The 229,225-nt window shown below is 70.5% G+C and carries 205 protein-coding genes, 2 tRNA genes, 4 pseudogenes and 1 riboswitch (1 of these 212 cut by a window edge); of the genes and pseudogenes, 125 read left to right on the top strand and 86 right to left on the bottom strand.

The window, feature by feature from the left end:
- Both xseA and IF11_RS0119765 read right to left on the bottom strand, forming a co-directional pair.
- Positions 1-674 carry the 5' portion of an exodeoxyribonuclease VII large subunit gene (gene xseA / locus IF11_RS0119770; RefSeq protein WP_030352976.1) on the bottom strand. It extends 535 nt beyond the left edge of the window, so 674 of the gene's 1,209 nt are visible here — the first part of the coding sequence; its start codon is at positions 672-674; its stop codon lies beyond the left edge, outside the window.
- 87 nt (positions 675-761) lie between these two features.
- Positions 762-2,222 carry an APC family permease gene (locus tag IF11_RS0119765; RefSeq protein ID WP_078490787.1) on the bottom strand — a complete coding sequence of 487 codons (1,461 nt, stop codon included), beginning with the start codon at positions 2,220-2,222 and terminating at the stop codon, positions 762-764.
- Positions 2,223-2,307: 85 nt separating this feature from the next.
- Here IF11_RS0119765 and IF11_RS0119760 point away from each other — a divergent pair, with 85 nt between their 5' ends.
- Together IF11_RS0119760 and ppgK are read left to right on the top strand one after the other, a co-directional pair.
- Positions 2,308-3,336 (top strand): 4-hydroxy-3-methylbut-2-enyl diphosphate reductase, encoded by a 1,029-nt coding sequence (locus tag IF11_RS0119760; protein ID WP_030352974.1) that lies wholly within the window; start codon positions 2,308-2,310, stop codon positions 3,334-3,336.
- 84 nt (positions 3,337-3,420) lie between these two features.
- Entirely contained in the window at positions 3,421-4,158 is a 738-nt protein-coding gene (gene ppgK / locus IF11_RS0119755) for a polyphosphate--glucose phosphotransferase (protein ID WP_030352973.1), read from the top strand.
- A gap of 66 nt (positions 4,159-4,224) precedes the next feature.
- Here ppgK and IF11_RS0119750 read toward each other — a convergent pair whose 3' ends face one another.
- Positions 4,225-4,872, bottom strand: coding sequence for a DUF6542 domain-containing protein (locus IF11_RS0119750; protein WP_078490786.1), 648 nt, complete (start codon positions 4,870-4,872; stop codon positions 4,225-4,227).
- A gap of 206 nt (positions 4,873-5,078) precedes the next feature.
- On the opposite strand from IF11_RS0119750, the gene ychF reads away from it, so the two are divergent.
- Positions 5,079-6,167, top strand: coding sequence for a redox-regulated ATPase YchF (gene ychF / locus IF11_RS0119745; protein WP_030352971.1), 1,089 nt, complete (start codon positions 5,079-5,081; stop codon positions 6,165-6,167).
- A gap of 273 nt (positions 6,168-6,440) precedes the next feature.
- Here ychF and IF11_RS0119740 read toward each other — a convergent pair whose 3' ends face one another.
- The 4 genes from IF11_RS0119740 to IF11_RS0119725 form a co-directional block, all read right to left on the bottom strand.
- Positions 6,441-7,775, bottom strand: a complete 1,335-nt coding sequence (locus IF11_RS0119740) for a hypothetical protein (protein WP_030352970.1) — start codon at positions 7,773-7,775, stop codon at positions 6,441-6,443.
- Positions 7,772-9,760, bottom strand: coding sequence for a hypothetical protein (locus IF11_RS0119735; RefSeq protein ID WP_030352969.1), 1,989 nt, complete (start codon positions 9,758-9,760; stop codon positions 7,772-7,774). Before IF11_RS0119735 ends, IF11_RS0119740 begins: the two co-directional genes overlap by 4 nt.
- Positions 9,757-10,548 carry a toll/interleukin-1 receptor domain-containing protein gene (locus tag IF11_RS0119730; RefSeq protein ID WP_030352968.1) on the bottom strand — a complete coding sequence of 264 codons (792 nt, stop codon included), beginning with the start codon at positions 10,546-10,548 and terminating at the stop codon, positions 9,757-9,759. Before IF11_RS0119730 ends, IF11_RS0119735 begins: the two co-directional genes overlap by 4 nt.
- A 311-nt stretch (positions 10,549-10,859) precedes the next feature.
- Entirely contained in the window at positions 10,860-12,104 is a 1,245-nt protein-coding gene (locus tag IF11_RS0119725; protein WP_030352967.1) for a helix-turn-helix domain-containing protein, read from the bottom strand.
- 527 nt (positions 12,105-12,631) lie between these two features.
- On the opposite strand from IF11_RS0119725, the gene IF11_RS0119720 reads away from it, so the two are divergent.
- On the top strand, positions 12,632-14,050 hold the full coding sequence (locus IF11_RS0119720) for an ATP-binding protein (RefSeq protein WP_030352966.1): 1,419 nt from the start codon (positions 12,632-12,634) through the stop codon (positions 14,048-14,050).
- A 331-nt stretch (positions 14,051-14,381) separates the two neighbouring features.
- On the opposite strand, the gene IF11_RS0119710 is transcribed toward IF11_RS0119720, so the two are convergent.
- The 3 genes from IF11_RS0119710 to IF11_RS0119700 are packed head-to-tail and all read right to left on the bottom strand — an operon-like array spanning position 14,382 to position 17,752.
- Positions 14,382-14,768: a PIN domain-containing protein gene (locus tag IF11_RS0119710; RefSeq protein WP_030352964.1), complete on the bottom strand. Its 387-nt coding sequence runs from the start codon at positions 14,766-14,768 to the stop codon at positions 14,382-14,384.
- A complete protein-coding gene (locus IF11_RS36780) occupies positions 14,765-15,049 on the bottom strand; it encodes a hypothetical protein (RefSeq protein ID WP_037728081.1) in 285 nt (94 codons plus the stop codon). Before IF11_RS36780 ends, IF11_RS0119710 begins: the two co-directional genes overlap by 4 nt.
- A gap of 57 nt (positions 15,050-15,106) precedes the next feature.
- Positions 15,107-17,752 (bottom strand): discoidin domain-containing protein, encoded by a 2,646-nt coding sequence (locus tag IF11_RS0119700; RefSeq protein WP_030352962.1) that lies wholly within the window; start codon positions 17,750-17,752, stop codon positions 15,107-15,109.
- A 93-nt stretch (positions 17,753-17,845) separates the two neighbouring features.
- Here IF11_RS0119700 and IF11_RS0119695 point away from each other — a divergent pair, with 93 nt between their 5' ends.
- Positions 17,846-18,328 (top strand): cupin domain-containing protein, encoded by a 483-nt coding sequence (locus IF11_RS0119695; RefSeq protein WP_030352961.1) that lies wholly within the window; start codon positions 17,846-17,848, stop codon positions 18,326-18,328.
- Between the two features lie 2 nt (positions 18,329-18,330).
- On the opposite strand, the gene IF11_RS0119690 is transcribed toward IF11_RS0119695, so the two are convergent.
- A complete protein-coding gene (locus tag IF11_RS0119690; RefSeq protein WP_037728078.1) occupies positions 18,331-19,488 on the bottom strand; it encodes a threonine synthase in 1,158 nt (385 codons plus the stop codon).
- A 226-nt stretch (positions 19,489-19,714) separates the two neighbouring features.
- On the opposite strand from IF11_RS0119690, the gene IF11_RS0119685 reads away from it, so the two are divergent.
- The 5 genes from IF11_RS0119685 (at position 19,715) to IF11_RS0119665 (ending at position 24,859) form a co-directional block, all read left to right on the top strand.
- Complete coding sequence (locus IF11_RS0119685; protein ID WP_030352959.1) at positions 19,715-20,467, top strand: GntR family transcriptional regulator; 753 nt, start codon at positions 19,715-19,717, stop codon at positions 20,465-20,467.
- Positions 20,468-20,800: 333 nt separating this feature from the next.
- Complete coding sequence (locus IF11_RS0119680) at positions 20,801-20,980, top strand: hypothetical protein (protein ID WP_030352958.1); 180 nt, start codon at positions 20,801-20,803, stop codon at positions 20,978-20,980.
- Between the two features lie 58 nt (positions 20,981-21,038).
- Entirely contained in the window at positions 21,039-21,458 is a 420-nt protein-coding gene (locus IF11_RS0119675; RefSeq protein WP_030352957.1) for a (deoxy)nucleoside triphosphate pyrophosphohydrolase, read from the top strand.
- Positions 21,459-21,685: 227 nt separating this feature from the next.
- Positions 21,686-22,156, top strand: a complete 471-nt coding sequence (locus IF11_RS0119670) for an ATP-binding protein (RefSeq protein WP_030352956.1) — start codon at positions 21,686-21,688, stop codon at positions 22,154-22,156.
- 147 nt (positions 22,157-22,303) lie between these two features.
- On the top strand, positions 22,304-24,859 hold the full coding sequence (locus tag IF11_RS0119665) for a SpoIIE family protein phosphatase (RefSeq protein ID WP_030352955.1): 2,556 nt from the start codon (positions 22,304-22,306) through the stop codon (positions 24,857-24,859).
- Positions 24,860-24,950: 91 nt separating this feature from the next.
- Here the strand turns inward: IF11_RS0119665 and IF11_RS0119660 are convergent, their stop codons facing one another.
- Positions 24,951-25,661 carry a PspA/IM30 family protein gene (locus IF11_RS0119660; protein WP_030352954.1) on the bottom strand — a complete coding sequence of 237 codons (711 nt, stop codon included), beginning with the start codon at positions 25,659-25,661 and terminating at the stop codon, positions 24,951-24,953.
- 84 nt (positions 25,662-25,745) lie between these two features.
- A complete protein-coding gene (locus IF11_RS0119655) occupies positions 25,746-27,893 on the bottom strand; it encodes a TPM domain-containing protein (protein ID WP_051746060.1) in 2,148 nt (715 codons plus the stop codon).
- A gap of 112 nt (positions 27,894-28,005) precedes the next feature.
- Between IF11_RS0119655 and IF11_RS0119650 the strand changes: the two genes are divergently transcribed.
- A complete protein-coding gene (locus tag IF11_RS0119650; RefSeq protein WP_106979207.1) occupies positions 28,006-29,115 on the top strand; it encodes a glycoside hydrolase family 18 protein in 1,110 nt (369 codons plus the stop codon).
- 13 nt (positions 29,116-29,128) lie between these two features.
- Here IF11_RS0119650 and IF11_RS0119645 read toward each other — a convergent pair whose 3' ends face one another.
- The 5 genes from IF11_RS0119645 to IF11_RS0119625 form a co-directional block, all read right to left on the bottom strand.
- On the bottom strand, positions 29,129-30,607 hold the full coding sequence (locus tag IF11_RS0119645; protein WP_030352951.1) for a glucoamylase family protein: 1,479 nt from the start codon (positions 30,605-30,607) through the stop codon (positions 29,129-29,131).
- Positions 30,608-30,753: 146 nt separating this feature from the next.
- Positions 30,754-32,601, bottom strand: coding sequence for a GH39 family glycosyl hydrolase (locus tag IF11_RS0119640; RefSeq protein WP_030352950.1), 1,848 nt, complete (start codon positions 32,599-32,601; stop codon positions 30,754-30,756).
- Between the two features lie 90 nt (positions 32,602-32,691).
- Positions 32,692-33,570, bottom strand: coding sequence for a carbohydrate ABC transporter permease (locus IF11_RS0119635; RefSeq protein ID WP_030352949.1), 879 nt, complete (start codon positions 33,568-33,570; stop codon positions 32,692-32,694).
- Positions 33,567-34,541 (bottom strand): carbohydrate ABC transporter permease, encoded by a 975-nt coding sequence (locus IF11_RS0119630; protein WP_030352948.1) that lies wholly within the window; start codon positions 34,539-34,541, stop codon positions 33,567-33,569. Before IF11_RS0119630 ends, IF11_RS0119635 begins: the two co-directional genes overlap by 4 nt.
- 5 nt (positions 34,542-34,546) lie before the next feature.
- Complete coding sequence (locus IF11_RS0119625; protein WP_030352947.1) at positions 34,547-35,791, bottom strand: sugar ABC transporter substrate-binding protein; 1,245 nt, start codon at positions 35,789-35,791, stop codon at positions 34,547-34,549.
- 249 nt (positions 35,792-36,040) lie between these two features.
- On the opposite strand from IF11_RS0119625, the gene IF11_RS0119620 reads away from it, so the two are divergent.
- On the top strand, positions 36,041-37,024 hold the full coding sequence (locus tag IF11_RS0119620) for an acetylxylan esterase (protein ID WP_030352946.1): 984 nt from the start codon (positions 36,041-36,043) through the stop codon (positions 37,022-37,024).
- A gap of 817 nt (positions 37,025-37,841) precedes the next feature.
- Here the strand turns inward: IF11_RS0119620 and IF11_RS0119615 are convergent.
- A complete protein-coding gene (locus IF11_RS0119615; protein WP_030352945.1) occupies positions 37,842-38,909 on the bottom strand; it encodes a LacI family DNA-binding transcriptional regulator in 1,068 nt (355 codons plus the stop codon).
- A gap of 174 nt (positions 38,910-39,083) precedes the next feature.
- Here IF11_RS0119615 and IF11_RS0119610 point away from each other — a divergent pair, with 174 nt between their 5' ends.
- The 3 genes from IF11_RS0119610 to IF11_RS0119600 all read left to right on the top strand — a co-directional run bounded on the left by IF11_RS0119610 (position 39,084) and on the right by IF11_RS0119600 (position 41,694).
- Positions 39,084-39,542, top strand: coding sequence for a MarR family winged helix-turn-helix transcriptional regulator (locus IF11_RS0119610; protein ID WP_030352944.1), 459 nt, complete (start codon positions 39,084-39,086; stop codon positions 39,540-39,542).
- Positions 39,543-39,795: 253 nt separating this feature from the next.
- Complete coding sequence (locus IF11_RS0119605; protein ID WP_240627612.1) at positions 39,796-41,088, top strand: MFS transporter; 1,293 nt, start codon at positions 39,796-39,798, stop codon at positions 41,086-41,088.
- A gap of 51 nt (positions 41,089-41,139) precedes the next feature.
- Positions 41,140-41,694: an isochorismatase family protein gene (locus IF11_RS0119600; RefSeq protein ID WP_030352942.1), complete on the top strand. Its 555-nt coding sequence runs from the start codon at positions 41,140-41,142 to the stop codon at positions 41,692-41,694.
- Positions 41,695-41,781: 87 nt separating this feature from the next.
- Here the strand turns inward: IF11_RS0119600 and IF11_RS0119595 are convergent, their stop codons facing one another.
- The 4 genes from IF11_RS0119595 to IF11_RS0119580 are packed head-to-tail and all read right to left on the bottom strand — an operon-like array spanning position 41,782 to position 45,679.
- Positions 41,782-42,585, bottom strand: a complete 804-nt coding sequence (locus IF11_RS0119595) for a succinate dehydrogenase/fumarate reductase iron-sulfur subunit (protein WP_030352941.1) — start codon at positions 42,583-42,585, stop codon at positions 41,782-41,784.
- Positions 42,582-44,567 (bottom strand): fumarate reductase/succinate dehydrogenase flavoprotein subunit, encoded by a 1,986-nt coding sequence (locus IF11_RS0119590; protein ID WP_030352940.1) that lies wholly within the window; start codon positions 44,565-44,567, stop codon positions 42,582-42,584. The genes IF11_RS0119595 and IF11_RS0119590 overlap by 4 nt, the downstream gene beginning before the upstream one ends.
- Before the next feature lie 15 nt (positions 44,568-44,582).
- Positions 44,583-45,422: a hypothetical protein gene (locus tag IF11_RS0119585; RefSeq protein ID WP_030352939.1), complete on the bottom strand. Its 840-nt coding sequence runs from the start codon at positions 45,420-45,422 to the stop codon at positions 44,583-44,585.
- Positions 45,423-45,448: 26 nt separating this feature from the next.
- Entirely contained in the window at positions 45,449-45,679 is a 231-nt protein-coding gene (locus IF11_RS0119580; RefSeq protein ID WP_030352938.1) for a hypothetical protein, read from the bottom strand.
- Positions 45,680-46,040: 361 nt separating this feature from the next.
- On the opposite strand from IF11_RS0119580, the gene IF11_RS0119575 reads away from it, so the two are divergent.
- The 12 genes from IF11_RS0119575 to IF11_RS0119520 all read left to right on the top strand — a co-directional run bounded on the left by IF11_RS0119575 (position 46,041) and on the right by IF11_RS0119520 (position 62,923).
- A complete protein-coding gene (locus IF11_RS0119575; RefSeq protein WP_030352937.1) occupies positions 46,041-48,509 on the top strand; it encodes an ABC transporter family substrate-binding protein in 2,469 nt (822 codons plus the stop codon).
- A gap of 399 nt (positions 48,510-48,908) precedes the next feature.
- Positions 48,909-50,783, top strand: a complete 1,875-nt coding sequence (gene typA / locus IF11_RS0119570) for a translational GTPase TypA (protein ID WP_030352936.1) — start codon at positions 48,909-48,911, stop codon at positions 50,781-50,783.
- A 425-nt stretch (positions 50,784-51,208) separates the two neighbouring features.
- A complete protein-coding gene (locus IF11_RS0119565) occupies positions 51,209-52,831 on the top strand; it encodes a peptide ABC transporter substrate-binding protein (RefSeq protein ID WP_030352935.1) in 1,623 nt (540 codons plus the stop codon).
- A gap of 126 nt (positions 52,832-52,957) precedes the next feature.
- A complete protein-coding gene (locus IF11_RS0119560; RefSeq protein ID WP_030352934.1) occupies positions 52,958-53,887 on the top strand; it encodes an ABC transporter permease in 930 nt (309 codons plus the stop codon).
- Positions 53,880-54,824, top strand: a complete 945-nt coding sequence (locus IF11_RS0119555) for an ABC transporter permease (RefSeq protein ID WP_030352933.1) — start codon at positions 53,880-53,882, stop codon at positions 54,822-54,824. The genes IF11_RS0119560 and IF11_RS0119555 overlap by 8 nt, the downstream gene beginning before the upstream one ends.
- 11 nt (positions 54,825-54,835) lie before the next feature.
- Positions 54,836-55,897: an ABC transporter ATP-binding protein gene (locus tag IF11_RS0119550; RefSeq protein ID WP_030352932.1), complete on the top strand. Its 1,062-nt coding sequence runs from the start codon at positions 54,836-54,838 to the stop codon at positions 55,895-55,897.
- Positions 55,890-57,038 (top strand): ABC transporter ATP-binding protein, encoded by a 1,149-nt coding sequence (locus IF11_RS0119545; RefSeq protein ID WP_030352931.1) that lies wholly within the window; start codon positions 55,890-55,892, stop codon positions 57,036-57,038. The genes IF11_RS0119550 and IF11_RS0119545 overlap by 8 nt, the downstream gene beginning before the upstream one ends.
- A gap of 212 nt (positions 57,039-57,250) precedes the next feature.
- Complete coding sequence (locus IF11_RS0119540; RefSeq protein ID WP_030352930.1) at positions 57,251-58,876, top strand: peptide ABC transporter substrate-binding protein; 1,626 nt, start codon at positions 57,251-57,253, stop codon at positions 58,874-58,876.
- A gap of 46 nt (positions 58,877-58,922) precedes the next feature.
- On the top strand, positions 58,923-59,846 hold the full coding sequence (locus IF11_RS0119535; RefSeq protein ID WP_030352929.1) for an ABC transporter permease: 924 nt from the start codon (positions 58,923-58,925) through the stop codon (positions 59,844-59,846).
- A complete protein-coding gene (locus tag IF11_RS0119530) occupies positions 59,839-60,852 on the top strand; it encodes an ABC transporter permease (protein ID WP_030352928.1) in 1,014 nt (337 codons plus the stop codon). The genes IF11_RS0119535 and IF11_RS0119530 overlap by 8 nt, the downstream gene beginning before the upstream one ends.
- Positions 60,853-60,864: 12 nt before the next feature.
- Positions 60,865-61,857, top strand: coding sequence for an ABC transporter ATP-binding protein (locus IF11_RS0119525; protein ID WP_030352927.1), 993 nt, complete (start codon positions 60,865-60,867; stop codon positions 61,855-61,857).
- Positions 61,850-62,923: an ABC transporter ATP-binding protein gene (locus IF11_RS0119520; protein WP_030352926.1), complete on the top strand. Its 1,074-nt coding sequence runs from the start codon at positions 61,850-61,852 to the stop codon at positions 62,921-62,923. Before IF11_RS0119525 ends, IF11_RS0119520 begins: the two co-directional genes overlap by 8 nt.
- Before the next feature lie 139 nt (positions 62,924-63,062).
- On the opposite strand, the gene IF11_RS0119515 is transcribed toward IF11_RS0119520, so the two are convergent.
- The gene (locus tag IF11_RS0119515) at positions 63,063-65,294 is read right to left on the bottom strand and encodes a prolyl oligopeptidase family serine peptidase (RefSeq protein ID WP_030352925.1); all 2,232 of its coding nucleotides are present in this window, start codon (positions 65,292-65,294) and stop codon (positions 63,063-63,065) included.
- Between the two features lie 165 nt (positions 65,295-65,459).
- On the opposite strand from IF11_RS0119515, the gene IF11_RS0119510 reads away from it, so the two are divergent.
- From IF11_RS0119510 to IF11_RS0119495, 4 genes are all read left to right on the top strand, one after another.
- The gene (locus IF11_RS0119510) at positions 65,460-65,654 is read left to right on the top strand and encodes a hypothetical protein (RefSeq protein WP_030352924.1); all 195 of its coding nucleotides are present in this window, start codon (positions 65,460-65,462) and stop codon (positions 65,652-65,654) included.
- Between the two features lie 142 nt (positions 65,655-65,796).
- The gene (gene mshB / locus IF11_RS0119505; protein WP_051746059.1) at positions 65,797-66,738 is read left to right on the top strand and encodes an N-acetyl-1-D-myo-inositol-2-amino-2-deoxy-alpha-D-glucopyranoside deacetylase; all 942 of its coding nucleotides are present in this window, start codon (positions 65,797-65,799) and stop codon (positions 66,736-66,738) included.
- Positions 66,735-67,145 carry a DUF6113 family protein gene (locus IF11_RS0119500; protein WP_030352922.1) on the top strand — a complete coding sequence of 137 codons (411 nt, stop codon included), beginning with the start codon at positions 66,735-66,737 and terminating at the stop codon, positions 67,143-67,145. The genes mshB and IF11_RS0119500 overlap by 4 nt, the downstream gene beginning before the upstream one ends.
- Positions 67,146-67,340: 195 nt before the next feature.
- Positions 67,341-69,404 (top strand): hypothetical protein, encoded by a 2,064-nt coding sequence (locus IF11_RS0119495; RefSeq protein ID WP_051746058.1) that lies wholly within the window; start codon positions 67,341-67,343, stop codon positions 69,402-69,404.
- 140 nt (positions 69,405-69,544) lie between these two features.
- On the opposite strand, the gene IF11_RS0119490 is transcribed toward IF11_RS0119495, so the two are convergent.
- The gene (locus tag IF11_RS0119490) at positions 69,545-70,375 is read right to left on the bottom strand and encodes a transglutaminase family protein (protein WP_030352920.1); all 831 of its coding nucleotides are present in this window, start codon (positions 70,373-70,375) and stop codon (positions 69,545-69,547) included.
- 17 nt (positions 70,376-70,392) lie between these two features.
- A complete protein-coding gene (locus tag IF11_RS0119485; RefSeq protein ID WP_030352919.1) occupies positions 70,393-71,406 on the bottom strand; it encodes a GNAT family N-acetyltransferase in 1,014 nt (337 codons plus the stop codon).
- A 140-nt stretch (positions 71,407-71,546) separates the two neighbouring features.
- Here IF11_RS0119485 and fdxA point away from each other — a divergent pair, with 140 nt between their 5' ends.
- Positions 71,547-71,867, top strand: coding sequence for a ferredoxin (gene fdxA / locus IF11_RS0119480; RefSeq protein WP_003985062.1), 321 nt, complete (start codon positions 71,547-71,549; stop codon positions 71,865-71,867).
- A gap of 75 nt (positions 71,868-71,942) precedes the next feature.
- Positions 71,943-73,037 (top strand): bifunctional succinyldiaminopimelate transaminase/glutamate-prephenate aminotransferase, encoded by a 1,095-nt coding sequence (locus IF11_RS0119475; protein ID WP_030352918.1) that lies wholly within the window; start codon positions 71,943-71,945, stop codon positions 73,035-73,037.
- A 102-nt stretch (positions 73,038-73,139) separates the two neighbouring features.
- Here IF11_RS0119475 and IF11_RS0119470 read toward each other — a convergent pair whose 3' ends face one another.
- Positions 73,140-73,586 carry a hypothetical protein gene (locus tag IF11_RS0119470; protein ID WP_030352917.1) on the bottom strand — a complete coding sequence of 149 codons (447 nt, stop codon included), beginning with the start codon at positions 73,584-73,586 and terminating at the stop codon, positions 73,140-73,142.
- A gap of 288 nt (positions 73,587-73,874) precedes the next feature.
- Positions 73,875-74,858, bottom strand: coding sequence for a hypothetical protein (locus IF11_RS0119465; protein WP_037728073.1), 984 nt, complete (start codon positions 74,856-74,858; stop codon positions 73,875-73,877).
- An 81-nt stretch (positions 74,859-74,939) separates the two neighbouring features.
- Between IF11_RS0119465 and dapE the strand changes: the two genes are divergently transcribed.
- Positions 74,940-76,019 carry a succinyl-diaminopimelate desuccinylase gene (dapE, locus tag IF11_RS0119460; RefSeq protein ID WP_030352916.1) on the top strand — a complete coding sequence of 360 codons (1,080 nt, stop codon included), beginning with the start codon at positions 74,940-74,942 and terminating at the stop codon, positions 76,017-76,019.
- A gap of 128 nt (positions 76,020-76,147) precedes the next feature.
- Positions 76,148-76,897 (top strand): LOG family protein, encoded by a 750-nt coding sequence (locus tag IF11_RS0119455; protein ID WP_030352915.1) that lies wholly within the window; start codon positions 76,148-76,150, stop codon positions 76,895-76,897.
- Here IF11_RS0119455 and IF11_RS0119450 read toward each other — a convergent pair.
- Both IF11_RS0119450 and folP read right to left on the bottom strand, forming a co-directional pair.
- Positions 76,875-77,918, bottom strand: a complete 1,044-nt coding sequence (locus IF11_RS0119450; protein ID WP_030352914.1) for a tetratricopeptide repeat protein — start codon at positions 77,916-77,918, stop codon at positions 76,875-76,877. The genes IF11_RS0119455 and IF11_RS0119450 overlap by 23 nt on opposite strands.
- Before the next feature lie 143 nt (positions 77,919-78,061).
- On the bottom strand, positions 78,062-78,934 hold the full coding sequence (gene folP, locus IF11_RS0119445) for a dihydropteroate synthase (RefSeq protein ID WP_030352913.1): 873 nt from the start codon (positions 78,932-78,934) through the stop codon (positions 78,062-78,064).
- Positions 78,935-79,011: 77 nt separating this feature from the next.
- Here folP and IF11_RS0119440 point away from each other — a divergent pair, with 77 nt between their 5' ends.
- Positions 79,012-79,452, top strand: coding sequence for a DivIVA domain-containing protein (locus IF11_RS0119440; RefSeq protein ID WP_051746057.1), 441 nt, complete (start codon positions 79,012-79,014; stop codon positions 79,450-79,452).
- Positions 79,449-80,060 carry a DNA-3-methyladenine glycosylase I gene (locus IF11_RS0119435; protein ID WP_030352911.1) on the top strand — a complete coding sequence of 204 codons (612 nt, stop codon included), beginning with the start codon at positions 79,449-79,451 and terminating at the stop codon, positions 80,058-80,060. Before IF11_RS0119440 ends, IF11_RS0119435 begins: the two co-directional genes overlap by 4 nt.
- A gap of 19 nt (positions 80,061-80,079) precedes the next feature.
- Here the strand turns inward: IF11_RS0119435 and chcB are convergent, their stop codons facing one another.
- The gene (chcB, locus tag IF11_RS0119430) at positions 80,080-80,883 is read right to left on the bottom strand and encodes a 2-cyclohexenylcarbonyl CoA isomerase (protein WP_030352910.1); all 804 of its coding nucleotides are present in this window, start codon (positions 80,881-80,883) and stop codon (positions 80,080-80,082) included.
- Positions 80,884-81,195: 312 nt separating this feature from the next.
- Between chcB and IF11_RS39025 the strand changes: the two genes are divergently transcribed.
- On the top strand, positions 81,196-81,363 hold the full coding sequence (locus IF11_RS39025) for a DUF3117 domain-containing protein (protein ID WP_003966491.1): 168 nt from the start codon (positions 81,196-81,198) through the stop codon (positions 81,361-81,363).
- Positions 81,364-81,483: 120 nt separating this feature from the next.
- Here the strand turns inward: IF11_RS39025 and IF11_RS0119420 are convergent.
- A pseudogene (locus IF11_RS0119420) lies at positions 81,484-82,150 on the bottom strand (O-methyltransferase).
- Positions 82,151-82,291: 141 nt separating this feature from the next.
- Here IF11_RS0119420 and sigE point away from each other — a divergent pair.
- The 5 genes from sigE to IF11_RS0119395 all read left to right on the top strand — a co-directional run bounded on the left by sigE (position 82,292) and on the right by IF11_RS0119395 (position 87,173).
- A complete protein-coding gene (gene sigE / locus IF11_RS0119415; protein ID WP_193564040.1) occupies positions 82,292-83,050 on the top strand; it encodes an RNA polymerase sigma factor SigE in 759 nt (252 codons plus the stop codon).
- On the top strand, positions 83,047-83,934 hold the full coding sequence (locus IF11_RS0119410; RefSeq protein ID WP_030352907.1) for an anti-sigma factor family protein: 888 nt from the start codon (positions 83,047-83,049) through the stop codon (positions 83,932-83,934). The genes sigE and IF11_RS0119410 overlap by 4 nt, the downstream gene beginning before the upstream one ends.
- 88 nt (positions 83,935-84,022) lie before the next feature.
- Positions 84,023-85,810 (top strand): S1C family serine protease, encoded by a 1,788-nt coding sequence (locus IF11_RS0119405; RefSeq protein ID WP_030352906.1) that lies wholly within the window; start codon positions 84,023-84,025, stop codon positions 85,808-85,810.
- 93 nt (positions 85,811-85,903) lie between these two features.
- Positions 85,904-86,392 carry a sec-independent translocase gene (locus IF11_RS0119400; protein WP_030352905.1) on the top strand — a complete coding sequence of 163 codons (489 nt, stop codon included), beginning with the start codon at positions 85,904-85,906 and terminating at the stop codon, positions 86,390-86,392.
- A 115-nt stretch (positions 86,393-86,507) separates the two neighbouring features.
- Positions 86,508-87,173 carry a hypothetical protein gene (locus IF11_RS0119395; RefSeq protein ID WP_030352904.1) on the top strand — a complete coding sequence of 222 codons (666 nt, stop codon included), beginning with the start codon at positions 86,508-86,510 and terminating at the stop codon, positions 87,171-87,173.
- Positions 87,174-87,444: 271 nt separating this feature from the next.
- On the opposite strand, the gene IF11_RS0119390 is transcribed toward IF11_RS0119395, so the two are convergent.
- The 3 genes from IF11_RS0119390 to IF11_RS0119380 all read right to left on the bottom strand — a co-directional run bounded on the left by IF11_RS0119390 (position 87,445) and on the right by IF11_RS0119380 (position 90,508).
- Positions 87,445-88,605 (bottom strand): Mrp/NBP35 family ATP-binding protein, encoded by a 1,161-nt coding sequence (locus IF11_RS0119390; RefSeq protein ID WP_051746056.1) that lies wholly within the window; start codon positions 88,603-88,605, stop codon positions 87,445-87,447.
- Positions 88,606-88,647: 42 nt separating this feature from the next.
- Positions 88,648-89,163: a DUF1003 domain-containing protein gene (locus IF11_RS0119385; protein WP_051746072.1), complete on the bottom strand. Its 516-nt coding sequence runs from the start codon at positions 89,161-89,163 to the stop codon at positions 88,648-88,650.
- Positions 89,164-89,230: 67 nt separating this feature from the next.
- Positions 89,231-90,508, bottom strand: a complete 1,278-nt coding sequence (locus IF11_RS0119380; protein ID WP_030352901.1) for a magnesium transporter MgtE N-terminal domain-containing protein — start codon at positions 90,506-90,508, stop codon at positions 89,231-89,233.
- A gap of 205 nt (positions 90,509-90,713) precedes the next feature.
- Here IF11_RS0119380 and IF11_RS0119375 point away from each other — a divergent pair, with 205 nt between their 5' ends.
- The gene (locus IF11_RS0119375; protein ID WP_030352900.1) at positions 90,714-91,478 is read left to right on the top strand and encodes a hypothetical protein; all 765 of its coding nucleotides are present in this window, start codon (positions 90,714-90,716) and stop codon (positions 91,476-91,478) included.
- A 17-nt stretch (positions 91,479-91,495) separates the two neighbouring features.
- On the opposite strand, the gene IF11_RS0119370 is transcribed toward IF11_RS0119375, so the two are convergent.
- Positions 91,496-92,020 (bottom strand): hypothetical protein, encoded by a 525-nt coding sequence (locus tag IF11_RS0119370; protein WP_030352899.1) that lies wholly within the window; start codon positions 92,018-92,020, stop codon positions 91,496-91,498.
- A 32-nt stretch (positions 92,021-92,052) separates the two neighbouring features.
- The gene (locus tag IF11_RS0119365) at positions 92,053-93,177 is read right to left on the bottom strand and encodes a magnesium and cobalt transport protein CorA (RefSeq protein ID WP_030352898.1); all 1,125 of its coding nucleotides are present in this window, start codon (positions 93,175-93,177) and stop codon (positions 92,053-92,055) included.
- A gap of 446 nt (positions 93,178-93,623) precedes the next feature.
- Here IF11_RS0119365 and IF11_RS0119360 point away from each other — a divergent pair, with 446 nt between their 5' ends.
- Positions 93,624-94,220, top strand: a complete 597-nt coding sequence (locus IF11_RS0119360; protein WP_030352897.1) for a suppressor of fused domain protein — start codon at positions 93,624-93,626, stop codon at positions 94,218-94,220.
- Positions 94,221-94,268: 48 nt separating this feature from the next.
- Here IF11_RS0119360 and IF11_RS0119355 read toward each other — a convergent pair whose 3' ends face one another.
- Positions 94,269-95,501 carry an MFS transporter gene (locus IF11_RS0119355; RefSeq protein ID WP_030352896.1) on the bottom strand — a complete coding sequence of 411 codons (1,233 nt, stop codon included), beginning with the start codon at positions 95,499-95,501 and terminating at the stop codon, positions 94,269-94,271.
- Positions 95,502-95,661: 160 nt separating this feature from the next.
- Here IF11_RS0119355 and IF11_RS0119350 point away from each other — a divergent pair, with 160 nt between their 5' ends.
- The 3 genes from IF11_RS0119350 (at position 95,662) to IF11_RS0119340 (ending at position 98,080) form a co-directional block, all read left to right on the top strand.
- The gene (locus IF11_RS0119350) at positions 95,662-96,300 is read left to right on the top strand and encodes a DUF6758 family protein (RefSeq protein WP_078490781.1); all 639 of its coding nucleotides are present in this window, start codon (positions 95,662-95,664) and stop codon (positions 96,298-96,300) included.
- A gap of 159 nt (positions 96,301-96,459) precedes the next feature.
- Complete coding sequence (locus IF11_RS0119345) at positions 96,460-97,329, top strand: PHP domain-containing protein (RefSeq protein WP_030352894.1); 870 nt, start codon at positions 96,460-96,462, stop codon at positions 97,327-97,329.
- Between the two features lie 145 nt (positions 97,330-97,474).
- Positions 97,475-98,080: a MarC family protein gene (locus IF11_RS0119340; RefSeq protein ID WP_030352893.1), complete on the top strand. Its 606-nt coding sequence runs from the start codon at positions 97,475-97,477 to the stop codon at positions 98,078-98,080.
- A 93-nt stretch (positions 98,081-98,173) separates the two neighbouring features.
- Here IF11_RS0119340 and IF11_RS41360 read toward each other — a convergent pair whose 3' ends face one another.
- Complete coding sequence (locus IF11_RS41360; protein WP_165840668.1) at positions 98,174-98,326, bottom strand: hypothetical protein; 153 nt, start codon at positions 98,324-98,326, stop codon at positions 98,174-98,176.
- 176 nt (positions 98,327-98,502) lie between these two features.
- Here IF11_RS41360 and IF11_RS0119330 point away from each other — a divergent pair, with 176 nt between their 5' ends.
- Positions 98,503-99,414 (top strand): NYN domain-containing protein, encoded by a 912-nt coding sequence (locus IF11_RS0119330; protein WP_030352892.1) that lies wholly within the window; start codon positions 98,503-98,505, stop codon positions 99,412-99,414.
- 31 nt (positions 99,415-99,445) lie between these two features.
- Here the strand turns inward: IF11_RS0119330 and IF11_RS0119325 are convergent, their stop codons facing one another.
- On the bottom strand, positions 99,446-100,288 hold the full coding sequence (locus tag IF11_RS0119325) for an alpha/beta fold hydrolase (RefSeq protein ID WP_030352891.1): 843 nt from the start codon (positions 100,286-100,288) through the stop codon (positions 99,446-99,448).
- A gap of 90 nt (positions 100,289-100,378) precedes the next feature.
- Positions 100,379-102,328: a DEAD/DEAH box helicase gene (locus tag IF11_RS0119320; protein WP_240627767.1), complete on the bottom strand. Its 1,950-nt coding sequence runs from the start codon at positions 102,326-102,328 to the stop codon at positions 100,379-100,381.
- A gap of 515 nt (positions 102,329-102,843) precedes the next feature.
- Between IF11_RS0119320 and IF11_RS0119315 the strand changes: the two genes are divergently transcribed.
- Complete coding sequence (locus tag IF11_RS0119315; RefSeq protein WP_030352889.1) at positions 102,844-103,590, top strand: ferritin-like fold-containing protein; 747 nt, start codon at positions 102,844-102,846, stop codon at positions 103,588-103,590.
- Between the two features lie 28 nt (positions 103,591-103,618).
- Here the strand turns inward: IF11_RS0119315 and IF11_RS0119310 are convergent, their stop codons facing one another.
- The 4 genes from IF11_RS0119310 to IF11_RS0119295 form a co-directional block, all read right to left on the bottom strand.
- The gene (locus tag IF11_RS0119310) at positions 103,619-103,894 is read right to left on the bottom strand and encodes a hypothetical protein (protein WP_030352888.1); all 276 of its coding nucleotides are present in this window, start codon (positions 103,892-103,894) and stop codon (positions 103,619-103,621) included.
- A 228-nt stretch (positions 103,895-104,122) separates the two neighbouring features.
- Complete coding sequence (locus IF11_RS0119305; protein ID WP_030352887.1) at positions 104,123-104,350, bottom strand: DUF3107 domain-containing protein; 228 nt, start codon at positions 104,348-104,350, stop codon at positions 104,123-104,125.
- A gap of 120 nt (positions 104,351-104,470) precedes the next feature.
- Positions 104,471-105,112, bottom strand: a complete 642-nt coding sequence (locus IF11_RS0119300; protein WP_030352886.1) for a TetR/AcrR family transcriptional regulator — start codon at positions 105,110-105,112, stop codon at positions 104,471-104,473.
- 155 nt (positions 105,113-105,267) lie between these two features.
- The gene (locus tag IF11_RS0119295) at positions 105,268-105,498 is read right to left on the bottom strand and encodes a hypothetical protein (protein ID WP_030352885.1); all 231 of its coding nucleotides are present in this window, start codon (positions 105,496-105,498) and stop codon (positions 105,268-105,270) included.
- A gap of 123 nt (positions 105,499-105,621) precedes the next feature.
- Here IF11_RS0119295 and IF11_RS0119290 point away from each other — a divergent pair, with 123 nt between their 5' ends.
- The 12 genes and pseudogenes from IF11_RS0119290 (at position 105,622) to moeZ (ending at position 119,329) form a co-directional block, all read left to right on the top strand.
- Positions 105,622-106,581 (top strand): alpha/beta fold hydrolase, encoded by a 960-nt coding sequence (locus tag IF11_RS0119290; protein WP_030352884.1) that lies wholly within the window; start codon positions 105,622-105,624, stop codon positions 106,579-106,581.
- Positions 106,582-106,589: 8 nt separating this feature from the next.
- Complete coding sequence (locus IF11_RS0119285; RefSeq protein WP_030352883.1) at positions 106,590-107,957, top strand: DUF3152 domain-containing protein; 1,368 nt, start codon at positions 106,590-106,592, stop codon at positions 107,955-107,957.
- A 67-nt stretch (positions 107,958-108,024) separates the two neighbouring features.
- Positions 108,025-108,123, top strand: a complete 99-nt coding sequence (locus IF11_RS42955) for an Ms4533A family Cys-rich leader peptide (protein WP_326610489.1) — start codon at positions 108,025-108,027, stop codon at positions 108,121-108,123.
- A 203-nt stretch (positions 108,124-108,326) separates the two neighbouring features.
- Positions 108,327-110,051 carry an ABC transporter substrate-binding protein gene (locus tag IF11_RS0119275; RefSeq protein ID WP_030352882.1) on the top strand — a complete coding sequence of 575 codons (1,725 nt, stop codon included), beginning with the start codon at positions 108,327-108,329 and terminating at the stop codon, positions 110,049-110,051.
- Positions 110,048-111,046, top strand: a complete 999-nt coding sequence (locus IF11_RS0119270; protein WP_240627766.1) for an ABC transporter permease — start codon at positions 110,048-110,050, stop codon at positions 111,044-111,046. Before IF11_RS0119275 ends, IF11_RS0119270 begins: the two co-directional genes overlap by 4 nt.
- Positions 111,043-112,032 carry an ABC transporter permease gene (locus IF11_RS0119265; RefSeq protein ID WP_030352880.1) on the top strand — a complete coding sequence of 330 codons (990 nt, stop codon included), beginning with the start codon at positions 111,043-111,045 and terminating at the stop codon, positions 112,030-112,032. Before IF11_RS0119270 ends, IF11_RS0119265 begins: the two co-directional genes overlap by 4 nt.
- Complete coding sequence (locus IF11_RS0119260) at positions 112,029-113,741, top strand: dipeptide ABC transporter ATP-binding protein (protein WP_420894610.1); 1,713 nt, start codon at positions 112,029-112,031, stop codon at positions 113,739-113,741. The genes IF11_RS0119265 and IF11_RS0119260 overlap by 4 nt, the downstream gene beginning before the upstream one ends.
- Positions 113,742-113,931: 190 nt before the next feature.
- Positions 113,932-114,810 (top strand): annotated as a pseudogene (locus IF11_RS0119255) (DUF3492 domain-containing protein); the annotation flags it as partial.
- A gap of 133 nt (positions 114,811-114,943) precedes the next feature.
- Positions 114,944-116,227, top strand: coding sequence for a hypothetical protein (locus tag IF11_RS0119250; protein WP_030352877.1), 1,284 nt, complete (start codon positions 114,944-114,946; stop codon positions 116,225-116,227).
- Between the two features lie 109 nt (positions 116,228-116,336).
- Complete coding sequence (locus tag IF11_RS0119245) at positions 116,337-117,311, top strand: NAD-dependent epimerase/dehydratase family protein (RefSeq protein ID WP_030352876.1); 975 nt, start codon at positions 116,337-116,339, stop codon at positions 117,309-117,311.
- Complete coding sequence (locus IF11_RS0119240; protein WP_030352875.1) at positions 117,299-118,078, top strand: spherulation-specific family 4 protein; 780 nt, start codon at positions 117,299-117,301, stop codon at positions 118,076-118,078. The genes IF11_RS0119245 and IF11_RS0119240 overlap by 13 nt, the downstream gene beginning before the upstream one ends.
- A gap of 72 nt (positions 118,079-118,150) precedes the next feature.
- Positions 118,151-119,329 (top strand): adenylyltransferase/sulfurtransferase MoeZ, encoded by a 1,179-nt coding sequence (moeZ, locus tag IF11_RS0119235; RefSeq protein WP_030352874.1) that lies wholly within the window; start codon positions 118,151-118,153, stop codon positions 119,327-119,329.
- Positions 119,330-119,417: 88 nt separating this feature from the next.
- On the opposite strand, the gene IF11_RS0119230 is transcribed toward moeZ, so the two are convergent.
- The 3 genes from IF11_RS0119230 to IF11_RS0119220 all read right to left on the bottom strand — a co-directional run bounded on the left by IF11_RS0119230 (position 119,418) and on the right by IF11_RS0119220 (position 125,569).
- Positions 119,418-121,016 (bottom strand): alpha/beta hydrolase, encoded by a 1,599-nt coding sequence (locus IF11_RS0119230; RefSeq protein ID WP_030352873.1) that lies wholly within the window; start codon positions 121,014-121,016, stop codon positions 119,418-119,420.
- A gap of 139 nt (positions 121,017-121,155) precedes the next feature.
- On the bottom strand, positions 121,156-122,775 hold the full coding sequence (locus IF11_RS0119225) for an alpha/beta hydrolase (protein ID WP_078490779.1): 1,620 nt from the start codon (positions 122,773-122,775) through the stop codon (positions 121,156-121,158).
- A 91-nt stretch (positions 122,776-122,866) separates the two neighbouring features.
- Entirely contained in the window at positions 122,867-125,569 is a 2,703-nt protein-coding gene (locus tag IF11_RS0119220; protein ID WP_030352871.1) for a lysylphosphatidylglycerol synthase domain-containing protein, read from the bottom strand.
- 248 nt (positions 125,570-125,817) lie between these two features.
- Between IF11_RS0119220 and IF11_RS0119215 the strand changes: the two genes are divergently transcribed.
- From IF11_RS0119215 to nudC, 7 genes are all read left to right on the top strand, one after another.
- Positions 125,818-126,255, top strand: a complete 438-nt coding sequence (locus IF11_RS0119215) for an MGMT family protein (RefSeq protein ID WP_078490778.1) — start codon at positions 125,818-125,820, stop codon at positions 126,253-126,255.
- 284 nt (positions 126,256-126,539) lie between these two features.
- On the top strand, positions 126,540-130,010 hold the full coding sequence (locus IF11_RS0119210) for an ATP-dependent helicase (protein WP_030352869.1): 3,471 nt from the start codon (positions 126,540-126,542) through the stop codon (positions 130,008-130,010).
- Between the two features lie 93 nt (positions 130,011-130,103).
- The gene (locus IF11_RS0119205) at positions 130,104-130,379 is read left to right on the top strand and encodes a type II toxin-antitoxin system prevent-host-death family antitoxin (RefSeq protein WP_030352868.1); all 276 of its coding nucleotides are present in this window, start codon (positions 130,104-130,106) and stop codon (positions 130,377-130,379) included.
- Complete coding sequence (locus IF11_RS0119200; protein ID WP_030352867.1) at positions 130,376-130,627, top strand: type II toxin-antitoxin system RelE family toxin; 252 nt, start codon at positions 130,376-130,378, stop codon at positions 130,625-130,627. The genes IF11_RS0119205 and IF11_RS0119200 overlap by 4 nt, the downstream gene beginning before the upstream one ends.
- Positions 130,628-130,686: 59 nt before the next feature.
- The gene (locus IF11_RS0119195) at positions 130,687-134,406 is read left to right on the top strand and encodes an ATP-dependent helicase (RefSeq protein WP_078490777.1); all 3,720 of its coding nucleotides are present in this window, start codon (positions 130,687-130,689) and stop codon (positions 134,404-134,406) included.
- 19 nt (positions 134,407-134,425) lie between these two features.
- Positions 134,426-135,841 carry a dipeptidase gene (locus IF11_RS0119190; RefSeq protein WP_030352865.1) on the top strand — a complete coding sequence of 472 codons (1,416 nt, stop codon included), beginning with the start codon at positions 134,426-134,428 and terminating at the stop codon, positions 135,839-135,841.
- A 72-nt stretch (positions 135,842-135,913) separates the two neighbouring features.
- Positions 135,914-136,864: an NAD(+) diphosphatase gene (gene nudC, locus IF11_RS0119185; protein ID WP_030352864.1), complete on the top strand. Its 951-nt coding sequence runs from the start codon at positions 135,914-135,916 to the stop codon at positions 136,862-136,864.
- A 154-nt stretch (positions 136,865-137,018) separates the two neighbouring features.
- Here the strand turns inward: nudC and IF11_RS0119180 are convergent, their stop codons facing one another.
- Entirely contained in the window at positions 137,019-137,261 is a 243-nt protein-coding gene (locus IF11_RS0119180) for a mycoredoxin (RefSeq protein WP_030352863.1), read from the bottom strand.
- 166 nt (positions 137,262-137,427) lie between these two features.
- Between IF11_RS0119180 and IF11_RS0119175 the strand changes: the two genes are divergently transcribed.
- From IF11_RS0119175 to IF11_RS0119160, 4 genes are all read left to right on the top strand, one after another.
- Positions 137,428-139,695, top strand: a complete 2,268-nt coding sequence (locus IF11_RS0119175; RefSeq protein WP_051746053.1) for an ATP-dependent DNA helicase UvrD2 — start codon at positions 137,428-137,430, stop codon at positions 139,693-139,695.
- A 167-nt stretch (positions 139,696-139,862) separates the two neighbouring features.
- A complete protein-coding gene (locus IF11_RS0119170) occupies positions 139,863-140,207 on the top strand; it encodes a hypothetical protein (protein WP_030352861.1) in 345 nt (114 codons plus the stop codon).
- Between the two features lie 172 nt (positions 140,208-140,379).
- A complete protein-coding gene (locus IF11_RS0119165; RefSeq protein ID WP_030352860.1) occupies positions 140,380-140,748 on the top strand; it encodes a WhiB family transcriptional regulator in 369 nt (122 codons plus the stop codon).
- On the top strand, positions 140,745-141,068 hold the full coding sequence (locus tag IF11_RS0119160) for a hypothetical protein (protein ID WP_030352859.1): 324 nt from the start codon (positions 140,745-140,747) through the stop codon (positions 141,066-141,068). The genes IF11_RS0119165 and IF11_RS0119160 overlap by 4 nt, the downstream gene beginning before the upstream one ends.
- A 131-nt stretch (positions 141,069-141,199) precedes the next feature.
- Here the strand turns inward: IF11_RS0119160 and IF11_RS0119155 are convergent, their stop codons facing one another.
- Both IF11_RS0119155 and IF11_RS0119150 read right to left on the bottom strand, forming a co-directional pair.
- Positions 141,200-142,621 (bottom strand): ABC1 kinase family protein, encoded by a 1,422-nt coding sequence (locus tag IF11_RS0119155; protein ID WP_030352858.1) that lies wholly within the window; start codon positions 142,619-142,621, stop codon positions 141,200-141,202.
- A gap of 42 nt (positions 142,622-142,663) precedes the next feature.
- Positions 142,664-143,812 carry a TOMM precursor leader peptide-binding protein gene (locus IF11_RS0119150; RefSeq protein WP_030352857.1) on the bottom strand — a complete coding sequence of 383 codons (1,149 nt, stop codon included), beginning with the start codon at positions 143,810-143,812 and terminating at the stop codon, positions 142,664-142,666.
- A gap of 261 nt (positions 143,813-144,073) precedes the next feature.
- Between IF11_RS0119150 and IF11_RS0119145 the strand changes: the two genes are divergently transcribed.
- The 4 genes from IF11_RS0119145 to IF11_RS0119130 all read left to right on the top strand — a co-directional run bounded on the left by IF11_RS0119145 (position 144,074) and on the right by IF11_RS0119130 (position 147,821).
- Entirely contained in the window at positions 144,074-144,628 is a 555-nt protein-coding gene (locus IF11_RS0119145) for a M48 metallopeptidase family protein (RefSeq protein ID WP_030352856.1), read from the top strand.
- Positions 144,629-144,762: 134 nt separating this feature from the next.
- Positions 144,763-146,352 (top strand): TerD family protein, encoded by a 1,590-nt coding sequence (locus IF11_RS0119140; RefSeq protein ID WP_030352855.1) that lies wholly within the window; start codon positions 144,763-144,765, stop codon positions 146,350-146,352.
- A gap of 13 nt (positions 146,353-146,365) precedes the next feature.
- Complete coding sequence (locus IF11_RS0119135; RefSeq protein ID WP_030352854.1) at positions 146,366-147,046, top strand: AIM24 family protein; 681 nt, start codon at positions 146,366-146,368, stop codon at positions 147,044-147,046.
- 16 nt (positions 147,047-147,062) lie between these two features.
- Positions 147,063-147,821, top strand: a complete 759-nt coding sequence (locus IF11_RS0119130; RefSeq protein WP_030352853.1) for an AIM24 family protein — start codon at positions 147,063-147,065, stop codon at positions 147,819-147,821.
- Between the two features lie 74 nt (positions 147,822-147,895).
- On the opposite strand, the gene IF11_RS0119125 is transcribed toward IF11_RS0119130, so the two are convergent.
- Together IF11_RS0119125 and IF11_RS0119120 are read right to left on the bottom strand one after the other, a co-directional pair.
- Positions 147,896-148,423 (bottom strand): NUDIX hydrolase, encoded by a 528-nt coding sequence (locus tag IF11_RS0119125; RefSeq protein ID WP_030352852.1) that lies wholly within the window; start codon positions 148,421-148,423, stop codon positions 147,896-147,898.
- A complete protein-coding gene (locus tag IF11_RS0119120; RefSeq protein ID WP_037728071.1) occupies positions 148,420-149,841 on the bottom strand; it encodes a zinc-dependent metalloprotease in 1,422 nt (473 codons plus the stop codon). The genes IF11_RS0119125 and IF11_RS0119120 overlap by 4 nt, the downstream gene beginning before the upstream one ends.
- Positions 149,842-150,150: 309 nt before the next feature.
- On the opposite strand from IF11_RS0119120, the gene IF11_RS0119115 reads away from it, so the two are divergent.
- The 4 genes from IF11_RS0119115 to IF11_RS0119100 all read left to right on the top strand — a co-directional run bounded on the left by IF11_RS0119115 (position 150,151) and on the right by IF11_RS0119100 (position 153,422).
- Positions 150,151-151,263 carry an SDR family oxidoreductase gene (locus tag IF11_RS0119115; protein ID WP_030352850.1) on the top strand — a complete coding sequence of 371 codons (1,113 nt, stop codon included), beginning with the start codon at positions 150,151-150,153 and terminating at the stop codon, positions 151,261-151,263.
- Between the two features lie 153 nt (positions 151,264-151,416).
- On the top strand, positions 151,417-151,875 hold the full coding sequence (locus IF11_RS0119110) for a molybdenum cofactor biosynthesis protein MoaE (RefSeq protein WP_030352849.1): 459 nt from the start codon (positions 151,417-151,419) through the stop codon (positions 151,873-151,875).
- 167 nt (positions 151,876-152,042) lie between these two features.
- On the top strand, positions 152,043-152,228 hold the full coding sequence (locus IF11_RS0119105) for a hypothetical protein (protein ID WP_030352848.1): 186 nt from the start codon (positions 152,043-152,045) through the stop codon (positions 152,226-152,228).
- Positions 152,229-152,333: 105 nt separating this feature from the next.
- Positions 152,334-153,422 carry a YlbL family protein gene (locus IF11_RS0119100; RefSeq protein WP_030352847.1) on the top strand — a complete coding sequence of 363 codons (1,089 nt, stop codon included), beginning with the start codon at positions 152,334-152,336 and terminating at the stop codon, positions 153,420-153,422.
- Between the two features lie 40 nt (positions 153,423-153,462).
- Here the strand turns inward: IF11_RS0119100 and IF11_RS0119095 are convergent, their stop codons facing one another.
- Positions 153,463-154,020, bottom strand: coding sequence for a PPA1309 family protein (locus IF11_RS0119095; RefSeq protein WP_078490776.1), 558 nt, complete (start codon positions 154,018-154,020; stop codon positions 153,463-153,465).
- Between the two features lie 150 nt (positions 154,021-154,170).
- On the opposite strand from IF11_RS0119095, the gene IF11_RS0119090 reads away from it, so the two are divergent.
- The 4 genes from IF11_RS0119090 to IF11_RS0119075 all read left to right on the top strand — a co-directional run bounded on the left by IF11_RS0119090 (position 154,171) and on the right by IF11_RS0119075 (position 159,496).
- Positions 154,171-157,101, top strand: coding sequence for a UPF0182 family membrane protein (locus IF11_RS0119090; protein WP_030352845.1), 2,931 nt, complete (start codon positions 154,171-154,173; stop codon positions 157,099-157,101).
- A 42-nt stretch (positions 157,102-157,143) separates the two neighbouring features.
- Positions 157,144-157,217 (top strand) — tRNA-Met (locus IF11_RS0119085).
- A 201-nt stretch (positions 157,218-157,418) separates the two neighbouring features.
- Positions 157,419-159,356, top strand: coding sequence for a tetratricopeptide repeat protein (locus IF11_RS0119080; RefSeq protein WP_030352844.1), 1,938 nt, complete (start codon positions 157,419-157,421; stop codon positions 159,354-159,356).
- Between the two features lie 66 nt (positions 159,357-159,422).
- Positions 159,423-159,496: transfer RNA gene (locus IF11_RS0119075), tRNA-Met, on the top strand.
- A gap of 126 nt (positions 159,497-159,622) precedes the next feature.
- Here IF11_RS0119075 and IF11_RS0119070 read toward each other — a convergent pair.
- Positions 159,623-160,039, bottom strand: coding sequence for a Fur family transcriptional regulator (locus tag IF11_RS0119070; RefSeq protein WP_030352843.1), 417 nt, complete (start codon positions 160,037-160,039; stop codon positions 159,623-159,625).
- Between the two features lie 144 nt (positions 160,040-160,183).
- Between IF11_RS0119070 and IF11_RS0119065 the strand changes: the two genes are divergently transcribed.
- Positions 160,184-161,635, top strand: a complete 1,452-nt coding sequence (locus IF11_RS0119065; RefSeq protein ID WP_030352842.1) for a catalase — start codon at positions 160,184-160,186, stop codon at positions 161,633-161,635.
- 85 nt (positions 161,636-161,720) lie between these two features.
- Here IF11_RS0119065 and IF11_RS0119060 read toward each other — a convergent pair whose 3' ends face one another.
- Together IF11_RS0119060 and hisN are read right to left on the bottom strand one after the other, a co-directional pair.
- Complete coding sequence (locus IF11_RS0119060; protein WP_030352841.1) at positions 161,721-162,125, bottom strand: CBS domain-containing protein; 405 nt, start codon at positions 162,123-162,125, stop codon at positions 161,721-161,723.
- A gap of 176 nt (positions 162,126-162,301) precedes the next feature.
- Positions 162,302-163,102, bottom strand: a complete 801-nt coding sequence (gene hisN / locus IF11_RS0119055) for a histidinol-phosphatase (protein WP_030352840.1) — start codon at positions 163,100-163,102, stop codon at positions 162,302-162,304.
- A 132-nt stretch (positions 163,103-163,234) separates the two neighbouring features.
- Here hisN and IF11_RS43220 point away from each other — a divergent pair, with 132 nt between their 5' ends.
- Positions 163,235-164,026 (top strand): TetR/AcrR family transcriptional regulator, encoded by a 792-nt coding sequence (locus IF11_RS43220; RefSeq protein ID WP_051746051.1) that lies wholly within the window; start codon positions 163,235-163,237, stop codon positions 164,024-164,026.
- On the opposite strand, the gene IF11_RS0119045 is transcribed toward IF11_RS43220, so the two are convergent.
- From IF11_RS0119045 to IF11_RS0119030, 4 genes are all read right to left on the bottom strand, one after another.
- Complete coding sequence (locus IF11_RS0119045; protein WP_030352838.1) at positions 163,992-164,315, bottom strand: DMT family transporter; 324 nt, start codon at positions 164,313-164,315, stop codon at positions 163,992-163,994. The genes IF11_RS43220 and IF11_RS0119045 overlap by 35 nt on opposite strands.
- Positions 164,316-164,414: 99 nt before the next feature.
- Positions 164,415-165,425, bottom strand: coding sequence for a ribosome small subunit-dependent GTPase A (rsgA, locus tag IF11_RS0119040; RefSeq protein WP_030352837.1), 1,011 nt, complete (start codon positions 165,423-165,425; stop codon positions 164,415-164,417).
- Positions 165,426-165,429: 4 nt separating this feature from the next.
- Complete coding sequence (aroA, locus tag IF11_RS0119035) at positions 165,430-166,794, bottom strand: 3-phosphoshikimate 1-carboxyvinyltransferase (RefSeq protein WP_030352836.1); 1,365 nt, start codon at positions 166,792-166,794, stop codon at positions 165,430-165,432.
- Between the two features lie 114 nt (positions 166,795-166,908).
- Positions 166,909-167,631 (bottom strand): M50 family metallopeptidase, encoded by a 723-nt coding sequence (locus IF11_RS0119030; RefSeq protein ID WP_420894560.1) that lies wholly within the window; start codon positions 167,629-167,631, stop codon positions 166,909-166,911.
- Positions 167,632-167,842: 211 nt separating this feature from the next.
- Here IF11_RS0119030 and IF11_RS0119025 point away from each other — a divergent pair, with 211 nt between their 5' ends.
- From IF11_RS0119025 to def, 8 genes are all read left to right on the top strand, one after another.
- Positions 167,843-168,658, top strand: coding sequence for an SOS response-associated peptidase (locus IF11_RS0119025; RefSeq protein ID WP_030352834.1), 816 nt, complete (start codon positions 167,843-167,845; stop codon positions 168,656-168,658).
- Between the two features lie 58 nt (positions 168,659-168,716).
- Positions 168,717-169,421 carry an alpha/beta hydrolase family protein gene (locus IF11_RS0119020; RefSeq protein WP_030352833.1) on the top strand — a complete coding sequence of 235 codons (705 nt, stop codon included), beginning with the start codon at positions 168,717-168,719 and terminating at the stop codon, positions 169,419-169,421.
- Between the two features lie 264 nt (positions 169,422-169,685).
- Positions 169,686-170,345 (top strand): sigma-70 family RNA polymerase sigma factor, encoded by a 660-nt coding sequence (locus IF11_RS0119015; RefSeq protein ID WP_030352832.1) that lies wholly within the window; start codon positions 169,686-169,688, stop codon positions 170,343-170,345.
- A complete protein-coding gene (rsrA, locus tag IF11_RS0119010; RefSeq protein WP_030352831.1) occupies positions 170,342-170,662 on the top strand; it encodes a mycothiol system anti-sigma-R factor in 321 nt (106 codons plus the stop codon). Before IF11_RS0119015 ends, rsrA begins: the two co-directional genes overlap by 4 nt.
- A gap of 276 nt (positions 170,663-170,938) precedes the next feature.
- A complete protein-coding gene (locus IF11_RS0119005; protein WP_078490774.1) occupies positions 170,939-172,504 on the top strand; it encodes an HD-GYP domain-containing protein in 1,566 nt (521 codons plus the stop codon).
- Positions 172,501-173,802 carry an HD-GYP domain-containing protein gene (locus tag IF11_RS0119000; RefSeq protein ID WP_051746050.1) on the top strand — a complete coding sequence of 434 codons (1,302 nt, stop codon included), beginning with the start codon at positions 172,501-172,503 and terminating at the stop codon, positions 173,800-173,802. Before IF11_RS0119005 ends, IF11_RS0119000 begins: the two co-directional genes overlap by 4 nt.
- A gap of 93 nt (positions 173,803-173,895) precedes the next feature.
- Positions 173,896-174,900, top strand: a complete 1,005-nt coding sequence (locus IF11_RS0118995) for a tetratricopeptide repeat protein (protein WP_030352828.1) — start codon at positions 173,896-173,898, stop codon at positions 174,898-174,900.
- A 178-nt stretch (positions 174,901-175,078) separates the two neighbouring features.
- Positions 175,079-175,735 (top strand): peptide deformylase, encoded by a 657-nt coding sequence (def, locus tag IF11_RS0118990; RefSeq protein WP_030352827.1) that lies wholly within the window; start codon positions 175,079-175,081, stop codon positions 175,733-175,735.
- Here def and IF11_RS0118985 read toward each other — a convergent pair.
- Positions 175,711-177,756 carry a transglycosylase domain-containing protein gene (locus tag IF11_RS0118985; RefSeq protein WP_078490773.1) on the bottom strand — a complete coding sequence of 682 codons (2,046 nt, stop codon included), beginning with the start codon at positions 177,754-177,756 and terminating at the stop codon, positions 175,711-175,713. The genes def and IF11_RS0118985 overlap by 25 nt on opposite strands.
- Before the next feature lie 232 nt (positions 177,757-177,988).
- On the opposite strand from IF11_RS0118985, the gene IF11_RS0118975 reads away from it, so the two are divergent.
- A complete protein-coding gene (locus tag IF11_RS0118975) occupies positions 177,989-178,726 on the top strand; it encodes a D-Ala-D-Ala carboxypeptidase family metallohydrolase (RefSeq protein WP_030352825.1) in 738 nt (245 codons plus the stop codon).
- A gap of 32 nt (positions 178,727-178,758) precedes the next feature.
- Here IF11_RS0118975 and IF11_RS0118970 read toward each other — a convergent pair.
- Positions 178,759-179,028: pseudogene (locus tag IF11_RS0118970) on the bottom strand (helix-turn-helix domain-containing protein); the annotation flags it as partial.
- A 102-nt stretch (positions 179,029-179,130) separates the two neighbouring features.
- Between IF11_RS0118970 and IF11_RS36775 the strand changes: the two are divergent.
- From IF11_RS36775 to IF11_RS0118955, 3 genes and pseudogenes are all read left to right on the top strand, one after another.
- A pseudogene (locus IF11_RS36775) lies at positions 179,131-179,756 on the top strand (sigma factor).
- A 236-nt stretch (positions 179,757-179,992) separates the two neighbouring features.
- On the top strand, positions 179,993-180,844 hold the full coding sequence (locus IF11_RS0118960) for a phosphotransferase enzyme family protein (RefSeq protein WP_030352823.1): 852 nt from the start codon (positions 179,993-179,995) through the stop codon (positions 180,842-180,844).
- A gap of 96 nt (positions 180,845-180,940) precedes the next feature.
- The gene (locus IF11_RS0118955) at positions 180,941-181,549 is read left to right on the top strand and encodes a TetR/AcrR family transcriptional regulator (RefSeq protein ID WP_030352822.1); all 609 of its coding nucleotides are present in this window, start codon (positions 180,941-180,943) and stop codon (positions 181,547-181,549) included.
- A gap of 174 nt (positions 181,550-181,723) precedes the next feature.
- Here IF11_RS0118955 and IF11_RS0118950 read toward each other — a convergent pair whose 3' ends face one another.
- Positions 181,724-182,488 carry an SDR family NAD(P)-dependent oxidoreductase gene (locus IF11_RS0118950; protein ID WP_030352821.1) on the bottom strand — a complete coding sequence of 255 codons (765 nt, stop codon included), beginning with the start codon at positions 182,486-182,488 and terminating at the stop codon, positions 181,724-181,726.
- A gap of 276 nt (positions 182,489-182,764) precedes the next feature.
- Between IF11_RS0118950 and IF11_RS0118945 the strand changes: the two genes are divergently transcribed.
- The 3 genes from IF11_RS0118945 to IF11_RS0118935 all read left to right on the top strand — a co-directional run bounded on the left by IF11_RS0118945 (position 182,765) and on the right by IF11_RS0118935 (position 185,484).
- On the top strand, positions 182,765-183,784 hold the full coding sequence (locus tag IF11_RS0118945; RefSeq protein ID WP_051746049.1) for an alpha/beta hydrolase: 1,020 nt from the start codon (positions 182,765-182,767) through the stop codon (positions 183,782-183,784).
- Between the two features lie 136 nt (positions 183,785-183,920).
- Positions 183,921-184,334, top strand: a complete 414-nt coding sequence (locus tag IF11_RS0118940; protein ID WP_030352819.1) for a YciI family protein — start codon at positions 183,921-183,923, stop codon at positions 184,332-184,334.
- 1 nt (position 184,335) lies between these two features.
- Positions 184,336-185,484: an RNA polymerase sigma factor gene (locus tag IF11_RS0118935; RefSeq protein ID WP_030352818.1), complete on the top strand. Its 1,149-nt coding sequence runs from the start codon at positions 184,336-184,338 to the stop codon at positions 185,482-185,484.
- Here the strand turns inward: IF11_RS0118935 and IF11_RS0118930 are convergent.
- A complete protein-coding gene (locus IF11_RS0118930) occupies positions 185,459-185,698 on the bottom strand; it encodes a DUF397 domain-containing protein (RefSeq protein ID WP_030352817.1) in 240 nt (79 codons plus the stop codon). The two genes, IF11_RS0118935 and IF11_RS0118930, sit on opposite strands and share 26 nt — an antisense overlap.
- Positions 185,695-186,534 (bottom strand): helix-turn-helix domain-containing protein, encoded by an 840-nt coding sequence (locus IF11_RS0118925; protein ID WP_030352816.1) that lies wholly within the window; start codon positions 186,532-186,534, stop codon positions 185,695-185,697. The genes IF11_RS0118930 and IF11_RS0118925 overlap by 4 nt, the downstream gene beginning before the upstream one ends.
- Positions 186,535-186,704: 170 nt before the next feature.
- On the opposite strand from IF11_RS0118925, the gene IF11_RS0118920 reads away from it, so the two are divergent.
- Positions 186,705-187,208 carry an ATP-binding protein gene (locus IF11_RS0118920; protein ID WP_051746048.1) on the top strand — a complete coding sequence of 168 codons (504 nt, stop codon included), beginning with the start codon at positions 186,705-186,707 and terminating at the stop codon, positions 187,206-187,208.
- A gap of 21 nt (positions 187,209-187,229) precedes the next feature.
- Here the strand turns inward: IF11_RS0118920 and IF11_RS0118915 are convergent, their stop codons facing one another.
- From IF11_RS0118915 to IF11_RS0118895, 5 genes are all read right to left on the bottom strand, one after another.
- A complete protein-coding gene (locus tag IF11_RS0118915; protein ID WP_030352814.1) occupies positions 187,230-188,243 on the bottom strand; it encodes a ribonucleotide-diphosphate reductase subunit beta in 1,014 nt (337 codons plus the stop codon).
- Entirely contained in the window at positions 188,243-190,615 is a 2,373-nt protein-coding gene (locus IF11_RS0118910; protein ID WP_030352813.1) for a ribonucleoside-diphosphate reductase subunit alpha, read from the bottom strand. Before IF11_RS0118910 ends, IF11_RS0118915 begins: the two co-directional genes overlap by 1 nt.
- Positions 190,616-190,768: 153 nt before the next feature.
- Positions 190,769-190,939, bottom strand: a riboswitch (cobalamin riboswitch).
- Positions 190,940-191,036: 97 nt separating this feature from the next.
- A complete protein-coding gene (gene mctP, locus IF11_RS0118905) occupies positions 191,037-192,671 on the bottom strand; it encodes a monocarboxylate uptake permease MctP (RefSeq protein WP_030352812.1) in 1,635 nt (544 codons plus the stop codon).
- Positions 192,668-192,925, bottom strand: a complete 258-nt coding sequence (locus IF11_RS0118900) for a DUF3311 domain-containing protein (protein ID WP_078490771.1) — start codon at positions 192,923-192,925, stop codon at positions 192,668-192,670. The genes mctP and IF11_RS0118900 overlap by 4 nt, the downstream gene beginning before the upstream one ends.
- 143 nt (positions 192,926-193,068) lie before the next feature.
- Positions 193,069-193,833, bottom strand: a complete 765-nt coding sequence (locus tag IF11_RS0118895) for a GntR family transcriptional regulator (RefSeq protein ID WP_030352810.1) — start codon at positions 193,831-193,833, stop codon at positions 193,069-193,071.
- 289 nt (positions 193,834-194,122) lie between these two features.
- Here IF11_RS0118895 and IF11_RS0118890 point away from each other — a divergent pair, with 289 nt between their 5' ends.
- The 4 genes from IF11_RS0118890 (at position 194,123) to IF11_RS0118875 (ending at position 199,002) form a co-directional block, all read left to right on the top strand.
- Positions 194,123-195,421: a sugar ABC transporter substrate-binding protein gene (locus IF11_RS0118890; protein WP_030352809.1), complete on the top strand. Its 1,299-nt coding sequence runs from the start codon at positions 194,123-194,125 to the stop codon at positions 195,419-195,421.
- Positions 195,422-195,543: 122 nt separating this feature from the next.
- Positions 195,544-196,539: a carbohydrate ABC transporter permease gene (locus tag IF11_RS0118885; protein WP_030352808.1), complete on the top strand. Its 996-nt coding sequence runs from the start codon at positions 195,544-195,546 to the stop codon at positions 196,537-196,539.
- The gene (locus IF11_RS0118880) at positions 196,536-197,441 is read left to right on the top strand and encodes a carbohydrate ABC transporter permease (protein ID WP_030352807.1); all 906 of its coding nucleotides are present in this window, start codon (positions 196,536-196,538) and stop codon (positions 197,439-197,441) included. Before IF11_RS0118885 ends, IF11_RS0118880 begins: the two co-directional genes overlap by 4 nt.
- 4 nt (positions 197,442-197,445) lie before the next feature.
- Entirely contained in the window at positions 197,446-199,002 is a 1,557-nt protein-coding gene (locus IF11_RS0118875) for a glycoside hydrolase family 3 protein (protein WP_030352806.1), read from the top strand.
- An 89-nt stretch (positions 199,003-199,091) separates the two neighbouring features.
- Here the strand turns inward: IF11_RS0118875 and nagB are convergent, their stop codons facing one another.
- Complete coding sequence (nagB, locus tag IF11_RS0118870) at positions 199,092-199,874, bottom strand: glucosamine-6-phosphate deaminase (RefSeq protein WP_030352805.1); 783 nt, start codon at positions 199,872-199,874, stop codon at positions 199,092-199,094.
- Positions 199,875-200,029: 155 nt separating this feature from the next.
- Here nagB and IF11_RS0118865 point away from each other — a divergent pair, with 155 nt between their 5' ends.
- From IF11_RS0118865 to IF11_RS0118855, 3 genes are all read left to right on the top strand, one after another.
- A complete protein-coding gene (locus IF11_RS0118865) occupies positions 200,030-201,256 on the top strand; it encodes a PP2C family protein-serine/threonine phosphatase (protein ID WP_030352804.1) in 1,227 nt (408 codons plus the stop codon).
- Between the two features lie 138 nt (positions 201,257-201,394).
- Positions 201,395-202,465 (top strand): SIS domain-containing protein, encoded by a 1,071-nt coding sequence (locus IF11_RS0118860; RefSeq protein ID WP_030352803.1) that lies wholly within the window; start codon positions 201,395-201,397, stop codon positions 202,463-202,465.
- 355 nt (positions 202,466-202,820) lie between these two features.
- Positions 202,821-204,317, top strand: coding sequence for a sensor histidine kinase (locus IF11_RS0118855; RefSeq protein ID WP_030352802.1), 1,497 nt, complete (start codon positions 202,821-202,823; stop codon positions 204,315-204,317).
- A 249-nt stretch (positions 204,318-204,566) separates the two neighbouring features.
- Here IF11_RS0118855 and IF11_RS0118850 read toward each other — a convergent pair whose 3' ends face one another.
- Together IF11_RS0118850 and IF11_RS0118845 are read right to left on the bottom strand one after the other, a co-directional pair.
- Positions 204,567-204,824, bottom strand: coding sequence for a WhiB family transcriptional regulator (locus tag IF11_RS0118850; protein ID WP_004937597.1), 258 nt, complete (start codon positions 204,822-204,824; stop codon positions 204,567-204,569).
- 317 nt (positions 204,825-205,141) lie between these two features.
- A complete protein-coding gene (locus IF11_RS0118845; protein ID WP_030352801.1) occupies positions 205,142-206,110 on the bottom strand; it encodes a diacylglycerol/lipid kinase family protein in 969 nt (322 codons plus the stop codon).
- Positions 206,111-206,236: 126 nt separating this feature from the next.
- On the opposite strand from IF11_RS0118845, the gene IF11_RS0118840 reads away from it, so the two are divergent.
- Positions 206,237-206,677 (top strand): hypothetical protein, encoded by a 441-nt coding sequence (locus IF11_RS0118840; RefSeq protein WP_030352800.1) that lies wholly within the window; start codon positions 206,237-206,239, stop codon positions 206,675-206,677.
- A 90-nt stretch (positions 206,678-206,767) separates the two neighbouring features.
- Here IF11_RS0118840 and IF11_RS0118835 read toward each other — a convergent pair whose 3' ends face one another.
- The 3 genes from IF11_RS0118835 to IF11_RS0118825 all read right to left on the bottom strand — a co-directional run bounded on the left by IF11_RS0118835 (position 206,768) and on the right by IF11_RS0118825 (position 208,677).
- Positions 206,768-207,751, bottom strand: a complete 984-nt coding sequence (locus IF11_RS0118835) for an RNA polymerase sigma factor SigF (RefSeq protein WP_030352799.1) — start codon at positions 207,749-207,751, stop codon at positions 206,768-206,770.
- Entirely contained in the window at positions 207,748-208,161 is a 414-nt protein-coding gene (locus IF11_RS0118830; RefSeq protein WP_030352798.1) for an ATP-binding protein, read from the bottom strand. Before IF11_RS0118830 ends, IF11_RS0118835 begins: the two co-directional genes overlap by 4 nt.
- A gap of 255 nt (positions 208,162-208,416) precedes the next feature.
- Entirely contained in the window at positions 208,417-208,677 is a 261-nt protein-coding gene (locus IF11_RS0118825) for a UBP-type zinc finger domain-containing protein (protein WP_030352797.1), read from the bottom strand.
- Between the two features lie 35 nt (positions 208,678-208,712).
- Between IF11_RS0118825 and IF11_RS0118820 the strand changes: the two genes are divergently transcribed.
- Positions 208,713-210,308 carry a Na+/H+ antiporter gene (locus IF11_RS0118820; RefSeq protein ID WP_030352796.1) on the top strand — a complete coding sequence of 532 codons (1,596 nt, stop codon included), beginning with the start codon at positions 208,713-208,715 and terminating at the stop codon, positions 210,306-210,308.
- On the opposite strand, the gene IF11_RS0118815 is transcribed toward IF11_RS0118820, so the two are convergent.
- Positions 210,290-211,351: a 1-aminocyclopropane-1-carboxylate deaminase/D-cysteine desulfhydrase gene (locus IF11_RS0118815; protein WP_078490770.1), complete on the bottom strand. Its 1,062-nt coding sequence runs from the start codon at positions 211,349-211,351 to the stop codon at positions 210,290-210,292. The genes IF11_RS0118820 and IF11_RS0118815 overlap by 19 nt on opposite strands.
- Before the next feature lie 73 nt (positions 211,352-211,424).
- The gene (locus IF11_RS0118810; RefSeq protein ID WP_030352794.1) at positions 211,425-212,015 is read right to left on the bottom strand and encodes an N-acetylmuramoyl-L-alanine amidase; all 591 of its coding nucleotides are present in this window, start codon (positions 212,013-212,015) and stop codon (positions 211,425-211,427) included.
- Positions 212,016-212,204: 189 nt separating this feature from the next.
- Here IF11_RS0118810 and IF11_RS0118805 point away from each other — a divergent pair, with 189 nt between their 5' ends.
- The 5 genes from IF11_RS0118805 to IF11_RS0118785 all read left to right on the top strand — a co-directional run bounded on the left by IF11_RS0118805 (position 212,205) and on the right by IF11_RS0118785 (position 216,735).
- Positions 212,205-213,611 carry a family 2B encapsulin nanocompartment shell protein gene (locus IF11_RS0118805; RefSeq protein ID WP_030352793.1) on the top strand — a complete coding sequence of 469 codons (1,407 nt, stop codon included), beginning with the start codon at positions 212,205-212,207 and terminating at the stop codon, positions 213,609-213,611.
- Positions 213,612-213,741: 130 nt separating this feature from the next.
- Positions 213,742-214,815, top strand: a complete 1,074-nt coding sequence (locus IF11_RS0118800) for a family 2 encapsulin nanocompartment cargo protein polyprenyl transferase (protein ID WP_206300584.1) — start codon at positions 213,742-213,744, stop codon at positions 214,813-214,815.
- Positions 214,816-214,921: 106 nt separating this feature from the next.
- Entirely contained in the window at positions 214,922-215,533 is a 612-nt protein-coding gene (locus tag IF11_RS0118795) for a GNAT family N-acetyltransferase (protein ID WP_030352791.1), read from the top strand.
- 130 nt (positions 215,534-215,663) lie between these two features.
- On the top strand, positions 215,664-216,248 hold the full coding sequence (locus IF11_RS0118790; protein ID WP_030352790.1) for a dihydrofolate reductase family protein: 585 nt from the start codon (positions 215,664-215,666) through the stop codon (positions 216,246-216,248).
- A 43-nt stretch (positions 216,249-216,291) separates the two neighbouring features.
- Positions 216,292-216,735, top strand: a complete 444-nt coding sequence (locus IF11_RS0118785) for a DUF6304 family protein (protein WP_030352789.1) — start codon at positions 216,292-216,294, stop codon at positions 216,733-216,735.
- Between the two features lie 227 nt (positions 216,736-216,962).
- Here IF11_RS0118785 and IF11_RS0118780 read toward each other — a convergent pair whose 3' ends face one another.
- A complete protein-coding gene (locus IF11_RS0118780; RefSeq protein WP_106979204.1) occupies positions 216,963-217,631 on the bottom strand; it encodes a hypothetical protein in 669 nt (222 codons plus the stop codon).
- 105 nt (positions 217,632-217,736) lie between these two features.
- Positions 217,737-218,393 (bottom strand): snapalysin, encoded by a 657-nt coding sequence (snpA, locus tag IF11_RS0118775; protein WP_030352787.1) that lies wholly within the window; start codon positions 218,391-218,393, stop codon positions 217,737-217,739.
- A gap of 191 nt (positions 218,394-218,584) precedes the next feature.
- Here snpA and IF11_RS0118770 point away from each other — a divergent pair, with 191 nt between their 5' ends.
- From IF11_RS0118770 to IF11_RS0118750, 5 genes are all read left to right on the top strand, one after another.
- Positions 218,585-219,550: a LysR family transcriptional regulator gene (locus IF11_RS0118770; RefSeq protein ID WP_078490769.1), complete on the top strand. Its 966-nt coding sequence runs from the start codon at positions 218,585-218,587 to the stop codon at positions 219,548-219,550.
- 115 nt (positions 219,551-219,665) lie between these two features.
- Entirely contained in the window at positions 219,666-220,082 is a 417-nt protein-coding gene (locus IF11_RS0118765; RefSeq protein ID WP_030352785.1) for a RidA family protein, read from the top strand.
- Between the two features lie 108 nt (positions 220,083-220,190).
- Positions 220,191-220,523 (top strand): hypothetical protein, encoded by a 333-nt coding sequence (locus IF11_RS0118760; protein ID WP_030352784.1) that lies wholly within the window; start codon positions 220,191-220,193, stop codon positions 220,521-220,523.
- Between the two features lie 54 nt (positions 220,524-220,577).
- Positions 220,578-220,757, top strand: coding sequence for a hypothetical protein (locus IF11_RS42140; protein ID WP_240627539.1), 180 nt, complete (start codon positions 220,578-220,580; stop codon positions 220,755-220,757).
- A 109-nt stretch (positions 220,758-220,866) separates the two neighbouring features.
- Positions 220,867-221,685 (top strand): class I SAM-dependent methyltransferase, encoded by an 819-nt coding sequence (locus tag IF11_RS0118750; RefSeq protein ID WP_030352783.1) that lies wholly within the window; start codon positions 220,867-220,869, stop codon positions 221,683-221,685.
- Between the two features lie 128 nt (positions 221,686-221,813).
- On the opposite strand, the gene sodN is transcribed toward IF11_RS0118750, so the two are convergent.
- Positions 221,814-222,209 carry a superoxide dismutase, Ni gene (gene sodN, locus IF11_RS0118745; protein WP_030352782.1) on the bottom strand — a complete coding sequence of 132 codons (396 nt, stop codon included), beginning with the start codon at positions 222,207-222,209 and terminating at the stop codon, positions 221,814-221,816.
- Between the two features lie 150 nt (positions 222,210-222,359).
- On the opposite strand from sodN, the gene sodX reads away from it, so the two are divergent.
- Positions 222,360-222,776, top strand: a complete 417-nt coding sequence (sodX, locus tag IF11_RS39010) for a nickel-type superoxide dismutase maturation protease (protein WP_078490768.1) — start codon at positions 222,360-222,362, stop codon at positions 222,774-222,776.
- Here the strand turns inward: sodX and IF11_RS0118740 are convergent.
- Positions 222,680-223,309: a CGNR zinc finger domain-containing protein gene (locus tag IF11_RS0118740; RefSeq protein WP_030352781.1), complete on the bottom strand. Its 630-nt coding sequence runs from the start codon at positions 223,307-223,309 to the stop codon at positions 222,680-222,682. The genes sodX and IF11_RS0118740 overlap by 97 nt on opposite strands.
- A 90-nt stretch (positions 223,310-223,399) precedes the next feature.
- On the opposite strand from IF11_RS0118740, the gene IF11_RS0118735 reads away from it, so the two are divergent.
- A complete protein-coding gene (locus IF11_RS0118735; protein ID WP_030352780.1) occupies positions 223,400-224,221 on the top strand; it encodes a class I SAM-dependent methyltransferase in 822 nt (273 codons plus the stop codon).
- A gap of 81 nt (positions 224,222-224,302) precedes the next feature.
- Here the strand turns inward: IF11_RS0118735 and IF11_RS0118730 are convergent, their stop codons facing one another.
- From IF11_RS0118730 to IF11_RS0118720, 3 genes are read right to left on the bottom strand one after another with little or no spacing between them, the layout of a single operon-like run.
- Positions 224,303-225,055, bottom strand: a complete 753-nt coding sequence (locus IF11_RS0118730) for an amino acid ABC transporter ATP-binding protein (RefSeq protein ID WP_106979208.1) — start codon at positions 225,053-225,055, stop codon at positions 224,303-224,305.
- A gap of 5 nt (positions 225,056-225,060) precedes the next feature.
- Complete coding sequence (locus IF11_RS0118725; RefSeq protein WP_030352778.1) at positions 225,061-226,011, bottom strand: amino acid ABC transporter permease; 951 nt, start codon at positions 226,009-226,011, stop codon at positions 225,061-225,063.
- A gap of 44 nt (positions 226,012-226,055) precedes the next feature.
- The gene (locus IF11_RS0118720; RefSeq protein WP_030352777.1) at positions 226,056-227,009 is read right to left on the bottom strand and encodes an ABC transporter substrate-binding protein; all 954 of its coding nucleotides are present in this window, start codon (positions 227,007-227,009) and stop codon (positions 226,056-226,058) included.
- A 522-nt stretch (positions 227,010-227,531) separates the two neighbouring features.
- On the opposite strand from IF11_RS0118720, the gene IF11_RS0118715 reads away from it, so the two are divergent.
- Positions 227,532-228,761 (top strand): NAD(P)-dependent malic enzyme, encoded by a 1,230-nt coding sequence (locus tag IF11_RS0118715; RefSeq protein ID WP_030352776.1) that lies wholly within the window; start codon positions 227,532-227,534, stop codon positions 228,759-228,761.
- The last annotated feature ends 464 nt before the right edge of the window (positions 228,762-229,225 follow it).

The following is a 229,225-nucleotide window of genomic DNA, read 5'->3' as shown; positions in this document are numbered from 1 at the left end:
ACCAGCTGCTCGTCCGAGAACGGCAGCAGATCCTCCACGCTGCCGCCGCCGCGCGCCACGACGATCACATCCACCTCCGGCAGCGCGTCCAGCTCCTTGACCGCCTGGACGACCTGCGCCACCGCGTTGACCCCCTGCACCGCGGTGTTACGGACCTCGAACCGCACCGCGGGCCATCGCCGCCGCGCGTTCTCCAGCACATCACGCTCGGCCGCCGAGGCCCGCCCGCACACCAGCCCGATCAGCTGCGGCAGAAAGGGCAGCGGCTTCTTGCGGTCGGCGGCGAACAGCCCCTCGGCGCCCAGGGACTTCTTCAACCGCTCCAGCCGCACGAGCAGTTCACCGATCCCGACGGGCCGTATCTCCGTGGCCCGCAGCGACAGCTGCCCGCGCGGCGCGTACCACTCGGGCTTGGCCTGCACCACGACCCGCGCACCCTCCGAGACCACATCCGCGATCGCGTCGAAGACCTGCCGGTAGCAGGTCACGCTCACCGAGATGTCGTACGACGGATCGCGCAGCGTCAGAAAGACGACGCCCGCCCCCGGCCTGCGCGAGAGCTGGGTGATCTGTCCCTCGACCCAGACGGCACCGAGCCGGTCGATCCACCCGCCGATGAGCCGCGACACCTCGCCGACGGGCAGCGGAGCGTCCGCGGATGTATTGAGAGCCATATACGGGAGCGTATCGGCCGCCTCTGACATCGTTCCGGAATCGGCTTCACGGGCACGGATCCGCCGTCACGGTCTTCCGGGACCCGGCTACGGCGTGTCGGAGAGCCGGGCCGGCCGGCCGCGTCCCCGCTGCACCAGCAGCACCACCAGACCCACCGCCAGCCAGATCGCGCCCGCCAGCCGCGCCGAGCCCGCCGCCTCCACGATCACCGCGATCAGGATCCCCGCGCCGGTCACCGGCAGCACCACATGGGTGAACCAGCGCACCGGCCCCTCCCGGCGCCGCACCGCGAACCACCCCACCACCGACGCGTGCAGCAGCACGAACGCCGTCAGCGCCCCGATGTCCACCACCGAGACCAGCCGGTCGAGACCGTCGGCGCGCCGGGCCGCCCACACGGCCGCCAGCAGCGTCACCACCGCGGCCAGCAGCAGCGCCACCCGGGGCACGCCCGAGTCCGTACGCGCGAGCGCACGCGGCAGCCGGCGCTCGCGGCCCATGGCGAAGAGCAGCCGCCCGGCCGCCGCCTGCGCGGCCAGCGCCGCGAACGCCGCGCCGAGCGCCTTGCTGACCGCCACCAGATCGTGCAGCCAGGTGCCGACCGAGGTGTCCACCGCGTCATAGAACGCGGAGCCCTGCGCGGCCGGATCCGCGGCCAGCTCCGCCGAGGACATCGGCTCAAGCAGCGCCACCAGATAGGTCTGCGCGATGAACAGCGCGCCCGCCAGCACCAGACAGAACAGCACGGCGCGCGCCACCTGCCGCGATCCGCCCGTCACCTCTTCCGCGAACGACGCGATCGCGTCGAAGCCCAGATAGGACAGCACGGCCACCGACACCCCGCTGAGCACGGCGGCCGGGGAGAAGCCCGCATCGCTCGTGAACGGCGTGGACCAGCCGCGCGTCCCGCCGTCCTGCACGAGCACCGCGACGGCCGACACCACGAACACCAGCAGGACGACGATCTCCAGGGCGAGCACCGCCATCCCCACCCGGGCCGCCGCCCGTACCCCCCAGAGGTTGAGGAGCGTGGTGATCACGACCGCGATCGCGGTCCATACCCAGCGGTCCACGGACGGAACCAGCGCCTCCATCGCGATCCCGGCGAAGAGATAGGCGACCGCCGGGATCAGCAGATAGTCGAGCATCGCCATCCAGCCGGCGATGAATCCGGCCCCTTCGCCGAGCCCTTTGCGCGCGTACGCGAAGACGGAGCCGGCCTGCGGGGCGACCCGCACCATCTGCGCGTAACTGAAGGCGGTGAACGCCATCGCGACGGTCGCCACGACGTAGACCAGGGCCACCGCGCCATGGGACTTGGCGTCGAGCGTGCCGAAGACGCCGACGGGCGCCATGGGGGCGATGAAGAGGAGCCCGTAGACGACGAGGTCGCGGAAGCCCAGCGTCCGCCGCAGTTCGCCGCCCTCGGGCCCATGGGCCGCTGCCCCCGGCCGGGCTGCCCGCGGCCGGGCGTCCGGCGGCTCCTCTGGCGGCCCGTCGGACGGCCTCTCTGACGGCCCGTCCGTACCGGTGCCGGGATCGGCCATCGCGTCCCTCCGTCGATCGCGTAGGCCCAGTCTCGGGCCGCCGCCCGCCGTCCCGCCTCTTCTGGACGGCCTTACGATGGGACGCATGACTGCCACGTCCCGCCCGTCGCCCGCCGCCACCCCCAGTGGAGACGCCGCGCGCCGCGCCGGCAAACGCGTCCTGCTCGCCGCTCCCCGCGGTTACTGCGCCGGTGTCGACCGCGCCGTGATCGCCGTGGAGAAAGCCCTGGAGCAGTACGGGGCGCCGATCTACGTCCGTCACGAGATCGTCCACAACAAGTACGTCGTCAGGACCCTGGAGAAGAAGGGCGCGATCTTCGTCGAGGAGACGGCGGAGGTCCCCGAGGGCTCGATCGTCATGTTCTCTGCCCACGGCGTCGCGCCCGTCGTCCACCAGGAGGCGGCCGACCGCAGGCTCGCCACCATCGACGCGACCTGCCCGCTGGTCACCAAGGTGCACAAGGAAGCCGTCCGGTTCGCGGAGGAGGATTACGACATCCTGCTCATCGGCCACGACGGCCACGAAGAGGTCATCGGCACCTCGGGCGAGGCCCCGGACCACATCACGCTGGTCGACGGCCCGGACGATGTCGCCCATGTCGAGGTGCGCGACGAGTCGAAGGTCGTCTGGCTCTCCCAGACCACCCTGTCGGTCGACGAGACGATGGAGACGGTCGGGGCGCTCAAGGAGAAGTTCCCGCAGCTGATCTCGCCGCCGAGCGACGACATCTGCTACGCCACGCAGAACCGTCAGATCGCGGTCAAGCAGATGGGCGCCGACGCCGATCTCGTGATCGTCGTCGGCTCCAAGAACTCCTCCAACTCGGTCCGGCTGGTCGAGGTCGCCCTCGGCGCCGGCGCGGGCGCCTCCCATCTGGTGGACGGCGCCGACGAGATCGACGAGGCATGGCTCGACGGCGTCTCCACGGTCGGAGTCACCTCGGGCGCGTCCGTCCCGGAGATCCTGGTCGAAGGCGTGCTGGAGTGGCTCTCGCAGCGCGGCTTCGAGGATGTCGAGATCGTCAAGGCGGCCGAGGAGTCGATCACGTTCTCGCTGCCGAAGGAGCTGCGCCGCGACCTGCGCGCCGAGGCGGCGGCCCTCTCGGAGAAGTAGGGCCGGACAGTACTCGGCACATAGGCGGGACCAAAGAGGCCGTCCGGGAAGTCGCTGTCAGCATCTGCCCGTAACGTTGTGTCCATGAACGTCTTCGGAGTGGACATCGGTGGCTCGGGCATCAAGGGTGCGCCCGTGGACCTGGAACGCGGCGATCTGGTCGAACCGCGGCACAAGGTGCTGACCCCGCACCCGGCGACGCCCGAGAGCGTCGCCGACGGTGTGGTGGAGGTCGTGCGGCACTTCGGCTGGTCGGGCCCGGTCGGCATCACCTTCCCGGGGGTGGTCACGGGCTCGGTGATCCGTACGGCCGCCAATGTCGACAAGGCCTGGATCGATACGGACGCGGGGCAGGTGCTCGGCGAGCGGCTGGGCCTGCGGACGACCGTCCTCAACGACGCCGACGCGGCGGGGGTGGCCGAGATGGCCTTCGGCGCGGGCAGAGGCCGTAAGGGCACGGTATTCCTGCTGACCTTCGGTACGGGTATCGGCAGTGCGCTCTTCATGGACGGCAAGCTGGTGCCCAACACCGAGCTGGGCCATCTGGAGCTGGACGGCCACGAGGCGGAGAAGCGCGCCTCGACGAAGGTCAAGGAAGACGCGGACATGAGCTGGCACCACTGGGCGCACCGCGTCCAGAAGTATCTGGCCCATCTGGAGATGCTGTTCTCGCCCGAGCTGTTCATCATCGGCGGCGGGGTGAGCCGCAAGGCCGACAAGTTCATCCCCCTCATCGAGGGGATCAGGGCGGAGATCATCCCGGCGGAGCTCCAGAACAACGCGGGGATCGTGGGCGCGGCGATGTCGGCGGCGGGCAGGTGAGGCAGCCGGTGCGGCCCTGGATCAGGATTTAGTGCCGCGACCTGGCAAACATTGCCGGGAGGGGCACTAGCCGCGCCGTACGGCCCTGGGGACGGTGGGTCTGGGCGCCCTGGTCCCGGGGCGCGGACCGGCCGCTCGGTAGGCCGTGGCCCCGGCCCGGGTCGCGGCTGCCCTGGCCGCCGCGTCCCGGGCGGTCTGGCGCCGGCCCATCTGCCGTACCTTCCGTACGGACGCGATGAGCCCGGCGATGAGCGTGCCGCCGTACAGCCAGCCCGCGTGCACGGCGAGGGTGGTGACGAGCGCCATCGTCTGCCCGCCGAAGCCGCCGGTGCCGCCGGCGATCGGATACGCGCCGGCCGCGAAGGCGATCGGCACGGAGATCGGTGCCGTGACCAGGTCTGCGGTACGTACCCAGAGCGCGGTCACCGCGCTGACCAGCAGGAACAGCACCCCGTAGACGAGGGGCGCGCCGTCGAGGAGCAGCCGGTCCAGAAACGCGATGGCCAGCATCGTCGCGGCGGCGAACAGGCCCGCGCCGAGCCCGGTGAACCGCGGATTGGGCAGTCTGCGCAACCGCTGCGCCAACGGCGACACCCGCGGCCGGGGCGTTACCGGGACCCGGTATACACCGGTGGCCCCGGTACCGGTCGCGGTACGGGGGCCCGGGGGGCGCTGTCGACGCTGCTGGGGCTGACGTGTCCTGTGCTGCTCCACCGGACCAACGTAGGTGGCCCGGGGCGACGAAGCAGGCGTTGGACACGCCCTTTGGGCGAGCTTGGCGTTGAGTTCGACGTTCGGGGGAGCGCCCGGGGCGCCGGTCGCCTGTCCGTGGCGGCTTCGGCCCGCCCGTAAACTGGGAGATCGGCCCGCCCAGGGTCACCCAGGCCATCAGCCAGTCCTCACTTCAGGAAGTCGCCAACGTGTCGCTCACGATCGGAATCGTCGGCCTGCCGAATGTCGGCAAGTCGACCCTGTTCAACGCCCTGACCAAGAACGACGTGCTGGCGGCCAACTACCCGTTCGCCACCATCGAGCCCAACGTCGGCGTGGTCGGCGTGCCGGACCCGCGGCTGGACAAGCTCGCGGAGATCTTCGGCTCGCAGAAGATCCTTCCGGCCACGGTCGACTTCGTCGACATCGCCGGCATCGTGCGCGGCGCCTCCGAGGGTGAGGGCCTGGGCAACAAGTTCCTGGCGAACATCCGTGAATCGGACGCGATCTGCCAGGTCATCCGGGCCTTCAAGGACGAGAACGTCGTCCATGTCGACGGCAAGGTCTCGCCCAAGAACGACATCGAAACGATCAACACCGAGCTGATCCTCGCCGACCTCCAGACGATCGAGAAGGTCCTCCCGCGCCTCCAGCGCGAGTCGCGCATCAAGAAGGAGGTCGTGGGCCAGGTCAAGGCGATCGAGGAGGCCCAGGCCATCCTGGAGACCGGCGAGACCCTCTTCTCGGCCGGCATCGTCCAGGGCACTGAGAAGGCCGAGCCGCTGCGCGAGCTGCACCTGCTCACCACGAAGCCCTTCCTCTACGTCTTCAACGTCGACGAGGAGGAGCTGACGGACGACATCTTCAAGGACGAACAGCGCGCCCTGGTCGCCCCCGCCGAGGCGATCTTCCTCAACGCCAAGCTGGAGTCCGACCTCGCCGAACTGGACGACGACGAGGCCCTCGAACTCCTCCAGTCGGTGGGCCAGGAAGAGCCGGGCCTCGCCACCCTCGCCCACGTCGGCTTCCGCACCCTGGGGCTGCAGACCTACCTCACGGCAGGCCCCAAGGAATCCCGCGCCTGGACGATCAAGAAGGGCGCGACGGCCCCCGAGGCGGCCGGCGTGATCCACACCGACTTCCAGAAGGGCTTCATCAAGGCCGAGGTCATCTCCTTCGCCGACCTGGTTGAAACGGGCTCGGTGGCGGATGCCCGCGCGGCGGGCAAGGCGCGTATGGAAGGCAAGGAGTACGTGATGCAGGATGGCGACGTAGTCGAATTCCGCTTCAATGTGTAGCGGCTGACAGATCACCACGTCGCCGATCTGGCAAACATGCAGGTCAGAAGGGGTCCAACCTTTCGAGGTCGGGCCCCTGGTTATTTCCCGTGCTGGGATGGTGCTGGGAAACCTGACCCCCCGTCACACACTTCTTCACGGCTCCGCCGGGCCCCTGTGGAAACAAATCCGCATGAACGCGACGAATAGCGGCGTGACCGAGGTCACGCCGCGTCTTGTTGAGGTCGAGGCAGATGCGCAGGGGGAGCCTCGGAGAGCCGACCGCCTACCGGATCAGCTCCCGTCCTCGTCGTCCTCGTCCCGTGCACGAGGTGCGGCGGGTTGGTGCGGGCTTTGCGAGGTGTCCCAGACGTACGGAGGTGTCATGTCGTCCTCGCTCGTCTCGTACCAGCCTTGGTTCCGTTCGCCCGCGCCGCTCTCCGCCGCCCCCGGCGTGAACGTGCCCGCGCCCGTGTCGGTGAACGGTGAGCCCTCAGGGGCTGGGGAGCGCGGCGGCCAGGGCCCCGTGGTGTCCCCCTCGTCCGAAGGCCCACCCTCCGGCCCCTCGCGCCCGCCCTCGTCGGGTGCCGGGAGAAGGGTCCGCCTGATCTCCTCGGCGGCCTCGTCCAGCCCGGCCGCTTCCAGACTCCGCACCACACGGTGCACGAACACCGTGTACTCGTCCATGTCCGGCTTCAGGCCCACCGCCGCCAGCAACAGGAGCAGCCGGTCCGAAACCCCTACTTCCTCCTCGCGGTCGAACGTCCCTCCTCCCTGGCCGTGTCCGTCCCACAGCGGGCCCCCGACGGTCGCTTCGCTCCGCGCGCCTACGGGCGGGACGAGCAGGTGGCGGAAGAGCTCGGGCACCTCCTCGTCGTTGGCCGCCGCCGCGATCTGGGCGAGTGGGCCGATCATGTCGACCGCCTTCTCGATTTCGTTCTCGTGACGGGCCAGCCACCACACCACCGCGCTGCCCGCGCTCTTGAGCACGTCGTCACCGAGGTAGCGCCGCTTGTTGCGCTCGTGCTGACGCTCGTACTCCCAGATCTCCTCGTCCTTGCGAAGGTCGTTCAACTTCCGCAGGCGCTCGCGGTCGGCGGGGGCGAGGGTCAGCGTCACATCGGCCGCCAGAGCCTTCACCCGTCCGCTCCGGTCCGGGAGCGGGGCGCCCAGCTCCCCTTCCAGGAGATACCGTGCGAAGCTCGCCCGGCCGGGCTCCTCGTGGCGGACGACCTGCAGGGCCCGGCTGACGACCGAGGAAACGGCGAGGGCTGGGGAGGTGCCGTCGGACCAGTCGGCGTGGTCGGGGACCGGCCTCCACCACACGGTGGCGGAGAAGAGGAAGTCGTAGCCGTCCGTTGCGCTCGGCAGCGCCGCGTCGACCACCCGAGTCTCCTGGTACGGCTGCTCCGTCGGCGCCGCGGGCGGCTCAGCTTCCTCGGGCTCGTACGGATCGGCCGACGCGCGGCCACCGCTGAGGACCGTCATCACGAGCAGCAGGGAGCCCGAGGACGTGACCATGGACATGAAGCCCCACAGCCACGCCGACCAGTGCAGGAGGTTTCCGAGCACAGCCGGTGCGAGGCCGCAGAGAGCGACGAACAGCAGGCTGGGAAAGCGGTGTTTCATCGTGCCTCTTCCGTGGTCCGTGGTCCGGCGCCCGCACGCTTCGTACTCTCCGTGCGGACGTACTGCGCGTTGTCGATGTGCTGCCAGAAGAGGGCGGCGACGGCTGCCCGGGATGGGTGGTGCCTGGGCCCCGCCCAGTCGCAGGCGATGGCGTAGAGGCGGTGCAGAGCGGCCGTGCGGCCGTGTGTCGCCCCGACCATCACGCCCAGCGCCATCTCCCGCGTACTGTCGCCCGCCGCGGCGTTCAGCCAACTGCTCACCAGCGGGTTCCAGAGCTCCGTCGGCGGATGGGAGAAAACCGTCTCCCAGCCCAGGAACAGGTCCGGCCACGGCGGCGGCTCCGGTGCCCGGTCGCTCCTCAACAGTGCACCGAGCAGCTGGAGATGGAGCTCTGCCCCGCGCGGCTCCCGACGCGTCCGGTCCCGCAGGCGGTCGATCAGTAGCCGGTAGGGCCGACGGTCGCGGCCGGCGAGGTCGAGAAGTACTTCCCGGGCCCCGCGTGCCGCCTCCCCCTTCCGTACGGCGAGGTAATGGAGCCGCACCATCGCCTGATCCGGGTGCGTCGCGCCGAGGCTCTGGAGGCAGGCAGCGGTCAGGACGCGAACGAGACCGTCCGACAAGGGGCCGGACCTCGCGCACTCGTACATCCGTCTGCGGAACCATCCCCCGAACCTCTCGTGGCTGAGACCGAGTTCGAGGGCCGCCACGGCTCGTGGGTCGCAGGACGCCCCGGTCGCGTGGTCCGCCCAGCGGACCACAAGGTCGAAGAGGTGGTCGGGCCGCCCGACGGCCAGGGACCGCTCGCCGAAGCGGACGACGACGTTCACCCGGTCGTCGGTGGTCAGACCGCGGAGCCCGGCGGCATGGCCGATCCAATTCCTGAGGTCGTCGCGCGTCCCGGGGAAGTTCGCCCAGAAGTACGTCCGTACCGCGTCGGCGTAGGCCAGCCGCCCGAAGTGGAGCCGCCCTTCCAGGTCCCGCTCGATCCCGAGCGTCGCCAATCGCTCCCCGAAATCCGTCCGTGCGAGCTCGGTTGTCGTCTCTTCCTCGTGCCTCACCGTCCTCATCAAGCCGTGCCACGCCTCGTAGACGGTGTCGGCGCGGGCCTCCTCGAACACTGCCGCCGCAAGCAGCAGGGCCCGCTCGGGCGCGGTGCGGACCGTGGCCACCTGCCGGCCCACCTCACCGGCACGGTCGGTCACCGCGTGCATCGCCTGGTCGAGCCATCCCGCGAAGTCGACGCCGAACCGGCCGCTGTCGCGAGCAGACCTCACCAGCCCCGCGAGCCGCGCCAGTTCCCGCATGGGGGAGCGTTCGCACAGGCGCTGGAGGTCGTAGCTCCCCAGGTCCGTGGAGTGGAAGGCCATCCGGTCCATACGGAGGTACCGGGTGACGACGGCGATCCCCCGAGGGCGCCCCAGCGCCACCGTGTGCGGTTCGAGCTCCGGCGCGTGGGCGTGCTCCATGCCCGACGGCAGGACGACCACCATGTGGGCCCCCGCCTCCTGGACCTGTGACCGGCGCACGACCAGGAGGCGCTGGGCCTTGGCATACGCCTCCTCGTCGGCGATCCCGGAGAGGTCGAGGAGGAAGCGGTCCCCCTCGCCGGGGGCGAGAGTGGCCTCGTCCTTGTCCGTGGCGGGAAGCTCCTCGAACCGGTCCTCCTCCTGCTCCTCCTCAGCGCCTGCGTCCTCACCGAGCTCGTGCAGCAGCATGATCGCTGCGGCGCGCCGGCCGCTGCCGGGCGCAGCCTCCAGCAGCACCACCGATCCGGGCTTCTCCAGGCAGTCGGCGGCGATGCGATAGCTCACCGGCCGAACGAACCGGTCGGCCAGGCGCACCCGGTCCTCTCGGACGATCCGGAGGGACTCGACCCCTTTGCGGATCATCCAATCCGCGCCGCCGTAGAAGACGTACTGGGGCCCTACGCCATTGTTCACCGGGCCACGCGGATCGTTGACGGTGACGCGGTCCTGTTCGGTCATCGTCCGTCGTCCGAGCGCCGACGCTCGCGCTCGAAGCGTTGGTGGACCGTACCGCTGTTGTCGCCCGCGGTGAACTGGACCCCGGTGTTGTCGCCCTCGAAGTGGGGAGCGTTGTACTGGTGCCCCCCACCGGTGTTCACGGGCCCCTGCGGTTCGTTGACGAAGGTGCCGGAGAGATCTCCGTTGAGGTTTCCGATGCCGCGCACGCGCTGTTCGACGTCGCGCGTCCGCATCCTGGTGTGCCTGGCATCCTTGGCCGACTTCTTGCGGGACTTCGCCTCCGCCCGCTCCCGCGCCGCACGGGCGTCGCGGTCCACCGCACCCAGCTCGGGCAGGAGCCGGGCGAGGGTGTCGCCGAGCGCCGTCAGGTCCGATTCGGCGTTGCGGTGGTCGAACCGCCTGTACTGGCAGTCCGCCAGCTCCAGCAGATCGTCCGGAAGGACGGAGCGGTCGATCCTCGTGGCCTTTCCGACGAGCACGGGGATCACCAGGACCCCGCGGTCGAGCGCGGTCTGGATCTCGCGACGGGTCCAGTCCTGCTCGGCTTCGAGGGCGGGGCGGCCGTCGGCCCCCCGCACCTCCGCCCAGCGCGGGCCGATCACGGCGAGGAGAGCCTCGCACTCCTCCACCGCCCTGACCAGTTCCGCTGGGAAACGGCGTCCGGGCTGGATCGAGTTGCTGGCGAAGAAGATCCGCTCGTCGCCGAACCGACGGGCGAGTTCCCGAGCGATCATGGTCGCTGCGGACTCCTCGTCGCCTGTGCGGTAGTTGACGAAGACGTCGGACATGAAGGTTCCCTTCGTGAAAGGAAGACGAGGTGAACGGGCACGGGGCTGTGGACCGGGGCTCCGGTCCGCCCGGGCCATGAGGTCCCGACTGTGTGGACGGCATGGCGCATCCACGGGAGGGCGTGCGGATGGAGGGGCGCCGCCTGGTGCGTCACTGGTCGCGGGCAGCCCGAAGAAGCCGGGGGCGCGATGCGACGCGTCGAGCGGTGATCAGAGGGTTCCGCCCGGGATCGTGGGATCCGGAGGGCCGGAGGGACCGGGTAGTCCGGCGAGCCGGGCGGCTCGAGTCCGTGTCGGTCGTGAAGGGGCTGTCAGTCGTGCGCGGGGGCGAGCACGCGTGCCAGCGCGGGCTGCAGATCACGTACGGCGCGGCTGCTCCGGAACCGGGAGAGTTCCCGTGCGAGACGCCGGACGTCGCTGTTCACCGTCGCCGAGGGCACGGCCGGCATCACTTCCAGGAGATCCCCGGCGATCGCGCACGCGTGCTCGACCTCCCCCGAGGCGGCATGGGCCAAGGACCGGCGGAAGCCGTACCGGGCGCGGGTACGCAGCGCGTGCGGCGGGAGGCGGCGGTACTCCCGGTCGAGTACCTCGGCGGCGGCCTTGGGACGGCCGAGGTCGTGCAGGCACCAGCCGGTCGACATCGCCGCCGGATCGCTCACGTGGGTGGTGCCGATCATGGGCTCGGCGCCGCTGCGGGCGTCGTCGCTGTCGAGCAGCTCCCGCGCCCTGTCGAGGCTGCGGAGGCAGTTGCGTTCGTCGCCGACGAGCGCGTGTCCCTGCGCCTCCCGCTGGGCTGCGAGTCCCCGGATGCGCGGCGGGAGTTCGTCGCTCTGGGCCCGGCGGGCCAGGGCGACGGTGCCCGCGGCGTCCCCGCCGTAGAGCGTGACCAGGGCGCGTCGCACGAGCGCGTAGGAACCGAGGTACGGATCGCCCCCGGCGCGCGCCAGTTCGGCGGCCTCACCGGTCCAGCCGAGCGCCGCGCCGCTGTCCCCGGCCTCCTGGGCCATCCAGCCGGTGAACTCCGCGAACCGCGACGCGAGCAGGAGCGCGGGGGCCCGAGTGGCGGCCGGGGTGTCGGCGGCCAGCCCGGCGACCGTGCGCGTCTGCGTCTCCAGCAGGGGAAGCAGGACCTTCGGCGCGGTGGACTGGCCGAGCTTTCGTAGCTGGTCGAACTGCGCGCGGAAGGAGGGAAGGAGGGGGTCGGCGGCAGAGGACGTCTGACCGCCGAGTTTCAGGCCGAGGTCGATCAGCGACCCCGTACCCGCCGCGAGGACCGCCCGGCGCCCGACGAGCCAGAGGCTCGGGGTGGCGGGGGTTTCGGTGGTGTCCGAGTCGGTCTCGGGGCGTACGACGAGGCGCTGCAGCTCGCCGTTCGCGCCGAGGAAGGCGTCGCACCGCCGGGCCAGTTCGGGGGACGCGGAACGCTCCCCGCGCTCGACCTTGCTGAGGTGCCCCTTGTCGTAGTTGAGCGCCACGGAAAACTCGGTCAGAGTAAGCCCCGCTTCCTGTCGTAAACGGCGAAGTTCCGGGCCAAAACGTAAAGTTGTACTCATCATTACCCTCCCCCTTGAACAGCGACCGTGAGAGCCGTGCGCCCTCACGGGGAACTTTCGTTCGACGTTCACTGGCCGACACGAAGACCGACGGTGAACACCCGTCGTGACGGAGCCGTTTCGCTTCGCATCCGAGAGTGAGTTTGGCACGAGGTACGCCTCAGGAATCAGGGTTCGGCGGGGTTGCCCGTTGCCTCTTCTGTTCCCCGCTGTTCTCCGTCTGTTCCTTGCCGTGACCGGAGTCGACCGCGATCGGGACAAAGTAATCGAGAATGACAGGGGATGAGGCTGTGTCGATCGCGCCGCAGAGGGGACTGTAAATCGTTCGGTGTAATTCCTGATCAAGGAAGATGCGTCGGTCCGGTCGGGTAGCCGTGCCCCGCGACGGTAAGGGCTCGTTCGAGCCGAAGATCGCCCGCAAGCGGCAGGAGCTACTCGTGACCGTGAGCGACAATCGGCGAAAATGCTCTGCTAACGTCTATGTTACTAACATTATCGTTAGTGCCGTGAGTGGAGGTCGACCGGTCGTGGTGGATTTCGTAGGCCGTCGGCAGGAGCTGGCGACGTTGGAGCGAGAGCTGCAGAAGGTGGCGGCAGGGGTTGGCGGGGAGCGGCCCGGTCGGTGCGTGATGTTGCGTGGGCGGCGCCGGGTGGGCAAGTCGCGACTGGTCGAGCGGTTTGCGGAGCGCTCCGGAGCTCCGTTCTTGTTCTACGCGGCGATCGGTGCGTCCCCCAGGGATGATCTGGCACGGCTGGCCCGGGACGCCCGAGCGTCGACGCTGCCGTTGGCGGGGCTGGTGGCCGCCGCACGGCCGGAGAGCTGGGACGCCGCGTTCGATGTGCTGGCTGCGGCGCTGCCCGCCGATCGGGCGAGCGTGCTGGTCATCGACGAGGTGCCGTACCTGATGGACGCCGATGGCGCCTTTGAGGGGATGCTGCAACGGGCCTGGGACCGGGTGTTGGAGACCAAGCCGGTGCTGCTGGTCCTCATCGGCTCCGATCTGTCGATGATGGAGGCTCTGAACAGCTATGGACGCCCCTTCCATCAGCGCGGCCGGGAGATGGTGCTAGGGCCGCTGAACCCCGCCGAGGTGGGGAGGATGCTCGGGCTGGAACCGGCGGAAGCCTTCGACGCCGTGCTGGTCACCGGCGGGCTGCCGCTGATCTGCGCGGAGTGGCCGAGAGGGGAGGGGCTGTGGGACTTCCTCGGCGAGGCGCTGAGTGATCCGGTCTCTGCCCTCCTGGTGTCGGCCGAGCGCTCGCTGGCTGCCGAATTCCCCCCGCAGGCCCAGGCGCGTACGGTGCTGGCGGCCATTGGAAGTGGCGAGCGGACCTTCACCAACATTGCCCGTGCGGCCGGCGGGATCGGGGCCACGCCGCTGCAGCGAGCGCTGGAACTGCTGACGGACAAGCGCATCGTCGCTGCGGAGCTGCCCGTATCGCTGCGTCCGTCGAAGGATCGCCGCTACCGGGTGGCAGATCCCTACCTGCGGTTTTGGCTGCACTTGCTCGGCCCATCCATGGAGGAGATCGAGCGAGGGCGGGGCGATCTGACCTTGGCGCGGATCCGGGAGAGCTGGACCAGCTGGCGCGGCCGGGCGGTCGAGCCGCTCATCCGAGAGGCGCTCGCCCGGATACTGCCCGACGACCGACTCCCCGCAGCGCCCGCAGTCGGCGGCTACTGGACCCGCACCAACAACGTGGAGATCGACATCGTCGGGGCGGACCGCGCCCCCATTGCCAAGGAGCTGCTCTTCGTCGGCTCCATCAAGTGGCTGGAGCAGTCGCCCTTCGACCGGCATGACCTGGCCGCTCTCCATCGACACCGGGCCGCCCTTACCGACGAACCTGTTCCAGTCGTGGCGGTCTCGCGCAGTGGAGTCGACTGTCCGGGGCTCGACGCTGCCTACGGCCCCGGCGATTTGCTGGCCGCTTGGCCACTGTGAGTGACGGATGGCAGGCGAGGCAAGGGAGCTGGTGAGTACGATCAGGTTGCAGACGTTGCGGAGAAGTCCCACAGACCTCGGCTCCTTGCCGTCTCTGTTGCGTAGCGTTGGCGACCCTGAGTCCTTCTCGTGCTTCGTCGTGGATCCCGTGCTGGGATGGTGCTGGGATGACTTCGCATTTCCGCAGGTCACAGGAGATGTGGTGGAGTTCCGCTTCAACGTTTAGCGCTCGCCCTGGCATCGATGTGACGTCCTGGCGAACACGTAGGTCTACCGGGCCGGCCCCATCCTGGGTCGGCCTCGTTGCGGGGCGCTCGGAGCCGGGTGCGCATCAGCGGTTGAGGTCCATCACGGGGACACCGAGTCCCTCGTACGCGTCTGCGGTGACCGTGGCGACGAGCGCGCCCTCAGGGCGGTTGATCGTGGGGCGTGCGGCGTGGACGGCCGCCGCCACCCCGATCGGGATGCTCTGGCTGTGGAGTTCCGCGATCGCGTGCGCTGCCTCGTAGTCGGTGTCGAGGGTATGGAGAGTGTCCAGGATGCCGATGTAGTCGATGATGCCCGCACGGTGCCGTTCGGCTTCCAGGGCGCTTGTGATGGGGACCCACAGGCGTACGAACGCGTCTTCGCTCGCGATGTGGATCAGGCCGGACACCTGCTTGTTGCCGCCGAGGGCAAGGAGGGTGTCGGTGTCGAGAATGTAGTGATCGAGGTTCACGCCGCCTCGTCGACACCGGCATTGCGCAGGGCGCTGCGGTGTGCTGCGTGGGCCTCGCGCATCCGGGCGCGTAGAGCCGCGGTTTCCTCCTCGCCGAGACGGTGCCCGAATTCGGTATCCAGGAACGCGCGGGTGCGTTCGGCGCGTTCCTGGAGCTGGCGGGGGGTAAGGGCGGAGGCGGCGAACCCCTCGATGAGTGCGCGCATCGTGGTTCCGCGGGCCTGGGCGAGCGCCGCGAGCTGGTCGCGCGCCTTCGAGTCGATCTTGATGGTGGTATCCACAAGAAGAGTATACTGTCAAGAATACTTCTCGGCTTCGATAAGCTCGGCCCTGCTGGCTCACCGCCCCCCGTCACCCGTACTCACCGTCAGCTCGCTGATCCCCGACCGTCGTTCGCCCCCCGGCGCGTGCACCGTCACCCGGATGTGCCGCGCCGGCGTCCCCGGTCGCAGTGGCTGCCAGTTCGCTCCGTCCGCCGAGGTGTCCACCTCGTACGACGCCGGGCGCGGGTCCGTCCAGCGCGGGGTGACCGACGCGACCGTGACCGTACGGCCCAGATCCACCGAGAGCGCGGCCGTGGCGTCCGAGGGCACCCAAGAGGTGGCCGGGCTGCCGTCGATGGCGGCCGCCGCGTACAGGCCGGGCTCCTCCGAGGTGGCGGTCGCCGGGCGGCAGCGGGCCGCGTTCGGCGTCGGGGAGAGGTCCGGGCGGCGGGTGGGCAGCGTGAGGACCGAGCTCAGCCGCCGGTCGCCGGCCGGGGTGTGCACGGTGAACGGGGCGCCGGACGTCAGCCGGACCGTCGTCTCGCGGGCGCCGATGGTCAGGTCGTACGTACGCCCCTGCCAGCGCAGCCCGCGCAGGCGCACGCCGTTCGCCAGTTGCGGCGGCAGCGTGGGGTCCAGCCGTACGCCGTCGGCGCGCAGCCGCAGCCCCGTCAGCCCGTGCGTGAAGACCTGGAGGAAACCACCCTTTCCGGTGAGGAAGTCCTGCGCGGGCGAGCCGGAGTGCGGATCGTCCGCCCCCGCCTTGTCGCCGCGCGCCTCCGAGAAGAGCGCGAACGGCCCCCGGACGAACGGCCGGACCGCTCGCTGGAGGTACGTGTACGCCGCGCACCCCGGCTCCCCGATGGCGGCGGCGTCGATCGCGTGGACCGAGTCCGTCATCGCGGGCCCGTCCGGGTCCGTGCGCTCGGCGTAGTAGTCGAGGGTGGCCGCGGCGGCCCCGGCGGGCATCGGCCACTCCAGCGGATAGGTCAGCAGGACCGTGTCCGCCTGTTTGATCCGCGAGCCGTCGTACCCCGCGTACTGGAGATAGATGCCGCGCCGCGCGTCGTACGGGATGCGGATCCGGTCGGCGATGTCCGTCCACCGCGCGGGGGCCCGTTCCCCGACGAGCGCGGCCGTACGGGTGGCGTCGCGCAGTACGGTGGCGGCGCCCGCGTTCGTGAAGACCCCGTCGGTGACGCCGTTGCTGTACTCGTCGGGGCCCGCCACCTCCTTGACCGAGTAACTGCCGTCGTCGTTGGCCGTGACCCGGGAGGCCCAGAACTCCGCGATCCCCTTCAGCAGCGGCCAGCCGCGCTCCCGCAGCCAGGCCCGGTCGCCGGTCGCCTCGTAGTACTGCCGGACGGCGAGCGCGATATCGCTCTGGAGGTGGTTCTGCGTGACGCAGTGCGGCGGGTTCCAGCTCTGGCACTCCTGCCAGATCTTGCCCGGGCCCCCGCTGGTCCATGGGTAGAACAGCCCCTTGAAGCCGAGCTTCCCGGCGTTCTCGGCCGCCGCGGCGCGGGTGCGGTAGCGGTACTCGACGACGATGCGGGCCAGTTCGGGGCGGGTGACCAGCAGGCCCGGGAACATCCACGTCTCGGCGTCCCAGAAGACCAGGCCCGCGTAGTTGTCGCTGCTCAGCCCGGTCGGCGCGAGGCTGTCGGCGGATCCCTCGCGGGCGCCGGCCAGCAGCCCGTACTGGGCCGCGCGCAGCCACGCCTGGAGCTCCGGCTGCCCCGGTACGTCGACATCGGCCGCCCACAGGGGCGCCCAGGCGGCCTCGTTGGCGGCGAACAGCGCGGGCCAGCCGCGCCCGGCCGCCCGCCGGGACGCGTCCACGGCGGCGGCGCGCGGGTCGCGCGAGGTGAGGGCCGTATCGACGCCGACGTACTTCACGAAGTCGTACGTACGGTCCGCCCGGACCGTGACCGGCCCCCGGACGTCGGGCCGCAGGGCCGTGGCGACGGCGCCCGCCGTCCCCGTACCGTTCGCCCGGAAGGTGTCGACGCTCCCGCCCCGCCTGTCCCGCGATCCGTCCCGGGAACGGGACCCGTCCTCCGGCCCGGTGCGGGTGACGCGCCGCGCGCCGCGCCAGTCGAGACCTCCGTCGAGGTCCACCGCCCCGGTCCAGCGCGGGGTCAGGCGCAGCCGTACGGCGCCGGTGTGCGGGTCGGAGCGGTCGGTGAGGATCTCGTACGTCAGGTCGGTGGCGCGGCCGTCGGCCGTCGTCCAGCGCAGGCTGGTGCGGACCACTCCGCAGCGCAGCAGGACGCTCTGGCGGTAGCGCGAGATCCGGCTGTCCGCCCCGAACGTCTCGCCGCCCACCCGTACGTTCAGGGTCGTCCAGGCGGGAAGCGCGGCGATGACCTGGCGGTCGGCGGTGACGGACGGTTCATGGGCGTACAGCCCGGCCGCGAAGGCGCCGTCGTAGCGCGGGGTGTAGAGCGGCCAGCCGGTCGTGGTGCCGGTCTCGGCGTAACCGGCGCCCGTGGGCGGAACGCGCGTCCCGAGATAGCCGTTTCCGGTGTACGCGTGGTAGCTGTCGGCGGGGTCGATCCGGGTGGCGGTGGGCGACCAGCCGGGGTCGGCCTCCTCCCCGCAGCGCGGGGCGCCGGTCCCGCCGTCGGCGTACGAGACCGGGGGGACGGCGATCACGAGCGCGCCCGCGAGAAGGGGCGTGAGGAGGCGTGCGAGGACGTGTGCGGGCGAGAAACTCACGGAACGACCGTAGGAACGCCGGTACGGTGCGGGTGCGCACGGCGCGCGTGGTGAACGGCTGAACGGCCTGACAGGCTGATGGGAGCAGAGGACATGTCGTATCCGGAGCCCCGCTACACCGGCGACCAGGGCGAGATCAATATGATCCACCGGCCCGCCGACACCCCCGCCGACGTGCGGTCACCGTCCGGCGGCCGGACCCATTTCGTGGCGTCCTCGGGCTCCACCGGGGGCGAGTTCGGGCTGTACCGGATGGACATGGTGCCGCACGGCGGCGGGCCGGGACCGCACTTCCACAAGACGATCTCGGAGTCCTTCTACGTACTCGACGGGACCGTACGGCTCTATACCGGGGAGGGCTGGATCGACGCGGAGAAGGGCGACTTCCTGTACGTGCCGCCGGGCGGGCTGCACGGATTCCGCAACGACGCGGACGAACCGGCGTCGATCCTGATCCTGTTCGCGCCGGGGGCGCCGCGCGAGGAGTACTTCGAAAAGGTCTCCACGGTCGGCCGGATGACGGAGGAGGAACGGTCCGCCTTCTACATCAGGCACGACACCTACTGGGCGGACTGAACCTACTGGGCGGACTGACCGCCCGCCCCGGCCGCCGGCGCGAGGCCGGTCTTCGCGCCGGCGCCGCACAGCGGTACGACGACGGAGAGGCCGGCCCGGTCGGTCTCATCGGCCCCGCTGGTCCCGTCGCCCTCGTCGCGTACCGCCGCCCAGCAGGCCACGGCCGTGGACTCCACGAAGAGCCCCCGCGAGGCCAGATCGAGCTGCGCGGCGCGCAGTTGATCCTCGGTCACGGTACGGAAGGTGCCGCCGGAGGCGCGTACGGCCCGCAGGATCTGCCGGGCGCGCGGCGGGTTGGGGATGGCGATGCCCTCGGCCAGGGTGGGGGCGCTCTCGGCGGGCGCCCGCAGCTCCTCGGCGCCCGCCCGGAAGGCGGTCGCCAGCGGTGAGACCGCTTCGGCCTGGACGGCGATCAGCGCGGGGCGTCCGTCGATGAGTCCGTGCGCGGACAGTTCGGCGATGGCGAGCGCCGCGCCCAGGAGCAGCGTGCCATTGCCGACGGGTACGACGATCGTCTCAGGGAGGCGTCCGCCGAGGTCCTCCCACAGCTCGTAGACATAGGTCTTGGTGCCGTGCAGGAAGTACGGGTTGTGGACATGGCTCGCGTAGAACGTGCCCGGCTCACCGGCGGCGGCGCGGGCGGCCCTTGCGGTGGCCTCACGGTCACCCGGCACGCGTTCGAGGCGCGCGCCGTGGGCCCGGATCTGCTCGGTCTTCTTGGGCGAGGCGGACTCGGGCACGTACACCGTGCAGGGCAGCCCGGCCCGTGCGCAGTACGCCGCGATCGCCGTGCCCGCGTTGCCGCTGCTGTCGGCGATCACCCGCTCCGGGCCGAGCCGCCGGGCCAGTTCGGCGAGCATCACCGCGCCTCGGTCCTTGAAGGAGAGCGTCGGCATCAGGAAGTCGAGCTTGGCGGAGACGGACGAGGTCAGCGGTACGAGCGGGGTACGGCCCTCGCCGAGCGTCGTGACCGGCGCGGAGAGCGGCAGCGCCTCCTCGTACCGCCAGAGCGAATTGACCCGGGAGGAAAGGGACTTCAGAGGTACGGGCGACGCCTCGAAGTCCAGGTCCCAGGGGCCCCGGCAGACGGGGCAGCACCAGGCGAGCGACTCGACGGGTGCGCGGGTCCCGTCGGCCGGGCAGACGTACATCGTGGTCATGACCGCAGCATCGCAGTTTCACGGTGCGCACGGCGCGCGCGGCGCAGTCGAGCGGTGGTGCGCGGTGGTGCGCCCGGTGCGGCAGCGGGGCGCGACGGGGCGTACCTGCGGTAAGTGCCTGCTTAAACGCAAGTCATCACTTCGGGTGAAACTCTGGCCCATGCTTGCGGTGATCAACCGACGGTTGCCACGCTGTTGCTGTCTGTCAACCTGATGGGAGTGGCCCGTGGCCTTCGGTGAGCAGCCCGCCTATCTCCGCGTTGCGAGCGATCTACGCGAGAAGATCGCCAATGGCGCCCTGCCGCCGCATACCCGGCTGCCCTCGCAGGCCCGTATCCGCGAGGAGTACGGCGTCTCCGACACGGTCGCGCTGGAGGCGCGCAAGGTGCTGATGGCCGAGGGGCTGGTCGAGGGCCGCTCCGGATCAGGTACGTACGTGCGCGAGCGCCCGGTCCCCCGCCGGATCGCCCGGTCCGGGTACCGGCCGCCGTCCGGCTCCAGCCCGTTCCGCCAGGAGCAGGCGGCGACGGGCGCGCGGGGCACCTGGGAGTCCCGCAGCGAGCAGGACCAGGCCGGGCCGGAGATCGCCGCCCGGCTGGGGATCGAGCCGGGCGACCGCGTGATGCGTACGCGCTACGTCTTCCGGGAGGCGGGCGAGCCGATGATGCTCTCCACCTCCTGGGAGCCCCTCGCGGTCACGGGGCGTACGCCGGTGATGCTGCCCGAGGAGGGGCCGCTCGGCGGCTGCGGGGTGGTCGAGCGGATGGCGGCCATCGACATCGTCGTGGACAACGTGCTGGAGGAGGTCGGCGCGCGCCCCGGGCTGGCGGAGGAGCTCATGGCGCTCGGCGGGGTGCCCGGCCATGTCGTGATGGTCCTGGAGCGGACGTACTACGCGTCGGGGCGGGCCGTGGAGACCGCGGAGGTCGTCGTCCCCGCGGACCGGTACCGCATCGCGTACCACCTCTCCGTGAAGTGACGGACGGTCCGGCCGTCTGGCCGACGGCCCGGCGCCCGCGGGGAGTTGACGGCGCGTACGGCCCGGAGCGTACGGGCCGAACGGGCATGCCCGCGTCCGGCCGTACGGGCCGATCGGGCGCGCCCTCGGGGCCCGATCGGGCGCGCGGGACGGCCGGGGGGCGCGCAGAGCCCCGTGCCGCCCCCGGTTTTCGGCGTTTTCTTGGCCGGATGTGTATCTCTTTGTACAAACGCGTATCCGCTCTGTGAAGGTCAGGCGTAGGCTCCGGCATATGCGGATTGCGGTTTCCTGGAGATCTTCGGAGAGATGCAGGTCGGCGGCGGGAGGAGCGCGATGAACGACGGCGGAGCCATGCTCCCGTGGCTCGTCATACGGGAGGACGACAACGGCAACCGCTATCGCGTCGGCCGATATGCCACCCAGGACGAGGCGCAGAAGATAGTCGAGAGCCTCGACGGCCGCGGACAGCAGCGGATCTACTGGGTGGAGCGCGTCAGCCAGACCACCGGCTAGGGCCTGTCGGGGAGTGGTACGTCACGCCCCTGGTCGAGGCCGCGTTACGCTCCGGCGCATGAGTGAACGTGTGGTGGTGGCGGGCGCCGTGTACGACCGGGGGCGGCTGCTGGCCGCCCGGCGCAGCGCGCCCCCCGAAGTGGCCGGCCGCTGGGAGCTGCCCGGCGGCAAGCTGGAACCGGGGGAGACGCCCGAACAGGCGCTGGTGCGTGAGCTGCGGGAAGAACTCGGCGTGGAGACAGAGCCGGTGGAGCGGATTCCCGGTGAGTGGCCGCTCAAGCCCGGTTATGTACTCCAGGTCTGGACGGCCCGGCTGCTCTCCGGCGAGCCCCGGCCGCTGGAGGACCACGACGAACTCCGCTGGCTGGGACCGGACGAGATCCATACGGTGGACTGGCTCGACCAGGACCGGCCGGCCGTGGCCGAGGCGGCCCGCCGACTGCGCGCCGCGTCCGCGCCGACCCGCCGGATCCCCTGAACTGGACGCCGGCCGAGGCGCGGAGAGCGCGTGAGAAGCGCGCGGCGAGTGCGCGAGGCATGCGCGGCGGTGTGACCAGCGGTACGTCATATGCGCCGGGGGCGTAGTCCGTTTGTCCCGGTGGACATCCCCTGTGACGACGGCTGCGACGGTAGCCGTGATGGATATCGGGTATGTGCTGATTAACCCCCCTAAAAGGGACGCGGGTCTGCCGTCGGTCTGGGGATGTGATCGGCTTGATCGACACAGAGGGTGGCGCATGCGCCGAATGGACCTTCCCTGCCGAACTCGATGCCGTACGCTCCGCCCGCCATGCAGTCCGTGACACCCTCCACGCCTGGCGTCTGCCGCCGTCGGTCGGCGATATGGCGGTCCTGCTGGTGAGCGAGCTGGTGACCAATTCCCTGCGCTACACCTCGGGGCCGATCGGGGTCCGGCTCGCCATCCGCCCCGCAGAGCCGGGACCGGGCGACCCGGGTGGTCCCGACGGCGCCGAGGGCTCCGCCGTCACGGAGCGTGCCGCGCTGCTGGTGGAAGTCTCCGATCCGCTGCCCGATCCCCCCACCGAACGTCCCGCCGGTCCCGACGACGAAGGAGGCCGGGGACTCCAGCTTCTGGCGGTTTCCGCCCGGCGTTGGGGCACGCGCCGCGGGAAGACTGGTAAGACCGTGTGGTTCGAGCTGCCCCTCCCTGGTTAGAAGTCTGGAAGGGAGAACGATCACAGCGGACTCGGCTCAAAAAGAACGAGACCGTGCTGTGATCGTGAACGCCGTGTCGGCTGGGGCCGTAGTGCTGAATACTGCGGGCATGGCCGGTCCGGTGCGTGAGCTGGAGGGGACGGTCGCGTGAGCGAGATATCTGGGGCGGCGGGCGACGTCGTATGGCAGAGCAGTCCGCCCGGCTCGATCTATGACTACATCAAGGTGGCTTCGTTCTCGATCGGCCCCGACGGGCTGGTCGACCAGTGGAGCGAGCGGGCCGCCGAGCTGTTCGGGGTGGGTGCCGACGAGGTCAGGGGCCGGGACCCGGTCGAGGTGTTCATGCCCGCCGACCAGCGTTCGCGCGGCCATCGCAAGGTCAAGGAGATCCTCGACGGCAAGGAGTGGACCGGCCTGGTTCCGTTCCGTACGAACGGCGCCGGCGGGCAGCACGGGCTCGCCGAGGTCTATGTGATGCCGAGCGAGACGGAGCGTGGTGAACGCGCCGCGCTCTGTATCGTCGTCGACGTCAGAGCCCTGCGCCGGATCGAAACCGACCTCGCCGCCTCGCAGGCCATTTTCGGCCAATCTCCCTTTGGCTTCCTGCTGTTCGACACCCGCCTCAAGGTGCAGCGCGCCAACCAGCGCTTCGCCACCGTCTTCGGCGGCAGGGCCGACGACCACCAGGGCCGTACGGTCCACGACTACCTCTCCCGCCCCGAGGCCGAGCGGATGACCGCCGCCCTGGAACGCGTCCTGAAGACCGGGGAGTCCGTCACCGACCTCCAGATCGTGGGCACCCGGCCGGGCGACGCGGAGCGCCGGCACTGGTCGGTCAACCTCTATCGCGTGCACAGCGGCTCCGGCCGCTCCATCGGGGTCGCCGGGGTCGGCACCGATGTCACACGCCGTCATATAGCCGCCAGGGAGGCCGCGAGCGCCCGCCGCAACCTCGCCCTCCTCAACGAGGCCAGCGCCCGCATCGGCAACTCCCTGGATCTGGAGACCACCGCGCGCGAGCTGCTCGGCGTGGCCGTCCCCGGCTTCTGCGACCTCGCCTCCGTCGACCTCTACCAGAGCCTGCTCACCGGCGAGGAGGCGCCGCCCGGACGCTGGGGCTCCTCGGAGGCCGATTCCGGCGGCGGGAGTGCCCGGCTGCGCCGGGTCGCCTTCGCCAGCGCCGTCTCCGACGTACCGCTGACCGGGCCGGGCGGCGAGGGCGACGGATATGTCCCGCCGGAGGTCGGCGCCGTCCACCGGTTCCCGTTCAGCTCGCTCAGCGCGAGCGCGCTGCGCACCGGCCGGGTGCAGACCATCCCCGGCGCGGCCGGCAGCCTCGTACAGTCCACGTTCGCCGTACCGATGGTCGCTCACGACAGCGTCATCGGGCTCGTCCAGTTCTCCCGTACGAAGGGCAGCGAGCCGTTCGGCGAGCGCGACCGGGCGCTCGCCGTGGAACTCGCCGCGCGCGCGGCGGTCTGTATCGACAACGCCCGCCTCTACCGGCGCGAGCACGAACGCGCCCTGATCCTGCAACGGAGCCTGCTCCCGCCCGGTGACCCCGAGGCGGCCGGGCTCGACATCGCCTGCCGCTATCTGCCCGGCAACACGGCCACGGAAGTGGGCGGCGACTGGTTCGACGTCATCGAACTGCCCGGCCACCGCACCGCGCTGGTCGTCGGCGACGTCATGGGGCGCGGTCTGCGGGCCGCCGTCGCCATGGGCGAGCTGCGCACGGCCGTACGTACGCTCGCGCTGCTCGATCTGGAGCCCGCGGAAGTGCTCTCCGCGCTGGACGAGATCGCCCGCGGACTGGGCTCGCCCAGCGGCGCCCAGCAGGCCTCGCGCGTCGCCCACAAGTCACGCGACGCGGACCTCGCGGAGGTCTATCTCGCCACCTGCGTGTACGCCGTCTACGACCCGGTCACCCGGCGCTGCACGTTCGCCAACGCCGGTCATCTGCCGCCCGTCCTCGTCGAACCGGGCGAGGAGGCGCTGATGCTCGACGTGCCGCCCGGGATGCCCCTCGGTGTGGGCGGTGAGCCGTTCGAGCAGGTCGAGGTCGACGTGACGGAGGGCGCGCTGCTCGCGCTCTATACCGACGGGCTGGTCGAGTCCAGGGACCAGCCGCTGGACGAGGGCCTGGACGCCTTCCGCGCGGCTCTCGCCCATCCGTCCCGTCCGCTGGAGGACGTCTGCGACCACGTACTGAACACGCTCGACACCCGGCACGGCGAGGACGACATCGCCCTCCTGATGGCCCGTATCCAGGGGCTGCCGGCCGAGGCGGTCGGGGACTGGCGGCTGCCCCGCGAGCCGCGCTCGGTGGGCCGGGCCAGGGAGCTCGCCCGTACGCAGCTGCTCGCCTGGGATCTCGAACCGCTGGTGGACACCGTGGAGCTGCTCGTCAGCGAGCTGGTCACCAACGCCATGCGCTATGGCGAGGGCGAGATCCGGCTGCGGCTGCTGCTCGACCGTACCCTCGTCTGCGAGGTGTGGGACGCGGGACTCGTGCAGCCGAGGCGGCGACGGGCCCGCGACACCGACGAGGGCGGCCGGGGCCTCCAGCTGGTCGGGCTGCTGAGCGCGGCGTGGGGTTCGCGCCGGACGCCGCGTGGCAAGACGGTCTGGTTCGAACTGGCCCTGCCCGACGGTGACTCGTCGGCCGAGCCGACCGTCGAGCAGCTGCTGAGCATGTTCTGACGCCGGGCCCGGGACGGTCGTCGGCCCCCGGCCTGAGGCGGCCGCCCGTCCCGGGACCCGCCGGGGTCGGCTCCGTCCCGGGCCCGTGCCGTCAGCCGCTCTTCAGCGCCGCCAGCCGCGCTTCGACCTCCGCGCTGTCGCCGAGACTGTCCAAGTGCTCGAACTGGGCGTCCAGCGACGAGGCCGCCAGCTCCTGCTTGCCCATCGCCCTCGCCTCCTCGCGCCGCACCTTGTCCTCGAACCGGCCGAGGTCGCTGGTCGGGTCCAGGACGTTGATGTTCTTGACCGCGTCCATCATCCGGTTCTGCGCGGCGGCCGACTTGGACCGCGCCACCAGCTCGTCGCGCTTCGCCTTCAGCTCGTTCAGCTTCACCTTCATCCGCTCCAGACCGGTCTTGAGCTTGTCCACGACCTCCGTCTGGGAGGCGATCGTGGGCTCCGCGGTCTTCGCCTCCTTCTCGGACTGGAGCTGGCGCTCCAGCGCGACCTTGGCGAGGTTGTCGAACGTGTCCGCCTCCTCGGTCCGTCCGGCCACGCGCAGTTCGTCCGCCTTCTTGCTGGCCGCGAGCGCCTTCGCGCCCCACTCACGGCCCGCGGCCACATCCTCCGTGTGGTCCTGCTCCAGCAGGCGCAGATTGCCGATGGTGCCGGCCACGGCCTCCTCCGCCTCGGCGATGTTGTTGGTGTAGTCGCGGATCAGCTGGTCCAGCAGCTTCTGCGGATCCTCCGCCTGGTCCAGCAGGGCGTTGATATTGGCCTTCGCCAGCTGGCTGACCCGGCCGAGGATGGTCTGCTTCGTCATGGCTCTTCTCCTTGTGGGGAAAGTCCTTGTGGGGAAAGGTGATTCCGTCCGGGAAACGTGATTCCGTCAGGGACAGGTGATGCGTCAGAACCGGCCGCCGCCGCCCATCCGGCCGCGCGTACCCCCGCCGCCGAAGCTGCCGGGGCCGCCGCCGCGATAGCCGCCGCCCCGGTAACCCCCGCCGAACCCCCCGCCGCCGAGGCCGCCCCTGCCGCCCAACAGGCCGCCGAGGAGGATCCCGCCGAGCACGGCGCCGCCGAGTCCGGCTCCCGCTCCCTGGACACCGCTGCCGCCGTACCGGCTCCCGAACGACCGCACGTCCTGTTCGGCGAGGTCCTGCGCCGTCCGGGCCAGCGCGTCCGCCCGCTGCGCCTCGGCCAGCGCCCCCTGCGCGTCGCCCGACACCGATGTGGCGTGCGCCAGCTCCAGCCGCCGCTGAGCCTCGATCAGGCGGGTACGGGCCTGACTGCCGACCGCCCCGCGATGCGTGCCGATGTAGTCGGCGGCGGCGCCGATCGCCGAGCGCGCGGTGAGCATCGCCTGATCGAGGAGCGTGCCGGCCCGGCGGCTGCCCTGCTCGCGCTCCCGCGCCCCGGTCAGCGCCTCGTCGAGGACCGCGTCCGCCTCCTCGACCCGGCGCAGCGCGTCGATCGGGTCGTACCGTCCGGAGTCCAGCTCGCGCCGTACGCCCGAGACCACCGCCTCGGCGCGGCCGATCCGGCCCTGGAGGTCGGCCGTGGACATCCCCTGCGTCGTGCCCCTCAGCAGCCCGCGCGCGTCGGCGAGATCCGTCTCGGTCTCGGTCAGCGCGCCGGGAAGCTTTCCGGCCGCCTCGGCCAGCTCCTGCGCGCGCCGTTCGACCGTCTCGACGAGCGTGGCCGTCTGCCCGACGGCCGCCTCCGCCGCCCGGACATGCACGGCCGCCCGGCCGTTGTCGCCCGTGTCGGTGAAGCCGCGGGCCTCGTCGAGAGCGGTGGACGCGAAGACGAGCCGGTCCTCCGCCTGCGAGACGCTGTCCGCGACGGGCGCGGAGGCCGAGTCGGCGTACCGCTCGCGCATCGCGGCGAGCGTGTCCCGCGCCGACGCGACCCGCCCGTTCAGCTCGCGGAAGGTGGCCCCGACGCTCTCGACGGCCTGCGGTGCGTTCCGTTCCAGCGACCGGAGCCGGTCGAAGCCCTCCGACTCGGCGTCCAGCCGGCTGTTGGCCTCCGCGCAGCGGGCGATGATCTCGTCCAGCATCCGGCGACGGGTCGGGTCGTCCTCCGGGAAGGCGTCGTCCAGTTGCTGGCGCAGCCGGAAGGCGAGCGTCAGCTGACCCTTCGCGAAGGCCACGGCGTCGGTGAACGGCGCCGCCGCCTCCTCGCCGAACTGCGCGGTGGCGAAGCCCAGTTCCTCCTGACTGGTGCGCAGCGCGTCGTCCGTCTCGACGAGGACCTGCTTCGCCCGGCTGTCGAGCTCGGGCAGCGGAGTGGGCGCGGGCCGCTCCGTACCGCCGGGGGAGCCCCAGCCCTGCCGCCGCCCGCCCTGCGGTGTCGTACGGGCCGCCATCCGCCGCTTGCGTTTGGTGAAGGTGTACGCCCCGATGGCCGCCGCCCCGATCACCACGATGACGGGCAGCACCAGATTGGTCGCCGCGCCTCCGTCGGCCGCCGGACCGCCCGGGTCCGCCACGCCGGGTGTGATGGCGGGCGTGGGCACCGGCCGGCCCGCGAGCACCGCGCCGAATCCGTCGGCGGCGCCGATCGCCGCGGCCGACCAGTCGTTCTGCCGCAGGGCGGGTTCGACGGCGGTGCGGGCGACCGTGGCGAGCTGGTCGGCGGTGAGGGGCGAGGCGGTGTCCACGGAGTAGGCGTATTGCCGGTCATGGGTCGCGACCGCCAGCAGGAGGTCGTCACGGCCGAGGCCGTTGCGGGTGGCCGTGGTGTCGGCCCAGCTCCGCGGCGAGTGTCCGGAGAAGTCGCGTACGTACACGACGAAGAGCTGCACACGCCGGTCGTTGTAGAGCCGGTCGAGCGCCCGGCTCACGGCAGGCCGCTGGGCGCCGAGCGCCCCCACCTTGTCGGTGATCTGCCCCTGCCGGTCGAGCGGGATCGGCTGCTCGGCGGCGGCCCGCTGAGCCGTGGGTACGACGAGCCACCACGCCATGACCAGCGCGGCCAGCAGGGTCCGGGCGGCTATACCGGTCCTAAGGGTCCTGGGGCGACAGGACCGAGGGCGGCTTACGAGTGGCATCACATTTGGGAGGTTATGTCCCGTAAAGGGTGGGCGCGACCGGACATAGCGCCTCCTGGAACGGGTGCCGTGCCGTCATCGGGCAGCGCCCGCGCATAGCCTGAGCGTCTCCATGACCGGCCGGTCATGGGCACACGGGGGAGGGCCAGCCTTGCGGGCACAACTGCGCGGATTCGGACGGACACTGATACGGGTCTGGCGCGCTCCCCGCGCGCGGTGGCCCAAGCGGGTCGCGCTGGCGCTCGCCGTCCTGCTCGCCGTACCGGCCATCACTGGCGCGGTCGCCCTGCGCCTCACCTACGCGGGCGACCTCCAGGACGGCACCCGTACCCGCGGCAAGGACGCCATCTGGCTGGGCCACGCCTGGGTGGACGGCCGGAAGAAGGACGCGGATCTCGACGCCTTCGCGCAGCGGATACGCGGGACCGGGATACGCGACCTGTACGTCCACGCCGGCCCGCTGGAGCATGACGGCACCCTCCCCACGGCCCGTTACCCCCGGGCACAGTGGCTGATCGACGCCGTCCACCGCGAGATCCCCGGCGTACGCGTACACGCCTGGCTGGGCGACAAGCTCGCGACCGAGACCCCCGACGGACTGCGGCTGGAGCGGGCCGCGTCCCGCGCCGCCGTGGTGGGCTCCGCCCGACAGATCCTGGACGCGGGTTTCGACGGCGTCCACTTCGATCTGGAGCCGCTGCACTCCGGCGACCGCGACTATCTCTCGCTCCTGGACGATCTGCGCGCCCTCACCCGGGCCCGGGAGGTGCCGCTCTCCGTCGCCGCCCACCAGATCGATCCGCTGCCCGCGCTGCACTCCGTCGCCGACGCGCTCACCGGCCACCCCAAGTGGTGGTCGCAGGCGTTCTTCGCGCAGGTCGCCCGGCGGGTCGACCAGATCGCCGTCATGTCGTACGACACGGCGATGCCGCTGGAGAGCCTGTACGGCGGCTATGTCGCGCAGCAGACGACGCTCGCCCTCGAAGTCACGCCGGAGGGCACCGACCTGCTGATGGGGCTGCCCTTCTATTACGAGGACGACCTGAGCCACCACGGCCACGCGGAGACCGTCGCGGCCGCGGTCCGCGGCGTCAGGCTGGGCCTGGGGCGCACGGACCGCGACCGGGACCGCTTCGGGGTCGCGATCTATGTCGACTTCGCGGCGACCGAGCAGGACTGGACGTCCTACCGGGACGGCTGGGGCCGTCTGGACGAGGCTTAGGGCTGCTGCCGCCCTAGATGCTGAACCGCTCCTTCGCCAGCAGCGGCCGTACCCGCGAGGTGAATCCGCCCGTACGGAACGGCCGCTGGAGCAGCCCGGGACGCAGCTCCTGGGCGAGCGCGGCGGCGATCATGCCCTGGTCGAGCGCGAGGACGAAGTCGCTGACCCGGCCGGTCCCCACATTGACGGAGTCACGGAAGCCGTAGCGGTCGTCGTACGCGCCGAAGTCGGCCGCGATCGCCTTCAGATTGGCGATGGCCTCCCCGCGCGCCTGCGGCAGCGCGAGGAAAGACGCGTGCGGGGTGACGACCCCGTTGGTGTACGCGGACGCCGGCGGCAGCGGCTCGCCGTGGGTGACGAAGGTGCGGTCGGTGTTGGAGGCGTACCCGTCGATCTGCATGCCAATCGCGTCGACGCCGTACTCCTGATAACCGCCCTCGGGCACATTGGAGGGGGAGAAGCCCCAGTACCCGTACCCGGCCTCCTCCAGACCGTGTTCGATCTGGGAGCGCACATAGCGGTGGTGCGTGGTGCCCCAGGAGCGCGGCGACCACTCGGTCTCGGGCACGAAGAGCGGCACCATCAGCGCTTCGAACATCGAACCGCCCCAGGTGGGGACGAGCTTGCGGCCCCGGTAGGTGTAGTGGCCCTGCCAGAGGCGGACACCGTCGATGGTCTCGTACGCGCCGCCCGGCGGCTGCTCCTGGCCGTGCTCGGGGATCATCGTGCGCAGCATGTGCCAGTAGTGCTCGCCGGGGAGCGAGCCGTCGGCGATGCCCAGATAACTGGCCATGCGGGGCTCGGTGTTGAGGGCGCCGTAGTGGTGCCCGGTGGGTTCACCGGTGTCGGTCCAGAAGCCGCCGCGGAGCTGGCCGGGGTACTTCACCGGGTCGGCCGGGTCGTACGGCGTGTAGTAGTACGACCAGTCCGCGGTCGCGAGGATCGCGGCGACCCGGCCGCGCAGCCGAGGCTCCGCGTCGGCGGCGATCCGCAGACCGGTGACGAGCCAGGCGTTGTCGACGGAGGAGAGGAAGGGGCGGACCGGATCGCCGGTCTCGGGCCAGCTCGTGAGGACGGAACCGTCGTACGCGTCGTACCAGTTGAGCCAGAAGCCGTGGTGGCGTTCGAGCCGCTCGATCGCCGAGACGGTGTGCGCCAGCCTGCGGTACATGGTGTCCCGGCCGATGACACCGAGGCCCGCGGCGGCGACGGTGGACCACAGGCCGCAGCCGATATTGGTGGGTGAGGTGTTCCGCGAGGGGACGGGCGTACCGGGCCCGGAGATGTCGATCTTGTCGGCGGTGAGACCGAAGTCGGTCGTCATCGCCTCGATCGAGCGGTACGTGTCCTGGAACCAGCGGCGCAGCAGGGGTAGGTCGGAGGAGAGCGGTGTGGCGGCGGCGGGTGCGGCGAGGGCGGGCGTGGATACGGCTCCGAGGGACAGAGCGGCGGCCCCGGTTCCCGCTGCGGCGAGAAACGTGCGACGGTCCATGAGAGTCCAGCTCCTGTTGGCGGGTGTGGAGTTGTGGTGGGTGGTACGTACGGGGGCCGACGACGGTCAGGTGCCGTCGGCCCCCGTGTCTGGGGTGGCGGGGTGGATCAGCAGGGTGGCTCAGCCGCGGGGTTCAGCCCGGTGGCTCAGCCGTGGGCGAGGCGCAGGAAGCGGATGCCCGGGTTGGGCAGCTCGACGGTCAGCTCGGCGGTGCCTTCGGCGTCCGCGGTGACGGGGGCGAGGGGCTCGGCGGGCAGCTCGTCGGCGGCGCGCAGCTTCTGCCACTGCTGGTCGTCGGGCCAGTCACCGCCGTCGAGGCCCTTCCAGACGGCCTGGATATTGGCGTGGTGCTCATCGACCCTGCGCGACTCGACGGTGTAGCCGGCGCCCGGTACGAGCCCGGTGACGCGGACGGTCGCGGCGCGGTCGAGCACGGCCGCGCCGTCGATCTTGGACTGGTCGAGGGTGCCGTTCCAGAGCAGGACGTCCACGGTGGAACCGTCCTCGGCGCGGGTGGCGAGGGACTCGACGAGCGCGCCCGCTCCGTCGCCGCTGACGGCTGCGGGGATCCGGCCGCCGGCGAGCTGGGAGAGGAGATACAGCGCCCAGAAGCGCGGCTTGCGCAGATTGCCCACCGTCAGCAGCCCGAAACCGCCGTGGAAGAGCCGGGGCGGCCAGCCCAGTTCCTCGAACTGGTCGGAGGCCACCCAGTAGGAGAGGCAGTCGGTGGACGACAGCGCGCTCTTCATCCCGCGCAGCACGAACGGCGCGGCGAAGACGGAGTCGCTGACGCGGTGGAAGTGCGTGGGCGTGACGCCCCACTCCGTCCACAGGATCTCCGGCTCGGGCCTGCCGGTCGCCTCGGCGAAGGCGCGGGTCATCGGACGGAAGTCCAGCGGGGCGTTGCCGTAGGTGTGGGTGGAGACGAAGTCGACGGGGACGTCGTGCTCCTGGCAGTACTCCAGCAGCGCGCCGACCCAGCCGGCCGCGGCGGAGGAGGGCCCGCCGACCTTGATCCGGTCGTCCACGCCCTTCACGGCGCGTACGGCGACCTCGTAGAGCCGGTGGTAGTCGTCCTGGGTGCCGTTCCAGAACACCTCCAGGTTGGCCTCGTTCCAGACCTCGAACTCCCAGCCGGCGACGGTGTCGCGGCCGTACCGCTCCTGGAGGTGGACCGTCAGCTCGCGGCAGAGATCGCCCCAGCGCTCCCACTGGGCGGGGGTGGAGACCAGGGCCTTGTAGTCGAAGACCGTGTAGTGCGGGTCGGAGGCGAGTTCCTTCGGCATGAAGGAGAGCTCGACGACGGGCTTGAGGCCGGTGGCCAGGAAGCGGTCGTAGACGGTGTCGAGGCCGGTGAAGTCGAACGAGCCGTCGGCGCGTACGGTCACGGTCTCGGGCAGGAAGGTGCCGTGCGCGCGGACGGAGCGTACGCCGATCTCGTCGCGGACGATGGCCAGCGCCTCGCCGTACTCCTTCGCGACATCGGAGCCGCCCGCGCCCGGCTTGTCCCAGGCGAGCAGCGAGAAGTGCTCGGCGCCGATCATCCGGTTCCAGACGCCGGGGAGTTCGGTGGCCGGGGCCCCCGCGTCCACGGCCACGGTGACCTCGGCGGGGCGCGATCCCGCGGCCCTCGCGGAGCCGGGCACGGCCTCGGACAGTGCGCCGGCGCCGGTGTCCGACCAGGTGGCGACCTTGTAGAAGTAGCCGCGGCCGGGCTGGGCCAGCGTGTCCGCGTACGGCGGGTGCGGTACGGCGAGCACATCGCCGCCGAGGTGGTCGAGCGGCTCGAAGGGGCCCTCGGCGGAGTCGGCGCGGTGCACGAGATAGCCGAGCGCGCCCGGCACCGGCCGCCAGGTCAGCAGCACATGGCCGGTGCCGTCCTCGGCGGACAGACCGGCGGGAGCGGGAAGCTCACCGATGCCGGTGAGTCGCCCGTCACTGGGCTTCCCGATGCGCGACTCCCAGTCGGCGCGAGCGGCGGACTTTTCGGTCATGGGGGTACAAACCTTTTCTTGGAGGGGGGTGCGGAGCTACGGAAGCGCGGACGTGCGGAAGCGCGCGGAGATACGTGATCGGGCCGGCCGCTATTTGATGCCGGCCGTGGCGATGCCCTGGGTGAAGTACCGCTGCAGCACGATGAAGATGAGCAGCACCGGCAGCACGACCAGCAAGGAGCCGGCCATCAGCATTCCGTTGGAGCCCTCCGACTGATTGGGGTCGGTGGCAAAGGTCGCCAGCGCCACCGGAAGGGTGTATTTGCCCGGGTCGTTGGTGGCGATCAGCGGCCAGACGAAGTTGTTCCAGGAGCCCAGGAAAGTGAGGATCGCGAGCGTCGCCAGGGCGGGTTTGACCAGCGGCATCACGATCCGCCAGAAGATGTACCACTCGCCGGCGCCGTCCATCCGGGCCGCTTCCAGCAGCTCGTCGGGGATCGACTGCATGAACTGCCGCATCAGGAAGACCCCGAGGGCCCCCGCCGCGAACGGCAGCACCAGTCCGGCGTACGAATCGATCAGCCGCAACTTGCTCATCAGGACGAACAGGGGCAGCAGCATCAGATTGCCCGGCACCATGAGCGCGCCGAGCACCAGCGCGAACAGCTTGTTCCGGCCGGCGAACCGCAGCTTGGCCAGGGCGTATCCCAGCATCGAGCAGAACACCAGATTGGAGACCGTCACCAGCACGGCGACGATCACGGAGTTGAAGAAGTAGAGCGGAAGGTCGAGCCGGTCGAGCAGGCGCGAGAAGTGCGCCAGGGTCCACTCGGTGGGGATCCACACCGGTGGGCTGGCCGCCAGTTCGCGGTCGGTCTTGAAGGCGGACAGCGCCATCCAGAGGAACGGCGCCGACATGACCAGCACGCCGAGCGACAGCAGGACGTACACGCCGGTTTTCCCGCGCCGGCCGGTGCGCCCGTTCTCACGCGGTGCGGCCTGCTGGGTCGGAGTCTCTGCGGCGCTCATTTCGTGTTGTCCTTCAGCAGACGGAGCTGGAGCACGGTGATGCCCATGATCACGAGGAAGAGCACATACGCCATGGCGCTCGCGTAGCCCATGTGGAAGAAGTTGAAGCCTTCGCGGTACATGTTCAGCGAGACGGTGAGTGTGCTGTTCGAGGGGCCGCCCTCGGTCATCACGAACGGCTCCTCGAAGACGTTGAGATAGCCGATCGTGGTGATGACCGTGGCGTACAGCATCGTGGGCCGCACCAGCGGCACGGTGATCCGGCGGAACTCCTGCCAGGCACTGGCGCCGTCCAGCCGCGCCGCTTCCCGTACATCGGTGGGAATGGCCTGGAGGCCCGCGATGAACAGCACCATGACCGTGCCGAGATTGCGCCAGACCGCCATCAGGATCAGCGACGGCATGGCCAGCGCCTCGGAGCCGAGGAAGTCGGGGGTGGTGAGGCCGACTTCGGAGGCCAGACCCGCGATCAGCCCTTCGGACGGATCGAGGACGAAGGTCCAGACGACGGCGACCGCGACGATGCTGGTCACCACCGGGGCGTAGAAGCCGACCCGGAAGAAGGTCCGCGCCCGGTCGATCCCGCTGTTCAGCAGGACGGCGGCCGCGAGCCCCGCGCCGATGGTGAGCGGTACGCCGATGACCACGAAGTACGCCGTGTTGAACAGGGCCTTGAGGAACTTCTCGTCACCGAAGAGCTTGGTGTAGTTCTCGAAACCGATGAACTCCGCCGAGAGCGGGTCGGTGACATTGCGCAGCCCGAAGTCGGTGAAGCTCATGGCGAGCGTGGCGACGATCGGGAAGGCCATGAAGACGGTGAACAGCACCAGGAAGGGCGTGGAGAACAGCCACCCGGCCAGATTCTGCACGCCCAGGGAACGCGGCGTACGGCCGTTCGCGCTGTTGGTCGGCGGCGCGGCCCCTGCTTTCACCGGGGCCGCGTCCGCGGCGGGTTCGGTCGTGGTGCTCACGGCGGCTACTCCACGAGCCCTTCGATTTCGGACTGCGCCTTGTCGGCGGCGTCCTTGGCCGAGGACTTGTTCTGGGTCACCGCGCCGAGGGCCTCGTCGACCTTCGAGGTGATCTCGCTCCACTTGGCCAGGACCGGCGTGCCCTTGGCGGACTCCATCTGCTGACGGAAGATCTGGAGCCCCGGGTCGTCGGAGAGCGTGCCGGAGTCCCAGGCGCTGGTGTTGGCGGGCAGATCGCTGGTGCGGGTGAACCAGTCCTTCTGGCCCTCGGTGCCGGTGAGGTACTTGATGAAGTCCGTGGCCGCGGCCTTGTGCTTGCTGTCCTTGGAGACGACCAGGCTGGAGCCGCCCGCCATGGAGACGGACGCCTTGTCACCGGGGACCTTCGCGACGGCCCACTTGCCCTTGAGGTCGGGGTAGTCGTCATTGATCAGGGTCATGATCCAGGGGCCGGAGAAGAACATCGGCACATCACCGGAGTTGAAGTCCTTCAGCACCTCGTAGCCGGGCGGGGTGCTCTTCTTGGTGAGCCCCTTGTCGAAGTACGAGGCGTACTCCGTCATGGCCCTGATGGATTCGGGGCTGTTGAAGGCCGCCTTGCCGTCCTCGGACACGATCTCGCCGCCGGCCGAGTACAGGAAGGGGTACCAGCTCTGTACGGTGTCCAGACCGCTGGGCTGGAGGTAGAGGCCCCACTTCGTACCGGCCTTGTCCTGGTACGCGGTGGCGAGCTGCTTCAACTCCGGCCAGTCGGCCGGTGCCTTGTCGATGCCGGTCTTCTTCGCGAGGTCGGTGCGGTAGTAGAGGACGCGCGTGTCGACGTACCAGGGGACGCCGTACACCTCGCCCTTCACCTCTCCCTGCTTCCAGGCGGCGGGGAAGAAGTCGTCCTTCTTGAATGCCTCCGTGTCGACCGGCTCCAGAACGCCCAGCTCGGAGAACTCGCCCATGTATGTGCCGCCCATCTGCGTCACATCGGGCAGGGTGCCGGCGGCGGCTGCGGAGACGAGCTTCTGGTGTGCGACCTCCCAGCTGATGGGGGTGACCTTGACGGTGATGTGCGGGTTGGCCTTCTCGTACACCTTGGCGACATCCGCGAGCTTCTCGCCCTCCGCGCCCATGGCCCAGACGGTGAGGGTCTGCTTCTTGTCGGCGGCGACTCCCTCACCCCCCGAGCTTCCGCACGCGGTGAGTCCGAATGCCACCGCGAGCGCGGTGGCGGCAGAGGCGGTTCTGGCGGTGCGATGCATGGACGGCTCCTCCTTGAGCTCCCCGATGTATGCGCTGCCTGTAAGCGCATACATCACTCTGCCGCCGCGCTTCGGAAATCCGCAAGGGGTGCCTTGGTCACACTCGTGCAACATGTGCGACATCTGTGCGTGGGCCATGTGTGCATGGGGCTTCCGTAAGCTAAGCCGGGCTGATGGTGCTTCGGAAGCACATGTGATGGATTCCGCTCATGTCCGGCGGGTCGAGGCGGGTGGGCTACTGTCGCGATCATGCCCGCGTTCGTACACGGCTTTCCCTTCGATCCGGCCTATGGCCGGACCCTCGATGAGCTGCTCACCATCGCCGCGCCTGCCCCGCCGGACGGATTCGACACATTCTGGCGGGACCGTTACGAGGCGGCGCTACGGGTGGGGACGGCGCCGGCGGTGGGCCCCCAGGAGGACGAGCGCGACGGATTCCGGATCTTCGGGGTGTCCTTCACCTCGGTCGGCGGGCTGCGCCTCGGCGGCTGGCTCGTACTGCCGGTGGAAGGGCCGGTGCGGCACGGCTTCGTCATCGGCCACGGGTACGGCGGACGCCAGGAGACGGGGCGGGACGTGCCGCTTCCGCTGCCGGGCGGCGCGGCGATCCTGCCGTGCGTACGGGGGATGGGTTCCCGCAGCCGCAGACCGGGCATCCCGGGCGACGCCGACCGTCATGTCCTGCACGGCATCGAGTCCCGTGACACGTATGTCATCGGCGACTGCGTGGCCGACCTGTGGTGCGCGGCGTCCGCGCTGCTCGATCTCGTACCGGAACTGGCGACGCCGGGCGGCGCCCGGCTCGGCTACGCGGGCGAGAGCTTCGGCGGCGGCCTCGGCGCGCTGGCCCTGCCCTGGGACGACCGCTTCGCCCGCGGCCGGCTGACGGTAGCGACCTTCGGCCACCATCCACTGCGGCTGACGCTGCCCTGCGCCGGGAGCGGCGAGGCGGTACGCACCCACTACCGCGATCACCCGGGGATCATGGACGTACTCCCGTACTTCGACGCGGCCACGGCCGCGAGCCGTATCCGCATCCCGATGCTGATCGCACCGGCCCTCTTCGACCCCTCGGTCCCACCCCCGGGCCAGTTCGCCGTCTACAACGCACTCGCGGGCCCCCGCGAACTGCACGTCCTGACGGCGGGCCACTTCGAGCACGAGGGGAGTGAGCGGGAGGACGGGGAGTTGCGGGCGGCGGACCGACGCTTCTTCGGGGAGGGGCTGGGGTGAGGGGGCGGCTGCGGGCGGTCTGCGCGGTGGCGGAACGGGGCGGCCCGGCTCCGGCTCAGCGGGCAGGTGGGGGTGGGTAGTTGGGATTCAGGCCCCGCTGGTGGCGGTTCGTTGTCGGGTGCGGGTGCGGGTGAGCAACCGAGGGGTATTCGGGGTGGGCCGGAATCCGTCATGGCGGGTGGGGGCCGCCCCTCAGGTTTGAGTTTCGCGGTTGCGGGTCGGGTGTCAAGGGCGCTTCTTCGTCGCGTCGGCTGCGCCGATTGCGCTTCGCTTCACCCTTGACTCCCGTCCCTCCACCGCAAGTGCGGCTTTGAGGGAGGGGCGGCCCGGGGGGAGGGGGCCCCGGGGAAGCTCCCTTGTTCCTGGGGTCCGTTCCCGGCCTCCTGGCCGGTGGGTGGTCTGCGCGGCAGTGGAATGGGGCGGCCCGGCACCGGCTCAGCGGGCCGATGTGAGTGGGTAGTTGGGCTGCATGCCCCGCTGGTGACGGTCCGTTGCCGGGTGCTCCTGTCCAAGGCGGACGGAGCCCTCAACGTGCCCCGTATGTCCCAGTTTGGTGAGGTGTTCTGGGGGTCCTCCGGGCGGTGATGCGTCCTGCGGCCAGGTAACCGGGCAGTGGGGCACATCACGGCCTCTCAGCGGCCCACTTGCCGCCCCATGAGTCACACCCATTTCACCACCCCCACACCCCCACCAGCGGGGCATGAATCCCAGCCGACCACGGTGGTCAGTCGCTTAGCAGGGGCCGGGCCGCCCCATTCCACGGGTGCGCCCCCACCCGCATGGGCCCGAACCGCTAAGACGGCCCCTGGTCCTCCGGCTACCCGCAGCCGCAGCTCGCCCTGCGGGTCACCGAGACCGGGAGCATCAGGGAGACCGGTTCGCGGGTGGGTTCCGCGAGTCGTTGTACGAGCAGTTCCACCGCTTCCTCGCCGAGGCGGCGGATCGGCTGGCGTACGGTCGTCAGCGCCGGTCGCACCATCCGGCTCAGCGGGATCCCGTCGAAGCCCGCGACCGCGATGTCCTCGGGCACCCGCACCCCGCGCCGCTCCAGTGCGTGGAGCGCGCCGATCGCCATCTGGTCGTTGGCGAAGAGCATCGCCTGTGGGCGGCCGCCGTCCTGGTCGGCGCGGTCGAGCAGTGCTTCGGCGGCCCGTTCTCCCTCGGCCTGGGTCATCATCACGGCGCGCAGGTCGGGTTCGTCCGGGACCGGCAGTCCGGCCTCGGCGCAGGCGTCCCTGAAGCCCCGGAACCGCGCCTCCGCGTCCGGTGAGTCCTTCTCGCCCCCGACGAAGACCAGGCCGCGCAGGCCGTGGTCGCGGATCAGATGGCGGGTCAGTTCCCGTTCGCCGTCGGAGTTGGCCACTTCGATGTGGTCGAGATGGTCGATCTCGCGCGGCCCGGCCAGCATCACCACCGGCAGTCGGCGCGAAATCACCTCAAGGTCCTCGGTGGGGACGGTCCGCGCCAGTACGGCGAAACCGTCGACCCGTCCCGCGACCTTCGCCACCAGCGACTCCGGACCGCCCTTCAGGGACGCCGCGATCAGCAGCGCGTAGCCGTGCCGCCGCGCGGCCCGCTCCATGCCCCGGATGATCTGGTCCGAGTAGAGCATCACCGCGGAGTCGTCGTACGTATCGTCCGCCTCGGCCTCGGTCTCGGCGTCCGGATCGGAGTAGTCGGGGAAGCAGAGCCCGAGCACGCCGGTGGTCCTGCTGGCCAGACCGCGCGCGTTTCCGCTGGGTACGTAACCGAGCGCGCGCGCCGCTTCCAGTACCCGGTCGCGGGTCTGGGCGCGTACGGAATCGGGGTTCCGGTAGACCCGCGAGACCGTCGCAATGGAGACGCCCGACCGCTCGGCGACGTCGTACACCGTGGGGGCACTCACCCGACCGACCCGTCCCCTTCTTCGCTGTTAAACGCGTGTGTCATGAAAGCGCATTCACCCTAGGCGCCGCGTCGGCCGGGGAGCAAGGCGGCCCCCTCCGGGCCAGGGTCGGGATCCGGCCAAGAATGACAGGCAGACTTGCAAGGTTACCTGTCTATCTCCTACGGTGGACGTATGCACGAGAAGTCCGAGCGGTCCGGAGATCCGACCGCGGAGCAGGTCGCCGTCGATCTCACCGCCGTGGTCCGCAAGCTGGTGCGACGGCTGCGCACGACCACGCCGGACAGCCGGCTCACGCCCTCCCAGCGCTCGGTCCTGGCACGGCTGGACGGCGAAGGGCCGTCGACCACGGCCGCGCTGGCCCGCGCGGAGTACGTACGTCCGCAGTCCATGCGGCTGACTCTCGGCGCCCTGGAGGAACAGGGCATGGTCGAGCGGACGCCCGATCCCGACGACGGGCGGCAGTCCGTCGTCTCGGTCACGGACACCGGCCGCAGCACGCTCGCCGCGGTCCGCGCGGCCAAGCAGGGCTGGCTCTCCGAAGCGATCGCGGGCGAACTGGACGGCGCGGAGCGCCGCGCGCTGGCCGAGGCCGCGGTCCTGCTGGACCGGCTGGTGGAGAGGGGTGAGTGACACGGAGGCGCGCGGGACGGAAGAGGGGCTCGGGACGGAAGAGGGGCTCGGGACGGAAGAAGGGCCCGGGACGAAAGAAGGGCCCGGGACGAAAGAAGCGCTCGGGGCGGGAGAAGGCGCACGCGACGTACGTGGCGTACGCGCCGCAGAGACGGACCTGACGGCGCCCAGCGACCCGGAAACCCCCGGTTTCAGCGGCCGTCTCACCGCCCCACTGCTCCTGGGCTCGCTGCTCAACCCGCTCAACACCACCATGATCTCCACCGCGCTGGTGGCGATCGGACACAGCTTCGGGATCGGCGCCGCCGACACCGCCTGGCTGATCTCCGTCCTCTATCTCGCCAGCGCCGTCGCGCAGCCCGTCCTCGGCAAGCTCGCCGACGCGCTCGGACCGCGCCGGATCTTCCTCGCGGGCCTGGTCGTCGTCTTCGCCTCCGGCCTGGTCGGCGCGGTCGCACCGTCCTTCGGCTGGCTCATCGTCTCCCGGCTGCTGCTCGGGATCGGTACCTCCGCCGCGTACCCGGCGGCCATGTCCGTTCTACGTGACGAGGGCCGGCGGGTCGGCCGTCCCGCCCCGCGTACCGTGCTGGCCCGGCTCTCCTTCGCCTCGCTCGGCAGCGCGGCCGTCGGCCCCACCCTCGGCGGACTGCTCGTCGCCGTGGTCGGCTGGCGCGGCATCTTCGCCGTCAATCTGCCCATCGCGCTGATCGCCCTCGCCGCCGGACTCATCTGGATCCCCGCCGACCCGCCCCGCGAGCCCACCACCACCGCAAACGACACCGCCACCCCACGTCTCACGCTCGACCCGCTCGGCATAGGGCTGTTCGCCACGGCCCTGACCCTCCTCGTCTTCTTCCTGCTCGATCTCGCCCATCCGATGTGGTGGCTGCTCGCGCCCTTCGCCGTACTGTCGGCCCTCCTCGTGTGGTGGCAGCTGCGCAGGCCGCGGCCGTTCATCGATCTGCGGATGATCGTGCGCAATGGCCCGCTCGCCCGCACCTATCTGCGGCACGGCGTCAGCTACCTGCTCATCTACTGCGTCATGTACGGCTTCACGCAGTGGCTGGAGGAGGGCCGTGGCCTCTCCTCCGGCGAGACCGGACTGCTGATGCTCCCGATGTCGGTGACCGCGCTGGTCTGCTCACTGCTCGGCGCCCGTACGAAAGGCATCCGTGGCCCGCTGACCCTCGGCTGTCTGCTGCTCACCGGCGGCGCGGGCCTGCTGCTCTTCGTCGACGGCAGCACCCCGATCGCCGTACTGCTGCTCGCGGGAGCGTGCTTCGGGGTCCCGCAGGGGCTGATCGGTACGAGCAACCAGGCCGCGGTCCAGGCGCACGCCCCGCCCGAGAGCATCGGGTCCGCGGCCGGGCTCCAGCGCACCGCGCAGTACATCGGCGCCATAGCGGCCTCCAGCCTGATCGCCCTCGCCTATGGCCAGGCGGCGAGCGACAACGGGCTGCATCTGATGGCAGGCGCCTCCGCCGTCCTCAGCGTGCTGCTGATCGTCCTGACCGTCACCGACCGGGCGCTGCGCGCCCACCGATAACCGCCCCACCCCGCACCAACCGCCCCACCCCGTACCGCGAGGAGCACCATCATGAGCGTCACCACCCTCGACCCCAAGACCGCCCTGGTCGTCGTCGATCTCCAGCAGGGCATCGTCTCCCGGCCCACCGTCCCCCACCCGGCCGCCGAGGTCGTGGCGCGCTCCGCCGAGCTCGCCGCCGCCTTCCGCGCCAAGGGGCTGCCCGTCGTCTTCGTCCGTGTCACCGGCGGCGCGCCCGGCCGTACCGAGGCTCCGGCGCGCGGTGGGCGGCCGGCCGCCGACTGGGCCGACCTCGTGCCCGAACTGGGCGTCCAGGACAGCGACATCGTGGTCACCAAGCAGCAGTGGGGCGCCTTCTACGGCACCGATCTCGACCTCCAGCTGCGCCGCCGGGGCGTCACCCAGGTCGTGGTGACGGGTGTCGCCACCAGCATCGGCGTCGAGTCCACCGCCCGCGCCGCGCACGAGCACGGCTATCACGTCACCGTCGCCGTCGACGCGGTCGCCGACCTGGACGAGGGCACGCACCGGAACAGCGTCGAGAAGATCTTTCCGCGGCTCGGCGAGACCGGGACCACCGGGGAGATCGTGAAGCTCCTCGGCTGACGCACCACAGAGGGGAACAGAGGGGAACAGACGGGGATACGGGAGGGGCCCGGCATCATGGGCCCCTCCCGTATCCATAGAGCTACGTCACTCGCCGCGCCGCCGGATCTTATTGCCCAGCCACACCAGCGGGTCGTACTTCCGGTCCACGGCCCGTTCCTTGAGCGGGATCAGCGCGTTGTCGGTGATCTTGATGTGCTCCGGGCACACTTCCGTACAGCATTTGGTGATGTTGCAGTAGCCGAGGCCGTGCTCGTCCTGGGCGGTCTTCTTCCGGTCGAGCCCCGATTCCCCGGCCGCGTCCAGCGGATGCATATCCAGCTCGGCCACCCGCATCAGGAAGCGCGGCCCGGCGAACGCGGTCTTGTTCTCCTCGTGGTCGCGCACCACATGGCAGGTGTCCTGGCACAGGAAGCACTCGATGCACTTACGGAACTCCTGCGAGCGGTCCACATCCACCTGCTGCATCCGGTACTCCCCGGCGGCCACCCCCGGCGGCGGTACGAACGACGGCACCTCCCGCGCCTTCGCGTAGTTGAAGGAGACGTCCGTCACCAGATCGCGGATCACCGGGAAGGCGCGCAGCGGGGTGACCGTGATCGTCTCCTCGCGCGAGAAGACCGACATCCGGGTCATGCACATCAGCCGCGGCCGGCCGTTGATCTCCGCGCTGCACGAACCGCACTTGCCCGCCTTGCAGTTCCAGCGCACCGCCAGATCCGCCGCCTGCGTCGCCTGGAGCCGGTGGATGATGTCGAGGACCACCTCCCCGTCGTTCACCTCGACGGCGAAGTCCTTCAGCTCACCGCCCTCCGCGTCGCCCCGCCAGACCCGGAACTTCGCGTCGTATGCCGTCGACGCGCTCGCGCTCGTACCCGTACTCGCACTCACTCGTGAAGCTCCTCTTCGGCGAGGTACTTGACCAGCTCTTCCTTGTCGAACAGGGCGAGCAGATCGGGACGTATGGGCTCGGTCGTCCGGCGCGTGAGCGCGATCCGGCCGGCCGCGGGATCGGTGGCCGCGCCTTCTTCCGTACCGGCGAGCCGGCAGTACAGATTGACCCGGCGCCAGTCGGAATCCATGCCGGGCCAGTCCTCCCGGGTGTGGCCGCCGCGGCTCTCGGTACGTTCCAGCGCCGCCCGCGCGACGCACTCGCTGACCAGCAGCATGTTGCGCAGATCGAGCGCGAGGTGCCAGCCGGGGTTGAACTGGCGGTGGCCCTCGACCCCGGCCCGGCCCGCCCGTACGCGCAGCTCGGCCAGCTTCTCCAGCGCCTGCTCCATCTCCTGCTCCCGCCGGATGATGCCGACCAGGTCGTTCATCGTCTGCTGGAGCTCCTGATGGAGGGTGTACGGATTCTCCGCGGGCCGGTCGCCCGGACCGTCAGGGCCGACCGCGTCACCCCGCGACGCCTCGCCCGCGCCGAACGGGCGCAGCGCCTCGGCCGCCGCCGCGTCGATCTGCCCCTCGTCCGGGGCCGGGCGTACGTCGAGCCCGGCGGCGTACGCGGCGGCGTGCAGCCCCGCCCGCCTGCCGAAGACCAGCAGATCGGAGAGGGAGTTCCCGCCGAGCCGGTTGGAGCCGTGCATTCCGCCCGCGACCTCGCCCGCCGCGTACAGCCCGGCGACCCCGGGCGCGGCGGCGGTCTCCGAGTCGACGGCGATCCCGCCCATCACGTAGTGGCAGGTGGGGCCGACCTCCATCGCCTCCGCCGTGATGTCGACATCCGCCAGCTCCTTGAACTGGTGGTACATCGACGGCAGCCGGCGCCGGACCACCTCGGCGGGCATCCGTGTCGAGACATCGAGGAAGACACCGCCGTGCGGAGAGCCGCGGCCCGCCTTGACCTCGGAGTTGATGGCGCGGGCCACTTCGTCGCGGGGGAGCAGTTCGGGGGGACGCCGGTTGTGGTCCGGGTCCTCGTACCAGCGGTCGCCCTCGTCCTCCGACTCCGCGTACTTCTCCTTGAAGACATCCGGGATGTAGTCGAACATGAACCGCTTGCCCTCGGAATTGCGCAGCACCCCGCCGTCGCCGCGCACCGATTCGGTGACCAGGATGCCCTTGACCGAGGGCGGCCAGACCATGCCGGTCGGGTGGAACTGCACGAACTCCATATTGAGCAGGGGAGCGCCCGCGAGCAGCGCCAGCGCGTGGCCGTCGCCGGTGTACTCCCAGGAGTTCGAGGTCACCTTGAAGGACTTGCCGATGCCGCCCGTGGCGAGCACGACGGACGGGGCCTCCAGCACGAAGAAGCGGCCGGACTCCCGCTCGTAACAGAAGGCCCCCGCGACCCGCCCGCCGTCCTCCGAGTCGCCCCCCTCCGCGCCGTCCTCCTTCAGGATCCGCGTGACCGTGCACTCCTGATAGACCTTGAGCCGCGCCTCGTAGTCCCCGTACTCGCGGAAGTCCTCCTGCTGAAGCGCGACGATCTTCTGCTGGAGCGTGCGGATGAGCTCCAGCCCCGTACGGTCGCCGACATGGGCGAGCCGCGGGTACTCGTGCCCGCCGAAGTTGCGCTGGGAGATCTTTCCGTCGGGCGTACGGTCGAACAGCGCGCCCCAGGTCTCCAGCTCCCAGACGCGGTCCGGCGCCTCCTGGGCGTGCAGCTCCGCCATCCGCCACTGGTTGAGGAACTTCCCGCCGCGCAGGGTGTCGCGGAAGTGGACCCGCCAGTTGTCACCGGAGTTCACATTGCCCATGGAAGCGGCGATCCCGCCCTCGGCCATCACCGTATGGGCCTTGCCGAAGAGGGACTTGCAGATGACGGCGGTACGAGCGCCCCGCTCGCGCGCCTCGATGGCGGCGCGCAGGCCCGCTCCTCCCGCACCCACCACCACGACGTCCCACTGCCGGCGTTCGAGTTGCGTCATATCGGAAGGCTCTCCCTAAAAGAGGCGCGGGTCGGCGAAGGCTCCGGTGGCGAGCAGGTACACGTAGAAGTCGCAGAGGGCGACGCTGATCAACGAGGCCCACGCGAGCTGCATATGGCGGTTGTTGAGCTTCCCGGCCCAGCCCCACAGCCGGTAGCGCACCGGATGCTTCGAGAAGTGCCGCAGCCGGCCGCCGATGATGTGCCGGCAGGAGTGGCAGGAGAGCGTGTACGCCCAGATCAGCACGATATTGACGAGGAAGATCAGCGAGCCGAGCCCCATATGGCCCCAGGCGTACTCCTCGTCCCGGAAGGTCAGCACGGTGTCGTACGTGAGGATGCCGGCGACCGGCACGGCCGCGTAGAAGAAGTACCGGTGGATGTTCTGCAGGATCAGCGGGAAGCGGGTCTCACCGGTGTACTTCGCGTGGGGCTCGGCGACGGCGCAGGCGGGCGGCGAGGCCCAGAAGCCGCGGTAATACGCCTTGCGGTAGTAGTAGCAGGTCAGCCGGAAGCCCAGCGGGAAGATCAGGATCAGCAGCGCGGGGGACAGGCCCCACCAGCTGCCGAAGATCTCCCAGTTGGGGCCGTTCCGCATCGGCGCGCAGCTCTCCGCCAGACAGGGCGAGTAGAACGGCGAGACATACGGCGCCGCGTAGTAGTCGCTGTTCGCGAACGCCCGCCAGGTCGAGTACACGATGAAGGCGAACAGCCCGGCGGCGGTCAGGGCGGGCGCCAGCCACCAGCGGTCCGTCCGCAGATGGCGGGGCGCGATGGCGGCGCGCGAGGCGCCGTGCACGCCCGTACCGCCGGATACGCCCGTACTGACGGCTGGGGGTTCGGTACCGGTGGCCAACGGGGACTCCTGACGGGGGAGGGGTACTAGGGAGCTCGCCGGTCGCGTACGCCCAGGCCCTCGTCGTCCGAGTCCGTCCACAGCGCGCTGTTGTACGGGGTGTCGGGGATGGTCACCAGGTCTTCGACGCGGCCGGCCGGCTGGGGCCGGGACTCGTTCTCACGCAGGAGCGCGAGATTCTGCTCCAGCCGTCCGACCGTGCGGACCAGGTCGTCCAGGCATCGCTTGACCGCTGTCACATCGTCCTGCAGGGACATGAGTTGCCCTCACTTCCACGGTCGCGGGTGGCATGCGGGGATCCGCGAGGGTCCCCCTCAGACGGCTCTCTCTCGGCTCTCTCGGCTCTCTGTGTGCGCCTGAGAGTGTTCCGCGTCACATCCCCTGTTGTGAAGCCGTAAGTCACTAGTTTTCTGCGGGCCGGTCCGTCCCGGGAGCGCTTTGAGCCACGCCCCGGGGCCCGGGCACGGGCCGCGCGGGTGCGCGTTGGGCCGCTCGGGTGGGCTTGGTCGCACGTCACGCCGTGTCTGCGCCACCGCTGACTCGCGGTCCCCTTCAGTGAGTGGGCAAATAGGTGTGATCATCTCTAAATTCCACAAACAGGACGAAGAGGTACAAGCCATGTCCCACGTCGGCGCCCCACGCGGGAGGACATGCTCCCGAACGCTCCGCTCCCGAACGCTCCGCTCCGTCGCGCTTCTCACCACCGGTGTGCTCGCCCTGCCCGCCCTGTCCGCGTGCACCTCGGAGGAGGACGGAAGCGAGCCCTCGGCCGCCGCCGCCCCGGACATCTCGGCCGTGAAGCGTGACGGGGTCGCCCAGGGCGGCACCATGCACTGGGCGGTCGACACCATGCCCGCGACGCTCAACACCTACCAGGCCGACGCGGACGCGGCCACGAGCCGGATCGCCGGTGCCGTACTGCCCGCCCTTTTCACGCTCGACAAGAGCGGCCGGCCCCAGCGGAACCCCGACTATCTGGAATCCGCCAAGATCGTCGAGCGCGAGCCCAAGCAGGTCGTGCTCTACAAGCTCAACCAGCAGGCGGTGTGGAGCAACGGCCGGGAGATCGGGGCACCGGACTTCGTGGCGCAGTGGCGTGCGCTGCGCGGCAAGGACTCCGCGTACTGGACGGCACGCAACGTCGGGTACGAGCGGATCGAGAAGATCGAGCGCGGTGCCAACAACCTTGAGGTCAGGGTCACCTTCAACAAGCCGTACGCCGACTGGGAGTCGCTGTTCAGCCCGCTCTACCCCAAGGACGTGACGGGGACGCCCAACGCGTTCAACGACGGTGCCAGGAAGAACCTGAAGGTGACGGCCGGTCCCTTCACCGTCAAGAAGGTGGACAGCAAGGCCAAGGAGACCACGCTCGCCCGTAACCCCCACTGGTGGGGAGAGCCCGCCAAACTCGACCAGCTGATCATGCGCACGGTCCCCAGGGGCGAGAGCGCGGCGGCGCTCGCGGCCCGCAAGGTCGACATCGTCGAGATCGACAGCAGCGTGGTCAAGCGCATGGCCCTGGCGGAGAAGGACGCGGAGTCCGGCGGCGGACAGCCGCTCACCCACGGTCCCGGCACCACCATCACTCCGGGCTCCGCGCTCCGGTCCTGGGCGCTGGCCAACGGCTCCGACGAGGAGAAGGCCGAAGAGGCACTGGAGGCGCGCAAGCGGACCGTCGAGTCCATCGCGCGGTACGCGCGGGAGCAGAAGGGACTGCGCGGGTACGACGTCCGCAAGTCGCTGGAGCCCGCGTTCACACAGCTCGCGCTGAACGGCGAGTCCGGGCCGCTCGCGGATGAGCGGGTACGGCGGGCGGTGGCCCGCGCCATCAACCGCCAGGAGCTGGCCGACACGGTGCTCAAGCCGCTCGGGCTGCCCGCGAAGCCGCCCGGCAGCCATCTGGCGCTGATGGGGCAGGAGGCGTACGCGGACAGCAGCGAGGCGCTCGGCAAGCAGGACACCGTGGAGGCGCAGGCCCTGCTGGCCGACGCCGGCTGGACGCCGGAGGGCGTCAAGAAGAAGGAGAGCGGCGCCAAGGCCGGCAGCAAGGCCCAGAAGAAGCGGACCCAGGAGGGCGAGGAGGGCGACGAGGAGCTGAGCGAGGAAGAGTCCGAGGCGGCGGCCCAGGCCAAGCGGCCCGACGCCAAGACGGAAGAGGCCGAGAAGAAGAAGGCCGAGGAGCAGAAGCGGAAGTACGAGGAGAAGGCCGCGGCCGAGGAGAAGAAGAAGGGCGACAAGGGCGACGACAAGGACGCGGGCGGCGACGTCCCCTCCGACGAGGGCCTGTACATCGTCGGCGACGACAAGCCCGGCCAGACGGCCCCCCGCCCCGAGTCCGCCACGCATGTCCTCGCCCCCGCGTCCGCCGCCCGTCTCCAGGGCGCCGCGCTGCTCCGGCAGGCCGCGGCCGTGGACGACTCCGACAAGAAGCCGGGCGGTGTGGCGGGCGCCTACGCCCCGCGCGGCACGGCCGCTCCCGCCTCCCCCACCCCCTCCGCCTCGACCGTCCCGAGCGGTCCGCGCGGCAAGGACGGAAAGCCGCTCAGCCTGCGCTTCGTCCTGCCCGCCGGTGCGGGCGCCGAGTCGCTGCGCGCGGTCGGCGAGCGGATCTCGCGGATGCTCGACCGCATCGGTGTCGGTACGGAGATCAGCAAGGTCTCGGACGACGAGTACTTCAAGGACCACATCGCCTCGGGCCAGTACGACCTGGCCCTCTACTCCTGGCCCGCCAGCGCCTTCCCGGCGACCGACGGCCGGCCGATCTACGCCAAGCCCGTGCCCGCCAGCGACGGTTCGCTGCTGGTGGAGCAGAACTACACCCGCGTCGGTACGGACCACATCGACCAGCTCTTCGCCAGCGCGGCCGCCGAGCTGAACGAGGGCAAGTCCCGCGATCTGGTCAGGCAGGCCGACGCCCGTATCTGGGCCGCGGCCGGATCCATCCCCCTCTACCAGCGTCCGCAGCTGGTCGCGGTGAAGCCGACGGTCGTGAACGCGGGAGCCTTCGGCTTCCAGACCCCTCGCTACCAGGACATCGGATTCAGGGAGGGCGGGGCCGCCGGTCCGGACTCGAAGAAGAAGAAGTAGCGAAGAACCGGCGACAGAACCGGCGGCGGAAGCGTACGTTCGGCGAAGATCGAGAGAAGAAATAACCGGACCGCTTTTCAAAACCGCAGGTCACAGCATTTTCGCAACCTCAGAACCCCATCAATTCGCTTGCCCGCCGGCCTCCCCGGCGGGCAAGCTCGTTGTTGTCCCTGACCCGGGCAGCTCCACACCCTCCCGCGCCACCCCCGGCGCAGCCTCCCGCGCATCCCCAGGCGCCCCCGCACAGCCCCCGCACCGTGATTTCGGCCTCTCCGATCGGGCTGGGAAGCCCGCGACGCCTCGGCCCCGTACCATGGGACTAGCCGTGGCGTGTCCGCCCGGCGGGCGTACGAGGAAAAACAACGCCGCATCCCACGATCGAGAGAAGCGCCAGCCAGCATGCCCACGCGCCACGACATCCGTAACGTCGCCATCGTCGCCCACGTCGACCATGGCAAGACCACTCTGGTCGACGCCATGCTGAAGCAGGCCGGCGCCTTCGCCGCGCACGCCGCCGAGCACCTCGACGACCGGATGATGGACTCGAACGACCTGGAGCGTGAGAAGGGCATCACGATCCTGGCCAAGAACACGGCCGTGAAGTACCACCCGAAGACGGGTGGCGACCCCATCACGATCAACATCATCGACACCCCCGGCCACGCCGACTTCGGCGGCGAGGTCGAGCGCGGTCTGTCGATGGTGGACGCCGTCGTGCTTCTCGTCGACGCCTCGGAGGGCCCGCTTCCGCAGACCCGCTTCGTGCTCCGCAAGGCGCTCGCGGCGAAGATGCCGGTCATCCTCTGTATCAACAAGACGGACCGCCCCGACTCCCGGATCGCCGAGGTCGTCGACGAGACGTACGACCTCTTCCTGGACCTGGACGCGACCGAGGAGCAGATCGAGTTCCCGATCGTCTACGCGTGCGCGCGGGACGGCGTCGCGTCGCTGACCAAGCCGGAGGACGGTACGGTCCCGGCCGACAGCGACAGCCTGGAGCCGTTCTTCAACACGATCCTGGCGCATGTCCCGGCGCCCGAGTTCGACGAGTCCGCTCCGCTCCAGGCCCATGTCACCAACCTGGACGCCGACAACTTCCTCGGCCGTATCGCGCTGTGCCGCGTCGAGCAGGGCGAGTTGAAGAAGGGCCAGACCGTCACCTGGATCAAGCGTGACGGCACGATGTCCAACGTCCGCATCACCGAGCTGCTGATGACCGAGGCGCTCACCCGCAAGCCGGCCGAGAAGGCGGGCCCCGGCGACATCTGCGCCATCGCCGGTATCCCGGACATCATGATCGGCGAGACCCTGGCCGACCCCGAGAACCCGATCGCGCTGCCGCTGATCACGGTCGACGAGCCCGCGATCTCGATGACCATCGGTACGAACACCTCGCCGCTGGTCGGCAAGGGCGGCAAGGGCCACAAGGTCACCGCCCGCCAGGTCAAGGACCGGCTCGACCGCGAGCTGATCGGTAACGTCTCGCTGCGCGTCCTGGACACCGAGCGCCCCGACGCCTGGGAGGTGCAGGGCCGCGGTGAGCTGGCGCTGGCCATCCTCGTCGAGACCATGCGCCGGGAGGGCTTCGAACTGACCGTCGGCAAGCCCGAGGTGGTCACCAAGCAGGTCGACGGCAAGACGTACGAGCCGATCGAGCGCATGACGATCGACTCCCCCGAGGAGCACCTCGGCGCCATCACGCAGCTGATGGCGACCCGCAAGGGCCGTATGGAGACGATGACCAACCACGGTTCGGGCTGGATCCGCATGGAGTGGATCGTTCCGTCACGCGGTCTCATCGGCTTCCGTACGGAGTTCCTGACCCAGACGCGCGGCACGGGCATCGCCCACTCGATCTTCGAGGGCCACGAGCCGTGGTTCGGCGATCTGCGCACCCGTAACAACGGCTCGCTCGTCGCGGACCGTTCGGGTTCGGTGACCCCCTTCGCGATGATCAACCTCCAGGAGCGCGGTGTCATCTTCACCGAGCCGGGCACCGAGGTCTACGAGGGCATGATCATCGGTGAGAACTCGCGCGCCGACGACATGGACGTGAACATCACCAAGGAGAAGAAGCTCACCAACATGCGGGCCGCCTCCGCGGACACCACCGAGAATGTGGTCCCGCCGCGGAAGCTCTCGCTGGAGCAGTCCCTGGAGTTCTGCCGCGACGACGAGTGCATCGAGGTCACCCCGGAGACGGTCCGGATCCGCAAGGTCGTCCTCGACCAGAAGCAGCGCGGCCGTACCGCCTCGCGCGCCAAGCACGCCTGATCCGACCGGCGGGCGTACAGCGCCCGCCGCCCGGACGGTACGACGGCCCGGCCACCGCGAACGCGCGGTGGCCGGGCCGTTCGTCAACCGGCTTTCCTCGGCCACCTGTCCGGATTACGAACATCGCTCTCCGGAACATGTGTTAACAGTCCGTTTCGCGTGTGTCTGTCTGCGCTAATTTTGTCCGGATTTCGGGCCTGCAGGGTACTTCGATGTTGTCAAAACGAGACCCTTTAAGTGTGGTTTACAGCCCTGCCGTACTCAATAGTTGCTTCCATTGAGCTCGGGTCAATGGGTCATGCGCCATGGGGGGCGCCGACTCACGAGCACACTCAGGGCATTTGATGAGCCCGCTGTCAGGGGTGTCAGCGCGCGTAGATAATGCTCTTCTCGTCTGTGACTAGTGGACTCATGAGGAGGAACCCATGCGTGGTGCCAAGAGCGCCAAGTGGGTAGTCGGCGCGATAGTCGTGGCCCTGGCGGCAACGGCCTGTGGCGGCGGTAACGACAGTGGCGAATCGGCTTCCAAGGAGAAGGGAAAGCCCGCGGGCTACGTCTCCGTCGACGTCGGTGAGCCGCAGAAGCCGCTGATCCCGGCCGACACGAACGAGACGCTCGGCAGCTACGTGATCCAGTCGCTGTTCACTCAGCTGCTGGACTTCGACTCCCAGGGCAAGATCGTTTACACGAACGCCGAGTCGGTGAAGACGACCGACAACAAGACCTGGACGGTCAAGCTCAAGCCCGGCTGGAAGTTCCACGACGGCACCCCCGTCACGGCCGAGTCGTACGTCAAGGCGTGGAACTGGTACGCCAACATCAAGAACAACCAGCAGAACTCCTTCTGGTTCGAGGACATCGCCGGCTACGCCGACGTCCACCCGGACAAGGGTGACCCGAAGGCCGACGCCATGTCCGGTCTGAAGGTCGTCGACGACACCACCTTCACCATCGGACTCTCCGCGCCGGTGCCGTACTACGAGTACAAGCTCGGCTACGCGACCTTCGCGCCGCTGCCGGAGGTCTTCTACAAGGACACCAAGGCGTTCGGCCAGGCCCCGGTCGGCAACGGTCCCTACATCTTCGAGAAGTGGGACCACAAGAAGCTCATCCAGGTCAAGGCCAACCCTGACTACCTGGGCCCGAACAAGGCCAAGAACAAGGGTGTCCTCTTCAAGAACTACGCGACCGTCGAGGCCGCGTACCAGGACCTCCTCTCCGGCAACCTGGACATGATCCGCCAGGTCGGCCCGAAGGACCTGCCGAAGTACAAGCAGGACCTCGGCGACCGCGCGATCGACCAGCCGTACGCGGCCATCCAGAGCATCGTGCCGGCGTTCTACTCGAAGACCTTCAAGGGCATCGACCCCAAGGTCATCCAGGGCCTGTCGATGGCGATCGACCGCGACACGATCACCAAGACGGTCCTCAACGGCACCCGCAAGCCGGCCACCAGCTTCACCCCGCCGGGTGTCGCCGGTAACCAGGACCTGGGCACCGACGTCTTCAAGTTCAACCCCGCGGAGGCCAAGAAGCTGGTCACCGAGGGCGGCGGCGTTCCGGACAACAAGATGTGGATCCAGTACAACGCCGACGGTGGCCACAAGGAGTGGGTGACCGCGGTCTGCGAGTCGATCCGTAACTCCACCGGTGTGGAGTGCATCCCGGACGCCAAGCCGGACTTCCAGACCGACCTGGAGGCCCGTGACAACGACCAGGTCAAGGCCGCCTACCGCGGTGGCTGGGTCGCCGACTACCCGCTGAACGTCAACTTCATGCGGGAGCTGTACGGCACCACCGCCGAGGCGAACAACGGCCGGTTCTCCGACAAGGAGGTCGACGCGGCCTTCAAGAAGGGCGACAACGCCAAGTCCCTGGACGAGTCGATCAAGGCTTACCAGGAAGCCGAGAAGCTGGTTCTCACCAAGATGCCGGCGATCCCGCTGTGGGAGTACAAGACCAACGGCGGCTACTCCAAGGCTGTGGACAACGTGACGGTCGACTTCCACGGTGACTACAACATCACCGAAGTCACGGTCGCCAAGTAACCAGCCCGAGGGTCATCCCCCCACTCGGCCATCAGCCGTCGACGTAACGGCGGTAGGCCCCCGGGGCCGCTCCCCATATCAACGGGAGCGGCCCCCCGGGCTGCAGTTATCCATTCGGAGGCAAACATGGGGCGTTATGTCGCGCGGCGACTGCTCCAGATGATCCCGGTCTTCATCGGGTCAACCTTGCTGGTCTTCTCCATGATGTACGCCCTGCCCGGTGACCCCGTGCGCGCGCTCGCCGGAGAGCAGACCGTCGATCCGGCGCAGATCGCGGCGATGAAGAAGGACCTCGGTCTCGATCTTCCGCTCTGGCACCAGTACTGGAACTATATGGTCGGCCTGTTCCAGGGCGACTTCGGCACGCAGATCGCCAGCGGGCGACCTGTCGCCGACATCATCTCGGAGGCATTCCCGATCACGGTCAGGCTGACCCTGTTCGCCTTCACCTTCACCGTGCTGGTCGGCATCTCCATCGGCGTCTTCGCCGGGATGAAGGCCGACACGCTCCGCGACCGCGGCCTGCTGATCCTGACGCTTCTGCTGATCTCCGTTCCCTCGTTCGTGCTCGGCTTCCTCGGCCAGTACTTCTTCGCCTTCCAGCTCGGCTGGGTGAACCCGAACGTGAGCGGGGAGGCTAACTGGAACGAGCTGTTCCTACCGGCCGTGGTACTCGGCTCCCTCTCACTGGCGTACGTGGCACGTCTGACGCGTACCTCCATCGCCGAGAACCTGCGCTCCGACTACATGCGCACCGCCGTGGCCAAGGGACTGCCGCGCCGGCGCATCATCGGCGTACACCTGATGCGCAACTCCATGATTCCGGTGGTGACCTTCCTCGGTACCGACCTCGGCGCCCTGATGGGCGGCGCGGTCGTCACGGAAGGCATCTTCAACGTCAAGGGTGTCGGCTACAACATCTTCGACGCGCTCAGGCACCGCGAGGGAGCCACGGTCGTGGGCATCGTGACCCTGATCGTCGTCGTGTATCTCGTCAGCAGCCTGCTCGTCGACCTGCTCTACGCGGTCCTGGACCCGAGGATCCGTTATGCCTGAGGCACTCAAGGACACCGTCAAGGACCAGCCGGCCGAGGCTCCGGTCGCCCCGCGGACCGACGGCAAGGTGGGCAAGCCCCGCAGCCTCTGGTCGGACGCCTGGCACGATCTGCGGCGCAACCCGCTGTTCGTCGTCTCCGCCGTCCTGATCCTGTTCCTGGTGACGATGGCGGCCTTCCCGCAGCTGTTCACCAGCGCCGATCCGCGCTACGCGGACCTGGCCAAGCACTATCTGCAGAAGCCCAACTGGGGCCACTTCTTCTCCGAGGACTGGTTCGGGTACGACATCCAGGGCCGGTCGATCTACGCCCGCGTCGTCTACGGCGCACGGGCCTCGATCCTGGTCGCCATCGTCGTCACCGGACTCGTCACCGTCCTCGGCACCCTGGTCGGCATGCTCGCCGGCTACTTCGGCGGCTGGATCGACACCATCCTGTCGCGGGTCACCGACATCTTCTTCGCCGTGCCCTTCATGCTCGGCGCGATGGTGGTGCTGACCTCCTTCACCGAGCGTTCGATCTGGGTCGTGATCCTGTCCCTCGCCTTCCTGGGCTGGACACAGATCGCCCGTGTCGCGCGCGGCTCGGTCCTCACCATCAAGCAGGCGGACTATGTGATGGCGGCCAAGGCGCTCGGCGCCTCGACCAGCCGTATCCTGCTCCGGCACATCATGCCCAACGCGATCGCCCCGGTGATCGTGGTCGCGACCATCGCGCTCGGCGGCTATATCTCGGCCGAAGCCACGCTGTCGTTCCTGGGCATCGGTCTCGCCGAGCCGGCCGTCTCCTGGGGTGTCGACATCTCGTCGGGCCAGGAGCAGCTGCGTAACGCCGCGTTCGTCCTGATCATCCCGTCGGTCATGGTGTCGATCACTGTTCTGGCCTTCATCATGCTCGGCGATGCGGTACGCAACGCCCTCGACCCCAAGCTGCGCTGAGGGAGGCGTACATGACCATCATCGATCACACGACGGCGGACGTTCCTTCTCCGCACGGCTCGCCGGAAGACAGCGGCCCGTTGCTCGAAGTCCGTGACCTGCACGTGGAGTTCCACACCCGCGACGGTGTGGCCAGGGCGGTCAACGGAGTCAACTACAGCGTCAGCTCGGGCGAGACGCTCGCGGTGCTGGGCGAGTCCGGTTCCGGCAAGTCCGTGACCGCGCAGGCGATCATGGGCATCCTCGACATGCCCCCGGGGCGTATTCCGCAGGGAGAGATCCTCTACCGCGGCCGGGACATGCTCACGATGAGCAACGAGGAGCGGCGGCTGATCCGCGGCCAGAAGATCGCGATGATCTTCCAGGACGCGCTGTCCTCGCTCAACCCCGTGCTCTCCGTGGGCTATCAGCTCGGCGAGATGTTCCGCGTCCATCAGGGCCTCTCCAAGAAGGAGGCCAAGGCCAAAGCCATCGAGCTGATGGACCGCGTACGTATCCCCGCGGCCAAGGACCGGGTCAACGACTACCCGCACCAGTTCTCCGGCGGTATGCGCCAGCGCATCATGATCGCCATGGCGCTGGCGCTGGAGCCCGACCTGATCATCGCGGACGAGCCGACCACCGCGCTGGACGTGACCGTCCAGGCCCAGGTCATGGACCTGCTGGCGGAGTTGCAGCGCGAGTACAACATGGGTCTGATCCTGATCACCCACGACCTCGGCGTCGTCGCCGATGTCGCGGACAAGATCGCGGTCATGTACGCGGGCCGGATCGTGGAGACCGCCCCCGTGCACGAGCTCTACAAGCGCCCCGCGCACCCGTACACCCGGGGCCTGCTCGACTCGATTCCGCGCCTGGACCAGAAGGGCCAGGAGCTGTACGCGATCAAGGGGCTGCCGCCCAACCTCACGCGGATTCCGGCCGGCTGCGCCTTCAACCCGCGCTGCCCCTCGGCGCAGGACATCTGCCGTACGGACATCCCGGCCCTGCTGTCCGTCACCGAGCGGGACGGCACGGAACTGCCGGGCCGCGGCAGCGCGTGCCACTTCTGGAAGGAGACGATCCATGGCTGAGCCGAAGAGGAATGACGACTCCATGGACGCGACCCCGAACGTCACCGAGGTCGAGACGGCCGACGCCGCCACGGTCGCGGAGTCCGTCGCCGCCATCGAGGCGCCGGCGCAGCGGGGCGAGCCGATCCTTCAGGTGCGCAACCTGGTCAAGCACTTCCCGCTGACCCAGGGCATCCTGTTCAAGAAGCAGGTCGGGGCCGTCAAGGCCGTGGACGGCGTCTCGTTCGACCTGTACCAGGGCGAGACGCTGGGCATCGTCGGGGAATCCGGCTGTGGCAAGTCGACCGTGGCCAAGCTGCTGATGACGCTGGAGCAGGCGACCGCCGGCGAGGTCTTCTTCAAGGGCCAGGACATCACGCGGCTGTCCGGGCGCGCGCTGAAGGCCGTCCGCAGGAACATCCAGATGGTGTTCCAGGACCCGTACACCTCGCTGAACCCCCGGATGACCGTCGGTGACATCATCGGCGAGCCCTTCGACATTCATCCGGAGGTGGCTCCGAAGGGCGACCGGCGCCGCAAGGTCCAGGAGCTGCTGGATGTCGTGGGTCTCAACCCGGAGTACATCAACCGCTATCCGCACCAGTTCTCCGGCGGCCAGCGCCAGCGCATCGGCATCGCCCGCGGTCTCGCGCTCAACCCTGAGATCATCATCTGCGACGAGCCGGTCTCGGCCCTGGACGTCTCGGTCCAGGCGCAGGTCATCAACCTGATGGAGAAGCTGCAGGACGAGTTCAACCTCTCCTACATCTTCATCGCGCACGACCTGTCGATCGTCCGGCACATCTCCGACCGCGTCGGCGTGATGTACCTCGGCAAGATCGCCGAGATCGGTACGGACACCCAGATCTACGACCACCCGACGCACCCCTACACCCAGGCGCTGCTGTCGGCGGTCCCGGTGCCCGACCCGGACGCCCGTGAGGGCCGTGACCGGATCATCCTCAGCGGTGACGTCCCGTCACCGGCGAACCCGCCCTCGGGCTGCCGCTTCCGGACCCGCTGCTGGAAGGCGCAGGACAAGTGCGCCACGGAGGTCCCGCTGCTGGCCATTCCCGAGCGCTTCAAGGGTACGGACGGGCACACCGCCCACGAGTCGGCGTGCCACTTCGCGGAGGAGAGGGACGTCGTCCACGCGGCGTGATCCATAGCCGTACGGGAACGTACGCGGACGAGCACGAGAGCGGCGCCCGGAACCGAAAGGTTCCGGGCGCCGCTCTCGTGGTGGCGGCCCCTCACTGAGGCTGGTGATTTTTCCGTTCTCCTTCGCCCATATGGGTGGGCCGGGTGTGCGGACCGTCCCTGATGGTCCGATCTTGGTCTGAGCGATGCCACACACCCCGAGGAGGCGCATCCATGCGAGGAGCCGCACACGCGGGACGGGTCGCCTGCGCGGTGGCTGTCGTCCTCGCCGCGTCGGGCTGTGGCGGGGCGTCCGATGTCATCGGTGGACCCAACGGCGTGGTGCGTTCCTCCTGGGGTGATCCGCAGAATCCGCTGGAGCCCGCCAACACGAACGAGGTCCAGGGCGGCAAGGTCCTCGACATGGTCTTCCGGGGGCTCAAGCGGTACAACCCGAAGACCGGCAAGGCCGAGAACGCTCTCGCCGAGAAGATCGACACGGCGGACTCGACCCACTTCACCGTCACCGTCAAGGACGGCTGGACCTTCAGCGACGGCGAGAAGGTGACCGCGAAGTCCTTCGTGGACGCCTGGAACTACGGGGCGAACGTCGACAACAACCAGAAGAACGCCTACTTCTTCCAGTACATCGACGGATACGACAAGGTCCACCCGGAGTCGGGACAGCCCACCGCGCGGGCGCTGTCGGGGCTGAAGGTCACCGGGCCCCGGACGTTCACGGTCACGCTGTCGCAGCGCTTCTCCACCTGGCCGGACACCCTCGGGTACGCGGCGTTCGCCCCGCTGCCCAGGGCGTTCTACGACCACCACGCCGACTGGCTCGCCAAACCCGTCGGCAACGGCCCGTACACGGTGGAGAACTACACCAAGGGCTCCCAGATGTCCCTGCGCACCTGGAAGGGGTACCCGGGCGCCGACAGGCCGCGCAACGGCGGTGTGGATCTCGTGGTCTACACCGACAACAACACCGCCTACACCGATCTGGTCGCGGGAAACCTCGATCTGGTCGACGACGTCCCCGCCTCACAGCTCAAGAACGTGCGGTCCGACCTCAGCGGCCGCTACATCAACAGCCCGGCCGGCATCATCCAGACCCTCGCCTTCCCGTACTACGACAAGGAGTGGAACACCCCGGATGCCGCCAAGGTACGCACCGGGCTCTCCATGGCGATCAACCGCAAGCAGATCACCGACACGATCTTCCGCAAGACCCGCACCCCGGCGACCGACTGGACCTCCCCGGTCCTCGGCGCGGACGGCGGCTATCTGGCGGGGCTCTGCGGCAGGGCCTGCGACTACGACGCCGCCGCGGCGAAACAGCTGATCCAGCGGGGCGGCGGCATCCCGCACGGCCGGCTGACGATCACGTACAACGCCGACACCGGCTCCCACAAGGAGTGGGTCGACGCGGTCTGCAACAGCATCAACAACGCGCTGGGCAACGACAAGGCGTGCGTCGGCGGTCCCGTCGGCACCTTCGCGGACTTCCGCAACCGGATCGGTCAGCGGAAGCTGACGGGGCCGTTCCGGGCGGGCTGGCAGATGGACTACCCGCTGATCCAGAACTTCCTCCAGCCGCTCTACTACACCAACGCCTCGTCCAACGACGGCAAATGGAGCGACCCCCGGTTCGACCGGCTCATCAACGAGGCCAACGCCGACCCGGACACGAAGTCCGCGATCCGTACGTTCCAGCGGGCGGAGGGCGTCGTACGGGACCGGATGGCGGCCATCCCGCTCTGGTACCAGAACGGCAGCGCCGGCTACTCGGACCGGGTCTCCCATGTCGCACTGAACCCCTTCAGCGTCCCGGTCTACAACGAGATCAGGGTCAGCTGACGCCCGGGGCCGCCCCACGCCCCTCCCACGAACCCCGGAGCCCTCCATGGGACGTTATGTGATCCGGCGTCTGCTGCAGATGATCCCCGTCTTCATCGGCGCCACCCTGCTGATCTTCCTGATGGTCAATGTGATGGGCGACCCCATCGCGGGCCTCTGCGGGGAGCGGCAGTGCGATCCGGCCACCGAGGCCCGGCTGCGCCAGGAGTTCGGCCTCGATCAGCCGGTGTGGCAGCAGTACCTCACCTATATGGGACATGTCTTCTCCGGCGACTTCGGCACCGCCTTCAACGGCCAGAAGGTCATCGACCTGATGGCCTCGGCGTTCCCGGTCACCATCCGGCTGACGATCGTGGCCATCGTCTTCGAGATCATCATCGGGATCATCTTCGGCGTGATCACCGGGCTGCGCCGGGGCCGCCCGGTCGACACCTCCGTACTGCTGCTGACGCTGGTGGTCATCGCCGTACCGACCTTCGTCACCGGGCTGCTGGCGCAGCTGGTGTTCGGCGTGAACTGGCAACTCATCCGGCCGTCGGTCTCCCCGGCGGCCCCGTTCGACGAGCTGATCCTGCCGGGGCTCGTGCTCGCGTCCGTCTCCCTGGCCTACGTCACCCGGCTGACCCGGACCTCGATCGCCGAGAACGCCCGCTCCGACTATGTCCGTACCGCCGTCGCCAAGGGCCTGCCCAGACACCGGGTGATCACCCGGCATCTGCTGCGCAACTCACTGATCCCCGTGGTCACGTTCATCGGTACGGACATCGGCGCGCTGATGGGCGGCGCGATCGTCACCGAGCGGATCTTCAATATCCATGGCGTCGGATTCCAGCTCTACCAGGGCATCCTGCGCCAGAACACCCAGACCGTCGTCGGCTTTGTGACCGTGCTGGTCATCGTCTTCCTGGTGGCGAATCTGCTGGTCGACCTCTTGTACGCCGTTCTCGACCCGAGGATCCGCTATGCCTGAGCCGCAGTCCCGACGCCCCGACGACAACGGCGGAGCCATCGCGGCGACCGGGGCCGGCGGTGGGATGGACCTCGCCACCAGCGAGGGAGGCACCCTGGAGCAGCGCCCGGGAGAACCCGGCGGCGGCACCGGCGGCGGCGCCGGCGGCGAGGCCACGGGCCGGCCGCGCAGCCTCTGGTCGGACGCCTGGCGCGATCTGCGCCGTAACCCCGTCTTCGTCCTCTCGGGGCTCGTCATCGTCTTTCTGGTGATCATCTCGATCTGGCCCTCGCTGATCACCAGCGGCAACCCGCTCTCCTGCGATCTGGCCAGGGCCCAGGACGGCTCCCGGCCCGGCCACCCCTTCGGCTTCAACGGGCAGGGCTGCGACGTCTACACCCGTACCGTCTACGGCGCCAGGACGTCGGTGGTCGTCGGCGTCCTCGCCAGCCTCGGCGTCGCGGTCGTCGGCTCGGTCCTCGGCGGGCTGGCCGGCTTCTTCGGCGGATTCTGGGACGCGATCCTCTCCCGGATCACCGATATCTTCTTCGGCATCCCGGTGGTCCTCGGCGGTCTGGTGCTGCTGTCCGTGGTGACCAGCTCCACCGTCTGGCCCGTGATCGGCTTCATGGTGCTGCTCGGCTGGCCGCAGATCTCCCGGATCGCGCGCGGCTCCGTCATCACCGTCAAACAGAACGACTTCGTGCAGGCGGCGCGGGCGCTCGGCGCCTCCAACCCCCGCATGATGCTGCGGCACATCCTGCCCAACGCTGTCGCGCCGGTGATCGTCGTGGCGACCATCGCGCTCGGTACGTTCATCGCGCTGGAGGCGACCCTCTCGTATCTCGGCGTGGGCCTCAAACCGCCGACCGTCTCGTGGGGGATCGACATCTCCGACGCCTCGCCGTACATCCGCAACTCCCCGCACATGCTGCTCTGGCCGGCCGGCGCGCTGGCGATCACCGTGCTCGCGTTCATCATGCTCGGCGACGCGGTACGCGACGCCCTCGACCCCAAGCTGCGCTGAGGAGCCCGCCCCATGTTGCTCGAAGTGCGCGATCTACAGGTGGAGTTCCACACCCGGGACGGGGTGGCCAGGGCCGTCAACGGCGTCAGCTACGCGGTCGACGCCGGCGAGACCCTGGCGGTACTGGGCGAGTCGGGCTCCGGAAAGTCCGTCACCGCGCAGGCGGTCATGGGGATCCTCGATATGCCGCCCGGCCGGATCACCGGCGGTCAAGTGCTGTTCCAGGGGCGGGATCTGCTCAGGCTCAAGGAGGAGCAGCGGCGCAGGATCCGGGGCGCGGAGATGGCGATGATCTTCCAGGACGCGCTGTCCTCGCTCAACCCCGTGCTCACCGTCGGCGCCCAGCTCGGCGAGATGTTCATCGTGCACCGGGGGATGTCCCGCAAACAGGCGCGGGCGAAGGCCGTCGAGCTGATGGACCGGGTCAGGATCCCGGCGGCGAGGGAACGGGTCGACGACTATCCGCACCAGTTCTCCGGCGGGATGCGCCAGCGCATCATGATCGCGATGGCGCTCGCGCTGGAGCCCTCGCTGATCATCGCCGACGAGCCGACCACCGCGCTGGATGTGACCGTCCAGGCCCAGGTGATGGATCTCCTCGCCGAGCTGCGGCGCGAGCTGAACATGGGGCTGATCCTGATCACCCATGACCTCGGGGTGGTCGCCGATGTCGCCGACCGGATCGCGGTGATGTACGCGGGCCGGATCGTGGAGACCGCCCCGGTGTACGAGATCTACCGGGCGCCCGCCCACCCGTACACCCGCGGTCTGCTCCGGTCGATCCCGCGGCTGGACCAGAAGGGCCGGGAGCTGTACGCGATCAAGGGCCTGCCGCCGAATCTGCTGCGCATCCCGCCCGGCTGCGCCTTCAACCCCCGCTGTCCGATGGCCCAGGACGTGTGCCGTACGGAGGTGCCGCCGCTCTTCGAGGTCGCGGAAGCGCCGGGTGCGGCCGAGGGGCGTCGAAGCGCCTGCTACTTCTGGGAGGAGACGCTCCATGGCTGAACCCATTCTGGAGGTCCGGGACCTGGTCAAGCACTACCCGCTGACCCGCGGCATCCTGTTCAAGAAGCAGATCGGGGCGGTACGGGCGGTCGACGGGGTCTCCTTCGCGCTGGACCCCGGCGAGACCCTCGGCATCGTGGGGGAGTCGGGCTGCGGCAAGTCGACCGTCGCGAAGCTGGTGGTGAACCTGGAGCGGCCGACGTCCGGCGTGATCCGGTACAAGGGCGAGGACATCACCCGGCTGTCGGGCCGCGCGCTGAAAGCGGTGCGCCGCAACATCCAGATGGTGTTCCAGGATCCGTACACCTCGCTCAACCCCCGGATGACCGTGGGCGACATCATCGGGGAGCCGTACGAGATCCACCCCGAGGTGGCGCCGAAGGGCGACCGGCGGCGCAGGGTCCGGGAGCTGCTGGATGTGGTCGGCCTCAACCCGGAGTACATCAACCGCTATCCGCACCAGTTCTCCGGCGGCCAGCGCCAGCGCATCGGCATCGCCCGGGGGCTGGCGCTCCGGCCCGAGATCATCGTCGCCGACGAGCCGGTCTCGGCCCTCGATGTCTCCGTACAGGCGCAGGTCATCAATCTGATGGAGCGGCTCCAGGACGAGTTCGGCCTCTCGTACATCTTCATCGCCCACGATCTGTCGATCGTCCGGCACATCTCCGACCGGGTCGGCGTGATGTATCTGGGGCGGCTGGCCGAGATCGGCTCGGACGCGGAGATCTACGAGCACCCCACGCATCCGTACACCCAGGCGCTGCTGTCGGCCGTGCCGCTGCCCGACCCCACGGCGCGCGAGCACCGCGACCGGATCATCCTGACCGGCGATGTGCCGTCCCCGGCGAACCCGCCGTCCGGCTGCCGGTTCCGTACGCGCTGCTGGAAGGCGCGGGAGCGGTGCGAGGTGGAAGTACCCGAGCTGGCGGTCCCGGAGGCCTTCCGGGGGCTGCGGGGGCCCGCCGCGCACCCTTCCGCCTGCCACTTCGCGGAGGAGCGGCAGATCGTGCCGGCCGGCGGGGGAGGTAACGGGGAGGGTCGGGATTCGAGGCGCGAAACGCAATAAAGCACATCAATTTCGTTAACACGCAGGCAACTTGGCGGACCCGTCACCGATATACGAACGCGTCAGGCTGAACAGCGTACGGCCGTGCGGGTGCCGTAGACCGGCCGGGACTCCCAGGGTCCCGGCCGGTCGCCCGTGCTCAGCCCATGCCTAGCGACCTCTTGAGGAAGTCGACCTGGAGCAGCAGCAGATTCTCGGCCACTTCTTCTTGCGGTGTCATATGGGTCACGCCTGTGAGCGGCAGTACTTCATGGGGCCGCCCCGCCGCGAGCAGGGCCGCGGAGAGCCTGAGAGTGTGTGCCACGACCACATTGTCGTCCGCCAGCCCATGGATGATCATCAGGGGGCGTGCTGGACTCTCCGGCGCCGAGAGCCCGTCGTCCGTGACCAGCGAGTGCCTGGCGTAGACCTCGGGCACCTCCTGCGGGCCACCGCCGAAGTACCGCTCCTGGTAGTGGGTGTCGTAGAGCCGCAGATCGGTGACCGGAGCGCCGGAGACCGCCGCGTGGAAGACATCCGGGCGGCGCAGGACCGCGAGCCCGGCGAGATAGCCGCCGAAGGACCAGCCACGCATCGCCACCCGCCCCAGATCGAGCGGGAACCGCTCGGCGAGGGCGTGCAGCGCCTCGATCTGGTCGTCCAGGCTGAGCAGCAGATTCTGCTTGACCGCCTTCTCCCAGGCCGGCGAACGGCCCGGCGTGCCGCGGCCGTCGGCGACGATCACCGCGAACCCCTGGTCGGCGAACCACTGCGAGGTGAGATACGCGTTCTGCGCGGCCACCACGCGCTGCCCGTGCGGGCCCCCGTACGGGTCCAGCAGAACCGGAAGCGGGCCGTCGGACTCCTGGTAACCGGTCGGGAGCAGCACGGCGCACGGAATCCGGTGCGTGCCCGCCTCGGTGAGCTCCGGCCGCGCGGTGAGCACCGGCTGCTCGGCGTACGACGCGACCGCGGCGAGCCGCTTGCCGTCCCTGAGCACCTGCGCGGACGCTCCGGAGGTGTCGGGCCGGGCCGAGACCAGTACGGTCACGTCGCCGGTACGTACGGCGGAGTGCACCCCCGCGCCCTCCGAGAGCCGCTCGACGCCCAGTTCGTTGACCCGGTACACATGGATCTCGCCGGTCTCGGGACCGGCCGCCTCCTCGCCGGCCGACGCCGAGACGAGGACATCGTGCTCGCCGATGTCCAGCACGGCCCGGACATGCAACTGCGGCCCGGTCAGCGGCCGGTCGCCGACCATCAGGACCCGCGCGCCGCCCTCGTCGGCGATCCGTACCAGCCGTCCGTCCGGCGCCCAGGCGGGCAGCTCGGCGAAGAGCTCCAGCCAGGCGGGATCCTCGTCGCGGTGCACGGTCCTGGTCGCGCCGGTCGCCGTGTCCACCGCCAGATACAGCTGGCCGCGCTGGTCACGGCTCTGGACGAGCAGCAGGGGCGCGCCCGCGGCCGACCAGTGCACCCGGGCCAGATACGGGTAGCGTGCCCGGTCCCAGACGACCTCTGTACGCGCCTTGCCGGGCCCCTCCGCCGCGTCCGCGCCCTCGGCGCCGCCCGGCCCCTCCAGGTCGACGAGAAACAGCCGTACGTCCGCGTTGGGGGTGCCGGCCGCCGGATAGGCGACCTTCACGGGCTCCCGCTCCGGGTGCGCCGGGTCGGAGATCCACCAGCGCCGCACCCGCGCCGTATCGACGCGCGCGACGAGCAGCCGGTCGGACTCGGGGGACCACCAGTAGCCGCGGGTGCGGCTCATCTCCTCGGCGGCGATGAACTCCGCCAGGCCGTAGCTGATGTCCTCGCCCTCGTCCGCCGAGCACCCCGCCAGCTCGCGGTCGCGCTCCCCGTCCGCGCCGATCACGCGGAGGGCGCCGTCGGCCACATACGCGACATGGCGCCCGTCCGGCGAGGGCCGCGGGTCGATCACCGGTCCCCGTACGGGCAGTTCGCGGGTCGTCCCGGCGAGCAGCTCGGCCGCGAACAGCCGTCCGGAGAGTGCGAACGCGGCCAACTGCCCCGCGCCGTCCACCGCGTAGCCGACGATGCCGCCCGAGCCCTCACGGCTCCGCTCGCGCCGGGCCCGCTCCTCGGGGGAGAGCCGCTCGGCGGCGCCGCCCAGGAGTACGGCGGGATCCGCTGCGATCCGCTCGCGCCCCTCACCGGATCCGGCGCCGGAACCGGCACCGGCAACGGAGCCAGTGGCGGAGTCCTCAAGATCCAGTACCCAGAGGCTGTTCACCCGGTCCGTGCCCGAGGCGGACCGCAGGAAGGTCACCCGCGCGCCGTCGGGAGACACCGTGAACGCGCGTGGGGCGCCGAGGGTGAAGCGCTGAGTCCTGGCGTGCTGGCGCGGGAACGAGAGCTGTTGCCTCAAGGTCATGGAACGAACCTACTGGGCGAGGGCCGTGCGCCCCCAGTGTGCTGCCGTGCACCGATCAATGCGTCCGCACGGATAGTTATGATCCGTAGCGTTAGGTGGGTATGAATCCGCCGGGCACATGCATGCTGCGATTTTCCGACTGAATATTTATGGAGGTGAACCGCCGTGGCACTCTCGATTTCGGCGGTGGTGCTGCTGGCGATCGTCGTCTTCCTGCTGGTCCGGAAATCCGGACTGAAGGCCGGACACGCGGTGGTCTGCATGTTGCTCGGGTTCTACATCGCCAGTTCATCCATCGCTCCCACCATCAGCGAACTGACCACAAACGTGGCAGGGATGATCGGCGGGATCAAGTTCTAGCCATCTTCCGCTCTCTTCCGGCCAACTTCACCATGCCCTGAAGTCCGGCCATATCCGGCACCGCCCCCTGCCCACCGCCCCTCGGCCGTCGCCGTCGCCCACTGGCCGAGGGGTTCCGGGTGCCGGCTCGTAGGCTGTCCCCATGACCGATCTACCCGCCCGCCGTCTGCTGCTGGTGCACGCGCACCCGGACGACGAGTCGATCAACAACGGCGCCACCATGGCCAAGTACGCGGCCGAGGGCGCCCTGGTCACGCTGGTGACCTGCACCCTCGGTGAGGAGGGAGAGGTCATCCCGCCCGAACTCGCCCATCTCGCGGCCGACCGCGAGGACCGTCTCGGCGCCCATCGCATCGGTGAACTCGCCGCGGCGATGAGCGAGCTGGGCGTCACCGACCACCGCTTTCTCGGCGGCCCCGGCAGATTCCGGGACTCCGGGATGATGGGCCTGGAGCAGAACGACCGCGAGGGCGCCTTCTGGCACACGCCCGTCGACGACGCCGCCGCGTACCTCGTCGAGGTGATCCGGGAGGTGCGTCCGCAGGTGCTGGTCACGTACGACCCGTACGGCGGTTACGGCCACCCCGACCACATCCAGGCCCACCGCGTCGCCATGCGCGGCGCCGCGCTGGCCGCCGAGCCCGCCTTCCGGCCCGGCCTCGGCGCCCCGCACACCATCGGCAAGATCTACTGGAACCGCGTACCGCGCTCGGTCGCCGAAGAGGGTTTCGCCCGGCTGCGGGCGGCCGGGGCCGACTTCCCCGGTGTCGCCGCGATCGAGGACATTCCGGGCGTGATCGACGACGCGGAGATCAGCGCCGCGATCGACGGCGCCCCGTACAGGGAGCGCAAGGCGGCGGCGATGCGCGCCCACGCCACCCAAATCGCCGTGGACGGGCCCTTCTTCGCGCTCTCCAACGATCTGGGGCAGCCGATCTTCGCCGCCGAGTACTACCAGTTGGTGCACGGCACGTCCGGGGCGCCCGCCGGTGAACGTGAGAACGATCTCTTCGCGGGAGTCGCGGGAGCTGTCCAGGGTGACGGTGTGAACGGCGCGAACAGTGTGAACGGGGCGAACGGATGAGCGGGCAGGGGCAGTCCGGCGGGATGTTCGCGAGTCGCCCCAGACCGGGGCGTATCGCCACGTATCTCGCACTGTTCGTTCTCGGTGTGCTCGTCGGTACGGCGGGCTCGCTCGTCCAGGGCGGCTGGGTTCCCGGCGGGCTGCTGCTCGCCCTGCTCGCCACGGCCGGGCTCTTCTTCGGCGGGCTGTATCTCACCGGCACCCAGCTGGGCGTGGGGGCGCCCGCGGCCGGCTGGCTGCTCGCGGCCATCTTCCTCAGCCTGGGCCGCCCCGAGGGTGACGCGGTCTTCGCCGCGGGCATCGGACCGCTCGTCTATCTGCTGGGCGGCATGTTGGTGGCTGTGATGTGTGCCACGATGTCGCGGTTGCCGCAACCGGGCCCGAAGTCCGGCCGACTTGAGAAGTGACGCGCCCGGCTGCTGCTGAATTGACCATGTCCGTACGGTCGGCGGAGCATCGCTTCGTACGGCCGTCGGGTGTCTGTCGGCCGAGGCCAGTATGGTGGTGCGCGCTCCGGGCCTTCCCCCCGCCTCCGGCATGGGGAACCTGAACAGTTTCGTACCAGTAAGAACGGGCGGCGGAGCCAACCGGGAGAACCTGCTTTGAGTCGTGAAACTGACAGTTCGTCCTCCGGGCCCCAGGGGCGCGGCGGAGCCGCGTACCCCTCGGGGACACCGCCGTACGGATCCCGCCAGTATCCGTCGCTGCACCCCCAGCAGGACGCTCCGGAGGAGACGGAAACCGCGCCCGCTCCGCAGCCGGACGAGCCCAGAACCGAGACCACGCTGACCACGCGTATCCGGATCAACATCCCGGGCTCGCGGCCGATCCCGCCCGTCGTGATGCGCACACCCATGGGTGACGCCGACAGCACCGACGGCCGGGGTGTCCCGGTCGCCGAGCGCACGGGCGGCATCCCCGGGCCCGACGCGTCCCAGGACACCGCCGACGCCGGAGAGGCCGAGGCGGCGGAGGAGCCGCAGGCCGAGGACAGATCCACGAGCGACTGGTTCGCGCCACGCAGGTCGGCGACATCGGGCACCGGTACGGCCGCGGGGATGAGCGCGGGTCTCGGCGCGGGCGCCGCCGCCGTCGCGGGCACCACCGCTCCGCGGCCGGCCGACCACGGCTCCTCGGAGTCGCCGTACTACCCGGGCGGCGGGCAGTCGCAGAACGGCGGCGCTCCGCGCAGCGCGCTCAGCGATCTCGCGTCCGGCGCCGGGTCCCAGAGCTCCGGTCCTCAGGGCTCCGGTCCTCAGGGCCCGGGCTCCAACGGCTTCGCGCCCGGCGGTTCCGGTACGGACTTCACGTCGGGCGGTCCCACCACGCCGGCGCTCGGTATCCGGCCTCCCGGAGGCGGGCCCAGCGGTCCGACCAGCGGTCCGGTCACCGGCGGCGCGTCGCTCGGCACCCCGCCGTCGTCCCTGAGCACCCCGCCGGGCGCGGGCCAGGTCGGTCCGCCGCGGATGTCCGACGACACGGCCGTACTGACACCGCAGCAGCCCGCCGCCGAGCCCGGACCCGGCGGTCATGTCTCCGGGGACACGCTCACCAGCGGAATCCCCGTGGTGCCGGCGGAGCACCGCTCGCCGTTCCCCGGCTCGGGTCCGCAGGGCGGTCCGCACTCCGGCCCCGGCCCCAGGCCCGACGGCCCCGGCCCTGGTGCGCCCGGTCCTGGTGCACACGGCCCCGGCGCGCTCGGTCAGGACCACGATTTCTCGGTGCCGGACTTCCCCGGCCCGGTCGGCTCGTCTCAGGGTGCCCCGCCGTCGGGCACGGCCCCGGCCCCGGCGCGTACCGCCACCCCGGCGGCCCCGGCCGCCAAGAAGAAGGGCCGCTCCAAGCTCACGCTCCTGGGTGTCCTGGTCGTCGTGGCCGCGGGCGGCGTCTACGGCGCCGGCCTGCTGATGAACCACTCCGATGTGCCCAAGGGCACCACGGTCCTCGGCGTCGACATCGGCGGCGGCACCCGCGACGAGGCGGTCAACAAGCTCGACACCGCCCTCGGCGAGCGGGCCGCCGCGCCGCTGCGGCTCAGCATCGGCGGCAAGACGGAGGAGCTCGCCCCGGACAAGGCGGGACTCAGCCTCGACAGCCAGGCCACCGTCCGCGCCGCGGCAGGCAGCGACTACAACCCGGTGTCGGTGATCGGCTCGCTCTTCGGCGGCGCCAGGGTCGCCCAGCCGGTGATCCCCGTCGACGATGAGAAGCTGACCGCCGCGCTCACCGATCTGGCGGGCGTCTCGGGTTCGGCGAGCGAGGGAACGATCAAGTTCGAGCCGGGCAAGGCCGTCGCCGTACCGGGCAAGGCCGGCAAGGCGCTGGACGTCAACCACTCGATCATCTCGACCCGGGACGCCTACCGCGCCCAGGTCCAGACGGGCAAGATCAACAACGTGGAACTGCCCGTTGTCACCCGCGAGCCGACGGTCGGTCAGGCCGAGCTGGACCGGGCGATGAACGAGTTCGCCAAGCCCGCGATGTCCGACCTGATCACCATCAAGGCGGGCGGCAAGCAGATCCAGTTCGGTCCCGCGAAGTCGCTGCCCAAGATCCTCTCCATGAAGGCCGTCGACGGAAAGCTCGTCGAGGTCTACAACAGCAAGCTTTGCCCCGTCGCGTCGCCCATCACGCACGCTCGCGGCGTTGGCCAAAAGCCCTGGTAGCTCCGCTACAAGGGCTCCCGGCCGCCTTGCGATCGTACGCACTGGACGACGCTCCTTCGGGGCAAACATTGCCGGTCACGGCACTAGAAATCCGTCAGGCGGGTCCCGGGGATGACGCCCGTCATCCCCGGAGACGCCCGTCAGTTCAGCATCGCCCGCGCCGCCCGCGCCTTGCGCCGGATCGCCTCCGCCGTCGACGGCTCCACCGCGTCCACCACCCGCGCGTACTCGTCCATCTCCGCCGCCCCCCGGCGGAACTCCCCGCGCTGTACGAGCAGTTGAGCGTGGTCGTAGCGCAGTCTGGCCGGATGTGAGGGCAGCAGCAGGGACAGCTCGACCGCCCACAGCGACACATCGGTGCGCTCCGGGCGGGGCGCGGCCCAGGCGCGGATGTTGTTCAGGACGCGCAGGACGATGTCGAGCGGGTCGGCGGGGGCAAGCATGGCCGGTACGAGCGCCTCGCCCGTCGTACCGGTCACCAGCAGCTCCGCGTCCGTGCCCGTCAGCAGCCGGCCACCGCCGAAGGGATCGGCGAGGACGCGCTCCCCGGGATCGCCGAAGCCGACCACGAAATGGCCGGGCAGGGCCACCCCGTACACCGGCGCGCCCGCCCGGCGCGCGACCTCGATCCACACCACGGAGAGCAGGATGGGCAGCCCGCGCCTGCGCCGCAGCACCACGGGCAGCAGCGAGGAGTCCAGCCGCTGGTACTCCGTCGGAGAGCCCTCGAAACCGCACCGCTCGCCCAGCAGCTCCGCCAGCGCGACCGCCCAGGCGCGCGCGCCGAGGACCCCGAAGGGCAGCAGCCCGGCCAGCCGGTCCAGCTCGGTCTGGGCCGCGTCGATACCGGCCTCGCCCAGGGCGGGATCGGCCTCCGCTCCCACCAGCAGACAGAGCGTGGCCAGATCGGGACGGTCGGCGCGGGCCTCCTCGGCGAACCTACGGCGCACGTCCTCGGATTCGGGTCGCATATCGGCCTCGTACCCGCTCAGGGCGATCGGAAGTGGTGGTAGCGGTGGTGAAGGGCGAAGCCCATGGCGTCGTACAGCGCCCGCGCGCCCTCGTTGTCCGACTCGACCTGGAGCCAGGCGGCGGACGCGCCCTCCTCCAGGGCGCGCCGGGCGAGCGCGGTCATGACGGCGGTGGCCAGCCCTTGGCGTCGGCAGGCGGGGTCGACCTCCACCGCCATGAACCCCGCCCAGCGTCCGTCCACCACACACCGGCCGATCGCCGCCGGTACGCCCGGCTCCCCATCCTCGCCGGGCTCCCCGGGCACGGTGGCGAACCACACCGAAGGACCGCTGTTCAGTACGTGGAGCACATGGGGCCCCGGCACACCGGACCGCTGGTAACGCCGGAGCCAGGTCTCGTCGACGCCCCGGCCGAGCGCGACCCGGGAGACATCGGCGTCACGGTCCCCGAGCGGCGCGAGCGCGGCGATCCGTACCTCGGCCGTCACCTCCGGCCGCCAGCCGCGCCGCTCCAGCTCCGCACACAGCCGCTCCTGCGTACCCTCCGCGCCGGTCGCGGCCTGTACGTACGGGGGCAGCCCCCGTTCCTCGTACCACCGCCGTACGCGCGTCAGCGCCTCGTCCAGTTCCATCCCGGGATCGCCCAGGGGCAGCACGGAATTGGCCCGGCGGGTGAAGCCCGAGGCCGCCCTGAGCCGCCATTCGCCCAGCGGCTCGCTCTCCACCGGCTGCCAGGACCGGGCGCAGACCCCGGCCAGCTCCTCGAAGGACGCCGAGGGCCCCCGGCGCCTGGCCGGAGCCGCCGGCACCACCTTGCCCGCGACCAGGGCCGCCTCGGGGACGCGGACGCTTTCGCCGGTGCGCCGTGTGATCAGCAGCACACCTCCGTCCCAGGATGTGAGAACGCCCACCGTGTCGGTGAACTTCTCACCACCCGCCCCGCTGCCGGTCAACTGTCTGACTGATACACGTTTGCCCACGTCAGCCCGTGTCAGACGGACCTCGAACCGTCCGCCCGCAGTGAATTCCACAGCTCTGTACGCCCCTCCTGTTCGGATCGCGCCCAAGAACGGAGATACTAGATGCGGGCATCGACGACGCCGCGCTCCCGCGCGCCCGTGGACGGAGCCGCAGATCGGCCCGCCGCGCCCTATCGAGGAGGAACGACAGCGTGACCTACGTCATCGCGCAGCCTTGTGTCGACGTCAAGGACAAGGCGTGCATCGAGGAGTGCCCGGTCGACTGCATCTACGAGGGCTCACGGTCCTTGTACATCCACCCGGACGAATGCGTCGACTGTGGAGCCTGTGAGCCGGTCTGCCCGGTCGAGGCCATCTTCTACGAGGACGACACCCCGGAGGAGTGGAAGGACTACTACAAGGCGAACGTCGAGTTCTTCGACGAGCTCGGTTCGCCCGGTGGCGCTTCCAAGCTCGGTCTGATCGAGCGGGACCATCCCTTCATCGCCGCGCTGCCGCCCCAGAACGGCTGACAGCGCGCCCCCGGTCCCGTACGGCTCCTCGCCGTACGGGACCGCGGTGTTTGGCACACGAGAAAGAGTGAGCACGTGTCCGCAGTCTCTTCGCGTCTTCCCGTCTTTCCCTGGGACAAGCTGGAGCCCTACAAGGCCACGGCGGCGGCCCATCCGGACGGGATCGTGGACCTGTCCGTCGGGACCCCCGTCGACCCCGTCCCGGCACTGATCCAGCGGGCCCTGGTCGAGGCCGCAGACTCACCCGGGTATCCGACGGTGTGGGGGACGCCCGCGCTGCGGGACGCGCTGACCGGATGGGTGGAGCGGCGGCTCGGCGCGCGCGGCGTGACGCACGCGAACGTGCTGCCGGTGGTCGGCTCCAAGGAACTGGTGGCCTGGCTGCCGACGCAGCTCGGCCTCGGCGCGGGCGACCGCGTCGCCTTCCCGCGGCTCGCGTACCCGACGTACGAGGTGGGCGCGCGGCTCTGCGGCGCCGAGCCCGTCCCGTACGACGACCCTACGCAGCTCGACCCCGCCGGGCTGAAGCTCCTCTGGCTCAACTCGCCGTCGAACCCGACCGGAGCCGTCCTGGCGCCGGAGGAGCTGACCCGGATCGTCGCCTGGGCGCGCGAGCACGGCGTGCTGCTGTTCAGCGACGAGTGCTACCTGGAGCTGGGCTGGGAGGCCGAGCCGGTATCGGTACTGCACCCGGACGTCTGCGGCGGCTCGTACGACGGGATCGTCGCCGTCCACTCGCTCTCCAAGCGCTCCAACCTCGCCGGCTACCGCGCGGCCTTCCTGGCGGGCGACCAGGCCGTCCTGGGCGAGCTGCTGAAGATCCGTAAGCACGGCGGGATGATGACCCCGGCGCCGGTGCAGGCGGCGACGGTCGCGGCGCTCGGCGACGACACGCACGTACGGGAACAGCGGGAGCGGTACGCGGCCCGCCGTAGCGCGCTGCGTGCCGCGCTGGAGGCGCACGGCTTCCGTATCGACCACAGCGAGGCGAGCCTCTACCTGTGGTCGACGCGCGACGAGCCGTGCTGGGACACCGTGGCGCACCTCGCGGAGCTGGGCATCCTGGTCGCGCCCGGCGACTTCTACGGGCCCGCGGGGGAGCGGCATGTACGGGTGGCGCTCACGGCCACCGATGAGCGCGTCGAGGCGGCGGTCAAGCGGCTGGGCTGAGCCGCCCGTACCGCACAGGACACGCGAGGGGGCCCGGGAAGCGACTGCTTCCCGGGCCCCTCGTCCGCTGTCGCGACGCGCGTGCGTGCGCGTGCGCGCGTGTCAGCCGAGCGGCAGCGACACCGGCAGCTTGCCGGTGGGCAGGCCGCCACCGAGCCCGCCGGCCGGCGCGGCGCCCTCCGTGGCGGAGGTGGCGGAGGCGGCGGTGTCGCCCAGGAGCTGACCGGCGCTGCCCGCGGTGTCACCGGCCGCCTTCTGCACGGCGGGCGTCGCCGTCTTGCCGACCTTGCCGACGGTCTTGCCCGCGGCCGGGACGCCCTTCTGGACGGCCTTGCTGCCGGCGTCGCCCACCACACCGGTCGCCTTCTGGGCACCGCCGTCGACGGTGTCGCCCACGGCGGCGCCGTCCAGCGCGCTCACCGCACCCAGGTCGGTGGCCTGCGGGAGCGCCGCCGCGTTCGCCGCGCCGGCCGCACCGATCACCGGGGCCGCGCCCGCGGCGACGAGCAGGGCGGCACGGGCGATCCGACGGGTCAGAGGGAGGGACATGATGCTCCTTTGAAGGGAGAGAAACAGTGCTTGTCCGTCGATCGGACGTAGTGACAACCCCTCAAAGGGCGGCGGAGGTTGCGGCGGGCAAGGGTAAAGAGTTGGTAATGCGTCGCATTATCGGCTACGGATAAAAACGGGCAAACGATCCCGTGGCGGCGGCCCTGCCGAACCGTTACTCCCCTGTGTTCCCAAGGGAAACGCCGGATCAGGGGCGCGCGGCACAATCATCGGAAGAAATGCGGTGCGGAGCGGTGCGGACTCGCCCGTTCGGGTGACGCCGCCGTACTACTGCGCAGTGCGAATTCGAACTTCCGCCAGTCCTGAATCCGCGCCCGATCCGGCGCCCGATCCCGCGCTCTGTTCCGAGGCGCGGGTCCGCTGCCAGCCCTTGTTCGCCGAGCGCGTGTTCTTCGCGCTCCACACCCGGCCCGCGTAGCTGACCTCGTCGATACGCAGGGCGGTGGACTGCGCCACGGCCCAGTGCGCCAGCTCCCAGCCGCGCAGCGACGAGGAGCCGCCGCTCTCCGAACCGCCGGTCGTGGCGGGTACGGGCACGGACACCTCGGCGGCCGTGCCCGAGGCCCCCGCCCGGCCCGCGGCGTCGGTGCCGGGCAGCACCTCGGCCCCGAAGTCCCGTACCAGCGCGGCCCGTACCTTCGCCGGGTCCCCGGGCTCGGCGCCGCTCGGCGCCGTACAGGTCAGCGTGGCGGCGGACCGGCCGGTGAGGGCCGCGGCCAGCAGCGCGGCGTCCGGCTCGTGCTTCGCGTACGCCTGCGGGAAGCCGCTGCGCTGGACGCGCTGGGCCGCCTCGGTCAGCGGCAGCCGCGAGTAGCCGGGCACCTTGACGAGATGGTCGTAGAACTGGCCCGCCGAGTAGACCGGGTCCTGGATCTGCGTCTCGGTGCCCCACCCCGTCGAGGGGCGCTGCTGGAACAGGCCGAGCGAGTCGCGGTCGCCATGGTCCAGATTGCGCAGCGCGGACTCCTGGAGGGCGGTGGCCAGCGCGATCGTGACCGCCCGCTCGGGCAGCCCGCGGGTGCTGCCCACCGCCGCGATCGTCGCGGCGTTCTCGGCCTGCTCCGGGGTCATCTCGTACGTGGGGCTGTCGCCGCCCGCCGCGTCCGCGGCGCGCACGAGACAGCGCGGGGGGCCGCCGCCACCGCTCACGTACTGGACCACCACATACGCGGCCAGGGCCAGCAGCACGACGAGGGCGGCCGCGATACGCAGGAGGCGGCCGCGACGGAAGGGGGAGGCGGTCTCGGACACGAGGCCACCGTACTGGAGGCGGTGACGGCGGACGGCGCCGACGCCCGGCTCCTCGCCGGGAGGGGCGTTAGGGTCACCACCATGTCTGAGAACGTGCTCGACCTCACTCTTGACGCCCCGGCGCTCACCGCCCGCCTGGTCGACTTTCCGTCGGTCAGCGGCGAGGAGAAGCCCCTCGCCGACGCGATCGAGGAGGCGCTGCGGGCGCTGCCGCATCTCACCGTCGACCGTTACGGCAACAACGTGGTGGCCAGGACCCGGCTGGGGCGTGGCGAGCGGATCATCCTCGCCGGACATATCGACACCGTCCCGATCGCCGGCAACGTGCCCTCCCGGCTGGACGACGACGGGGTGCTGTGGGGATGCGGTACGAGCGACATGAAGTCGGGCGTCGCCGTACAGCTGCGGATCGCGGCGACCGTCCCCGAGCCCAACCGCGACCTCACCTTCGTCTTCTACGACAACGAAGAGGTCGCCGCACATCTCAACGGTCTCGGACATATGGCAGAGGCCCATCCCGACTGGCTGGAGGGCGACTTCGCGGTCCTGCTGGAGCCCTCCGACGGCGAGGTCGAGGGCGGCTGTCAGGGCACGCTCCGGGTCTTCCTCCATACGACAGGTGAGCGGGCACACTCCGCGCGCAGCTGGATGGGGTCCAACGCCATTCACGCCGCCGCGCCGATCCTGGCCCGGCTCGCCGCGTACGAGCCGCGCCGGCCGGTGATCGACGGCCTGGAGTACCGCGAGGGCCTCAACGCCGTACGGATCGAGGCGGGTGTCGCCAACAACGTCATCCCGGACGCGTGCACGGTCGTCGTGAACTACCGCTACGCACCCGACCGCGGCGAGGAGGAGGCCCTCGCCCACGTCCACGAGGTCTTCGCGGACTGCGGGGTGACGGAGTTCACAGTGGACGACCACTCCGGGGCGGCCCTGCCGGGTCTCTCGCACCCCGCCGCGGCCGCCTTCATGGCCGCCGTCGGCGGCACGGCACAGCCCAAGTTCGGCTGGACCGATGTGTCGCGCTTCGGCGCGCTCGGGGTGCCCGCGGTCAATTACGGCCCCGGGGACGCGCTGCTCGCCCACAAGCGCGACGAACATGTGGCGGTCGAGCGGATCACCCACTGCGAGAACCGTCTGCGCGACTGGCTCACCGGCTGACGGACACCCTGGCCGGGCGGAGCGCTCACTGAGTGAGGGTCTGATCGACTGCCGGAATTTCGTCGTTTGTCACGTGCGTGGACCTACCCTTGCCCAGAACAAACGCACAGCAGCGGAGGGAGCAGCTCATGGGCATGCCTGACGGAGAGCGGAAGCCGGAGGAGCAGCGGCTCGGACCGGTGATCCGCCGCCGGGGACAGGTGCAGGCGGGCACGACCGATCAGCGGCTGCTGGACACCGAGGGCGACTCGGAGTGGGTGCACACCGATCCCTGGCGGGTGATGCGTATCCAGTCGGAGTTCGTGGAGGGCTTCGGCGCCCTCGCCGAACTGCCCAGCGCCATCAGCGTCTTCGGCTCCGCCCGCACCCCGGCGGGCTCCGCCGAGTACGAGGCGGGCATCCGGATCGGCGGCGCGCTGGTCGACGCCGGATTCGCGGTGATCACCGGCGGCGGGCCCGGCGCCATGGAGGCGGCGAACCGAGGGGCGCGCGAGGCGCAGGGCGTCTCCGTCGGACTCGGCATCGAGCTGCCCTTCGAGCAGGGGCTCAACCCCCATGTCGACATCGGCGTGAACTTCCGCTACTTCTTCGTCCGCAAGACGATGTTCGTCAAGTACGCGCAGGGCTTCGTGGTCCTGCCGGGCGGCCTCGGCACGCTGGACGAGCTGTTCGAGGCGCTCACGCTGGTCCAGACGCGCAAGGTGACCCGCTTCCCGATCGTCCTGTTCGGTACGGCGTACTGGGGCGGCCTCGTCGACTGGCTGCGGGACACCGTCGTGGGCCAGGGCAAGGCGTCCGAGAAGGATCTGCTGCTCTTCCATGTCACGGACGACGTGGACGAGGCGGTCGCGCTCGTCACGAAGGAGACGCGCAACTGACCTGGGGGGCCATCGACAGCTGCGACCGGAAAGCACTGACCATCTTTCCGGCGTGCAGCAGCCCGATCCGCGCCACCTCGCGCTCCAGACCTTCGAGATCACGCAGCGTCAGCGCCCGCGGCCGGTCCAGGAAGTGCCGGGACTTGACCAGGCCCAGCCGGGACAGCACGGCGCCCCGCCGTTCGTCGATCGCCCGGAACTCTGCCAGCGCCCGCGCGTACATCCGTCGCGCGCTCGCGTACCGGGCCGCCCGGTAGAGGACATTGCCGCGCATCTTGTGGTTGTAGGCCAGAGCGCTCGCCAGATCCATCCGGCGGCAGATCGCCTCCGCCTCGGACAGCAAAGTCAGGGCCCGCTCGGGGTGGCCCTGGGCGGAGAGGATGTCCGCGACCCCGCGCAGGGACCAGGCACGGCCCCGGGCGTCGTCCGCGTCGGCGGCTATCCGTACCGACTCCTCGAACATCTCCAGCGCCGTGTCCAGCTCGCCGGTGTTGCGGTGCATCTGCGCGATGCCCGACAGCGCCCAGACGATGTGCCGGGCCTCGCCGTGGGCCCTGGCCTCCGCGAGTAACTCCTCGTGCAGACCGGCCACGGCCTCGTAGTCGCCCTGGATACGGCCGGTCTCGGCGAGGCCCGCCAGACAGTAGCCGCGCGCGATCCGGTCGCCGCTGCCCGCCGCGAGATCCGACGCGTGCGTCAGCAGCCGGCGCGCCAGCGGGAGCGTGCCGCACTGCCTGGCCAGGGTGCCGCCGCTCCACAGGGCCCACGCCATGGCGCCCGGCTCACCGGCCCGCCGGGCGCTGCGGTAGCTCGCCCGCCAGGCCCCGCCCGCCTCCGCCACCCTGCCGAGCCGCCGGCTGGCCTCGGCCACGGCGAGCGAGGCGCGCGCCTCCTCCAGCGGGGTGGCGGCCGTACGCCGCAGCGCGCCCGCCGTGGCCAGCACCTCCTCGTACGAGGAATTCACCCCCAGCGCCGACTTCAACTCGCCCTGGTATTCGGGTGCGAACGCCTTGCCGTACATGTTTCCGCGGCCTCCTGATCATCTGCTGCCTTGACCACGAAGCTACGGCGGGGGGAGAGGGCGGCGAATCCAACGGCGTATGGGTTCCGGTGTCCGTCCGAAGGGCTACGCGGGAACCTCCGGTCATCACCTGGAGGGACGGGTCAGGTCAGACCACGGCGGGCCACCGCCGGGGGACGATGGCCCGCGATGGCCGCCACCATGTCCAGGACCTGCTTCGTCTCCGCGACCTCATGGACGCGGTAGACCCGGGCCCCGAGCCATGCCGATACGGCGGTCGTCGCGAGGGTGCCGGTCAGCCGCTCCTTGACCGGCTTGTCGAGCGTCTCGCCGACGAAGTCCTTGTTGGAGAGCGAGACCAGCACCGGCCAGCCCGTCTCCGTCATCTCGCCCAGCCTGCGGGTCGCTTCGAGGGAGTGCCGGGTGTTCTTGCCGAAGTCATGGCCGGGGTCGATCATGATCCGGTCCCGGCGGACGCCCAGCTCCAGGGCGCGCTCGGCGAGCCCGAGGGTGACCCGCAGGATGTCCGCCATCACATCGTCGTACGCGATCCGGTGCGGCCGGGTCCTGGGCTCCGCCCCTCCGGCGTGCGTGCAGACCAGCCCCACGTCGTACCGCGCCGCGACCTCGGCCAGCCGCGGGTCCACCCCGCCCCACGCGTCATTGAGCAGATCCGCGCCCGCCTCGCAGACCGCCTCACCGACGTCGTGCCGCCAGGTGTCGACGCTGATCACCACATCGGGATGTCGGCGGCGCACCTCGGCGACGAAGCCGACCGTACGGCGGGCCTCCTCCTCGGCCGTGACCTCCTCGCCGGGCCCCGCCTTCACCCCGCCGATGTCGATGATGGCGGCCCCCTCGGACACCGCACGCTCCACCCGGTCGAGGGCGGGCTGATCGCGGAAGGTCGCGCCCCGGTCGTAGAACGAGTCCGGGGTCCGGTTGACGATCGCCATGATCACCGGCTCACGCGCGTCGAATTCCCGACGTCCCAGCCGCAGAGTCCCGCTGCGCATCCCCTGATTCCTCCTCGTGTCCGTCCGCCTGCGACCTTAGTCGTCCCGGAGCGGACGGCCCCGGCTGTCAGTGGGGCATGGCACGATCGGCACCGGACGTTTTCCTGCCCGGGGAGAAGCTCGTGTTCTTGTTCTTGCTCATCGCGATGGTCGTGGTCGTCGCCGCGGTCACGCTCGCGGTCGTCGGCGGCGGCGATCGCGCGCTCCTGCCGGAGGCCGCTCCGGAACGGCTGGTGGATCCCCTGCCGCTGACCCGCCCCGTCGGCCGCGCCGATGTCGAGGCGCTGCGGCTGCCGGTCGGGGTGCGTGGGTACCGGATGGCGGAGGTGGACGAGGTGCTCGGCCGGCTCGGCGCGGAGCTGGCGGAGCGGGACGCGCGGATCGCGGAGCTGGAGTCGGCGCTCGCCGGGGTCCAGGCCACCGCGGTCTCCTCGCCCGACCTCTTCAAGAAGCCCGGAGACCTCCTCGACAAGCCGGGGGACCTCTTCGACAAGCCCGGAGAGGAGACCGGCCGGTGAGCGAGGGCGCTGTGGTGACGGGGCCGGACGGGAAGCCGCGCTGCCCGTGGGGTCTGTCGGCCGAGGACTACGTCGCGTACCACGACTCCGAGTGGGGCCGCCCGGTTCATGGCGATGACGCCCTGTTCGAGCGGCTGTGTCTGGAGGCGTTCCAGTCCGGGCTGTCCTGGATCACGATCCTGCGCCGGCGCGAGAGCTTCCGCAGTGCCTTCGACTCGTTCAAGATCGCGTCGGTGGCGGAGTTCACCGACGCGGACAGGGAGCGGCTGCTCGCCGACCCGGGCATCATCCGCAACCGCGCCAAGGTCGACGCCACGCTGGCCAACGCGCGCGTCCTGGCGGAGTGGCCGGCGGGCGAGCTGGACACGCTGATCTGGTCGTACGCACCGGACGCGGCGAAGCGCCCGGCCCCCCGTACGGCCGCCGACGTACCGCCGGTCACCGACGAGTCCACGGCGCTCTCCAAGGCCCTCAAGAAGGCCGGAATCCGCTTTGTCGGCCCCACGACCGCCTATGCCCTGATGCAGGCGTGCGGTCTGGTGAACGATCATCTGGCGGACTGCTTCGTGCGGGACAGCGTCGCGAGCGCGGGTACGGCGCGGGGCTGAGGGGGGCCGGGACCCGGCGTTAACGGCCGACGTACTGCGGCTTCTCCTTCGCCAGGAACGCGCGCACGGCGATGGTGTGGTCCTCCGACGCGCCCGCCCGCGACTGGAGTTCGTCCTCCCTTTCCAGGGTCTCGGCCAGTGAGTGCCCCGCTCCGTACGCCAGGGACTCCTTGATCGCCGCGTAGGCGAGCGTCGGGCCCGAGGCCAGGGCGCGGGCCACGGCGGCGGACTCGGCCGCCAGGTCGGCGGCCGGCACCAGCCGGTTCACCAGACCCCATTCGTGCGCCTCACGGGCCGGTACCGACCGCGGGAAGAGCAGCAGATCCGTTGCCCGGCTCCGGCCCACCAGCCGCGGCAGCGTCCACGAGACCCCGGAGTCCGCGGTCAGCGCGACCCCCGCGAAGGACGTATTGAACGCTGCCGTGTCCGCGACGACCCGGTAGTCCGCCGCGAGGACGAACCCGAGGCCCGCGCCCGCCGCGACCCCGTTGACACCGGCCACCACCGGCTTGGGCATTTCGGTGATCGCCCGCAGGATCGGGTTGTAGTGCTCACGCACGGTACTCATCGTGTCGCCGCCGCCCGCCGCCCGGTCCGCTTCGAGCAGCGCGGTGTGCTCCTTGAGGTCCTGTCCGACACAGAACGCCCGGTCGCCCGCGGCGGTCAGCAGCACACCCCGTACGGCCGGATCGGCGGCGGACGCCAGCAGCGCGTCCCGGAGCGCGACCTTGGCGGCGACGTTCATTGCGTTCATGGCCTCGGGCCGGTTGATCGTGATCGTTGCGAGTCCGTCAGCCACCTCGTACAGCACGGTGTCGGCCATGATCGGTCCCCTTCGCGGCTCGGGCAGTCCTGTCCGGCCCCAGCATGGCGGAGATCGCCGACGCCGGGCATGTGACCTGCGTCTAAGAAAGTCGGGCCCCGGTGGAGCGTACGGCGGCGAAGTATCGCAGGCGGATCGCCGAATTGAGGGGTTTTGCGAGAGCGCGTTGCGCAAGCGATGCCGTCCGATGTTGGTCATCGGGTCCCGCCATGCGGGATAATGGGCTGGAAGCAATGTGTTCGATGCCGGTGACACAGCGCCTGTCATGGGGCCGCCGGCTGCGATGAGCTGGTTTCAGGAAGGGGAACGAGCATGGCGGCCATGAAGCCGCGAACGGGCGACGGCCCGCTCGAGGTGACCAAGGAGGGGCGGGGCATCGTCATGCGCGTTCCGCTCGAAGGCGGCGGTCGGCTTGTCGTCGAGCTGACTCCGGACGAGGCGGATGCGCTCGGCGACGCTCTGAAGAAGGTCGTCGGCTGAGCGGAGCGCTCACAGTCTCCGGGGTGTTCGGTCACCTCTGGACAGACAGAACTCTGCCCCGGTACGGATACGTCCGTGCCGGGGCAGAGCTCTGTTTCCGGGACGCCGGCTTCCGGGACGTCAGCCGCGTCGCATCGCGCAGAGCAGGCCGTCGCCCACCGGCAGCAGCGTCGACTGGAGCTCCTGGCTCTCCCGTACGGTCCGCAGCAGCTCCCGCAGCCTCAGCACCTCCGCGGGCTGGGCCGCCGAGTCCACCGTCCGGCCGCCCGCGAAGACGCCCTCGAAACAGACCAGGCCACCGGGGCGCAGCAGCCGCAACGATTCAGCGAGATAGTCGAGGCACTCCAGCCGGTCGCCGTCGCAGAAGACGAGGTCGTAACCGCCGTCCGCGAGCCGGGGCAGTACGTCCAGGGCGCCGCCGGGGATGAACCGCGCGCGGTTCCCCGCGAAGCCCGCGGCCCGGAATGCCTGCCGGGCGAACTGCTGGCGCTCGGGCTCGGTGTCGACCGTGGTCAGGACGCCGTCCGGCCGCATGCCCTGGAGCAGATACGTACCCGAGACGCCGGTGCCGGTGCCGATCTCGGCGACCGCCTTCGCGTCCAGGGTGGCAGCGAGCAGACGCAGCGCGGCGCCGGTGCCTGGTGACACCGAGCGGAGCCCTGTCTCCCGGGCCCGGTCCCGGGCCCAGAGCAGTGCTTCGTCCTCGGCGACAAAGGCGTCGGCGAACGCCCAGCTCGTCTGCCGGTTGGCGGTAATGACCCTCTCCTTGTCCCCGTTGGCGGCGCAACGGTGACTGTATCCGCTGCGCCCGGGAACCCGCAGATGGGACCGCGCGTTAAGAAGAAGCGGGGAACACCTGGATCAAGACCTGCGAGCGGGCCTAAATTCACGTAAAGATTCTTATCCGGAGCTAACGGGCGGAGTGGCTATGGTAGGGGCTCCACTGGACACCACCAGAGCCGATAGGGGAGGTGCGGCTGAGCCTGTGGATCGGGGAGGAGTGCTGACGCGCTTTCTCAGGTCGGCCGGCAAGCCGAAATCCGTGACCAACACCGCTGACCGTTCTCGCTCCACCGACTCCGCAGTTACCGCGACCTTCGCATCGGATGCGGAATCGCAGGCGTGGACGCCTCCCAGCTGGGAGGAGATCGTCAGCACGCACAGCGGACGCGTCTACCGCCTCGCCTACCGCCTCACGGGCAACCAGCACGACGCCGAGGACCTGACCCAGGAAGTCTTCGTCCGGGTCTTCCGCTCGCTGTCGACCTACACCCCTGGCACCTTCGAGGGCTGGTTGCACCGCATCACCACCAACCTCTTCCTCGACATGGTCCGGCGCAAGCAGCGGATCCGGTTCGACGCGCTCGGTGACGACGCGGCGGAGCGGCTGCCCAGCCGTGAGCCGTCGCCGCAGCAGGTCTTCCACGACACGCACTTCGACGCGGACGTCCAGCAGGCGCTGGACACCCTCGCGCCCGAATTCCGCGCCGCCGTGGTGCTCTGTGACATCGAGGGGCTCTCGTACGAGGAGATCGCGGCCACGCTCGGTGTGAAGCTCGGCACCGTACGCAGCCGGATCCACCGCGGTCGTTCGCATCTGCGCAAGGCTCTCCAGCACCGTTCCCCCGAGGCCAGGGCCGAGCAGCGCGCCTTCGTGAGCGTGGCCGGGGAGGGCGGAGCGGCGTGAGTGGCACAAGCCCCACCCCCGCCGAGCAGCACTTGGGGGACAGACTCGCCGCCTTGGTGGACGGGGAACTGGACCATGACGCGCGCGAGCGCGTGCTGGCCCATCTCGCCACCTGCGCCAAGTGCAAGGCGGAGGCCGACGCTCAGCGCCGGCTGAAGAGTGTGTTCGCCCAGTCCGCTCCGCCGCCGCCCTCCGCCGGGCTGCTCGCCAGACTTCAGGGGCTGCCGGGCGGCCTTCCCGGATCCGGGGGAGGTGACGACGACAACGGAAAAGGGCTCTTCGACGGGGGGCGCTTCGGTGAGGGCGTTTTCGGCGTCCGCACCGACGGCTTCGGTTATGTCCCGGCGGGCGCCCATGCCGCCGTACTGCCCAGCGGCTCCGGCTTCCGGATCCATGAGGTCGGACGCCAGGAGGCCGAGCGGTCGCCGTGGCGCGGCAAGCGGTTCGCCTTCGCCGCCGCCAGCGCGGTGTCGTTCGCCGCGATGGCCCTCGGCGGGACGATGCCGCTCGGTACGGCCGCCGATGCCCTGCCGCGGGGCGCGGGCAACAATGTGACCCCCATGCGGGCCCCCGGTACCGCGGGCCCGGCCGCCGTCGGCGGTGAGTCCTCCCGTCGTCAGGGCGGCGGCAGCGGAGCGCTGTCTCGGTCCGCCGACCGTCCGGCCCCCGGGGCCCCTCGCGGCGTGTTCGAGACACAGACGCTCGCCGAGCGCTCCTTCTCGCCGGGCGTCCTGGTCGGTCCGTCCCCGGCGCTGCTGATCCAGCCCACGGGCTCGGCCCTCCAGATCGACGAGGCGTCCGGGATCAGCCCCACGGCCACCCCCAACCCCACCCAGCTGGCCGCCCCGACGCTGCCCGGCGCGCCCCTTTCCGCCAGGCGCTGAGCGGCCCCCTGCGCGGACATCCGTAAACCTGGTTGAATCTTTGGCAGGGGTGCCCGTCAGGGCGCGGAACGGCAGTTGCGGGGAGAGCATGGACGACGGGAAGCCGACCGGACCCAAGGCGAAGTGGTGGAGCCGTCCCTCGGCGGAGGGCGCGCTACCGCAGGGGTCCGGGGTGCCTCCGGCCCGGAGCGACGAGGTGACGGCGCAGCCGCCCCCCGTCGCTGACGAGCCGTCAGCGGTGGTCGGCCCGGCTCCCGTGCCCGTCGGCCCGGCTCCTGTGCTCGGCGACCCGGCTCCCGTGCCCGTCGGCCCGGCTCACGCGCTCGGCGATGCGGCTCCGGCGCCCGCCGGCCCGGCTCCCGTACCCACTGACCCGGCTCCGGCGGCCGCCGACGCGGTCCCGACGCCTCATCAGGGGCGTCCGCAGCCGCTGCACGAGCCCGACGCCTACAGCACACCGCCCTACGGCGGACCCGGCCCGTGGGCGCTCGCTCCGCCGGTACAGCGCCCCACGCCCGCGCACGGCACGCCGATGCCGCCGCCCGCGCACCAGGCGCCGCCGCAGGTCCAGATCCCGCAGCAGCCGCACACCCAGCCTCATCAGTCGCACCACCAGCCCCTGCCGCTGCCCGTGCCCCCGCCGCAGTCCCAGGGCCACGCCCAGGCTCAGACGCCCGGCGGGCCCGAGTCCTCGCAGTGGCTCCGGTACGACCCCTGGAACGCGCCGGGGCAGCAGCCCCTGACCCAGTACGGCGAGCCGCGCAAGCGGCGCGGCCGGCGGGCCGGGCTCGTCGCCGCCGGGGCGCTGGCCCTCGCCGCCTGTGTCCTCGGCGGGGCGGTCGGCGCGTACATCGAACGCAACGGCGGCTTCACCAGCGTCGAACTCCCGCAGGCCGACGCGGAAGCCGGCGGGCGCGCGCCCGACAGCGTCGCGGGCATCGCCGCCAGCGCGCTGCCCAGCGTCGTCACCCTGCATGTCAGCGGCAGCGGCGAGCAGGGCACCGGCACGGGCTTCGTCCTCGACCGGCAGGGCCACATCCTGACGAACAACCATGTCGTCCAGCCGGCCTCCTCCTCCGGCGAGATATCGGTCACGTTCAGCGGCGGCCAGACCGCCAGGGCCAAGCTCGTCGGCAAGGACAGCGGCTACGACCTCGCCGTCGTCAAGGTCACCGGCGTCTCCGGGCTCAAGCCGCTCCCGCTGGGCAACTCCGACAGCGTCCAGGTCGGCGATCCCGTCGTGGCCATCGGCGCCCCCTTCGATCTGTCCAACACGGTGACCTCCGGGATCATCAGCGCCAAGCAGCGCCCCATCACCGCGGGCGGTGAGAAGGGCGACGGCAGCGACATCAGCTACGTGGACGCGCTCCAGACGGACGCCCCGATCAACCCCGGCAACTCCGGCGGCCCGCTGGTGGACACCCGGGCCCGGGTCATCGGCATCAACAGCGCGATCCGCGCCGCGGACAGCGGCACCGGCCTCAGCGGCGGCCAGTCGGGCTCCATCGGCCTCGGCTTCGCGATACCGATCAACCAGGGCAAGCGCGTCGCCGAGGAGCTGATCAACACCGGGAAGGCCACCCACCCCGTGATCGGCGTCAGCCTCGACATGGAGTACGCGGGCGACGGCGCCCGGGTCGGTGACAAGGCCGCCGACGGCGGTCCCGCCGTGACCGCGGGCGGCCCCGGCGCCAAGGCCGGCATCAAGCCAGGGGACGTCATCACGGAAGTGAACGGCCAGCGCGTGCACAGCGGTGAGGAGCTGATCGTCAAGATCCGCGCCCACCGCCCCGGCGACCGGCTGGAGCTGACCCTGGGCCGCGGAGGTAAAGAGCGGACCATGAAGTTGACTCTCGGCTCCGCGGACGGCACCTGACGGCCACCCGAAGGTACCGCCCGGACAGTTCCGGCAGGTACCGTGGAGCGGCCCGGACCTCGCCCTACCTTCGATCCACCCGAGGAGCAGCACGTGTTCAATGACATTGGCGCCCTTGAGGTGATCGCGATCGCGGTCCTCGCCGTGATCGTCTTCGGTCCCGAGAAGCTGCCCAAGGTCATCCAGGATGTCTCCGGCTTCATAAGGAAGGTCCGCGCGTTCTCCGAGAGCGCCAAGGAGGACATCCGCTCCGAGCTGGGTCCCGAGTTCAAGGACTTCGAGTTCGAGGACCTCAACCCCAAGACGTTCGTCCGCAAGCAGCTGATGGACAACGACGATCTGGGGCTGAAGGAGATCCGCAGCAGCTTCGACCTCCGCAAGGAGATGAACGAGGTCGCGGACGCGGTGAACGGCACGGAGAGCACATCCGACGCGGACGTTCCCGCGACGCCGGTGTCCACGAATGGCTCCGCTGCGATCGGGTCGTCCGCGAACGGCTCCTCCACCATCCCCGACCTGGTCAAGAAGCGCGAAAAGCCCACTCAGCCCGAACGTCCGCCCTTCGACGCAGACGCCACCTGAGTACGACCAATCCCTCCGAGTCGGGACGTGGTGGCTATCCTCCAACTGTCCGGCAGTGAGGCGCCCGTCGGGGGCGCGCCGCTCCGGACGCTCACGATCGAGGAGGCGCCGGCAGATGGAGACGACGAGTCGGGCAGGCACGCGGGACGCGGCCGGCTCAGCCAAGGCCGGAGGAGGGGCGGCCGCCCTGCGTACGGTCGAAGGCTATCTGCGGGCGCCGTTTCCCTGGTACGGACTGGACGGCGCCTTCACCGGGCCGCGCTGGCTCATGCAGGTCGGTGCGACGGCCGACGGAACGGTGCGGCACGGCGCCACGGGCCACGGTGAAGAGCCGTCGATAAGACCCGAGGCTCCGGCCGCCGACAGAGAACGCTTCGTAGTGGTCGTGACGGTGGCCACGAGCCCCGAACGGCGCACCGGTGACGGTACCGGTCACCTGGACGCCACCACGGCCTCCTCCGCGGCCTGGCTGGCCGGTTCGGGGCTGCTGGCCTTCACCTGGCCCCCGCAGCTGGACCACGCGCTGCGCGACAACTGGCTGGACCAGCAGACGGAGGCCGCGTTCGAGCTGGCCGACGATCTGGACGGGCCCGAGTGGACGACGCTCTCGCTGCCGGTCGACGCGGAGCCGACGCCGTTCCACTACCGCGAGTCCGAGTTCGGCTGGGTGCTGGCCGGCTCGGCGCGCCGCGGGGTGCACCTCGGGGCGTACGGGCGCGGGATGAGCGCCTATGGCCTCGGCTTCTCGGTGATCGAGGACATCAGGACGTACGCACCCTAGGGCCTGTCTTCAAAGTCCCGCCTGCCCGGCGACGCCCGGTACGCACGCTCGCGGCGTTGTCGGGATCACCCCAGTACGTCCAGTACTGGGGCGACCCTCCGCCTTGCGATCGCACGCACCGGACGCCGCCGGGCCCGCCCTCCGGGCGGACGGCGCTACTTTGAAGACAGGCCCTAGAACCACGCTTGCGAGAACAACGGGTAAGGGGCGGCCGCCCATTGCGGCCGCCCCTTACCTGTTGAGCAGTCCGGTTGAGCAGTCCGGGCCCGGCTCAGAACTTGTTGCGCGGGGTGATCCCCAGCGACATGCCCGCCAGACCGCGCTGCCGGCCGCCCAGCTTGCCCGCGATCCCGCGCAGCGCGGTGGAGGCCGGCGAGTCGGGGTCGGAGAGCACGATGGGCTTGCCCTCGTCGCCGCCCTCCCGCAGCCGTACGTCGATCGGGATCGCGCCGAGCACGGGCACCTCGGCGCCGGTCGTCCTCGTCAGCCCCTCGGCGACCAGCTTGCCGCCGCCGGTGCCGAAGACATCGATCATCTCGTCGCAGTGCGGGCACGGCAGGCCCGACATGTTCTCGACCACACCGACGATCTTCTGATGGGTCTGTACGGCGATGGAGCCGGCCCGCTCGGCGACCTCGGCAGCGGCCTGCTGCGGGGTGGTGACCACCAGGATCTCGGCGTTCGGCACGAGCTGCGCCACGGAGATCGCGATATCGCCGGTGCCCGGCGGCAGGTCGAGCAGCAGTACGTCCAGATCGCCCCAGTAGACGTCCGCGAGGAACTGCTGGAGCGCGCGGTGCAGCATGGGACCGCGCCAGACGACCGGCGCGTTGCCCGGGGTGAACATCCCGATGGAGATCACCTTCACGCCGTTCGCCGACGGCGGCATGATCATGTTCTCGACCTGGGTGGGCCTGCCGTCCGCGCCGAGCATCCGGGGCACGCTGTGCCCGTAGATGTCCGCGTCGACCACACCGACCTTCAGCCCGTCGGCCGCCATCGCGGCGGCCAGGTTGACCGTCACCGACGACTTGCCGACACCGCCTTTGCCCGACGCCACCGCGTACACCCGGGTCAGGGAGCCCGGCTGGGCGAACGGCACCTCGCGCTCGGCGGTGCCGCCGCGCAGCGAGGCCGCCAGCGCGCGCCGCTGCTCGTCGCCCATCACGTCCAGCGTGACGTCCACCCGCGTGACACCCGCGACCCGGGCGACCGCGTCGGTCACGCTCCGCGTGATCGTGTCGCGCATCGGGCAGCCGGAAACCGTCAGATAGACCGTGACGGCCACCGCACCGTCCGCACCGATATCCACCGATTTGACCATGCCGAGGTCGGTGATCGGCCGGTGGATCTCGGGGTCGTTCACCGTCGCCAGCGCTTCGCGCACCGCTTCTTCCGCGGGGACGGCGGTTCCGTACGTGTCGGTAGCCATACCGAGATGGTACGGCGATCCGTACCGGCTCGGGAAAGCCCGTCAGCGGTCGGGTTCCTCACGCCCGGGTTCCGCCCGGGGCAGCGCGCGCTCCTCCGCCAGGTCCCGCACCAGATTCTGGAGCTCCGACCGGATCCAGTCGCGGGTGGTGACCTCGCCCAGGCCGATCCGCAGCGCCGCGATCTCGCGCGTCAGATATTCGGTGTCGGCGATGGAGCGCTCGTTCTGCTTGCGCTCCTGCTCCTGCGTGACCCGGTCCCGGTCGCCCTGGCGGTTCTGCGCCAGCAGGATCAGCGGCGCGGCGTACGACGCCTGGAGGGAGAGCATCAGCGTCAGAAAGATGAACGGGTAAGGGTCGAAGCGCAGTTCGCGCGGGGCGGTCACGTTCCAGACGAGCCAGACGATGATGATCAGCGTCATCCAGACGATGAAGCGGCCCGTCCCCAGGAAGCGGGCGATACGCTCCGAAAGCACGCCGAAAGCTTCGGGGTCGTACTCGGGCACCAGCCTGCGCCGCGGCGGGGCCGGCTGGTCGAGCCTGACCCGGCCACCCCGCATCAGCGCGGTCGACCCGGCCCCGGAGCCGGTCCTCGCGCGCTCCCGGCCGGCCTCCCTGTCGGGGCGCTCATTGACCACGGGCCGCCTCTTCCATGCCGTGGTAGCCGGTCTCCCGCCAGTCGTCGGGCAGCAGGTGGTCGAGTACGTCATCGACGGTCACGGCGCCGAGCAGCGATCCGCCCTCGTCCACCACCGGCGCCGCGACCATGTTGTACGCGGCGAGATGGCTGGTGATCGCGGGCAGCGGGGTGTCGGGCGCGAGCGGCGGCAGATCGCTGTCGACGATCGAGCTGACCAGCGTGTACGGCGGATCCCGCAGCAGCCGCTGGAAGTGCACCGTGCCCAGATACTTGCCCGTCGGCGTCTCGTCCGGCGGCCGGCAGACATAGATCTGCGCCGCGAGCGCGGGGGAGAGGTCCGGGAGCCGTACCCGGGCCAGCGCCTCCGCCACCGTCGCGTCGGGGCGCAGCACGATCGGGTCGGTCGTCATCAGACCGCCCGCCGTGCGCTCCTCGTACGACATCAGCCGCCGCACATCGGCGGCGTCGTCCGGCCGCATCAGCGTGAGCAGCCGCTCCTTGTCGCTCTCGGGCAGCTCGGAGAGGAGGTCGGCCGCGTCGTCCGGGTCCATCGCCTCCAGGACATCGGCCGCGCGCTCCTCCTTGAGTTTGCCGAGGATCTCCACCTGGTCGTCCTCGGGCAGCTCCTCCATGACATCCGCGAGCCGGTCGTCATCGAGGGCGACGGCCACCTCGCCCCGCCGCTTCGGCGTCAGATGGTGCAGCACATTGGCGAGATCGACCGGGCGCAGGCTCTCGAAGGTGGCGACAAGGCTCTCCGCGCCCTGCCCCTCCTCCTCCAGCGAGAAGCCGGTGACCGCGGACCAGTCGACGGTCAGGGTCTCCCCACGCCGCCGCAGGGCCCCGCCCTTTCTGCCCCGCCGTACGAAGACCTTGTCGATCTCCCATTCACGGCGGGCCGGCAGCTGACGGATGGCGACATCGAGGACCGTCACCTCCTCGCCGTTCTCCACGAGCCGCACCCGCCGGTCGAGCAGCTCGCCGAGCACGAGGCGCTCGGTGGGCCGCTGCTCGAAGCGGCGTACGTTGAGCACGCCCGTGGTGATCACCTGGCCGGACTCGACACCGGTCACCCGGGTCATGGGCAGGAAGATCCGGCGCCGGCTGAGCACCTCGACGACCAGCCCGAGCAGCCGCGGCGGACGGCCGCCGACCCGCAGCATCGCCACGAGATCGCGGACCCGGCCCACCTGGTCACCGGTGGGATCGAAGACGGCCACACCGGCGAGATGCGAGACAAAGATCCGGGGGGCGCCTGCCACCATTTCCCAGCGCCTCCTTCGTCCGCGGTTGTCCTTCTATCCGGCGGGATAACGGGTTCAGGCTAGCCCGTACCGCTGCGGTATGCCCTGACGGATCCGTCCGTACGGCCTTCCCGCGACGTCTGTGCGGCTCTCTGTCGAGACGTGCCTCCGGCCCAGGTACGCTGCGGTCTGCCACCCCCAGCTGCGTTTGAGAGGCAGTGCGTCTGTGACCGTTTTCCTGTCGTCCGGCCGTGCCCGCAGGGTCGCCCTCCCCGTCGCGTTCTGCGTGGGGCTGGCCGCGGTTCTCACGGCATGCGGTGAGGATCCGGACGAGGGTACGAACGGGGTCGGCAAGCTCTCCGCCACGGAGATCGAGAGAAAGGCGCAGACGGCGGCGAACGCCGCGGGCGCGGTCAGGCTCTCCGGCACGCTGGTCACGCAGGGGGAGACCTACAAGCTCAATATGCGGCTCAAGACGAACGGCGGGACCGGCACCGTCACTTCGAAGAACAGCACCTTCCAGCTGCTGCGCATCGAGGACACGCTTTTCCTGAAGGCAGACGCCGGTTTCTGGAGCCACGCGGACGGCAAGGAGACCGCCAAGCCCAGCAGTTCGGACACCGAGGCCGCGGACAAGCTCCAGGACAAGTATGTGAAGGTCCCGGAGGAGGACCCCTCGTACAAGCAGCTGAGCGGCTTCACGGACATGAAGGTGCTGCTCGCCGGGATACTGACGCTGCACGGCAAGCTGAACAAGGGCGCCCGCGACCGGATCGGCGGCGTGAAGACCATCAAGATCAACGGCAGTGAGGGCGACGGCGGGACGCTGGACGTCTCGCTGGAGGGCACTCCGTACCCGCTGCAACTGGTGCGCGCGGGCGGCGCGGGGACGCTCTCGCTCGCCGACTGGGGCCGTGACTTCGAACTGGCGGCGCCGGCCAAGGGCGAGACCGTCGACTACGGCAGCCGGCTCCCGGCCACCAGCGACTGACTCTGCTTGCTCTTGCCCTAGTTGGCCTTGCTCTTGCGCTTGAGCAGGAGCCGTCCGAGCGAGGCCGGCAGGGGCTGACGGGTCGTCGCCGAGGTCGGCAGCGGGGCCGCCGCCAGCGAGGAGTCGGGCAGGTCGGTGATCGTGTCCCGGGGCGTCAGCCGCAGCACCCGGCACTCACGCGCCCAGCGCTCCGTCATCACCTCGGCGTCGGGCGCGTTCAGCCGCTTGCCCTTGAGCTCGGCGACGGCCGTCTCCCAGCCCTCCGAGTGCGGCGCCAGCTCCGCGACGGCCGCCGTCCAGGCGACGAGCCGGCCGCCCTTGTCCTTGCTGCGTACGGTCACCTCGGCGACCGCGCCGTCCGCGAGCCCCGGCAGCGGCTGCTCCCCGGGGCCGTCCCCGACCAGCAGCGCCGCGCCCTCGTGCCATACGTGCCACAGCGCGCGGTCGGGGCCCGAGCCCCGCACCCAGATGAGGCTCGACTTCTTGGTGGCCTCTTCGACGAGCACCCGGCCGAGGTCAGGCCCGAGGTCTGGTTCTGTCATGCCCGCAGCCTATCCAGCCGGCCGGACAGGGCCTAGAGCCAGCCGTTCCGCTTGAGGGTGCGGTGGATCGTCAGACAGATGGTGCCGATCGCGACGAGCACCATGGGATAGCCGTACTTCCACTCCAGCTCGGGCATGTGGTCGAAGTTCATGCCGTAGATCCCGCAGACGGCGGTCGGTACGGCGATGATCGCCGCCCAGGACGTGATCTTGCGCATGTCCTCGTTCTGCGCGACCGTCGCCTGCGCCAGATTCGCCTGGAGGATCGAGTTCAGCAGCTCGTCGAAGCCGATGACCTGCTCGTGCACCCGGGCCAGATGGTCGGCGACATCACGGAAGTACTTCTGGATGTCCGGGTCGATCAGCCGCATCGGCCGCTCGCTCAGCAGCTGCATCGGCCGCAGCAGCGGGGAGACGGCCCGCTTGAACTCCAGCACCTCGCGCTTGAGCTGGTAGATCCGCCCGGCGTCCGAGCCGCGCGGGCTGCCCTTCGCCGGCGCCGAGAACACATCGATCTCGACCTCGTCGATGTCGTCCTGCACGGCCGCCGCCACCGCGACGTACCCGTCGACGACATGGTCCGCGATGGAGTGCAGCACGGCCGAGGGCCCTTTGGTGAGCAGCTCGGCGTCGCTCTCCAGGCGGTGGCGCAGCGCGCGCAGCGAGCCCTTGCCGCCGTGCCGGACGGTGATCACGAAGTCCCGGCCGGTGAAGCACATGACCTCGCCGGTGTCGACGACCTCGCTGGTCGCGGTCAGCCGGGTGTGCTCGACGTAGTGGATGGTCTTGAAGACGGTGAACAGGGTGTCGTCGTACCGCTCCAGCTTGGGCCGCTGGTGCGCGTGCACCGCGTCCTCCACCGCCAGCGGGTGCAGCCCGAACTCGGCCGCGATACCGGCGAATTCCTCCTCGGTCGGCTCGTGCAGGCCGATCCAGGCGAAGCCGCCGCCCTCGCGTACCCGCAGCATCGCCTCGTGCGGGGTGACACAGGGGTTCTCGGTGACCCGCCGGCCGTCGCGGTAGACCGCGCAGTCGACGACCGCGCTCGACGCGGAGGGGTCACGGGTGGCGTCATACGTGTCGTACTTGCTGTACGCGGGCTTGGCCTTGCGCAGGGCCGGACGGACCGCTGCGCGCAGGTCACGGATCATCGACATGGCGGGCTCCTTCACGGAGAGGCCGTCGGCGAGGGCGTGGCACAGCCCGGAATGGGGACGTGATGCGTACGTCCGCAAAGCGGGCGGCACCGCGGGATCGCGGTGACGGCGTTCGCTACAGACAGGCAGAGATTCAGGTACTGCTCAGGTACTTCTCAGGTACTGAGAGACGTGCTCTTCCGTCGTGCGAAATGCCGTGGGCCCGGGGGACGGGGCGTCAGTGCACCGGACGAGAGGTCCGTACGGAAGAGCGGCTGGTACTGGCCGGGTGACTTCGATCCACCGCAGCCCCACCTCCTCCGGCCGGTCCCCCGTAGGGGATGACGTGTCGTCGGGACAAGAGAGCAACGCTTCTGCGTGCTGTCCCGACCAGCGGCCAAGACTATCAGCAGACTGCGGGCCAACTCCGTCCCTTGCCCAATCCTTACGCGATCTATGCTCACCGGATGGGAGAAATTCTTGATCTGGTCGAGGCCCGGCTCCGTACGGCGCTGGGCGAGCCGGACGCGCGCGCCGCGGTGACGTTCCTCGGGACGGACCGCTTCGAGGTGCTGCGTTTCCTGGACTCCCAGGGCGGTTCCGGTGTCGTGCGGTACGCCACGCTCGGGATGTCGGCGCAGCCGATGACGGACCCGTCGGCGCTGCTCGCCGACCCGCTGAAGGGGCCGCGGGCCGAGCTCGTCCTGTCGATGCGCGCCGGGCTCGCCGACACCGATCAGGTGCTCCGTCCGATGGCCGTACTGGCCGCGTCTCCGCAGGTCGAGGGCGTGGTCGTGGCGCCGGGCAGCTCGCTGGACCTCGGTGAGCCGCTGTGGCCGGGGGCGCCCTTCAGCTCCGTACTGGTCGGTGAGCCGGGCGGGCTGGTGGCGGATCTGGAGCTGGACGCGCCGCTGGAGCCGGTGCGGTTTCTGCCGCTGCTGCCGATGACGCCCAATGAGGCGGCGTGGAAGCGGGTCAGGGGCGCGCGGGAGCTTGAGGAGCGCTGGCTCGCGCGGGGCACGGATCTGCGCGACCCGCTGCGCGCCTCCGTGCCCCTGGACTGAGAGCGGACTCACACCGGGAGCGGACTCGCACCGGCCCCCGCCGCCGCGTCAGTCGGCGAAGACCGCGACGCTGTCCTCCGTGGCGTGCGCGGGCCGCAGCTCCTCGGCCTCATGGCGCAGCGCGCCGCGCCGTACGCCGACGATGACCGCTCCCACGATCGCCGCGGCCGCGGCGATCACGAACGGGACATGGACATTGCTCCACTCCTCGATCTTCGGCGCGAGGAAGGGCGCGGCCGCCGCCGCGAACCAGCGGACGAAGTTGTAGCCCGCGCTCGCCACCGGCCGGGGCGCGTCGGAGACACCCAGCGCCAGTTCGGTGAAGACGGTGTTGTTCAGGCCGATGAAGGCACCGGAGACGACCGTGCCGACGACGGCCGCGGTGTGGTTGCCGTACCCGAGCACCAGCAGATCGACGGCGAGCAGGACGAGCGAGCCGCCCAGCACCTTGAGCGAGCCGAGGCGCCGTTGCAGCCGGGGTGCCACGAGCACCGAGAAGACCGCTAGCAGCAGCCCCCAGGCGAAGAAGACCGCCCCCGACTTGTAGGGGGTCATGTTCAGCACGAACGGCGTGAAGGCCAGAACCGTGAAAAACGCGTAGTTGTAGAAGAACGCCGAGGCCGCCGCGGACGCGAGCCCGCCGTGACCCAGGGCCCTGACCGGATCGAGCAGCGACGTCTTGCGCGCGGGCCTGGGCTGCTCCTTGAGGAACGCCGTGATGCAGACGAATCCGATGGCCATCAGGGCCGCGGTGCCGAAGAACGGATAGCGCCAGCTGGCATCGCCGAGCAGCGCGCCGAGCAGCGGTCCGCAGGCCATGCCGAGGCCGAGCGCCGACTCGTACAGCAGGATCGCCGCCGCGCTGCCCCCGGCCGCCGCGCCGACGATCACCGCGAGCGCGGTCGAGACGAAGAGCGCGTTGCCGAGCCCCCAGCCGGCCCGGAAGCCGACCAGCTCGCCCACCGACGACGACGTACCCGACAGGGCCGCGAAGACCACGACGAGCGCCAGACCGACGAGCAGGGTCTTCCGGCCGCCGATCCGGCTGGAGACCCAGCCGGTGAGGAGCATGGCGACCGCGGTGATCAGGAAGTACGAGGTGAAGAGCAGCGAGACCTGGCTCGGGGTGGCCGCCAGGCCCTGGGCGATGGACGGCAGGATCGGGTCCACCAGACCGATCCCCATGAACGCCACGACGGACGCGCCCGCCGTGGCCCAGACGGCCTTCGGCTGACGCAGCAGACTGCCTGCTCCTTCGTCGAACGGATCCTCTCCGCGCATGAGGCGTGTCCTCACTCTCCGACTAGATCGATGCAATATGCATTCAATAAGTTAGACAAGCTAATGAATGCAAGTTACATCTATCTCTGGATGCCCGGACTCTGACCGGACGGGTGATCGTCCTTGACGCGGCGTCGGCCGGGGAGGACCGTGGGGCGCTATGAGGGGCGAACCCAGTTGCCCGAAGTGCGGTGGCCGAGTCAGGGCGCCCGGCCTCTTCGCCGACTCCTGGCAGTGCGATGTACATGGCGCCGTGCACCCACTGCAACCCGTGATACCGCCCAGCGTCGAGGCCCTCAGCGTGGTGGTGCACCGCGCCCGGGTGCCGGTGTGGATGCCCTGGCCGCTGCCCGTCGGCTGGCTCTTCACCGGCGTGGCGTACGCGGGCGACGACCGCAGCGGCGGACGTGCCACCGCCGTCGCGTGCTCGGGACCGGGGCCGCTCGGCGGCATGGGGGAGCTGCTGCTCGTCGCGGAGGAACTGGGCGTGGGGCTCGGCGCGCGCTACGCGGGGATCGACGGCCCGGACCCGGGCCCCGCCATCTGCGTCGACAAGTCACCGCAGACCAAGCTGCTCGCGGCCGGCCGGCCCACCCCGCTCTGGCATGTCGCCGACGCCCCGGAGGACCGCGCGGTCTTCGCGGGCGAGGCGCTCGGGCTGTGGCTGTGGGCGATCGTCTGGCCCGAACAGTCGGGGCTGCTGCTCTACGACGAGGTGGTGCTGACCGATCTGCGGGACGTGGGCGCGGAGATGGAGCTGCTGCCCTGCGGGGCCCTGTCGCCCCGGCTGCTCTCCTGACGGACTCGGTCTCCTGACGGACCCGGTCTCCTGAACGCCGCTCCACTGACGGCCTGTCCGCCCGGCCGGCGGGCGGAGGCGGCCCGTCCTGGGCCCTCCCGGTGTGCCGTTATCCTTGAGCGTCCCCCTGTCCGCCCCGAACCTCCGGAGTGACGCGTCGTGCGCATCGATCTGCACACCCACTCCACGGCCTCGGACGGTACGGACACCCCGGCCGAGCTGGTGCGCAACGCCGCCGCCGCCGGGCTCGACGTCATCGCGCTGACCGACCACGACACCACCCGCGGCCACGCCGAGGCGATCGCCGCGCTCCAGGACCTCGACCGGGACCTCACCCTCGTCACCGGCGCGGAGCTCTCCTGCCGGCTCGACGGCATCAGCCTGCACCTGCTGGCGTATCTCTTCGACCCGGACGAGCCGGAGCTGCTGCACGAGCGTGAGCTGGTACGGGACGACCGCGTCCCGCGCGCGCGGACGATGGTCCGCAAGCTCCAGGAGCTGGGCGTCCCGATCACCTGGGAGCAGGTGACGCGCATCGCGGGCGACGCCTCGCTGGGCCGCCCGCACGTCGCCACCGCCCTCGTCGAACTCGGCGTCGTCGAGACCGTCTCCGACGCCTTCACCCCGGAGTGGCTCGCGGACGGCGGGCGCGCGTACGCCGAGAAGCACGAACTCGACCCCTTCGAGGCGATCCGCCTGGTCAAGGCCGCCGGCGGGGTCAGCGTGTTCGCGCATCCGCAGGCCGTCAAGCGGGGCCGGGTCGTGCCCGAGTCCGCCATCGCCCGGCTCTCCGCCGCCGGTCTCGACGGCATCGAGGTCGACCACCTGGACCACGACGCGCCGACCCGCGCCCGGCTGCGCGGACTGGCCGCCGAACTGGGCCTGCTGCCCACCGGATCCAGCGACTACCACGGCAGCCGCAAGTCCGTGGAACTCGGCGCCTGTACCACCGACCCGGAGATCTACGGCGAGATCACCCGGCGGGCCTCCGGCGCCTTCCCGGTGCCGGGCGCGGGCGGACGCGGGTAAGTCCAGCCGTACCGCCGCCGTAGCCCTACCGCCGCCGTACCCGAACCGCTTCTTCATGGCGCCGTCGCGCCCTCACCTCGTCGCGCCTGCGCGCGCGTGCGTTCCCGTCTCTCCGTCAGCTCTACGTAACCGCAAGGCCCTCACTGTGTTCGACTTCGCCGTTTTCGGCTCCCTCTTCCTCACGCTCTTCGTGATCATGGACCCGCCCGGGATCACCCCGATCTTTCTCGCCCTCACCTCCGGCCGGCCCGCCAAGGTCCAGCGCGCCATGGCCTGGCAGGCGGTGGCCGTCGCCTTCGGGGTGATCACCGTCTTCGGGCTGCTGGGCCAGCAGATCCTGGACTATCTGCATGTCTCCGTACCGGCGCTGATGATCGCGGGCGGGCTGCTCCTGCTGCTCATCGCGCTGGATCTGCTGACCGGGAAGACCGACGAGCCCCAGCAGACGAAGGACGTCAACGTCGCGCTCGTCCCGCTGGGCATGCCGCTGCTCGCGGGACCCGGCGCGATCGTGTCCGTCATCCTCGCCGTACAGCACGCCGACCGCGCCTCGGAGCAGATCTCGGTCTGGGCGGCGATCGTCGCGATGCATATCGTGCTCTGGCTGACCATGCGCTACTCGCTGCTGATCATCCGGCTGATCAAGGACGGGGGAGTGGTGCTGGTGACCCGGCTGGCCGGGATGATGCTTTCGGCCATTGCCGTTCAGCAGATCATCAACGGCGTCACCCAGGTGATCCAGAGCGCCTGACATGGGCAGCGCCCCCGTACGAGTGATCCGTACAGGGGCGCTTCGTCGGTTCGCGGTCGGTCGCTGTCTTCTGCGTCGCGAGGGGACAGGGGGTTACGAGGCCGAGGATTCGGCCGGGCGGATATAGATGCGCTGGCCCATCGCGGCGGCCTGCTGCACGATCCGGTTGACGGAGGCGGCGTCCACAACGGTGCTGTCGACAGCGGAGCCGTCAACATCGTCGAGTCGCATGATTTCGAAGCGCAAGGCTTCTCCCTTCGTCTGATCCTCCTGCTGGAGAACTATGGGTGACGGGCGGAGCCGTCGGCACTTACATCCCGGTACAACGGCTTGCCCTCTGCAAACATTCCCTACGCTAAGGAAAATTTTCGGGTGGCTAACTACTGGCGGGTACGCTCGCGTCCGCAGAGAATGAACGGTGTATGAGCGAGGCAGAGATCAACCCAGAGATCGCCGACATCGGCGCCCGTCTGGAGCGCACCAACGAGCTGCTCCAGCGCATGCTCGCCGAGGTCGCCAAGACTCCGTCCACGCATGCCATTTTCGTCGACGCCGGTTACGTCTATGCTGCGGCCGGGTTGCTTGTCGCGGGCACCGAGGACCGGCGCGCCTTCGACCTGGACGCCGAGGGGCTCATCGAGGCCTTCATCGACAAGGCCCGGATCATCTTCGCGGACAGCCGGCTGCTCCGCGTGTACTGGTACGACGGCGCCAGACGCCGGATCCACACCTCGGAGCAGCAGTCCATCGCCGAACTGCCCGACGTCAAGGTCAGGCTCGGCAACCTCAACGCCAACAACCAGCAGAAGGGCGTCGACTCGCTGATCCGTACGGATCTCGAATCGCTCGCCAGGCACCGCGCCATCAGTGACGCGGCACTGGTCGGCGGCGACGAGGACCTGGTCTCGGCCGTCGAGGCGGCCCAGGGGTACGGCGCGCGCGTGCACCTCTGGGGCATCGAGGCCGGCGAGGGGCGCAATCAGGCCGAGCCGCTGCTGTGGGAGGTCGACAGCCAGCGCACCTTCGACCTGGACTTCTGCAAGCCGTATGTCACCCGCCGCCCGGTCACCACGTACGAGCACGAGGGCGATCCGCCGCCCTCCCGCGACCAGGTGCGGTTCATCGGCGCGCAGATCGCCGCGACGTGGCTGGCGGAGCGCGGCCGGGAAGCCATGTCCGAGCTGCTGCCGGGCCATCCGTATCTGCCGGGCCCGGTGGACCAGGATCTGCTGATCGAGGCGGAGAAGCTGCTCCAGCGGTCGCTACGGGGCCATGCGATGCTGCGGCGGTCGCTGCGGGACGGTTTCTGGCAGCACTTGCAGTCGCAGTACTGACGGTCGGCCGGGCGCCTTTCCGGCGCGGCGCTCAGCCGTGGGCGTCCCAGAAGTCCCTGAGCGCGGCGGCGGTCTCCAGCGGCCGGTCGGTGTTGGGCGAGTGCTGGGCGCCCTCGATGACCGTCCGGCGGGCGCCGAGCCGCAGCGCCATCTCGTCCAGCTGCGGTACCGGCCAGGTGTCGTCCCGTTCGCCGGACATCACGTGCTTGGGCAGCGGCTGTACGGCGGCCAGCTCGTTCACCCGGTCCGGTTCCCCGCTCAGCTGCCGGGCGGTGGCGATCAGCTGGGCCGGCCGGGTGAGCAGCCAGCGCCTGCGCAGATCCTCCCCGTCGATCGCGGTCTCCTCGGGGGGATCCATCGAGCGCATGATCTCCCAGACCTGCTGCATCGTCATGTCCTTGAGCGCCCCGCTGAGCAGCTCGGCCCGTTCCCGCTGGACCGGTGAGACCCGCGCGGGTCCGGAGGACAGCAGCGTCAGCGTGACGAACGGACTCGGGTCGAGCAGCACGGCGGCGCGGGCGATCAGACCGCCGAGCGAGTGCCCGAGGAGATGTACGGGGGAGCCGAGCGCCTCCGACTGCGCCAGTACGTCGGAGGCCAGCTCGCTCTGCGCATAGCCGTCCTCGGTGTCCGGGCCCTCGGTCTCGTACTGCCCGCGGCCGTCCACACAGACGACCCGGTAGCCGGCCCCGGTCAGCGGCTCCAGCAGCGCGATGAAGTCCTCCTTGCTCCCGGTGAACCCGGGGAGCATCAGCGCGGTGCCGCGCGGCTCCCCGGCGGGCCGCGCGTCGAGCGTGGCGAAGGGCCCGCGGCGGGTCGCGAGCGTACGGGCGCGGGCACAGGAGGGCGGGACGAACGTGGGCGGCCGACTCATGCGAAGAGGCTAACGGCGCCTCGGAAAGCCGATGGCCCGGCACCCCCCGTCTGGGGGCGTCGGGCCATCCGGCTGTGGTGCGCGCGTACGTCAGCTCTCGGTCTTCGCCGCTGTCGTGCGCGTACGGCGGCGGCGCGGCTTGGGCAGCGCCTCCGCCTCCGCTTCGGGCGCCTCCCCGGTCGCGGCGGCCTCGACGGCCTCGGCGGCCGGCTTGGCGACGCGGGTACGGCGACGGGGCTTGGCCTCCGCGACGGGGGCCTCGGCCTTGACGTCCGCCGACTCCACCGCCGCCGACTCCGCGGCCTCGGCCACGGACTTGGCGACGCGGGTGCGGCGGCGCGGCTTGGTCTCGGCGACCGGCGCCTCGGGGGCGTCGACCGGCTCCGTCACCGCGGCGGTCTCGACCGTCGAGGCCGCGTCGGCCGCGGGCTTCGCGGCCCGGGTACGGCGGCGGCGCGGCTTGGCCACGGGCTCCGCCTCCGGCTCCGGGACGACGGGCTCAGCGACGACGGCCTCCGCGACGACCGGGTCCGCGAGGACCGGCTCCGCCACGGTCTCCACGGCCGGTGTCTCGGACGCGGACGCGGACCCGGAGCCGGCGCGGGTACGCCGGCGACGGCGCGGGGTACGCGGCTCGGCGGCCCGCTCCACGCTCCCGGGCACGTCCATCGGCACGGCGGTCTGGAACTGCGGCTCGGCGTCCTCGGTCTGCGGCTCGACCGCCGTACCCGTCGCCTCCAGCGGGGTCCCGCCACGGGTGCGGCGTCGCTGGCGCGGGGCGCGCGTACGGGCCGGGCGCTCTTCCCGTACCGCCGCGGCGGGGGCGGCGGACTTACGGCCGCGGCCGCCCGTCTCGCCGAGGTCCTCGACCTGCTCCGCCGACAGACCGGCGCGCGTACGCTCCGCGCGCGGCAGGACGCCCTTGGTCCCGGCGGGGATGTTCAGCTCCTCGAACAGATGCGGGGACGTGGAGTACGTCTCCGGCGGGTCCGGGAAGCCGAGGTCCAGCGCCTTGTTGATCAGCTGCCAGCGCGGGATGTCGTCCCAGTCGACGAGCGTGACGGCGGTACCGGACGCGCCCGCCCGGCCGGTGCGGCCGATGCGGTGGAGGTAGGTCTTCTCCTCCTCCGGCGACTGGTAGTTGATGACATGGGTCACGCCCTCGACATCGATACCGCGCGCGGCGACATCGGTGCAGACGAGCACATCGACCTTGCCGTTGCGGAAGGCGCGCAGGGCCTGCTCGCGGGCGCCCTGGCCCAGGTCGCCGTGGACCGCGCCGGAGGCGAAGCCGCGCTGGGCGAGCTGGTCGGCGATATCGGCGGCCGTGCGCTTCGTACGGCAGAAGATCATCGCCAGACCGCGGCCCTCGGACTGGAGGATGCGGGCGACCATCTCCGGCTTGTCCATGGAGTGGGCGCGGTAGACGCGTTGCGTCGTGTTGGCGACGGTCGCGCCCGCGTCGTCCGGCGAGGTGGCGCTGATGTGCGTGGGCTGCGACATGTAGCGGCGGGCGAGGCCGATGACCGCGCCCGGCATCGTCGCGGAGAACAGCATCGTCTGCCGCTTGGGCGGCAGCAGCTGGATGATCTTCTCGACGTCGGGCAGGAAGCCCAGGTCGAGCATCTCGTCGGCCTCGTCCAGGACGAGCGCGCGCACATGGGAGAGATCGAGCTTCTTCTGGCCCGCCAGGTCGAGCAGCCGGCCCGGGGTGCCGACGATCACGTCGACGCCCTTCTTGAGGGCCTCGACCTGCGGCTCGTAGGCACGGCCGCCGTAGATCGCCAGGACCCGGACGTTGCGCACCTTGCCGGCCGTCAGCAGGTCGTTGGTGACCTGCGTGCACAGCTCGCGGGTGGGAACGACGACAAGCGCCTGCGGGGCGTTGGTGAGCTTCTCGGGCACGGCCCGGCCGGACTCGACGTCCGCGGGGACCGTGACGCGCTCCAGGAGCGGCAGACCGAAGCCGAGCGTCTTGCCCGTGCCGGTCTTGGCCTGTCCGATGACGTCCTTGCCGGAAAGCGCGACGGGGAGCGTCATCTCTTGGATGGGGAACGGAGACAGGATGCCGACGGCTTCTAGCGCTTCGGCTGTCTCGGGGAGGATTCCGAGGTCTCGGAAAGTCGTAGTCAGGGTGCTGCCTCTTCTGTGAGACGCGGCGCGAGGCGAACGCTGGGGGTCGTACCGCACCTGGGTACTCGGCCGGCCGTGGATTGGCCGGATGGCGCGGGACCACTGCCGTCGCTCGAGCGCTCGAACCGCTGAGGGGGCCCCTCATCTGCGGCCGTACGCTGCTGTGCGTACGATCCGCGTGGAGGGCGGTCGGGTCGGAGCCGATCGGGCCACCGACCGGGCATCCTCATGGGGCCTGTACGAGGGACGACCCTCGTTCAAACACTGTCTAACACTGCGATCGCCCGCCGAATACTCGGCAGGCGCATTACCACTGTACCCCGGAATCGCGCATGTGTGTTGGGCGAATTCGTCGGAACGGTGTGACCACAGTGTCTGACCAGGCCCTTACGCGGCGCGAAGAGCGGGCTATTGTGCGGTCCATGGAGACGCCCGACAACGCCACCACGCCCGCATCCGCAGCCGAGGAACCCACCGGGATCGCCGCCCAGGACTGGGACACGGCCTCCGCCGAGCCGCAGTACCGCGCCGCGGTCGTGGATCTGCTGGGAGCCCTCGCCTATGGGGAGCTGGCGGCCTTCGAGCGGCTCGCCGAGGACGCCAAGCTCGCGCCGACCCTCGCCGACAAGGCCGCCCTGGCGAAAATGGCCGCCGCCGAATTCCACCACTTCGAGCGGTTGAACGACCGGCTGCGGGCGATCGACGCCGAGCCGACCGGCGCGATGGAGCCGTTCGCGAAGGCGCTCGACGACTTCCACCGCCTGACCGCGCCGTCGGACTGGCTGGAGGGCCTCGTCAAGGCGTACGTGGGCGACTCGATCGCCAGCGACTTCTACCGCGAGGTGGCCGCGCGGCTGGACACCGACACTCGCGCGCTGGTGCTCGCCGTACTGGACGACACGGGACACGGCAACTTCGCCGTCGAGAAGGTCCGCGCCGCGATCGAGGCGGAGCCGCGCGTCGGCGGGCGCCTGGCGCTCTGGGCGCGCCGGCTGATGGGCGAGGCGCTCTCGCAGGCGCAGCGGGTGGTGGCCGAGCGCGACGCGCTCTCCACGATGCTCGTGGGCGGGGTGGCGGACGGCTTCGATCTCGCGGAGGTCGGCCGGATGTTCTCCCGGATCACCGAGGCGCACACCAAGCGGATGGCAGCTCTCGGGCTGGCCGCCTGACCGGCGCGCGCCGGTCGGACGGAACGGCTCAGGACGTGGAGGTCTGGGGCGTGCGCAGCCCGCGGCGTGTGGGGCGGAGCAGCAGCGACAGCAGCACCGCTCCCACCAGCAGGGCACCGACGAGCGTCGCGGGAACATGGCCGGCGCCGAGCGCCATATGTGTCACATAGGCGCCGACGAGCGCGCCGACCGGGCCGGCCGTGAACACCGTCCGGTGAGCCGGGAGCCGGTGGGACAGCCGGCTGGCGGCCGCCCACGAAAGACCGAGTCCGAGCAGGACCGATCCGAGAACTTCCCAGATCACTGCTGATCACCTCACGACGCCGGGAGTGACATGCGTTCAGGGCTTTCGGGCCCAGCACGTCACTACCCGCAGTGCACGGAACGCAACCCTCAACAGACCCCCGGGAGAGGGCGGCTACGCGCATAGCGGAACTCGTCGGTAACGGGCCGGGGAACGGACAGAGGAATGGCCCGGCGGGGGTGTCCCGCCGGGCCATTCCCGGATGTCAGTGACGACAGTGACGAGTGACTACAGAGCGCCGAATCCGACGCGTCGTGTGGCCGGCTCACCGATCTCCACGTACGCGATCCGCTCGGCCGGTACGAGCACCTTGCGCCCCTTGTCGTCCGTGAGACTGAGCAGCTGCGCCTTACCGGCCAGCGCGTCGGCGACGGCGCGCTCGACCTCCTGGGCGGTCTGCCCGCTCTCCAGAACGATCTCGCGGGGCGTGTGCTGCACGCCGATCTTGACCTCCACGGCTATGTCCCTCCGAACGGTCTGCGTTGCGCGGCCAGCCGCGCGGTACGCAGCACACATTAGCCCGGAGTGACCATCCGGAAGACGCCGCGGGGAACGCCCGCAGCGAACACGCGCCGTTCAGTGCTGCTCACTGCCGTGCAGCGGGAAGCCGGCGATCCCGCGCCAGGCCAGCGAGGTGAGGAGCCGGACCGCCTGATCGCGGGGGATCGCGGACTCGCTGGAGAGCCAGTAGCGTGCCACCACCTGGGAGACGCCGCCGAGCCCCACGGCCAGCAGCATGGACTCCTCCTTGGAGAGCCCGGTGTCCTCGGCGATCACGTCGGAGATGGCCTCCGCGCACTGGAGCGCGACCCGGTCGACGCGCTCGCGCACCGCGGGCTCGTTCGTCAGATCCGACTCGAAGACCAGGCGGAACGCACCGCCCTCGTCCTCGACATAGGCGAAGTACGCGTCCATCGTGGCCTCGACGCGCAGCTTGTTGTCCGTCGTGGACGCGAGCGCCGTACGGACCGCCTGGAGCAGGCTCTCGCAGTGCTGGTCGAGCAGGGCGAGATACAGCTCCAGCTTTCCGGGGAAGTGCTGATAGAGGACGGGCTTGCTGACGCCGGCCCGCTCGGCGATGTCGTCCATCGCGGCCGCGTGATAGCCCTGTGCGACGAACACTTCCTGAGCCGCGCCCAGCAGCTGATTGCGTCGGGCGCGACGCGGCAGGCGCGTGCCTCGCGGGCGCGCCGCCTCTGTCTGCTCTATGGCTGTCACGCCGCCTCCCAAAATTCGTTCCGTGCGCGCTGTGCGCCGCCTGGCCATCGTACTTTTGGGTAACCCGGCTGTGCGTGGTGAGGACCTGTTTTTTTGGGTCCGGTCGCCTCCGGCGGGCGTACCCGGCCCTTTGTCGCGCGACCCTTCCCGCCCGGTCACGGACGGTAGTCGTCGTCCTCGTCGGTCCCGACCGCCCGTGCCTGATCGGCCGCGTCCGCCTCGTCGGCTCCGTCCCGGTCGATGCGCGTCAGGGGTTCGTCGCCCTTGGGCCGTACGTCCGTGTGCTGTTCCGCGGCGTCGGCCTCGGGGACCTCCTCGTCCAGCTCGGCCGCCTCTTGCTCGCCGTTCGTCTCGAAGGTTTCGGGATCCGTGGGGTCAACCGCCATGGCGTGCCCTCTCTCTCCCCTGGAGCTCTCCTTAAGAGCCTAGAAGCACGGGATGTACGGCGCCATGCGGCCTGTGACGGCGAACACACGGACCGGGGCGTGATCGTCTCGTAACATTGCGGCATGTCGTCGACCGAGCTGCCGGAAACCATTGCCGCCGCCGTGGCGCCGAAGGTGAGTCCCGTACGGGTCGCGGACGGGGAACGGCTCCGTTCCGTCACGCTGCCCGGGCTGACGCTGACCGTACGGTCGCGGCCCGCGTCCCGTACCGGCGCGCCGCCCGCGCTGTATGTGCACGGGCTCGGGGGCTCCTCGCAGAACTGGTCGGCGATGATGCCGCTCCTGGCGGACATCGTCGACGGCGAGGCGGTCGATCTGCCCGGCTTCGGGGACTCGCCGCCGCCGGACGACGGCAATTACTCCATCACCGGTCATGCCCGCGCGGTGATCCGGCTGTTGGACGCGGAGGAGCGCGGTCCCGTACATCTTTTCGGCAACTCCCTCGGGGGCGCCGTCGTCACGCGCGTCGCGGCGGCCCGGCCCGATCTGGTGCGGACCCTGACGCTGATCTCGCCCGCGCTGCCGGAGCTCCGGGTGCAGCGCACCGCGCTGCCGACCGCGCTGCTCGCGGTGCCCGGTGTCGCCTCGCTGTTCGGCCGGCTGACCAGGGACTGGACGGCGGAGCAGCGCACCCGCGGCGCGATGGAACTCACCTACGGCAACCCCTCGTCGGTCACCGAGGAGGATCTGGGCCACGCCGTGCGGGAGATGGAGCGACGGCTCCAACTGCCCTATTTCTGGGACGCGATGACCAACTCGGCGCGCGGTATCGTCAACGCGTACACCCTGGGCGGTCAACACGGGCTGTGGCGGCAGGCCGAGCGGGTGCTGGCGCCGACGTTGCTCGTCTACGGTGGGCGGGATCTGCTTGTTTCATATCGTATGGCCCGCAGGGCGTCGGCCGCTTTCCGCGGTTCCCGGCTGCTGACCCTCCCCGACGCCGGACATGTTGCCATGATGGAGTACCCGAGGCAGGTCGCGCAGGCGTGCCGGGAACTCATCGATGACTACGACAGGAGCTGATCCGGGCCGTGGGACGACACAGCCGCAAGGGCCCCGTACCTCAGGGCGCGCGGTCCACGGCCGCGGTCGCGGCGGGCGAACCCGACCCGGAGCGGGCCGGATCCGGCAAGGGACGGCGCAGGCGCGCCGCGGACGGCCAGGACGCGGACCCGGAGCAGCAGCACGGCGGCCCGGCGCACGCCACCCCCGCGCACGGCGTGCCGCAGGTGCGCGGCGGTCACCCCGAGCAGCGTGAGGCCGGTGGCGGCTGGGGTGGTGAGCAGCGCCGCGGCGCCCCGGGCGACTCCGCTCCGCACACTGCGGCCCCGCCCAAGCAGCCGCGTACGCCCGGGACTTCGGCGCCCACGGCTCCGGCGCCCGCCGCTCCGCGGATCCCGGGACCGCGACGCGAGTTCATCGAGGCGTTCGACGACGACGCGTTCGACGCCTTCGGCGCCCCGGCCTCCCGTACCGCCGTCACGGAGGAGGGCGCGCCCGGCCCGCATCCCACCGGTGACCGGGACGGCGGCGCCGACGGCCCCGGCGACGGCGACACCGAGCCGGTCCCGGCGGAGCCCGCCAGAGGCGGCAAGGGACGCGCGCTCACCGGGATCGCCGCCGCGGCGGTGACCACGGTCCTCGCGGTCGTCGTGGCCGGGCAGGTCACCGACGGCGGTACGAAACCATCCGGCGCGCGGGCCGCCGACGGCACCGACCGCGCCAGCGGGAGCGATGACACCTCGCGCTCCGATGGCCGCCCCACCCCGTCGCGGTCCGCGGCGGCGGCCCCGCCCCCCACCTACGCGCAGCTGATGACACGGCAGTTCCCGCTCGATCCGGAGCTGACGGCCTCGGGCGACTTCACCGCCGTACCCGGTCTCGCCAAGGCGCCCGGCAAGGGGCAGAAGTTCCGCTACCGCGTGGACATCGAGAAGGGGCTCGGGCTGGACGGCGGGCTCTTCGCCGAAGCGGTTCAGAAGACCCTGAACGACGACCGGAGCTGGGCCCACAACGGCGCCATGACCTTCGAACGGATCTCCAGCGGCGAGGCCGAATTCGTGATCACGCTGGCGAGCCCGGGGACCACCGGCGTCTGGTGCGCCAAGTCCGGCCTCGACACGACCATCGACAACGTGTCCTGCGACTCGGCCTCGACCGACCGCGTCATGATCAACGCCTTCCGCTGGGCGCGGGGCGCGGAGACCTTCGGCGACAAGGCGATGCTCAGCTACCGGCAGATGCTGATCAACCACGAGGTCGGACACCGGCTCGGACACAACCATGTGAGTTGCCGCACGCCCGGGGCGCTCGCTCCGGTGATGCAGCAGCAGACCAAGTCGCTGGACATCGAGGGGATCAAGTGCAAGCCGAATCCCTGGGTCTTTCCCGACAGTTGAGATGACCGTCTCACGACTGCCCCACACCGCGTTGACATCGCCCCCGGGGTCGTTCATATTTCTCGGCATGTCGCCCCGCCACGCCGCCGCCTCCGGCCACACCGCCATTGAGCTGACGCTCATCGGTGTGACCGCGCTGTGCGTGGCCGACATTCACTGTCGCTGACGCCTGCCCGAGCGCGCGTCGGCCCTCTTCTTCCGCCGAGCATCCCCGCGTCCGGGCGTATGTGTTCCGTACGCAGGCGTGCCGTGCCGGTCTCCCGTTCTCCTCTCCGCCGCTCTCGCCTGCGCGGACTCCAGGGCGTTCAGTGCCCTTTGTCCTGTTCTGTCTGCGCCCTGCCCGCGCAGCTCACCGAGAGGCCCCTTCCGATGCGTCAACCGTCCGTCATATCCCGCCGCGTGGCCGCGGCAGCCGTCAGCCTGGTCGTGGCAGCGGGCGCCGCCGCCTGCGCGGGTCCTCAGGACAACGATGCCAAGGCCGACGGCACAGGCACGGGCAAGCCCCAGAAGGGCGGCACGCTCTCGGTGCTCAACACCGAGGCCCAGAGCGACTTCGACCCGGCGCGGCTCTACACCTCCGGCGGCGGCAACGTCCCCTCGCTGGTCTTCCGTACGCTCACCACCCGCGACCGCGAGAACGGCGCGGCCGGCACCAAGGTCGTCCCCGACCTCGCCACCGACACCGGGCGTCCGAACGCGGACGCCACCGAGTGGACGTACACCCTCAAGGAGGGGCTGAAGTTCGAGGACGGCACGCCCATCACCACCGCCGACATCAAGTACGGCATCGAGCGCTCCTTCGCCGCCGAGCTCTCCGGCGGCGCCCCCTATCTGCGCGACTGGCTGATCGGCGGCGCCGACTACGAGGGCCCGTACAAGGACAAGAAGGGCCTCGCCTCGATCGAGACGCCCGACGCCAGGACCATCGTCTTCAAGCTCAACAAGCCCGAGGGCGACTTCCCGTTCGTCGCCACCCAGACGCAGTTCGCGCCCGTGCCGAAGGCGAAGGACACCGGTGCCCGGTACGAGGAACACCCCGTCTCCTCGGGCCCGTACAAGGTCGTCAAGAACGAGGGCGACGGCCGGCATCTGGTCCTGGAGCGCAACCCGCACTGGTCGGAGAAGACCGACGAGGAGCGGCACGCCTACCCCGACACCATCGATGTGAAGGCCGGGCTCGACGCCGCCGTCATCAATCAGCGCCTCTCCACCAGCTCCGGCGCCGACGCCGCCGCCGTCACCACCGATACCAACCTCGGGCCCGCCGAGCTGGCCCAGGTCGGCAGCGACAAGGCGCTCGCCGCGCGTGTGGGCACCGGACACTTCGGCTACACCAACTACCTCGCCTTCAACCCGAAGGTGAAGCCGTTCGACAACCCCAAGGTGCGCCAGGCGATCTCGTACGCCATCAACCGCACCAGCGTGATCAACGCGGCCGGCGGCTCCGCGCTCGCCGAGCCCGCGACCACCTTCCTCCCCGACCAGCCGGCCTTCGGCTACACGCCGTACGACCACTTCCCGGCGGGGAAGACCGGCGACCCGGCCAAGGCGAAGGCGCTGCTGAAGGAGGCCGGGTACGCCAACGGTCTGACGATCTCGCTCACCCACTCCACCGCGCAGAACCGGGAGACCAGCCCCGAGGTCGCCACCGCTGTCCAGGAAGCCCTGAAGCAGGCCGGGATCACCGTCAAGCTCCAGGGCCTCGAACCCAACGCGTTCAACGAGGCGCGCTGGAGCGTCAAGGACTCGCCCGGCTTCTTCCTCTCCCGCTGGGGCGCGGACTGGCCCTCCGGCGGACCGTTCCTGGCGCCGATCTTCGACGGCCGCCAGATCGTCAAGGACGGCTCCAACTTCAACCACGCGCAGCTCGACGACCCGTCGGTCAACAAGGAGATCGACGAGATCAACAAGCTGACCGATCTGAGCGCGGCGGCCAAGCGCTGGGGCGCCCTCGACAAGAAGATCGGTGAGCAGGCCCTCGACGTACCGCTCTTCCACCCGGTTTACAAGCGGCTGTACGGCAAGGACGTCAAGAACATCGTGATCAGCGACTGGACCGGCGTTCTCGACATCTCGCAGGTCGCGGTCAAGTGAGCACCGCCGTTACCGCGGGCGCCTCGGGCGCCCGGCAGGTGTGGCGGCGGCTGCGTGGACGCCCCTCGGCCATGGTGGCCGGGGGCGTCCTCGTCCTGCTCGTGGTGCTGGCGCTCGCCGCGCCCCTGCTCGCCGCGATCGAGGGCCAGGACGCCAACTCGTACCACGACGCGCTGGTGGACTCGGCGCGCGGCGGTGTGCCGATCGGCTCCTTCGGCGGGGTGAGCGGGGACCACTGGCTCGGGGTCGAACCCGGCACCGGGCGGGATCTGTTCGTACGGCTGCTGTACGGCGCCCAGGTCTCGCTGCTGGTCGCGGTCGGCGCCACGGCTGTCCAGGTGCTGATCGGGGTCGTGATCGGCCTCGCCGCCGGGCTCGGCAACCGGCTGCTCGACACGTTCCTGAGCCGGGTCACGGACGTCATGGTCGCGCTGCCGATGCTGGTGCTCGCCATCGCCCTGACGGCCGTCGTACCGGCGGACTTCCCGCGCCCCCTGCTGCTGATCCTGGTCATCGGGCTGCTCAACTGGGGCGGTACGGCCCGGATCGTACGGGCGCAGACGCTGACCCTGAAGCAGCTCGACTTCGTGGCCGCCGCCCGGCTCGGCGGCTCCGGGCGGGTGCGGGTGGCGCGGCGCGAGCTGCTGCCCTCGCTCGCCGCGCCCGTCATCACCTACGGGGCGATCCTGCTGCCCTCGAACATCGTGATCGAGGCGTCGCTGTCCTTCCTCGGGGTCGGGGTCACACCGCCGACGCCGTCCTGGGGACAGATGCTGTCGACCGCGCAGACCTGGTTCCGCGCGGACCCGACATACGTACTGCTCCCCGCCGGACTGCTGTTCGTGACGGTGCTCGCCTTCACCGTGCTGGGCGACGCGGTGCGCACCGCGCTCGATCCGCGCGAGGCAAGCCGGCTGCGGGTCGGGACACGCGCGGGGCGCCGCGCCCGCACGGGCGGCGACGCCGCCACCTCGCTCAAGGAAACGGCCTCATGACGCGCTATCTGCTCAAACGGCTCGGAGGCGCGCTGCTCGTCCTGCTCGCGCTCTCCGTCGCCGTCTACGCGCTCTTCTATCTCGTACCGGGCGACCCGGCCCGGCTCGCCTGCGGCGAGCGCTGCTCCACCCAGCAGGTCACGCAGGTACGGGAGCGGCTCGGCCTGGACGCCTCGGTGTTCACGCAGTACGGGCACTTCCTCCAGGGCATCGTCGCCGGGCGGGACTACTCGACCGGCACGGCTGTCCTGCACTGCGACGCGCCCTGCCTCGGCTTCTCGTACAAGACCGACCAGCAGGTCACCCGGCTGATCCTGGAGCGGGTGCCCGCGACGCTCTCCCTCGCGCTCGGCGCGATGGTGATCTGGCTGGTCATCGGGGTGGGCACCGGACTGCTCTCCGCGCTGCGGCGCGGCGGGATCACCGAGCGCGCGCTGACCGTGCTCACCCTCGCCGGGACCGGCATGCCCGTCTTCATCCTGGGGCTGCTGCTCCTGATGGCGGTCTGCGCGTATCTGCGCTGGCTGCCGTTCCCGTCGTACGTACCGCTCTCCCAGGACCCCGAGCAGTGGGCGTGGAACCTGCTGCTGCCCTGGCTCACCCTCGGCTTCTTCGAAAGTGCCAAATACGCGCGGCTGACGCGCAGTTCGACGCTGGAGACGCTGGCCGAGGACCATATCCGCACGTTTCGCGCGTATGGCGTCGGAGAAAGGGCGGTGGTCGGGCGGCACGCGCTGCGCGGCGCCGTACCGCCCGTCATCGCGCTCAACGCGAACGACCTCGGCACGGTCGTGGGCGGCGCGGTGCTCACCGAAACCCTCTTCGGCATCCCCGGCATCGGCAAGACGCTGGTCGACGCGGTACGGGTGGTCGATGTGCCGGTGGTGGTGGGGGTGGTGCTGGTGACCGGCACGGCCGTCGTCCTGGCGAATGTCGTGGCCGATCTGCTCTACGCCGCGGCCGACCGAAGGGTGGCTCTGCTGTGACGGGTGTGGTGGATGTGACGGAGCGACTGATCCACGTCGAGGACCTCACCGTCGACTTCCCCGCCGGGGAGCCGGGCGGGGCCGGGACCGTACGGGCCGTGGACGGACTCTCGTTCACGCTCACCGCCGGCCGGGCGATCGGGCTGGTCGGCGAGTCGGGCAGCGGCAAGAGCACCGTCGCGAGCGCGCTGCTCGGGCTGCACCGGGGGACAGGCGCGCGCGTCGGCGGGACGGTACGGGTCGGCGGTACGGACGTGGGAGCCGCCTCCGAGCGTGAACTGCGCGCGCTGCGCGGCGCGGTGGCCGCGATGGTCTTCCAGGATCCGCTGTCGTCCCTGGACCCGTACTACGCGGTCGGTGACCAGATCGCCGAGGTCTACCGGGTCCATACGGACGCCACGCGGCGGGCCGCCCGCGCGCGGGCCGTCGAGGTCCTCGACCGGGTCGGCATCCCGGACGCGGCGCGCCGCGCCGGGGCCAGGCCGCACGAGTTCAGCGGCGGCATGCGCCAGCGCGCGCTGATCGCGATGGCGCTGGCCTGCGAGCCGCGGCTGCTGATCGCGGACGAGCCGACCACCGCCCTGGACGTCACCGTCCAGGCACAGATCCTCGACCTCCTCCATGATCTGCGCCACGAGACGGGCATGGGGCTGCTGCTGGTCACCCATGACGTGGGGGTCGCGGCGGAGAGCGTGGACGAGGTGCTGGTGATGCGGCACGGCAGGGAGGTGGAGCGCGGGCCGGTGGCCGAGGTGCTGGGGGCGCCCCGGGACACCTATACGCGCACGCTGCTGGCGGCGGTGCCGCGCGTGGACACGCCGCTCGGCGCGCCGCGCACGGGGGCGGCGGCTTCGTCACCCGGGCCCGCGGGCGAGGCGCTGCTCGAAGCCGTCGGCCTGCGGCGGGAGTTCCGGCGGGGGCGGCGGACCGTCACCGCCGTGGACGGGGTCTCGCTCACCGTCCACCCCGGCGAGACCCTCGGCATCGTCGGGGAGAGCGGCAGCGGCAAGACCACCCTGGGGCGGATGCTGGTACGGCTCCTCGACCCGTCGGCCGGGGGGCTGCGCTACCGGGGTACGGAGATCGCGACGGCGTCCGAGAAGGAACTGCGGCCCTACCGGCGGGAGTTGCAGATGGTCTTCCAGGACCCGGTCGCCTCGCTCAATCCGCGCCGTTCGGTCGGCGAGTCCGTGGCCGATCCGCTGCGGGCCGCCGGGGTGCTGGACGAACGCCGGCTCGTCGCGCGCGTACGGGAGCTGCTCGACCGGGTCGGGCTCGATCCCGACCGGTACGACCGGTATCCGCACGAGTTCAGCGGCGGGCAGCGCCAGAGGGTCGGGATCGCGCGGGCGCTGGCCGCCGAGCCGCGGCTCATCGTCTGCGACGAGCCCGTCTCCGCGCTGGATGTGACCACTCAGGCGCAGGTCACCGCGTTGCTGGCGGAACTCCAGCGCGAGCTGGGCCTGGCGCTGGTCTTCATCGCCCACGACCTCGCGGTCGTACGGCAGGTGAGCGACCGGGTCGCCGTCATGCGGGGCGGCAGGATCGTGGAACAGGGCACGGTCGAGGAGGTGTACGGGACGCCCTCGGAGGCGTACACCAAACAGCTGCTGGCCGCCGTGCCCGCGCTCGATCCGGCGCTCGCCGAGGCCCGCCGCTCGGCCCGCAGGACGCTTCCCGCGTCTGCCGAGGGCATGGCCGTGGCCTGACTCCATGTATCCGGTCCGTTCCGTAGCGCGACAGAACGCTACCGGTACGGGAAAGTTACGTGCATTCACCCCTTCCGGTGGTGCGACGGACAACCGTCCGTCGCACCACCGGCTTATCCGCTTACGGTCGTCCCGCTGCGTGTCGCCGGATCAACGGCGGCCGCCCACAAGGGAGATCGGGGGTGTGCTCGTGCGGATCGGACTGCTTACGGACGGTGGGTATCCGTATGCGACGGGTGAGTCCAGGCTCTGGTGCGACCGGCTCGTGCGCGGGCTCGCCCCGCATGAGTTCGACCTCTACGCGCTGAGCCGGAGCGCGGGCCAGGAGAGCCGGGGGTGGATAGAACTGCCGCCCCGGGTACGGCAGGTGCGCACCGCGCCGCTCTGGGGGCCGGCCGAGGACGGCCGTGGTTACGGACGGCGCGACCGGCGCCGGTTCGCGGCGCACTTCACGGAGCTGACCGCGTCGGTCCGCACCGCGCGCGGCGACGACGCGACCGCTTCCGACAGGTTCGGGGCGGGGCTCTACGGGCTAGGCCCTGTCCGGCGGAACTTCGCGGGCCCGCGACGATCGACCGGACAGGACCTAGCCGACCTCGCCAGGGAGCGCGGCGGGCTGCCGACGGCCCTGCGTTCGGAAGCCGCCGTACGGCTGCTGGAGGCCGCCTGCCGTACCCCCGGCGCGCGCCGGAGCGTGCACACCGCGTCCGTGGCCGATCTCCTGGCCTTAGCCGATCAGCTGGAGCGCGCTCTGCGCCCCCTCTCGCTCGACTGGTACGGCGACGACGGACTCGCCGGGGCCGATCTCTGCCACGCCGCGTCCGGGGGTCCGGCCGCGCTGCCCGGACTGTTGGCCAAACGCTTCTTCGGGGTACCGCTGCTCGTCACGGAGTACGGCGTACGGCTGCGCGCGCACTACCTCGCTGGCGGCGGCGCTCCGCGGGCGGACGCGCCGGGGGACGCGCCGGGGGGCGTGAACAACGCGCCGGTGCGCGCTCTGTTTGCGGCCTTCCAGGGGCGGCCGGCCGCCGAGGTCTACCGGCAGGCGGGCGTCATCACCTCCGGAAACGGCTGGACCGGCGGGCTGTCGGGGCTGCCACGGCGTACGCCGAGCTGGGCGAGCCCGGCCGCGCGAGCCGAGCGGGCCGAGCGCGTCGAGTGCGCCGGGCCGGTGGGGGCGTACGCCGGAGCGGGGGAGCGCGATGTCTGACCGAGGCGCCGCCCGCATGACGAACGCGGCCACTCCGGCCCCCGTCGGCCCGGGGCCCTGGGACACCCGCTCCCGGGCCCTCCTGCCGGGCGACCCCGCGCCGCCTGCACCAGCCGCCCCCGCCGCGCCCGTCGCGCACACCGGGAGGCCCGCCGCCCGCCGGGGGCCCGCCGATCCCGTCAAGGCGCTCCTGCACCGGCACCGTGAGCTGTGCGCGCGGGCCGTCGACCCGCTGGTGATCGCCGCCGGTCTGGAGGCGCACGGCATCACCGACCGGACCGCCGCCCGCTTTCGCCACCGAGATGTCTTCTCGCTGGCCGAGCAGTTGTACGCGCGCGCCCCGCGCACCACCCCCGACGGGATCTCCGAGCCCCGCCCCAAGGGGGCGCGCCCCGCCGACGCGCGCCCCCCATGGGCCGGCCCGTCCGGCTGGGGCCGGTGGACGGCCCTCGCGCTGCTGCCCGGCGTCGTCTGCTCCCTCACCCTGCTCGGGCTCGACCACAGCGGCGGGCCGCGGCGCCTCGTGATAGGCCTGGCAGGGGCCCTCGCGCTCGCCGGTGCGCTCTCCGCGTGTCTGCGCCGGGGACCGCTGCGCGCCGAAGGCCGTACCCACCCCGCCACGACCGTCTGGGTGTACGGGCTGCTCGCCTACCTGCTGTGTGGTGACGGGCTGCTGGCCGCGCTGGTCAGCGGCGGCGCCGACGGACCGTGGCCCGCGTCCCCGGCGCTGCTCGTCGCGCCGTCCTTCGCCGTCCTCCCCGCCGCCTGGTGCGCCCACCTCTTCTCCGCAGGGGCCCGGCGCGGACTCGCGGGCAGCCGCGCGCTCGCCGACTTCGCCGCCGTCGCGCGCCCCCTGCTGCTCACGCTCGTAGGGCTGTTCGCCGCCGCCCTGACCTGTCTGTACCTGCTCGCCGCCGCTGTCTTCGGCGAGGAGAGCGGAGGCGCGCACGGCGCACTTCCCTCCACCCCGGGCGGCGCACTCGCGCCCACCGTCGCGCTCGGCACGCTGCTCCTGCTCGGCCGGCTGCTCACGGTCCACGGCTTCCCCGGAGCCGCCGCCACCGGACTCGCCGCCGCCTGTGCCCTGGAGGTCCTGTCCTGCGCGTCCGTACTGGCGGGCCGCCTGCCCGGCTGTGACGCCCTCGCCGTCCCCGTACGCGCCGTGGCCGAGACGTGGGGCGCGGCAGCCGTACCCGCCCTCGCCTGCGGAGCCGCCGCGCTCGGACTCCTCGCCCATGCCACCGTCGCCCTCTCGCGGGCGTCGGCGCACACCTGAGCCCTCAGCACCACCTCGTGAAGGAGAAGCCAGAGATGACTCCGCAATCCGCAGCACGGGCCGTAGCACCGGCCCCCGCACCGGCCTGTCGGCACAGAGGGGCCGCGCGATGAGGGTCCTGCTGCTCGGTGCCAACGGTTTCCTCGGCCGCTTCGTGGCCGACCGGCTGCTCGCCGACCCCGCCGTCCACCTCACCGCGCTCGGCCGGGGCGACGACGCCGACGTACGGTTCGATCTCGCGGGCGGCAGCCCGGGAGCGCTCACCCGCTTCCTGGACGCCGTCCACCCCGGGGTCATCATCAACTGCGCCGGAGCCACCCGCGGCGGCGCGCGCGAGCTGACCCGGCACAACACGGTCGCCGTCGCCACGGTCTGCGAGGCCCTGCGCCGCAGCCGCTGCGGCGCGCGGCTCGTCCAGCTCGGCTGCGCCTCCGAGTACGGCCCGTCCCAGCACGGCTCGTCGACCGCCGAGGACGCGGTACCGCGCCCCGGCGGCCCGTACGGGGTGAGCAAGCTCGCCGCGTCCGAGCTGGTGCTGGGGTCCGGGCTCGACGCGATCGTGCTCCGGGTGTTCTCACCCGTGGGCCCCGGCACCCCCGCGGGCTCCCCGCTCGGCCGGCTCGCCGAGGCGATGCGCCGCGCCATGCAGTCCGGCGACGGTGAGCTGAAGCTCGGCGGCCTGGGCGTGCAGCGTGACTTCGTCGACGTACGCGACGTGGCGCGCGCCGTGCACGCCGCCTCGCTCTCCGCCGCCCAGGGCGTCGTCAACATCGGCACCGGACGCGCGGTGAGACTGCGCGACGCCGCCGCCGTACTGGCGAGGGTCGCGGGATTCGGGGGCGCCCTGCACGAACTGGACCTGCCCCCCGGGCCGATGCGGGCCGGCCACGCCACCGTCGGCGCCCCCCGGGGCGAAACGCCGCCGGAACACCTGGGCGCGGGTCCGTTCCCGTACCCCGACGGCTGCGGCAGCTGGCAGCAGGCCGACGTACGGACCGCCCGTGACCGGCTCGGCTGGCGGCCCCGGATCAATCTGGAGGAGTCACTCGCCGATATCTGGATGGAGGCGGCGTGCCGTATCTGACCAGACCCGACGGCCGGCTCTCCGCCACCGAGGAGGGCCGGCTCGGCATCGGCGTCCCCGGCTACGCGCATCCGCTGCTCGCCCCGGTCGAGTGGGCCGAACTGACCCGCCCCGGAACCCCGCTGCACTGGGCCGTCCTCAATGTCGCGGACGGCCCTGGCGACCGCCCCGACCCGCACTGTCTGGCGGCGGCGGGCCGGCTCACCAACGCGGGGTCCCGCGTACTCGGGCATCTCGACCTGGCGTACGGCACCCGTCCCGCCGGGGAGCTGGTCGCCGACGCGCGGCGATTCTTCGACTGGTACCGCGTCGACGGGTTCTTTCTCGACCGGTGCCCGGCGGGCCGCGCCGACCTGCCCGCGATACGGCGGACGACGGCGGCCCTCGGCGCGCTGCTCGACGGCGGGTTCCTCGTCCTGGGCCACGGGGTCCATCCGTACCCCGGATACGCGGAGGCCGCCGACCAGTTGGTGACCTTCCGCGGGCCGTGGGCGGAGTACCGCTGGTCGCAGGCGGCCGCGTGGACGGCGGACCATCCGCCGGAGCGCTTCGCCCATCTCGTCCACGGGGTGCCGCGCGGTCATCTGGAGGAGGCGATGCGGATCGCGCGCTGGCAGGGCGCGGGCACGATCTTCTTCACGGACCGCACGGACCGCACAGACCGGGTTGATGGTGTCGGCCGGAGCGCGCGCAACGGGTCATTCGAGACACTGCCCGGCTTCTGGGACGAAATCGTCTCGCGAGTCGGACCGGGTGTCTCGGAATGAGAAGGGCCGTGGCAGTGTTACAGGCAGAAGAACCGTACTGATTGACCGACCAACCCCCTTGTTGAGGTCTCTGTGTCGCTGCCACCACTGGTCGAGCCCGCTGCCGAGCTCACCGTCGACGAGGTCCGCAGGTACTCCCGTCACCTGATCATTCCGGACGTCGGGATGGACGGGCAGAAGCGGCTGAAGAACGCGAAGGTGCTGTGTGTGGGTGCCGGTGGCCTCGGCTCCCCGGCTCTGATGTACCTGGCCGCGGCCGGTGTCGGCACGCTCGGCATCGTGGAGTTCGACGAGGTCGACGAGTCGAACCTGCAGCGCCAGATCATCCACAGCCAGGCCGACATCGGCCGGTCCAAGGCCGCGTCGGCGCGTGACTCCGTCCTCGGGATCAACCCGTATGTGAACGTGATCCTTCACGAAGAGCGGCTTGAGGCCGAGAACGTGATGGACATCTTCTCGCAGTACGACCTGATCGTGGACGGCACGGACAACTTCGCCACCCGCTATCTGGTCAATGACGCCTGTGTGCTGCTGAACAAGCCGTACGTCTGGGGTTCGATCTACCGCTTCGACGGCCAGGCCAGCGTGTTCTGGTCCGAGCACGGCCCCTGCTACCGCTGCCTCTACCCGGAGCCGCCGCCCCCCGGCATGGTTCCCTCCTGCGCCGAGGGCGGCGTGCTTGGCGTGCTCTGCGCGTCCATCGGTTCCATTCAGGTCACCGAGGCGATCAAGGTCCTCGCGGGCGTCGGTGAGCCGCTGGTCGGCCGGCTGATGATCTACGACGCCCTGGAGATGCAGTACCGCCAGGTCAAGGTCCGCAAGGACCCCGACTGCGCGGTCTGCGGCGAGAACCCCACCGTCACCGAACTCATCGACTACGAGGCATTCTGCGGCGTCGTGTCCGAGGAGGCCCAGGAGGCGGCGGCCGGCTCGACGATCACTCCCAAGCAGCTCAAGGAGTGGATCGACGAGAAGGAGAACATCGAGATCATCGATGTGCGCGAGCCGAACGAGTACGAGATCGTCTCGATCCCCGGCGCCAAGCTGATCCCGAAGAACGAGTTCCTGATGGGCACCGCCCTGGAGAGCCTGCCGCAGGACAAGAAGATCGTCCTGCACTGCAAGACGGGTGTCCGCAGTGCGGAAGTCCTCGCGGTGCTGAAGTCCGCGGGCTTCTCGGACGCGGTGCATGTCGGCGGCGGAGTCATCGGCTGGGTCAACCAGATCGAGCCGGAGAAGCCGGTCTACTGAGACCCGGCGCATCGATACGAACGAAGGGGCCGACGTGCGTACGTCGGCCCCTTCGTCATGCGTGGCCCCTATGTCATGCGCCGTACCGCTACGAGCAGCTCGTCCCGGCCGCCGGGACCGTGCCGTGCAGGAAGTAGTCGTCCACCGCGCCGGTGATACAGCGGTTGCCGGTGGTGTACGCGCCATGGCCCTCGCCCTCGAAGGTGAGCAGGACCCCGACCCCGTCGCCCAGCTCCTCCACCATCCGCTGCGCACCCTCGTACGGTGTCGCCGGATCCCCCTTGCCGCCGACCACCAGGACCGGCGCCGCGCCCGGCGCCGCCACCTCCGGTGTCTCGTGCTCGCCGGCCACCGGCCAGCCGGCGCACCAGCCGGCCAGATCCCAGGCCAGAAACGGCCCGAAGACCGGTGACACCTTCCGGAAATCCGCCAGCAGCCGGGACGTGACCTCCGCGGCGGTGACGCGTCCCTTGGTGTCCGCGCAGGAGATGGCGCGCTGCGAGTGCTGCGCCGTGCCGTAGTGGCCCTGTGCGTCGCGGTCGTTGTACGAGTCGGCCAGCCGGAGCAGCCCGCTGCCGTCACCGCTCTCGGCCGCGTCCAGCGCGTCGGTCAGATACGGCCAGCTGTCCTCGCTGTAGAGCGGGGTGATGATGCCGGTGAGCGCGAGGCTCTCGGTGAGCCTGCGCCCCGTACCGGTCGGCAGGGGCTCACGGTCGAGCCGGTCGAGCAGCCGCACCACCCGTGCGGTGCCCGCCTGCGCGCTGACGCCCCGGCTCTTGTAGTAGTTCTCCAGGGCGCGCTGGAAACCGAGCGCCTGGTTGCGGGAGTGCCCCACGTAGTCGGCCGTCGGATCGACGACCGCGTCCAAGGTGAACCGTCCGACCTTCGCCGGGAACAAGTGGGCGTAGACACCGCCCAGTTCGGTGCCGTACGAGAAGCCCAGATAGTTGAGCGTGTCGTCACCGAGGACCTGGCGCATCAGATCCATGTCACGGGCCGCGTTGGTCGTGCCGACATGGGGCAGCAGTGGCCCTGAGCGGCGCGCGCAGTCCGCGCCGAAGGCCGCGGAGTCATTGAGGAAGGTCTTCTCCTCGGCCGGGGTGTCGGGGGTCGCGTCGATACGGAGGGACTTCTCCGTCTGCCGGTCGTTCCGGCACGCCACACCGGCGCTCTCCGCGACGCCGCGCGGGTCGAAGCCGACCAGGTCGTACCGGGTCCCGAGCGCGGCGAACGAGTCGGCGGCGGCGGGGAGCGTGGCCACGCCCGAGCCGCCGGGGCCGCCGAAGTTGAACAGGAGCGAGCCGATCCGGCCTGCCCGGTCCTTGGCCTCGGAGCGGATCAGGGCGATGCCGATGGTCTCGGCGGCCGGTGCGCGGTAGTCGAGCGGCGCCCGCATCGTGGCGCACTTCCAGCCGGAGCCGGGAGCCTTCGCCGCGCTGCCCCGCGCCTTCCGCGGCGCCTCGCAGCGCTTCCAGTCGAGCCGCTGTCCGGTGAGCGAGGCGGGCAGTCCGGGCAGGTCGGCGGGGTCCGGCGCGGCGCCGGCGGCGGCCGGGGAGGGAGCCGTGGCCGATGAAGGAGCGGCCGCCTTGGCATCGGGCGGGGGGTCCTCCGTACCGCTCCCGCACCCGGTGACGGTCAGCAGGAGTGACACCGTGAGCAGGGCGGATATCCGAGTACGGCGAGACATGGCGCAATTCAATCCGGTCCGGCGGGCGAGGACAACCGAAGACAACCGAGGGCGGCCGGGGACGCGGGGGGACGACCGGGGACGGGCGGGGACGACCGGCGACCAAGGGTGGCATGGGCATGGCCGTCGGTCCCGCGCGTCAGCGGCAGACCGTACCCGCGGGCGGCACCTTTCCGTTCAGCAGATAGCCGTTCACCGCCCCCTGGACGCAGGGGTTGCCGCTGTCGTACGAGCCGTGTCCCTGCCCGTGGTACGTGATCTCCGTGCCGACACCCTTGCCGAGCGCGTTGGCCATCGCCCTGGCGCCCGCGTACGGGGTCGCCGGGTCACCGGTGTTGCCGACGATCAGGATCGGGGCCGAGCCCGTCGCGCTGACATCGGGGGTGGACCACTTCCCCGGCACCGGCCACTTGGTGCAGCTCATCAGCCCCCAGCCCAGGAACTCCCCGAAGACCGGCGACGCCTTGCGGAACTCCGGCAGCTTCGCCTCGGTCTGCGCCACGGTGTAGCGCTCCTTGGAGTCGACGCAGTTGATGGCCACGTTGGCCGCCTGGAGATTGCTGTATCTGCCGTACTGGTCACGGCCGTTCATCGAGTCGGAGAGCGCGAGCAGCAGCGCGCCGTTGCCGCCGTCGGCCTCGTCGAGCCCCTGTTCCAGATACGGCCAGAAGTCCTTCGAGTAGAGCGCCTGGGCGATGCCGTTGGTGGCCTGGGTCTCGGTCAGCTTGCGGTCGCCGATGCCCGCGATCGGCCGCTTGTCGAGCCGGGCGAGCAGCTTGGTGATGAACCCCTCGATCTCCTTAGGGGTGGTGCCGGGCAGCGCGCAGGCGTCGCCGCGCGCGATGCAGTCCTTCTCGAAGTTGTCCAGCGCGAGCTGGAAGCCCTTGGCCTGGCCGAGCGAGCCCTGTTCGGAGTTCTGGGTCGGGTCGACGACGGCGTCGAAGACCGCCCGGCCGACGGACTTCGGATAGAGATGGGCGTAGACGCCGCCCAGTTCGGTGCCGTACGAGATGCCGAAGTAGTAGAGCTTGCTGTCGCCGAGGACCTTGCGCATCAGCTCCATGTCGCGGGCGGCGTTGGTCGTACCGACATACGGAAGCGAGCTGCCGGAGTTCTTCTCGCAGGCGGCGGCGAAGCCGGCGAGCCCGTTGGTGAAGGTCTGCACCTCGGCGGGGGTGTCGGGGGTGGAGTCCTTGGCGAAGTACGCGTCGAGCTGTCTGTCGCTCTCGCACTTCACGCCGTCGCTGTCGCCCACTCCGCGCGGGTCGAAGCTGACCAGGTCGTAGCGGGCGCGGAGCTTCTCGTAGTCCTGGGCGAAGGACGGCAGTCCGGTGATGCCGGAGCCGCCGGGGCCGCCGAAGTTGAAGATCAGCGAGCCGATGCGCTGCTTCGTGTCGCGGGCCTTGGCCCGGATCAGCGCCAGATCGATCGTGTCGCCGTCCGGCTTGGCGTAGTCGAGCGGCGCCTTCATGAAGGAGCACTCCCACCGGGCGCCGCCGGGCAGCGGGGAGGGCGCCGTACCGCCGCCCTCCGCGACCGACGGGGCCTTGCACGCCTTCCACTGCAGCCGCTGGGTCGCCAGGTCCTTGGGTCTGTCCGTACTCCGGGTGTTCCCGCCGTGGGAGCTGCCCGGCGAGGAGGCCCCGCTGTCGCCGGAGCATCCCGTGGCGGCCAGCAGGGCGACGGCGGTGACAGCGGCCAGGGCCGGGGCGCGCCGCACGGAGAGGGCGGACAGGGCGGAGGAGGGGGAGTGTGACATGGACCCATCGTGCGCCCCGGCGGCATGGGCCGCTCGGGGCCGCGGTCCATGCGGGTGGCGGCGGGAGGGCCGGGCCCGAGGGCCTGCTCGTCTACAGCGCTCCCTTACGCGTGAGGTGACTGAAGCTCAGCCAGCCGGGCAGTACGGGCAGCCACAGCGTCAGCAGCCGGTAGAGCAGCACGGCGGGCGCGGCGACCTCCTTCGGCAGTCCGACCGCCAGCAGACCCAGCGTCAGCGCGCCCTCGACCGCGCCCACACCGCCCGGCGTCGGCGCGGCCGAGCCCAGCGCGTTGCCCGCCAGAAAGACGACCGCGATGCTCGCGTAGCTGAGCTGCTGGTTGCCGTTGTCGAACGCCCGGATCGAGGCGTCCAGACACATCACGAACACACCCGTCAGCAGCAGCATCCCGCCGATGCCGGTGAGCAGCTTCATCGGCCGCTGGAGTACGTCGAGCATGCGGGGCACCACCCCGGCGAACAGGGAGCGCAGCCGTGTCACGACGAACTTCCGCAGGAACGGGATCGCGGTCACGACCAGCACGAGCACCGCGACCGTCAGCAGCCCCGCGATCACCGTCCTGGACGGGGTGAGCGACGCCGACTTCTCCGTACCGGTGAGATAGCCGAAGGACAGCAGCAGCAGGATGTGCGCGCCGAGCCCGAAGAGCTGCGACGCGCCGACACTGGCGACGGCGAGCCCCGGGCGCACCCCCGCGCGCTGGAGGAAGCGCGTGTTCAGCGCCACACCGCCGACCGCCGCGGGCGTGACGATCTTGACGAAGGAGCCGGCGACCTGTGCGACGACCGTACGCCGGAAGGGCACCCGTTCCGGTACGAAGCCCAGCAGGCTCATCGCCGCCGCGACATAACTGAGCGCCGAGAACGCCACGGCCGCGGCCACCCAGCCCCAGTGCGCCTGGCTGATGACCGAGCCGAAGTCCACCTGCGTGATGGTGGTGAGCAGGAAGTACGCGGCGACGGCCCCGGCGATGAAGCTGAGCAGCGTACGGGGCTTGATCCGCTCCAGCCGGACCGGCTCGACCGGCGCCTGCGGCCTGATCCGCAGCACCTGCTTGCGCATCTGGGAGAGCAGATCCTCCTCGCGGGCCTCGTCGAGAGCCTCGTCTATGGCCCGCTTCTCCGCCTGCTTCTCGGCGCGCAGGGATCTCCGTACGGCCTTGCGGTCACCGTCGACGGCGGCGGCCTCCGCCACCTTGGCGCGCTTGTTCGCCTCGGACGCCTGGAGCACGGCCTCGCGCTCGCGCTGTGACCGCTCGCGGGCGAGCCGGCGCAGCGTCGCGCGCGTGGAGCGGCTGAGCGCGATCGGCTGGAGCAGCGGCAGACAGTCGGCGATGGCGTCGGGGCCGAGCACCTCGACCGCCGCGGCCACCGAGCGCTCCGCGCCCACCCGCAGTCCCATCGTGGTGAGCAGCTGGGCGGTGTCCATGCGCAGCACCAGATCGCCCGCGGCGATCTCGCCGCCGCGCAGCTCGGTGAGGATCACCTTGCCGGAGCGGTCCACCAGCAGCGCGTCGCCGGTGAGCCTGCGGTGCGCGATCCGGCGCGACTGGAGCGCCTTGACCTGGCGCCAGGCGCCCCGTACCAGCTCGTCGGTGATCTCCTCGTCCGGCAGCGAGTCCAGGGACCGGCCGCCCAGGTGCTCGTACACGAGCATGACGGCGTCGGGGCCCAGCTCCGAGGTGGCGATCAGCTTGGGGGCGTTGGCTCCGGCGGCGATGGCCGCGTACGCGAGCAGTGCTTCCTGTTCGAGCGCCTGGCGCAGGGAGGGGATGGACCGGCGGGTGGTGATGGAGCGCAGTGTCAGCTGTCGCCAGACCCGGTAGAAGAAGCCCTGGGCCTGCTGTTCGCGGTCGACGACGGTGACATCGAGCGGCGGGCCGTCCTCCAGGGAGACCAGATAGCGGCGGCCCCGGTCGCCCTGCTCGGCGGAGTCGGCGACATCCTCGGCACGCATCGCGTTGACCGGACGGAAGCCGACATGGCGCAGACCCGCCATCAGGGTCTGCCCGGTGGGGCGTACGTTGGGCGAGCCGACCGCGTAGAGCGTGCCGTACGCGACGCTCCAGCCGATCAGTACGGTCAGGATGATCGAGAACGGTGTGGTGTAGCCCGCGACGAGCATCGCGAAGGCGTCGAGCAGCAGCACCACCCACAGCACGACCCGCCAGCGGGGTCTGCGCGCCATCCCGACGGCCGTCATATACGCGATGACGGGCGCCAGATAGCCATGGACGGGATCGGTGAGCCCGGCGCCCGCCTGGGGGCGGGTCAGCGCGTCCTGGATCGACTCCGGGGCGGCTCTGGCGACCCAGAGGTCGATGGCGAGGGTGACGCCGTGTGCCAGGACGGCGGCGAGCACCCCGTCGGCGATCCGCAGTCCGTCGCGTTTGATCAGTCGTTCGATCGCGAAGGCGACCGGGACGAGCAGCACGGCGATGCTCGACACCAGGCCGGCCACCTTGACCATCAGGTCGGGGGCCTGGCCCGTGCCCTTGCTGATGTCCTGTTCGAGACCGGAGGTCGTGCCGTGGGCGAAGGCGGAGAGCCCGAGGACGAGGGCGATGGCCAGGACGCCGATGAGCAGACGCAGCAGATCGGAGGGGCGGTGGACGCGGGCCGAGAGCAGCGGCTCGTCGCCGGAGACGCGGTCGGCGCGGGTGGCGCCGGTGTCGCAGTGCTCGCCGTCGAGGCCGGGGTCTTCTCCGGGGCTGGTGCCGTCCGCTTTCGGGCGCGACTCAGCGCCAGAGGTGGCCGTCGCCGCCGCAGGCCGCACGTCCCGCTCCTCCGTCGAATCCGTCTCTTCTTGATCTCGTATCACCAGTCACCGCCCGGATGATGGTGGCACGAGCAGCCGACAGACGGGGGCATCAGGGTGCATTGCGGGGACCTCGGGCGCGCGAGATACGTCCCTTTGTGTGCGTACGTACATACGGTGACCGCGCGTACACGCTCCGATGCGCGGTCGTGGCCGGGCCGCCGGGACGGGCGGGGCTGTCGGTGGGGTGCGGCAGGATGGACCGGATGAGGAGCGAGGAGTCCCGGAAGCCGACCGCCCACGCGGCCGCCGACACGACCGCCGATGAGGCGGCGGACGCGGCCGACGAGGTGGCGCGGCTGCCCGATTACGCGGAGCGCGTGCTGGACGTGGCCGAGCTGATCCCGCCCGGCAGGGTCATGACCTACGGCGATATCGCGGAGTGGCTCGGCGAGGGCGGACCGCGCCAGGTCGGCCGGGCCATGGCGCTCTACGGCGGCGCCGTGCCGTGGTGGCGCGTGGTCAGGTCCGACGGTGTGCTGCTGCCGGGACACGAACTGAGCGCGCTGGACCACTACCGCGAGGAGGGCACGCCCCTGCGCGAGGCGGCGCGGAGCGCGGAGGGGCATGTGCCGCGCCTGGACATGAAGCGGGCGCGATGGGACGGCGCGGACGCGGGCGAGGACGAGGTGGCTCACAGATGACAGCTTCCGCCATTCGGGCGTGCGACGGGTGGTGCGCCGCCCCCGCGGCTGCCCGTAAGGACGACGGAGCGGAGCGCGTCGCGGGGCCCGCCGCCGAGCCCGTCGCCGCGGGCGGAGCGGAGCGTATGCGTCCCGGTCGCCCGACGGCGTAGCGTCACCGGCACGCGCCACCCGCGCCCCGGCCGGGGCACGGGCCACCGTCAGCGCCCCGGCCGGGGCACGGGCCACCGTCAGCGCCCCCGGCACCGTCACCACCAGCACCTTCTCCAGGACCGGCGAACCACGTGAGCTCCTCCTCTTCCACCGGGCGTACCCCGCACCGTCGGGTACGGCAGCGGACTCCGGGCGCGTACCGACTGGTGCGTACCCCGCCGGTCCCGGTGGACCCTCCTTGGCTGGACGCAGCGCAGCGCGGGGTGGTTGACCATGAGACCGGACCGTTGCTTGTGCTCGCCGGTCCCGGTACGGGCAAGACCACGACGCTGGTGGAGTCGGTCGCCGCGCGGGTCGGCCGGGGCGCCGACCCCGAACGGATCCTGGTGCTGACCTTCAGCCGCAAGGCCGCCGTGGAGCTGCGCGACCGGATGGCGGTCCGGCTCGGCGGCCGGCGCGCCCCGCAGGCGACCACGTTCCACTCCTTCTGCTACGCCCTGATCCGCGCCCATCAGGAGGCCGAACTCTTCACCGAACCTCTACGGCTGCTCTCCGGCCCCGAACAGGACGTCGCCGTACGCGATCTCCTCGCGGGCCAGCTCGATCTGGAGCGCGCGGGGCGCGGGCGCGTCCGGTGGCCGGACGAACTGCGGGCATGTCTCACCACGCGCGGCTTCGCCGACGAGGTACGGGCCGTGCTCGCCCGCAGCCGGGAACTGGGCCTCGGCCCCGACGCGCTGGCCGTGTTCGCGCGGCGCACGGGCCGTCCCGACTGGTCGGCAGCCGCGGCCTTCCTCGCCGAATATCTGGACAACCTGGATATGCAGGGGGTGCTCGACTACGCGGAGCTGGTCCACCGCGCGGTGCTCCTCGCGGGCCGCCCGGAGGTCGGGGCGCGGCTGATGGAGCGGTACGACGCGGTGTTCGTCGACGAGTACCAGGACACCGACCCGGCGCAGGTCCGGCTGTTGCGCGCGCTGGCGGGCCGGGGGCGCACGCTGGTCGCCTTCGGCGATCCGGACCAGTCGATCTACGCCTTCCGGGGCGCCGATGTGAACGGCATCCTCGACTTCCCGTACGCCTTCCCGCGCCCGGACGGCCGCCCGGCACCGGTGGAGGTCCTCACCACCTCCCGGCGCTCCGGTGATCGACTGCTGGCGGCGACCCGGCTGCTGACCCGCCGTATGCCGCTTCCCCGGCTGCCCGCCGAGAAGGTACGGACGCACCGCGAGCCGGCGGCGGTGCGCACGGGCGGCAGGGTCGAGACGTACACGTTCCCGACGCCGTCGACCGAACTGGACAACATCGCGGACATCCTGCGCCGCGCGCATCTGGAGGACGGCGTTCCGTGGCGCGACATGGCGGTGCTGGTGCGCGCGGGCGGCCGTACGATCCCGTCGATCCGGCGCGCCCTGACCTCGGCGGGCGTGCCCCTGGAGATCGACGGCGACGATCTTCCCCTGCGCCATGAACCGGCGGTGGCGCCGCTGCTGACGGCGCTGCGAGCGGTGGCGGAGGCGGCGATAGGCCGTCCGTCGCGGGGCGCGGAGGGCGAGGACCTACGAGGGGAGGACGTACGAGGCGAGGACGTACGAGGGGTGGGCGTACGAGGGGAGGACGTACGAGGGGAGGGCGCCGCGCCTGACGACGACCAGCCTCCGGCCGAGCCCGCCTCCGCCGAGCCCGCCTCCGCCGAGCCCGCCTCCGCCGAGCCCGCCGCCCCCGTCACCTCCTGGCTCGATGTCGAGACGGCTCTCACTCTCCTCACCTCGCCCCTCGGCGGGATGGACGCCGCCGATCTGCGCCGGCTCGGGAGGGCGCTGCGCGACGAGGAGCGCGCCGGCGGGAACCGGGTGCCCGCCGCGTCGGACGCGCTGCTCGCGCGGGCGCTCGCCGAGCCCGAGCGGATGGTGGCGCACGACCCCGCGTACGCCCGTGGCGCACAGCGGCTCGGCGCGCTGCTGCGCAAGGCGCGAGAGCTGCTCGAAGGCGGCGGCACCGCCGAGGAGGCGCTCTGGGAGCTGTGGGACGGCACCCCCTGGCCGGGGCGGCTCGAACGCTCCGCGCTGCGCGGCGGCGCGGGCGGCCGTAACGCCGACCGTGATCTCGACGCCGTGTGCGCCCTCTTCGACGCCGCCGCGCGCGCGGAGGAGCGCACCGGCGGCCGGGGCGCGCTGAACTTCCTGGAGGAGCTCGACGCCCAGGACATCGCCGCCGACACGCTCAGCCGCAGGGCCGTACGCCCCGACGCGGTACGGCTGATGACGGCACACCGCTCGAAGGGGCTCGAATGGCGCCTCGTCGTCATCGCCGGCGTGCAGGAGGGGCTCTGGCCCGACCTGCGGCGGCGCGGCTCCCTCCTGGAGGCGGACAGGATCGGCCGCGACGGACTGGCCGAGCCCCTTTCCCCCGGCGCGCTGCTCACGGAGGAGCGCAGGCTGTTCTACGTGGCCGCGACCCGCGCCCGCGACCGGCTGGTCGTGACCGCCGTCAAGGCGCCGGCCGACGACGGTGACCAGCCCTCGCGCTTCCTCACCGAACTCGGCGTGGAGCCCAGGGACATCACCGGCCGCCCCCGCCGCCCGCTCGCCGTCGCCGCGCTCGTCGCCGAACTCCGCGCCACCACGGTCGACCCGGAGGCGTCCCCGGCGCTCCGTGACGCCGCCGCCCGCCGTCTCGCCCGGCTCGCGGCGCTCAGCGACGAGGACGGCCAGGCGCTCGTCCCGGCCGCGCATCCGCACCGCTGGTGGGGCCTGTACGAGCCGACCCACAGCACGGTCCCGCTGCGCGACCGGGACCAGCCCCTCGCGCTCTCCGGAAGCGCCCTCGACCAACTGGCGAACACCTGCGCGCTCCAGTGGTTCCTGGGACGCGAGGTGAAGGCGGACGCGCCCGCCACCGCCGCCCAGGGGTTCGGCAACGTCGTCCATGTGCTGGCCGACGAGGTGGCCTCCGGCCGTACCCCCGCCGATCTCGACGTCCTCATGGAGCGGCTGGACTCCGTATGGGACGCGCTCGCCTTCGACGCCCCCTGGAAGTCCCAGCAGGAGAAGACGCAGGCGAGGATCGCGCTCGAACGCTTCCTGCGCTGGCATGTCATGGACCGCGGCCGTACGCCCGCCGCCACGGAGCACGGATTCGACGTCACCCTCGAAGCGGGCGCGTACGAGGTACGCATCCGGGGCTCCATGGACCGCGTCGAGAAGGACGCGGAAGGCCGCGCCTATGTCGTCGACTTCAAGACCGGGAAGCAGGCCCCGACGAAGGACGAGGTCGCCCACCACCCCCAGCTCGCCGTCTATCAGCTGGCGGTACGCGAAGGCGCGCTGGACGAGATCTTCGACGGCCGCCGCCCGGAGCCCGGCGGCGCGGAACTCGTACAACTGCGCCAGGCCGCGCCGAAGAAGGAGGGCGGCGAGGAACTCCCCAAGATCCAGGCCCAGGAGCCGCTGGCGGGGGAGTGGGTCGGTGAACTCCTGACGACGGCGGCCGGCCGCGTACTCGACGAACGCTTCACCCCCACGACCGGCCAGCACTGCGGCCACTGCGCGTTCCGCGCGTCGTGCAGCGCGCAGCCGGAGGGGCAGCAAGTCGTGGAATGAGGATAAGGTGGCAAACTAACTCGTATGGGCGAATATCTCTGAGGTCTGCCCGTTCTGGGGTCGGGCACACCTGCCGGTCTGTACGGTTTCCGCATGGAGACATATCCCCTTGTCGAAGCCCGCAATCAGCTCGGGCAACTCGTCGCCCGAGTGCGGTACGGCCACGCGGAGATCGTGATCAGCGAATACGGCCGGCCTGCGGCTGCCCTGGTGTCGATAGAGGAACTGGAAGAGCTGCGTCGCATCCGCGACGAGGCCGATATCGCTGAAATCGAGGCGCGCAAGGCCGCGCCTACCGGGCCAAGGATTACGCATGACGAGTTCATGGCCCAGCTGGAAGCAGAAGACGCCCAGGCAGTGGCGTCATGACGTACACCATGGTGTGGGAGCACCAGGCCACGACTGAATACCGCCGATTACAGCAGATCGACCCCATTGGCGCGAAGAACTGCGTGGTAGCGGTACGTGCCCTGGCGGACGACCCGTGTCCTGACGCTGCCCGGCAGATGGGCTCCTCAGGCTACTGGCGGCTGCCGGTCGGTGACTGGCGCGTGCTCTACGAGGTGGACGGCGAGACCATCAGCGTCCTCGTCATAATGGTCGGCCGCGTCACCTGAGGCCGCGCCCGCGAGGCCACCCCAGCCCACTGTCAGTAGTGCCGGATAGCCTCCCTGAGGTGTCCGTACATCTCACCGATCCCGAGCAGCTCAAGGAGCTTCTCGGGATCCCCTTCACCCCGGAGCAGACGGCCTGCATCACCGCGCCGCCCGCCCCGCAGGTCATCGTGGCCGGGGCCGGTTCCGGGAAGACGACCGTGATGGCCGCCCGGGTGGTGTGGCTGGTGGGCAGCGGACAGGTCGCCCCCGAGCAGGTCCTCGGGCTGACGTTCACCAACAAGGCCGCGGGCGAGCTGGCCGAGCGGGTGCGCAAGGCGCTCGTACGGGCCGGAGTCACCGACCCCGACGCCATCGACCCCGAGCACTCGCCGGGCGAGCCCAGCATCTCCACGTACCACGCCTTCGCGGGCCGGCTGCTCACCGACCACGGTCTGCGGATCGGTCTGGAGCCGACCGCCCGGCTGCTCGCGGACGCCACCCGCTTCCAGCTCGCCGCGCGCGTGCTGCGGGACGCGCCGGGACCGTATCCCGCCCTGACCAAGACGCTCCCCGCGCTGGTCAGCGATCTGCTCGCACTCGACGCCGAACTGGCCGAGCATCTTGTCGGGCCCGCGCGGCTCAGTGCGTACGACACCGACCTGCTGCGCGCCCTGGAGGGCGCGAGGCTCAGCAACGCCGAGCTGCGCAAGGTCCCGGAGACCGCCGTCGCCCGCAGTGAACTGCTCGAACTCGTCGGGCGCTACCGCGCCGCCAAGAGCTCCCGCGATCTCCTCGACTTCGGCGACCAGATCGCACTCTCCGCCCAGCTCGCCACCACCAGACCCGAGGTCGGCGCCCTCCTCCGGGACGAGTTCCGGGTCGTCCTGCTCGACGAGTACCAGGACACGTCGGTCGCGCAGCGGCTCCTGCTCTCCGGGCTCTTCGGCGGCGGTACGGGACACGCGGTCACCGCGGTCGGCGACCCCTGCCAGGCGATCTACGGCTGGCGCGGTGCCTCCGTCGCCAACCTGGACGACTTCCCGGCCCACTTCCCGTACGCCGACGGCCGCCCGGCCGCCCGCTTCTCGCTCAGTGAGAACCGCCGCAGCGGCGGCCGTCTCCTGGACCTCGCCAACGGCCTCGCGGAACCGCTGCGCGCGATGCACGAGGGCGTGGAGGCCCTGCGTCCGGCGCCCGGCGCCGAGCGCGACGGCGGGGTGCGCTGCGCGCTGCTGCCTACGCACGCGGAGGAGATCGACTGGCTCGCCGACTCGATCGCCCATCTGGTGCGCACGGGCAAGGAGCCCGCCGAGATCGCCGTGCTGTGCCGTACGGCCGGGGACTTCCCGGAGATCCAGGGCGCCCTGGTGGCCCGCGACGTGCCCGTCGAGGTCGTCGGCCTGTCCGGGCTGCTCCATCTCCCCGAGGTGGCCGACCTCGTGGCGATGTGCGAGGTCCTCCAGGACCCCGGCGCCAACGCCTCCCTCGTACGGCTGCTCACCGGACCCCGCTGGCGCATCGGCCCGCGCGATCTGGCGCTGCTCGGCCGCCGGGCGCGACTGCTGGTCCACCGGGGTACGGGCGCCGACGGGGACGACGATCCCGACGCGCGGCTGGCCGCGGCGGTCGAGGGCACCGACCCCGCCGAGGTGATCTCGCTCGCCGACGCCCTGGACACCTTCCTGGAGTCGGCGGGCGCGCCGGAGGACGGACTGCCCTTCTCCGCCGCCGCCCGGGTCCGGTTCGCCCGGCTCGCCACCGAACTGCGCGAGCTGCGCCGTTCGCTCGCGGATCCCCTGATGGACGTCCTGCACCGCGTTCTGGCCACGACCGGCCTTGAGGTCGAGCTCTCCGCGTCGCCGCACGCGCTGGCCGCCCGCCGCCGCGAGACGCTGGGCAACTTCCTCGACGTAGCCGCGTCGTTCGCCGCGCTCGACGGCGAGGCCGGGCTGCTGGCCTTCCTGGCGTTCCTGCGTACGGCCGCGCAGTACGAGAAGGGCCTGGACAACGCGCTGCCCGGCGGCGAGAACACGGTGAAGGTCCTCACCGCCCACAAGTCCAAGGGCCTGGAGTGGGATGTCGTCGCCGTGCCGGGGCTGGTCGCGGGACAGTTCCCCAACGGCAAGGCGCGCGAGGCATGGACGTCCCAGCCGAAGGTCCTCCCGCACGCGCTGCGCGGTGACGCGCCGACACTGCCGGAGATCACGTCCTGGGACGCGAAGGGGCTCAAGTCCTTCAAGGAGGCCATGAAGGGGCACCAGCACACCGAGGAACTGCGCCTCGGCTATGTCACGTTCACCCGCCCGCGCTCGCTGCTGCTCGGTTCGGGCCACTGGTGGGGGCCCACCCAGAAGCGCCCGAGGGGCCCGTCCGATTTCCTGCACGCGCTGTACGACCACTGCGCGGCCGGCTTCGGTGAGATCGAGGCGTGGGCGGACGAACCGGAGGAGTCGGAGGACAACCCCGCCCTGCGGACGGAGGGCGTCTCCCACGCCTGGCCGCTTCCGTTGGACGGGCCGTCCCTGACCCGTCGGCGCGCGGCGGCGGACACGGTGCTGACGTATCTGGAGGAGCTGGGGAGCGAGGGAGGCGGATCGGCCGAGTCGGCGGAGCCGACCGGTCCGGATGAGCCGGCCGACCTGGATGAGCCCGACGAACCGGAGCTGTACGGACCGGAGCTGTACGGGCCGGACCTTGCCGAGCCGTCCGATGCCGACCCCTTCGATGCCGACCCGTTCGACATCGAGTCGATGGACGAGGACCCCTTCGACGCCGACCTGTCCGGCGCCGACCTGTCCGGCGCGGATCTGTCCGACTGGGACGACTGGACGACCACCCCTGCCGCCGAAGGCCCCGCCCCCGTCGCCCCGGCCGCCGCCCCCGCCGTCCCGGCCGCCGTCCCCGGCCCCCGGCAGCCTGAGGGGACACCGGCCGCCCGCCCCCGCCTCACCCCCGAAGAGAGCCGCACCCTCGCCTCCTGGGACCGCGATCTCGACGCCCTCGCCGGTGAGCTGCGCCGCGCCCGCGCCACCGTCCGCGAGGTCCCCGTACCGCCGTCGCTCTCCGCCTCCCAGCTGCTGCGGCTCGCCGCCGACCCCGACGGCTTCGCCCAGGAGCTGGCCCGGCCCATGCCGCGTCCGCCGCGCGCCGCCGCCCGCCGGGGCACGCGGTTCCACGCCTGGGTGGAGTCGCGGTTCGAGGAGCTGCCGCTCCCGATGCTCGGCCCCGACGAGCTGCCCGGGGGCGAGGAGGACGAGCCGGAGATCGCGGACGAACGTGATCTGGCCGCGCTCAAGGAGGCGTTCGAGCTCACGCCGTACGCCCGGCGCACGCCGTACCGCGTGGAGGAACCGTTCCAGCTCACCCTCGCGGGCCGGGTGATCCGGGGGCGTATCGACGCCGTCTACCGCTCTGCCCGGACCGACCCCGTGACCGGCGCGGAGACCTTCACGTACGAGATCGTCGACTGGAAGACCGGCCGCGCCGGGACCGCGGACCCCCTCCAGCTCGCCGTCTACCGGCTGGCCTGGGCCGAGCAGCACGGCCTCCCGCCGGACGCGGTCACGGCCACGTTCCTGTATGTACGGACGGGGGAGGTCGTCCGCCCCGACCGCCTTCCCGGCCGCCCGGAGCTGGAGCGGCTCCTCACCGAAGCCCCGGAAGCCCCGGAAGCCCCGGAAGCTCTGGAGGAGACCGGTCCGGAGGTCCCGCACGCGACCGCCCCGGAACGTACGCACGAGACCCGGGACACACCCACGGAAGAGCGATCCTCACAACCGGCAGACGGGACCGCCCTCTGAGCCCGTTAGGCTCGACGTCATGAGCGACACCCCGGACAGCGTCGTCCGTACGTACATCCAGACCCACCGCGCCGCCTTCCTCGCCGACCTCGCCGACTGGCTGCGCATCCCCTCCGTATCCGCCCACCCCGACCACGACGCTGACGTGCGGCGCAGTGCCGACTGGCTTGCCGCGAAGCTCAAGGAGACCGGGTTCCCGGTCACCGAGATCTGGGACACCCCGGGCGCCCCCGCCGTCTTCGCGGAGTGGCCCTCCGAGGACCCGGAAGCCCCGACCGTGCTCGTCTACGGCCACCACGACGTCCAGCCCGCCGCCCGCGAGGACGGCTGGCACACGGACCCCTTCGAGCCGGTCGTACGGGACGGCCGTATGTACGCGCGCGGCGCCGCCGACGACAAGGGGCAGGTGTTCTTCCACACACTCGGCGTCCGGGCGCATCTCGCCGCCACGGGCCGCACCGCACCCGCCGTCCACCTCAAGCTGCTCGTCGAGGGCGAGGAGGAATCGGGCTCCCCGCACTTCCGCGCGCTGGCCGAGGAGCGGGCAGGCCGTCTCGCCGCCGATGTCGTGATCGTCTCGGACACGGGCATGTGGTCGGCGGACACCCCGACCGTCTGCACCGGTATGCGCGGGCTCGCCGACTGCGAGATCGAGCTGTACGGCCCCGACCAGGACATCCACTCCGGCTCCTTCGGCGGAGCCGTGCCGAACCCGGCCACCGTCGCCGCCCGCCTCGTCGCGGCCCTGCACGACGAGCACGAGCGCGTCACGGTCCCCGGCTTCTACGACGGTGTGGCCGAACTCACCGAGGCCGAGCGCGCCCTGATCGCGGAGCTGCCCTTCGACGAGGAGGAGTGGCTGCGTACGGCGAAATCGCACGGCACCCTCGGCGAGGCGGGCTTCTCCACGCTGGAGCGGGTCTGGGCCCGTCCGACCGCCGAGGTCAACGGCATCGGCGGGGGCTACCAGGGCCCCGGCGGCAAGACGATCATTCCGTCCTCCGCCCAGCTGAAGCTCTCGTTCCGGCTGGTCGCGGGCCAGGACCCGGACCGTATCGAGCGGTCCGTACGCGACTGGGCCGAGGCCAGGATCCCGGCCGGCATCCGCCACAAGATCAGCTTCGGCGCGGCCACGCGTCCCTGTCTGACCCCGCTGGACCATCCCGCGCTCCAGTCGCTTGTACGGGCCATGGGCCGCGCCTTCGGCCAGAAGATCCGCTTCACCCGGGAGGGCGGTTCGGGACCGGCCGCCGACCTCCAGGACGTGCTCGGTGCCCCGGTGCTCTTCCTGGGCATCTCCGTACCGTCCGACGGCTGGCACGCGCCGAACGAGAAGGTCGAACTCGACTTGCTCCTCAAAGGCGTGGAGACCACCGCCCACCTCTGGAGCGAGCTGGGCGCTGCCCCCGGGCCCGGGACAGGACCCGCGCGTTGAACGCCCCGCTCGCCTCCGCCGCACACTCCGCTGACCAGAAACCCAATCCATCCGGGGGAGTTGGAAGTACCTGTGAGCACCCTCAGCAGTGACGCCACCGCACACCGACCCATTGGCCTCACCGCCCCCAGCGGTATCGACCGCGCGGCGCACCACCGTCTCGACGAGGCCTGGCTGGCGGCTGCCTGGAGCCATCCGACGACCCGCGTCTTCGTGGTGTCGGGCGGCCAGGTGCTGATCGACGACACCCCTGACGGGCGTACCGAACTGGTCATGACCCCGTCCTTCGAGGCGCCCCTCACCGAGACCCATCGCTACTTCCTCGGTACGGACGAGGACGGCGTCCGCTATTTCGCGCTCCAGAAGGACTCGCTCCCGGGACGGATGGACCAGTCGGCGCGGCCCGCTGGGCTGCGCGAGGCCGGGATGCTGCTCTCCGCGCGCGACGCGGGCCTGATGGTGCACGCGGTGGCGCTGGAGAACTGGCAGCGGCTGCACCGTTTCTGCTCCCGCTGCGGCGAGCGCACCGTGATCGCGGCGGCCGGCCATATCCGCCGCTGCCAGGCCTGCGGCGCCGAGCACTATCCGCGTACCGACCCCGCGGTGATCATGCTCGTGACCGACGAGGAGGACCGCGCGCTGCTGGGCCGCCAGGTCCACTGGCCCGAGGGCCGTTTCTCCACGCTGGCGGGCTTTGTGGAGCCGGGCGAGTCGATCGAGACGTCAGTGGCCCGTGAGGTCTACGAGGAGGCGGGCGTCACCGTCGGCGAGGTCGAGTACATCGCCAGCCAGCCGTGGCCGTTCCCGTCGAGCCTGATGCTGGGCTTCATGGCGCGCGCCACGTCCTCCGACGTCACGGTGGACGGCGAGGAGATCGAGGAGGCGCGCTGGTTCTCCCGGGAGGATCTGCGGACCGCCATCGAGACGGGCGAGATCCTTCCCCCGGTCGGCATCTCGATCGCCGCGCGGCTGGTGGAGCTCTGGTACGGCAAGCCCCTGCCGAAGCCGCTGCCCCAGCTCTGAGCACCGGGCACCCGCCTCAGCCCTGAGCACCGCCGGAGTCCTGAGCATCCGCCGGAGTCCTGAGCATCCGCCGGTCTGTACGACAGAGCCCCCGCCGGCAGCAGTCGAGCGGGGGCTCGCGTCGTGTGGGCCCCTGGGGCGCGTGTCCGCGTTCTCAGACGCCGACCTTCTGCTTGACCTGGGCCAGCGAGGGGTTCGTCAGCGTGGAGCCGTCGGGGAACAGCACGGTCGGCACCGTCTGGTTCCCGCCGTTCGCCTTCTCGACGAAGGCGGCCGACTCCGGGTCCTGCTCGATGTTGATCTCGGTGTACGTGATGCCCTCACGGTCCATCTGGCCCTTGAGCCGACGGCAGTATCCGCACCACGTGGTGCTGTACATCGTCACAGTGCCCGGCATGTCTCTCGGCTCCTCTGCCTCGATATCGCGGATATCCAGCTGATTGCGTCGCCCGCATTCTCTCGAACGTGCGCGACCCGGCCACCATTCCCGTATGCCGTACGGCCATCCCCGGCCGGTGCCGTCCATCCACTGGTGCGGTCTTACGAACGCACCAGTACGACCGATGCGGCACCCCTGTGGACAACCGCCGCACCTGTCCCGGGAGACCTGGCAGCATGGCGGGGTGACAGCAGCAACGCACTCCTCACTGTTCCCGCGGGAATCCGACGGCGGCCAGATCGTGACCCCGCCGCGCGACGCCGACGCGGTGCTCGACGGGCTCGACCCCGAGCAGCGCGAGGTGGCGACGGCCCTGCACGGTCCGGTGTGCGTGCTGGCGGGCGCCGGCACGGGCAAGACGCGTGCGATCACGCACCGGATCGCGTACGGCGTGCGCGCGGGGATCCTCCAGCCCGCCAGCGTGCTGGCCGTCACGTTCACCAACCGCGCCGCGGGCGAGATGCGCGGGCGGCTGCGCCAGCTCGGCGCGGGCGGTGTGCAGGCGCGTACGTTCCACTCGGCGGCGCTGCGCCAGCTCCAGTTCTTCTGGCCCAAGGCGGTCGGCGGAGAGCTGCCCCGGCTGCTGGACCGCAAGGTGCAGCTGGTCGCCGAGTCCGCGGCCCGCTGCCGGATCCGGCTCGACCGCAATGAACTGCGCGATGTCACCGGCGAGATCGAGTGGGCGAAGGTCACCCAGACCGTACCGGCCGACTATCCGGCCGCCGTGGCCAAGTCCTCCCGCGAAGCCCCGCGCGACGCGGCCGAGATCGGCCAGATCTACGGGATGTACGAGCAGCTGAAGCGCGAGCGCTCGGTGATCGACTTCGAGGATGTCCTGCTGCTCACGGTCGGCATCCTCCAGGACCGCCATGACATCGCCGACCAGATCCGCCGTCAGTACCAGCACTTCGTGGTGGACGAGTACCAGGACGTCAGCCCGCTCCAGCAGCGGCTGCTCGACCTGTGGCTGGGGGACCGGGAGAGCCTCTGTGTGGTCGGTGACGCCAGCCAGACCATCTACTCCTTCACCGGCGCCACCCCGGACCATCTGCTGAACTTCCGCACCCGGCATCCGAGCGCCACCGTCGTGAAGCTGGTCCGTGACTACCGCTCCACCCCGCAGGTGGTCCATCTCGCCAACGGCCTGCTCAACCAGGCGCGCGGCCGGGCCGCCGAGCACCGGCTCGAACTGATCTCGCAGCGCGAGCCGGGCCCCGAGCCGGTCTGCGCGGAGTACGCGGACGAGCCGGCCGAGGCCGAGGGCACCGCCCGCCGGATCCGCGATCTGATCGCCGCGGGCGTGCCGGCCGGCGAGATCGCGGTGCTGTACCGGATCAACGCGCAGTCGGAGGTCTACGAACAGGCCCTCGCCGACGCGGGCGTGCCCTACCAGCTGCGCGGCGCCGAGCGGTTCTTCGAACGCCAGGAGGTACGGGAAGCGGGCGCCGCGCTGCGTGGCGCGGCCCGCTTCGGGGGCAACGACTCCCTGCTCGACGATGTGGTCGAGCTGCCGTCGCAGGTCCGGGCGGTGCTCTCCACGAAGGGCTGGACCACCGAACCTCCGGCGGGCTCGGGCGCGGTCCGTGACCGCTGGGAGTCGCTGGCCGCCCTCGTCCGGCTCGCCGAGGACTTCGTACGGGCCAAGCCCTCGGCGACGCTCGCCGATCTGGTGGCCGAGCTGGACGAGCGCGCCGCCGCGCAGCACGCGCCGACCGTGCAGGGCGTCACGCTCGCCTCGCTGCACGCCGCGAAGGGCCTGGAGTGGGACGCGGTGTTCCTCGTCGGTCTCACCGAGGGCATGATGCCGATCACCTACGCCAAGACCGACGAGCAGATCGAGGAGGAGCGCCGGCTGCTCTATGTCGGTGTCACCCGGGCGCGGTTGCATCTCTCCCTCTCCTGGGCGCTCTCCCGCTCTCCCGGCGGCCGGGCCTCCCGGCGGGCCACCCGCTTTCTCAACGGGCTGCGACCGGGCTCCGTGGCCCCGGGCGCCCGGGGCGCGGCGCCGGGCGCGGGCGGTTCCGTGGACCGCGCGGGCGCGGTCCGGCGCAAGCGGCGCGGTCCGGTGCTGTGCCGGGTGTGCGGCAAGACGCTTACGGACGCCGGCGAGATGAAGCTGATGCGCTGCGAGGACTGTCCCTCGGACATGGACGAGGCGCTCTACGAGCGGCTGCGCGACTGGCGTGCCGACCAGGCACAGCAGCTGAGTCAGCCCGCCTATTGCGTGTTCACCGACAAGACACTGATGGCGATCGCCGAGGCCGTGCCCGGGAGCGCGGGCGAGCTGGCCGGGATCGCCGGTGTCGGCAGCCGCAAGCTGGACCGGTTCGGAGCCGATGTGCTGGCCATCTGCGCAGGTGAAGAGCGCGCGGAAGCCGATCGGGACAGCTGAGGCAAACTCGACCCAAAAATAGTTTGCGCCCGCCCCAGGAATCCCCATAGGTTCTTAACCACGGAAACAACGGCTTCTCCGAAGCCCTGTTACCGTGCTCTACTTGTCCAGATACGTGTGACGGGCCTTCGGGCCGGTCCTTGAGACGCCGAGAGGAGGCGATTCCAGTGATCAGCATCAACGCAAGCTTCATCAGCACCGCCAAAATGACCGATCCCTCGGTCGTCTCCGTCTGCCCGCTCGGCTTCTCCCGGTCCGAACTCATCGCCAGTGGTCTGTCCGGCGCCTCCGCCGTGCGTCCCGCAGGTCTGTCGGCCCTTCCTGTCCGGAAGCGCGCCGTCAATGTCCTGGAGCGTAATGAGCGACCGACCAAGGCACTGGAAGCAGGAGTAGCAGCGGCAGAGGCCAAGGCCTATGCCTTTGCGGCGACCGGTGCCGAAGCAACGAAGCAGATGCAGCACCACACGATGTGGGCCTTCCGTGGGCTCGAACCCTGGAGTGATCCAGCCTGATCCACCATCAGGCCGGCGCCTTCAGGGCCGCGGAACCCCACCCGGGATCCGCGGCCCTTCTGTTTGTCCCGAACGGGACAGCCAGAGCGAAGGGGCCTCGGGACACGCAACACCCGGTACCAGCCGACACCCGGCCAACAGGCCGGACCGACCAGACGAGGAACGACACCCCGTGCAACTCGAAGCGCACGCCCCGTCCGTACCGCCTTCCGAATCGATCACCCCGCCCGGCTCCACGGAGGACTCCACCTTGACCCCGCTCACCGCGCTGACCGCGCTCGACGACGCCATCGAGAACCTCGGCGTACCCGTTCCCTGCCGTGCCTACGACCCGGAGGTCTTCTTCGCCGAGTCCCCGGCCGATGTCGAGTACGCCAAGGCGCTCTGCCGCACCTGCCCGCTGATCGAGGCCTGCCTCGCCGGCGCCAAGGAGCGGCGCGAGCCGTGGGGTGTCTGGGGTGGGGAGCTCTTCGTCCAGGGCGTCGTGGTTGCCCGCAAGCGGCCCCGTGGCCGTCCGCGCAAGAACCCGGTCTCGGCATGAACGTCACCGGAACCATCGACCGCCCCCTCACGCACGATCCCCAGAAGCAGGCTCCGATGACCTCTTCCCCGAGCGAGCCGTCCGGCTCCGCCACCCCAGTCGTCACCACCATGGGCGCGAATGACTCGCGTCAGAACAGGACCCGCGAGATGCAACTCATTCCAGAAGCCCTGGCACGCGCGCATATGAACGAGCGCATGCGGGAAGCCGACGCGGAACGCCGGGCCGTGCGCCTGGTCGCCGCTCGGCGGATGCAGCGCCGCGCCGAGCGCGTATCGATGCGCGCCCGCCGCGCGCTCGCCATGGCCGTCATGCAGTAGTCGACACCTCAGCCAGCGCCAGTCGCTGTCACTGCGCGGGGACCGGTCCCGACGGACCGGCCCCCGCGGTGCGTTGTCTTTCCCGTTGTCCTTCCCACCCGGAGCCAGGTGAGGCTACCGGCGCTCCGTGCTCACGCGCCCACATCAGAGCCATCGAGGGCAGACTCGACTCCGACCGGTGGTGACAGGATCTCTTCCTCGTCGCCCGGCTCCGGCAGGAACCCGGGCAGCCATGCCTCCAGCTCGTCCCGGAGCCGTACCGTCGCGCTCAGCTGACAGAGCACTCCGATGGTGCTCAGCGTCACCCGGTGGATCAGCAGATACGACGGGGGCAGATTCAGCTGCTTGCCCAACTGGTTGGCGGGAGACCGCGGGTCGGCGATCCGCGCTGCCTGCGCGCGCATCCAGCTTCGGGTGAAGGCGAACTCCTCCACCACCGCGGGCTCGATGATCGGCAGCAGATACTCAAGCACCGCGTCCGGGTCGAGATCGATGGACTCCTTGACGAACCCCTCGTCCCGCAGCAGGCCGTACACCGCCTGGGCGTCGCCCTCCAGCGCCATCCACAGCGCCTCACCGATCGTGTCGGGCAGCCCGCCGGGCAGCCGGTCCACCGTGCCGAAGTCCAGGACTCCGAGCCGCAGTTCACCGGACGAGCCGTCCTCTTCGGCGTCCGCGGCGGGCAGCAGCCGGAAGTTCCCGGGATGCGGATCCGCGTGCAGCAGGCCCGTACGCGCCGGGCCCGAGAAGAGGAACCGCGCCAGCAACTGCCCCGCCCGGTCGCGCTCCTCGGGCGTGCCGTCGGAGATCACCTCCGCCAGCGGTGTCCCGTCGATCCACTCCGTGACCAGCACCTGATCGCCCTGGTGCACCACATCGGGCACCACCACATCCGGATCGTCCGCGAACTCCGCCGCGTGCTCCCGCTGCGCCTCGGCCTCCAGGGCGTAGTCCAGTTCCTCGGACACCCGGTCGCGCAACTCGTTGATCAGCGGCTTGATGTCCAACCCCGGAATGAGCGGCCCCAGCAGCCGGGCAAACCGGCTCAATTGGGTCAGATCCGACAGTAGTGCCTCGCCCGCCCCCGGATACTGCACCTTGACCGCGACCTCGCGTCCGTCGTGCCACACCGCCCGGTGCACCTGGCCGATCGACGCGGCGGCCGACGGCTTGTCCTCGAACTCCAGGAACAGCTCCCGCCATTCCTCGCCGAGCCGCTCCGCCAGCACCGCGTGCACCGTACGGGTCGGCATGGGCGGCGCCGCTTCCTGGAGCTTGGTGAGCGCCGCCCGGTAGGGCCCCGCGATCTCCTCCGGCAGCGCGGACTCGAAGACGGACAGCGCCTGCCCGAACTTCATCGCTCCGCCCTTCAGCTCCCCGAGCACCTTGAAGAGCTGGTCGGCCGTGCGCTGTTGCAACTCCCGCGCGACGATCTCCGCGGGCTTCCCGCCGATCCGCTTGCCGAGCCCCCATGTGGCCCGGCCTGCGAAGCCCAGCGGCAGCGTGGCCAGCTTCGCGGTACGGGTGACCGCCTTCCGGGGAAGATCAGACATTGAGCCCCTCCTAATCCCAGACAGCCATGCCGCGTACGGCGATTACCCCGCCATTGTGTCGTGCGACGCCCCCGCCGCGGCCATGCGCTCCCCCTCTCTTTGGCCCGCCGCCCCACAGGGGCATTCCGGATGCGGTGCGAGCCGCTCCGACCGCCAGTCGAGCAGCGGCAGTGATGCCTCCCACCGCGCACCCGTACTGGCCGGGAGCTCCCCGTCCAGGAACGACAGGGCATGGGCCGCCGCCAGTCCCGCCACCGCCGTGGCCAGCCCCAGATCACAGGCCGGTACCGCGCCGGCGCCGCGACCCGAGCGCCACTGCGCCAGCATCCTCGGCCACCCCGGATCGCGGTCCGCGCGCTCCCCGGCGATACAGCCCGCGCAGGCCGTGCCGCCCGGCAGCACCAGCGGTCCGACCACACCCGTGGCCTCGATCACTCCCGTATAGAGATGGGGAGTTCCGGTGGAGATCCAGGGCTCGGCCGGCGCCGGATCGGGGGCGTAGGCCGCGAGTCCGTCCCGCGGAGCGACGATCACCAGCGAGAGACCCGGCTCGCCCTCGCCGGCCGACTCCGCGAACTCCGCCGCCCGCGGCGCGCGTCCGGGCGCGGACTTCCGTACCAACTGCCGGGCCGCGGTGTCCCGGCGCTCACCCACGGACCGCGGGGGCAGGCCGCCGGGTGACACATCCCACACCTGGGCGCACCCGCTGTCCAGCACATCGACCCGCCCGACCCCGGAGGCCGAGAGCACCGCCGCGACGGCCGCCCCCACCCGTCCTGCGCCCCGGATCTGGACCCGCATCCTGCGCCGCGCCGCCAGCCGGCGCGCCCCCGCCCCCGGCTCCGGATGGACGACGGAGAGCGACGCGAGATCGGGCCGCAACCGGTCGAGCACTGCCCTCCGCTTGCGCAGCGCGTCGGCCGCGCCGCCGCCCGCGTCCTGATCGTCGATCAGCCCCGCCCTGGTCAGCCGCTTCACCAGCGAGTCGGCCAGGCCGTCCGGCAGCCCCATCGAGCGGGCCTCCTCCCGCAGCAGCGGCAGCCCGCGCGTCCCGTCCAGCAGCTCCATGAAGCTGCCCGTGGCCGTATCGACCGGACCCACCAGCACCGCGTGCGCGGGCGTGATCCCGAACTGCACGGTCTGCCGCTCCCGCCACGCTCGGCGCAGCGCGGGCTTCACCGTCGGATGCATATCGGCCTCCCCGTTTGTCTGCTCTCGGTCTTCTCTCGTGCTCTGCGATCACCCCGGAACGATCACCCCGGAACGATCACTCCGGAATGTTCCGGGCCCCCGGATTCGTGTTCTCAGAATGCAAGACGCCGGTCGGCGGTGCGGAAAGTTATCCACAGCTGCCGGCATTAGTCGTTCAAATCCCGCAGCACAGGAAGTGGATCAAGGGAGAACCCTCGCGGAGGCGGGACTTCCTCCACACCCAGCGGGTAACGTCGTGGCGTGTCCGCCGATCCTTCCCCTCGCCTCGCGGGGACCAGCGCTGTCGAGGTCCGCAGGAGCACCCGCCGCAGCAGAACGGTCTCGGCCTACCGTGAGGGCGACCGGACCATCGTGCTCATCCCCGCCCGGATGTCGGAGGCGGAGGAGCGGCGCTGGGTGACGGTGATGCTCGACAAACTCGCCGCGCAGGAGAGCAAGCGCGTCCTCGGCGACAGCGAGCTGACGGAGCGGGCCGAGCGGCTGTCGGACCAGTACTTCGGCGGCAGGGCCCGGCCCGCGTCGGTCAGATGGGTCACCAACCAGAACACCCGCTGGGGCTCCTGCACCCCCGCCGAGGGCAGCATCCGGCTGTCGCACCGGCTGCAGGGCATGCCGGAGTACGTCGTCGACTACGTACTCGTCCACGAGTTGGCCCATCTGCTCGTGCCGGGACACGGCCCGCGTTTCTGGCGTCTGCTGGAGGCCTATCCCCGCACCGAGCGGGCCCGCGGCTATCTCGAAGGCGTGGTCGCGGCCGCGCGGTTGCCGTATCTGCCGGTCGCACGCGGCGAATGACGGCCGCCGGCGTCGAGACTTCTCTCCCCTTCGGCGATCCTGTCCCGAGTGTGTACCGACTTGGCTGATTGTCAGCCTCAGCCGTTAGCCTGACGCGACGCAATCACCTTCCGGATGGGGGACGGTCGTTACGCATGGCCAGGGAATTCCAGCGCGGCCACAAGGCCAAGATCAGTGATCTCACCGCGGGGACGGATCTGTACGTAGGTGTGCAGATCACCGGCCCCGGGCTGAGCTTCGACATCAGCTGTTTCGGCCTCGACGCCAACGAGCAGCTTTCTGACGACCGTTACTTCATCTTTTTCAATCAGCCGAAGTCCCCGGAAGAATCCCTTCAGTTGCTGGGCGCGCAGGCCGGCGACACCGAGTCGTTCCGGGTCACCCTGGACCGTATTCCGGCGAATATCCACAGGCTCTCGTTCACCGCCACCCTTGACGGCGCCGGACAGATGTCCCAGGTCGGCCCCGGATACATCCGTATCGTCGCGGGTGGCGAGGAAGTCGTCCGATACGCCTTCACTGGCTCGGAGTTCACCACCGAGCGTGCCGTGATGCTCGGTGACTTCTATCTCAAGGACGTCTGGCGGTTCGCCGCCGTCGGCCAGGGCTTCGACGGCGGTCTCGACGCGCTGCTGAGGAACTTCGGCGGTGAGGTCGCCGAGGAGGAGCCGGCCGCGCCGGAGCCGGTGGCCGGTGGCGCGCCGCCCGCCTTCGCCCCACCAGCTTTCGCCCCGCCCGCGCAGAGCACCCCGCCTCCCTCCTTCGGGGGTCCGGCCGGACCCCCCGCTCCGGTGCCCGCCCCGGCGCCGCAGCCCGTGCATACGGCGCCGACCATCGTGGCGCCGATGCCCCCGCCGGGCGGCACGGTCCCTCCGCCGGCGCCCGCGCCCGCCCCGTTCGGACAGCCTGCCCCCGCCCCCTACGGCCGGCCCGCCGCCGCGCCGTTCGGACAGCCGGCCCCGGCGCCGTACGGGCAGCCCGCCCCGGCGCCGTACGGTCAGCAGCCGCCGGGTCCGCCCCAGGGCGTCCCTCAAGGTGTCCCGCAGGGCGTGCCGCCCGGTGGCGCCGGTCTCCAGGCGGCCCTTCAGCCGTACAAGGAACTGCCCACGGGCCAGCGCTGGACCCCGCAGAACGGCCAGCTGATGCGCGTCGACCTCGGCGAGGGCGGCAGTCCGGTCCTCGCCCGCCAGGGCAGCATGGTGATGTACCAGGGCAAGGTCGACTTCGGCTACAAGGGCGCCGGTTTCGCCGGCCGTATCGTCGGCAACGCCACCGGCCAGGAGATGCAGCTGATGCGCTGCACCGGCAAGGGGCAGGTCTTCCTCGCCGAAGAGGGCGCGCATCTGCACCCCGTCGAGCTCCAGGGCGACGGCATCTGTGTCTCCGCCGAGAACGTGCTCGCCTTCGACGAGAGCCTCCAGTACGAGGTGCGCCGTATCGAGGGCCACGGGATCCCCGGTGGCGCGCTGTTCACCATGCTGTTCCAGGGCACGGGCACCGTGGTCGTGAAGACCCATGGCACCCCGGTCGTCCTGCCCGTCACGCCCACGACCTTCGCCGACTGCAATGCCGTCGTCGCCTGGTCGGCCGCGTCCCAGGTGATCATCTCCAGCCAGGTCAGGCTGCGCCGCAACGCGTACCCCGGCCACAGCGGGGAGACCGTGAACCTCCAGTTCCGGGGAGCCCCCGGCAACTTCATCGTCGTCCAGCCGTACGAGGTCTGAGGGAGCCCGGACAATGAACCAGCAGCTCGCGGGCTACGCCCCCACCCCCGCCGCGGCCCGGATGGAGAACCACGGCCGCGCGATGCTCAAGGTCGCGATGGCCTCGGGCCAGGACCTCTTCGCACGCACCGGCTCGATGGTCGCCTACGAGGGCTTCATCCAGTACGAGCCCAACCCGCCCGCCATCCGCCAGATCGCCTCCCAGTGGGTGACCGGCGAGGGCACGCCCCTGATGAAGTGCGCGGGCGACGGTCTGCTCTATCTCGCCGACTACGGCGCGGATGTCGTCGTCATCAACCTCAACAACGACGCGCTCTCGGTCAACGGCACCAACCTGCTCGCCTTCGACGCGCACCTCCAGTGGGGCGTCGAGCGCGTGAAGGGGCTGGCCAAGTTCGCCGGCCAGGGGTTGTGGAACGTACAGATCTCCGGGACCGGCTGGGTCGCCCTGACCTCGCGCGGCACCCCGATCGTCGTCGACTGCGGCCGGGGCGAGGACGAGACCTATGTGGACCCGGACGCCCTCGTCGCCTGGTCGCCGGCCCTGAAGGTGAAGGGCAAGCGCAGCTTCAAGGCGTCCGCGCTGATCGGGCGCGGCAGCGGGGAGGCCTACCAGATGGCCTTCTCCGGCTCGGGAATCGTGGTCGTACAGCCCAGCGAGGACAGCACCGACCGCCTCCGGGTCCAGGGCTGAGGGGGGAGAACACACCATGCAGAGTCCGCTTTTCGCCTACACCGAGCAGCAGTCCCAGGACCGCTACGCGGTACAGAACCCGCAACTGCTGCGGGTCGCGCTCACCGGCCAGGACGATGTCCTCGCCCGCAAGGGCGCGATGGTCGCCTACCAGGGACTGATCGACTTCGACGGGGAGTACCAGTCGCAGAGCCAGCGCCAGTCCCGCGCCCGCACCGGTGAGGGGCTGGAGCTGATGCGCTGCTCCGGGCAGGGCACGGTCTATCTGGCCAATCTCGCCCAGTACATCCATGTGGTGGACGTCGACCAAGAGGGGATGACGGTGGACAGCGCCTATGTGCTGGCGCTCGACTCCACGCTGCACACCGAAGTCATCGCGGTGGACAGCCAGTACGGGATCTCCGGCTCGGGCAAGTACCAGCTGAACATCTCCGGCCGGGGCAAGGTCGCGCTGATGACCTCGGGCCAACCGCTGATGATGCGGGTCACGCCGGAGAAGTACGTCAACGCCGACGCCGACGCGGTCGTCGCGTGGTCCTCCGGCCTGCGGGTGCAGATGCAGGCGCAGACGCACTCCTCGGGGGTGATGCGGCGGCGCGGCAACACCGGCGAGGGCTGGGAGCTGAGCTTCCTCGGCCAGGGCTACGCGCTGGTCCAGCCCAGCGAGGTCATGCCGCCGCAGCACACGGTGATCGGGCAGGGCCTCGGGGCTCAGTACGGGATCGGCCAGCAGGGCGCCCACGGCCAGAACCAGAACAACGTCTGGAGCCGTTGACCCGTTGACGCGGGTGACTCCGGACCGGCGGAAGGGGGCGGCCTTCATGGGCCGCCCCTTCTCAGCCGTCGTGCTCAGCCGCGCAGAGCCGCGCGGCTGCGCTCCACCAGCCGTACGACCGAGCCGTCGCCCACCTCCGCGGCCTCGTCGTAGGAGAACCAGCGCAGATCCAGTGACTCCTCGCTGATCGCCTCGACCGCCCCGGACGGCGCCAGCGCCGCGTACTGGACATCGAGATGCCAGTGGCACGGTGCCGGGATCGCGTGCCGGTCCAGCTGTACGGGACCGCCCGCCAGCAGCGTCAGCCCCTCGATCCCGGACTCCTCCGTGGCCTCCCGCAGCGCTGCCCGCTCCAGCGAGGTGTCACCGGGCTCGCAGTGGCCGCCCATCTGGAGCCACATGCCGAGCTTCTTGTGCAGGGTCAGCAGGACCCGGCCGCGCTCCGGATCGATCACCAGCGCGCTGGCCGTCAGATGCCCGGCCCCGCAGGACTTCCACATCGCGTCGGGATGAGCGGCAAGGTGGTCCAGATAGAGCCCGCGCAGCTCCTGCTGGTCCTCGTAGCTCTTCAGTACGAGGACCGCGTCGTCGTGCAGGCTCACTTGTCGCTCTCGCCCTTGTCGTCGTCCTTACGGAGGTTCGGCTTGCCGTCCGCCGCCTCGCCGAGCATCTTGTCCAGCTCGGAGAAGTCCAGCTGCTCGTGGTGGACGAAGCCGTCCGGGTCGTCCAGGTCGGAGGCCGTCGGCAGCATGTCCGGGTGCTCCCACAGCCGGTCGCGGCCGTCGACGCCGCGCGCGTCCGTGAGCGAGGCCCACAGCCGGGAGGCGTCCCGCAGCCGGCGCGGGCGCAGCTGGAGACCGATGAGGGTGGCGAAGGTCTGCTCCGCCGGACCACCGGAGGCGCGCCGCCTGCGCAGCGTCTCGCGCAGGGCGTCGGCGCCCGTGAGCCGGGACTTCGCGGCCTCGTGCACCACCGCGTCCACCCAGCCCTCGACCAGCGCGAGCGCCGTCTCCAGGCGGGCCAGCGCGGCCTTCTGCTCGGGCGTGTCCTCGGGCTGGAACATGCCCTGCTGGAGCGCTTCCTGAAGCTCCTCGGGATGCGTCGGGTCGAACTGGCCGACCACGTCCTCCAGCTTGGTCGTGTCCACCTTGATGCCCCGGGCATAGCCCTCGACGGCGCCGAACATATGCGACCGCAGCCAGGGCACATGGGCGAAGAGCCGCTGATGGGCGGCCTCGCGCAGCGCCAGATACAGCCGGATCTCGTCCTTGGGCACTCCGAGGTCCTTGCTGAACGCCTCGATGTTCAGCGGGAGCAGCGCGGCCCTGTTCGCCGGGCCGAGCGGGAGCCCGATGTCGGTCGAACCGACCACCTCGCCCGCCAGCACGCCCACGGCCTGTCCGATCTGCTGGCCGAACATGGCGCCGCCCATGGAGCGCATCATGCCGATCAGCGGACCGGCCACGGACTGCATCTCCTCGGGCAGCACCTCGCCCATGGCCGTACCGACCCGCTCCGCCACCGGATCGACAAGCTGCTGCCATGCGGGCAGCGTCGCCTCGACCCACTCGGCGCGGCTCCACGCCACCGCCGTACTGGCCCCGGAGGGCAGGGACGTCACGCCGTCCAGCCAGATGTCGGCGAGCCGTACGGCCTCCTCGACCGCGGCGCGCTCGGAGGGCCCGACGCTCGCGTCCTTCGTGCCGTCGGGTGTGCCCTGGGCGACCGTCTGGCGGGCGATCTGCTTGGCCATGTCCCAGTTCACGGGACCGCCCTCATAGCTCAGCATCTGGCCGAGCTGCTGGAAGGCCGCGCCCAGGTCGTTGGGGTTGAGCGAGCCGAACATCGCGGCGAACGGATTGTCCGCACCGCCCGCGCCGCCCGGCAGCCCGAACCCCGCGAAGGGGTTCACGGGACCGCCACCGGCACCCTGACCACCTCCGGCGGGGTCCTTCTTCTTGCCGTCGCCGTCCTCCGGCTCCTCCGGCGGAAGGCCGAATCCGAATGGGGTGTCACTCACGGGGTTCCTCGGCTCGTAGGGCCGCCGGCTTGCTGCCGGCGGCGGCTGCCCGACTACACCACCCAGCCTAAGCGGCACCGGGCGGGTCAGGGTGGCTTCGCGGGCCGCGGGCCGCGCCCCGCCGTACTGCCCGGGACCCTGCCTCCGACCTGCTGTGTCTCCCGCCTCCGACGGCCGCATACCATTTCGACACCCGGGCGGCTTCCGGGCTCGGTGCTCCGCTGGACCATGGCCTGCGGCAGGATGGACATCACCTGGTACGTACGCGTCATTCACGTACGTATTGAAGACAACCGCTGGAGACGCCCGGTGAGTTCCCCAGATCCGCAGGTTCGCGCAGCGCGAAACCGCTCAACCACGCCCCCGTCCCGCGGCCCCGTCGTCGCGGTCACCGGCGCCGCCTCCGGGGTGGGTGACCTGCTCACCCGCCGCCTGGCCGCGTCCGAGGAGATCAAGCAGGTCATCGCCATCGACGAGCGCAGGGGCGAGGTCTCCGAGGCGCAGTGGCACGTCCTCGACGTCCGCGACCCGGCCATCGCGGAGAAGTTGCGCGGGGCGGATGTCGTGGTACATCTCGCGCTCGAACTCGACCTGGAGACCGACGCGACCGCGCGTACGGCGTACAACGTGCGCGGTACGCAGACCGTGCTCACGGCCGCCGCCGCCGCGGGGGTGCACCGGGTCGTGCTCTGCACCTCGGCCATGGTCTACGGCGCGCTGCCCGACAACGACATCCCGCTCTCCGAGGACGCGGAGCTGCGCGCGACCGCCGAGGCGACCGGCGTCGGCGATCTGCTGGAGATCGAGCGCCTCGGCCGCCGCGCGCCCCGCGCGCACCCCGGCCTCAATGTCACGGTCGTACGCCCCGCCGTCCTGGTCGGCGGCACGGACACGGCCCTCACCCGCTACTTCGAGTCGCCGCGGCTGCTCGTCGTCGCGGGATCCCGCCCCACCTGGCAGTTCTGCCATGTCGACGACCTGGTCAGCGCGCTGGAGTACGCCGCGCTGGAGAAGGCCGACGGTGAGTTCGCGGTCGGCTGTGACGGCTGGCTGGAGCAGGAGGAGGTCGAGGAGCTGAGCGGCATCCGCCGGATGGAACTGCCGTCGGCGGTCGCCCTGGGGGCCGCGGCCCGGCTGCACAGGATCGGCCTCACCCCCTCGCCCGCCGGCGACCTCGCCTACACCATGCATCCCTGGGTGGTCAGCGTCAGCAGGCTGCACGACGCGGGATGGCGGCCACGCTGGACCAACGAAGAGGTCCTCGCCGCGCTCCTGGAGGAGGTGGAGGGCCGCCACACGGTCGCCGGCCGCCGGCTCGGCCGCAAGGACGCCACCGCGGCGGGCGCGGCGGGCGCGACGGTGGCGCTGCTCGGTACGGCCGCGCTGGTACGACGGGCCCGCAAGGCGCGGCGCAGGCTCTAGGAAAGGCGCGGGCTCTAGGAGAGGCGCGGGCTCCAGGAAAGGCGCGGGCTCCAGGAACGCGGTCCAGGGCCGCAGGACCCTCCGGAGCGGTACACCCCGGGCCGGGCGAAAGCGCTGTTCCGCGATGTCAGTGCCGTACGGCACGATGGGTTCATGGCGAGCACGCATTCCCACCCCGGTGAGCAGGCGGCGCAGGACCCGATCCGGCTGCTGGCGATACGCGACACCCCGCTGACCGTCGACGAGGTCTTCCGCGCGGTCGGCGACGACGCGGCCGGCGGCACGGCGCTCTTCGTCGGCACGGTGCGCAACCACGACGGCGGCGCCGACGTCGACACCCTCGGCTACTCCAGCCATCCCACGGCCGAGGCCGAGCTGCGGCGCGTCGCGGAGAAGGTCGTCGCCGACTATCCCGTGCGCGCGCTGGCCGCTGTCCACCGTGTGGGTGATCTGGCGGTCGGAGATCTGGCGGTCGTCGTGGCGGTCTCCTGCCCCCATCGAGGGGAGGCGTTCGAGGCCTGCCGGAAGCTGATCGACGACCTCAAACACGAGGTCCCGATCTGGAAGCACCAGAAATTCTCGGACGGCACGGAGGAGTGGGTCGGCGTCTGAAGCATGTCCGCACGCGCGCTTCGCTCGACTCGCCTCGTCTGAAACCCGGTCAGTACCCCTACGGCCCGATTTGCGTAACCGCACCCCGGCCAGCAGCGTTGTTTTCAGCAGATGGTTATCTGCTGATCGGTCAGTCACAGACGCTCACTTGAGGTCGGGAGATCGAAATGGCCGCACTTGCCTGGCTCTTGATTCCGCTCTTCGCCGCGATAGGCGCGGGTATATGGGGAAGCTGGGTCTCCAGGGACCGCACGATCGGGGACATAGCCGAGCTCAACGGCTACGCCCGGTTCCGTGACGCGATGGAGAAGGCGCCCTCGGACACGGCAGCCGCCGGGTCCGACGCTGTCTGACGTCGTCGCGGTCCGTACGCCGTCGCTGCGCGGCCCCGCCGCCCACGGCCTCGTACGGACCGGCCCCAGGGGTGCACTGACAGACCCTTCCCGTACTGTCGTTCCATGCCACGCCGCACCGCGACGATGCTCGCCTCCACCCTCGTCCTCATCGCGCTGCTCTGCGCAGGCGTGCTGATCAAAGTGCCGTATTCGGAGATGAGCCCCGGGCCGACGGTGAACACACTCGGTGACGCGGGCGGTGAGCCCGTACTCCAGATCTCCGGCCGCAAGACTTACCCGACCTCGGGTCATCTCAATATGACGACGGTCAGGGTCACCGGCGCGGATTACAACATGAACATCGTCGAAGCGGTCTACGGCTGGCTGGCCCACGACAACGTGGTGGTGCCGCACGACACCCTGTATCCGGACGGCAAGACGGAAGAGCAGTCCACGCAGGAGAACGCCGAAGAGTTCAGCCAGTCCCAGGAGAGCGCCAAGGTCGCGGCCCTGCGGCAGCTGAACATCCCGGTGTCGTCGCGGATCATCGTCTCCTCTGTGATCAAGGACAGCCCCTCCGAGGGCACGCTGCACGCCGGCGATGTGATCAAGGCCGTGGACGGTACGGCGGTCAAGGAGCCGCAGGACGTCGCGAAGCTCGTCACCAAGCACCAGCCCGGCGAGGACGTCTCCTTCACCATCGTCCCCGCCGACGAGGCGAAGGCGGCGGAGAAGGCGGGCAAGGAGCCGGAGGCGAGCGAGAAGGTGACGGTCACCACGGCGAAGTCCCCCGACGGCGACCGGGCGATCGTGGGCATCCAGGCCGGCACGGACCACACGTTCCCGTTCACGATGGACATCAAGCTGGCCGACGTGGGCGGCCCGAGCGCCGGGCTGATGTTCTCCCTCGGCCTCGTCGACAAACTCACCCCCGGCTCTCTGACGGGCGGCAAGTTCGTCGCCGGTACGGGCACGATCGACGACAAGGGCACCGTCGGCCCGATCGGCGGTATCGAGATGAAGCTCGTCGGCGCGCGCGCCGCGGGCGCCGAGTACTTCCTCACGCCGGACCAGAACTGCGCGGCGGCGGTCTCCGACATCCCCAAGGGCCTCACGCTGGTCAGGGTGAAGACCATCGCGGACGCCACGAAGTCCCTGGACAAGATCCGCGCCGGGGACACGGCCGGCCTGCCGAGCTGTTCGGCGAGCTGACCGGCCGCGTCCCGGGGAGGAGGGCCCGAAAAGGGGCCGGCTACGACTCGAACGTGGCGGAGAGCGCCTCGGCCAGCCCCGGGACCAGCCCCGAGCCGGTGAGGACCTCGCTGGGAGAGTCCTTCTCGCGCAGCCGCAGCGCGGACTCCCGGGCGCCGTCACGCAGCACGGCCACGGTCATCCGTACCTCCTGACGCTCCGGGTGGGCGGAGACCCAGGAGGCGAGCCCGGCCTCGTCGAGACCTTCCGGTACGGACGCCTCCGCGGACGGCGGCAGCATCAGCCGCTCGACCGTCATCGCGCAGCCCGCCACCGCCCCGGGCCACGCGATGGTGGCGAGGAACTCGTCCAGCGGGGTGCCGGACGGGATCTCGTCCTGCTCGATAGGGGTGAGGGGCGCGACGGACCCGGCGTCGTCGAGACCCAGCTGGGCCGCGAGCTCCGGCTCGTCGGTGCGCAGCCGCGCGGTGTCGACGAGCGCGAAGAGCCTGGCCGGCTGGTCCCAGCCGAGCCCCGACGCGTACTCGTCGATTTCGAGCACCGCGCGGGTCAGCGGGCTCGCGGCCATGGGTGTGCCTGAGGGAGAGACGTTGGACATGGTCAATATCCTGCCTCCTTCGGACCCGGGTACGGGAACTAGGTAAAGCCTCAGTAAGTTGCATGAGTGGGCTCTACGATCGCGGGGCCCGCTTTTCACACGCTGAATCACACGACCGCGAACTTAGAGGTGCGCACGTTGGCTTTCCAGATGCCGGACCGCGGCGGAGGCCCAGCCGGGCCACGGATGAGAGTGGGCCGGCCCTCTCGGCGGGTCCGGACCCTGCTCATGACCTTGGGCGTGCTGGCCGTGCTGGCCATGCTCTTCGTCATGTTCGCGGGGTTCTGGACCGACTGGCTCTGGTACCGCTCGGTGAAGTACTCCTCGGTGTTCACCACCACGCTCTGGACCAAGATCGGTCTGTTCGCGGTCTTCGGGCTGCTGATGGCCGGCGCCGTCGGCCTCAACATCTGGCTGGCGCACCGGCTTCGGCCGCCGCTCAGCGCGATGTCGATGGAGCAGCAGAACCTCGACCGGTACCGGATGGGGATCGCCCCGTACAAGAAGTGGGTGCTCCTGGCGATCACCGCGCTGGTCGGGCTGATCTCCGGGGCCTCCGCCGCGGGACAGTGGCGTACGTGGCTGATGTGGGTGAACGGGGTGGCCTTCGGCCAGAAGGACCCCCAGTTCAAGATGGACGTGTCGTTCTACGCGTTCGATCTTCCCTGGTACCGCTTCATGCTGGCCTTCGGCTTCGCGGCGACCGTGCTGTCGCTGATCGCCGCCGCACTGACCCACTACCTGTACGGCGGGCTGCGGATCACCAGCCCCGGCGCGCGGGCCACCGCCGCGGCCACCGGCCATCTGTCGGTGCTGCTCGGTGTCTTCGTCTCGCTGAAGGCCGTGGCGTACTGGCTCGACCGGTACGGGCTGGCCGTGAAGTCCAGCGACTTCAAGGCGGCGGGCAACTGGACGGGCCTGCGGTTCGTCGACGCCAACGCCTATCTTCCGGCGAAGACGATCCTCTTCTGCATCGCCGTCATCTGCGCCCTGCTGTTCTTCGCGACGCTCTGGCGCCGTACGTGGCAGCTGCCGGTGATCGGCTTCGGTCTGATGGTGCTGTCGGCGATCCTCATCGGCGGCCTGTACCCGGCCATCGTGCAGAAGTTCCAGGTCCAGCCGAACGAGCAGGCCAAGGAATCGCCGTACATCAAGAAGAACATCGACGCCACGCGCAAGGCGTACGGCATCGACAGCGCCGATGTGCAGGACTACGGCGGCAAGGGCGACCCGGACAAGAAGGCCGAGCAGCGCAAGGCGGCCGACACCGCCGCGAGTTACCGGCTGGTCGACCCCAATGTGGTCTCGCCCGCGTTCCAGCAGCTCCAGCAGGAGCGTAAGTACTACCAGTTCCCCGCCACGCTGGACGTCGACCGGTACACCGGCCCCGACGGAAAGCCGCAGGACACGGTCGTCGGTCTGCGCGAGCTGAACATCACCGGTATCCCCAAGCGCAACTGGATCAACGACCACTTCACGTACACCCATGGGTACGGTCTGATCGCGTCCAAGGGCACGAACACGGTGACGGACGAGAACGACGGCACCATCGGCGCCCCGGACTTCACCGAGTCCGGCCTGCCGACGTCCGGCCAGCTCCCCACGTACGAGCAGCGCGTCTACTACGGCGAGAAGACCGAGCAGTACTCGATCGTGGGCGGGCCCCAGAAGGAGCTGGACTACGAGAAGAACGGCGAGCGGACGACGAGCTACAAGGGCAAGAGCGGAGTCGATCTCTCCAACCCGCTGAACCGCGCGGCGTACGCCGTGGCCTTCAGCGAGCCCCAGATGCTCTACTCCGGCGCCATCGGCGACGGCTCGCGGATTCTCTACAACCGCACGCCCAAGGAGCGCGTCGAGGCCGTCGCGCCCTGGCTGACGATCGACGGCGACGCCTATCCCGCCGTGGTCGGCGGCCGTATCCAGTGGATCGTCGACGCGTACACCACGACGAACGGCTATCCGTACGCGTCCCGTACGACGCTCGGCGACACCACGGCCGACTCGCTGACCGACAGCCAGCGCGCGGTCGTCGCGCAGCAGAACCAGGTCAACTACATCCGGAACTCGGTGAAGGCCACCGTCGACGCGTACGACGGCACGGTCAAGCTGTACGAGTGGGACACCAAGGACCCGGTGCTCAAGACCTGGATGAAGGCCTTCCCGGGCACGGTTCAGCCGAAGTCCGAGATCAAGCCCGACCTGCTGTCCCATCTGCGCTACCCGCAGGACATGTTCAAGGTGCAGCGCGAGCTGCTCACCCGCTACCACGTCACGGACCCCGCGCAGTTCTACAGCGGCAGTGACGCGTGGCAGGTGCCGGACGATCCGACCAACAAGGACAGCAACTCCGTCCCGCCGTACTACCTGAGCCTGAAGATGCCCGGCCAGAACGAGCAGAAGTTCTCGCTGACCACCACCTTCACGCCCAACGGGCGCCCCAACCTGGGCGCGTTCATGGCGGTGGACGCCGATGCGACCAGTTCGGACTTCGGCAAGATCAGAGTCCTGAGAGTGACGTCCACCGTGCAGGGCCCGCAACAGGTGCAGAGCGAGCTGAACGGTGTGCCCGAAGTCGCCGAGTTCGTCAGGAACCTGAGAGGAACCGACTCGGACATCGAGTACGGCAACCTCCTGACGGTGCCGCTCAACGGAGGCTTCCTGTACATCGAGCCGGTGTACGCGCGCGGTGGCAGCGCGAACTATCCGCTGCTGAAGAAGGTGGCGGTTTCCTACGGCGGCAAGCCCGTCTTCAAGGACAGCCTCCCCGAGGCGCTCAACGCGGTGTTCGGGGCGGAGAGTTCGCCGACGCCCACGACCCCGCCGCCACCGGGCGAGACCACCAAGCCGCCGGCCACCGGTGACAAGGCGCTGCAACAGGCCATCGCGGACGCCCAGAAGGCGTACGAGGACGGTGAGGCGGCGCTGAAGAAGCAGGACTGGACGGCGTACGGCAAGGCTCAGAAGGAGCTCCAGGACGCGCTCCAGCGGGCCGCCGACGCGGACACCGGATCCGGCTCTGCCAGCGGGAACGGCGGGGACAGCGGCGACGGCGGGAACGGCGGTAACAACAGCGGCTGAGCAGGCAGCACTCCACCCCGTGGTACGGTTGCAACACAACGACGCGGGGTGGAGCAGCTCGGTAGCTCGCTGGGCTCATAACCCAGAGGTCGCAGGTTCAAATCCTGTCCCCGCTACGCGAAGTCGAGGGCCCGGATCCTTACAAGGATCCGGGCCCTCGCCATGCGCGCCGCGCCACGAGTGCCAACTGTGTCTCAGGTCCCGTGAGTTGACCGTCGGCGTGTTTGACTTGTCTCTCTGTGGGCATGTCGACAAAACGCTGAAGTGACCACCGGTCGCGGTATACCGGCTGTACGCGAGTGGTCAGTGGTGCGACGATGGAAAATATGGGGGATAGGACAACTCTGTTGGAGACAGGGCGGTATGTGCAGCGACACGTAGAGGATGGCGTCCGGGCCGAGAGCGGCGCGGCGGGATCCGCCGAGAGCGCTGCCGACGCCGAGACCGAGGAGCGCCACCGGCGCGCCGCCGACGCGGGCGACACCGCGTCGATGAGCGTCCTCGGCGCCATGCTGCTGCGCCGCGGCGATCTCGACGCCGCCGAGCCCTATCTGCGTGCCGCGACCGCCGCGGGCGAACGCGCCGCCGCCAACAATCTGGGCGTCCTGCTCCACCAGCGCGGCTATGTCGACGAGGCGGCCGGCTGGTGGCGGGTCGCCGCCGTCGCCGGATCCGCCGCCGCGGCCCATGCGCTGGGGCGGCACTACCGCGAGCTGGGCGACGAGCCCGCCGCCGAGTACTGGCTGCGCCAGTCCGCCGAGCAGGGCCATGCGCTGGGCGCGTACGCCCTCGCCGATCTGCTGGAGCACCGCAGCGACGTCGGGGCCGAGCGCTGGCTGCGCGCCGCCGCCGAGCAGGGGCACCGCGAGGCGGCGTACCGGCTCGCCCGCGCCCTGGAGGTACGGGCGCGCGAGACGGCGCATCCGGGCGCCGACGCGGTCTACCGCAGTGGTACGGGCCCCCCGACCTCGGGCGGCCGCCGTCGCCCGGGCGCCGACGCGGGCCCGCGCGAGGACACCGGAGAGGGAGCCCCCGGCGGGCCGTCGCTGATCAGCGAGGCCGCGCAGTGGTACCGGCAGGCCGCCGCCCGCGGCCACCGCCGGGCCGCGCTGTACCTGGGCGCGATCCTGGAGAAGCGGGGTGAGCTCAAGGAGGCGGGACGCTGGTATCTGACCTCCGCCAAGGACGGCGAGGCGCGGGCCGCCTGCGCCCTCGGCTTCCTGCTGCGCGACGCCGGCGACGAGGAGAGCGCCGCCGTCTGGTGGCTGCGCGCCGCGCAGGAGGGCGACGGGAACGCGGCCAACGCCCTCGGCGCGCTGCACGCCGCGCGCGGCGAGCAGCAGACCGCCGAGCGCTGGTACCGCGCGGCCATGGACGCTGGCGATGTCAACGGGGCGTACAACCTGGGGCTGCTCTGCGCCGCCCAGGACCGTACCGTCCAGGCCGAGCAGTGGTACCGCCGGGCCGCCTACGCGGGCCACCGCGAGGCCGCCAACGCCCTCGCCGTCCTGCTGCTCCAGGCCGACGACCCGACCGGCGCCGAGCCCTGGTTCTCCAAGGCCGCCGAGGCGGGCAGCGTGGACGCCGCGTTCAACCTCGGCATCCTCTACGCGGGACGCGACGACGACGGTACGGCCCTGCGCTGGTACGAGCGCGCGGCGGCGGCCGGCCATACGGAAGCGGCCCTCCAGGTCGGTATCGCCTGCCTCAGGGACGGCGACGAGCGGTCGGCCGAGCGCCATCTGCGCTGCGCCGCCGGCGGTGGCAGCGCCGAGGCGGCCTTCCGGCTGGCCACGGTCCTCGACTCGCGCCGGCCACCGCCGGGACCGCCCGCGCTCGGCGAGCCGCACGGCGTGAAGACCGAGTGCGAGCAGTGGTACGAGCGCGCCGCCGAGCAGGGGCACCGGCGCGCCCAGGTACGGGTCGGCATGCTCGCCGCCGGGCGCGGTGATATCGCCGACGCGGCGCGCTGGTACCGGGAGGCGGCGGAGGCGGGCAGCCGCAACGGCGCCTTCAACCTCGGGCTGCTGCTCGCCCGAGAGGGCGGCGAGCGGGAGGCCGCGCTGTGGTGGACCAGGGCCGCGCAGGCCGGGCACGGCCGGGCCGCGCTGCGCCTGGCGCTGCTCGCCGCGCGCCGGGGCGAGCTGACCGAGGGACAGCGGTGGTGCGCGCGCGCCGTCGAGCTGGGCCCCGCCGAGGTCGCGGAGCGCGCGGCCCGGCTGCGCGAGGCGCTCCATCAAGAGCTCACCGCGTGAGTACGCGGGGCGCGCGGAAAGGGATTTGCTCTGGTCGGTGGTGTGACGTAATGTTGCGTTCATCGACGCGGGGTGGAGCAGCTCGGTAGCTCGCTGGGCTCATAACCCAGAGGTCGCAGGTTCAAATCCTGTCCCCGCTACTGAAACCGGAGGCCCGGATCTCGAAAGAGGTCCGGGCCTCCGGCGTGTGCGTCACGACTACGACGAAGGGCCCCGGCAGCGGTCAGCCGCCGGGGCCCTTCGTGAAGAGGTAATGCGTCAGGCGGTTACGCGGACGCGCAGTTCGGGCAGGTTCCCCGGTACGTCACCTCGACACCCGAGATCGTGAACCCGAAGCGCTCCCCGTCCGGCAGATCGGCCAGCGGATCGCCCGACGGATGGACATCGCGTATGGCACCGCACTGCGCACAGACCAGGTGGTGGTGCGGCCGGTGCGCGTTCGGGTCGTACCGCTTGGCCCGGCGGTCTGTGGACACCTCGATCACTTCACCGAGCGTCACCATCTCACCCAAGGTGTTGTAGACGGTGGCCCGGGAGATCTCAGGAAGCCTGGCGACGGCGCGTGCGTGCACCTCGTCGGCGGTCAGATGCACATGCTCCCCGTCGAGGACCTCGGCCACAACACGCCGCTGCGCCGTCATGCGCCAGCCGCGTTCGCGAAGTCGTTCCAACAGGTCACTCATGGAACCAGCCTAACAGTGAGGGGACCCAGGTCCCGAATGTGTGTGACTTTGGATGGCTGCTTGACTTAGACAAAGTCCATCGTAGGATCGGAATCGGCACCCGCCAAGGGACAGCACCGAGCAGTAATGACGCAGGAGGCGCACGTGACGCAGGGACCGCTCACCACGGAGGCCGGGGCTCCGGTCGCCGACAACCAGAACAGCGAGACCGCGGGCGTCGGTGGTCCCGTTCTGGTCCAGGACCAGGCACTGCTGGAGAAGCTCGCGCACTTCAACCGTGAGCGCATCCCGGAGCGCATCGTGCACGCGCGCGGCGCCGGCGCGTACGGCACGTTCACGCTGACCCGCGACGTCTCGCAGTGGACGCGGGCGAAGTTCCTCTCCGAGGTCGGCAAGCAGACGGAGACGTTCCTGCGCTTCTCCACCGTCGCGGGCAACCTGGGCTCGGCGGACGCGGTGCGCGACCCGCGCGGCTTCGCGCTCAAGTTCTATACCGAAGAGGGCAATTACGACCTCGTCGGCAACAACACCCCGGTGTTCTTCATCAAGGACGCCATCAAGTTCCCCGACTTCATCCACACCCAGAAGCGCGACCCGTACACCGGCTCGCAGGAGGCGGACAACGTCTGGGACTTCTGGGGTCTGTCGCCGGAGTCCACCCACCAGGTGACCTGGCTGTTCGGTGACCGCGGTATCCCGGCCACGCTCCGTCACATGAACGGGTACGGCTCGCACACGTACCAGTGGAACAACGAGGCCGGCGAGGTCTTCTGGGTCAAGTACCACTTCAAGACCGACCAGGGCATCAAGAACCTCACCTCGGACGAGGCCGCGGTGCTGGCGGGCCAGGACCCGGACAGCCACCAGCGCGATCTGCGCGAGGCCATCGAGCGCGGTGACTTCCCGTCCTGGACGGTGCAGATCCAGGTGATGCCGGCGGCCGAGGCGGCCGCGTACCGCTTCAACCCGTTCGACCTGACCAAGGTCTGGCCGCACGAGGACTACCCGGCGATCGAGATCGGCAAGCTGGAGCTCAACCGCAACCCGGAGAACATCTTCGCGGAGGTCGAGCAGTCCATCTTCTCGCCGGCCCACTTCGTGCCGGGCATCGGTCCCTCCCCGGACAAGATGCTCCAGGGCCGTCTGTTCGCGTACGGCGACGCCCACCGCTACCGCGTCGGCATCAACGCCGACCATCTGCCGGTGAACCGTCCGCACGCCACCGAGGCGCGGACGAACAGCCGGGACGGCTTCCTGTACGACGGCCGTCACAAGGGCGCCAAGAACTACGAGCCGAACAGCTTCGGCGGCCCGTTCCAGACGGACAAGCCGCTGTGGCAGTCCGTCCCGGTCACCGGCGGCACCGGCAACCACGAGGCCCCGAGCCACGCCGAGGACAACGACTTCGTGCAGGCGGGCAATCTGTACCGGCTGATGTCCGAGGACGAGAAGGGCCGGCTGATCGACAACCTCGCCGGGTTCATCTCCAAGGTCTCGCGCGACGACATCGCCGAGCGCGCGGTGAACAACTTCCGTCAGGCGGACGGTGACTTCGGCAAGCGGCTGGAGGCCGCGGTCCAGGCCCTTCGCGGCTGACAGCCTCTCGCGCCGAGACGTCAGGGGCCGGGTCCTTCGGGATCCGGCCCCTGACGCCGTCCCGGGGCCCGGGGCCTGTCCGGCCCTAGGCCCCGGCCAGTACCGCCGCCTCCCGCCGGGCCGGGGCCCAGCAGCGGATGATGTCGCGTACGGACACGACGCCGACCGGTTCGTGCGCGTCGAGCACGATCAGATGGCGGAACCCGCCGCTGGACATGGCCGCCGCGGCTTCCTCCAGCGTCCAGGCGGGCGAGGCGAAGACGACGGACGTCGTGGTGTGGGTGCCGGCGGTCTCGGAATCGGGGCTCTCGCCGGCACCGAGCGAGTTGAGGATGTCGCGCTCGGTGAGGATTCCGATCCCGCAGTGGTCGGGATCGAGGACGACGGCGGCGCCGACGCGGCGCGCCGACATCAGCCGGGCCGCCTGGCGGAGCGTATGCGTGGGGCCGATGGTCAGGACCACCGAACTCATGGCGTCACGGACGAGCATGGATGGAGTCACCTCCTCGGTGAACCGGTTTCCGGGGTCCCTTGGGGACCGAGCGGATCGGGAAGACCCTGGAGAAACGATTCACAAGTTCACAAGTGGGGGAACTCTTAGAGTGACACTGTTGCGCGGAGTGAACAAGGGGGCGCCCGACGCGGACGCCGGGGCGCGCGGAAAAATCAATAGCGCTGGTTGAGGTAGCCGAGGAGCTCTTCGTGGAGGATTCCGTTCGATGCCGCCGCGTTGCCGCTGTGGGGCCCCGGGCGGCCGTCGAGGCCGGTGAAGCTGCCGCCCGCCTCCTGGACGACGATCGCCGTCGCCGCCATGTCCCAGAGGGACAGCTCGGGCTCCGCGCAGATGTCGACCGAGCCCTCGGCGACCATCATGTACGGCCAGAAGTCGCCATAGCCGCGAGTGCGCCAGCATGCCCGGGTCAGGTCCAGGAAGCCGTCCAGCCGGCCCTGTTCCTCCCAGCCGGTCAGTGAGGAGTACGCGAACGACGCGTCCTGGACGCGGGAGACGTCCGAGACCCGCAGTCGCGTCGCGGAGGAGAGGCTCCGGCCCGTGTACGCGCCGCCGCCCTTCGCCGCCCACCAGCGCCGGCCCAGCGCGGGCGCGGACACCACGCCGACGACCGGTTCGTAACCGCCCTCGGCGGCCACCATCAGGGAGATCAGCGTGGCCCAGACGGGCACCCCGCGGACATAGTTCTTGGTGCCGTCGATGGGGTCGATGACCCAGCGGCGCGGGCCCGTGCCCTCGATGCCGTACTCCTCGCCCAGGATCGCGTCACGCGGCCTCGCCCGCTGGAGATTGCCACGGATCAGCTCCTCGGCCGCCTTGTCGGCCTCGCTCACCGGAGTCATGTCCGGTTTGGTCTCGACCTTGAGGTCCAGGGCCTTGAACCGGTCCATCGTCGCGGCGTCGGCGGCGTCCGCGAGGACATGGGCGAGGCGCAGATCATCGTGGTAGTCGGGCATGGTCGTCACAGTATCCATCGTGCGCGATGCCCGGCCACGGGGTCCGGTCGGCGAGAAGGCGCCGCGGGACCTTGACAGTGAGCGACAGCCCGTCAACTCTGTGCACAGAGCCGCACGGCCCCGGAGGCGACGATGCCTACAGCGCGTGAAGCCCTGCTCAGATCCGCTCTCGCGGCGCTCGCCGACCTGCCCTGGTCCGCGATCAGAATGGTCGATGTGGCATCGGGCGCCGGGGTCTCCCGGCAGACCCTCTACAACGAGTTCGGCAGCAAGGACGGTCTCGCCCGCGCGCTGATGCGGCGTGAGGCCGATCGCTATCTTCACGGTGTGGAGCGGCTGTTGGGCGAGCGCGCCGACGCCGCGGACCGGCTGGTGGCCGTCGCCGAGTGGACCGTCGGCGAGGCACGGGCCAGACCGCTGCTGCGCGCGCTGCTCACCGGCTGCTGGGGGGAGTGGCTCCCGGCGCCGCCGCCCGCGCGGGCGGCCACCGCCACGTCCGCCGTCCCGGCGCAGCGCCGCGCGGACGCCGGGCCGCCGGGGACCGCGGATCTGGTGGCGCTGGTACGGGACAGATCGGCGGCGGCGCTGCGCCAGGACTCACGCGATCCCGGCCCACGCGATCCCGGTCCACGCGGTGCCGGTCCACGCGGTGCCGGTCCACGCGATCCAGGTCCACGCCGCGATCACAGCCAAGGCGATCGCAGCCCGCGTGATCCCGGTCGGCGCGATCACGGCCAACGCGACCACGACCGCGACGAGTTGCTCTACCGCTGTGAGCTGGCCGTCCGGCTCGCGCTCGCCCATCTCATCGCGCCCGGCGCCGAGTCCGTAGGACCACTGGTCCGTACGGCCGTCACCGCACCGCTCCGCGCACCCCTGCGCGCTCCGCTCAGTGCGCCGAGCCCGAGAGCTGGAGCCCGATGACCCCGGTGACCACCAGTGAGATCGAGACAAGCTTCAGTACGGACACCACATCGCCGAGGAAGACCATTCCGTAGATCGCGGTGCCCGCCGCGCCGATGCCCGTCCACACCGCGTACGCGGGACCCACGTCGAGCTTCTTCAGCGAGAGCGTCAGCAGACCGAAGCTGCCGAGGGCGAAGGCCGCGAACGCGATCGTCGGCCAGAGCCTGGTGAATCCGTGGGAGAGCTTCAGGCAGACGGCAAAGCCGGTCTCCAGAATCCCGGCGACCACAACCAGCAGCCACGCCATTGTGTAAGGCCTCCCCGCGTCAGTGACTGCTTGGTACCGTCCGGTGTCCGGTGTGATTATGCCCCTTACCGGCGGGGGTGGGCGGCAAACGTGTACGAGTCAGTCACCTTCGCGCCGCTCCCGCGTGGCGAGAAGACGACGCAGCGAGTAGAGCCGGGCCGGATCGGCGTGGCCCTCGGCCACCCACGCGTCCAGCGCGCAGTCCGGTTCGTCGTGGCTGCAGGCGCGCGGGCAGCCCTCCGTACCCGGCACCAGATCGGGGAAGGCGAGGATGACCCGGGACGGATCGACATGGTGGAGTCCGAAGGACCGGATACCGGGGGTGTCGATCACCCAGCCGTCCGCCTTCGCCAGCGGCAGCGCCAGCGCCGAGGTGGTGGTGTGCCGGCCGCGTCCGGTGACCGCGTTGACGTCTCCGGTGATCCGGTGACGGTCGTCCGGGACCAGCGCGTTGACCAGCGTCGTCTTGCCGACGCCCGAGTGGCCCACGAAGGCGGTGACCCGGCCGTCGAGATATTCGCGTACGAGGTCCGCCGCGTAGCCGCTCGCCAGTTCGTCGCGGCGTGTGACGACATAGCGGATGCCCAGCGCCCGGTAGGTCTCCAGGAGTTCGTCCGGTGAAGCCAGATCGGACTTCGTCAGCACGAGCAGCGGTTCGAGCCCTCCGTCGTACGCCGCGACCAGACAGCGGTCGATCAGCCGGGGGCGCGGCTCCGGGTCGGCGAGGGCGGTGACCACGGCCAGCTGGTCGGCGTTGGCGACGACCACGCGCTCGTACGGATCGTCGTCGTCCGCCGTACGCCGCAGCACCGAGCGGCGCTTCTCGATCCGTACGATGCGCGCCAGCGTGTCCTTCTTGCCCGACAGATCGCCCACCAGGAAGACCTGGTCACCCACCACGGCGGCCTTGCGGCCCAGTTCGCGCGCCTTCATCGCCAGGACGACACGGTCCTCGACGAGACAGGTCAGCCGGCCCCGGTCGACGGTCAGGACCATGCCCTCCGACGCGTCCTCGTGCTTGGGCCGGATATTCGTACGCGGCCGGTTGCCCTTGGGGTTGGGACGCTGGCGGATGTCGTCCTCGTCGGGGTTCTTGCCGTAGCGGCGCATCGCGTCAGGCTCCCGCTCCCGCGAGCATGTCCGTCCACATCCGCGGGAAGTCCGGCAGTGTCTTGGCGGTCGTCCCGACGTTCTCGATCTCCACGCCGGCGACGGCGAGGCCGATGATCGAACCCGCCGTGGCCATGCGGTGGTCGTCGTACGTGTGGAACACGCCGCCGTGCAGCGGGCGCGGGCGGATGTGCAGCCCGTCCGCGGTCTCGGTGACATCGCCGCCCAGCTCGTTGATCTCCTTGGTGAGCGCGGCCAGCCGGTCCGTCTCGTGGAGCCGCAGATGGGCCACGCCCCGCAGGGTGGAGGGCGAGTCGGCGAGCGCGGCGACGGCCGCGATGCCGGGGGTCAGCTCCCCGACCTCGCTCAGATCGAGATCGACCCCATGGATCCGGCCGGTGCCCGTGAAGGTCAGGCTGGTGCCCTCGGCGGTCTCGGCGAACTCGCAGGAACCGCCCATCCCGGTGAAGATCTCGCGCAGCGCGTCACCCGGCTGAGTGGTTCGCTCGGGCCAGTCGGGGACGGTGACCCGGCCGCCCGTGACCAGCGCGGCGGCCAGGAACGGCTGGGCGTTGGAGAGATCGGGCTCCACGGTCAGATCGCGGCCGAGCAGCGCGCCCGCCGAGACCCGCCAGACATTCGGCTCGCCACCGGTCTCGGGCTCGTCGACCTGGGCGCCGACCCCGCGCAGCATGTCGACCGTCATCCTGATGTGCGGCAGTGAGGGCAGTACGGCGCCCACGTGCCGTACCTCCACTCCCTGGTTGAAGCGTGCTCCGGAGAGCAGCAGGGCCGAGACGAACTGGGAGGACGCGGAGGCGTCGATCTCCACCGCGCCGCCCTCCAGGGCGCCGCCGCCGTGCACGGTCAGCGGGAGTGAGCCGCGTCCGTCGTCGTCGATTCGGGCGCCCAGCGCGCGCAGGGCGTTGATGACGCTGTGCAGCGGACGCTGATAGGAACGGGGGTCGCCGTCGAAGCGGACCGCGCCGTCGGCGAGCGTCGCGACGGGCGGCAGGAAGCGCATGACCGTGCCGGCGTTGCCGACATCGACGGTGGCGGGTCCGTGCAGCCCCGAGGGGATCACCCGCCACGCCTCGCCGCTCGGGCCCGGCACGGCAGCGGCGGCGGAGCTGGACGACGAGACGGTCTCCTCGATGCCGACGCCCATGGCCCGCAGCGCGTCGGCCATCAGGAGGGTGTCGCGGGAGCGCAGCGGGCGGCGCAGCCAGCCGGGCTCGGCGGCCAGCGCGGCGAGGACCAGACCACGGTTGGTGACCGATTTCGATCCGGGCACGGTGACCGTCGCTTCGACGGCCCCGTTTGCGTAGGGGGCGGGCCAGAGGGCGGGCTGCACGGAGCTTTCGGTCATGGCCAACACTTTAGTGGTTCTTGAGGGACCTCGATCCTGATCAAATACGGAGAAACCAGGGCGTAATCAGAGGGTGATAAGAGGGCTGGAGGATGAGCGGCCGAATTGTCGGTGTCAGAGGCCCAACAGCCAGCGTCCGCCGCCGACCAGGGAGGAGAGCGAGACGGCGTGGAAGAGGAACAGCCACATCGCGGGCGGCGCGTGCGTCAGCCGGCCCAGCTGGTCCGCGTCGGAGTCCCCGGCGCCGCCGTACCGGCGCTTCGACTGGAGCTCGAAGGCGGGCCGTACGCCCCCGAGGAGCAGGAACCAGACGGCTGTGTACGCGAACGCCGACTGGACGTCCGGACCGGTCAGCCAGGAGATGAGCAGGAAGGCCGCCCCGGTGACGATCACCGTGAGCGCGCCGTACGCGTTGCGGATCATCACCAGCATCGCGAGCAGCAGAGCCGTCGTCAGCCACAGCAGCAGGGTGATGTGGTGCGCGGAGAGCAGCCAGGCACCGCCGAGACCGAGCAGTGGTGGGGCGGTGTAGCCCGCGGCGGCGGTGAGGATCATGCCGGGGCCGGTCGGCCTGCCCCGGCTGACGGTCAGGCCCGAGGTGTCCGAGTGCAGCCGTATGCCGTCGAGCCGGCGTCCGGTGACCAGGGCTATCAGCCCGTGGCCGCCCTCGTGCGCGATGGTTATCGCGTTACGGGAGAGCCGCCAGAGCGGACGCGGTACGACGGCGGCGAGCGCGACGACCGCCGTCACGACCACCAGCCAGTCGTCCGGGGCGGGCTGGGTACCGAAGACGCGATCCCACAGATCGCCGATGGAGGCGGAGTCGATGCTGGCCATTGCTCGGGCGGCTCCTCGGCTGGGTGGCGTCGTGGCGGTGTTGTGGCTGGCAGTGTGGCACCGACGTGCCATACGTAGGAAAACGCTGTCGCGCCTCACGCCGGTTCCGCCGGAAACCTGTGAGTCGTCCCGCGCGTACGACGCCCCACCTGTTCGGCGTAACCTGGCGCCATCGCAGGCCACCATCGCAGGCCCAGAGGAGCGGTTGAGGATGTGCGGCAGGTACGCGGCGAGCCGTCGGCCCGAGGACCTTCAGGGAGTCTTCGGCATCGAGAAGTGGGAGCCCGAGGAGACCCTCGCCCCCGACTGGAACGTGGCCCCGACCAAAGAGGTCTACGCCGTTCTGGAACGCCCCGTGAAGGAGGCGGCGGACCCCGGTCCGGTCCGTCAGCTGCGGAAACTCAAGTGGGGGCTCGTACCGTCCTGGGCCAAGACGCCCGAGGGCGGGGCCCGGATGATCAACGCGCGCGCCGAGACCGTGCATGAGAAGCCGTCGTTCCGGCGGCCCTTCGTCTCACGGCGCTGCATCCTCCCGGCCGACGGCTACTACGAGTGGGTCACCGGATCCGACGAGCGGCAGCTGGAGGAGCAGGGCAAGAAGAAGCGGCCCCGCAAGCAGCCGTACTTCGTCACCCCGGCCGACGGCTCGGTCTTCGCGATGGCCGGACTGTACGAGTTCTGGCGGGACCGCACGCTGCCCGACGACCATCCGTCGGCCTGGTGGGTGACCTGCTCGGTGATCACCACCGAGGCGGAGACGACCCCGCTGGCGGTGGCCCCGGCCGAGGGCCCCGGATCGCTGGCGGAGATCCATCCCCGGATGCCGCTGATGCTGACGCCGGACCGCTGGGACGCCTGGCTGGACCCGGCCCGTACGGACCCCGAGGAGCTGCGGACGCTGCTCGCTCCGCCGCCGGCCGGGCTGATGCGGGCGTATCCGGTCACGACGGCCGTCAGCAATGTCCGTAACAACGGTCCCGAGCTGCTGGAGGAGCTGCCGGCGCCGGAGGAGAGCACGCTCTTCTGACGCGACAGCCGCGCCGGTGTTCGCGCGCCGGGGTGGCCGTGTGACGGAGGATGGCTGTGTGACAAGCGACACGACAGCCGAGCGGGACCAGCAGACCGTCGAGACCCCCGCCGGGGACGCCCGGATCACCTGGCATCCCGCCGAGCGGCCCCGCCGCGTCCTCGCCCTCGGCCATGGCGCCGGCGGCGGGATCGAGGCGCGTGACCTGCGGGCCCTGGCCGCCGCGCTGCCCCCGCTCGGGGTTAGCGTCGCCCTGGTGGAGCAGCCCTGGCGGGTGGCCGGCAAGAAGATGGCGCCGGCGCCGAAGACCCTCGACACCGGATGGCGCGCGCTCTGGCCCGCGCTGGAGAAGCCGGGCGTGCCGGTCGTCGCGGGCGGGCGCAGCGCCGGGGCGCGCGTGGCCTGCCGTACGGCGCGCGAGCTGGGCGCGCACGCCGTACTGGCCCTGAGTTTCCCGCTGCACCCGCCGGGCAGGCCGGAGAAGTCCCGCGCCGCCGAGCTGCTGGAGTCGGGCGTGCCCACCCTCGTCGTACAGGGCGGGAACGATCCCTTCGGCAAGCCCGCCGAGTACGCCGAACTGCCGGAGGGCGCGCCGGCCGCGCCGGGTGGCGCTCCTGGGGGCGGTTACGAGCTCCTGGAGGTGCCGTACGGAGACCATGGATTCGCCGTGCCCAAGAAGGCGCCCCTCTCGCAGGACGAGGCCCTTCGGATCATCACCGAGGGCGTCGCCGGCTGGCTCGGCGTGCCGGACGGGACCCGGTGAGACCTCTGGGGAATGCCCGGCGCGCGGTCGCTGTTGTGAGGAACATCGGTAGACAGAGCATGAGAGGGAGTCCGTCGTATGGGTTCGACCATCTGCCCGCGCCGCTCAGACGCCACTGACCTGGAGTGGACGGTGCTTTCCGCGGCCAAGACCGCTTCTGTTCGGGCGGCCGGCGGGGCGGACCGGCAGGCCCCGTCGCCTCAAGGTCGACTATTCTCCGATTCGAGTGGGTCCGCATTCGGCCCCGCCACATCGTTGGAGGAGGTGGGTCCGGTCACTGGGACCGACGGAGCGACCGACGACGGCCACATCGAAGAGACCATCGCCGAGCGCAATGCCCGTTTCGAGAGGGATGCTCTGGGCTACCTGGACCAGATGTACTCGGCCGCCCTGCGTATGACGCGCAATCCGGCCGATGCCGAGGATCTGGTGCAGGAGACCTATGCCAAGGCGTACGGCTCCTTCCACCAGTTCCGTGAGGGAACCAACCTCAAGGCGTGGATGTACCGCATCCTCACGAACACATTCATCAACTCGTACCGCAAGAAGCAGCGCGAGCCCCAGCGCAGTGCCGCCGAGGAGATCGAGGACTGGCAGCTGGCGCGCGCGGAGTCGCACATGTCGACCGGTCTGCGCTCCGCCGAGTCGCAGGCGCTCGACCATCTCCCGGACTCCGACGTGAAGGCCGCGCTCCAGGCGATTCCCGAAGAGTTCCGGATCGCCGTGTATCTCGCCGACGTAGAGGGCTTTGCGTACAAGGAGATCGCGGACATCATGGGAACCCCCATCGGTACGGTCATGTCACGACTGCACCGGGGCCGCCGCCAGTTGCGCGGCATGCTGGAGGACTACGCCCGTGACCGCGGGCTCGTCCCGGCGGGTGTCGGAGAGTCGCTGGACGACCGGAAAGGTTCGGACTCATGAGCTGCGGAGAGCCGCATGAGACGGATTGCGCCGAGGTCCTCGATCATCTCTACGAGTTCCTCGACCGCGAGATGCCCGACAGCGACTGCACCAAGTTCGAGGTGCACTTCGAGGAGTGCTCCCCGTGCCTGGAGAAGTACGGCCTTGAGCAGGCCGTGAAGAAGCTGGTCAAACGGTGCTGCGGGCAGGACGACGTACCGGCCGACCTGCGGTCCAAGGTGATGGGGCGGATCGATCTGATCAGGTCGGGACAGGCCGTGCCCGAGCACGAGGTGTCGGCGGCCGGAGCGGATCTTCCGGGCGTCGCCAAGGAGTAGCCCGCCCGGCGAGTGGGCCGGGCGAGCAAGAAGCACGAACAGATTGACGAGAGGGCGTATCGCGCACGGCGCGGTGCGCCTTCACGCGTGCTCGCGGGCGCCCCCAAACCCCCGCGCGCGCCCGCGCATGACTCTCGCGCGCGTACCCACCGTATGTCCGCGTATATCACCGCTGTCACCCGAAGGTGCTAATCGGCGGCAAACGCCGGATGGTCGCCCTCCAACTCGCTAGCCTGACCCTCTGTTTGGGCCGGGCCGAGAAGGGGGGAATACGCCGTGAGGGCCATTCCGGTGGCGGCGCGCGTATGCATTCTGGGTACCGCGCTCTGCGCGGCCCTCTGTGTCCATCCCGCGCTGCGCCCCGACACCGCCTGGGGAGTCGTCTCGCTGCTGGCGGCGCTGTACGCCTTCTGTGAGCTGCCCGCCCGCTGCCGCTATCTGGGACGCTCGGCGAGCGGTTCCGCACCCGTCGTCGCCGGATCGTTCTTTCCCGTGCTGCTCGCCGCCGCCCTCCTGCTGCCGCCCGCCGCCGCCGCGCTGGTCGCCGTACCGGGCGCGCTGCTCGGCCGGATCGACCAGCGCCCGAGGAGCGCGCGGCGGATCTGGCGCGCGGCGCAGCTCACCATCGCCACCTGGGCGGCGGCGTGGGCCCAGGTGGTCTTCGGCGGTCCCGTCGCGCTCGGCGGCGGGGGGTACGGGCTGACGACGCCCGACTTCCCGTACGTACTGCTGCCGACCGGCGCCGCGGCCCTCGCCTTCTGTCTGGTGCTCTCCGCGCTGGACGGCTGCATCCTGGTCACCGCCGAGCGGCTGCCGCTGCGCACCGCCTGGCGCGGGCTGCTGCCGCGCTCGCTCGCCCCGCTCGGCGCGCACGGGCTGGCCGGGCTGATGATGGCCGTCCTGTGGCGCAGTCCCTTCGGGCCGCTCTCGGCGCTCTTCGTCCTGCTGCCGATGTACATCTCCTGCTGGGTCTTCGCGCAGTACCACCGCGAGCGCGCGGCCCACCAGGCCACCATCAGGGCGCTCGTGCAGGCCGTCGACATCAAGGACCGGTACACCCGCGGCCATAGCGAGCGGGTGGGGCACGCCTCCGTGCTGATCGCCCATGAGCTGGGCATGGAGCGGGAACGGATCGAAGTGCTCCGGTTCGCCGGGATCCTGCACGACGTCGGCAAACTCGGCGTCCCGACCCGGGTGCTGCGCAAGGACGGCCCGCTGACACCCGAGGAGCGCCGGGTGATCGAACTGCATCCCGAGTACGGGCACGAGATGGTGCGCGGCATCGGATTCCTGGGCGAGGCGCGGTCCGCGATCCTGCACCACCATGAACGGCTCGACGGCACCGGCTATCCGTACGGGCTCGCCGGGCAGCGCATCCCCGAGTTCGCCCGGGTGGTGGCCGTGGCCGACGCCTTCGACGCGATGACCTCGACCCGTTCGTACCGGCGGGGGCGGCCGGTGCCCACCGCGCTGGCGGAGCTGGAGCGGTGCGCGGGGACGCAGTTCGATCCGCGGATGGTGCGGGCGCTGGCCCGGGCGCTGGACCGGCACGGCTGGCAGACGGCGGTCACGTCGGACGAGCCCGCGCCACCGGGCCCGCCGCCCGGCCCCTCTCCCAGCGCGTCACCCGCCCCGTCACCCGCCCGTCCGGCCGCCGCCCCGCCGCCCGTCCCGGCCGCCCTCCCGGTATCCGCCGCGGCCGGGCGCGGAAACGTCCCTCCTGCCCGGACCAGCGGCGTTGGCCATGTGCCCCACGCCGCCCGTACCGCCAGGACAGGCCAGAGCGGGCGCACCGGCCAGAGCGGGCGGTCCGAGCGGTCCGGCCGGGGCGGCGGGAGATGACCTCGGCCGCGGTCGGGGCGCCGGGCGCCGGACGCCGACCCGTCTCCGGCACCGTCGTCGCGGTGTACGGCGCGGCGGTGCTGCTAACCGCCGCCGGGCTCGGCTCCACGCTCTGGCACGGCCTCGCCGACCCCCGGATCGCGCTGGCCTTCGGCGTACTCATCGCCGTCGGTGAGCTGGCGCGCTGGGGCGCGCTGCCCGGTGAGCGGGAGCCCGCGCCGGTCGCCGCCGCCGGGGCCCTCGCGTACGCGCTGCTCGGCGAGAACGCCGGACAGCCGGTCGGCCACGGCGTGCTCCAGACCGTCACCGTCGTCCTCACCGCCGGGCTCGCCGGGGCCGTACCGCATGTCGCCCGGGGGCGCGGGCCCGCGCTCGACCACATGGTGAGACGCGTTCTCACCGTCGGCTTCGCCGCCTTCTGCTTCCAGCCGCTCTACGACTCGGCCGGGCTGCGGGAACGGTTCGGTGCCGGCCCCGGCTACGCGATGCTGCTCCTCCTGCTGCTGGCGCTCACCGCGCTCTGCGACGCCGTACTGGCCGCGCTCGTCCTGCGGGCCCGCACCCGCCACCCCTTCGGGCCCCTGCTCCGCGACGAGCTGCGCGCGCTGCTGCACATCGGCTCCGCGGTCTGTGCCACCGGAGCGGTGATCGCGCTCGGGGTCGCCGTCGCCGGGCTGTGGGCGCTGCCGGTGTTCTGTGTGCCGCTGCTGCTGACCCAGCTGTCCTTCCGGCGGTACGCCGCGGTGCGCACGACGTACCGGCAGACGATCGCCTCCCTCGCCCGCGCCACCGAGATCGCCGGATACACCCCCCAGGGCCATGCCCGCAGGGTCGCCGAACTGAGCCTGGCCGTCGGGCGTGAACTGGGGCTCTCCGGCCCCGAACTGACCGTTCTGGAGTATGCCGCCCTGATGCACGACATCGGCCAGCTGTCTCTCGTCGACCCGGTGCCCGACGGCGCCACCGCCCTGCTGCCGGTCGCCGAGCAGCGGCGCATCGCCCTGCTCGGCGGCGCGGTGGTCCGGCAGACCGGAGTGCCCGCCGCCGTCGCGGTGGTGGTGGAGCGGCAGGCGGACCCGTACCGGGAACAGCCGATGTCCGCCCGGATTGTCCGCGCCGTCAATGCGTACGACGATCTGGCCGGGGAATGTGCCACTGCGAGTGGACCGCTCAGTGCGCTGGAGCGGCTCCGGCTCGGGACGGCGCACGACTACCAGCCCGAGGTGGTGGAATCCCTGGCGCGCGTGCTCTCCCGGGGGCGGTCGGGACCCTGGTCCGATGGGGTAACCCATGGGTAATGAGCGGGCGTCCGACCGAGCATGGTTGGATGCGAAGAAGAGCAAGATGTGGTGTCCGGGGGCACTGACCCGAACGACCGGCAGGCGGGAATCGTGAGGATCTTCGGGAAGGTACGGCATCGGCCCTCCGCCTCGTGGCGGCAGGCCACCGACCGCGCGTTCACGCTGATCGGTGACGGCCGGTACGAGGACGCGGGGGCGCTGCTGACGCGCGCGGCGGATCTGGAGCCCTGGCTCTCCGAGTCCTGGTTCAATCTGGCGCTGCTGCACAAGTTCCGGCACGACTGGGAGCAGGCGCGCGCCGCCGGGCTGCGCGCCGTCGCCCTGCTGGACAAGGAGACCGGAGCGCCCGACTGGTGGAACGTCGGGATCGCGGCCACCGCGCTCCAGGACTGGCCGCTGGCGCGCCGCGCCTGGCAGGCGTACGGACTGCGGGTGCCGGGCAATCCGCACACCGTCGAGGCCAACGGCGAGCCCGACGGCATGGAGCTGGGCAGCGCGGCCGTCAGGCTCTCGCCGGAGGGCGAGGCCGAGGTCGTCTGGGGCCGCAGGCTCGACCCGGCCAGAATAGAAGTGCTCTCGATCCCGCTGCCGTCGTCGGGCAGGCGCTGGGGCGAGGTCGTCCTGCACGACGGCGTACCGAACGGTGAACGTACGACGGCATCGAGCCCGGACGGCACCACCCGCGCCTATCCGGTCTTCGACGAGATCGAGCTGTGGGCCCCCTCGCCCGTGCCCACCTGGGTGGTGCTGCTGGAGGCGGCGACCGAGGAGGACAGGGACGCCCTGGAGCGGCTGGCCGCCGACGCGGGATTCGCCGCCGAGGACTGGTCGTCGTCCGTACGGCTCCTCTGCCGGGCCTGTTCGGAGTCCCGGATGCCGAGCGCCGAGGGCGACGGCGAGCATCTCGACCCGCACGACCACAGCGAGCCGGGCCATCCGGGGCCGCTGGGCCACCGTACGGCCGGCGACCTGTGGGCCCCCGAGCGCGAGTGCGGGATCGCGGCCCCGGCGGCGCTGGTTCGGGGCCTGCTGGACGGCTGGGTCGCCGACAGCCCGGACACCCGCGAGTGGCGCGATCTCGAAGAGGTCTGCTGAGAGCCCTGGCGGGGACGCGCGCCATAAGGACCCTGTGGGGGCGCGCCATGGGGGAGATCCGCCGGGTCCGTCTGCCGGGAACGTGCTGAGACTCCCCGAGGGCTGCCCTTAGGCTGTATGGGCACATCGCACGGATCGTGCAGGCAGCATCGGGTACCGAGGAAGGCGTACTGCGGACATGGCGCAGCAGGAGACGGACCAGCGGATCGACAGTGGGACCCCGGTGGCGGAGCCGGGGGACGGGTTCGTCGTGGACACGGAGGACGCCGAGGCGCGCGAGCTGGCGCACCGGGAGCGCGGCACGTCCCGCCCGATCACCGTCGTCGGGAATCCGGTGCTCCACAAGGAGTGCCGGGACGTCACGGAGTTCGGTGACGAGCTCGCCGCGCTGATCGACGACATGTTCGCCAGCCAGCACACCGCCGAGGGCGTGGGCCTGGCCGCCAACCAGATCGGTGTGGACCTGAAGGTCTTCGTCTACGACTGCCCGGACGACGACGGCGTACGGCACGTCGGCGCCATCTGCAACCCGGTGCTGGAGGAGCTGCCGCCCGCCGAGCGCCATCTCGACGACTCCAGCGAGGGCTGCCTCTCCGTACCGACGGCGTACGCGTCGCTCCCGCGCCCCGACTACGCGGTGGTGCGCGGCCAGGACGCCCAGGGCAAGCCCGTCAGGGTGCGCGGCACGGGCTACTTCGCCCGCTGCCTCCAGCACGAGACGGACCATCTCTACGGGTATCTGTACATCGACCGGCTCTCGAAGCGCGACCGCAAGGACGCGCTCCGGCAGATGGCGGAGAACACCCCGCGCTACGAGACCGTTCCCAACCCCTGAGGGACCGCCTCCGCGAGCGACGGCGGGGGCACCGCCGTGCGCTGGTACTCCGCCCAGATCAGCGGCGGGAACGCGCTGCCCCGCTCGGAGTCGGGGCCGCCCACGCCCTGCATGGGAAGCAGGTTCGGGACGTCGGGCTTCGTACGGAACATCGTGACCGAGGTGCTCAGTTCCTCGGTGGCGCCGATGAACCAGGCTGATTTCATCCGGTCGTTGGGACCGGTCTTGCCGGCCAGGACCGGGTAGTAGATCTTCCGGTCCTTCGGTGGTCCGAGGGCGCTCCAGCCCACCTGCTGGAGCGCCGCGCCGACGGTGGCGGCCACGTGCGGTTCCATCGCGCGCCGTGCCTCGGGCTTCTCGAAGCCCTCGACCGCGACCCCGTCCCGCTCGATCCTGGTCACCGAGTACGGCTCGGTCGCCCGGCCCCCGTTGAGGAAGGTCGTATAGGCGCCGGCCAGCCGGACGGCGCTGGGGGTCGAGGTGCCGATGGAGAACGTCGGCTCCAGCTTGGCCATGCTCTCCTCGCGGAGCCCGGACGCGACCGCCAGTTTCTTGACCGTCTCCAGCCCGATCTGCTTGCCGGTCTGCACGAACGGGGTGTTGTCCGAGTCCACCAGGGGCCCGGTGAGGTCCACCCACGACATCGGCTCCGCCGTCATCGTCGGTACGGGCCGCCGCGCGTCGCGGCCGGCGGCCCGGGCGGCCTCCTGCTTCCGGGCGCTGCCGTACTCCAGGGCGGCGGCGTACACGAAGGGCTTGAACGCGGAGCCCGCGGGCACGCCCGAGGTGTCCGCGTTGTTGCTGAAGTGCTCGATGGCGTCGGACCCGCCGTACACCGCGACGATCGCGCCGTCCTCGGGCCGTACGGAGGCCGCGCCGACCTGCACATGCCGGTCGGCCGCGCGCTTCTCCGGGTCCAGACGCTCCGCGCGTACCTTCTCGACGGCCTTGGTCAGCGCGCGCACCTTGTCCTTCTCGAAGGTGGTGTGGACGCGGTAGCCGCCACCGGCGAGATCCTTGTCCGTGATTCCCGTGCGGCTCTTGATGTACTTGTTGGTGATGTCGATGAGATAGCCGGTCTGTCCCGCCTGGCTGGTCGGCTTGACGGGCGGCTTCGGCTCGGGGAAGGAGGTGTACTTCGCGCGTTCCTCGGCGCTCATCGAGCCGGTCTCGACCTGACGGTCCAGGATCCAGCTCCACCGCTCCCTGGCGCGTTTGTGGTTCGCGGGGCTGAGGGCGGGGTCGTAACTGTCCGCGCCCTTGAGGAGCGTGGCGAGCAGCGCGCCCTGACCGGGGTTCAGATCCTTGGCGGGGACGCCGTAATACGCGTACGAGGCGGCCTGGACGCCGTACGAGTCGCGGCCGAACCACGAGGTGTTCAGATAGCCCTGGAGAATCTCGGACTTGGGCTTCTGGTTGCTGACCTTCAGGGAGAGGAAGAGCTCCTTGATCTTGCGGCTGACGGTCTGGTCCTGGCTCAGATAGGTGTTCTTCACATACTGCTGGGTGATCGTGGAACCGCCCTGGGTCTCCTTGCCCTTGACGATGTTCACGGCGGCGCGGGCGATGCCCGTCACCGAGACGCCCGCGTCGCTGTAGAAGTCCGCGTTCTCCGCCGCGATGACCGCGCTCCGGAGGGACTTGGGCACCTGCGCGAGGGTGATGTCCTGCCGGTTCACATCGCCGACGCTCACCATCCGGCTGCCGTCCGCCCAGTAGTAGACGGTGGCCTGCCGGCGCGCGGAGTCGTGCTCGTCCGGGATCTCGACGTTCAGGTAGATGGCGACGAAGAGGCCGGTGAGCGCGCCGACGGAGAGCAGGAACAGGCCGGAGACGAGCTTCCAGGAGGGCAGCCAGCGCCGCGGGCCGTGCCGGCCGGCCCGGGGGAAGTCGATGCGTCGCGAACGGTGGGGGCCGGGCGGGGCGTCGTCGCCGGCGGACGGGTTTTCCGTGTGGTCGGACCGGTCTGAGCTGTCGGACTGGTCTGTGCGGTTCGCGCGGCGTATGCGGGGCAGCCTCATGGGGGGTGCGGACCTCCTCGATCATGAGCCGCCATTCGGGGGGATGGCGAACTCGGCCGGGTAGATCTCCGCGTAGTGGTCGCGGTTGGTTCGTTCGCGGAATCTCCACATCCGGATTGGTGCTCCTTCATTTGCGTTCCACCGTGGTGGGGACCGGTTGACGCGCGTCGACCCGTACGCCAATCTCTGCGTACAACCCAGCCCCGTTTCCGCTCCGTTCGAGGGAGATCCGATGCTCAGACGAACCGCCCGACTGTTGCTCAGTCTTGTCATGGTCATGTCTTTCGCCTGGGCCGGAGCGCTCGCCACGGCCGGTACGGCGCACGCCGACGGCTGCTACACGTGGTCCCGCACTCTCTCGCAGGGCGCCTCGGGCGTCGATGTCACCCAGCTCCAGATCCGGGTGGCCGGCTATCCGGGCACCGGCGCCGTACTCGCCATCGACGGCTCGTACGGCCCAGCGACCACCGCCGCGGTGAAGCGCTTCCAGTCCGCGTACGGGCTGGCGGCCGACGGGGTCGCGGGCCCCGCGACCTTCAGCAAGCTCTACGAGCTCCAGGACGACGACTGCACCCCGATCCACTTCAGCTACGCCGAGCTGAACACCTGCAACAGCACATGGGCGGGCGGCGCGGTCGACGCGGCCACCGCCAAGTCCAACGCCCTGCGCACGATGTGGAAGCTGGAGGCGATGCGGCACGCGCTGGGCGACCAGCCGCTCCGGGTCACCAGCGGCTTCCGCTCAACGGCGTGCAACAACGCGGTCGGCGGGGCGGCGGGCAGCCGCCATCTGTACGGGGACGCGGCCGACCTCGGCTCGGGACCGCACTCGCTCTGCACGCTGGCACAGACGGCCCGTAACCACGGCTTCAACGGGATCCTCGGCCCCGGCTACCCGGGCCACGACGACCACGCGCATGTCGACCACCGGCCGAGCCGCTTCTGGTCGGCGCCGAGCTGCGGCATCTGAGTAGTCACGTCTTCTGGATGAGGTCCGGGGCCTCACGCGGCGTGCGAGGGGCCCTGGAACGTACGGCGGTACGCGTTCGGGGTCGTCCCGAGCGTCCGCAGGAAGTGATGGCGCAGCCCGGCCGAGTTCCCGAACCCGGCCCGGCCGGCGACGCTGTCCACCGTCTCGTCCGTCGCCTTCAGCAACTCCTGCGCCAGCAGCACCCGCTGGCGCAGCAGCCAGCGGTACGGGGTGGTCCCCGTCTCCTGCTGGAAGCGGCGGGCGAACGTGCGCGGCGACATATGGGCGCGCTCGGCCGGCTGAATGTCATCACCCGGCAGCCGGCCGGCGACTACGAGCCCGGGCAGTTCCACTGAGCGGCGAGTACGGCCGAGTGGGAAGGCTTCAGAGGGAGGGGATCCGGCGTGAGCAAGGTCGAGGAGTTCGAGGAGCTGCGGTCGCTGCTGTTCTCGATCGCCTATCGGATTCTGGGCAGTGTGGGTGAGGCCGAGGACGCGGTGCAGGAGACATGGCTGCGCTTCGACGGCTCGGCGACCCGGCCCACGTCGACCAAGGCCTATCTGTCGGCCGCGGTGACACGGATCTCGATCGATGTACTGCGTTCCGCGCGGGTGCGGCGGGAGGAGTATGCCGGGCCGTGGTTTCCCGAGCCGCTGCTGAGCGATCCGTATCAGGACCCGGCGCGGTCGGTGGAGCTGGCCGACTCGGTGTCGATGGCGGCGCTGCTGCTGCCCGGGTGCTGGGCACGGTCTTCCCGTTGCTGATCCGGATCGACGTGTCGTTCGAGCCGCACGAGATCAACGGCCAGCCCGGCGCGATCTTCCGCGACCGGGACGGCAAGGTGCTCCACATCATGGCCCTCGATGTGCTCGACGGGCGGATCCAGACCGTCCGCGGGGTGATCAATCCCGACAAGATCGGCCACATCGGGCCGGTCGCCGACGCCTCGGCCATCGACCGCGAGGTGAAGCGGGCCCGTCGGCAGCCCCACGTCCCGCCAGAGCCGGTAGGTCGCCGGAACGCTGGATGAGTCGAAGGCTTGGACAAGCGACCCCATCGGCGCGGGGCGACCGACGTCCAGGAAGGAACGCGTGGTCGTGGGCGCGGTTGAGTCACGGGCGTGAAATCAACGGGCAGACGACTGTCCGGAAAACGCGAGGCCCCTCAGGCTCAACCGCGGCTCTCTGCCGACAACTTGATACGGTGCCCCAGATTGCACCGCTTGGGGAGTACGGCAGCGCTCAATGGAGAGGGGGCCGGGAGACGATGCAGGCATCGGAGGTCCCGCGTGCAGTAGCCGCAGCCATGTCGACCGCCTCATCACTTGGCCTGACAGTCGACGACGCGATCGTTCTTCATGACTCGAACAAGCTCAGTCTGCGTCTGCTGCCTTGTGACGTACTGGCCCGCGTGGCACCTGTAGCGCACCAGGTCGCACAGTTCGAAATCGAGCTTGCTCAACGGCTTGCCGAATCCGGGAGCCCGGTGGCTGCTCTTGACCCTCAAGTGGAGCCGCGCGTCTATGAGCGTGATGGCTATGTGGTCACGCTATGGACCTACTACGAACCTGCGACACCTCAAGAGGTCTTACCAGCGGACTACGCCAATGCGCTCAAGCGGCTGCATGCCGGCATGCGCAAGCTCGATATCCCCACGCCGCATTTCACGGATCGAGTCGAGCAGGCCCAACAGCTCGTGGCAAGCCGCGACCGTACGCCGGCGCTCGCCGACGCGGACCGGGAGCTTCTCGGCAACACGTTACAAAGCCTGAGACGAGCCATCGGTGAGAGCGGCGGAGCCGAGCAGCTACTGCACGGCGAGCCGCACCCGGGCAACGTGCTGACCACGAAGAACGGGCTGCTGTTCATAGACTTCGAGACGTGCTGCCGTGGACCTGTCGAATTCGACCTCGCCCATGCGCCCGAAGAAGTCAGCGAGCACTATCCGGGTGTCAACCAAGGCTTGCTACGCGAGTGCAGGATCCTCGTGCTGGCGATGATCACAACGTGGCGCTGGGATCGAGGCGACCAACTCCCCAACGGGCGCCGGCTCGGCACAGAGTGGCTCAGCCAGATGCGAGCAGCGCTCGATCGCTACGGGCTGGATACCCGTGGCTGATCGCGGGCCTTCGAAGTCGTGGCCGGGGACACTATGCACAAGGTGCGCGAAGCCGGACTATAATGGACTGTGCAGTCCATTATAGGGAGGCGGGCCATGCCCGGGGAGCTGACGGCGAAGGGGAAGGCGACGCGGAGCCGCATCGTCGAGGGGGCTGCGGCGGTGCTACGGGAGAAGGGCGTCGGCTCGGCGACGCTGGACGACATCATGGCGCGGACTCGCACCAGCAAGAGCCAACTGTTCCACTACTTCCCAGCCGGCAAGGACGAACTGCTCGTCGCGGTGGCCCAGTTCGAGGCGGATCAAGTCCTGGAAGACCAGCAGCCTTATCTGGGCCGCCTTGACTCGTGGGAGGCTTGGGAGCGTTGGCGTGACGCGGTGATCAAGCGCTACGAGGAACAGGGGGACCAGTGTCCGCTGGGGGCGCTGTTCCTTCAGGTCGGGCGTTCGACTCCCGGGGCACGGGCGATCGTGATCGAGCTGCTACGCCGCTGGCAGGAGAGCCTGGCGGTGGGCATCCGGCGGCTGCAGGCGACGGGCAGGCTTCCCGCCGAACTCGATGTGGACGTGAGGGCCGCGGCGCTTCTGGCCGCGATCCAGGGGGGCGTGTCGATCCTGCTGTCGACGGGTCGGTCCACGCACTTGCGTGTCGCTCTCGATCAAGGGATCGCGGACCTGCGCCGCGCGGGCAGCGCCGTGGCGTGAGCCGGCGTCGGCCGATTCACGCGCGCAACCCCTCAGGCCGGGCGCGCCGATCATGCCCAGCCACGGTGCACCGGCCCTGCGCGCGGCACGTCCGGGTCCGGACATGAGAACGGGGGGCGGGCTGCTTCACCGAATCCACCCGCCCCTGGGCGCTCCCGGGGCCGGTGCCGTGCGTCAGCCGGCGATCACGGCGGCGGTGGTACGGCCGCCGTCGACGTCGAGCACGATGCCGTGCACGAATGAGGACTCGTCGCCGGCCAGATACACCGCGGCGTTCGCGATGGCGTCGGGGGTGCCGGTCCGGCCCGCGGGGGTGCCCTTCATCATGATCTCGCCGGTGTGGACCTCTCCGGGTGCGGGCGTCTGCACCACGCCTGGGGAGATCGCGTTCACCCGAACACCTTGCGACCCGAACTCCGCCGCCCAGGCCCGGGTCAGGGTCTCCACGGCCCCCTTGGTGGAGCTGTAGAGGGCGCCGACCGGAATGCCCAAGCGCGCGATCCAGGAGCCCAGGTTGATGATCGCTCCGCCGCCGGCCTCCACCATCGTGGGTGCGACGGCCGCGGTCAGGAAGAACGGAGCCTTCACGTTGACCGCGTAGACCTGGTCGAAGGTTTTCTCGTCGGTGTCCGCCGTGGTGTCGCCGGGGAAGATGCCGGCGTTGTTGACCAGAACGTCGATACGGCCGCCGAGGACCTGCGTCGCCTGCTGGGCCAGCGCCTGCGAGGCGGCGGCGCTTCCGTCCAGGTCGGCCTGCACGAAGTCGGCGCGGCCGCCCCGCGAGCGGATCCCGTCGACGACCTCTTTGCCGCGATCGGCACTGCGTCCCGAGACGACGACGTACGCCCCCTCGGCGGCGAAGGCCTCCGCGATCGCACGCCCGATGTTGCTGGTCGCTCCGGTCACCAGGGCGGTCTTGCCCTCAAGTCGCATCGACATGGTCCACTCCGTTGCTTGGTTCTCCACCGTGAACCCGAACGGCCGAACCGCATGCCGCCTTCGACCGGACGGGGCCCTGGACAGCCAGGGTGCGGTGCCACTGTGCGACGATGAAATTGGACTCGCAAGTCCAAAAGTGCGGGTCGCGACCTGTGGTCCGGGTTTGAGTGGCCGTGCCGCCGGGCGGAGTGATTGGCTGCGCCGTATGGATCTCGCGCGAGTGCTGCCCCAGGTGCGCCGATGCGCTGCCGAGCCGTTTCGACCGGGAGGCAGGCCATGAGTGTCCGTCGCGCGCCGTCGGCGTCGGGCTGTGTCCCGACGCCGAGGGTGGTGCCTCCCTTCGACCCCGAACTGAGTGTCGCGCTCACGGCCATGGGCAAGGAGCCGAGGGAGTCGGTCACCCCGCGCAATCTCGCGGCCCGGCAGGAGCGGGACGCCGCGGCCCGGCCCAGGCCGACGGCCGAGGACCTGCGTGCCGACGGCCGTTTCGAGGTGGCGGAGCTCTGTGTGCCGGGACCGCCGGACGGGCCGGACGTCACGCTCGTGAGCGCGCGGCCCGCCGGCCTCACGGGGCCGCTGCCGCTGCTGTACTACATGCACGGCGGAGCAATGATTATGGGTAACGCGTGGTCCGTGCTTCCGCGGATCCTTAGCGAGTGGGCCCTCCCGCTGGAACTGGCCGTCATCTCGGTCGAATACCGGCTGGCACCGAGGACGCGGTACCCGGGACCGCTGGAGGACTGCTACGCCGGACTCGTCTGGGCGGCCGGGCACGCGGCCGAACTGGACATCGACGCGGACCGCGTCATCATCGGAGGCAAAAGCGCCGGCGGCGGCCTCGCCGCGGCCCTCGCCCTGCTGACCCGTGACCGTGGCGGCCCCCGGCCACTGGGACAACTGCTGCTGTGCCCGATGCTCGACGACCGCGACATCACCTTCTCCAGTCATCAGATGACGGGCCTCGGTACGTGGGACCGCACCTCCAACGCGACCGCGTGGAAGGCACTGCTGGGCGAGCGCTACGGCGCCGCGGACCTGGCGCCCTACGCGGCCCCCTCCCGTGCCACGGACCTTTCCGGACTCCCCCCGGCGTATATCGAGGTCGGATCGGCCGAGATGTTCCGGGACGAGGACGTGGCCTACGCGAACGCGATCTGGCAGGCCGGCGGCCAGGCCGAACTACATGTATGGCCCGGCGCCTACCACGGCTTCGACAGCCTGGCACCACGGGCCGCGCTCAGCCAGGACGCACGCGACGCCCGGATCCGCTGGCTCCGGCGGGTCCTCGCGCGGTGACGATGTGCTGCGAGGCGCGAAGGCGTCCTCCTCAGTCCAAAAAATCTTGGACGGCGATGTCGAGAACCCGTGCCTGGCTCCGTCCCCGCAGTGAACGCGACCACAATGGGTCGCACCAGCACCGAGGAGAAGCACCATGGCCAAGTACCTGCTGCTCAAGCACTACCGCGGCGCCCCGGCCGCGGTCAACGACGTCCCCATGGACCAGTGGACCCCGGAGGAGATCTCGGCCCACGTCCAGTACATGCAGGATTTCGCGGCCCGGCTTGAGGGGACCGGCGAGTTCGTCGACGGTCAGGCGCTCGCCCCCGAGGGGACGTTCGTCCGGTACGACGGCGAGGGTCGCCCGCCGGTCACCGACGGCCCGTTCGCCGAGACCAAGGACCTCATCGCCGGCTGGATGGTGATCGACGTCGACAGCTACGAGCGCGCCGTCGAGCTGGCCGGCGAACTGTCGGCCGCCCCCGGGGCGGGCGGGAAGCCGATCCACGAGTGGCTGGAGCTGCGCCCGTTCCTGGGCGCGCAGCCCACCATCACGGAGTGCCACTGAAGTGAACGAGGTCCTGCTCCGGAGCCTCACGCCGAGCGTGCTCGGGATCCTCGTCCGCCGCGGAGCCGACTTCGCGGCGGCCGAGGACGCCGTGCAGGACGCGCTGGTCGAGGCGGTCCGCGTCTGGCCGGCCGACCGGCCACGGGACCCGAAGGGCTGGCTGGTCACCGTGGCCTGGCGCCGGTTCCTCGACGCGACCCGGGCGGACACCGCCCGCCGCCGGCGTGAGGACCTCGTCGACGAGGAGCCGGCGCCCGGTCCCGCGCCCGCGGTGGACGACACGCTCCAGCTCTACTTCCTGTGCGCCCACCCGTCGCTGACGCCGTCGTCCGCCGTCGCGCTCACGCTGCGCGCCGTCGGCGGGCTGACCACCCGCCAGATCGCCCAGGCCTACCTGGTGCCCGAGGCGACCATGGCGCAGCGGATCAGCCGGGCCAAGCGCACCGTCTCCGGCGTACGGTTCGACCAGCCCGGCGACGTCGCCACCGTGCTGCGCGTCCTCTACCTGGTCTTCAACGAGGGCTACTCCGGCGACGTCGACCTCGCCGCCGAGGCCATCCGGCTCACCCGGCAGCTCGCGGCCGCGATCGACCACCCCGAGGTGGCGGGGCTGCTCGCCCTCATGCTGCTCCACCACGCCCGGCGCGCTGCCCGGACCGCGCCCGACGGCAGCCTGGTACCGCTCGCCGAGCAGGACCGAGGCCGGTGGGACACCGGGTCGATCGCCGAGGGCGTCGAGATCCTTCAGGCGGCCCTCGCCCGCGACCGGCTCGGCGAGTTCCAGGCCCAGGCCGCCATCGCGGCACTCCACGCCGACGCGCCCACCGCCGAGGAGACCGACTGGGTGCAGATCGTCGAGTGGTACGACGAGCTCGCGCGCCTGACCGACAGCCCGGTCGTCCGGCTCAACCGCGCGGTCGCCGTCGGCGAGGCCGACGGCCCGCGCGCCGGCCTGGCGGCGCTCGCGGCGCTGGACGAATCACTGCCCCGCCACACCGCCGTGGCGGCGTACCTCCACGAGCGCGACGGCGACCTGACGATGGCGGCACGGCTGTACGCCGAGGCGGCCCAAAAGGCACCCAACCTCGCCGAACGCGACCACCTGACGCGCCAGGCCGCCCGGCTCAACGCCCGCGGGACGCGAAGGTGATGAAGGCGTTCCAGGGGGCGGCGGGGATGTGGAGTATGGGGCCCTGCGCCGTTTTTGAGTCGCGGATGAGGACGGTGGTGGGGGCGATGGCTACCTCTACGCAGTCGCCGCCAGCAGAACCGCTGTAGCTGCTCTTGAACCACGCCACCTCTACGCAGTCCCCGCCCTCCGGGCCGCTGTAGCTGCTCTTGAACCACGTCAGTTCAATACTCATGATTCTCCTGCCACACGCTTGATCCGATCCGCAGACTCCTCCACATTCAGGGCCTGCGTGCGCAGCTTGCCATAGCGCAGGCCGAAGGCACTGACGGTTGCGGCGTCGGTGACCACCAATCCCACCCCCTGGGACTCGATGTAGCCGACCCGGCGGTGCTCCAGGGTCTCCACAATGACCATAGGTCCGCTGAGTCCCGGGTGGAAGCTGCGATCCGAAGGCATGACCTGGATTTCAACATTGCGCATCGCCCCTTGCTTCAACAGGTGTTGAAGCTGCGCCCTCATCACATCGTCGTCGCCCACGGTGCTGGTCAGGGCCGCCTCACCGATGATGAAGCACGTCTCCACCATGGGCGTCCGCGTCAGCAGCTTTTGTCGGCTGAGCCTGGCTTCCACATGCTGCTCGATGGTCTCGTCGCTGAGCGGTGGGCAATGCTCCGAGAACAGCGCACGCGCGTACTCCTCGGTTTGGAGCAGCCCGGGGATCATCAGTGGATCGAAGGAGAACCTGCTCACCGCCTCCGTCTCGATCAGCGCGAAGTCCTGGAAGAACAACGGAAGTTTCGCCAGGTCCACGTCGTCCTGGAGCACTGCCAGCGTCCCGCCCGCGCTCAGCACCCCCTCCGCCGCGTCCGTGAACGCGGACTTCGCCGGCCGCCGGCCCTGCTCGATCGAGGCGAGTTGGTCGCACGAGTAGCCCACCGCCTCTGCGAGTTCCTGCTGTGTCAAGCCGGACTTGTTACGCCAGAGCTTGACCAGTTTTCCGTACGCGACCCAGACGCCCGGCCGGTCGTCGTCCTGCGCTCGCTGCTTCTTCTGACGGCTGGTTCCCATGCCTCACACCCCAATGCGCCGATGTGCGAATGTGGTTCATATGCGAACGCGCGCGGCGGAGCGTCCGTCACCGCCCCTGACCCGTACAGAAACGCACCCCGTTCGTACATGCCGTACAGGTACCTTCGTCCGCCCTGGTCACGCTAGCCGCGTGACGGGACGGTTACCCTATGAAGTCGGAAATTGCCTCCCTGATCGCCCCGACGGAGCCGACCGCCCCCGCCCAACTCGCCGCTCCTCCGCCGCTTTCGCCCCTGTATCCGCCCTCCCGGATCAGGCTCAGTTCCAGCCATCGCGGCGCGCGGCTCGCGCGGTTGCTCGCCGCGCAGCAGTTGGAGGAGTGGGGGATTCCGCGTACGACGTCCACCGGCGCCGTGGTCGTCGCCGTCATCGCCGAGCTGGCCGCGAACGCCGTCACTCATGGCCGTACCCCCGGGCGGGACTTCGAGGTGCGGTTGGCGCTCTCGGCCGTCGTCGTCCGGATCGAGGTCCTTGATACGCGGCCCGACCGGCTCCCCCGAGTTCCGGGCATTTCGCACCCGCCCCCACCGGACGCGACCAACGGGCGCGGGCTGCTGCTCGTGGCCGCGTATGCCGACCGGTGGGGTTGGTGCGTGCGTGATCCGTACACCACCAAGACCGTCTGGGCTGAGGTCGACTACCGGCGGGCCTAGGCCCTGTCCGGCCGAATAGGTCTAGAAGTCGTCGTCGAAGCCGACCGTGCCCTCGACCGCGACCTGGTACGCCGACGGGCGGCGCTCGAAGAAGTTCGTCAGCTCCTGGACTCCCTGGAGCTCCATGAAGGAGAACGGGTTCTGCGAGCCGTAGACCGCCGGGAAGCCCAGCCGCTGGAGGCGCTGGTCCGCGACGCATTCCAGGTACTCGCGCATCGACTCCGTGTTCATGCCCGGCAGGCCGTCGCCGCACAGGTCGCGGCCGAACTGCAGCTCCGCCTCGACCGCTTCCTTCAGCATGTCCGTGACCTGCTGCTCAAGGGCGTCGTCGAAGAGGTCCGGCTCCTCCTTGCGTACCGTGTCCACGACCTCGAACGCGAAGTTCATATGCATCGTCTCGTCGCGGAACACCCAGTTGGTGCCGGTGGCCAGGCCGTGCAGCAGGCCGCGCGAGCGGAACCAGTAGACGTACGCGAACGCGCCGTAGAAGAACAGCCCCTCGATACAGGCCGCGAAGCAGATCAGATTCAGCAGGAAGCGCCGTCGGTCGGCCTTCGACTCCAGGCGGTCGATCGTCTCGACCGAGTCCATCCACTTGAAGCAGAACTGCGCCTTCTCGCGGATCGACGGGATCTCCTCCACCGCGTCGAAGGCCGCCGCGCGATCCTCCGGATCGGGCAGATACGTGTCCAGCAGCGTCAGATAGAACTGGACGTGTACGGCCTCCTCGAAGAGCTGGCGCGAGAGATAGAGCCGCGCCTCGGGGGAGTTGATGTGCTTGTAGAGCGTCAGCACCAGGTTGTTCGACACGATCGAGTCGCCCGTCGCGAAGAACGCGACCAGCCGGCCGATCATGTGCTGCTCGCCGGGGGAGAGCTTGGCGAGGTCGGCGACGTCGGAGTGGAGGTCGACCTCCTCCACCGTCCAGGTGTTCTTGATCGCGTCGCGGTAGCGCTCGTAGAAGTCCGGGTAGCGCATGGGCCGCAGCGTCAGCTCGAAGCCCGGGTCCAGGAGGTTCTTTTCCGAAGTGGTCATTACTGGCAGGCCTCGCAGGACTCGGGGTTTTCCAGGGAGCAGGCGATGGCGTCCTCGTCGGGCGTCATCTGCGCGGGTACGGGTACGGACGCCCGTGCCGCCCGCGCGATACGCGTCGCCGGGCGCGAGCGCAGGTAGTACGTCGTCTTCAGACCCTTCTTCCAGGCGTACGCGTACATCGAGCTGAGCTTCCCGATGGTCGGCGTCTCCAGGAACAGGTTCAGCGACTGGCTCTGGTCCAGGAACGGCGTACGGGCGGCGGCCATGTCGATCAGGCCGCGCTGCGGGATCTCCCACGCCGTACGGAACAGCTCGCGCACCTCCGCCGGGATCCAGCTGAAGCCCGCCACCGAGCCGCTCGACTCGCGCAGTGCCTCGCGCGTCTGCGCGTCCCAGACACCGAGCCGCTTCAGTTCGTCCACCAGGTAGGAGTTGACCTGGAGGAACTCCCCGGAGAGCGTCTCGCGCTTGAAGAGGTTGGAGACCTGCGGCTCGATGCACTCGTACACGCCCGCGATCGAGGCGATCGTCGCCGTCGGAGCGATCGCGAGAAGCAGGGAGTTTCGCATGCCGGTCGTGGCGATCCGGGCGCGCAGGGCGTCCCAGCGCTCCGGCCAGTTCAGCTCCACGTCGTAGTGGTCGGGGTGCAGCACCCCGCGCGCGGCGCGCGTCTGGGACCAGGTGGGGTGCGGGCCGTTGCGTTCGGCGAGCGCGCAGGACGCCTCGTACGCGGCGAGCATGATCCGTTCGGCGATCTTCGTGGAGAGGGCGGCGGCCTCGGCGGAGTCGAAGGGCAGCCGCTTCTTGAAGAAGACGTCCTGGAGGCCCATCGCGCCCAGGCCCACCGGGCGCCACTTCGCGTTGGAGTTGCCGGCCTGCTCGGTCGGGTAGAAGTTGATGTCCACGACCCGGTCGAGGAAGGTCACGGCCGTACGGACGGTCTCGTCCAGCCGCTCCCAGTCGAGCTCGCCCGACTCCAGCACGAATGCACCGAGGTTGATGGAGCCGAGGTTGCAGACGGCCGTCTCCCCGTCGTCCGTCACCTCCAGGATCTCCGTGCAGAGATTGGAGGAGTGGACGACGCGGCCGGGCTCGGCGGTCTGGTTCGCCGTACGGTTCGAGGCGTCCTTGAAGGTCATCCAGCCGTTGCCGGTCTGGGCGAGGGTGCGCATCATCCGGCCGTACAGCTCGCGCGCCGGGATGGTTTTGCGCGCCAGGCCCGCGGCCTCCGCCTCGCGGTACCGGGCGTCGAACGCGTCGCCCCACAGGTCGACCAGTTCCGGGACGTCGACGGGGGAGAAGAGGGACCAGACGCCGTCCGACTCGACCCGGCGCATGAACTCGTCCGGGATCCAGTGCGCGAGATTCAGATTGTGCGTACGGCGGGCGTCCTCACCGGTGTTGTCGCGCAGTTCGAGGAACTCCTCCAGATCCGCGTGCCAGGTCTCCAGGTAGACGCAGGCCGCGCCCTTGCGCCGGCCGCCCTGGTTGACGGCCGCGACCGAGGAGTCGAGGGTGCGCAGGAACGGGACGATGCCGTTGGAGTGCCCGTTGGTGCCCCGGATCAGCGAACCCCGAGAACGGATACGGGAGTACGACAGGCCGATCCCGCCCGCATGCTTTGAAAGCCGCGCCACCTGGTGGTACCGGTCGTAGATCGAGTCCAGCTCGTCCAGCGGGGAGTCCAGCAGATAGCACGAGGACATCTGCGGGTGGCGCGTACCGGAGTTGAAGAGGGTGGGGGAGGACGGGAGGTAGTCCAGCCGGCTCATCAGCCGGTAGAGCGCGGCGACCTCGTCGAGCGCGCGGACGCTCTCGTCCTCGGCCAGTCCGGACGCGACGCGCAGCATGAAGTGCTGCGGGGTCTCGATGACCTGGCGGGTGATCGGGTGGCGGAGCAGATAGCGGCTGTAGAGGGTCCGGAGTCCGAAGTAGCCGAAGCGGTCGTCGGCGGCCGGGTCGATGAGCGCGTCGAGGAAATCGGCGTGCAGCGTGACGAGGCCGGCCGTACGGTCCGCGATCAGGCCCTCGCGGTGGCCGACCGCGACGGACGCGGAGAACGCCACGGCGCCCTGGCCCGCGGCCTCGTCGGTGATCGTGCGGGTCAGCAGCCTGGCCGCGAGCCGGGAGTAGGCGGGGTCCTCGGAGATGAGCCCCGCGGCCGCCTCTGTGGCGAGCTCGCGCAGCTCGGCCTCGTCCGACCGGGCGTTACGGCCGCGCAGCGCGGCGGCGGCGACTCTTCCGGGGTCGGTGTCGGGCAGATCGGCGGTCAGGTCCGTCAGGGTCCGCAGCAGTGCGGTCCCGGGTCCGTCGGCCGCCTGCACGGCGGCCTCGGAGATGCCTGAAGCCGGATCGGCTGGCGCGATGGTCACGTGGTGCTCTCCCTCGCTCGGCTCTGGGCCGTCGGGAGGGGAGCGGGCTTGTCTTCGCGGTACGTGTCCGTACGGCCCGGATCCGGGCAGCACGGCGTACGGCGCCCACCGGCCCATCCACGAGGCCCGGACGTCTCGGCGTCCGATTCGGTCGAACCGGACGCACTGTCGGCAGGTGTTCGGACTCGTGGGTATGGCAAAGCACACCACATCACACCGTTGCGGGACAGTTCCGGATTCGCACCGGATTCCCCTGCGTTGACAGCGAGGTCGAGCATACATGTGGGGGCTGGTTCGGGAGACACCCCCCAGATGTTGTGTCGTGCGTCATCCTGTCCGGGTTCGCGCGGACAGCGAAAGGGCCGCCGGATCCCCTTCGTAGCAAGGGATCCGGCGGCCCGTCGAGCCGGGCACCGGCCGGTCAGTGGCCTCCGGGACCACCCGAGGTCGGCGCGGGCAGTTCGGTCTTGACGCCCGGGTCGCCCGCGTCCGCCGTGTAGTCGGAGGGGCTCGTCTCGTCCGTGCCCTCCGGGGCCTTGACGGCGCGGAGGACGAAGGTGAGCGCCACCGTCACCACCACGTTGAGCACGAACGCGGTGAGGCCGATGTAGCCGATCTCGCCCAGGCCGGGGATCTCCTTGGAGGAGCCGCCGAAGTGCGCCTGGGTCGGGCTGGCCACGCCGTACGCCGCCGCCGTGCCGTACACCATGCCGACCGCCCAGCCCGCGAGCAGCGCCCAGCGGTGGAACCAGCGGGTGAAGAGGCCGCCGACCAGCGCCGGCATCGTCTGGAGGATCCAGATCCCGCCCAGCAGCTGGAAGTTGATGGCGACCGTCTTGTCCATGGTCAGGACGAAGACCAGCGCGCCCACCTTCACCAGCAGCGAGACCAGCTTCGAGACCTTGGTCTCCTGTGCGGGTGTCGCGTCCGGCCTGATGAAGTCCTTGTAGATATTGCGGGTGAAGAGATTCGCCGCGGCGATCGACATGATCGCGGCCGGCACCAGCGCCCCGATACCGATGGCCGCGAAGGCCACCCCCGCGAACCAGTCGGGGAACATCGTCTCGAAGAGCTGCGGGATCGCCAGCTGTCCGTTGTCCACCTTGACCCCGGCGGCGATCGCCATGAAGCCGAGCAGCGCCAGCAGGCCCAGCATCAGTGAGTACAGCGGCAGGATCGTGGTGTTGCGCCGGATCACCTCGCGGCTGCGGCTGGAGAGCGTCGCCGTGATGGAGTGCGGATACATGAAGAGCGCGAGCGCGGAACCGAGCGCCAGCGTGGCGTAGCCCCACTGCCCGGCCTCGCCCGGCGCGAGGGAGCCGCGTGGCTGGCCGGTCGCCGGGTTGGTCTGCGCGAAGGCGTCGCCGGCCTTGGCGAAGATGTCGTCGAACCCGCCCAGTTTGATGGGGATGTAGATGATCGCCACGATGATCACGATGTAGATCAGCGTGTCCTTGACGAAGGCGATCAGCGCGGGCGCCCGCAGCCCCGACGAGTAGGTGTACGCGGCGAGCACACCGAACGCGATCAGCAGCGGCAGGTCCTTGATGAACCAGTGGGTGTTCTCACCGCCGCCGACGCCCATCACGTCCAGCACCGCCTGGATGCCGACGAGCTGGAGCGCGATGTACGGCATCGTCGCGAGGATGCCGGTGACCGCGACCGCCAGCGACAGGCCCTTCGATCCGAACCGGCCCCGTACGAAGTCCGAGGTGGTCACGTATCCGTGCTTGTGCGACACGGACCAGAGCCGGGGCAGGAACGTGAAGATCAGCGGGTAGACCAGGATCGTGTAGGGCACGGCGAAGAAGCCGGCCGCGCCCGCCGCGTAGATCGCCGCCGGTACGGCCACGAAGGTGTACGCCGTATAGAGGTCGCCGCCGAGCAGGAACCAGGTGACCCACGTGCCGAACGACCGGCCGCCCAGGCCCCATTCGTCGAGGCTGTTCTCGTTGGCGGCCTTGCGCCAGCGGGCCGCCAGGAACCCCATGACCGTGACGGCCACGAAGAAGAAGATGAAGACGGCGAGTGCCACGCCGTTCACGCCGTCCTTCATTTCGACGCACCTCCCTCGCGGGAGCGCTGGTCACGCTTCCACAGCTGGTAGGCGGTCATCGTGAGGACCGCGGAGACCGGGACCCAGAGCATCTGGTACCAGTAGAAGAAGGGGATGCCGATGAAGGTCGGCTCGATCTTCGCGTAGGACCCGACCCAGAGCAACGTCACGAAGGGCGCGAGGAGACAGAGGGCGATGATCACCCGCCCGGGGGTGACCGTGGGGGGTGGTTTCTCGTCCGGAACTTCTGGCATCGCGGCTCCGTTCCCTCGTTGATCGCCTGTGGTAACGCGCAGGAAATCTAAGCGAAGGCGCTGGTCAGCGTCACCCCCTGTCCGCAGGTCGTTACGTCAACGGTATGCGGACGGGGGCGCGCCGGGCAGCGGGTGCCGGCCCTTCAGCGGGCCGGGCGCTTCAGTCTGGCCACGAACTTGTAGCGGTCGCCGCGGTAGACGGACCGTACCCACTCCACCGGCTCACCGGCCGCGTCCAGGGAGTGCCGCGAGAGCATCAGCATCGGCAGCCCGACATCCGTACCGAGCAGCCCGGCCTCGCGCGGGGTGGCCAGCGAGGTCTCGATGGTCTCCTCGGCCTCGGCCAGATGGACGTCGTACACCTCCGCCAACGCCGTATAGAGCGAGGTGTACTTGACGAGGGAGCGGCGCAGCGCGGGGAAGCGCTTGGCCGAAAGGTGGGTGGTCTCGATGGCCATCGGCTCCCCGCTGGCCAGCCGCAGCCGCTCGATCCGCAGCACGCGCCCGCCGGTGGTGATGTCCAGCAGCCCGGCCAGGGTGTCATCGGCGGTGACATAGCCGATGTCCAGCAACTGCGAGGTCGGCTCCAGGCCCTGGGCCCGCATGTCCTCGGTGTACGAGGTGAGCTGGAGCGCCTGCGAGACCTTGGGCTTGGCGACGAACGTGCCCTTGCCCTGGATGCGTTCGAGCCGGCCCTCGACCACCAGCTCCTGGAGCGCCTGGCGCACGGTGGTGCGCGAGGTGTCGAACTCGGCGGCGAGCGTACGCTCCGGAGGCACCGGCGTACCCGGCGGCAGCGTCTCCGTCATATCGAGCAAGTGCCGCTTCAACCGGTAGTACTTGGGCACGCGTGCCGTACGGGTGGCGGGCCCGCTCTCGCTCTCCGTACCGCCCCCGTCCGTGGCCATGGCCTGCCTTCCCGACTCCTGTGCTGCTGCCGTCACCGGCTCCTCCGTCTGTCGCGGCTCACATGGTGGCACGGTCCGGCCACGGGTCGTCGCCCTGCCTCAGGTGTCGGTCCGATAACGGACACGACTGCCCTTCTTATACACCCTTGACACCCCTAAAGGTCTAGGCCAAGCTCCCCGTACTGGTCTAAACCATTAAAGACCAGGTCCCAGCCCCAGCAGTACACGTCGTACGTCTTCGCGGTCTTCGCGGTGGGCAGGGGTTGCAGGCATCCCTGAGGAGGGTGGCGTGAAGCGCAAGCTCATCGCGGCGGTCGGCGTCGCGGGCATGATGGCCGGTATTGCCGCGTGTGGTTCGGATGAAGGCACGGCGTCGAAGGATCCCAAGGACCGTAAGGAGACGCTGACCGTCTGGCTCATGTCGGACGCGCAGAGCACCTGGCCGGAGCTGGTCAAGGATGTCAACGCGCAGTTCAAGACCAAGTATCCGAATGTGACGGTCAAGGTCCAGTACCAGCAGTGGGCGGACAAGGCCAAGAAGCTCGACGCGGCGCTGGCCGGCGACAAGTACCCCGATGTCGTCGAGCTCGGCAACACCGAGACCATGACGTACATCCTCAACGGCGCGCTCGGCGAGATCGACCCGAAGAAGTACGAGAACTCGGACACCTGGATCAAGGGCCTGAAGGACACCTGCGCCTTCGAGGGCAAGCAGTACTGCGTGCCGTACTACGCCGGTGCGCGAGTGGCCATTTACAACAAGGACATGTTCAAGGCCGGTACCGGCTCGGACCAGCTGCCCACCACCGAGGCCGAGCTGGCCACGGCGCTCGACAAGGTCGGCGCCAAGTACGGCAAGGACAAGGCGTTCTCGCCGCTCTACCTGCCGGGCCGTTACTGGTACGCCGCGATGTCCTACGTAGCGGCGTACGGCGGTCAGATAGCGAAGTACGACGAGGGCGCGAAGGAGTGGAAGGCCACCCTCTCCACCCCGGAGGCCCAGAAGGGCATCCAGCACTTCGTCGACCTGGTGAAGAAGTACAACCACGGCGACAAGACCAAGGACGAGGCGGACCACGCCAACGTCATGGCCAACGAGAAGACCGCGCTTCTCTACGGCAACGGCTGGGAGGCCGGCAGCGTCGTCGACTCCGCCACGAACGGCAACCCGAAGCTGAAGGACAAGATCGGCACGGCCGGTATGCCCGGCCCCGACGGCAAGGCCCTGCCGTCCTTCATCGGCGGCTCCGACCTCGCCACCATCTCCAAGTCCAAGGTCCAGGACCTCGGCGAGGAGTGGATCGCGGCCTTCACCAGCGCCAAGTCGCAGGAGGTCCTCGCCTCCAAGAACATCCTGCCGAACAACACCAAGCAGCTGGAGCCGCTGAAGGCGAAGCCGGAGACCGCGCCGATCGCCAACGCCGTCCCGGACGCGTGGTTCACCCCGATCGCCCCGGGCTGGACGGCCATCGAGAAGAAGGAAACCCTTGAGGTGATGCTGCTCGACATCATCAAGGGCAAGTCGGTGGCCGACGCCACGAAGGCGGCCGACGCGGAGATCAACCAGCTGATCAACGAAGAATCCTGAGTCCGAGTCCGACGAGCGTCCGAGTCTCCGACTCTGTTGATCGCCTACGGGGGGTGGCGGGCCCGCGAGGGCTCCGCCGCCCCCCGTCCTCCGGTACCAGGTCCGAACGGAAGGCCAGCACAGTGAGTGCCGCCGACATGAAAGCAGCCGACCCTCCGGTAGCCGTCGCACGCGTCCCCGAGAGATCCGGCTCCCAGCCGCCCGCGGGCGGGCAGCGCAAGCGGCGCAAGGCCGGCGCGCTGCTGCCGTACCTCCTGATAGCTCCCGCGTTCGTCGCGATCGCCGCCGTATTCGTCTGGCCGCTCATCAAGACGATCCTCATGTCCTTCCAGGACGTCGGCCGCCGTGAGCTGTGGACCGGGGAGGCCGCTCCCTGGGTGGGCTTCGAGCAGTTCACCAATATCCTCGGCGACGGCGAGTTCTGGGCCGTCGTCTGGCGGACCGTCATCTTCATGGTCGCCTGTGTGGTGGCCACGATGGGGATCGGGCTCGGTATCTCCATGCTGATGCAGCGCATGGACACCTGGGTACGTCTGCTGCTCACCGCCGCGCTGGTGGCCGCCTGGTCGATGCCGCTGCTCGTGGCGACGTCCATCTTCCGCTGGTTCGCCGACTCCGACTACGGCGTCCTGAACATGGTGCTGACCAAGTACCTCGGGATCGACGCCCAGGGTCACAACTGGTTCCTCGACCCCAAGCAGGGCTTCCTCATCATCGGGGCCGTCGTCGTCTGGGGCGCCATCCCCTTTGTCGCCGTCACGCTCTACGCGGCGCTCACCCAGGTACCCCGGGAGCTGGAGGAGGCCGCGGCCCTCGACGGCGCGGGCGTGGCCGGGGTCTTCCGCTATGTCACCTGGCCGGTCATCAAGCCGGTGTTCCAGATGGTGGCCACGCTGTCCGTCCTCTGGGACTTCAATATCTTCGGCCAGATCTTCCTGATCCGCGGCAACAAGCCGGAGCCGGAGTACTCGGTCCTCGGGATCTACTCGTTCGAGAAGGCCTTCGAGTCCAACTCGTTCAGCCAGGGGGCGGCCATCTCCCTCATCACGGTTCTGCTGCTCTCCGGTGTCGCCGTGTACTACCTGCGTCAGCTGCTCAAGATCGGAGAGGTCGAATGAGCGCCTCCACCTCCCAGGCCCTCCGCCCGGACACCGAGCGGGGCACCGGTCCTGCCACCCCGCAGGTCCTGCGCCAGGACCGCAAGAAGAACCGGCTCGTCTACAACATCGTGGGCCTGGCCGTGTTCGTCCTCATGGCCTTCCCGGTCTACTGGCTGATCATCAGCGCCCTGCGGCCGAACCACGAGATCCGCAGCTACGACCAGACCCTCTGGCCCTCGTCGCTCACCCTCGACAACTTCCAGCGGGCCATCGACCAGCCGAACTTCGGCACGGCCATCCAGTCCAGCCTGATCGTCTGCGGCGTCGCGGTCATCGGCGGCATGCTGCTCGCCACCATCGCCGCCTTCGCCATCGGCCGCTTCCGCTTCCGCGGCCGCAAGTTCTTCATGATCGTGCTGCTCGTCGTGCAGCTGCTGCCGCCGACCGCGATGCTGATCCCCATCTACATCCAGCTCAACGACCTGGGCGGGCTGAACGAGTACTGGGGCGTCATCGTCATCTATCTGGTCTCGACGCTGCCCTTCGCGACCTGGATGATCCGCGGCTTCATCGTCAACATCCCGCCGGAGCTGGAGGAGTCCGCGATGGTGGACGGCTGCAGCCGGATGGGAGCCTTCTGGCGGGTCACCTTCCCGCTGCTCGCCCCCGGTCTCGCGGCGGCGGCGATCTTCTCCCTGATCACGGCGTGGAACGAGTACCTCCTCGCCTATGTCGTCCTTCAGGACAATGACAAGTACACGCTGAACGTGTGGCTGATGAACTTCACCACCTCGCGCGGCATCGACTACGGAGCCCTGATGGCCGCCTCGACCCTGATCGCCATCCCGGTCGTGGCCTTCTTCCTGCTGGTGCAGAAGTACATGGCAACCGGCCTCACCTCCGGCGCAGTGAAGGGCTAGGCCGATGACGACCCTCGTAAGCACTACGGACACCCTCACCCGCGACGCACTCGCCGTGCTCCAGCCCGGCTTCCTCGGTACGACCGCCCCCGACTGGCTGCTGCGCCGCCTCGGCGAGGGCCTCTCCTCCGTCGGGCTCTTCGGCCGCAACATCGCCTCGCCCGAGCAGCTCGCCGCGCTCACCGAGCGGCTGCGGGCCGAGCGGGACGACGTCCTCGTCGCGATCGACGAGGAGGGCGGCGATGTCACCCGTCTGGAAGTCAGGAACGGCTCGTCCTTCCCCGGCAACTACGCCCTGGGCGCCGTCGACGACGTGGACCTGACCCGGGCCGTCGCCCGCGAACTGGGCCGGCGGCTCGCCGAGTGCGGGGTCAACCTCAACTGGGCCCCCTCGGCGGATGTGAACTCCAACCAGGACAACCCGGTCATCGGCGTACGGTCCTTCGGCGCCGACACGGCGCTCGTGGCCCGGCACACCGCCGCGTATGTGGAGGGCCTGCAGAGCGCCGGGGTCGCCGCCTGCACCAAGCACTTCCCCGGCCATGGCGACACCTCCGTGGACTCGCACCACGCGATGCCCCGTATCGACGTGGACCTGGACACAGTGCACGCCCGCGACCTGCTGCCTTTCCGCGCGGCCATCGCGACGGGTTCCAAATCGGTCATGAGCGCGCATATCCTGCTTCCCGCGCTCGACCCGGACCGCCCGGCGACCCTCAGCCCGCGGATCCTCACCGGTCTGCTCCGCGAGGAGCTGGGCTTCCAGGGCCTGATCGTCACCGACGGCATGGAGATGCAGGCCATCGCCTCGACGTACGGGATCGAGCGCGGCTCCGTCCTCGCGATCGCCGCGGGCGCCGACGCCATCTGCGTCGGCGGCGGCCTGGCGGACGAGGAGACCGTGCTGCGGCTGCGCGACGCGCTGGTGGCGGCGGTACGGAACGGCGAACTGCCCGAGGAGCGACTGGCCGACGCGGCCGCGCGGGTGCGCGGACTCGCCGACTGGACGCTGCGGGTCAGGGGGGCTTCGGAGCCGGGCGCGGATTCGCAGGAGGGGACCGCGCCCGGCACCGCGTCCACGATCGCGCCGGACACGGGGATCGGCCTTGTCGCGGCCCGCCGCGCCGTGCGGGTGACGGGCAGCGCGGAGCCGCTCACGGAAGCGCCGTACGTCGCCGCGTTCACCCCCCTCGCGAACATCGCCGTCGGGGACGAGACCCCGTGGGGCGTCGCGGCGGAGCTGGGGCGGCTGCTTCCCGGTACGGAGACGGGCTCGTACAGCGGCGCCGGAACAGCCGGTGCGGAGGCGGCGGCGCTGGTCGGCGAACTGCTCGCGGCGGCGGGCGACCGTACGATCGTCGTCGTCGTACGCGACGCGCACCGCCACCGCTGGATGTCCGACGCGCTGGACGCCGTGCTGGCCGCCCGCCCGGACACGGTGGTGGTGGAGATGGGCGTGAACGGCGCGGAGCCCCGGGGCGCGCTCCACATCGCGACCCACGGCGCCGCGCGGGTCTGTGGACGGGCCGCCGCGGAGGTCATCACGGGCCGCCGGGAGTGACCGTCCGGGAGAGCCGCTGAAACGACGGTGCCGGGCCGCCCCCTCGGCGGGGTGGCCCGGCACCGTCGTACGTGGGTGTCGCGGGGGACTCAGATGCCCTGCCAGTCCGGCTTGGACGCGAACGTGGCGCGGAAGTAGTCGGCGAGCTTCAGCCGGGACGCCGCCGCCTCGTCCACCACGACCGTGGCGTGCGGGTGCAGTTGGAGCGCGGAGGCCGGTACGAGCGCGGCGACCGGGCCCTCGACGGCCTGCGCGATCGCCTCGGCCTTGCCCTCGCCGGTGGCGAGCAGCACCAGATGGCGGGCCTCCAGGATGGTGCCGATGCCCTGCGTGATGACATGGTGCGGCACCTCCTCCGGGCTGTCGAAGAAGCGCGCGTTGTCCTCGCGGGTCTGCCGGGTCAGCGTCTTGATACGGGTGCGCGAGGCGAGCGAGGAGCAGGGCTCGTTGAAGCCGATGTGCCCGTCCGTACCGATGCCGAGCAGCTGGAGGTCCACCCCGCCGGCCTCGGCCAGCGCGCGGTCGTACGCCTCGCACGCCGCCTGGACGTCCTCGGCGGCGCCGTCGGGACCGATGAAGGAGCTCTCGCTCAGCCCCAGCGGCTCGACGACCTCGCGCAGGACCACCGAGCGGTACGACTCGGGATGGCCCGCGGGCAGTCCCACGTACTCGTCCAGCTGCGCTATCCGCGCACGCGAGGCGTCCACCTCGCCGGAGCGCACCTTGGCCGTCAGCGCCTGGTAGATGGGCAGGGGGGTCGAGCCGGTGGCCACGCCGAGCAGAGCGTCGGGCTTGCGGCGCAGCAGGCCGGCGATGCTGTCCGCGATGAGCTCGCCACCTGCCGCGGCGTTCTGGACGATGACAACTTCCACGCTGGGACCCTGCCAATCTGGAAACGAGACTTTTGTGGTATAGACCAATTCTATCAGAGGGGTGCCCGGGGCCGCCGGGTTGTCCGGCACGCCCGCCCAGGTGCTCCTATCGTGATGAACAGCCGGTGGTGAAGGGCGCTGAAGGCGGGCACAGCATGACGGATGCGGTGATCGACTACGCGGCGGTGTTCCAGGTGCTGCCCGGCATGGTGGCGCTGCTGACACCCGAGCTGGTCTACGCGGACGCGAACGAGGCATACCTCCTCTCCGCCGGGCGCACCCGCGAGCAGGTGATCGGCCGGTATCTGTTCGACGTGTTCCCCGACAACCCGGACGACCCCGGCGCCAGCGGCATGCGCAACCTGAGCGCCTCGCTGCTGCGTGTGGTGGCCACCGGCGAGCGCGATGCCATGGCCCTGCAGCGCTACGACGTGCAGTCCACGGAGCGGCCCGGCGAATGGGAAGAGCGCTACTGGAGCCCGGTCAACGCCCCGCTGTTCGGCCCCGACGGCAGCGTCGCCCTGGTGGTGCACCGGGTGGAGGAGGTCACCCAGCTCATCAAGGCCCGCGATTCTTCCGACAGCTCCCGCACCCCCGTCCTCGAAGCCGAGCTCTACACCCGGGCCAGGGAGCTGCAAGAGGTCAACGAACGCCTGCGCCAGGCCCACGCCCGCGAACGCGAGGTCGCCCTCGCCCTCCAGAAGGCGATGCTGCCCGCCCCCGCGGACGTGGGCCACCACCGGGCCGCCGTACGGTACCGGCCCGCCGTCGGCACCCTGAACGTCTGCGGCGACTGGTACGACCTCGTCGACCTGCCCGGCGACCGCATCGGTGTCTCCGTCGGCGATGTCGTCGGCCACGGCCTGCACGCCGCCGGCGTCATGGGCCTGCTGCGCAGCGCTCTCAGCGCCGCCTCCCGCGTCGCCGACGGCCCGGCCAAGGCCCTGGACGTCCTCGGTCTGTACGCCCGCTCCGTCGACGGCGCCGAGTCCACCACCGCCGTGGAGATCTCCATCGACTGGGACAGCCACACCCTCGCCTACAGCAGCGCGGGCCACCCCCCGGCGGCCCTGCTGCACGCCTACGGCGGCGTCGAGTTCCTCGACCGGGCCACCGACCCCCCGCTCGGCGCCCGCCCGGAGCACGTCCCCCGCCCCCAGGCCGCCACCGCCTTCGCCGAGGGCGACACCCTCGTCCTGTACACCGACGGTCTGATCGAACGCCGCGGTGAGGACATCGACGCCGGCCTGGCCCGCCTCGCCCGCTCCCTCACCCGCCACCGGGCCGCCGACCTCGAACCCCTCGCCGACGCGCTCCTGTTCGATCTCCTGCCTCCCCAGGGAGCCACCGACGACACGGCCCTGGTCATCGTCCGGCTCTGAGCGGCCGGAGTCCGAGCGGCCGAAGTCCGAGCAGCCGACGGACGGGGCGGGCGGGGGCTGCCCGGTGGCGGGGGCGCGGCGGCCCATGGTCGACTGGGAGGGGCCGAAGGGTATGACCGACTTTGGAGGCAACCCAGCATGTCAGCCGCGCTGCCGGGCGAGTCGTGCGAGCGGGCCGGCGGCATCATGTCCGCCGAGGTCGCGGAGCAGTCCGCCGTACTGCGGCGGATCCTCCGGGACGGCACGCCCGGCATCCGCGAGGTGGCGGCGGCCATCGCGGCGCGTGAGCCGCGCTTCGTCCTGCTCACCGCCCGCGGTACGTCCGACCACGCCGCGCTGTACGCGAAGTATCTGCTGGAGATCCGGTGCGGACTGCCCTGCGGACTGGCCTCCATGTCCACGACGACGGCGTACGGCGCGAAGCCGGACCTCACCGATGTGCTGGTCATCGGCGTCAGCCAGTGGGGCGGCTCGCCCGACCTGGTGGCGTCCACCTGGGCCGCGCGGGAGGCCGGCGCGACCACGCTCGCGGTGACCAACAACCCGGACTCGGCGCTGACCGCCGTGGCGGAGTTCCATATCGACGTCCTGGCGGGCCCGGAGAGGGCGCTGCCCGCCACCAAGTCGTACACCGCCTCGCTGCTCTCGCTGTATCTCTTCGCCGAGGCGCTCGGCGGCCGTGACGGCGCGGCGGCCGGCGATCTGCCGGACCTCGCGCAACGGGTGCTGGCGCGCACGGGCGAGGTACGGGCGCTCGCCTCGCGCTACCGCTTCGCCGAGCGGATGGTGATCATCTCCCGGGGCTACGGCTATCCGACGGCGAAGGAGGCGGCACTCAAGCTGATGGAGACCTGCTACATCCCCGCGCTCTCCTACTCCGGTGCGGATCTGCTGCACGGTCCGCTCGCGATGGTCGACAACATCTCGCCGGTGATCGCGATCGTCCCCGAGGGCAAGGGCGGTGAGGCCCTTCAGGCGGTCCTCGCCCGGCTGCGGGCCCGGGGAGCCGATCTGTTCGTGGTGGGATCCCAGGCGGAGGTCGAGGCGGCGTCGGCGGGGTTCGTGCTGCCGACGGACGGGGTGCCTGAGGAGCTTCAGCCGATCCTGCAGATCCTGCCGCTCCAACTGCTGGCCCACGAGGTCGCCATCGCCAGGGGCCAGGATCCGGACGCGCCGCGCACGATGGCGAAGACACCGGAGACCGACTGACAGGGCTCCGGAAGGGGTTCGTACCCGCGGGCCGCGGCGCCGCGACGGGACCCTCAACCCGTCCGGCACCGCAGCCCGGAGTTGCTACGGCCACGGGGTCTCCCCGCCCCTGGCAGGGGAAGGGTGTGCGGTCCCGCGTGGCCGTTGGGAGAGGTCCCGTCGCAGTCAGGGCAGAGAGCGCCGGCACCTCGGTCCACCCTCCTGTGCGGGGAGGGCGGAGGCTCTTACAGCATTGTGGACTAGACCATTCTGGCCTGTCCATGCGTGTACCGAGCCTATTTCCCTTCGTACCCTCCAGTACAGACCACGGTTCGTCCGGGTTCATGCCGCGGGTACGCTCGCTTGTGTGCCCTCCATGAACGACCTCGTACGCCAGCACACAGCCCTCAGTGAGTCCGACCTTGAGTGGCTGCATCTGCTGGTCTCGGAGTGGCAGCTGCTCTCCGACCTCTCCTTCGCGGATCTCGTGCTCTGGGTCCCCACCCGCGACGGCACCCGCTATGTGTCCGTCGCGCAGATGCGCCCCAACACCGGACCCACCTCCTACCAGGACGACATGGTCGGCCATCTCGTCCCGCGCGGCCGCCGGCCGCTGCTGGACGCGGCGCTCGACGAGGGCCGGATCGTCCGGGAGGGCGATCCCGAGTGGCGTGAGGAGGTGCCCGTACGGGTCGAGTCCATCCCCGTACGGCGCGACGGCCGCGTCCTCGGGGTCATCGCGCGCAACACCAATCTGCTCACGGTCCGCACGCCCAGCCGGCTGGAGCTCACCTATCTCCAGTCCGCCTCCGACCTGGCCCAGATGATCGCCGCCGGGTCCTTCCCCTTCCCCGGCCAGCAGGTCGACATGGACGCGTCCCCGCGCGTCGGTGACGGGCTGATCCGGCTGGACGCGGACGGGGTCGTCCAGTACGCGAGCCCCAACGCCCTTTCCGCGTATCACCGATTGGGACTCGCGTCCGACCTGGTGGGACACCATCTCGGCCGCACCACCGACGAACTGGCCCCCGCGCGCGGCCCGGTGGACGAGGCCATGGTCAAACTGGCCAGCGGGTACGCGCCCCGCGAGACCGAGGTGGAGGGCAGCGGCGGGGTCATCCAGCTGCGCGCCATCCCCCTCAAGCCCAAGGGCACCCGGATCGGCTCTCTGGTGCTGCTCCGCGATGTGACGGAACTGCGCCGCCGCGAGCGCGAGTTGATCACCAAGGACGCCACCATCCGGGAGATCCACCACCGGGTGAAGAACAACCTCCAGACGGTCGCCGCGCTTCTCAGGCTCCAGTCCAGGCGGATGGACTCCGCCCAGGGCAGGGAGGCCCTGGACGAGGCCGTACGGCGCGTCGGTTCGATCGCCATCGTGCACGAGACGCTGTCTCAGAATCTGGACGAGCGCGTCGAGTTCGACGAGATCGCCGACCGGGTGCTGGCGATGGTCGCCGAGATCTCGCCCGGCAAGGTCGTCTGCCGCCGTACGGGGAAGTTCGGCGTGCTCGACGCCGAAGTGGCCACGCCGCTCTCGATGGTGCTCACCGAGATTCTCCAGAACGCGCTGGAGCACGCCTTCGCGCCGGGGGAGGAGGGCCGGGTCGATGTCTCGGCGGTCCGCAGTGGTGACGCACCGGGGGCCAAGCGCGGCGAGGGGGCCCGCTCGGACGCCCGGCTCATGATCACCATCCAGGACGACGGGCGCGGGCTGCCCGAGGGATTCGATCCGCAGCGCACCGGAAACCTGGGGCTCCAGATCGTACGGACCCTGGTGGAAGGGGAGTTGGGCGGCGGCTTCGACATGGTGCCGGCGCCGGTGCGCGGTACGCGCGTGATGCTGGACATTCCGGTGGAGCCCCAGAAGTAACCCCCCGCCGAGGAGCGTCTTTTCGTCCCGCCCGGTATCGGCCGCCCGGTATCGGCCGCCCGGATTTCGTCCGGCCAGATTTCGTCCGGCCCGGCACAGCAGCGAGCCCCGGACCGTGGTGACGGTCCGGGGCTCGGCTCGAAGCTCACTTTGCGATGCGCATCGGGGGGTACTGCGCGCTGCGTTTCGGGGGCGGGGCTATGCGTACACGCTGTACGCTCCGCCGGCCAGGGCTCGTGGCGGGGTGCTTCAGGCGGTCGCGTTACGCGCCCGGTTACGAGCGGCGCGGCGCTTCATAGCGCGGCGCTCGTCCTCGCTGAGGCCACCCCAGACACCCGAGTCCTGGCCGGACTCAAGTGCCCACTGCAGGCACTGCTCCATGACGGGGCAGCGACGGCAGACGGCCTTGGCTTCCTCGATCTGCAGCAGCGCAGGACCGGTGTTGCCGATGGGGAAGAACAGCTCGGGGTCTTCCTCGCGGCAAACGGCGTTGTGACGCCAGTCCATGGCTGCTACCTCTCTTGGTATTACGTGCAGATTGCTTGTGAATGTGAACGCTTTCACGAATCCCCCGACAAGGGAAGGGCCGACCGCCAGCCGAAACTGGTGGGGTCCTTGGTTTGAGGAGGGGTTCTGGCTCTCAGGGAGGCCGGTGGAGCGGGCCGTCCCGAGCGCCATGTAGAGATTCGCAAACCTCGGCGGCGGATACAACCCCTTCTGGAAAGTTTTTTTTGATTCCTCGGTGTCGACTAGGTCACAGCCGTACTTCCATGGGGTGGATGCCAGCCTAAACGTTCGAGTGAAAGGACTTTGACCCCTTCCACTCACACAATCACACGCAGTGCACGGCGTACGCCTGTGAACGTCACGCTCGTACGCAGTCCGAGGTGGTCGCCGTCCATCTGGAAGGGGAGGGGCGCCTTGGAATGCAAGGTGAAGTCGGTCAGGTCATGAAGAGACACCGCATGGCGTCCGCGGGGGCCCCGATCGGGGGTAGAAGTGAGCAATTGGGTCGCATATCTGGCCACCGCGGGAGTCGACATTCTGCTCAGTCCGAGGACATCGAGAGCGAGATCGAAAGAGGCTGCGGGAGACGCGTACACCGGACGATTGCCCAGGTAGGTCCAGGGAGCGGTGTTGCAGATTATGGAGAGGACAAGATCTTTCACCGGATCCTCACCGGGGCGTTCCAGTGTGATCAGCCCGCCCCGCCGATGCGGCTCCTCCAGGAACTGGCGTACCACCTGGCGCACATAGAGCGCGTGCGTCGATCGTTTCCCGCGCTCCCGTTGTTGTTCGACTCGCCCGATCACTCCCGCGTCGAAACCGAAGCCGGCGCAGAAGGTGAACCAGCGGGACGGTACGGACTCGTCCTCGGTGCCCGGCGTCCCGGCCGCCAGTCCCAGACCGACCGTACGTTCGCTCCGCAGGGCGAGCGCGTCCAGGATCGCGCCGGTCGCCTCGACCGCGTCATTGGGCAGCCCGAGCGCGCGGGCGAAGACATTGGTCGAACCGCCGGGGACCACCGCGAGGCGCGGCAGCCGGTCGGGATCGGGGCCGTTGTGCAGCAGTCCGTTGACGACCTCGTTGACCGTACCGTCACCGCCGAGGGCGACGACCAGCTCGATGTCGTCCGAGTCGGCGGCCCGTCTGCCCAGGTCACGGGCGTGTCCGCGGTATTCCGTGGTCACCGCTTCCAGCTTCATCTCGCTGGCGAGCGCGTGGATCAGTACGTCACGTGTGCGGGCACTGGTGGTGGTTGCTGCCGGATTGACCACGAGAAGTGCGCGCATGCCCAGCAGATTACCGGCCGGGCGCCGGAGGGTCGTCCCCGGGAGCCGGGGACACCGGGGTCCGCCGGGCCGGGACGGCGGGGCCTGTCGGGGGGTGCGCGGCGGCCCTGTGGTTACCCTGCAGGGGTGAGCAGCAGCAGCGAGCAGACCGCCCCCGCATCCTCCCCGCGCCCCCAGCGCCTGACCGCGGCGGCCGGCGCCTGTGGGCTCGAAGCCCTGGCGCTGGTCGTCGGCGGTGTGTATCTGCTGGTGATGGGGTTGCTCGGGAAGCCCGACAGCCCGCAGCAGGCGGAGATGGGCGGGATCACCCTGATCGCGCTCGGTGTCATCCCGCTGATCGCCGCGCGCGGGCTGCTGCTGCGGCGCGCCTGGAGCCGGGGGCCCGCGCTGATCACCCAGATCATGGCGCTGCCCGTCGCCTATACGCTGCTGACCTCCACGGGCGGCATGATCCCGGCCGGAATCGCGCTCGCGGTGGTCGCGGTGACGGGGCTGGTCCTGCTGGTCAACCCGACCACCACGGAAGCCCTCGGCATCCGCGGCGCGGCCGACGGCTCCCAGCGCTAGGGCCTGTCTTCAAAGTCCCGCCTGCCCGGCGCCCGTCCTCCGGGCGGACGGCGCTACTTTGAAGACAGGCCCTGGAGCCCCCGTACCGCTCTATTCCTCCACCAACAGCCGCTCGCGCAGCTGCGCGAGCGTACGGGCCAGCAGTCGCGAGACATGCATCTGCGAGATGCCGACCTCCTGCGCGATCTGCGACTGCGTCATATTGCCGAAGAACCGGAGCAGAAGAATCCGCTTCTCTCGCGGCGGCAGATCCTCCAGCAGCGGCTTGAGCGACTCGCGGTACTCGACGCCCTCCAGCGCCTCGTCCTCCGCGCCCAGGGTGTCCGCGACCGCCGGGGACTCGTCGTCCGTGTCCGGGACGTCCAGCGACAGTGTGGAGTACGCGTTGGCGGATTCCAGGCCCTCCAGGACCTCTTCCTCCGAGATGCCGAGCCGCTCCGCCAGCTCATGGACCGTGGGCGAACGGCCGTGCTGCTGGGAGAGTTCGGCGGTGGCGGTCGTCAGGGCGAGCCGCAGTTCCTGGAGGCGGCGCGGCACCCGGACCGCCCAGCCCTTGTCCCGGAAATGCCGCTTGATCTCCCCGACGACCGTCGGCGTCGCATACGTCGAGAACTCGACACCACGCTCCGGATCGAACCGGTCCACGGACTTGATCAGACCGATGGTGGCGACCTGCGTCAGATCGTCCAGCGGCTCGCCGCGGTTGCGGAACCGTCTCGCCAGATGCTCGACCAGCGGCAGATGCATCCGCACCAGCTGATTGCGGAGGTCCGCCTTCTCGGGCGAGCCGTCAGGCAGCTTGCGCAGCTCGATGAACATCGCCCGCGCACCGCTGCGGTCATGTGGATCGTGGTGCTTGTCGTTGTGCTGCTCGCTCATAGTGGCCGCCCGCTCTGCCTGCGCCTGCTCCGCCGCGGCCGTCTGGCCGTCAAGTCCGTCCTCCGGGTGGGGGCGGGCCTGCTGCTCCGGGATGCCCGCGGGGGCGGGCGCCGGCTCCGACGGAGCTTCGTGCCCTTCCCGCGGCTCCCGTGGGATGCGCCCCTCGTCACGCACCGGACCGTCCCCGTTCCTCACGCCGGCCCGGGTCCCGCGCCGCGCTGTTTGTAGAGGCTGATGGTGACCGTACGGTCCTCGGCGACCGTCGAGTCGACCTTGCCGGCCAGCGCGGAGAGCACTGTCCAGGCGAAGGTGTCGCGCTCCGGCGCGCGCCCGTCGGTGGTGGGCGCCGACACGGTCACTTCGAGCGCGTCCTCGATGAGCCGGAAGACGCAGCTGAGTACGGAGCCCGGTACGGCCTGCTGGAGCAGGATCGCGCAGGCCTCGTCCACCGCGATGCGGAGGTCCTCGATCTCGTCGAGGGTGAAGTCCAAGCGCGCCGCGAGGCCGGCCGTGGCCGTACGCAGCACGGACAGGTAGGCACCCGCAGCGGGCAGCCGGACTTCCACGAAGTCCTGGGTCCCGGGCTCGCCTGCGATCTGGGACACCCTCACCTCCAAGGTGGCACAAGCTCTTCTGGGCTCAGGGACAGGGGATGTCCCGGAGCCTTGCGGTACGTAGTCGGTACGTAGTCGGTACGTAGCCGGTCTGGAGTGGCGACGCTATCGCGATCCATGGTGCTGTGTCGCCGGGACCCCCTTCCGGCGACTGTCACTCATGGTAAGCATATGAACACAGAAAGTGGCTAGGGGTCTGTGGCGTCCAATTACGAAGAACCGGCGGAGGGTTGACGTACCCAGCCGTCAGACGATCGAACCGTCCACGAAGCACCACTGCCAGCTCTCCCCGGGCTCGAAACTCCGCATCACGGCATGCCCCGTGTCCTTGAAGTGTTGTGTCGCATGTTGGTACGGCGAGGAGTCACAGCAGCCGATCTCTCCGCAGACCAGGCAGATCCGCAGCTGTACGGGGTGGCTGCCGGCCGCGAGACACTCGCGGCAGGTGTCGCCACGCGGCGTGGGCTCGGGGCGCGGCAGTTCCGCGACGTGGGGGCACTCGCTCATGATGACCAGGTTACGACGGGTGCAGAGGACGTGGAATGGACGTATTGCCGCTGATCGCGCTGGTGGCGGGGAGCGCGGCTATCGCCGGCGCGGCCCGCAGGACGCCGGTCGCCGCGCCGTTGCTGTTGGTCGCCGCGGGGCTGGGCGCCTCGTATGTGCCGGGAGTACCGGACTACACACTGGATCCGCATGTCGTGCTGCCGCTGGTGCTGCCGCCGCTGTTGTACACGGCCGCGGTGGACAGTTCGTATCTCGATCTGCGGGCGAACATCAGGCCGGTCGCGCTGCTCTCGGTGGGGTATGTCCTCTTCGCGACGGTCGCGGTCGGCTGGCTGGTGTATCTGCTGGTGCCCGATCTGCCGTTGACCACGGCGCTGGTGCTCGGCGCGGTGGTCGCACCGCCGGACGCGGTCGCCGCCACGGCCATCGCGCGCAAACTGGGGCTGCCGAACCGGATCACCACCATCCTCCAGGGCGAGTCACTGGTGAACGACGCGACGGCGATCACCGCGTTCAAGGTGGCGCTGGCCGCGGCGGTCGGCGCGGGCGCGAGCTGGGCCGGCGGGATCGGGGAGTTCGCGCTGGCGTCGCTCGGCGGCATCGGGGTGGGGCTGGTGCTGATGGTGCCGCTGCACTGGCTCCGTACGCATCTGACCGAGGCGCTGCTGCAGAACACCCTCTCGCTGCTCATCCCGTTCCTCGCCTACGCGCTGGCCGAATACGTGGGCGCGTCCGGGGTGCTGGCCGTCGTGGTGGTCGCGCTCTATCTCGGACACCGTTCCTGGCAGGTGGACTTCGCGACCCGGCTCCAGGAAGCGGCGGTGTGGAAGATGGTCGCGTTCGTGCTGGAGTCGGCGGTGTTCGCGCTGATCGGACTCCAGCTGTCCTATGTGGTCAGGGGACTCGGGGAGTACGGGGTCGGTGAATCGCTGCTATACGCGCTGGGCGTGTTCGTGGTGGTGGTGGCGGTCAGATTCGTCTGGGTCTATCCGGCGACCTTCCTGCCGCGGGCGCTGTTCCCGGGGATCAGGAAGCGCGAACCGGACACCAACTGGACCGCGCCGCTGATCGTCGGCTGGGCCGGGATGCGCGGAGTGGTGTCGCTGGCGATCGCGTTCTCGATCCCGCTGACGCTGGAGGACGGCCGGCCGTTCCCCGGGCGCAACCTTGTCCTGTTCCTGACCTTCACGACCGTGATCGGCACGCTGGTCGTGCAGGGCCTCACGCTGCCCCCGCTGATCCGGCTGCTCAAGATCCCGGGCCGCGACCGGCAGGCCGAGACCCTGGCCGAGGCGCAGGCGCAGAGCGAGGCGTCGGGAGCGGCGGAACGGCGGCTGGACGCCCTGCTGGCCGATGAGCGCAACGCGCTGCCGCCGCCGCTGGCCGACCGGCTCCGTCACGTCCTGGAGCGCCGCCGCAACGCCGTCTGGGAGCGGCTCGGGGCGGTCAACGAGGTGACGGGGGAGTCGGCGGACGAGACCTACCGGCGGCTGGCACGGGAGATGATCGAGGCGGAGCGCGAGGTGTTCGTGGAACTGCGGGACCGGCGGCGGATCGACGACGAGATGATGCGGACGCTGCTGCGCAGACTGGACCTGGAGGAGGCGGCGGCCTACCGGGAGGAGGGCTGAGGCGGCTCCGGCTGAGGCGTCTCGGGCTCGGACGGCTCCGGCTCGGACCGCTCGGGCTCGGACGGCTCCGGCTCGGACGGCTCCGGCTCGGACCGCTCGGGCTCGGACAGTTCCGGTTGGGACGGTTCCGGTTGGCCCGTGATGACGGCGGCGACGGTCGTGCCCGGCCGGAAGGCGCCCTCCTCGGCCAGCGCGGTCAGGCCGTACAGCATTTTGGCGACATAGAGACGTTCCACCCGCAGCCCGTGCCGCTCCCCGAACTCCTCGGCGAACGCGTCGAGCGCGGGGGTGGTACGGGCGAAGCCGCCGAAGTGGAAGCGCCCGTCGAGCCGCCAGTCGCCCACGGGGCCGCCGAACGCGGCCTGTTGCAGCTCCCGTATCTCCCGCTCCAGGAAGTCGCCCCTGAGCACCGGGAATCCCACGGCCCGCTGACCGCTCCCGAGCCCGGCGGCGAGCCCCGCGAGCGTCCCGCCGGTGCCACAGGCCACGGCGACGGTCCCCGCCACGCCGCGCAGCTCCCGACCCAGCTCGGCGCAGCCCCGGGCCGCGAGCGCGTTGCTGCCGCCTTCCGGTACGACGTACACGGCGTCGGGCTCCAGCCCCGCGCGGCCCAGGACGGCGGCCACCACCTCGGGCTCCGACTTGCGCCGGTAGGCCGCGCGGTCCACGAAACACAGCCGCATCCCGTCGGCCGCGCACCGGGCGAGCGACGGATTGAGCGGCCGTCCCGCCAGCTCCTCGCCCCGTACGACACCGACGGTGGCGAAACCGAGGAGCCGGCCGGCGGCGGCGGTCGCGCGCAGATGGTTGGAGTACGCGCCGCCGAAGGTCAGCAGCGTCCGCCGGCCGCTCGCGGCGGCGGCCCGCAGATTCGGCGCCAGTTTGCGCCACTTGTTGCCGGCCAGTTCGGGGTGGATCAGATCGTCACGTTTGAGCAGCAGCCGTACGCCGTGGCGCGCGAAGCGCTCGTCGTCGGCGGGCACCAGCGGCGAGGGCAGCCGGGGCCGCAGAGCGGCGAGGTCGGGCGTTTCAGGGCGGGGCACCCCTTCATTGTGGCGTCACCCGGGGCGGGGCTTCGTATGACAGACCCCGGCACGACGTGTCCCGTGGAGCGCGTCACTTCAGACGGTCGCGGACGCGGTCCCGCAGGGAGTCCATCGTGAAGCCGCGTGGGTCGACCTTGCCGGGCTGCCACTCCAGATGCCCGATCACCGACCCGGCGCCCCAGCCGTGGTGCCGGCAGACCGCCGCCGCGGCCTTCTCGATGGCCGCCAACTGGGTTTCGGGCCATGGGTCCTTGCCGTCGCCGAGGTTCTCGCACTCGAAGCCGTAGAAGTGCCGGTTCCCGTCGGTGTCGGCCGCGTTGTCCGGGGGGAGGCGCTTCTCGGCGATCACGGCCTTCAGTACGTCGCCGTCGCCCGACCCCGCGTGATTGGCGCGTCCGTAGCCGACCAGATGGACCGTGCCGTCCTTGGCGATCACGCCGTGGCACAGCGGCCCCGGCAGCGCGTCGTGGCCGTCCCTGCACAGCCGCACCGTGGCGTCCGTGCCCCGGGTGACGGTGTGATGGATGACCACGCCGTGTACGGGCCCCCAGGGGCCCTGGTGGTCGCGGTTGTGGGTGCGCCAGTCGCCGACCTCGACGACGGTCAGCCCTTCACTCTTCAGGGCGTCGAGGAACAGGGCCGCGGACATGGGTGGGGCCATGGGGGGACTCCTTGCGTTTTGGTGTGCGGAGTTCGGTGTGCGGTGCACTGCGTCCGGATGTGACGAACGTGCGCGTGTAGTTCCCCGTTCTGAGTGATCCAGTCCCACTCATATGTGTAATGGCGGATGCACGCCACGTGATGGAACCATTCTTCTCGCAGGTCAGCACATGATCGAAGGGGAGACTTCATGTCGGTTGGTAACGAGGTTCTCGCAGCGCAGCCGCCGTCCCAGCAGAGTCTGGGAACGGCCGCCGCCCGGAACCTGGCGACCACCACCAAATCGGTACCGCAGATGCAGGAGATCACCTCACGGTGGCTGCTGCGGATGCTGCCCTGGGTGCAGGTTCAGGGCGGTACGTACCGGGTGAACCGCAGGCTCAGCTACGCGGTCGGCGACGGACGCGTGACGTTCGTGCAGACGGGGGACCGCGTCGCGGTCATCCCCGCCGAGCTCGGCGAGCTGCCGGCGCTGCGCGCGTACGGCGATGACGGCGTGCTGTCCGAGCTGGCGCGCCGCTGCGAGCAGCGGGAGTTCGCGGCGGGCCAGGTCATGGTGGCCTCCGGCGACGCGGCGGACGAGGTCTTTCTGCTGGCGCACGGCCGGGTCGAGAAGGTCGGCTCGGGTCCCTACGGGGACGACGCCGTGCTCGAAGTGCTCGCCGACGGGGCGTACTTCGGCGACCAGGCCCTGGTGGACGGGGAGGCCACCTGGGAGTACACCGCGAGGGCGGCGACGGCCTGCACCGTGCTGGTGCTGAGCCGGCGGGACGTACGCAACCTCGCGGAGCGCGAGGACTCGCTGCGCCACCATCTGGCGGCGGTGGCGTCCGTACCGCACCAGCGCACCAACAAGTACGGCGAGGCCGAGATCGATCTCTCCGCCGGCCATGTCGGCGAGAGCGTCGTGCCGCATACGTTCGTGGACTACGACGCGGCCCCGCGCGAGTACGAACTGAGCGTCGCGCAGACCGTACTGAAGGTGCACAGCCGGGTCGCCGACCTCTACAACCAGCCCATGAACCAGACCGAGCAGCAGTTGCGGCTCACGGTCGAGGCTCTGCGCGAGCGCCAGGAGCACGAGCTGATCAACAACCGCGAGTTCGGTCTGCTCAACAACTGCGACTACGGGCAGCGGCTCCAGCCGCACGACGGCGGACCGAGCCCGGACGACATGGACGAACTGCTCTCCCGCCGCCGCGGCTCGAAGATGTTCCTCGCGCATCCGCGAGCAATCGCCGCGTTCGGGCGCGAGTGCAACAAGCGGGGGCTCGTTCCGGCCAGTGTGGAGGTGGCGGGCCATCATGTGCCCGCCTGGCGCGGGGTGCCGATCTTCCCGTCCAACAAGATCCCGATCTCGGACGCCCGGACGACCTCGATCATCTGTATGCGTACGGGCGAGGCCGAGCAGGGTGTCATCGGCCTCCAGCAGAGCGGGATCCCGGACGAGATCGAGCCGAGCCTGTCGGTCCGCTTCATGGGCATCGACGAGCAGGCGATCATCTCGTACCTGGTCACGGCCTACTACTCGGCCGCCATTCTGGTGCCGGACGCCGTCGGTGTGCTGGAGAACGTGGAAGTGGGCCGCTGGGGGTGAGGTGACCGGCCCGGACGGGGCCGGCCGTGCTCTCCGTACGGCCGGCCCCCCCGGGCACCCGGGCACCGGCAGCCGGTGTCAGGCCCTGGTCCCCACCGCATGCCCCATGTCACACGACGACACAGGCCGCATGCCTCATGCCGCAGAGGAAGTGACCGTGACCACGACCAGCACGGATGCCGCCACCGAGGGCCACGAGGCCGTGGCACTCCTGGAGCGCACCCGCACCACTGTCCATCCCGAACTCCGCACCACCGTCGAGTCGTTGCCCGATTCCCTGCGCCGGGTCGCGATGTACCACTTCGGCTGGGAGCACGCCGACGGCACCCCGGCCTCGGGCCGGGCGGGCAAGGCGATCAGACCCGCGCTCGTCCTCGCCGCGGCGCGGTCGCTCGGCGGGGATCCGCACCACGCCGTACGGGCCGCCGTCGCCGTCGAGCTGGCGCACAACTTCACGCTGCTCCACGACGATGTGATCGACGAGGACCCGACCCGGCGGCATCGCGCCACCGCCTGGACGGTCTTCGGCACCCCCGACGCCATCATCGCGGGCGACGCCATGATGGCCCTCGCGCTCCGGCTGCTCGCCGAGGACCGGCACCCGGCGTCGGCCGCCGCCTCGGCCAGGCTCGCGGCCTGTGTCATCGAGCTGTGCGCGGGCCAGCAGGCGGACTGCGCCTTCGAGCAGCGCGATCCGCACGAGGTCTCGCTGGACGAGTGCGTCGCCATGGCGACGGCCAAGACCGGTGCCCTGCTGGGCACTTCCTGCGCGCTCGGCGCGCTGTACGCGGGCGCGGGGGAGGAGCAGGTCGCCGCGCTGGACGCCTTCGGGAGGGAGGCGGGGCTCGCCTTCCAGCTGATCGACGACCTGATCGGGATCTGGGGCGACCCCGACCGTACGGGCAAACCGGCCGGCGCGGATCTGGCCGCCCACAAGAAGTCCCTGCCGGTGGTCGCGGCCCTGGCCTCGGGCACCCCGGCGGCCGAGGAGCTGGCCGAGCTGTACCGGGGGCCGATGGACGCCGGAGCGGTGGCGCGCGCGGCAGCGGCCGTCGAACGGGCGGGCGGGCGCGACTGGGCGCAGTTCCAGGCGGCCGAGCGGATGTCCCGGGCCGTGCACGAACTGTCCCGGGCGGTCCCCGATCTGTCGGCGGCGGACGAACTGCTGGCCCTGGCGGAGTTCGTGACGCGCCGTACCCGCTGAGGCGGGCGAGGACCCGCTGAGGCGGGCGTACGGCCCTTCTTTGCCCAACTCTAGGATCACTTCGTCGTATTGACGTGACGGTCGTGATCCGGAGGAGGGCCAGAAGATGGGTGCGGGGATAAGGCGGGCGGGGATCAGACGGGCGGGGGAGAGCGACCGGCCGGTCTTGGTACGGCTGCTCGAAGAGGCCTTCGACGACGACCCGGTGAGCTGCTGGGTCTTTCCCGACAAGGCCCACCGCCACCGGGTGCACGGTCTCTTCCTCGGGGTGTTCGCCGATGTCGCGCTCGCCGAGGGGTGGGTGGACATCCTGGAGGACGAGACGGCCATGGCGCTCTGGCTCCCGGTGCCGGCGGGCCTGCCGGACGAGGAGGACGACACCCCGGCCCGGATGCGGGCGATCGCCGATCCGGACAACGAGCGGGCCGAGCTGGTCGGCCGGCTGACGGGTGCGATCCATCCGCACGACCGCGCGCACGCGTATCTGCTGATGATCGCGGTCTCCCCGGAGCACCAGGGCCGGGGACTGGGCCGGGCGCTGATCGAACCCGTGCTGGAGCGCTGCGACCGCGAGGGGCTTCCGGCCTATCTGGAGGCGAGCAGCGAGCGGAGCCGGCGGCTGTACGAACGGCTCGGGTTCAGCTTCATGGGCAGCACGGTCGACCTCCCGGACGGGCCGCATATGTGGCCCATGTGGCGGGAACCGCGGGGCGGCTGAGGAGGGCACGGGGAAATCCGCTTGCGTAACCACTACACCCAAAGCACTATGAGTGCAGTGGTCAAGCGGGTCGAGCGATCCTTCGGCGCGCCGGCCCATTCCTGTCGTCCAGAGGCCCGGAGGATCCGGTTTGCGCAAGCTCACGTACTACATCGCGGTATCGATCGACGGCTTCATCGGCGACCCTTCGGGCGACGCGACGGCCTTCCTGCCCTTCGTGGACGACGAGTTCTTCGCGTTCCTGAAGGCGGAGTACCCGGAGACCCTGCCCACCCATGGCCGCCGGCCCTTCGGTATCGACGATCTGGAGAACCGTCACTTCGACACCGTAATCCAGGGCAGGGCCAGTTACGACCTTGCCCTGGAGAACGGGGTCACCAGCCCGTACGCGCATCTGCGGCAGTACGTGGTGTCGCGCAGCATCAAGGAGAGCCCGGATCCGGCGGTCGAGATCGTCTCCGGGGACGTGGCCGCGAAGGTGCGCGAGCTGAAGGCCGAGGAGGGCGGGCTGGGGATCTATCTCTGCGGCGGCGCCGATCTCGCCGGGCAGTTGACCGAGGAGATCGACGAGCTGATCATCAAGACGTATCCGCTGGTCCTCGGCTCGGGGATGCCGATGTTCGCGACGGATTTCGCCCTCAGCGAGTTCACCTTGGAGTCCGTCAGGACGTTCGGGAACGGTGTGCTCGTGAGGAAGTATGACCGGAAGCCGTGACCCGTGCTGCGACGGAAGATCCGCTACCGCTACAGTCCGCGCCATGACAGCGGAGTCGACGGATTCATGGGCGGGTTGGTACCGGGACCGCCTGGGCGCGGAAGCGATCACCCTGAGCGCGGGTGGACAGCACGTACGTACTCACATCAGGGGAGTTGAGTACGAAGGGGCGGATTTCGCCGTCCTGGAAGCGGTGGGGGCGGGCGGGCTGCTGACGTCCTGCGTCATGGAATGGGACATACCGCTGCCCGTGAGCTCGGCCGGCGCGGTCCAGCAGGCCACGCTCAGCTGTCTGCTGACGCTCGGTGAGCGGGCGGCCGAGGGGCCGGTCGGCCGGGCGGAGCTGAGCCTGACACTGCACTGCGGCGGGGCGGCCTACGCGTCGGGGATCGCCGGGGGCGGCTTCGAGGAGGCGCTCGGCCGGATCCGGCGCCAGCTGCCGGACGGTACGGAACTGGGCGACCGGCCGCTGGTGGGAGCGTCCTGACGGACTGAGCCCCGGGACTGGGCTGTTCCAGTCGAGGACCTGTTCCAGGGCGTGTTTCGAAAGTAGCGCCGGCCGCCCGGAGGGCGGGGCCCGCGGCGTCCGGTGCGTGCGATCGCAAGGCGGAGGATCGGCGTTGTGGATGGCCCGGCCGTACTTGGGCGACTCCGACAACGCGGCGAGTGTGCGTGCCGGGCGTCGCGGGCCAGGCGGGACTTTCGAAACACGCCCTAGTCAGGGACCGGGGCGTCGTCGTGGAGGACGAACTCCTCCGCGATGTCCGCCGGTTGGAATCCGGCCACCATCAGGCCGTCGAGCAGCGCGTCCAGCCGGGCGCGCGCCGCCGGTCTGCCGACACCACGGGCGCGCTGTGTCACGGAGCGCTCCTGGACCCCGCGGGACAGCACCCGGCGCGCGGCGCGCGAGACATGCGCGCTGTGCCGTTCGGCGACCGCGGCCAGGCGCTGGGTGTCGTACGGGATCGGCAGGCGAAGCGTGACGTGGTGCTCGAAGTGGCAGTACGTGGGCAGCGTCGCGGCCTCGGCGTCGGTCTGCGGCACGCCCTCGTTCCAGGGCGCCGCCACCAGCTTCGTACGTACGACGGGGAATCCGGCCTCCGCGAGGCGCTCCGCACACCGCTCGGCGGCCCGGCGTTGCTCGTCCAGTGTGCCTGTGCCGGACAGGGTGAGCGTCGGCCGGGACGGGGTTCGGCCGCGGTCCAGGACGACGTGGGTGACCGTGAGGCCCTGGGCGGCGGCCCAGTCGTGGAGACACGCGACCCGGTCCGGGCGGTCGGCCCGTACGGTCAGGAGTGTCTCGAAATCGCCCTCGATGGTCGGGCCGAGTTCGCGGGCGGTAGGGCGTCGGGGCGACGCGCCGGTCTCCGTACTGAAGTCCACCGAGAGACGTTACCAAGGGGGACACGCGAAGGGGCGCCCCTTGGTGGGTTCGGGGCGCCCCCAGTCACGCGAGGGAGGTCGGGCGGATGGTCTCCGTGGGGGAGGTCAGGAGACCTTGGCCAGCGCGGCGGCGAGGCCGTTCGCCCACAGGGTGTTGACCCGGGAGCGCTCAGCCGCGTTCGGCTGGGCGTTCTGGCAGGAGGTGCCGGGGCCGCCACCGGACATCAGCTCGCTGCACGGGCCCGAGTAGTGGTCGGGGAGGCCGAGGACGTGCCCGGTCTCGTGGGCGGTGACGCGCGTGGAGTTGTACTGCTGGTTCTGCGCGTAGTCCAGGAAGATGTAGCCGCGGCCGTGACCGTCGGTGCTCGCGTACGAGCCGCGCGAGTCATTGCCCTCGTAGTACGTGAAGTCCGCGTTGCTGCCCGCCTGGAGCTTCACATTGGAGACGGCGCTGTTCCATATCGAGGTGGAGCTGGCTATCTGGCCGGCGAACGTGGGCGCGTTCGACGCGTTGTAGACCACGGTGACGGCCTGGGCGCCGGGGTTCGCGGCACGCTTCTCGGCGACCGACTTCAGTACGGCATCGAAGAACGCCTTGTTGCCCGCGGCCTCCGCCTTCGAGCCCTCGTAGGCGGCGTACGAGGAGGTGGCGGCCTCGCCGGCGGGGGCCGGGGCGGCGGTGGCGGTGGGCGCGACACCGAGCGTCGCGAAGGCGAGACCGATACCGGCGATGGCGGAAATGGCGGTCTTGGGGTGTCTCATGTGGGGGGCTCCTGCTCATCTGTTGAACGGGTTGGGTACCGCAGAGTCTCGGGGAGTCCGCCCTTGTGCGGATGATGTCAAAGAGCGATAACACGAGCGCATCACCCTGGCCGCATATCGTCGAATGCGCCGCCAATTAAAGGGATTTGGACATCTGGTGTGGCCCGGGGAGGCCGCTCTACTCTCTGGGCATGGAGCTGGAGGTGAGACATCTGCGTGCCTTGTGTGCCATAGCCGACGCCGGCAGTCTGCACAAGGCGGCGCGACAGCTGGGGATGAGCCAGCCCTCCCTGACCACTCAATTGCGGCGTATCGAGAACGCGTTGGGCGCGGAGCTGTTCTCCCGGGAACGTACCGGCTGCCGGCCCACCCCGCTGGGCCGCTCGGTACTGAGCCGGGCCCGCCCGCTCGTCTCCGGCATGGCCGCGCTGGTCACCGAGGCGCGGGCGGCGGCCGGCCTGGCCGACGGGCCGAGGCTGCGGATCGGCTCCACCGCGAGCCGCGCGCTGGTGGGATGGCTGCGCCGGCTCAGAAACCGGCTGCCCGGTACGGATATCTCGCTCCATATGGACGTCTCCGCCAACGCGTTGCTGCGGATGCTCGCCGCGGGTCAGCTCGACGTCGCGTTCGTACACGAGGTGGAGGGCTGCCCGCTGCTCGTTCCCGAGGGGCTGGAGCGGCGCGTACTGGTGGAACGGGAACCGCAGTTCATCTCCATGGCCCGGGACCATCCGGCGGCCTGCAGCCCGGTCGTGGAACTCGCGGATCTCGCCGAGGACCGCTGGATGGTCGATCCCACGGTGGACGGTGAATGGGACGGGCTGCTCCGGGTATTGGGCGCGGCCGGGCTCAACCCGCCGGTGCTGCACGGGGATTACCTCACGGCGGCCTCACTGATCGCGGTCGGCGAGGCGGTCGCGCCCTGCCAGCCGACGTCGGGCCCGCGCGACGACATGGCGATCCGGCCGCTACGGGACGATCCGCTGGCGGTGCGGCTGCTGCTGTTCTCGCGGCCGGGCGCGGTGGGAGCGGGCGGCCGCGATGAGGTGTTCGCGGACCTGGAGGCGTCGTACCGGGAGGCGGCGCTGCGCGCGGTCGACTACCGCCGATGGCTCACCGCCCACAAGAGCCCACTGCTGCACGCGCCGGCGGCCTGAGAGCCGTTGCGCCGCTACGTGGGGGAGTGCAGCCGGAAAACCGGTTGATCATGCCGGGTCCGGCTGAGTAGGAAGGAGCCCGTGCCCGTATCCGACGGGCCCCCGAGGAGTGACAATGGCTCACCGCATGACCGTGCCCGGTCTGTTCCCGCCGCCCGACTACGCGCACACCGCGATCGTCGAAACGGACCGGCGCCTCGCCTTCCTCGCCGGCTCCGTACCGCTCGACGCCGACGGCACACTCGTCGGCCCCGGCGATCCCGTGGCCCAGACAGGGCAGGTTCTCGCCAATCTGGAGACCGCCCTGCGCGCGATCGGCTGCGGCCTGTCCGACGTCGTGGCGACCACGGTGTACGTGGCCGCGACGACCCCGGCCGATCTCAGCCGCGTCTGGGAGGTGGTCCGCAAAAGCGGCCTCACCCTGGCCCCGCACACCTCCACCCTGCTCGGGGTCACCTGCCTCGGCTACACGGGACAACTGGTGGAGATCACGGCGGTGGCCGAGGTCCCTGACACCCCGCTGGTCCCCTGACACCCCGCTCCGCACCCGCGCGGAGCGAACGGAAGCCGTTGTCAGTCCCCTCTGAGATGCTGCCCCGTATCGGCGCGGTGCGCGGTGCACGGACAGTAGGAGGAGCCGATGGGCTTTACGGACGAGATCTGGCACGTCGTCTCACGCCACGACGAACAGCCGGTGGGCGACATCACCATCGAAGACGCGGACTTCCCCTGGCTCAGCGGCCACTTCACCCCGGGCCCCGGATTCCCCGCGGTGAAGCCCGTGTTCGACCGCGAACTGGCCCTCCTGGACCGAGTGAACGAAGAGCCCGACGCCTGGGAGGCGGCGTACGACGACGTCGTACGAGCGGTCGCCCTGGTGTCCCCGGACGGCCCGGTACCGGAATTCCTCCTGCACATCCAGAACGACCAAGCCTGGTTCCGCTGGAGCGACACCCCGTTCCCCAACGCTTGAGCCCCAGGAACCGTGGTCGGGGCATGCTGGGATTCGGCCTTCTCCTGCGTGCCCGTGCGGGCCATCGCCGGCGCGGGCGCCGCGAGCCGGTTCTGTCGCGGCGCTGAGGACGGCGACCACGCGGTCGGCGACCTGGACGGCACCGAGTCGATGCTCGGCTTTGTCCTCGACTCCCCGCCCGAGCGTATGTCGGCGGGCACGTGCGCCGGCTCACCGCTCTCGGCCGGGAGCTGAGCGGGCCGCAGTACGGTGGAGCCGCGCAGGCCGCACACCTACGCGAACGGCTTCAGCGCACGGCCGTCCTCGCGGCCTCACCCGCCACCCGACCACCGGAGCTGACGACGTGACCGAACTGTCCGCCGCACACGATGCCGCCGTCACCGACCGGGCCCGCCTCGCTGGAAGCGCGTACAACAGCGACCGGCACCTGGCCGCCCGTCAGTCGCTCTACCAGTGGCAGACGCCTCGCTACGACCTGCCCGGCCTCGTCGCCGAGCAACTGAGCGGCGTGCACGGGCGGGTCGTCGATGTCGGCTGCGGCAACGGCAAGTTCATCCAGCGGCTCCGCCAGGACCGGCCCGACCTGGCCCTGCTCGGCCTGGACATCGCCCCCGGCATCCTCGCCGGCGTACCCGGCCCGGTCGCCGTGGCGGAAGCCACCCGCCTGCCGCTGGTCACGGAGGGCGTCGACGCCGCTTTGGCGCTGCACATGCTCTACCACGTTCCTGACATCCCACGGACGGTACGGGAGTTGTCCCGCGTCGTTGCCCGCGACGGGCTGGTGATCGCTTCCACCAACAGCGACCGGGACAAGGCCGCACTGGACGACTTGTGGCAGCGGGCCGCGGGCGACGTGCTCGGCACCGGACGCGGCCCTGCCCGCATCTCGCTCAGTGCCCGCTTCTCCCTGGAGAAGGCCCCGGCCTTCCTGGGCGAGGAGTTCGGCCGCGTGGAGACGATCGAACTGCCCGGCACCATCACGGTCCACGATCCCGAGCCGGTCATCGCGTACATGGCCTCCTACCGGGCATGGGCGGACCAGCACGACGTGCCGTTCGACGCCACGATCGAGCGGGCCCGCACGATCCTCGTCGATCACATCGCCCGGCACAGGGCCTTCGAGGTCACGTGCCTGGGCGGCATCCTCGTCTGCCGTCGCTAGAAGGCGGAGTGGAACTGCGCGACCGCACCCGGTCCCGCAGGGGCTCCGGGTATGGAGTCCTGGGGACCGGGTGCGGAAGCACAACGCTGCGTGTGATGTAACCGCAGGTCAAGCGGCATGATCGGCGATCAGGCCTTCTTCGTCTCCCAGAAGATCTTGTCGATCTGGGCGATGTAGTCCAGGGCCTTCTGGCCCGTGGCCGGGTCCTTCGAGCCCTTCGCGGTCGACAGCGCCTTCAGGGTGTCGTTGACCAGCTGGTGCAGCTCCGGGTACTTCTCGAAGTGCGGGGGCTTGAAGTAGTCGCTCCAGAGCACCGAGACATGGTGCTTCGCGAGCTCGGCGCGCTGCTCCTTGATGACTGTCGCGCGCGCCTGGAAGTGGGCGTCGTCGTTGCCCTGCATCTTCTCCTGGACGGCCTTGACCGACTCGGCCTCGATGCGGGCCTGGGCCGGGTCGTACACGCCGCAGGGGAGGTCGCAGTGGGCGCTGACCTTCACCTTGGGGGCAAACAGGCGGGAAAGCATGGAGCTGTCCTTCCTCGTGATCGTCTTCTCAGGTGGGACATTACTCCGTGAGAAGCCTGTTTTCGCGGGTGCCCCCTGGGGCTTAGGACAAAAGTCCGGGGTCAGTATGGGACGGGCGGCGGAACGTACCGTGGGACCGGGAGGTGCCGAATGGCGGAGCACGGGCGGGAGTCGAAGGTGTCGTTGGGGATCGCTGAAGTGATGGGTCCGTCCATGTATCCGACGCTCAGGCACGGCGATCAGCTCCTCGTGCACTATCGCGCTCCCCTCAAGCCGGGCGATGTGGCGGTGCTGAAACATCCGCTGCAACAGGACTTGCTCATCGTGAAGCGGCTGGTGGAGCGGCGCGACGGTGGGTGGTGGGTGCTCGGGGACAATCCGGGGGCCGAGGGGGACAGCCGGGTGTTCGGCACGGTGCCCGAGGAACTGCTGCTGGGGCGCGTGCGGGCGCGGTACCGGCCGCTGGGGGATCAGCGGTCGGCGCGCGCCGTGCTGTCCTGGCTGGTGTCGGCGCTGCGGCCGGTGCTGGCCGAGCGCTCGGTCTCCAGGCGTTTGCGGGCCCGGTAGGCGGCGACGTTGGCGCGGGTCGCGCAGCGGTCCGAGCAGTAGCGGCGCGAGCGGTTGGTCGACGTGTCCAGATAGGCGTTGCGGCAGGGCGGCGCCTGGCACAGGCCGAGCCGGTCGACGCCGTATTCCGTGAGGTGGAACGCGAGCCCCATCGCCGCCGTCGCCGCGAACCCCGCGGTCGCGTTGGAGGGGTGGTCCGCGAGATGCATGTGCCAGCGCGGATGGCCCTCGTCGTCCAGGAAGTCATGGCCGGAGATCTGCGGGCTGACCGGGAATTCGAGCAGCAGTGAGTTGAGCAGGTCCACCGCCTGGGTGGCCTCGCCCTCGTCGGCGGCGGTGAAGACCGCGCGCAGCCGGGCCCGTACCGACCGGAAGCGGGTGACGTCCGCGTCGGTGGCGCGGCGGGCCGCCTGGGAGCTGGGGCCGAAGAGGGCGCGGACGGCCTCGACCGAGGTCAGGGTGTCCGTACCGCGGGCCGGTTCCTCGGTGTTGACCAGTCGTACGGCGGAGTCCGAGTAAGAGGCCAGTTCCACTTGTAGTCCTTACGGAAGCGGTCTAAGGTCTGGAGGGTAATCGGTGTAATGGCTGGTTGTGCTTCTAGGGTATTACAGAGGAGGGTTTCCATGACGGAGACGGGAACCACGGATACGGGCGTCACGAGTACGGGGACCGGCGAGCCGACAGGGACCGGCGAGCCGGCGGCGACCGACTGGCGCGGCTGGCAGGAGAGCTGGGACCGCCAGCAGGAGTGGTACATGCCCGACCGCGAGGAGCGCTTCCGGGTCATGCTGGACATGGTCGAGGCCGCGGTGGGCCCCGAACCGCGCGTGCTCGACCTCGCCTGCGGTACGGGAAGTATCACGGACAGGCTGCTCCGCCGGTTCCCCGGAGCGACCAGCACCGGCGTCGACCTCGACCCCGCGCTCCTCGCCATCGCCCGCGGCTACTTCGCCGGGGACGAGCGCGTCAGCTTCGTGACCGCCGACCTGAAGGACCCGGGCTGGACGGCGCTCCTGCCGGGCGCCTCGTACGACGCCGTACTGACCGCGACCGCCCTCCACTGGCTGCGCGCCGAACCGCTCGCGGCGCTGTACGGGCAGCTCGGGGGCCTGGTCAGGGACGGCGGCGTCTTCATGAACGCCGACCATATGACGGACGGCTCCACGCCCAGGATCAACGCGATCGAGCGCGCCCACCGGCACGCCGGAATGGACCGCGCCAGGGCCGCGGGCGCCCTCGACTGGGCGGACTGGTGGGAGCTCGCCGGCCGGGATCCGGTCCTCGCGGGACCGACCGCCGAGCGCTTCAGGATCTACGGCGAACACGCGGAAGGCGATACTCCATCCGTGGACTGGCACGCGCGGAAGCTGCGTGAGGCGGGCTTCGACGAGGTACGGGCGGTCTGGTCCTCCCCGTCCGACTCTCTCGTCCTCGCGCTCAAATAGGCGGCACCGAGGCGGCACCGAGGCCGGCATACGGGTGAGGGGCGGTACGGACGGGTGACGTCCGTACCGCCCCTCCCCGTCCTACAGCACCTTCGACAGGAACGACTTCGTCCGGTCGTGCTGAGGGTTCGTCAGCACATCGCGCGGATGGCCCGATTCGACGACCACACCATCGTCCATGAAGACCAGCGCGTCACCGACCTCGCGCGCGAAGCCCATCTCATGGGTGACCACGATCATCGTCATACCGTCCTGCGCCAGATCGCGCATCACATCGAGCACATCGCCCACCAGCTCCGGGTCGAGCGCCGACGTGGGCTCGTCGAAGAGCATCAGCTTGGGCTCCATCGCCAGCGCGCGGGCGATCGCCACCCGCTGCTGCTGGCCGCCCGAGAGCTGCGACGGATAGCTGCCGGCCTTGTCGGAGAGCCCGACCCGGTCCAGCAGCCGCTCGGCGCGGGCGCGGGCCACGGCCTTCGCCTCGCCGCGCACCTGGATCGGCGCCTCCATGATGTTCTCGACCGCCGTCATGTGCGGAAAGAGATTGAAGCGCTGGAAGACCATGCCGATGTCCCGGCGCTTCCTGGCGACCTCGCTGTCCTTCAGCTCGTACAGCTTGTCGCCCTTCTGGCGGTAGCCGACCAGCTCGCCGTCGACCGACAGCCGGCCCGCGTTGATCTTCTCCAGGTGGTTGATGCACCGCAGGAAGGTCGACTTGCCGGAACCGGACGGGCCGATCAGACAGAAGACCTCGCGCGGGGCGACCTCCAGATCGATGCCCTTGAGGATATGGGCGGCGCCGAAGGACTTGTGTACGCCCTCGGCCTTCACCATCTGGGTCATGCCATGCCTCCCTTGGGCCGGCCGAGGGACAGCAAGTTGACGCGGACGCGCTGGAACGGGGTCATCGGCAGGCTGCGGCTCGACCCGCGCGCGTAGTGGCGCTCCAGGTAGTACTGGCCGACGCTGAGCACCGACGTCAGGATCATGTACCAGACCGCCGCCAGGAACAGCATCTCCACCGTGGCGCCCGAGGTCTGCGCCACGTTCTGGGTCGCGCGCAGCAGCTCGGTGTACTGCACCGCCACCGCCAGCGACGAGGTCTTCAGCATGTTGATGACCTCGTTGCCCGTGGGCGGCACGATCACCCGCATCGCCTGGGGCACGACGATCCGGCGCAGCGTCTTGGCGTGGCTCATGCCCAGCGCGTGCGCCGCCTCGGTCTGGCCCTCGTCGACCGCCTGGAGGCCCGCCCGGCAGATCTCCGCCATGTACGCCGCCTCATTGAGCCCGAGGCCCAGCAGCGCGCACAGGAACGGGGTCATGAACGAGGACCACTCGTCCTTGTAGACGGGCCCGAGGTTGATGTACTCGAAGACGATGCCCAGGTTGAACCAGACCAGCAGCTGTACGTAGACGGGCGTGCCGCGGAAGAACCAGATGTAGAACCACGCGATGGCGGACGTCACCGGGTTCTTGGAGAGCCGCATCACCGCCAGGATGATGCCGAGCACCACTCCGAGGAGCATCGCGAGCACCGTGATGATCACGGTGTTCTTGACGCCGGTCAGGATCTGGCCGTCGAAGAAGTAGTCGGGGATGGCGCCCCAGTTCACGTCCCCCTGCGCGAACGCGTACACGAGCGCGACCAGCACGCCGATCGCGACGACCGCGGACACGTACCGCCCGTAGTGCCGCACCGGAATCGCCTTGATGGATTCCGGTGCGGTGGACGACGCGTCCCGTGGGCCTTCCTTGGGGTCGTCCGACTTGTCGATGTCAACCGTCACGGATGTTGCCTATGCCTTTCAGAGCCTTCGGAGCGGGCGCGGAATCAGGAGCCGCCGTTGAGCTTGGCTTCCTTGACCGCGCCGTCCTCGACGCCCCACTTGGCGATGACCTTGTCGTACTCGCCGTTCTTGATGATCGCCTCCAGCGCGGACTGGAGCGCCTTCGTCAGCGGGTTGTTCTTGGCGACGGCGATACCGTACGGAGCGGCCTCGACCTGCTCACCGACCAGCTGGAAGTCATTGCCGCCGCCCGAGGTCTTCACCGCGTACGCCGCGACCGGGAAGTCACTGGAGCCCGCGTCCGCGCCGCCGCCGCGCAGCCGGGTCTGCGCCTCCAGGTCGTTGTCGAAGGCCTCCAGCGTGATCTTGCCCTTGCCGGCCTTCGTGCACTTCTCGCTCTCGGACTTGGCCAGATCGTGCGAGACGGTGCCGCGCTGGACGACCATCTTCTTGCCGCAGAGGTCGGACCAGGTGGTGATCCCCTTGTCGTCGCCCTTCTTGGTGTAGATCGAGACACCGGCGGTGAAGTAGTCGACGAAGTCGACGCCCTCGCCGACCTTCTTGCCGGTGTCGCCGTCCACACCGTTCTGCCGGTCCTTGGTGTCCGTCATGGCCGACATGGCGATGTCGTACCGCTTCGACCGCAGACCGGTCAGCAGGGTGTCGAAGGTGCCGTTCTCGAACTCGAACTTCACACCGAGCTGCTTACCGAGCGCGTCGGCGAGATCCGGGTCGATGCCGACGGTCTTGCCGGACTTGTCCTTGAACTCCACCGGCGGGTACGCGATGTCCGAGCCGACCTTGATGACGCCCTTGTCCTGGATCGCCTTCGGCAGCTCGTCGAAGAGCGGGGCGGTGGAGGAACCGCTGTCCTTCTTGGCGCTCTCGGTCTGGTCGCCACAGGCGGTCAGCAGCAGGGTGCCCGCGACCGCGAGCGCGCCGACCGCGGCGATCCTGGACTTCGCGACGGTCGTCCGGCGGGTGGTGCTTGCGGTCATGATCAGGATCCTCCGGCGGATGAGGGAGCTGCCAAGTGGCCGAGCACGCGTCTTCGAGTGTCGCGACCGAGTGTGATTAGGGCATCTTGCCATTCGGACTGGCCCATTCAGGGGACCCGGCATGTCAAAATCGGGTAACGGGAGACCCCCTAACCCCGGCATGGCGGTACATCAAGACCGGACCATCTGCTGGAATATCTTCTTCCGGCCGGATAATCTCCGGTCCGTTTCCTTTCCAGAACGTGATTCATGCCGCTTACCGGAAGTGTCCGAATATTCGGCTATGAGTCATCTCACCGGGGAGATATGGACTCGTGAACGATGCGGTCCGTCCGGTAAGAAGGACGATTACACCCCTCATCCGGGGCCCAGGGCGCGTGTGCGGCGCGCCCGCGCGTACGTACCGCCTTTCCGGGCCGAGCGGACCAACCGCCGGCGCGGATCGCGCACGCGGTGCCCACCCACCCCTCCTCAACCAGGAGCGGCAACCCTCAACTGATGAAGACTTAAGGGGTCATCCACATGGCAGCGGAGATTGTCAATCCTCGCAGCGACAGCGCCACCGACAATCAGGCCGGTACGGAGAGTGCTCCGGACGAGCCCTTCGATCCGGCCTTCGCGCTGCACCGCGGCGGCAAGATGGCCATCGTGGCCACCGTCCCGGTGCGTGACAAGGACGATCTGTCCCTCGCGTACACCCCCGGCGTCGCGAAGGTGTGCAGCGCGATCGCCGAGCGGCCCGAGCTGGTGCACGACTACACCTGGAAGTCGCAGGTCGTCGCCGTCGTGACGGACGGTACGGCGGTGCTCGGACTCGGCGACATCGGGCCGGAGGCCTCGCTCCCCGTGATGGAGGGCAAGGCGATCCTGTTCAAGCAGTTCGGCGGGGTCGACGCGGTGCCGCTGGCGCTCGCGACCACCGACACGGACGAGATCATCGACACCGTCGTGCGGCTCGCGCCGTCCTTCGGCGGCGTCAACCTGGAAGACATCTCGGCGCCGCGCTGCTTCGAGATCGAGCGCAGGCTCCAGGAACGGCTGGACATCCCCGTCTTCCACGACGACCAGCACGGCACGGCCGTCGTGACGCTCGCCGCCCTGCGCAACGCGGCGAAACTGACGAAGCGTGAGCTCGGCGACTTGCGCGCCGTCATCTCGGGCGCGGGGGCGGCGGGGGTCGCCATCGCCAAGTTCCTGCTGGAGGCGGGCATCGGCGATGTCGCCGTCGCCGACCGCAAGGGCGTCGTCAGCCGCGACCGCGACGACCTCACCGACGTCAAGCGCGAGCTGGCCGAGATCACCAACCGCGCCGGGCTCTCCGGCACGCTGGAGTCCGCGCTCGCCGGCGCGGACGTCTTCATCGGCGTCTCCGGCGGTACGGTCCCGGAGCCGGCGGTCGCGTCGATGGCGCCGGACGCGTTCGTCTTTGCGATGGCCAACCCGAACCCGGAGGTCCACCCCGACATCGCGCACCAGTACGCGTCCGTCGTGGCCACCGGGCGCTCCGACTACCCGAACCAGATCAACAACGTGCTGGCCTTCCCGGGGATTTTCGCGGGCGCGCTCCAGGTCCGGGCGTCGCGGATCACGGAGGGCATGAAGATCGCGGCGGCCAACGCGTTGGCCGACGTTGTCGGCGAGGAGCTGGCGGCGGATTACGTGATTCCGTCGCCGTTCGACGAGCGGGTGGCCCCGGCGGTGACGGCGGCGGTGGCGGCGGCGGCGCGATCGGAGGGCGTGGCGCGGCGGTAGCCTCCCGGCGGGGGTGTTGACCGGGGTGCGTTTCGGCGGGGGCCGGTGGTCGGGGTGCGGTGCGCTTTACGGCGCGCAGCTGGCCTGACGATGGGTTCGGGCGGTCACGCGCCACAAATCACGCTTTAGTGTCCCGGACACGACCCCTGCGCGCCCCCCTTCACTGCCCGCACAGGCGGCGCGGCCGTGCGCGGGGCGGGCGGGGGAGGCGGCGGCACCCTCCCGTACCCGGCCCACTGACCGTCGCCGCAGCGGCGAGAAGGGGGGGCCACCGGGTCGCACTCCCTCACCTCCCACCGGAGCGGCGGGTTGACGGGACCCACCGGGCGGAACCCACCCCTGACCTCCAGCTGGGCGGAGGCTGGGGGGGACCGCCGGGGGGAGGGGGTCGGGGTCGGAGGAGGTGCGTGTCCGGACGTAAAGCGTCGCAGCTCGCGCGAAGCGCGGTGAGGAAAGCAGTCCGG

The organism is Streptomyces scopuliridis RB72 (genome assembly GCF_000718095.1).
In the GTDB taxonomy this organism is placed as follows: Bacteria; Actinomycetota; Actinomycetes; order Streptomycetales; family Streptomycetaceae; genus Streptomyces; species Streptomyces scopuliridis.
This window is presented reverse-complemented; position numbering and strand designations above follow the sequence as displayed.

Coding starts and splice junctions, on each gene's coding strand:
- IF11_RS0119765 (WP_078490787.1), bottom strand. CDS start 2,222: ATGGCCGATCCCGGCACCGGTACGGACGGGCCGTCAGAGAGGCCGTCC.
- IF11_RS0119760 (WP_030352974.1), top strand. CDS start 2,308: ATGACTGCCACGTCCCGCCCGTCGCCCGCCGCCACCCCCAGTGGAGAC.
- ppgK (WP_030352973.1), top strand. CDS start 3,421: ATGAACGTCTTCGGAGTGGACATCGGTGGCTCGGGCATCAAGGGTGCG.
- IF11_RS0119740 (WP_030352970.1), bottom strand. CDS start 7,775: ATGAAACACCGCTTTCCCAGCCTGCTGTTCGTCGCTCTCTGCGGCCTC.
- IF11_RS0119735 (WP_030352969.1), bottom strand. CDS start 9,760: ATGACCGAACAGGACCGCGTCACCGTCAACGATCCGCGTGGCCCGGTG.
- IF11_RS0119730 (WP_030352968.1), bottom strand. CDS start 10,548: ATGTCCGACGTCTTCGTCAACTACCGCACAGGCGACGAGGAGTCCGCA.
- IF11_RS0119725 (WP_030352967.1), bottom strand. CDS start 12,104: ATGAGTACAACTTTACGTTTTGGCCCGGAACTTCGCCGTTTACGACAG.
- IF11_RS0119695 (WP_030352961.1), top strand. CDS start 17,846: ATGTCGTATCCGGAGCCCCGCTACACCGGCGACCAGGGCGAGATCAAT.
- IF11_RS0119690 (WP_037728078.1), bottom strand. CDS start 19,488: ATGACCACGATGTACGTCTGCCCGGCCGACGGGACCCGCGCACCCGTC.
- IF11_RS0119680 (WP_030352958.1), top strand. CDS start 20,801: ATGAACGACGGCGGAGCCATGCTCCCGTGGCTCGTCATACGGGAGGAC.
- IF11_RS0119675 (WP_030352957.1), top strand. CDS start 21,039: ATGAGTGAACGTGTGGTGGTGGCGGGCGCCGTGTACGACCGGGGGCGG.
- IF11_RS0119660 (WP_030352954.1), bottom strand. CDS start 25,661: ATGACGAAGCAGACCATCCTCGGCCGGGTCAGCCAGCTGGCGAAGGCC.
- IF11_RS0119655 (WP_051746060.1), bottom strand. CDS start 27,893: ATGCCACTCGTAAGCCGCCCTCGGTCCTGTCGCCCCAGGACCCTTAGG.
- IF11_RS0119650 (WP_106979207.1), top strand. CDS start 28,006: ATGACCGGCCGGTCATGGGCACACGGGGGAGGGCCAGCCTTGCGGGCA.
- IF11_RS0119645 (WP_030352951.1), bottom strand. CDS start 30,607: ATGGACCGTCGCACGTTTCTCGCCGCAGCGGGAACCGGGGCCGCCGCT.
- IF11_RS0119640 (WP_030352950.1), bottom strand. CDS start 32,601: ATGACCGAAAAGTCCGCCGCTCGCGCCGACTGGGAGTCGCGCATCGGG.
- IF11_RS0119635 (WP_030352949.1), bottom strand. CDS start 33,570: ATGAGCGCCGCAGAGACTCCGACCCAGCAGGCCGCACCGCGTGAGAAC.
- IF11_RS0119625 (WP_030352947.1), bottom strand. CDS start 35,791: ATGCATCGCACCGCCAGAACCGCCTCTGCCGCCACCGCGCTCGCGGTG.
- IF11_RS0119620 (WP_030352946.1), top strand. CDS start 36,041: ATGCCCGCGTTCGTACACGGCTTTCCCTTCGATCCGGCCTATGGCCGG.
- IF11_RS0119610 (WP_030352944.1), top strand. CDS start 39,084: ATGCACGAGAAGTCCGAGCGGTCCGGAGATCCGACCGCGGAGCAGGTC.
- IF11_RS0119605 (WP_240627612.1), top strand. CDS start 39,796: ATGATCTCCACCGCGCTGGTGGCGATCGGACACAGCTTCGGGATCGGC.
- IF11_RS0119600 (WP_030352942.1), top strand. CDS start 41,140: ATGAGCGTCACCACCCTCGACCCCAAGACCGCCCTGGTCGTCGTCGAT.
- IF11_RS0119590 (WP_030352940.1), bottom strand. CDS start 44,567: ATGACGCAACTCGAACGCCGGCAGTGGGACGTCGTGGTGGTGGGTGCG.
- IF11_RS0119580 (WP_030352938.1), bottom strand. CDS start 45,679: ATGTCCCTGCAGGACGATGTGACAGCGGTCAAGCGATGCCTGGACGAC.
- IF11_RS0119575 (WP_030352937.1), top strand. CDS start 46,041: ATGTCCCACGTCGGCGCCCCACGCGGGAGGACATGCTCCCGAACGCTC.
- typA (WP_030352936.1), top strand. CDS start 48,909: ATGCCCACGCGCCACGACATCCGTAACGTCGCCATCGTCGCCCACGTC.
- IF11_RS0119565 (WP_030352935.1), top strand. CDS start 51,209: ATGCGTGGTGCCAAGAGCGCCAAGTGGGTAGTCGGCGCGATAGTCGTG.
- IF11_RS0119560 (WP_030352934.1), top strand. CDS start 52,958: ATGGGGCGTTATGTCGCGCGGCGACTGCTCCAGATGATCCCGGTCTTC.
- IF11_RS0119555 (WP_030352933.1), top strand. CDS start 53,880: ATGCCTGAGGCACTCAAGGACACCGTCAAGGACCAGCCGGCCGAGGCT.
- IF11_RS0119550 (WP_030352932.1), top strand. CDS start 54,836: ATGACCATCATCGATCACACGACGGCGGACGTTCCTTCTCCGCACGGC.
- IF11_RS0119545 (WP_030352931.1), top strand. CDS start 55,890: ATGGCTGAGCCGAAGAGGAATGACGACTCCATGGACGCGACCCCGAAC.
- IF11_RS0119540 (WP_030352930.1), top strand. CDS start 57,251: ATGCGAGGAGCCGCACACGCGGGACGGGTCGCCTGCGCGGTGGCTGTC.
- IF11_RS0119535 (WP_030352929.1), top strand. CDS start 58,923: ATGGGACGTTATGTGATCCGGCGTCTGCTGCAGATGATCCCCGTCTTC.
- IF11_RS0119530 (WP_030352928.1), top strand. CDS start 59,839: ATGCCTGAGCCGCAGTCCCGACGCCCCGACGACAACGGCGGAGCCATC.
- IF11_RS0119525 (WP_030352927.1), top strand. CDS start 60,865: ATGTTGCTCGAAGTGCGCGATCTACAGGTGGAGTTCCACACCCGGGAC.
- IF11_RS0119520 (WP_030352926.1), top strand. CDS start 61,850: ATGGCTGAACCCATTCTGGAGGTCCGGGACCTGGTCAAGCACTACCCG.
- IF11_RS0119515 (WP_030352925.1), bottom strand. CDS start 65,294: ATGACCTTGAGGCAACAGCTCTCGTTCCCGCGCCAGCACGCCAGGACT.
- mshB (WP_051746059.1), top strand. CDS start 65,797: ATGACCGATCTACCCGCCCGCCGTCTGCTGCTGGTGCACGCGCACCCG.
- IF11_RS0119500 (WP_030352922.1), top strand. CDS start 66,735: ATGAGCGGGCAGGGGCAGTCCGGCGGGATGTTCGCGAGTCGCCCCAGA.
- IF11_RS0119490 (WP_030352920.1), bottom strand. CDS start 70,375: ATGCGACCCGAATCCGAGGACGTGCGCCGTAGGTTCGCCGAGGAGGCC.
- IF11_RS0119470 (WP_030352917.1), bottom strand. CDS start 73,586: ATGTCCCTCCCTCTGACCCGTCGGATCGCCCGTGCCGCCCTGCTCGTC.
- dapE (WP_030352916.1), top strand. CDS start 74,940: ATGTCTGAGAACGTGCTCGACCTCACTCTTGACGCCCCGGCGCTCACC.
- IF11_RS0119455 (WP_030352915.1), top strand. CDS start 76,148: ATGGGCATGCCTGACGGAGAGCGGAAGCCGGAGGAGCAGCGGCTCGGA.
- IF11_RS0119450 (WP_030352914.1), bottom strand. CDS start 77,918: ATGTACGGCAAGGCGTTCGCACCCGAATACCAGGGCGAGTTGAAGTCG.
- folP (WP_030352913.1), bottom strand. CDS start 78,934: ATGCGCAGCGGGACTCTGCGGCTGGGACGTCGGGAATTCGACGCGCGT.
- IF11_RS0119440 (WP_051746057.1), top strand. CDS start 79,012: ATGGCACGATCGGCACCGGACGTTTTCCTGCCCGGGGAGAAGCTCGTG.
- chcB (WP_030352910.1), bottom strand. CDS start 80,883: ATGGCCGACACCGTGCTGTACGAGGTGGCTGACGGACTCGCAACGATC.
- IF11_RS39025 (WP_003966491.1), top strand. CDS start 81,196: ATGGCGGCCATGAAGCCGCGAACGGGCGACGGCCCGCTCGAGGTGACC.
- sigE (WP_193564040.1), top strand. CDS start 82,292: ATGGTAGGGGCTCCACTGGACACCACCAGAGCCGATAGGGGAGGTGCG.
- IF11_RS0119405 (WP_030352906.1), top strand. CDS start 84,023: ATGGACGACGGGAAGCCGACCGGACCCAAGGCGAAGTGGTGGAGCCGT.
- IF11_RS0119395 (WP_030352904.1), top strand. CDS start 86,508: ATGGAGACGACGAGTCGGGCAGGCACGCGGGACGCGGCCGGCTCAGCC.
- IF11_RS0119390 (WP_051746056.1), bottom strand. CDS start 88,605: ATGGCTACCGACACGTACGGAACCGCCGTCCCCGCGGAAGAAGCGGTG.
- IF11_RS0119385 (WP_051746072.1), bottom strand. CDS start 89,163: ATGCGGGGTGGCCGGGTCAGGCTCGACCAGCCGGCCCCGCCGCGGCGC.
- IF11_RS0119380 (WP_030352901.1), bottom strand. CDS start 90,508: ATGGTGGCAGGCGCCCCCCGGATCTTTGTCTCGCATCTCGCCGGTGTG.
- IF11_RS0119370 (WP_030352899.1), bottom strand. CDS start 92,020: ATGACAGAACCAGACCTCGGGCCTGACCTCGGCCGGGTGCTCGTCGAA.
- IF11_RS0119365 (WP_030352898.1), bottom strand. CDS start 93,177: ATGTCGATGATCCGTGACCTGCGCGCAGCGGTCCGTCCGGCCCTGCGC.
- IF11_RS0119360 (WP_030352897.1), top strand. CDS start 93,624: ATGGGAGAAATTCTTGATCTGGTCGAGGCCCGGCTCCGTACGGCGCTG.
- IF11_RS0119355 (WP_030352896.1), bottom strand. CDS start 95,501: ATGCGCGGAGAGGATCCGTTCGACGAAGGAGCAGGCAGTCTGCTGCGT.
- IF11_RS0119350 (WP_078490781.1), top strand. CDS start 95,662: ATGAGGGGCGAACCCAGTTGCCCGAAGTGCGGTGGCCGAGTCAGGGCG.
- IF11_RS0119330 (WP_030352892.1), top strand. CDS start 98,503: ATGAGCGAGGCAGAGATCAACCCAGAGATCGCCGACATCGGCGCCCGT.
- IF11_RS0119325 (WP_030352891.1), bottom strand. CDS start 100,288: ATGAGTCGGCCGCCCACGTTCGTCCCGCCCTCCTGTGCCCGCGCCCGT.
- IF11_RS0119320 (WP_240627767.1), bottom strand. CDS start 102,328: ATGACGCTCCCCGTCGCGCTTTCCGGCAAGGACGTCATCGGACAGGCC.
- IF11_RS0119315 (WP_030352889.1), top strand. CDS start 102,844: ATGGAGACGCCCGACAACGCCACCACGCCCGCATCCGCAGCCGAGGAA.
- IF11_RS0119295 (WP_030352885.1), bottom strand. CDS start 105,498: ATGGCGGTTGACCCCACGGATCCCGAAACCTTCGAGACGAACGGCGAG.
- IF11_RS0119290 (WP_030352884.1), top strand. CDS start 105,622: ATGTCGTCGACCGAGCTGCCGGAAACCATTGCCGCCGCCGTGGCGCCG.
- IF11_RS42955 (WP_326610489.1), top strand. CDS start 108,025: ATGTCGCCCCGCCACGCCGCCGCCTCCGGCCACACCGCCATTGAGCTG.
- IF11_RS0119275 (WP_030352882.1), top strand. CDS start 108,327: ATGCGTCAACCGTCCGTCATATCCCGCCGCGTGGCCGCGGCAGCCGTC.
- IF11_RS0119265 (WP_030352880.1), top strand. CDS start 111,043: ATGACGCGCTATCTGCTCAAACGGCTCGGAGGCGCGCTGCTCGTCCTG.
- IF11_RS0119250 (WP_030352877.1), top strand. CDS start 114,944: ATGTCTGACCGAGGCGCCGCCCGCATGACGAACGCGGCCACTCCGGCC.
- IF11_RS0119245 (WP_030352876.1), top strand. CDS start 116,337: ATGAGGGTCCTGCTGCTCGGTGCCAACGGTTTCCTCGGCCGCTTCGTG.
- IF11_RS0119230 (WP_030352873.1), bottom strand. CDS start 121,016: ATGTCTCGCCGTACTCGGATATCCGCCCTGCTCACGGTGTCACTCCTG.
- IF11_RS0119225 (WP_078490779.1), bottom strand. CDS start 122,775: ATGTCACACTCCCCCTCCTCCGCCCTGTCCGCCCTCTCCGTGCGGCGC.
- IF11_RS0119215 (WP_078490778.1), top strand. CDS start 125,818: ATGAGGAGCGAGGAGTCCCGGAAGCCGACCGCCCACGCGGCCGCCGAC.
- IF11_RS0119205 (WP_030352868.1), top strand. CDS start 130,104: ATGGAGACATATCCCCTTGTCGAAGCCCGCAATCAGCTCGGGCAACTC.
- IF11_RS0119200 (WP_030352867.1), top strand. CDS start 130,376: ATGACGTACACCATGGTGTGGGAGCACCAGGCCACGACTGAATACCGC.
- IF11_RS0119190 (WP_030352865.1), top strand. CDS start 134,426: ATGAGCGACACCCCGGACAGCGTCGTCCGTACGTACATCCAGACCCAC.
- IF11_RS0119180 (WP_030352863.1), bottom strand. CDS start 137,261: ATGCCGGGCACTGTGACGATGTACAGCACCACGTGGTGCGGATACTGC.
- IF11_RS0119175 (WP_051746053.1), top strand. CDS start 137,428: ATGCGGCACCCCTGTGGACAACCGCCGCACCTGTCCCGGGAGACCTGG.
- IF11_RS0119160 (WP_030352859.1), top strand. CDS start 140,745: ATGAACGTCACCGGAACCATCGACCGCCCCCTCACGCACGATCCCCAG.
- IF11_RS0119155 (WP_030352858.1), bottom strand. CDS start 142,621: ATGTCTGATCTTCCCCGGAAGGCGGTCACCCGTACCGCGAAGCTGGCC.
- IF11_RS0119150 (WP_030352857.1), bottom strand. CDS start 143,812: ATGCATCCGACGGTGAAGCCCGCGCTGCGCCGAGCGTGGCGGGAGCGG.
- IF11_RS0119140 (WP_030352855.1), top strand. CDS start 144,763: ATGGCCAGGGAATTCCAGCGCGGCCACAAGGCCAAGATCAGTGATCTC.
- IF11_RS0119135 (WP_030352854.1), top strand. CDS start 146,366: ATGAACCAGCAGCTCGCGGGCTACGCCCCCACCCCCGCCGCGGCCCGG.
- IF11_RS0119130 (WP_030352853.1), top strand. CDS start 147,063: ATGCAGAGTCCGCTTTTCGCCTACACCGAGCAGCAGTCCCAGGACCGC.
- IF11_RS0119110 (WP_030352849.1), top strand. CDS start 151,417: ATGGCGAGCACGCATTCCCACCCCGGTGAGCAGGCGGCGCAGGACCCG.
- IF11_RS0119105 (WP_030352848.1), top strand. CDS start 152,043: ATGGCCGCACTTGCCTGGCTCTTGATTCCGCTCTTCGCCGCGATAGGC.
- IF11_RS0119100 (WP_030352847.1), top strand. CDS start 152,334: ATGCCACGCCGCACCGCGACGATGCTCGCCTCCACCCTCGTCCTCATC.
- IF11_RS0119095 (WP_078490776.1), bottom strand. CDS start 154,020: ATGTCCAACGTCTCTCCCTCAGGCACACCCATGGCCGCGAGCCCGCTG.
- IF11_RS0119090 (WP_030352845.1), top strand. CDS start 154,171: ATGCCGGACCGCGGCGGAGGCCCAGCCGGGCCACGGATGAGAGTGGGC.
- IF11_RS0119080 (WP_030352844.1), top strand. CDS start 157,419: ATGGAAAATATGGGGGATAGGACAACTCTGTTGGAGACAGGGCGGTAT.
- IF11_RS0119070 (WP_030352843.1), bottom strand. CDS start 160,039: ATGAGTGACCTGTTGGAACGACTTCGCGAACGCGGCTGGCGCATGACG.
- IF11_RS0119060 (WP_030352841.1), bottom strand. CDS start 162,125: ATGCTCGTCCGTGACGCCATGAGTTCGGTGGTCCTGACCATCGGCCCC.
- hisN (WP_030352840.1), bottom strand. CDS start 163,102: ATGCCCGACTACCACGATGATCTGCGCCTCGCCCATGTCCTCGCGGAC.
- IF11_RS43220 (WP_051746051.1), top strand. CDS start 163,235: ATGCCTACAGCGCGTGAAGCCCTGCTCAGATCCGCTCTCGCGGCGCTC.
- IF11_RS0119045 (WP_030352838.1), bottom strand. CDS start 164,315: ATGGCGTGGCTGCTGGTTGTGGTCGCCGGGATTCTGGAGACCGGCTTT.
- rsgA (WP_030352837.1), bottom strand. CDS start 165,425: ATGCGCCGCTACGGCAAGAACCCCGACGAGGACGACATCCGCCAGCGT.
- aroA (WP_030352836.1), bottom strand. CDS start 166,794: ATGACCGAAAGCTCCGTGCAGCCCGCCCTCTGGCCCGCCCCCTACGCA.
- IF11_RS0119030 (WP_420894560.1), bottom strand. CDS start 167,631: ATGGCCAGCATCGACTCCGCCTCCATCGGCGATCTGTGGGATCGCGTC.
- IF11_RS0119025 (WP_030352834.1), top strand. CDS start 167,843: ATGTGCGGCAGGTACGCGGCGAGCCGTCGGCCCGAGGACCTTCAGGGA.
- rsrA (WP_030352831.1), top strand. CDS start 170,342: ATGAGCTGCGGAGAGCCGCATGAGACGGATTGCGCCGAGGTCCTCGAT.
- IF11_RS0119000 (WP_051746050.1), top strand. CDS start 172,501: ATGACCTCGGCCGCGGTCGGGGCGCCGGGCGCCGGACGCCGACCCGTC.
- def (WP_030352827.1), top strand. CDS start 175,079: ATGGCGCAGCAGGAGACGGACCAGCGGATCGACAGTGGGACCCCGGTG.
- IF11_RS0118985 (WP_078490773.1), bottom strand. CDS start 177,756: ATGAGGCTGCCCCGCATACGCCGCGCGAACCGCACAGACCAGTCCGAC.
- IF11_RS0118975 (WP_030352825.1), top strand. CDS start 177,989: ATGCTCAGACGAACCGCCCGACTGTTGCTCAGTCTTGTCATGGTCATG.
- IF11_RS0118960 (WP_030352823.1), top strand. CDS start 179,993: ATGCAGGCATCGGAGGTCCCGCGTGCAGTAGCCGCAGCCATGTCGACC.
- IF11_RS0118955 (WP_030352822.1), top strand. CDS start 180,941: ATGCCCGGGGAGCTGACGGCGAAGGGGAAGGCGACGCGGAGCCGCATC.
- IF11_RS0118950 (WP_030352821.1), bottom strand. CDS start 182,488: ATGTCGATGCGACTTGAGGGCAAGACCGCCCTGGTGACCGGAGCGACC.
- IF11_RS0118945 (WP_051746049.1), top strand. CDS start 182,765: ATGAGTGTCCGTCGCGCGCCGTCGGCGTCGGGCTGTGTCCCGACGCCG.
- IF11_RS0118940 (WP_030352819.1), top strand. CDS start 183,921: ATGGCCAAGTACCTGCTGCTCAAGCACTACCGCGGCGCCCCGGCCGCG.
- IF11_RS0118930 (WP_030352817.1), bottom strand. CDS start 185,698: ATGAGTATTGAACTGACGTGGTTCAAGAGCAGCTACAGCGGCCCGGAG.
- IF11_RS0118925 (WP_030352816.1), bottom strand. CDS start 186,534: ATGGGAACCAGCCGTCAGAAGAAGCAGCGAGCGCAGGACGACGACCGG.
- IF11_RS0118920 (WP_051746048.1), top strand. CDS start 186,705: ATGAAGTCGGAAATTGCCTCCCTGATCGCCCCGACGGAGCCGACCGCC.
- IF11_RS0118915 (WP_030352814.1), bottom strand. CDS start 188,243: ATGACCACTTCGGAAAAGAACCTCCTGGACCCGGGCTTCGAGCTGACG.
- mctP (WP_030352812.1), bottom strand. CDS start 192,671: ATGAAGGACGGCGTGAACGGCGTGGCACTCGCCGTCTTCATCTTCTTC.
- IF11_RS0118900 (WP_078490771.1), bottom strand. CDS start 192,925: ATGCCAGAAGTTCCGGACGAGAAACCACCCCCCACGGTCACCCCCGGG.
- IF11_RS0118895 (WP_030352810.1), bottom strand. CDS start 193,833: ATGGCCACGGACGGGGGCGGTACGGAGAGCGAGAGCGGGCCCGCCACC.
- IF11_RS0118880 (WP_030352807.1), top strand. CDS start 196,536: ATGAGCGCCTCCACCTCCCAGGCCCTCCGCCCGGACACCGAGCGGGGC.
- IF11_RS0118875 (WP_030352806.1), top strand. CDS start 197,446: ATGACGACCCTCGTAAGCACTACGGACACCCTCACCCGCGACGCACTC.
- IF11_RS0118865 (WP_030352804.1), top strand. CDS start 200,030: ATGACGGATGCGGTGATCGACTACGCGGCGGTGTTCCAGGTGCTGCCC.
- IF11_RS0118860 (WP_030352803.1), top strand. CDS start 201,395: ATGTCAGCCGCGCTGCCGGGCGAGTCGTGCGAGCGGGCCGGCGGCATC.
- IF11_RS0118855 (WP_030352802.1), top strand. CDS start 202,821: ATGAACGACCTCGTACGCCAGCACACAGCCCTCAGTGAGTCCGACCTT.
- IF11_RS0118850 (WP_004937597.1), bottom strand. CDS start 204,824: ATGGACTGGCGTCACAACGCCGTTTGCCGCGAGGAAGACCCCGAGCTG.
- IF11_RS0118845 (WP_030352801.1), bottom strand. CDS start 206,110: ATGCGCGCACTTCTCGTGGTCAATCCGGCAGCAACCACCACCAGTGCC.
- IF11_RS0118825 (WP_030352797.1), bottom strand. CDS start 208,677: ATGAGCGAGTGCCCCCACGTCGCGGAACTGCCGCGCCCCGAGCCCACG.
- IF11_RS0118820 (WP_030352796.1), top strand. CDS start 208,713: ATGGACGTATTGCCGCTGATCGCGCTGGTGGCGGGGAGCGCGGCTATC.
- IF11_RS0118810 (WP_030352794.1), bottom strand. CDS start 212,015: ATGGCCCCACCCATGTCCGCGGCCCTGTTCCTCGACGCCCTGAAGAGT.
- IF11_RS0118805 (WP_030352793.1), top strand. CDS start 212,205: ATGTCGGTTGGTAACGAGGTTCTCGCAGCGCAGCCGCCGTCCCAGCAG.
- IF11_RS0118800 (WP_206300584.1), top strand. CDS start 213,742: ATGCCTCATGCCGCAGAGGAAGTGACCGTGACCACGACCAGCACGGAT.
- IF11_RS0118795 (WP_030352791.1), top strand. CDS start 214,922: ATGGGTGCGGGGATAAGGCGGGCGGGGATCAGACGGGCGGGGGAGAGC.
- IF11_RS0118785 (WP_030352789.1), top strand. CDS start 216,292: ATGACAGCGGAGTCGACGGATTCATGGGCGGGTTGGTACCGGGACCGC.
- snpA (WP_030352787.1), bottom strand. CDS start 218,393: ATGAGACACCCCAAGACCGCCATTTCCGCCATCGCCGGTATCGGTCTC.
- IF11_RS0118770 (WP_078490769.1), top strand. CDS start 218,585: ATGGAGCTGGAGGTGAGACATCTGCGTGCCTTGTGTGCCATAGCCGAC.
- IF11_RS0118765 (WP_030352785.1), top strand. CDS start 219,666: ATGGCTCACCGCATGACCGTGCCCGGTCTGTTCCCGCCGCCCGACTAC.
- IF11_RS0118760 (WP_030352784.1), top strand. CDS start 220,191: ATGGGCTTTACGGACGAGATCTGGCACGTCGTCTCACGCCACGACGAA.
- sodN (WP_030352782.1), bottom strand. CDS start 222,209: ATGCTTTCCCGCCTGTTTGCCCCCAAGGTGAAGGTCAGCGCCCACTGC.
- sodX (WP_078490768.1), top strand. CDS start 222,360: ATGGCGGAGCACGGGCGGGAGTCGAAGGTGTCGTTGGGGATCGCTGAA.
- IF11_RS0118735 (WP_030352780.1), top strand. CDS start 223,400: ATGACGGAGACGGGAACCACGGATACGGGCGTCACGAGTACGGGGACC.
- IF11_RS0118730 (WP_106979208.1), bottom strand. CDS start 225,055: ATGGTGAAGGCCGAGGGCGTACACAAGTCCTTCGGCGCCGCCCATATC.
- IF11_RS0118720 (WP_030352777.1), bottom strand. CDS start 227,009: ATGACCGCAAGCACCACCCGCCGGACGACCGTCGCGAAGTCCAGGATC.
- IF11_RS0118715 (WP_030352776.1), top strand. CDS start 227,532: ATGGCAGCGGAGATTGTCAATCCTCGCAGCGACAGCGCCACCGACAAT.